The sequence below is a fragment of the Paenibacillus sp. D2_2 genome (assembly GCF_031199965.1).
GTDB lineage: Bacteria > Bacillota > Bacilli > Paenibacillales > Paenibacillaceae > Fontibacillus.
Window position 1 is genome coordinate 3,211,693 of sequence record NZ_CP133605.1, and the last position, 230,686, is coordinate 3,442,378.

Here is a 230,686-nt window from a genome sequence, read left to right on the forward strand (position 1 = left end):
TTCTCCCAATCCTCGAAGCTCAGTTCATCTACAGGGGCTAGCACACCATTTATTCCCGCATTGGCAAATACAATATCGATACCTCCAAAGAGATCGGTCGCTTCCTTCACAGCCTTCTCGACCCTTGCCGGATCAGAGATATCGACATCGAAGGCGCGCGAATGTCCATGAATCACTTCATTGATATGCTGCTCAGTGTTGCGGGTACGTTCATCGATAAGATCGAAAAGAGCGATATTTGCCCCTTCCTCCGCTAGTTTCAATGCTGCAGCTCTGCCGATCCCGGAGCCCGCTCCGGTAATCAGCGCAGTTCTTCCACTGAATCTCCCGGGCTTGCTTAAATTCTCTGCCATATTGAACACGCTCCTCATATTAGATCATGCGACATAGACACATACAATCTGGCCATACAAAAGTCCCTGTCACAAGATTACCCATAATGAGGGGTTATTTAATCATCATAGATCCTTTCTCTTGAAGATGGACAAAGAGATCAAATAGGATATGAAGATAATCAACAGCAATGAGCTTATACCAAGCGCGATACTTCCTGCCTGATGAGAATTAATCCATGAGAAAATCCGTTCGAGACCATTCTCTTCTTCAACAATACTTGAGACGGCGACATTACCTAGCATGACAACTACCATCATAGCGATGTTCAGAAATTGCGCTCCGTGTACCCCAAGCCAGTAGTATAGAGGCAGATAAATACACATCATTAACAGCACTGAAGCCAAGCTCCCGATCATCATAATGTAATCATTAACAATGATTTCCGACTTAATTTGACTTATCCCGAAACTAACCCCAAAGCAAACAACCTCTGCCAGGAGAAGGGCCAAGATCGAAGAAACATATTTAGCTAGCACGATAATACTGCGTTTAACCGGCAATGTAACCAGAAACTGCTGATTGCCCAGCCGCATATCGCTGCCAACGACGAGAATCAGAATCATTCCCGGAAAGAGACCATACAGCAAATTCGGATTATTACTTGAGAACATGCCTGAGAATCCGACCACATAGAGTGCGACAATCCATAAATAACGGCGTAGTAAAATAAAATCCTTGCGTACCAGATTCGAAATATTAGACACGGCCCTTACTCTCCTTTACCGTAAAATACATAATATCCTCCAGCGTCGGCTGCTGGTACATCACCGAATTGCTGAACATAGAGACGGCATTGTTGCGATCGGCAGATAACCCTTCAAATCCTATACTCGTCTCTCTAACTCCGACAAAGGCTCGGCGCACGTCATTATCTAGTAGCTCCTTGCCACCTTTTATAAGTACATAACGCTCTAGAATTCCATCCTTCATATCCGTAAATACGAGTCTCCCCGGTTCAAGAACGTTACATAGTCCGCAATCCGGTCAAGATCGGTCGTTACATGTGTCGAGAACAGAATCGTCTTCTGTTCATCCAGTATGAAATCTGACAACATCTCTAGCAATTCACGACGGAACACCGGATCAAGTCCTGCCGTAGGTTCGTCCATAATGAGCAACGAAGGATTATGCGACAACGCAACCGCAATCGCATACTTCATCTTCATTCCTTTAGAGCAGTCCTTAATCTTCTTGCGCATAGGCAGCTCGAACAAATCCATATATTTCTGGAATGCCTGCTCATCCCAATCTTCATAAAAAGGGGCAACGACCTTCTTCATCTGCTCCATGCTCAGCCAGTCATAAAAAATATTCTCATCGGAAATGTAACCGATCTTCTTCTTATATACAGCCTCATCCCCCGGGTATCCTGCCCAAGCACTTGAATGCTGCCCTGATCTGACGCCACAATCCCCATGATCATTTTAATGATCGTACTCTTGCCCGCTCCATTCGGACCAATCAGCCCGGTTATGTATCCCTTGGGGACCTGAAATGTAACGTCTGATAACTCGTAATTTTTATAGCTCTTGCTTATTTCTTGAACTTCAATTGCATTCATCCCTCATTACCTCCTTCTTGATCTAACAGCCTGATCCATTCGATTAGCTCTTCTGTAGACACTGAAATGTGATGAGCCCCATCCAACAGCTCTCTGATCTGTTTCTCCAATTGTCTCATTTGCTGTTCACGGATAAATTCCTGATTTCCTCCTGATACGAACGAACCCTTGCCCACTACCGAGTCAATTAATCCTTCCTGCTCAAGCTCGTCATATGCCCGCTTGGTTGTTATTACACTAATTTGCAAATCTTTGGCCAGTTGGCGAATTGACGGAAGTGCACTCCCTGGCGCAAGCTCCCCATGCAAAATACCGCTGCGGATCTGCCTTACAATCTGCGAATATATTGGTTCTCCCGAAGAGTGGGACAGTAAAATGTTCATGCTTCACCTTCTTTGTCTTCAGTGTTATGTTTGTTTGTAGTGTATATATACACTATATACACTATTAACTTATTTTGCAACGTTCAGTCTCAAAAGTGATTTATACATGCTTATAAATACACAACAAAAAAGACTATCACCTTGTGATAATCTTTTTTTGAGCTTGTCTGGATTCAATTCTAGATGATCACAGCTAAAATATAGCTGCTAAAACAAACTGCGTGATTCCAAGCAGGATCATGACCCCAAATACAATGAGAAAACCCGTTAAAAACCATTTAAAATAATTACTAGACCGGGCGGGTCGTCCTCTATATTGTTCAAGCTCTCTTTCCAGCCGCTCCACACGTTCGCGAAGATCACGTATATCATCATCACCATAAAATGAACCCATTCTCTGCTCCCCCTCGATAAAGAATTGTTCAAGATTTTCAGAGTTAGTAATTTCGAGTATTCAGGATGTAGACTCGGTCAGCCAGTCTTTGATCATCTCCTGAATTTTCTCCATAGAAGTAGGTGTAGCTATCATCCAGTCCTCATCATGATTCGCACTTGATCGAATCAACCAATTTACATGGTGGTTACACATATATTGTACGCATTGAACTTCCCAGGTATTATGATTCCATATATAAAAACGAAGCAAGCCTTTGGAGGTATTGGACTTTATGCATCTCGCTAAAGCTATTACGGCTTCCTGATCATCAGTAGTATTCGAGAGCTGCTGGATTAGTTCCTCTGTAGAGAGTTCACTAGATCGAGAAATCATCTCTTCAAATTGACTTCTGGACAGCATAAGCGCCGGAAGTTCTCCAGGGTTCTGCAGCTTCTGCTCTGTACAGCCGAAGGATTGCACCAGCTCGTTGTCATCTATGTTCAAATAAGTTAATCGATATTGTCCTTCGTCGCTCTTCAGACATTCAATTCTTATAACTTTCTCCTCATGTATATACAGAAACTCCTCATACTCCCGACCGTTTAAAATATACTGATGCAAATACGCTTTCTTGGCCAGAAAAATATGACAGAGCGTAATAAGTAGTTGGGCTGAAATCCTAAGCTCACCATCTGCTCCGGGGATAAAATATCTTCTTCGTATAAGCGACTCTCTTCCTTCACGCCAGATATGATCTGGAGAATCGGAACTACATGACTTACGAATAAAAGCTTCCGTATCTTTATCCGGCAATCCTTTATCTCCTACTAGATTAATCAAGAAATACAATTCCATAGAGCTTATTATGAATTCGTCCGGCTGATCTGACTCTATTGTCTTCACATTTACACCTCCTTCGTTCAAATTTCCTATTTCATTTACTTCAAAAATAGGTGTGCCGTTACATACAAACTACCTCGCACAACCTTTATTTATAAGCAACTTGAGAATCCCATATAGCAATCTACCATGATATAAGAGACGGTTCAACTTATTTGACGTAACTTACTTGAAAATGTTGTGTCTAGTATTTTTTTCTAGTAATATATAAGCAAATATGTATGAATGTCTTACAAGCGTCACAAAACATTAATTGAAAAATAATGAAATATTAATCTATTTTTAAGCATTCTAACCTACAATAAGTAGTATGAAACCACTGTATAGAGGTGATCTGATATGAGAATCTTAATTAACTTCCAAAATGTTCAAGTACCCGTATATTTCAATACAGATACTAAACAACCTATTCAGCGTACATTAAAATTGCTAACGAGTGCTCTCGATAACAAATTACGACATGGCAAGAACGCCTTGAAGAAATGCTTGAATTCATTGATTAGTATCGAAATTGAAGGATCCGAAGCGATCCTGCATAGTAAGAGCGAATTTGACACTGTGGCTCTATCGCTCTATTAAAATCGACATTCAATTTTACTAGACATAGAAAGACCCGTGAGCGATAATATCCGCTTACGGGTCTTTCGTCATTAAGGATTGATCTGCTCCTGGATCAACGGAATAAGCTCATTCAATTCATGAATCTCTTGCCAAGGCCTGCCCTCTACATCCCAAGTATGAGCACGGTGAAGCCATACACCTCTGATCCCTAGCTCCGCAGCTCCCCATAAATCATTACGCGGATGATCGCCCACAATGATCGTCTCTTCCGCTACAGTACCTAGCCTTTCGAGGGCTGTCATATAAATTCGTGGGTCCGGCTTCTTGATGCCAATATCACCCGACACTACTATTGTATCAAAGAATGGTCTCAAGCCTAGTCGGTCGATCTTTCCGTGCTGAAGCTCGCTTTTACCATTAGTAATCACACCAAGTCTTAATCCAAGTGCCTTGCATTGTTCCAACGTCCGGACACCATGGTTCATTACTCTAGCATGAGTCATATAGTTTAACTTATAGTATCTTGTTAGTTCGGCCAAATCCGGTCGATTCACCCAAGGAAGTCTTTCAATTAGCTCCAGGAAGAATCCTTGCTTATCCCGATACCCGTCTGCATCGCTTTCGATCATATAAGCAATCTGCTTCTCCTGTTCCTCCGCACTCATCTTAACCAAGCACTCATTAATGAGCTGCGTAGCAAATTGCCGGAATGTCCAATCTCTATCCATTAACGTGTTGTCCAAATCAAACAGTATAGCCTTAATACTCATTTCTTCCCCTATGAATGTCTTGACTTTGTTGATATCTAATCATAAGTGTACAATAAAAAAAGCTCAAGCCTAAATGCAGGCTTGCGCTTCTTTTCATCTAATAGAGTTATATTTCTTTGCGCCGATGGCTCAGCAGCATCTCTTGGTCTGTGATGTATAATGGAAATGGTGGCAGTTCCTTTAAATAATGCTGGTCTCTTAGCAGGCGGACATCGACCTGATTATGTTGCGAATTGTTCAGAACAGGAAGTCTGCCTCGCTCCTCTACATAATCATCTACAGCTACCTGAACGATATCCAGAAAATAAGGAATTTCCCGATCTACTTCTTCAAATATTTCGTATGTCTCCTTCGATAGAAAGAACTTCTGATCGCTAACACCGCCTAAATATCTCGACAAGCGCGATAGTTCAAGGCTGCCATCCGGCAGAAGTAGTGATTTCCGCGTAATTCCCTTAGGCATATCTGCTTCGAATTGTAACACGGCCTTCTTTACCTGCTCCAGTGAAACATGGATAGTAGGTTTAATTCCGACAGGGGGGGCTTGCGGCTATTTCTCCTTTTCCAAAATAGTAGCATGGTTTTTCCTCCCATAAGCTTATTTATGAATTATTCCAAAGAAAACGTTTACACTACTAGTGTATCCTTAATTTATCAATTTGAGCGCATTATACGTTGATTGTCATTAATTTGTCAAACTTTTTCATAAAAATGTATTCATTTTTGCACATCTGGATATTAGAGAACTTTTGCTGTAGGATGGATATGGTTTAATCTTTTATGATTTGCCATATATTTTTATCGCTCTAGGAGGTATCCCATGCAGGATGTTATTATTATCGGGGCTGGCCCATGCGGACTTTCCGCTGCAATCGAATGTCAGCGTCGCGGATTACATACGCTAGTTCTGGAGAAGCATTGCCTTGTTCATTCGATTTTCTCTTATCCAACGAATATGCAGTTCTTCAGTACAGCTGAATTACTCGAAATTGGCGATATGCCTTTCTCGACTCCAAATGAGAAGCCATTTAGACATGAAGCCTTGGCTTATTACCGTAAAGTTAGCGAGCAGTATGAAGTACCGATCGCATCTTACGAGGAGGCAACGAGGATCGAACGGCTACCGGATGGTAGCTTTAACGTGCATTCCATTACCCGGAGCGGTGAGACCTGGGAATATCAGACACGCTATGTCATCATCTCTACTGGATATTTTGATCATCCTAATATGCTCGGCATTCCTGGAGAAGATACAGATAAAGTGTCCCATTATTTTCAAGAAGCCCATCCGTATACGGGGATGAAGGTTGCTATTATTGGTGGCAGTAACTCTGCCGTGGATGCAGCTATGGAGTTGTCCCGCGTTGGAGCAGAAATCACGATGGTCTATCGTGGGGATGAACTCTCATCCTCCATTAAGCCTTGGGTGAAGCCGCTGTTCGAGGGTCTCGTAAATAAAGGGAGAATCAATCTTATGTTGTCCTCCCGGGTGATCGAGATCAAAGGTTCGGAAATTGTTGTGGAATTAAGCGATCATAACCATGTCCACCTTCCTAATGATTTTGTGCTTGCGCTGACCGGCTTCCGCCCTGACCGTAAGCTGCTTCAGGAGGCTGGCGTGGAATTAACCGATGAGATGGAGAAGCCGAAATTCAACCCTGAGACGATGGAGTCAAATGTACCAGGAATCTATGTCGCAGGAGTTATCGCTTCAGGAAGAAATGCCAATGAGGTATTTATTGAGACGGGACGCGGGCATGGACGGATTATTGCGGATCACATCATGTCTACTCTCGGACGAGAATAGCCTTTATTGGAACTTTTGATCATGCATTTTATTAAGGAGAGCTTGCTATGAATCAGATTGATATCACTTCATTGCTACTGTTATTGATGGCAGCACTCGGAATTTTTAGCAGCAATATGCCGATTACCGTGGCAATGATCGTATTACTCCTGCTACGGGTGCTTCATATGCAGTTCATGTTCCCATGGTTGGAAAAGTACGGCCTTACGATCGGGATTATCGTATTGACGATCGGTGTGATGACCCCAGTCGCCAGCGGTAAACTCTCATTGCAGACGTTATGGTCATCCTTCTTCAATTGGAAGTCGATCCTTGCGATGGGTGTCGGAATGCTCGTAGCCTGGTTAGGAGGTCGCGGAGCTGCTCTGATGGGGAATCAGCCTACGATTGTCGCCGGACTACTGATCGGCACTGTGCTCGGAGTTGCCTTCTTCCGTGGCGTTCCCGTCGGCCCCCTTATCGCAGCGGGCATTCTCTCACTCTTGATTGGCAAAATGTAAACAGCAAGCAGGCCTCTGGAAGTTCATCCAGAGGCCTGTTTTTTTATACTTCTCCTGACCACTCACGATAGAAACGGTCTACATATTGTTCCATGTACGTGTGTCTTTCTGCCGCAATTTGTTTCGCGGATTCTGTATTGATCAGACTATTCAATTTAAGCAGCTTCTCATGAAAATGATTGATTCCCGTACTTTTCTCTTGCCTATATTGCTCTGTGGTCATCTCGCTTCGTGGAGGGATTTGTGGGTCATGGATGGGATGCCCCTTCACCCCCGCATATAAGAAGGCCCTCGCAATAGCAATAGCCCCTATGGCATCGATCCGATCGGCATCCTGGACAACTTGACCTTCCAAAGTACGCATCGGTGGATTCTTTCCAGCATTGTAGGATAGATTGGATATGATCTCAATAATGTGCTCCTGGTCCGCACCCTTAAAGCCATGCTGTGAAAGCCAGTCGTTGACCTTGTCTAATCCAGCCTGCTTCGAGACATTAAGCTTCTCATCCGCAACGTCATGAAGTAATGCAGCGACCGTGCAAATGAATTCATCCGCCTTCTCGGATCGGGACAGCCGCTTGACCATTTGAACAACCCTCTGGATATGCCACCAGTCATGCCCGGTCTGGTCATGCTCCAATTCCGCACGGGCAAATTGCTCTGCCTCTCGGATCATCTGTTCTTGGAGGTCGGTCAACTCTTTAGTTTCCATGTATTATTGCCCCTCTCACCCTGAATAATCGCCAAACTTACGTTCGCAAGTTCATACACTTATAAAATCTGTAAATGTAACAATAAGTGCTCTAAGCATTCAAATTCTGAATATTGTACAGTTGAGAGTAGACACCGTCTGTTTGCATCAGTTCTTCATGAGTTCCACGTTCAGCGACTGTACCATCCTTCATAACGATGATCTGATCAGCATGTGTAATCGTGGATAGTCGATGCGCCACAATCAGGGTTGTTCTACTCTTGGACAATTGCTGTAACGACTGTTGAATTAAATGCTCGGATTCCAGATCGAGTGCTGATGTCGCTTCATCCAGAATGAGGACCGGTGGGTCCTTTAAGAACACACGAGCGATTGCGATCCGTTGCTTCTGGCCGCCTGATAGCTTAACGCCGCGTTCCCCTACTTCTGTATCATAGCCTTGTGACAGGTTCATAATGAATTCATGAGCATTGGCCGCTTTCGCTGCAGAAATGACGGACTCCTCGTCTGCCTCCGGGTTTCCAAGCATAATGTTATCCCTGACTGTGCCACTGAACAGGAAATTATCCTGTAGTACCATACCAACCTTGCTACGCAGGCTCTCCATCGTCCACTGTCGTACATCTTGGCCGCCTACGATCACAGAACCCTTCTGAATATCATAGAACCGCGGGATCAAGCCAACTAATGACGATTTACCACCACCGCTCATCCCGACGAATGCAACTGTCTGCCCTGGATTCACCTGCAGTGAAATATCTTTAAGCACCCAGCCGCCATCCTCTTGATATTTGAACCATACATTTTGAAAAGCTACAGAATGGCTTCCTTTCGGCAATTCTACAGCATGCTTATCATCTGTCATATCATAAGGCTCGTCCAGCAATTCCAGCACACGCTCCCAGGATGCCGAGGCTTGAGTCAGAATTGTCGAGGAGTTAATCAACCGCTTCAGAGGCCCGTATAAGCGATCTAAATACCCGAAGAAAGCTATGAAGGTTCCTAACGTCAAATGACCTTGAATAACCTGGTAGCCTCCGTAACCGATGACGAGCAGAGGAGCAATATCCGTCAACGTATTAATAACGGCGAATGTCCATGCATTCCAACGACTGTGAGCCATTGCCTTGTTCAGGTATTTTCCGTTGATCACCTCGAATTGCTTACGATCATGCTTCTCTAACGCGAAGCTGCGAATGACCGAGATCCCTTGAATCCGCTCGTGGAGATAAGCCTGAATATCAGCTAGAGCCGCCGAACGGTCCTTCGTCAGTTTTTTCAAGCGCTTGTACAGCACTTTAACCGCGATCGCATACAGTGGAAAGATAGATATCGAGACGATGGTCAACATCGGATTCAAATAAAACATGAAGCCGAGTACGAACACCAGCGTGAAGGTATCCAGCCACACATTCATCATGCCGACCTCGACAATATTCTTCGTTTGCTCTGCGTCGTTAATGAAGCGAGAGATAATCTCTCCCACCTTTGTATTTTGATAATATTTAAGCGACAAGCGCTGCAAATGACTGTACAGCTTATTGCGCAAATCGTACAAAATTTTGGCTGTAATGAACTGAGCGAAATATTGCCTTGCATATTCCACTGGGCTGCGGACAATGACGAACAGTACGAAGGTAATCCCAAGTATGATCATCAACTGCGAAACTCTATGATCAATGTCCATAGCCCCGTTCATCAGAATGTCGTCTACTACATATTTCTGCACCAAAGGCAGCAATGATGGAATCCCGAATTTCAGCATCCCAATAATTAGAGTTAATATGATCCACTTCGTATACGGCTTTACAAACTTAAAATAGGACTTCCAAAACTTCAAATTCTGCACATCCCTCATGTCGTCTTTCTAGATATAAAATCTTACAGTTCTATCCTTATTACAATCTTGCAGACAGAGACTCCGCATATTCGTCTATCCGAGCTGAAATGATTTGCGGATTCAGACCGGTGAAGCCAAGGTCAATCCAGCCCTGATATACCTCTGGCGGTCCCCACAAAAAGTCGGTCAAACTTAGCATATCCCAGTAGCAGTCTGTAACCTCCTCTGTACTTCCCGGACTGTGCAAATAAGCCTCAAGAAATGCATCAGCAGTCTTGACGCCATACAGCTGCACGAGATTTACACGGCAATGCCCTGTGTCAATCCCTGCCGGGCCATAGCAGCAGTTGACCCAATCCACTATACCGCTTACCTTACCATTCTCCCAAAGTACATTTGTCGGATGATAGTCGCGATGAATCAAGCGAGGCATATATGCTGGAACATCCCCTTGAACCCGCTTGATGATCTTCCCCCATGCCTCTGGAGAATTGGTCCAATCAGGGATCTGTAAAGCAGAGATATTATTGTATGAAAAGTACTTCCACTTCATCGGAGTTGTATCTGCACCGTGCAGCCCTGCCAATGCTCCAGCAAGTCCATCAAGCCAGCCTTGCATCTCCAGCGGCCGCAAAATAACCTCGCCATCTAACCGTGTCATCAAAACTGAAGGGATGCCACAGAACTCACCGGTAAAATCTCCTGCAATCCACTGCGGTGAAGGAACACCGGCTTCATAAGCTCTATTTAATGCCACTGATTCATGCTCTGCGAGATCCGGCTCACTTTCCAACCACTCGTGATCTGTGAATTGTCTAAGTACATATTCGTGCGTTTCTCCATGCTTCGAACCTTTTATTCGAAACACAGCTGAAGAGACACCTCCCTTCAAGGCGTTGACCTGCTCGATCGCCGAACCCGGCCCCGCCTGCTGCTGAAGCCATTGCAATGTTGCCTCCGATAGTAACTGCCTGGCGTTATTTTCAAGTGAGCTCATCCTATTTCTCCTTTGTTTCCAGTTTTTTAGGAGAGGACTGTATTTGCCCTGACAATAATGATATACTCCTAATAATATCAAGATATTGTCTTCACGCTTCGCTTATAGAGAAGGTTCAAAACTAGGCTTTTTGAACATGTACTTCATAGCAGATGAAGACAAGTTGCCGCATTAGGAGGAGAATCATGTCACGTAGATTTGTCATTGAAGCCGTGATGGTGGCGATTTACGGAGAATTGTTAATACCACCTACACCTGTGGAGTATATCGTTCCCTACAGTACGATCATGGAACTATATGAATTCCAGAATAGTCAGGAACCATTAATGCATGATCCCGCTGACGATCTGCATGTCAAACATAAAATAAATGAGCTTATCACTTATTTAGAAGAGCCGCTTAATCGTAAAAAAATCGAACGTGCTCTAAGTATCCCCTGGTCCAAAAGTCCTTCCATCCTTTTTGGCGACAATATTGCATGGACTATCGTCAATGCGATCGATAACGAACGCTACGGCGAATTTCTTGACCCCATTGAAACGGAGATCATTCTTACCGCCTTACGGGAGCAGGTACCAATTCTATCTGACCAGATTGAGCTCATCCGTCGTATTGTCGAAGCGGAGATCCCTGTCCAAGTATTCGATATCGGAGATTTCGACTATGCCATAGAGGACAGTATTTTCTATAACCAGTAAGTACAATGATAAGCATGATCTAACAAGGCCCGCCTATAGCGGGCCTTGTTTACATCTTGAATCCGAATTCCTAGTCAGCAGAGCAATTATTTAGATTCAATTGCTTCATATTCATACTCGATATCGCTGGAGCTCGCATTATAAGTAACATTGAAATGATAACCTTCCAAATACCATAAATCCCGCTCTTCCATATAGAACTTGATACCCCCGGCTTCAGTCAGCAATCCTGGAGCCGTCGGTGCGTTAACTTCAATCCCAAGTGAGAATCCAGGATGTACCCCTCCGCCTGAGCTATAACGGGGAAAAAATCGAATGGCTTGCCCTTTTTGCAAGTCAAGTTCCTGTTTAAACCACTCAGCGGCTTCGTTTGTAATATTTAGCATAGCTTTTTCCCTCCTATCATGTTTATTGTAGATGAATCTGTCCACAAAGCCAAACAAAAAAAATGAATTGACACATTTGCAAAACCGATGATAAAATCGTCAAAGTAAACTATTACCAAATCAGAAAGGGTGAAATTCGGTGCAAATCATTTTTCCTAATCCCGTATTTATGGATACGGACCGTCATCAACTGAATACCGAAGTAGCCCTGCAGGTTCGAATGGATTAACTAACTCCCTTGTCTTTTTATCAATGGATACATTTAATCGACCATATCGCGACGGCTGCTTCATCTTTTGAAGAGCGCTAGCGATATATGCGGAGATCTATAAGGCATATCGTCTACGGACGGTATGTCTTTTTTTTGAGATAAGAAAGCATTTACACAATCACGTCCACATCCTTATCTCGCAAGAAAACCTACCTTTGGATTGATGGCATTCAACTTTGAAGACATCAATGGGTTTTCTTAAGGTTTCCCTCACCTGCAGAGCGAAAGAGCTGAGAACAAACAATAACATCTGTACTTTGAGAGTTAGGAGGAAACCTGAACATGTTTTCTGTATTAAAAAATTTAGGCTGGTTCTTCGGACGGAAAAAAAGCGTTATCTGATAGGAGTGACCTTCCTGATCCTTGTCGGCATTGTAGAGCTTGCTCCGCCCCGCCTACTTGGAAGCGCCATTGATGAAATCGTCACCGGCTCCATTACTTGGGGCTCGCTGACCAAATATATACTACTCATCCTCGGCATACTGGCATTTATCTATATGATCACTTACGTATGGATGCACAAATTGTTCGGTGGTTCCAATCTAGTCGAACGGCTGCTACGTACTCGGTTCATGAATCATCTACTGCGGATGACGCCGCCGTTCTTCGAGCGCAGCCGTACAGGCGATCTAATGGCCCGGGCGACGAATGACCTGCGTGCTGTATCGACGACCGTTGGCTTCGGAATGCTGACCTTGACGGATTCCACGGCTTATTTAACCACTATCTTGGTAGCCATGGGAACACTCATCAGCTGGAAGCTGACACTTGCAGCCATCCTCCCTCTGCCATTCATTGCACTAGCAATGAAAATATATGGGAAGATCATTCACGAACGTTACACACTCGCACAGGATGCATTTGGCGACATGAACGACCAAGTCTTGGAATCGGTTGCTGGCATCCGCGTCATCCGCGCCTATGTACAGGAACGTAATGACGAGCAAAGATTCGAAGATATTACGAATGATGTCTATAACAAAAACCTAGCTGTTGCTAAGCTCGATGCTTATTTCGAACCAACCATCCGCCTGTTCGTTGGGCTGAGCTATGCCATCGGCCTAACTTATGGGATCTACCTTGTGTTCCAGAATGAATTGACCCTGGGTGATCTTGTCTCCTTCAATATGTACCTTGGGATGATGATCTGGCCGATGTTCGCAATCGGCGAACTGATCAACATTATGCAGCGCGGCGGAGCCTCGCTGGATCGGGTGAATGAGACACTGAATGTCAAGCCTGACGTACAGGACGTCGATAATCCGGTACATGTGGAGTCCCCAGACAGTATACAATTTAAAAATGTCACCTTCCGCTACCCTACTTCCACGGTGGATAATCTCGATCAGATCGATCTGGCGATCCGGCGTGGCGAGACGCTCGGTATCGTTGGCAGAACGGGCAGCGGTAAATCAACCTTACTGAAGCAAATTCTGCATGAGTATCCGCTTGGAGACGGGGAAATTACGATTTCCGACGAACCGCTCCAGAACATTGCCCTTGACCAATTGCACGGCTGGATCGGCTATGTTCCTCAGGAACAGATTCTGTTCTCCAAGACGGTGCGACAGAATATCCAATTTGGCTTGCCGAATGCACCGGATGAGCAAATTATGGAGGCTATACGAACCGCCGCCTTTGATCAGGATCTAGGAACCTTATCCGATGGACTGGACACCTTAGTCGGAGAGAAGGGCGTGGCCCTCTCTGGCGGACAGAAACAGCGCGTATCGTTGGCTAGAGCATTTATCGCTGACCCTGACATTCTCATACTGGACGATGCCCTGTCTGCGGTAGATGCCCGAACCGAAGCACGCATCATTGATAATATACGGAGCAAACGCTCCGGGAAGACGACACTTATCTCCACCCACCGCCTGTCTGCTATTGAACATGCTGACTGGATCGTCGTGCTGGAGAAAGGACGAATCGTAGAGCAAGGTACCCATGAGACGCTGTTGCAAGAAGGCGGCTGGTACCTAGAACAATACGAACGTCAACAGGTGGAATCAAGCCTGGATGACTAGGAGGTATCTAGAAAATTGCGCACCAATGTGGCTAAATCACTTTTTAAATATGCCTTAACGGCAAAAAATACTTTTATACTCGCACTTATCATGCTAGCCATCGGCGTAGCTGCCGATTTGGCTGGCCCGTTCATCGCCCGCTCTATGATCGACGATCATATGCTTGCCATTGAACGACCATTCTTCGAGACGAACAATCCAGGAGGATCGGAGACCGTCAAATTTGATGGCCGATACTATAAGCGCGGCGATCGTTTCTTAGATGGAGAAGCTAAAGGAAACGAAGTACGTCTGCTTCAAGTAGGCACCTCCTTTATCCTCGTCGAGCAATCGCTCGCTGATATATCGGGGAAACGAAGCTATCAAGATGGAATTCTGACTTTCGATAAGAATGGAGAAATTCAGCAATACCCTGGACAGAAATTAAAGTCCTCGGAGCTGTTTGCCTTCTACAAACCTGAAGTACCCGGGATCATTCAACTGGTCGGCTTGTATCTCGTCTTCCTTGCGATCTCCATCGTCATGGAATTCGGCAAAACTTATTGGCTGCAGTCTTCGGCCAACAAAGTCATCCGGAAGCTGCGCATGGATGTGTATGCACATATCCAGCGCCTTCCAGTGCACTTCTTTGATAATTTGCCAGCCGGGAAAGTAGTATCACGGGTTACGAATGATACCGAAGCTGTGAAGGACTTATTCATCGCGGTATTATCTAACTTCTTCTCCGGGGTCATTAATATGATTGGTGTCTATATAGCCTTATTCTTACTTGACTTCCGCTTAGGGCTGATCTGCTTGTTCGTCGTCCCTGTCATTTGGGCTTGGGTTGTACTATACCGCAAATTCGCAACCAAATATAATACGATCATTCGCTCCCGTCTGAGTGAGATCAACGCGATCATCAATGAGTCAATTCAGGGCATGTCGATCATCCGGATCTTCCGCCGCGAAGCGCAAACGAAGGAAGAGTTCGAGAATTTGAACAATGACTATATGAAATATCAGAACAAAATGCTTAATCTTAATGCATTGACCTCACATAACCTGGTTAACGTGATCCGCAGCCTCTCCTTCGCCGTTGTACTGTGGTTCTTCGGTTCGGAGCAGCTTAGCGGGGCTGGTATTATCTCGCTCGGTGTCCTCTACGCTTTCGTTGACGTTCTGGGCAGGTTGTTTCAGCCGATCACGGGGATGGTTAACCAGCTCGCTGCGCTGGATTCCTCCATGGTATCCGCCGGAAGAGTGTTTGAGCTTATGGATGAGCCTGGCGAAGCAGTGACAGACGGTTCAATGCCTCGTTATAAGGGAAATGTGGAATTTAATGATGTATCGTTTGCTTATAAACGTGATTATGTCTTGAAAAATATATCCTTCGAGGCCAAGCAAGGTCAGACGATTGCCCTGGTTGGTCACACCGGTTCCGGCAAGAGCTCAATCATCAACCTGCTGTTCCGTTTCTACGATCCGCAGAAAGGTACGATTACGATTGACGGGCAGCCAATTAAGGATCTCCCGAAGCAGTGGATCAGACAGCATATGGGCATCGTACTGCAGGATCCGTATCTGTTCACCGGTACGATTGCCTCTAACGTCAGTCTCGGTGATGAGCATATCTCCCGCGAACGGATAGAGAAAGCGCTGGAGGATGTTGGAGCCACGCGCATTCTGGCACATCTCAAAAATGGGCTGAATGAACCTGTTGTGGAGAAAGGCAGCACGTTATCCGCGGGCGAACGGCAGTTGATCTCCTTCGCGCGAGCGCTGGCTTTCGATCCGGCGATTCTGATTCTCGATGAAGCTACGGCTAACATCGACACCGAGACCGAAGCCCTCATTCAGGAGGCGCTGGAGGTGCTGAAGCGCGGGCGCACGACATTCATCATCGCGCATCGCCTGTCGACTATCCGCAGCGCTGACCAGATTCTGCTGCTACATCGAGGCGAAATCGTAGAGCGCGGTACTCACGAAGAACTGTTGGCCAAGGGCGGACGCTACTATCAGATGTACCGCCTGCAACACGGATCGAGCGATCCACAAGCATCGCAACCGACCGCTCCTAGCGCTGCCTCATCTGCTTCAGCGTTAGTGTAATGCTTAAGGTTTGAACCACAAGGCTAGCGACAATATTACTTAAAAAGAGCAAGTATCAAGGTACTACCACCTCGGTACTTGCTCTTCATGTTTGATATAAATGTCTTGAACTTCCTATTATATTTTCTGTATCATTTCACAGTTCCATCGTCGAACGATCCGTAGACCTGCCCGAATCTTTTTTTGCTCTGCGCTTATCGCTCATCCAGGCAAAAATAATTCCAGGTAATAGCATCAGGCTAGCGTAAATATAGGAATGACGAAAGCCATTGACTGAGGCTTGCTGCATATCGGCCCCAGCTGATGTAAGCAATAGCTGCACTTCCTTCATCTGATCGTCCCTGGCCGAGGCAAATGCCTTTTGCTGTTCTGGATCAAGCTTGGATACTGCTGTCTCCAGCCCCTTCGCAATCTGACCAGCCACCTCCTCTTCTTGAAGCTCGCTTGCTGATCCTATCTGCATGCTGTTTCCTAATTCATCCACTATTGTAACGAGAACCTCTTTGACAATAGGCATTAGCCGTTGATTCTCCTCCACTTGCTCCAGAATACGCACCTTTGTGGTTTGCATTTCACCACCTATGCTTTGCTGCAGCAAGGTAACGATGACGGCCACCCCCAATACACTACCGATCGATTTAGTCATATTCATAATACCAGATGCTATACCTACCTTCTCTTCAGGTACATGACGGATTCCAGCGGACATAACCGGCGGCATCGTCAAGCCGACGCCAATTCCGGCGATAAATAATCGAATTAGAACATCGCTTAATGGGGACTGAGCAACCAAATTACTCATAGCGTAAATGGCACCAAAAATGACTACAACCCCCGCTGCCCCAAACCAACGGCTGCCGTATTTGTTAGATAACGTCCCTGATACCGCCGAACTGACGATGGATCCAGCAGCCAATATGGATAAGACAAGTCCTGCCTTTAACTCCGTCAATCCCATTTCCCGGGTCAGGAAAAAGGATGTCAGCAAGGTTAGGTTGGATAAGGCTGCGCCAAGTATAAACATCGTCAGTGAAGTTCCGTTAAACTCCTTGATTTTCAGCAGCGCTAGCGGAAGCATCGGATCCTTTCCCCGCGACTGCAAATAGAAGAATAAAGCAGCAAATATCAGCCCAGAGCCGATCAACGAATAGAATTGGACTGAATTCCAGCCATAATCATTCGCCTTAATAAAAGCGTAAGTAATTAGTAGCATACCGGCGGTAATAGACAGCATGCCGCTATAATCAACCCTCTTACCTGCCGTTTCATCACGCGATTCTTTAATAAATAGGATAGTCAACAAGATGCTTATCAGACCCAGCGGAACATTTACATAGAAAATCCACTGCCAATTCAGTTTTTCCGTTAAGATCCCGCCTAGCGATGGCCCGCTAGCAGCAGCAAGTCCCGCGATCGCTCCCCATATACCGATGATCATTCCATGCTTCTCTTTTGGAAAAGTCGTCGTCGTGAGTGGGATCGTTACCGGCACAATGATTGCTCCGGCCAGCCCCTGAATCACTCTGAACAAAATTAGCATACCTAGTGAGCCGGAAAGTCCGGCAAGCAAAGAAGACAACGTAAACAACACCAATCCCAGAATAAATATTTTTTTGCGTCCGAACTGATCTGCTAGTCTTGACGCCGTCAAAATAAGTGCGGCAAATGCTAAATTATAACCGTTCATAACCCAAGAAATCTGCGAAACCGTGCCTCCGAAATAGCGCGTCATTTCAGGTAGGGTAATATTCACTATCGTTGTATCCAGTAAGGCCATAAAATATCCTAGCAAAATGGCGGCAAATGCCAACACAGCTCTCATACGTCCATTCATCTCTCACACCCCTTTTATAATATGAACTAAAGTTCACTTTTTGATTATATGAACTTTAGTTCATATTTGTCAATATAATTATGAACTAAAGTTCACGTTTTCATTGACAAGCTTCCTATTCTCACCTAAAATCGTTGTTACAAAGGGGGCAATGTAGAAGTGACAGAGAACGAGAGTAAAGTCCGAATACCCGGCAAGAACGGAGCATCAAGACGAAAGAAGCCATTATACAAGCTGCGATGGAGCTTTTCTCCGAGAAAGGCTATCATGGTACCAACACGAAAGAGATCGCTGCTTCGGCAGGTGTATCCACCGGCAGCTTCTATTCTTATTACAAAGACAAACGAGCCGTATTTTTAGATTCACTTATTATTTATAATAATACGCTCGTTGAGCGAATCGATACCTATCTCGACGGAGTGGACTTCCAGTCCATGGACAAGATTGATTTTATTCGGGAGGTTATCGATAGCCTGATTTTCTCTCACAAGGTGTTTACCGAGTTCCACAAGGAATTGGCCGTAATGTATAATTCAGATCCTGAAGTTCAAGCACTTATGGATACACAATTTGATTTCGGTCGCCGTAAAACTTTGGATTATCTACTAAAGAACTCTCAGGGACTCAAAGTGGACAATATAGAAGCCGCTTCTGTCATCGTATTCGAGACACTGAACAGAGTCGTAGATATCATCGTCTTCTCTCCGCAAACTTCCGATGTCGAACAGCTGAAAACCGAACTTGCGAAAATGCTCGTAACTTATTTATATAAATAAATAAGATTCCTAAAAATGAAAAATGCAAAACAACGCAGCCCTGATCAGGCTGCGTTGTTTGCGTCTGTGTTATCCAATTGTTTATTTGAACCGTTTAAGCTCCGTCGGTGATGTATCCTGAACCAGCTTTACCTTGTAAGAACTTGCAATGTAGGTTTCCGTTTTGGTCGTCGTAATGACCTGTGGGTACATTTGCCCCGGCTTGGGAGAGAGCAGCTCATAATAGATAGTCGCTACCTGATCCTTACCGAACTCCACCTTCGTTACTGTAATCCCGTATCCTGGGTTCGGCTGACTCTCACGCTGCAGAATTACTTTGTTGATCTGGTCATTCACTTTTTCCACACTATACGTGACTTCGTCCTGCATTGGATCATCCGCTTTCCCATGATTATCTACATACTCGCGACTATTGTAAACCCATTTTGCTGCTTCTATTCGGTTAAGAGGCTGTTTGGGGTGGAACTTACCTGCATCATCCAGTGCCGTGATCTTCATAAGCAGCAAAGTCTGAACACTGTTAAAATAACTCGTCGTCACTTCATCGGCATCCTTGACCTGAATAAGCATAGCTACGAGTGGATAATCTCCAGTCGCATGAATACCTTGCTGTAGCAGGAATGCAAATTGCTCTCGCGTAAGCTCCTTACTTACCGAGAAGCCTTGCGGCATCTTAATTTCGTTCTCTTCAGCGATCGCTAGCGACTCATCGTACCAATGCCTATTTTTTGCTGTATTTCTCGAAATTGCCGGACCTTCAGACTTAGCCTTCAATCCAAGTGCCTGAACAATCATATGAACACCCTGTGCCCCAGTCACCTTACCCAGCGGAACGAATTTATCCTGCGATATTCCTTGAATAATTCCTCTGTCCTGCAGGGATTCAACCATCCGTGCATCGTCCCCCTGTACATCATTAAATGCCGATGCCACAGGTATGAGTAGGAGCGACCCGCATAGAAGCGCCGCAACAGCGAGATTCAATTTTCTTCTTTTCACGATAGATCACCTCTGCTCAAATAGACGTACACGGGTGCTAAAGGTTGCACTATTATTCCAGATTTATCCTGCTAGCTCTATGCCTTTTGGGTTCGATCTCCTGCGCCTTCTCGGTCCATCCCACCACTTTGTCATCTCTACTTTTCCCCTAATACAGCTAACAGAGCAGCTTTACATATAGCACTTTCAGTAGTTACATCTACAACGTTAATACTCTCTTTTCCGTCCCTACAAAACGTTGCTTCCCGCTGTTCCCCTTCATTGTTTAAAATGAAAAGCCAACCTTTCTTCTTCATTTCCTTTACAACATCGAATGCCGCATGAACGTCTCTACTATAATCTCTCGGGCAGAACGACGTATTACCTCGTAAGAATCTCCCGGGGCTATGCCTATCAGGTTGATACTCAAAAACCTCTAAGGCCACGGCATAATTTAATTTTCCAAATTCAAAGTCTAATATATTTTCAGGTATCATACTTCTCCCTCCTTCTCTATTACTTTCTACTGTGAGTTTGACCCGCGGATATTTCGTCTGTTAAAATCAAGACTACAAAAGGAAGAGGATGAGGACGATGGTTCGTCGTTTGAAACGGTTTAAAAATGTTGCTATTGCACTAAGCTTCTAAGTAAAAAGTGATTCATACTACTTAGAAGCGAGGAAAAATAATGAAACAACATCGATTTGACCACTGGTCTGAAATAAAGTATCTAAAGGAAATTGTCACCAACCCAATGATTACAGTAGGGGAATACTCCTACTATTCTGGTTATTACGATAATCATGATTTTGAAGATGGCTGCGTAAGATACCTATGGGGAGATGAAAAATCAAGAGCGTTATTTAATCCCATCCAAGACTATGGTTGGCATATAGATAAGTTGATTATTGGAAATTACGTATGCATAGCAAGTGGTGTAACTATTTTAATGGGTGGAAATCACAATCATCATCCTGAATGGATTACCGTGTATCCATTTGTGGAGCACATTGAAACTTCTTACAAACCTAAAGGGGATACAATCATTGAAAGTGATGCCTGGATTGGTATGAATGCAATGATTATGCCCGGTGTGACAATAGGTGAAGGTGCCATCGTTGCTGCAGGATCGGTTGTTGCAAAAGATGTCCCACCATATACAATAGTAGGTGGTAACCCTGCTAAAGAATTAAAGAAGCGCTTTACAGACAATGAAATCGAAATGTTAAAAGAAATGCGTTGGTTCGATTGGGAACGCGAGAAAATTGAACGAGCTAGCTATATCTTGTCAAGTTCTTCTGTTAATCAATTGTATGACTTTTATCAAAGGGAAATAAAAAGTTAACGTATAGTTCCAGCCCCTTCTTAATTAGCTATTAATAAGGGGCTTTTTTTATAGAAAGACATAATTTTCAACTTAATCCGGATAATTGCGGGTAATATTAAGTGTTTTTCTATTTTTCCAAATCGATCTGATTGAATAATTGCTCTGTATATTCCTGCAGTCTGATTTCCATAAGCCTGGCTTCATCACAAAATGTACGCAGCTCCACGATCATCGCCTCTCTGCCCTGCTTGTCAAACGCCTCATGAATCCTCTGCTTGAAGTAATCATGGACAATGTAATTGCGTTGCTTCCAGATAGCCTTCAGTTTCGTCGACTCTTCATCCGTAAAAGAAAAATGATGCTGAATTTCGTTCACCAATTGGCCGAGGGAACTGCTAAGCTTCTTACGAAAGTTCTCATTAAATTGCTCCGCACTCTGCAGATCTCCCTGCGACACCTTCATCACCATGATTAAATTGGCAAGCTGCTGCTCTAGTGCCTGTGAATAGTATACCGCTAGCCCAAAGTAGGTGAACAACTCCTTGGAATTTTCATCCCCCGGTACAAAATTCTCTTTCATAGCGACAATCCCCATATATTTCCTATTATTCTTATATTGTATCGCAACTATAATCGCTATTCCAGAGCTCCTGAACTGGAGAACTGAATCGTCCTCGAATCCGTTCATACGCGTCCTGCACCTGCACTTACTGCACAATTAGGATTGGGATGCTTGATCCTCCAGATTCTTAAGCCCCTCTGCGAGAGCTGTCTTGTCAAAATGCTCCCCGATAAAGACAGCCACATCCGGCACATCTCCCTGCGGATTAATCTTCACGAAGTCTGCCTCCCGGTAAGCATATTGGAACATGAATCGACTTGAAGTGTCGGAGAAATGCAAAATGCCTTTGCCGCGGTACACCTCTCTCGGGAGCTCCTTAATGAACTTCTCAAAATCCAGACTGTTCACTGGACCTGTAAAATAATGCGTATAGACCGTAACATGCTCATGCGAGTGATGGGCCGAATGAGAACCATGATTATGGGATTCATGATCGTGATGACTCTGGGTAAGTGTATCCTTGCCTACAGCAGCATCGCCTCTGCTCAAGATTTGCTCCATATCCACCTCGCACTTCTCTGCTATAACGATTTTGGCGTAGGGATTAAGCCGTTGCAGCAAGGCTTGAAGTTCAGTGCGCTGCTCCGCAGAGACAAGATCGGCTTTATTCAAAATCAGCCACGATCCGCAGCGAATTTGTTCAATCATCAGGCGATAGGTCTTCCCTTGCTGTGCTTCGTACAGTGCTGCCAAATGAGCCGCATCCACCACCGTGATCATCGGGCGGATATCCAGCTTTAGCAATAAAGACGATTCCGAGACCGCATCGAAAATCTCCATCGGGTTGGCTGCTCCCGTTGCTTCTATGATCACAACATCCGGCTGTTCCCCTTGGATCAGCTCATAGAGCTGCATGCTTAGATCGCCGCGAATCGTACAGCATATACAGCCGCCAAGCATCTCCGCCATTGGGATCTCCGGACCAATCATCAGACCATCCAGATTAACCTCACCAATCTCATTCATAATTACGGCCGGCCTAAGCCCCTCATCCTTCCATTTCGCGATTAACCGCTGTAGCAGAGTGGTCTTCCCGCTGCCTAGAAATCCTGACAATATGTAAATAGGTGTTGCTCTATTCATCTTTTTTCCTCGCTCTCTATAAGAGGTTGTTCAAAAAATCCACTTCTGTTAAGAAAGCCGATCTGTTTGAACACACCTATAATGACTCTTGTTCATGAATGCGAGTTTACACCATGCTTAAGAAACGCGCAACTTTCTAGGTTTAATACTTAATGAGAAGATCGAGGAATATGATAAAATAGAAAGATAACATCACGTTAGAGAGGATAATTGATATGATTAGATCAGTCGATGAACATCGCAGCCAATCACCGGAACGTAAGAACTGCCTGATTATTACGGTGTCAGATACCCGGGATAAGAGTAATGACTACAGCGGACAATTTATTCAGAACCTGCTTACAGCCAATGGATATAATATTGTGGATTATACTATCGTCAAAGACGATTACGATGGAATCCGTCAATTACTGCGGCAAGCCGCAGCACACCGTACTATCGATGTCGTCCTACTTAGCGGCGGGACTGGCATCGCCCCGAAGGATATGACTTATGAGGCGGTACGCAGCCTGCTTAACAAAGAGATGCCAGGATTTGGAGAACTATTCCGCCATTTAAGCTTTATTGAAGACATTGGCTCTGCCGCTATCCTTAGCCGGGCGGTCGCTGGTACGATCAGTAGTATGGCCGTCTTCTCCATGCCAGGCTCCCAGGCTGCTGTGAAGCTAGCTATGGAAAAGATCATCATTCCAGAATTACCGCATATTTTGAATGAGATTCATAAGAAATAAAGAACCTGCTAACGACAGAATCCCCCTGCTGGCAACGAGCCAGACAGGGGGATTTTTTTTAGTTATAGCGAATCTTCATTGATCTGTTGTAATACCTGTTGAAATACGTTCTTAAGCTCATCGCTATACTTGCTTTTCTTCTGTCCGCTTGATGCATAGACCAGCGCTACCTTGCCTTTCGTCTCGATAAGGTAAGCTTCATCCTTTGCCGTACCAGGACCATATATTTCAGAAATTTCACGAGCCGTTCCTGTTCACTCGGATACACATTGAGAATCAGAAAATGCCTTGCATCACCATTAATAAAATAATTGTAGCTGATTCCGCCATCCAAGGTTTCAGCATACGTCTCATGGGTAAGTCTGATTCCCCGATTCGCACACTCCGCCTGCAGAGAATTGAGAAGCGAGCCGTTCAGCGTCGTTCCTCTCACCAGTTGCCGATCACTACCTTCTTGATAGCTCTTCATATTGTATCTGTCGAGTTCTTGCTTCACGATCTGCTGCGTGCCTGAACCACAACCGCTAAGGAGCAGCGCAGCTAGCAACGCATTCAAGCCCCATGCTAGGCATCTCATCGGAGTAACCCCTTTCTTATCGAAAGCTAGTCGTCTGTTGATGATGTTAGCATGGCTCATCTACTCGCTATTTATACCAGTTTTTCCCTAATCCGATTTTGATCATCAGACTGATCGTAGAATATCATATGCTCCTTCTCTGCCTTGTAATATTGCAATCGTTCCTTCAGGCTACCCGTATGAAACTCAAACATATGACCATCGGGATCAAGGAAATATATCGAGCGTTTATCCCGCTCATCCCTCTCCCGTCCTGGGAGCAGTGTTACATTCAAAGCGGTCAACCTGGATAACAGCAGCTCATAATCGGATTCTTCTATTGAAAAAGCGATGTGAGTATAACTCCGTTCGGTCGTATTACGTTCAACATTTTCTTGATTCAGAGCAATCCAAATTCCATTCAAATCGAAATAAGCCAGTGTTCTTCCCTTAACTAAAATCTGGGCTTCGAATACTTTCTCATAAAACTCAATGGATCTATACAGATCCGACACAGAAAAGCATAGATGATTAATACCTTGGATTTTCATAACATAGCAAGCTCCTTCAAGTGATGAATTCCACCTTTGAAATAATGGTTACTTCTCACTTAACTGAGGCGGATAACGGTACATCGTCGCCTGTTCATATGCATAGGCCAATTTGATTAAGGTCGGCTCACTAAACGCCTTGCCCGAGAAGACGATTCCGAACGGTCCTTTGGTGGAGTCTCCATCCCCATCGACAACTCCCTGTTCTGAGTAGCCTGCCGGTACAGTGATCAACGGATGGCCTAACCGGGCAGCGATATACATCCCGTCCACATCCCCAGGCAGCAGCAAAGCATCAAGCTCATAGCGCTCCAGAACATAGTCGATTCCCTCTGTGCTCGGGAGATGATTGTACTGTTGTCTCTTCTCCATGTATTCCTGCTCTGTCAACACAGATGCTTCTGCTCTCAACAATGTGTCCTGACCATATTTCAGAGCGATCTCTGCATTTGCTTCATTGTATTCAATCAACTCACGCAAGGAATGCACCTGTGCTGTATCTGGTAGTTGGGCCAAGTAATGATTCAGATCCCGTTTGAACTCATAACAGATCACATCATTATTCCAGTTTTGCTGCTCGACAACAATATCCACGGGATCGATAATAACAGCACCTTCTTGCTTCAAAGTTTCAATCGCTGTCTCCATAATCGCCCGCCGCTCTACGTCCAGCCCCATATAGTAGTGCCTTGGAATACCGATCCTCGCCTGACTCAAATAACCCGCATCCAAAAAAAGGTGTAATCTGTATATGAAAGACCTTCACTCGACATCGTTGCTTGATCCCGTTCATCGGCTCCCGTCAATACGCCTAGAATAATTGCCGCATCCTTAACTGTCTTCGCAATAGGACCTGGGGTATCCTGACTGGCGGATATAGGAATAATTCCGGCACGACTGGCAAGTCCTACCGTCGGCTTAATCCCTACGAGGAAATGCTGACAGGCTGGCCCGATGATCGATCCCGCAGTCTCCGTTCCAATGGCTGCTGTCGCGAAATTAGCCGCAACTGCGGCGGCGGGGCCATTGCTAGAGCCACTGACGAACAACTCACCCGGACCATAAGGATTCAGGACAAGCCCCCCTCGCGAACTATAACCAGCTGGCATATAACTCGACATAAAATTTGACCACTCCGTCATATTCGCTTTGCCCAGAATAATTGCACCAGCTGAGCGAAGCTTTGCGGCAACAGTCGCATCCTGTGATGCCACAGACCCGGCTAAAGCAACTGAACCGGCACTAGTATGCATTTGATCACCAGTATCGATGTTGTCTTTTAGAAGTATGGGAATTCCGTGCAGCATCCCGCGACTTCCGCTATCCTGCCGTTCTCGGTCTAAGCCTCTAGCTATGGATATCGCATCCGGATTAATCTCAAGTACCGCATTAATCTGCGGGTTATATCGGTGAATCCGATCTATGTATTCCGTTACTAACTCCTCGGAAGTAACGTGCCCCTCCTCCATGGCCACCTGCAGCTCCGTAATATCTGCTTCAACAATCCATTCTTGTAAATTCAAACTCATCATATCAACTCCTTTATAGCTATTCGAAAAACTCACCCATAATCTGAACCAGCTGACGCATACACTTCTCATCATCATATTGAGAATTATCGATCATTCGTTTATTCATTTGCAGAACATCATAGATCTCTAGCTCAAGCTTCCGTCTCTCCTCAAGAACCTGCACTGTACCGCTTGCCCCTATACAACCTAGCTCCTTGCCCAAACCTTGATTCGTATAATAGTCTATGAACCCCTCTGACCACTCCTTAGGACGCTCTTCTACCGCTTTATAGAAGGTAGATGCAACATCGGGCTGATCCATATATATCAACAAAGGATCTAGATTCCTTACAGCCTTCTCCAATTGTGATACGTAGTTTATTTGCGACATTATACTTAATCGTTCCCATAGTAAGAGGATTTTGGATGAAGCAGCATTCAAATATGTAGACAGAATGGCAGGCATAAGTTTGACTGAAATTTTTCCATTTCCCTGTAATAAGACGCCTGTTCTGTTCGAAAGGCCGTTCATATATATCATTCTTGAACAATTGACTCTGCAGCTCATCTGGAAGAGCAGAACCCTTTTCGTTGATAAGCTTACGATAAGGAATCGTGTAGCCCTCATCGACCTCACTCAATCGTTCATGTAAAATTTGTTCATAACCAGGGTTAGCATCAAATAACCTGTCTAGCTCTCCCTTTTCAAAGTACGAAACACCATCGTAATCGGCGGGATGATCCAAATTCCCTTCAAGGAATAAATCAGTCTTATACCCATGTTCAGATAATATATCTGATACCATCTTGGCAGCCGTTGTTTTTCCTGAACCAGGTAGTCCTTCAATTAGAATTAACCGAGTATTCAATGGAAATCACCTTATCCCTTCCAAAGCCTTGTAACCTGAACCAATTTGGTTCCTTCGAACTCCATCTTATAAATGTCCGGCTTCTTCGTCTCTATAAAGAAATCCCAGCCATAGCTAGGATCAAAATAATTCATCATCAGCGTCATGACGTTGCCATGCGTACCGATGGCGATTTTCTTCCCCCTATGCTGTTCAAGCAAATCGAAAAGTACAGGAACCGCTCGTTGTTGACAGACTCTACTCGATTCTCCCCCAGGCAGAACATATTCCGGATCGGAGAACATATTCTGCACTTGTGTCATGAACTGCTCGTTCCCAATCAAATAGCTGTCATCGGCGAACTGCCTCTCTCTGAGGTCTTCATATGTCATTATCGTCAAATTCAGCTGTTTGGCCAGTTCTTCCACGGTTAGCATCGCCCTCGCATACGGGCTGGAGACGATTATATCAATGCCTTCATCCTTGAGCAGCTCTGTTACTATCCTGGACTTTAGCTCTCCATCCGTGCTTAGTCCTCTTGTTCGCTCTTCTCCCACCGTATACGGCGACTCCGCGTGCCGCACCATATATATCGTCGTAAACATAGCTACCTCCTAGACATATTAGATTGTTAAATAGAACGACCTTCTCCCTCCCACAACGCCCGAAGCTGTTCATCATCCCATATCTCTAACTCCAATAATTCGCTGTAAGGGTCTCCATCAAGTTGTAGTAGCTTGGCAAATACCGGCTCCGTCTTTAGACCCTCACTCTTCAAAGCAATCACTTGTTGTCTGAATTTCTCTCCGTATAAGCGAAGCAACCGATCCTCGATGACCATATGCCGATACCCGTTCTGTTCCGTGACAAGCCTCTTCTGAGCAAAAACCTCCACAGGCCACTGCTCCAGCCAGAAATTCTCTTTGAGCCTCCAGACGTCATCTACTTGCCGCCTAACTAGAGTATAGCCCCGGTACTGCTGCAAGTGAGCCCTAGCCAACGCTTCGAGCGCATCGAAAGTATTGTGATCATCCACTTCGCAAATGATATCCAAGTCACTATTTTCAACATGAATCCCGATGGGAATGGTTCCGACCAGCATTGGATGAAATAGCCCAAGGCATTGCATGATTTTGTACTTATCCAACAAATGATAGACTTCACGCTGAACTGGATTCCCTTTAAGGAGGTATTGTAAATCCATCCAATTATGAATTATATTCATGATTTTTTCTCCGTAAATGCCTATTTACTATTATCAAAAGAAAATACCAGCTTGTTCCCGTCATCCGTCGTCTCCATAATCTCCTCTCGATACGAGTCCGACGTATAGTTCCCTACCGTCTTTCTCCAGAAGGCCTGCGCTCTCTTGTTGCTATCGGTTGGATTCGTCTGCAACTCCCAAGTACCTGCATGAAGATTAAAGACCTGTATAGCTGCCGCTTCAGCAACCCCCTGACCACGGAAGGAACGTAGAATAAAGAATTCATTCAGATAGAATTCAGTCCCATGCGGTGTATAAGGCGGAGTCGCCACAAGCGCAAATCCCGCTGGAATATCTTCCACAGTTACGAGATAGGGAAATAGAATCGATGGCTTCTCCCACCAAATATCAAATACTTTATTCTGATCCTGAAGTGTCAACGTCTTATCCGTCTCAAAGACGCCATATTGATTCGGTCTCCATCCCCAAATCTCGGACAAATCATGTAAATATAATGGATAGAGATTATTAATCACAAATTTGGTATTCCGATCGGTTAAGCTGATTGATACTTTCATGCCCTTATCGCCTCCGCTTCTGACCTTAGCCTTTATTGATATAAGATGACAAGATGGAGATTAATTATAGTTATTCTTTACTTCTCCTGCTCACTAGATTTTTTGGCCAATATACAATAAATGAGATGAGGTTCCGAGAATGTAAGGGTTCTCTGATTCATTCATGATCAGTTCCATCATTTGACCGAAAGCATCTTCCCCTTGCCTCTTCCAGTAATCCCATTGCTCCTCCGTCAACCCCCCGGCGACACTGCTTGAACCGATAAGTTTGTTCGTCTGGAAACCATGTGATTCCATGAAAGGGGTAATCTCTGAAATATCGAAATAATAGGCGTCGGTAAATCTACCTTCTTCGTCATGGTTAAAAATCCCCGAGTCCATGAAATTCATGCCTAGCATCAGTACCGCGTCAAATTGTCCATCCGAGAGTCTATTTAAATTTCTTGCATCCATCATGTGAAAACCATCGAACTGCTCGTCCAGATTAAGCTCTGTCGCTTTTTGCTGTGCCAATTCCACCAGCCGAGGCGTCAAATCGGTCAATGTAACCTGATAACCCTGCTCCGCCAAATACATTGAGTACTTTCCTGGACCTGCTCCATTATCTAAAATACGACCAGAATGGGGAAGATATCTTCGAATATGATGAAGATTAATCAAGTATTCCAATGGCTCACGGTCAAGCCTTCCCCATTCATCGAACTGGTTGTAGTATCGTATCAACGAATCCATCATGCACCTCTTTCCTATATCACACTACTAACTGTTCCATAAGTGATCTTCATGTTGGGAGCATAGGCTAGCCAGTTATTTGCCCGAATCTCTCGGAAAATAATAATTCAGCATCATACTGACTTATGGCTTATGCCTCTGTTAGCCCGATGGCTTTCAAACGCTCTACAAATCCGTTTCGATCGCTAGGCATTTGTCCTAGCCCTTCCTCTAACAAAGAATAAACAATCAATTTTATCGTCCCAATAATAGTCACTCATCTCTTGGCTCCTATACTATTCATTATTGTTACTACATATATATAAGACTACGAAACTGTGTAGATCGTAAAAGTGAGGGAAGAACAATGGGAGATCGAATCGTCATTATTAGCGGAGCCAACTCTGGGATTGGAAGAGCTGCCGCTATCAAGTTTGCAACTGAAGGATTTCATGTAGTAATGGCCTGCAGGAATCTAAGTGCAAGCCAGAGCGTACAACAGGAAATTATCGAGAAGAGCGGCAATGATAAAGTAAGCTTGTTAGAGCTCGATCTCGCATCCTATCAATCGATCCGCCATTTTTGCACAGTCTTCCAGCAAACATACAAGCAACTCGATGTATTAATTCACAATGCCGCATATCTCAAGCATGGTGAAAAGAACTATCAACTTAGCCCCGATCACATTGAGCTTTCCTTTGCCACAAACTTGTTTGGCCCCTTCCTAATGACAAAGCTATTAATGGACACCCTACAGAGATCATCTGACGCTCGTATTCTTCACGCTTGCAGCACGAACATTAAACACTTCTTCGATCCAAAGCGAAAAATAGAGTTCGACAATCTTCAAGGTGAATTGAAAGATAACCGCCCATATAACACCTATAAAATGTATGGTGACTCTAAGATGGCATTGTTTATCATGACGAAGAGACTGGCTATGGAGCTCAAACCCTATGGGATCACAGTGAATGCGCTGCAAATTCCCGCCACGAAAATATCCAAACGGACCATAGACAACTTATCGCCAGGCTGGCGGGTTCTTGCAGTACTTCAGAACTTAATTAATCCCTTACCGGACGCGGTAGCAGACTGCTACTATCAAATATGTACAGCGGAGAAATATGCGAATCTATCCGGACAACTATTTAATAAGCAGGGTGAGATCATTCAGCCAGGCCAGAGAAAGCCAGATCCTCTCACACAAGCCAAGCAAATATTCAGTTCAACCTATTATCCCGCCTATGCAGATGATCCTGATGTCGCTCAACAAGTATGGGAGCTCTGCACGAAATTGACCCTACATTAGGATGCAAGTATGAGACTGAACCGTACATTAGGTCGATCAGAAGGATATTTTCCTTCTACATTCACATAGTAATTCATTTATCGCATTTCATCATCTCTTATTTTTTCCGCTAATTTATTTAAAACCTTTCGGGGTGAATTCAGTATTACACAGGCTTGTGCATGGTTAGGAGTGTACAATCAAGGTGGATTCAAACGAAACTAAATAACCAGTCACCGATAGAATATCGACAACTGGTTGTCTAAACTTGTAAGGTGTCCCTGTCTCACAAACGGGGATCAGTCCCAACCTTTTATCGGTTAGGCTTTTTAAAAATTATCGTATAAATTGGGTTACCCATAACAACAGCTTGTTGTTTGGATGAGCAAATCCCCTTTTATTTGTATCCAGGGATGAAATTCTTCTCATTTCCTCTTGTGATAAACGGAAATCAAGTATGTCCTGGTTTGCCTTTAAGCGTTCAGGACGAATTGATTTTGGAATGACAGCAATACCCCGCTCCAGATTCCACCTTAGCATGACTTGCGCCGTGGTTTTACCGTACTTCTCCGCAATTTCCTTCAGTACAGAATGATTAAATAATTGCTGATTTCCATGTCCAAAGGGGCTCCAAGCCACATGTTGGATCTGATTCTTCACTAAATACTGATGCAGTTCTTCCTGCTGCAAAAAAACGTTCGTATGAATCTGATCGACCGCAGGAACAATAGTTCCATGCTTCAAGACATCCTCCAGATGATTACGTTCAAAGTTAGATACACCAATCGCTCTAATCTTACCCTCTTTATACAATTGCTCCAGCACTTCCCAGCTCTCTATATACTTAGGGGATGGCCAATGAATCAAATAAAGATCGATATAATCCGTTTGCAGCTTCTTTAAGCTGGTTTCAAACGCTTGCTTTGTTTTTTTGCCATGATCTGAATTCCATAGCTTGGTTGTAATAAATATATCCTTACGATCTACCCCCGACTTCTGAATCGCACGGGCAACAAGTTCCTCATTGTGATAGAAGGCAGCAGTATCTAAGTGTCGGTAACCATTTCTCAATGCCCAAACGATTGCATCCTCATTCTCATTTTTCATTTGATATACGCCCAAACCAACCTTAGGCATCAAAACCCCATTATTTAAAACGTAATTTTCCATAATGATCATCCTCCCATTCATTCCTGTGATAGACCGAAGTGATTCAATCGGCTCAAATTAATGCATGGCTCTTTTCATTCAAATTGTAGGAATCAGCATGTGAATTAATAAATGCAGCGTATAAGTTATTTTCCTAATAATTTGGTCTTCTGCCGCATGGTATTAAATATTCCTCCGAAGAACAGACCTACAGTAGTGCCGCTAATTGACGTATATAACACATTAAACCACAAACTGTGAACAGCGTCGCTATTCTTGTACATATAAACACTCAGAGCGAATTTGATAAAAAAATTGATCAGTATGATGATTAGCGGAAGGTAGTTTTTGGCGCGAATCATCATACCGTTTTTGATGAAGAAACGGTGATTTCTCCGATAAAGGAAGTATCCTATAAATGTGCCTAGTCCAAGAAACAAAATATAGACAAGGAAAGCATAAAAACGAAATGAGAATTTCGTAGAAATATTGTATATCCCCCACAGAATAAAAATACCTGGAACCAACAGCGAGTTTGGAATATTCACTTCTCTTTCTTGAGAAGTTGAAATGCCCCGGTAGAGTAAAAATGCAAACATTAGATAAGCCCATATCGGGGTATGTTTCAAAATTTCGTGAATCATTTAATATACACTCCCTTGGAAAATAATCTCACATTATCATTATCTACAAAACTAACAAAATATGATTCACAACGGGTAGATACTATGCCAGATTAAATTCTCTAGCGAACTTCTGTCGGCCGACACCCATCAAAACGATGATCTTTTTATTCTCGGCAGCAGTACCGCCGGTATTAGCGCCAATGCAGATAAGGCCATCGACCAGAAAAACGTATGATCGAACGCAACAGCTACAACGGCTGGGTTATGTGACATTACCGAATTTAACTCGTTCTGTAGAATAATAGCAATCACCGATGCACCAAACGCGCCACCGATTTGCTGCATAATGCGAGTGGTGCTGCTGGCATGTGGGATCTGCTTCGGAGACAGACCGATATAGGCGGAAGCCATGACCGGCAGAAATACAGCTCCTAATCCTGCCCCCGTACAATCAATGCTGCGCTCAAATAGTAATAACTCGTATCCGCGCTAAGCTGTGTAAATGGCCATGTTCCAAGTATGGTAAGCATGGTTCCAACAAGAACGACGGTCGCGAACCGATCTGATCGGTTAATTTGCCGGCAAGCGATCTTGTCAGCAGCATCCCGATCCCCTGCGGAACGAGCAGCAGACCGGATACAAGCACGGATTCGCCGCGGACTTGCTGGAAGTATAGCGGTAGCAGCAGCATCGCCCCGTAGGTGGTCAAGCCTGATAAAAAGAGCAGTATAGCGGACACGGTAAAGGAGCGCACCCGGAACAGCTTAACATCCAGCAGCGCTTCGTTTCCTTTGCGAAACGCATAAACAACAAACACAGCCAAAAGCACGATGCCTGCTATAACGGGAACGAGAACCGCGGCATGGCCGAAACCGTGGTTGGAGCTCACTTCTCCCAGACCGTAAATAATGAGCACGATGGCCGGAGAAAGCAGCATCAATCCTAGCAGATCCAGCCGCAACGTACTAGTTCCGCGCTCTTGGTCGGGTAGTCCCTTCCACGCCATTATGATGGCAAGAATACAGAGTGGAATATTCACAAAGAAAATCCATCTCCAGTTCAAATGATTGATGATGAGTCCTCCCAGCACAGGCCCCAAAATTGGCCCAAGCAGTGCCGGCAGAGCGGCCATGCCCATCATTTTTCCCATACTTTGCCCTCCAGAGGCGCGAACTCCGATGGTCTGCATAATCGGCATCAGCAAACCACCGCCGATCCCCTGAATGGTACGAAAAAAAATCAGGCTTTCCACGTTCCACGCTAAGCTGCATAGCACAGAACCGAGCAGGAACACCGCAAGCGAAAATAGCCACATCCGCTTGCCTCCGAATCGCTCGACCGCCCAGCCGGTAATGGGAATGACCATGCCAAGCGCAAGCAGATAACTGGTCATAACCCATTGAATGGTCGATACCGAGGTATTAAATTCCCGAACCAGCGTTTCAATGGCCACATTGGTTATCGTCGTGTCAAATAACGGGGCTAGAATGCCGACCATTAAAATCCACATCATTTTCTTTGTGGCCGCCTGCTGTTCAGTTTGTTCAAGCGCCGCGGTGCTTTGTTTTTGCATGTTAATCACTCCTCGATGCTTCAGATAAGAAACTCACAGTTTCTTAATGGATTTATTGTATACTATACCTATACAGAACGCAACAAAGTTTCTTTAAGGAGGAAAACAACATGTCCAATACTCAGTACCAAGATGAATTGAAAAAGAGACGTAGAGGAAAAGAACTGGAAGCCGCTATATTGCAAGCAGTAAGGGAAGAACTGCAAGAACAAGGATATTCTAATCTTACAATGGATGGAGTGGCGAAAAGGTCGGGGACAAGTAAAGCTGTGCTGTACCGGCGTTGGGCCAACCGCGCTGAAATTGTATTGGCGGCGATCCAGGAACGCGTGCCCCTTCCGCTGGAAGAGATACCCGATTGCGGGAATTTGAGAGACGATGTTTGCGATGTGCTTCGCTCGATAAATCAGAACAATACCGGAGTGACTATGAAGGCTTTCTTTGGGCTCGTAACAGAAATTGGGGCCATACCGCTTGCAGACGTGCTATTTCCCCAAGGCCGTCAAAATAGGACAATGACGATTGTGCTGCAGCGAGCCGTTGACCGAGGAGAAGTATCAGCCGAAGCCGTTACGCCCCGCATGCTAACTTTACCATCAGATTTGGCTCGTAATGAGTTAATACTTTATAACAAGCCAATGTCTGAGCAGACGATTACTGAGATTGTGGACGAGGTGTTCATGCCACTTGTTTTAAAGAAGTAAGCCAATTCCCGCCTCTTCCTTTTACTGGGGGATGAGACATTTGGACGATGATCTAAGAAACATAAAAATAAAACCATAATTGGCTGATGTTGATTTTGTCAACGAACAGAACCCTATGGAATTCCATAGGGTTCTGTTTTATTTAGCATACCTGAATGCTAAAGCTTAATAAAAACGGCCTTTTAAAATATAAGTAGCAGTAATAAACAAATAGATGCCTAGTGTGACGATCGTAATAGCGATAGGGGTTGTACAGATAACGCCAAGTAAAATAGCGCCTAGTGCAATAATCGCAATCCACGTTGTGTAAGGGAACCACTTAACAGAGTAGCTAATAGGTGCTTCTGGGTGAACTCTTCTTGATTTTAAGTGAGCAATTGCAATAATCATCCAAATAAACAATACCGTATAACCTAAAGATCCCATTAAATAATTAAATGTTTTACTTCCCGCAAATAATGAAATCAAAACACCGACATAAAGTGATGATGTACACATTAAGATTGCATATACAGGAACTCTTTTAACGGAAAGTTTCGAAAATACCTTTGGTACCCTGCCGTCTACTGCTTGCGTGTACAAAATTCGGGATGAACCGTAAAGTCCTGAATTCATTGAGGAAATAACTGCTAACAAGATAACTGCATTCATAAGATGATCTGCTCCGGGAATTCCAATCATCTTAAATACCATAACAAAGGGGCTTTCAGAAACCCCGTTCACTTTATTCCAAGGAATCAAACACACAATGATGAAGAAAGGGAGTATATAAAAGACAATGATACGTGTTAATGTACTACGGACTGCTCTTGGTACCACTTTTTCGGGATCTTTTGTTTCAGCTAGAGTTACCCCGATAATTTCAGTTCCTCCGTAAGAGTAGATAACGACTAACATAGATGTAACCAAGCCTTTTACACCATTTGGAAAGAAACCGCCTTGACTATTTAAATTTGAGAAACCTGTCGCTGTATGATGACCAAATGACACGAATAATAATAGAAGTCCAGCTAGGATAAAGATAACAATAACTGTTATTTTAATTAAAGCCAGCCAGTATTCTGTTTCAGCAAATGCTTTAACTGAAAGCAAATTAATAACCGTGACAATAATAGAAACGCCTAAAGCCAGCATCCAAATTGGATACTCAGGGAGCCAGTACTGAATAAAAATGGCGGATACAACTGCTTCAGCAGCAATATTTAATACCCACATTTTCCAATATATCCAGTCTAGAAAATAAGCTGGGAACTTTCCTAATATTGTTTGAACTAAATCACGAAATGTTCGTGCCTTACTATTTCGGACTGCCATCTCTGCAAGTCCTTGCATAATAAATAATAAAATAATTCCACCAATTAAATAAGCAATGATAACTGAGGGTCCTGCCATATCAATAGCCGAGCTACTTGCTTTAAATAGGCCAGCGCCAATGGCTCCCCCTAACGCCATCATCGTGATATGACGTGAAGTCATGTTTCGTTGTAAACTTTGGTTGTCTTTTTCCAAGATCTTTCCCCCAGCTTTTTATATAAAATAAAAAGCTTATCGTCTTTTTTCTCATTGTCAGATGAGAAAAGAGACGATAAGCTTTAGCCAACCGCGGTACCACTCTTATTAGTTCTTAAAATAGAACCCTGCTTAAAACCTGATAACGAAGGTTAGACGTTAAAACATAGAGAATATTTCTATATTCTTTCTGAATTACCACTCCTGGGCGAGTTCAAAGTATTATTGGACTACGTCACACCAACCCGTAGCTCTCTTGGCCGAATAATGAACTTTTACTACTCCAAATCGTTGTGTTTGTATATTAATATAGAAAATCATTAATTGATTTAATTTAATATATATACTTTCTTTTTATTGTCAATGATTATTCTTCTAGAGTTTAAACAGAATACAACGCGTCATAATGACAGCGAGAGCAAGAAAATATAATGGCAATATTAATAGAAAACCTGTGTGCAATTGACTCATTCCCCAAATAATAGGCTACCTCTACACCTTAGTAAATATTTTCATTGAGAATATATTTAACATATTCTTCTGCACTTCTTTTGACTTCATTCTCATTTGCTTGATAAGATCCATGAAAGATATAAGCAGGTAAAAATTTCGTTCCAATTAAATTACTTGTTGCCTGAAACGGCTTTAATAATTCACTCATAGAGTAATTGTTTAAACCCCCCGCACGGTATTTTTCTTCGGCACTCCCAGTAGATATTGCAAGAATAAGCTCCTTATTGTTTAGTTTATTTCCATCAGAGCCGTAAGCCCAGCCATAAGTAAGAACCTTGTCTTGCCATTTTTTAAGAAGCGAAGGAGAACTATACCAATATAACGGGAACTGCAATACGATTCTGTCATGTTTTTCACATAGTTTATGTTCCATTTCTATATCAATTAGTTCATCAGGATATTGTTTATAAAGTTCGTGAACTGTGATATTCGGATATTTTTTAAGTTCCTCCACCCACGTTCGATTCACCACTGATTCTTCAATACTTGGATGAGAAACAATAACTAATACGTTCATACGATATGACCTCCAAAAATAGATTAACTTTCCTTCTTGTTTGAATTTCAAGTATACAAAAAAATACCTGTAGATAAAACACTCCTTTTCAAGTGTCCTAACTACAGGTACCATATTATGTTAAGTACCTTTTTATAGAATCCCTTTCATTTATTTGTCGATTTAATAAGCACCACTGGCGCCAACAAAGACTTACTCATGTAAACAGAGAACATTTAGAACGTGTGTTATGTGAGTATGAAGAGGAATAAATAAACAATACTAACCTGTTAGTTTAGGGCTGTCATAGTTAATTGATCTGCCATTGCCATCTTCTAAAGTTCCGCCGTACATTCAATCAACCAACAATCTCTGAATTGCCCTTCATGCATTTCATGCTCCTTGAGGAGCCTTTTCTTGATGAATCCGCACTGTTCATAACAAGCGAGTGCTCTGGCATTCCAGGCTTGAGGATCCATGACCACTTTATCCGCTTTGCGCTGATGAATTAAGTAATCCCTCATGGAGCTGACCAGCTTCTTACCGATGCCCCTATTCCAATAAGCCGGGTCGCCAATAAATTGATCTGTACCGTAGATGATTCCATCTGCATCGGTATATCCGTATTCTTGACTGGAATCCCTGTCTAGCGGATAGAATTGAATATAGCCGATCGCTTGACCTTCACATTCAACAATGCATCGCGTCACGCCATCCTCTTGATAGAAATGCTCTCTAACCCTCTCCAGATCATGCGGCCGGTCGCGTCCTTCATAATATTGCAGCAATTCGGGATTAGAAAGCCAGTCAGCAAGAAGCTGTTGGTCCGCCTCAGTAATGGCGCGGACTGTGATGTAATCTTCTCTGTATATCATTTCTAATCTCCTTTGTTCGTATCTGGACAAGCATTCCGCATACGAATCATAGAATAATCAGTAATTGTAGATGAAAGTATGGCATTCTTCAAAGGATGAAGATTAGGAGTAAACCGCAATTCAATATCGTATGATAGAAGCTGAGATATCAAGTTTTTAATAGGTTCGATACGGAGCGGCCGTACAGTCTCTGTAGAAACATAGTATCCAGCTATTTCATCCATCAATTCGAAGCTATCATCCGCAAAGTAGTACTTATATATTTGTGCCTGCTTTATGCGCTCCAACCAGCCGCTTTCCACAGCAATGATCGTATTTGCCGCAGTTTGTAAGAAGAACCTCTCTCGGTCGGCCTCACAAACCTCTGGAGAATTTGAAAATATAATGCGTGGACATTCTCTAGGGAAAAGATAATTTATTAAATGTTTATCATTCATTGCCCATACGACCGGTGGCAAATCCGGCCAAGCCTCTGCTTTTCTGGGAACAAATACTTCTATATTACTTTCTTCACTAATATGATAGAGCACATGATCGCCCCTTGCTTATAATCTAGATTGATATCGATTGATTATCTGTCATTACATGACCCTTTCAGAAACTAACCACGTTTTGGCCTCCTCAGGATCCATATAGAATGTAATGTTCATTCTGAGCTTTGCTTTCCTGATTCCCCTCTTCAGCCTCCAACGATGAAAACCCGACAATCCAACCACAGATAATTTATCGATATGATTACTTAGATTTGCGATATTCTGAATAAATGCGTTACAAACACTTGGAGTAAATGAGGTTTTGTCAAAATCAACCCATATTTTCAATCGCCTGTTTACCTGAACGATAAACTCCTCTTCTCTCCGCATTAATTGCAGCAATGCCTGCTCATCCTTATATTTGTTTCCATATTTGAGACAGTGAATCTCTCCCCCTTTATAATAATAGGGAAACGTCGAACCACCAGGAGATTTCATCATTAACGCCCCTTCTCTTAGAAACGAACACTTTCAAAACACCTTTATATTCTAATGCCTTTTAGTATCAACTCTTGATCCTTGGATAAAATACATTGGAATCGTTCAACACCAGGGTACTGTTCTCCCAAGCTATGGATCTCGAACCCAACCTTACTGTAAAACCCTACTGCATCCTGATCCGTCTCAGCGATCATTTTAGCTGGATGATAGCTTTGCATATATTCATGGATTAGATTTGCACCTAAACGGTGCCACCGATATTGGGGTTTAATTGCAATATGCTTAAGTTCCACCACATCATCGGAGTATGGAACTATACCTATTAATCCGGCTAGCTGATTATGAATAATTTCACCATAAAGTCCCCTGCTGTCATCCGTTAAATACTTATCCAGCTCACGGGATATCCGTTCTTCATTAGGCCACATACATTCAGCCAGCAATGACTTCACTTCAGTCAAATCATTATATGTTTTCAAATCTATCAATACGTTCACCTACACTTACTTCAAATAAGAGAAGCCCTTATCTCCCTCATGCCCCTACCTTCCTAAGCTAGAGATTTCTTCTGTTCTTCTCGGCAATATAAATGTCTAAAGCCTTGATTCCACGATGCGCCAGCTTAATGAACAAGATGAAGCAATAAACACCTAATATCGCGATCAAAATATAGAATACGATAATTAAAATCCCCAAAATCGATACAGATATATTCATCTTCAATATTCCCCTTTCGTCATAATATTCGTTGTCACTTCAATGGATTTTCAATATTGTACCATATTTTCCTATATGCATCTGCTTATTATGTAGGTTTATGTTAACGCTGTTCTAAGGAAACACAGTAACGCTATTGTGCTGAAAATAGACTCGAAATTTATCTAACGAAACTGGATATCGCTATTTGATATAAAAAAGCGTAAACTACTCACTTTCTACCCAAATAACGATATGGTGTTTCGTTAAATTACAACAATCCTTATTATGACCAATATAACGCTTCCCAGTTTCGTTAGCGAACCACGCACTCTATCAGATATAGACTGTCCCATTCTATCCTTCTACCCATTGCCGCTAGGTTCCAATGTATATCACGTAATTAAAAAAAGAACGCACCGCTTCATCAGCGATGCGCTCCTTCTATCATTTTCATTTGTTCCTTATTCTAGTTCATATACACGGCCTTACCAGTACGTGCCGATTCGTAGATCGCCTCCAGAATTTCCGAGACGACACAAGCTTGCTCCGGCGTAACTACCGGCTCAATATCTTGATCGATTGCTTCAAGCCACATTCTCATCTCAACGTCAGAGGCATTCTCAGCTGTGCCATCATAGAAAGCTACCCCGCCGGAGCCAAGCTCAATCTCATTCGTATACAGACGACTGAATTTCTCGCCGTTAATACGCAGTCCGCCCTTCATATCCGCACCGGCTTCTGTACCGCTGAGGCTACATTTTGCCTCGTCTACCTCAAGCGAGTTGAGCGCCCAGCTGGATTCAAGCATCACGGTAGCACCGTTCTCCATAACGATCATGCCAAATGCCGAATCCTCAACAGTAAATTTCTCAGGGTCCCATGGTCCCCAAGCATTTGCCGCATTCTCGCGCTTGGCTAGCTCATGATACTTCGTGCCCAGAACCACCTTCGGCTTATAATTATCCATCATCCACAGTGTCAAATCGAGCGCATGAGTACCGATATCGATGAGCGGACCTCCACCTTGCTTCTCTTCGTCAAGGAATACACCCCATGTTGGTACTGCTCTTCTGCGAATCGCGTGTGCCTTGGCAAAATAAATATCCCCAAGCTCCCCTTCCTCACACAGCTTCTTCATATACCAGCTGTCTGCCCGGAAGCGGTTGTTGTAGCCAACCGTCAGCTTCTTTCCGCTGCGCTTCGCTGCTTCAACCATTCTTCTTGCATCGGCAGCTGTCTTCGCCATCGGCTTCTCGCACATCACATGATGACCACTCTCCAAAGCTGCGATGGAAATCTCAGCATGAGCGTCATTTGGCGTCAGAACATGAACAATGTCTAGCTGCTCTTTAGCAAGCATCTCTTTATAGTCTGCATAAACCTTCGCATCAGGAGCGCCATATTTAGCCGCTGCCTCCTCCGCTCGTTCAGGAATAATGTCACAGAACGCGACCATATTCACATTATCCAACTTGCTCAAGCTTGGCATATGCTTGCCATTGGCAATACCGCCACAACCTACGATTCCAATTCGATATACTTTACTCATATATACTCACCCTATTCTTAGTTAATAGTTTGCTTCAACTTGCGATAAGCAGCAGGTGTCATATCGAATCGTCTACGGAATACGGAATGCAAATAGGTCGCATTCGAGAATCCCTCGGTCTGAGCTACCTGCTCAATTGGCATGCTGCTCTCCTCCAGTTTACGGCAGACAGCCTGCAGCCTAATGTCCTCGACTATTTTACTAAATGGACGATGCTCATCCATACTCCTGAACACCCTTTGTAATTGCCTGGCGCTAATATTCAGCTTCTCGGCTACATTGTCTAGTGTCAAATTGTTCGTATAGTTCGCTTCAATATATTGAACAGCGTAATGGTAGCGATGCTCAAGCATATCACGGATCGGCGCCTCTGCACCGGTGTCGCCCGTGTCCCAAGCCCGGGCTGCCCTAAGCAGTATGCTGATGACAGACTGCTTGATCGATGTATAGAAGCCCCGATACTTCCTATCCGCCGCTTCATAGGCCTCAAGGAAGCAGTGCATCGCATCATGGGTATCCTGTGTCGGCTTAAGCGGTAAATGGCGCAGCTTCTCGATGCACTCCTCCGCTTCAGCCGCCTCCCATGGATCCACTTCACTCTTAAATCTAGGGACTATATCAACATGCAGACATAGTTCATCCATCGCCACTTCGGGCGAAGCCTCCTGATAATGCATCACACCGGGCCCCGTTAAATAAAACATGCCCTCAGTCAAGGTGAAAGGGGTATCCTCTAGAATAACTGCGCCTTTGCCTCTAGGGATGAAATGAAATTCAAACTCGGAGTGATTGTGAAAATCGATAAATCGCCCGGCATCAAACGACGTTAAATGAAAACGAAGAACACGAATTTCATAATGTCCCCAGGAAACGATAATCTCTAATCTCTCCATCATGTCCTTCTTCTCGAACATGACTTCATACGGAAACGAATTCACAAGCCTGGACTCCATATCCTACTCGCCTAGTTGTGCAGGGCGTATAACACGGCCTTCCTTGGCCGAGCGATTAGCCGCTTCCATTAATCTGGTCAGTTCAAGAGCTATGCGGATATTCTCATCAGCCCGGGTATCCTTCTGAATATGCTGCACCCACTGCTCAAATGCACTCTCGCGTTTGCTTCCAGTAGATCTCTCATGCCACGCTTCACCAAGATTTTCACGGTTAGATCTTATCCGCAGCGTCTCGTCTGGCGTTCCATACAGCAGAGTTCCTTCTGTTCCGTGAACTTCTATGGAGAATGGAGAATGACTATTTACAAAACCGGCTTCAACGACACCAATCGCTCCTGATGCTGTGTACAGACTAACGACTGCGTTATCCTCAACTTCCTTGCCTGTAATATAGCCGAAGTTCGCGCTTACTCCCGTAATCTCCTGATTCAAGAACAGCCGCGTTAAATACATAGGGTGACAACCCAAATCGATTAATGCGCCACCAGCGCATTGCTGTAAATTATAGAAATGCTCCGGCAACCAGCCTGCGAGAGCGCCATTATGAGATAGGCGAACACGTACATAAGTGATCTGACCTAACAAGTCTTTCTCCAATATATCCTGAATAGTTAGCGTATAACCGTCATTCAAGCGAGGAAGCGAGACGGTTAGCTTCACGCCGCTGCGCTCAATCACTTTTAGGATTTCCTCAGCTTCCTGAACAGTTGGGGCTAACACTTTCTCTGAAAAGATATGCTTGCCAGCGTTTGCAGCAGCGATTATAACCTCTTCATGTCTATCTGTTGGAGCATCTACTATAATTGCATCGATTTCCGGGTTAGCCAGCATCTCATCGAACTTCGCATAATAGGGAACCCCTAATTGTTCAGCCGCTTCCCGGCCGCGCTCCTCATTTTCATCCCAGACCGCTACGATTTCTGTGTCCGGGTGCTCCTGGGCCTGACGCGTGTAATCCCAAGCGTGAACATGCCAGAAACTGGCCTTACCTATACGAATTGTCATTTGTTCTGCCTCCCAAGGATATATAATTTCCTGACATCTGATTACTAAGTTACCACAATGAAACGTTATTTTTAAGTCAAAGTATACGACAATTATATATAATATCACGACGCGTAATCTACCAACCAGCGTCAACACACTCTATATAAAAAACAGACCAAGTGGATTCTAACCACCTGATCTGTTCCTTCAATACCTTAATCTGCGCTAGAATTCTTACGCTTTGATGTTCTTACTTCATAAGATTAATAACCTGTCGCCCAACCGCTTGGCCAGCGAGAACAGTCGACAGCGCCTCTGATACCCGTTCCAGTGGAAATTCTGTGACTCCTTCAGCAAGAGCCGTCACTGGCTTCCAATCACCAGCGAGTCGCTGCCACAGGTTTGAACGCAGTGGCATCGGGCATAAAACCGAATCGATTCCTAGCAGATTCACCCCGCGCAGAATGAACGGAAATACCGTAGTGTCAATCTTAGTACCTCCGGTTAGTCCGGAAATAGCAACCGATCCACCATATTTAATCTTTTTCAATACTTCGCCCGTCACCGCACCACCTACAGGATCAACGACAGCGGCCCATAGCTCCTTAAACAGCGGCCCTTTCCCGCAGGCCATAGCCTCCTCACGGTCAATGACCTCAACGGCGCCAAGCACGCGCAATTTCTCATGTGCATGCACCTTCCCTGTTACTGCGATCACATGGTAACCAAGCTTGCCAAGAATCGATACAGCCATGCTGCCAACGCCACCTGTAGCTCCTAGGACTACAACCGGGCCAGAATCAGGTGTGAGCCCGTTTGCGATTAATCGATCGACCGATAATGCAGCCGTGAATCCAGCTGTACCAATAGCCATCGTCTCTAGAGATGTTAGCCCCTCCGGTACCCTTACAAGCCAATCACTCGGGACACGAGCAACATCCGCCAGTCCTCCGTCCTGACTTACACCAAGTCCGTATCCGGTGCACAACACGAGATCGCCAGGCTGATAACGACTGTCGCTCGACTCTAACACTTCACCTGCCAGATCAATTCCTGGGGTGATCGGATAGCTTCGTACAATTTTACCTTCTGGAATGCTAGCTAGCCCATCCTTATAATTGACGCTTGAATAGTGAACTCGTACTGTGACGTCCCCTTCAGGAAGGTTCGCTATCTGCAGCATCTCAATTCCCGTTCGGAAGCCTTGTTCATCCTGATTAACCCGAAAAGCTCTATATGCTTGCTCCATCCTACTCTCCTCCTTAAATCAATCATTTGGAAAAGTTAATTCATCAGTATAACCATCAATTACTATATTACAACAATTAAAGCTGAAGACTGAAATATACCAGCTCATGTGGCATATTTCAATCTCCAGCTCCATGCTTTACTTCATTTTGTTATGGAATAATTCCCGATATTACAGAAGAGGATTCTCGTGCTTCGCCTTAAGAATCTGCCAGCGACGATCCACTTCCTGTTCGAATCCAGCCAACGCTTCGGCATTTTCTGGTTTGAGCAGATGCCGTGTCTTGCCCATCGTCTTAAGCCAATCCGAGAGCGGAACCCGCTTATTCTTATCATCAGGATCGTAAGTAATCGTTGTCTGTCCATGCTCGACCTCATACAACGGGAAGAAGCAGGAGTTTACCGCTGCATCTACGATGTTCGTGCCTTCATCATCTGGGGATATCCAGTTCAATGGGCACGCGATCAGAATCTTGCCATAGACGAGTCCTTCATTTTGTGCATACCACTGTGCTTTGGCTGCCTTCTTCACCAAATCCTGCGGATACGCTTCACTACCGGTAAATACATAAGGAATATTCGTTGCCGCCATAATTTGCGCCGTATCTTTATGATGGAATACCTTACCCTTCTGTACCGAGCCGATATTCGAAGTCGAAGTACGATGACCTAGCGGCGTAGAATAGGAGAGCTGAGCACCTGTATTCATGTAGCCTTCATTGTCATATTCGACAATGATCATACGATGTCCGCGCAAAGCAGCACCGATCGAAGGTCCCATGCCAATGTCCATCCCGCCGTCGCCCGTAACCATAACGAAGGTGAAGTCATCTTGCAGTCCTAATTCATCCAGTTCGCCTCTACGCTTGCGCTCCCAGAACATCTCAACTACGCCGGAAAGCGTCGCTGCTCCGTTCTGGAACAGATTGTGGATGTAAGTTGCCTTATGCGACGAATAAGGGTAACCCGTCGTAACAACCATCGCACAGCCTGTATGGAATAACGCGACGATGTCGCCCTCAATCCCCTTGAAGAACAATTCCAGTCCGGAGAAAATACCGCATCCCGGACAAGCACCATGTCCTGGAGCAATTCGCTTCGGCTTCTTCGTCAGTGCACGCAGTGGAGGAATCCGAACTCCGAGTTTGCCGGTCTCTTCATTCATTTTCACTTGAATTAGGCCAGTCTTAAGGTCCTCAAATTTCATTGGCTTCAGTACACGCTGAGGTTCCTTGCTCTTATCCCCAGGAGTATGTCCGTAGTAATCAAAAGGTACCTCTACCTTATTCTTCTCTGCCGCTTCAATCGCCAGTTCGAACAGTTTATGTCCGTCCTCAGCATAGAACTCCTTGCCACCAAGGCCGAAAATACGACTGATCACTTTCGTTGAGTGATTGCCGTAAGTGAACAAAGCCGCCTTGATCTCGTTAACCATGTTACCGCCATGCGCACCAAAGGAATCGGCGCGGTCACCAACAGTGATCGCTTTAACATTTTTGAGCGCCTCTGCAATTTGTTTCTGCGGGAACGGACGGATCATATTCGGAGCAATTGATCCCGCCTTGATGCCTTGCGCGCGCAACTCGTCAACGACGTCTTTAATAATCTCGGAAGCTGAGTTCATCAGGAATACAGCTACCTCAGCATCCTCCATCCGGTACATATCCAGCATTTGATATTCGCGGCCAGTAAGCTCTGCATATTCTTCAGAGATTCTCTCAAATACTTTCTCGGCATTATACATCGCTTCAGACTGCTGATATTTATTATTGATATAATCCGGTTCATTCATATATGGTCCAACCGTAATCGGATGATTGCGGTCCAACGTGTCTGGGAAGCCTGCTGGTGGACGCTCTCCTACAAACTTCAGTACATCCTCACTATGCGCGAACGTACGAACACGACGCTTCTGGTGAGACGTGAAATAGCCGTCCGAAGCAACCAGAACAGGCAATCTGACCTCTGGATCTTCAGCTAGCTTGAGCGCCAAAATATTCATATCGTAGACAGCCTGCGGATCGCGACACATCAGAATCGGCCAGCCTGTATTCAAAGCAAAGTACAAATCTGAATGGTCGCCATGGATATCAAGTGGGCCAGATATTGAACGACAGACCAGGTTCATGACCATCGGGAAGCGGGTACCAGATTGCACGTTCATTTGCTCCAGCATATACATATAGCCGTTCGCACTCGTAGCATTAAAGACACGGCCACCTGCCGTAGAAGCTCCGTAACAGATCCCCGCCGAGCTATGTTCACCATCAGATGGAATCAGCTTGATATCATGCTGACCATTCGCCTTCATTAAATCCAGAAATTGAGCCACTTCCGTCGATGGAGAGATTGGGAAATACCCCATGATATGATAATTAATCTGATGGGCGGCATACGCTGCCATTTCATTGCCGGACTCATATACGATTCGTTCTTCCACCTTGGCTAATCTCTGTTCCTTCTCCAAATTGATTGCCATCAATGTTACCGCCTTTCTATTTCAGATTTATTGAATGGCCAGATCGAATAAATGTGGAACGCGATGTTCTTCTGCATAACCGTCTTCTTCGCGGGCTTTGGAGAGCGCGTCCGTTGGACAAGCATGAATACATTTCAAGCAACCTTTGCAATATTGATAATCGATGCCCTTGAGGAACATCTGTGGTCTTCCTTTTTTATCCGGAAGCTCTTCCCAGACGAAGCAATTATCAGGACACACATTGTCGCATTGGGCGCAATGAATACAGGAAGCAGCCTCGAAATGCGGCATCATTCCTGAACGGGAGATGCTCAAATCTTTCAAAATACTATTGCCCGGATTTGAAATAATACCCCCAATAGGCTGCGTCTCATATCCAAGCACAGGCGTGTCCATCCGTACAAATTCCGGCATACTTGCCCCTTCCGGAAGATCGAAAGTCTCAAACGTTACTTCCTGATACCCGCGCTCAAAAGTAGCCAAAGCTGGGGCAACCGTCTGAGGATACTTCTTCTCCAGCGACTTGCGGATGACATCCTTCATCGTCTGTGGATCGAGAAACGGACAAAGTCTGAACATGGCTCCAAGCATTGCCATATTTACGCGGTTCTTCTCTTCGAGTGCGATGCCCGTAGCATCAACAACTGCGATCGTTCCACCGATTAATTTCATTTTCTCTTTTAGTTCTTCCGGTGTTTTCGTTGAATTTACGAGCACGGTGCTATCTTCATAAATACCGCTAATCACATTTACGGTCTTGGCAAGCGCCTCTTGGAATATTCCGACTATATGCGGACGCTCTACCGGTGAAGTGTCTCGGATCGGAGTATCCAGATCACAGAAGCGAATATGTGCCTTAACCGGCGATCCCTTCTTCTCCGAACCATATGACGAGAAGCTGACTCCGTTGAAGCCTGCTCCTTCTACGCCAGCCTCCGCCAGCATTTTACCAGCCAAATTGGCGCCTAATCCCCCAATGGATTCCAGACGAATCTCAAAGAATCCAAGCTTATTCTTTTTTGGTAACTGTGCCACGTCATAGCTCCCTTCTTCGCAAATGCGAGATCATAACGACGTTAATCAGTAATTAATATCATATAAAATAGACCCTACTTAATTTTTCAATCTATCACAGAAGCAGTGTGACGAATGTAACAAATGTCATATGGACAATCTCATTTTGACTGTTTTACTTGGATTGTCACAAAATTTAAGTATTGTCGAATTTCGTAGCAGCTTGTCTTTAAAAAAATCGATTTTTGCGCTTTCCCGAGAAATAATTATACGTACACGTCAAAAAAGGCTGCCGTAAGCGAAAATAACGCCTATAGACAGCCTTTTATATTTACCTTATAAATCAGATTATTCCTCTATTCCCTCATGAAGCCGCTCCTCGATCATCCGCTGCCGCAGCTCCCATGCCTCCTGACTTAATCTGACGCGATAGAACTCAGGATTTAATTTACGCAAATATTCCGGCCAGAACATATCCAGCTGCTCCTTATGATAGGAACGAATCTCCTCCAGCGACGGTAAGTCATAGACCAGTTTCCCCTGCTCAAAAATAGGCTGAAGCATCGGAATTGCCTCGTAGTTCTTCACCGACTTCTTAATATATGGATGCACGGGATCGAATAAGCGCAGATTGCCTCCCGTCCTAGCTTGTAATTCATGCGGGAAGCAGACATAGTCGGCGATGCATCTGGAGCTCTCTTTGCTAACGATGCGCAACACATCCTTCTTGCCAGGAGAAGTGACCTTCTCCGGGTTACCAGAGATCTTAATCGTTGGCTCCATCACACCGTTATGCTCGCGCTCCACCAGCTTATACACCCCGCCTAGCGCAGGCTGATCAGCTGCCGTTATCAGCTGCGTTCCAACTCCCCAAGAGTCGATTTTAGCCCCTTGAGCCTTCAAGTTAAAGATCGTATTCTCATCTAAATCATTGGAGGCTACGATTTTAACATATGGAAGACCTGCATCGTCCAGCATTCTGCGGGCTTTAATAGACAGATAAGCAAGGTCTCCGCTATCAATGCGGATGCTGCCGAGGCGTTTGCCACTCTCCTCGAGCTTATGCCCTATCTTAATTGCATTCGGCACACCGCTCTCCAATGTATCGAACGTATCAACCAATAATGATACTTGATTCGGCAGTGCTCTTGCGTAAATGTCAAATGCCTCTTCCTCGGAATCGAAAATCTGTACCCAGGAATGGGCATGCGTCCCTTTGGTCGGGATATCGAATACTTTACCGGCCAGCAGGTTCGACGTGGCATCAAATCCGGAGATATAAGTAGCCCGAGCCCCCAAATCGCCGCATCCGCTTCCTGGGCACGCCGGGTCCCGAACTCCATTAATATATCGTTCTCGGCCACCCGCTTAATGCGGGATGCCTTCGTCGCGATCAACGTCTGGAAGTTCATGAAATTGAGTAGAGCCGTCTCCACCAGCTGAGTTTCCATAATCGTACCTTCCACACGGATTAGCGGCTCATTAGGAAAGCATAATGCCCCTTCTTTAAAAGAGTGAACATCACCGCTAAAGCGGAAATGGCGCAGCAAATCCAGGAATTCTGGCTGATAGTTCTCTTCCTGCGTTGCTAAATAGCTAAGGTCCTCTTCTGTAAAACTTAAATTGGATATATAGTTCACAATCCGTTCCAGCCCGGCAAATACCGCATATCCATTGCCGAATGGCAGCTTGCGGAAGTAGGCTTCGAATACAGTTTGCTTCAGATGGGTACCATTCAGCCAGTGTGCATAGATCATATTGATTTGATACTTATCCGTATGTAACGCCATATCTGTACAGTACATGGTCCTCGTCCTCTCTATCCTGATGACAAAAAAGGCAGCAGGTGATTCCCCTCTGCCCTATTATAAATTAGCCTAAGAGGTTGTTCAAAAAGTCCGCCCGGTCTTTTTGAACACTCACGTTAAGTGTATATAGATAACTGCGGTGTAAAATCTGTAAATCGGTACAGCTGAGCCGGGCGCTGTGAATACTGGTTGGACAGCATCGGCTTATCGTTCTCATCCCGAACCTCTTCTAAAATGCCCTGCCTGCTCCGGGTGGAGGTAATTTTACGAATAAAATTGAGCTCAGCAAAATCAGGTACTACCGTCTGAATCACCTGATACAGTTCTCCTAACGTAAAATGCGGAGGAAGGAACTGCTTGGCGATCGTCGTATGCAGCATTTGCTGCTGTATTCTTAAATATGCATCCTGTAATATTTCGCGGTGATCAAAAGCAAGCTGTAGCTCATCAAGCGCTTCGCGCACCGGAAACAAGCCCACTTCTTGAGCATCATCTGCAGCTTGCCGCTTCTCGATCACCCATTCCTCAACCAATGCGAAGAATGCATGCGAAATGATCCATCCACGCGGATCACGGCCCGGCTTACTGTATACGCCGAGATATTCCAGATGATGGCCATCAACTCCGGTCTCTTCCTTCAGTTCTCTTCTCGCTGTCTCATACAGAGATTCGTCTTCCTGACAAAATCCCCCCGGCAGTGCCCAGGCACCGGCAAACGGCCAGCTTCTTCTGCGAATCAGCATTACCTTCAGATCAAACCTTGGCAAAGATTTGGTCGAGGCCTTTCTCTCCTGACGGGTCAAAGTAAACATCACGATATCCGCCGGAATTCCGTCTGGTGTGCGATATTTCTTAACCTCCATCACGCCATTGGCCCTCTCTTGCTCTTGTTCTTTACTCATCACGATCACCATCACCACATCAGTCATAATGATAACATCCTTAAAGGGGTAGTTCAAAAATCCACTTTTTGATCACGATCGGCCTTTTTGAACTTTCACTTGAACATATTATTACATATCATTCTACCCTAAGGACGAAATTTGCAATAAAAGAATACACAATTCTTACTAATGTCATTAATTAATAATATGATTAATTACAGACTTACTTGAAAATCCTGCCTGCACCCTCGCCTATTCACGAGGCAATCGAAATGTTCCAGTAGCCACACAGCATAGCTCATCATTGCTATCTCGAACCTCTGCGCGGCAGGTCATCGTGCGGAAGGTCTCGTGTACTGGATAAGCATAGGTTTTAATCGCTCCTGCCTTAGCAGCATGTAGAAAATTAACATTCAGATGCGTAGTTACCCCAAGGCGTCCTTTAATCGCGCCTACTAGAGTTCCCATTGCTTGATCCATCAACGAAGATAGAACTCCTCCATGTACGATACCGACATAGTTAAGGTGCTTCTCTTCGATCTCCAACTCCAGCTCCACAAAATCCGTATCAATCCGGTTGAATTTCATACCCAAATTGCCTGAAAAGCTCATCTGCTCTTTCAACATAATTTCTGACCAATCCATGAATCGTTAACTCCTTATTCTCTATTTATTTCTTCTCGTCAAGGCGCCGATTCAGCAATCAATAAAAAGGTGCGGAAGCGCACTTCCGCACCGACTTATAACATCATTAATCACCATAGCCGGAAGTCATTGCCGGCTCTCCGCTTCCAGTCTCTACATTAACCTTCTCTGAAACAGTATCACTTATTACCGAAATGACAAGCTGCAGCAAATAATTGATATCACTTTGGCTTTGCTGAAAATCAGTAACGAGTGGAATGCCGTCGAGTTCATCCTGCAACACTGAAATTTCAGCTTCGATTTTATCCACCATCGCTTTATTCTGAAAGCTCTCGAATGCAACAATTTCCTTCTGCTTCTTCTTAATGGCGCTAATCAGACTTTGCACCTTATCATGCTTCTGAATTTGCTCCTCGGCTTTCTTGAATGTCTGAACTTCCTCGCTAGTGCCGATCAAATCAGCCAATTCCTTCGCTTTTACCATAATATCTTCACGAATGACCAGATCACGGGAATCAAACTTTGGAATTCCGCAATCGGTATGCTGTTGATGTTGCTGCGTCAAGGTTTCCCCTCCTCATCAAATGCTTTCGGTTGTGCTTCAGTAGAATTTTTCGGTTGAACCAGGTTTTCCGGGTAAATTAAATGCGTGTTCAAAAAGGTAGGTTTTCAATACCTCTTTAAGACACGGAAGTAACGCTCTCCGGTATAATATTCCCCTTGATATACCAAGTCATCGGTTCTGTGATTTCCACCATGACGAATTTACCGATCAAATCGGTGCTTCCTTCAAAATGAACGAGCTTATTCGTTCTTGTCCGGCCGGAGAGAATATTTGAATTCCGCTTGCTCTCTCCTTCGACCAGCACTTCAACAATTTCACCACGAAGCGCATCATTATACTTGCGGCAATATTCGTTGATCGTATCATTCAGCCGCTGCAGCCGCTGCTTCTTCACTTCCATCGGTACATTATCTTCCATAACTGCGGCCGGCGTTCCTTCACGCGGTGAATATATAAATGTATATGCCATGTCATAACCGACTTCACGTACCAGAGATAATGTCTCCTCGAACTGTTCATCCGTCTCCCCTGGGAAACCAACGATAATGTCGGTTGTAAGCACTACATTTGGTATTGCGGCCTTAATCTTCGCTGCGAGCTCCAAATAACTCTCACGCGTATATTTACGGCTCATCTTCTTCAGTACATCACTGCTGCCAGACTGCACCGGAAGATGAATATGTTCTACCAGATTGCCGCCCTTCGCCAGCACTTCGATCAGATGATCATCAAAATCACGAGGATGCGAGGTCGTGAAACGGATGCGCGGAATGTCGATCTTACGGATATCATCCATAAGATCCCCGAATCTATAATTAATATCGGTGAAATCCTTGCCGTAAGCATTCACGTTCTGACCAAGCAGCGTAATCTCCTTGAAACCCTGCCGTGCCAGTTCTCTCACTTCAGCGATAACGTCCTCCGGCCTACGGCTTCGCTCCTTCCCTCGGGTAAATGGAACGATACAATATGTACAGAACTTGTCACAACCATACATAATGTTCACCCAAGCACGCATGCCTTCGCGTTTCTTAGGTAGATTCTCGATGATGTCGCCTTCCTTCGACCAGACTTCGACCACCATCTCTTTACTGAACAGCGCCTCCTGAATCAAATAAGGCAGACGATGAACATTATGCGTACCGAATATCATATCTACAAAACCGTGCTTCTGCAAAATCCGGTTCACTACGCCCTCTTCCTGCGACATACAGCCGCACACGCCGAGGAGTAAATCCGGCTTCTCCATTTTCAGCACTTTCATATGCCCGAGTTCACCGAATACTTTGTCTTCGGCATTCTCACGGATCGCACAGGTATTGAACAGTATGATGTCCGCTTCTTTGCGGTCCTCTGTAGGCTGGTAACCCATCTGCTCCAAAAGACCCTTGATCGTCTCACTGTCGTGCTCGTTCATCTGGCAACCATATGTGTAAACAATATAGTGCTTGCCAAGTCCAATATTCCGAAGATCCTCCGGTACCATATTGTCATACAGCACTTTGATCTCTTCCTTACCCCGTTGTTTCTCGATGCGACTATTCGGTTCCGACAAGATTTGGATCTCCCGTCCGCGGATTCTGATCTTCTTCCCTCGTTCGTCCTCCGAGATGACTTTAGCGTCTGAAAAATCAAAATACTTGGAGTAATCCTTGGTTTCTTTAGCCACGGTGTCGGCTCACTCCCTTTTACAATCTATGTGTCTACCTAAGAGGTTCAGTAACCTTATAAAAATGCATTACACTAAATTATAACATGATTTATAGTGCTTATCTACCTGGGTTCCCGTGAAATCATCCGTATTCATATGCCAATGGAAAGCCCGTCCACAGCACAAAAAGAAACCTCATTCAGATGCGAACGAGGTTTCTCTTCATTTCCTTCAAACTGTTAAAAACTTATGTTAGAAACCTTTATACTGCGGCTCTTCCTGCTCTAACTGCTTTACCCGCGTTTCCACCTGATCCACGATTTGCTGAGTTTGCTCAGCAGCATTAGTGAACAGTTGTTTTGCTTGTTGGTTTTGCGTGCTTAAAGCAAACGACTCAAGGCTGGCCTGGGCGCTTTTTAGGGAAGCTACAGTTGTCTTCACTTGGGACGCTACGGTCAATGTGTTCACCACCTTATAGTTTATCAATTTGAACAAGAATTAATTTTTCCTTAATCACACTGACTGATGCATCTGCACTCCTTGCCAAATATTGTGTTAGTAATATTACGCTAATTGCACATAATTGGGGTAATGCATCCGTCAATTTGCGCTTACTGAAAGGAGCCTTGTTATGGCCTTATGGTTGGAGATCATCGTCAGGACATTATCTGCCGCCTTTGTACTTTTTCTAATGACTCGTTTGCTCGGGAAAAGACAGCTCTCACAACTAACCTTTTTCGAATATGTCACAGGGATAACCATTGGGGATTTAGCCGCTTTTCTATCTATTAACCATGATCAAGATTGGTACATTGCGCTAATCGCCATTGTAACCTGGTTCTTCGTCTCTTTAGGAATCGAGTTCCTCCAGCTGAAGAGCAAGAAATCGAGAGACTGGATTGACAGTAAGGGCACCGTTCTTATTAAAGACGGAAAAGTACTTGAGGATAACCTGAAGAAAGAGAAACTGACCAACGAGGAGCTCATGGAGCAACTCCGCAGAAAGAGTATATTCAAATTGTCCCAGGTCGAATACGCCGTCATTGAACCGGACGGCCAGGTCAACGCCTTGCTGAAGGATATATATCAACCGATCACACCTGCGCATCTAGGTATAACAGACGTAACCCTCCCGCCTGAAGCGGAGCCGCAAACTGTTATTCTCGATGGGAAAATTATGGATGAACCTTTGGCGACAGCAGGATTTGGCCGACAATGGCTAAATACCGAACTGGAGAAGCAGGGCGTCACCCTAGACAATGTCTATGTTGGTCAAGTCGATGGTTATGGACAGCTCTATGTCGACCTGTATGATGATAAAATCAAGATTCCACAGCCGCAGGAGAAGCCCCTGCTTCTGGCAACACTCAAGAAATGCCAAGCAGATCTTGAGCTGTTCGCCCTCTCGACAGAGAATAAGACGAACAAGCAGATATATACGAATTGCTCCGAGCAGCTTCAGCTAGTCATCGATAATACAAGGCAAGTGTTGATACAACAATAAAGGAAGTGCGTAATATGGCTAAGGCAAAAAATAAAAAGCTGACACCTACGCAGCAGAAGTATCAGCGTCTGGCCTCGTCTATGGAGCCCAAACGGCCAGTACTTAAAAACTGCCTGCGTGCTTTTCTGGTCGGTGGATGCATCTGCCTGCTCGGCGAGTGCATTCGTCAGGCATTTATCGCCTTTGGCGGATTTAACGACAAGACAGCCTCCAATCCAACGGTCGCCGTACTCGTTCTGATCGCTGTCATACTAACATGCTTAGGTGTCTATGACAAAATTGCACAATGGGCTGGAGCTGGCACAGCTGTACCCGTGACCGGATTCGCGAACTCAATGACCTCATCAGCTCTTGAACATCGCGCAGAAGGGCTAGTCCTGGGAGTTGGCGCTGGCATGTTCCAACTCGCCGGTTCCGTCATTGTATTCGGAACCTTTGCCGCGTTCATCATCGGTTTATTCTATGCTGTCTTCATTCCTGATTTTGCCGGAGGAGGTCACTAATTATGCTACAAGGCCATCAAAGCTGGGTATTCGAGAATAGGCCAACCATAATAAGCAGCGCCACGATCGTCGGACCATTTGAGGGTCAAGGGCCTTTGGCCAATGATTTCGATACCATTCATGGTGATTTGTACTTAGGACAAGAAAGCTGGGAAAAGGCAGAGAAAACCTTGCTAGAAGAGTCAGCTAGCATGGCGATCGAGAAGGCTGGACTCACTAAAGAGCAGATCCAGTTCTACTTCGGCGGCGACTTGATGAACCAAATTATCAGCAGCAGCTTTGCGGCTCGGACACTCAATATCCCCTATCTTGGCGTATTCGGTGCCTGCTCCACCTCGATGGAGAGCCTTGCCTTGGCTGCTTATATTGTAAACTACAACGGCGCCAAGCATGCGCTCGCTGGTACGTGTAGCCACAATGCCAGCGTAGAGAAGCAGTTCAGATATCCGACGGAATACGGCTCACAGAAGCCGCTAACCGCCCAATTTACCGTAACTGGCTCTGGATCAGCCGTCCTATCGCTGGAAGGCAACGGTCCGAAGGTAACCTCAGCAACGATCGGTCGCGTTATTGATATGGGGATCACCGATCCCTTGAACATGGGGGCTGCGATGGCCCCAGCTGCAGTAGATACGATCCAAGCGCACTTCCGTGATATGCAGATTGAGCCTTCTTACTATGATCTGATCGTAACTGGTGATCTGTCCAAAGTTGGCTATGGAATTTCCAAAGAACTGTTCAAGCGCCACAACTTTCCAATTGAGCAGACGGATTATCAGGATTGCGGGATGATGATCTATAACTATGACAAGCAGAATGTACAAGCTGGGGCGAGTGGCTGCGCTTGCTCTGCTGTTGTGACCTACGGCCACCTGTTGAACCGTATGAAACGTGGAGAACTGAAGCGAATACTCGTTGTCGCCACCGGCGCCCTCCTTCCCCCATCTCGTATCAGCAAGGGGAGAGTATCCGTGTATTGCCCATGCCGTAGCGATCGAAAGTGAGTAAATAAGCTTCAAAATCCATAAAATGAAAAAAGGGTCTCCCTGATCAATCAGATCAGGCGAGACCCTTTTTTATAACAAGTAATTATTCTACGATTTCTGCAGTGTCGCCATTCTTCACGCTGGCAGCATTTGCTTCGTCGGTATCGATATGCATATCAAGTGCGAAGGAATCTGATACGCGTGCAATGACGTTTTCCATAATCATGCCACGTTCTCCACCGAAGCGAACCTTCAACAACTCTTTATCCTTGATGCCCCATTTCTCAGCATCAGATGTATGGAAGTGGATATGACGGGCAGCTACGATGACGCCTTGTTCAAGCTCAATTTCGCCAGCCGGACCTACCACCTTAACACCAGGGGTTCCTTCTATTTTTCCCGATTCACGAACCGGAGCCTTAACGCCGATCGCGAAGGAATCAGTACGGGAAATTTCCAATTGGGATGCTGGACGAGCAGGTCCCAGAATACGAACTTTGTCGAACTGGCCTTTAGGTCCAACGACAGCTACTGTCTCGTTAGACGCGAATTGTCCTGGTTGGGACAATGGCTTGAATTCAGTAAGCTGATAGCCTTGTCCGAATAATGCTTCAATATGCTCTTGAGTTAAGTGAATATGACGTGCTGATACGCCGACAGGTACAGTCTTGCTCATTTGTAAACACTCCTCGTTTTTCTCTATCACGGGTGTGACATTTCTACATCGCCCACTATTATACACCTTTTTCACGTAAAAAGAAAAAATGTCCGTAATTTACGGACATCTTTTAGCCTATTATCTGAATTCTGCAACAAGATTGTCAAACTCAGTCTCAGTTAATGCCAGCGATTGATTCACAAGCGGTTCTGCCTTGAAGCCATGAACCAGATCCTCGTAGCACTTCTTCTCCTTGTTCTGATAGATCAGACCCGTGATCATACTGCCTGTATCCATCAGTGTAGTCATCGCCTTCGTGCGGTTGCTAGGATCGTAATCTGGCATAGTATCGAGATTCGTAATATGTTCTTTGAACCAGTCGTATGTGTTTACCTTGTTAAAGGTTACGCACGGGCTAAATACGTTAATCAACGAGAATCCTTCATGCTGAATGCCTTGCTCTATCAAAGAAGTCAATTGCTTCAGATCGCTAGAGAACGATTGTGCGACAAAGGTTGCTCCTGCCGAAATCGCCAGTTCGAGTGGAGATAGCGTCGTCTCTATCGAACCTTCAGGTGTGCTCTTCGTCTTGAAGCCTTCACCGCTTCGCGGCGAAGTTTGACCCTTCGTCAGACCATATATCTGGTTATCCATTACGATGTATGTCATATTGATATTTCTGCGGATTGCATGAATCGTATGTCCGATTCCGATCGCGAAGCCATCACCGTCACCGCCGGAAGCAATTACCGTTAGATCGCGGTTAGCCAGCTTCACACCTTGAGCAATTGGTAGCGCACGGCCGTGAATACCATGGAGACCATATGCATTAATATATCCGGAGATCCGTCCGGAGCAGCCGATTCCTGAGATTACAGCCAAGTTCTCCGGTTCAAGTCCACGTTTGCTGCAGCGCGTTGAATTGCGGCTTGCACTGAAAAATCCCCACAACCTGGACACCAGTTAGGTTTGATATTGTTACGGAACTCCTTAAAGGTTGCCATTTTGTACCAACTCCTCGTGCGGTTTATAGCCGGCGGCCTTTGCGCATTCTTCGAATACTTCTGAAGGCAGGAACGGTGTACCATCATATTTCAATGCATTCAGAATTTTATCGTGATTGCCGCAATGCAGTTTCATCAAGTTCGCTAATTGACCGGTCGCATTATTCTCAAATACGAGTACTTTCTTGGCCTTCTCAATCTCTGAAAGGATTAGCTCGGTCGGGAACGGATGCATCTGACGTACCGTCATATGGTTGGACGTAACTCCTTCACCATTCAAACGAAGACGAGCTTGATCGATCGTACCGCCAGTTGAGCCCATGCCTACGATCAGAAGATCAGGCTCGGCATGCGGAGAATGTAGATGGATCGGATTGGTAATCTTCAGTTCGTCCAGCTTGCGTAGACGCTTATCCATCATCTTCTTTCGGTTGCTCGTCGACTCGGAAGGACGTCCTGACTCATCATGCTCTACACCAGTGACATGGTGAATGCCATTCTTCTCTCCAGGCAATACCCGTGGCGAAATGCCATTGTCCGTAACCGCATAACGGTTGAACATACTATTATCTTCACGATCCGGAATGTCCTTCACGATATAGCCACGTTCAATTTGAATCTTGTTATAATCGAGTGTCTCACAGGACTGCTTACCCAAAGACAATTGCAGGTCAGTAGCCACGATAACAGGCACTTGATACTTCTCGGCCAGATTGAAGGCCTCAATGGTATCGTAGAAGCATTCTTCAATCGAGCTTGGTGCAATGACGATCTTCGGAATCTCACCATGTGTTCCGTAAATCAGTGCATTGATATCACTCTGCTCCTGCTTCGTCGGAAGTCCAGTACTTGGTCCACCGCGTTGTGTATCGACGATAACGACCGGAGTCTCAGTCATACCAGCAAGTCCGATCGCCTCCATCATCAACGACAATCCTGGTCCTGCGGATGCAGTCATGGAGCGTACACCAGCATAGTTCGAACCGATGGCCATCGTAATTGCGGCGATTTCATCCTCAGTCTGTACAACTGTACCGCCGAACTTAGGCAATTTCTTAATCAAATATTCCATAATTTCAGAAGCTGGTGTAATCGGATACGCGCTCATAATCCGGCAGCCTGCTGCAACCGCACCTAGCCCGATTGCATCATTACCGATCATAAATAGCTTCTGCTTGCCATCAGCTGGTTCCAGCTTGAAGTTATCAAGAGGTCCCCCGGCGAGCTCCAGCACAAAATCAGCACCGCGTTTCACCGCTTCGATATTTTTATCCACAATCGCTTGGCCTTTACGACCAAATTCCTCTTCTACCGCTTTATTGAATACTTCGAGCGGCAATCCTAAGAGGGCCCAAGAAGCACCTGAAGCAACCATATTCTTCATCAGTGAAGTGCCCAGTTCCTCTGCAATGCTCGTAATCGGAACAGGGAACAGCTTCGCATCAATTCCTTCAGGAACAGATGGATTAAATTTCGCATCCGCTACGATGACTCCACCGCTGCAAAGCTCATGCGCATTTAAATCGATACTCTCTTGGTCAAAAGCGACTAAGATGTCCAAGTCGTCGGAAATAGCTCGAATCGGCTTGGTACTAATCCGAATTTTGTTGTTCGTATGACCACCTTTAATACGCGAGGAAAAATGACGGTACCCGTACAAATAATATCCAAGTCTATTCAAGGCTGTCGAAAAAATCCGGTCCGTACTTTCAACACCTTCGCCTTGCTGTCCACCGATCTTCCAAGACAATTGACTAATCAAGATCGCCCACCCCTTTAATCGTATCGCACTATAAAAGATATAAAATTAAAATAATAGTAGTACTCCCCGTTCACAGACGTGCTAACCATCACAGTTTACCACCACGCTTGTGAACATTCTGTTTCAGAGTCATGTCAATTTTATGTCGAAGACATATAAAAAGCAAGCGTTTTCCACCCTTTTTTCATATAGTAGTTTTCGATCATAACGATCTCGTAATTGGATTAATTAAAGCGCTTACTTTCCCTGAGGTATCCACTTTCGCAAAAATTCCAGCGCATTGCCGGACAGCCACCCATTTACGAGCTCCTCCGGGTAGTATTTAAGTAGGGTCTCTACCCATCTGCAGTAGTCCCCTGCATGCCGCAAATCATCAATGTGGGTATCGATCCCATCGAAATCAGAACCAAACATAATATGTTTTTCGCCACCAAGTTGGCAAATATGATCAATATGCGGTAGAAGATCTTCACTGTGTACTACCGAGCTATCATTGACAAACCAAGGAACAAATGTTACACCAATCCGACCGCCGCTCTCTATTATCGCTCTAATTTGCTCATCCTGCAAATTACGTGCATGTGGGCAAATATGATAGGCGTTGGAATGAGAGGCGATAAAAGGTCGCTTTGCGCTCTCAGACAGCTCTACAAGCTCCCAGAAGCCCTTTTGAGATAAATGCGATACATCAAGAATGATCCCCAACTCGTGACAAGTCTGCACAAGCTCAAGCCCTTTCCGGGTGAATCCTCCATTCCGCGGCTCCATTACACCATCCGCTGCCCAATTCGCATTGTTCCACGTAATCCCGAGAAAGCGAACCCCACGCTCATAACATAGTCGCAAATAGAACAGATCTCCCTCTAGGCCATCCGCTCCTTCAATCGAGAGCATACCTGCCCTTTCTCCAGAGGCTACAACACGATCCAAATCCGCAGTATTCCTGACAAGCTCTATTCCTACGGCAGCAATACGCTCTTGATAGAGATCAAGCTGCTCCATAATATGTTCAATGCCTGGCGGGCCTAATCTCTCCGATAGGAAAATAGCAAAGCATTGAAGTAGAACGCCTCCTTGCTCCATGCGCTCTAGATTGACGTCAAGCCCGTTATCACTTTTAAAGTTCAGATTGCGGTCCAACTGTATTTTACTAAGTACGTCACAATGGAAGTCAACAATTTTCAATACGTCCTCCTCCTTCATCACTCTATTTCTCAGTATATTTTAAATCTTACTTATTCATATTCATTTCTTAGATTAAATGCAAAAAAACCTGTCTACGGGGTTGTAAACAGGTTCACTACATCTCTATTAGTCCTTATCTAGGTTCAACTATGAGCTTGATCGCTGTACGATCTTCACCATCAATCACAATATCCGTAAAAGCCGGAATGCATATCAGATCTACGCCGCTTGGTGCAACGAATCCCCGGGCTATGGCTACCGCCTTAATGGCCTGGTTAAGAGCACCCGCCCCAATAGCCTGAAGTTCAGCAGCACCACGCTCTCTTAGAACTCCAGCTAGAGCACCGGCAACGGAGTTGGGATTGGATTTTGCTGAAACTTTTAATACTTCCATGGTAAGTACCTCCCTGGGAATAATGGTTTGACTCCACTACTTAGATGATATTCGTGAGTGTCAAAATAATTCCTTCTTTTTGGGAGGTGCCTTAGAGGTTGTTCAAAAAGTCCGCTTAATCGCTGATCCGCTATTCCATGAACCATTCATCTTCAAGCATTCTTATCTTCTCGATCTTTTTCGCTTTACCTGTTGCCTCATCGATCTCGACGAACACAGCGTGGAAGTGCCATTTTCCTTCACATACTTGGAACCGGACTGGTAGCTGCGTCGTGAACTTGCGGATCACCGCCGAACGCTCCATACCAAGCACACCCTCACGTGATCCGACCATGCCGGAATCAGTTAGGTAAGCTGTACCCTGCGGTAAAATAATGTCGTCGTTACTTTGAACATGCGTATGCGTTCCTACGACGAAGGAAGCTCTGCCGTCCAAATACCAGCCCATGGCGATCTTTTCAGAGGTCGCTTCCGCATGGAAATCAACCATAATGCATTTATGCTTCTTCGACAGCTCTGAGATAATCTCATCCGCAGCCCGGAACGGATCATCGATCGCTGGAAGGAACGTGCGTCCCATCAAATTTACAACAGCCAGCTCCTTGCCATTCGCCTTAATTACGGTATGTCCAATACCCGGTGTCCCTGGCGGAAAGTTCGCCGGGCGAACCATACGAGGTTCACGGTCAATGAAATCGAAGATCTCTCTGTTATCCCAGGTATGATTACCCATCGTTAAGCCGTGAATACCTAGATCAAAAAACTCCTTGGCGATCTTCTCCGTAATTCCGCGACCAGCTGCCGCATTCTCACCGTTCGCGATAATAATGTGAGGATTATATTTAGATTTTAAGCGAGGAAGTGATTCCCGCACTGCATTCCGACCCGTACTGCCAACAATATCTCCAATAAACAATAGTTTAATGATGTCTCTCCTCCATTCAATACACCGTTGCTTCTCATCTACAGGATTACATTCGATGTCGAGATCACTTTTTGAGTTACATCGTGATCAAAAGTGGACTTTATGAACTACCTTAACAGCTTCAATGAAAAAGCGGCCCACGAGGGGCCACTTCATCAGCATAACCTTTACTTCGCATATTCAACCGCTCTCGTCTCACGAATGACGGTAACTTTGATGTGTCCCGGATAATCGAGCTCACCCTCAATCTTCTTCGTGATGTCACGAGCCAGACGGAACGCTTCTGCATCATCGATCTTCTCAGGCTGCACCATGACACGTACCTCACGGCCTGCCTGAATTGCGAACGATTTCTCCACACCTTCGAACGATTCTGAGATCTCTTCCAGTTTCTCCAAACGCCGGATATATGTTTCAAGCGTTTCGCGCCGAGCGCCAGGTCTAGCCGCTGACAATGCATCAGCCGCACCAACCAGCATGGCGATAACCGAAGTAGCTTCACAATCTCCGTGGTGAGAAGCGATACTGTTGATAACAACCGGATGTTCCTTATACTTCTTCGCCAGTTCCACGCCGATTTCGACATGAGATCCTTCCACTTCATGATCCAGCGCTTTCCCGATGTCATGCAACAATCCGGCACGTTTGGCGAGCGCGATATCCTCGCCGAGCTCGGCTGCCATCAGTCCAGCCAAGTAAGCTACCTCCATCGAGTGCTTCAGCACGTTCTGGCCATAGCTTGTCCGGAACTTGAGACGACCCAAAATTTTGATTAAATCCGGGTGCAGTGCGTGAACACCAACCTCAAATGTTGCTTGTTCACCGTATTCACGAATCTCTCGTCCACTTCACGACGTGATTTCTCAACCATCTCTTCGATCCGTGCTGGGTGAATTCGTCCGTCAGCTACCAGTTTCTCAAGCGCTGTGCGGGCAATCTCACGACGAATTGGATCGAAGCCTGATAGGATAACCGCTTCCGGCGTATCATCGATAATCAAATCAATACCGGTCAATGTTTCCAGCGCTCTGATGTTACGACCTTCCCGTCCGATAATCCGGCCCTTCATCTCTTCATTCGGAAGTGCAACTACCGAGACAGTCGTCTCCGCAACGTGATCAGCAGCGCAACGCTGAATCGCCAGCGTAATAATTTCACGTGATTTCTTATCGGCTTCTTCCTTCGCCTGCAACTCAATGTCCTTAATCATCTGAGCCGTTTCATGGCGAACTTCCTGCTCGACATTATTAAGAATGATCGTGCGGGCGTCCTCCATACTCAAATTGGAAATACGCTCAAGCTCCTGAACCTGACTCTTATAGAGCAGATCAATCTGTTGCTGGGTTTCTTCAATTCTTTTCTCTTTGCCAGCTACTTGTTCTTCTTTACGTTCCAGTGATTCAATTTTTTTATCCAGCGACTCTTCTTTTTGCAACAATCGTCTTTCTTGTCGTTGAATTTCATTCCGACGTTCACGAATGTCTTTATCAGCTTCGGTTCTAAGTTTATGAATGTCATCTTTCGCTTCAAGAACCGTTTCCTTTTTCAGTGCTTCTGCGTCTTTTTTTGCGTTTTCCAAAATTTGACTTGCAGCGTGTTCCGCACTGGAAATTTTAGCTTCTGCAAGAGATTTGCGAATAAAATATCCGATCCCGAACCCAAAGAATAAAGCGGCGGCAACGAGTATGATCGTCCAGATTACTTGTGGCATCTGTTCACCTCCCCGCTGTTTCCTCCAAGGCATTCCCTGGGATGCTTGTTAGTTTTCATTTTTCATTCATCATCATACAAAGAATCGATTTCTTGCCGATTCAGACAGGCTATCACGTCAAATCAGCATGAACATTCCGTTAAAATGCCGGAATCTTGTCCCCATGATTGCGAATAGAATCTAGTCAGATCCATCATTTGGAAGGAATAAGGATCCTAATGATATAGATTCATGACCATTTTATTATTTAATGAAAGAAATTGTCAAGCAAAGGACTTGTTTGTACAATTTATGTCTTCTTTTCCGCTCCGAATCTATTAGTCTTCCCACTCATCCCCATCTTCCATACCATCTTTTTGAACCAGCTCACGAACTACTTTGCCCACGAGTTGACCAGAGAAGCCTCTCCGCATCAAGAATGCGCCTATCTTGCGCTTCTTATCAGCCGTCTCCCCAGATGTAGTCCTCCATTTGCGCTGCGCAAGCTGCATCGCGCTGTCATACTCATCCTCTTCACTGACCTGGCCAAGTGCTTCTTCAATCAAGGGCTTGGAAATGCCCTTCTGACGCAGTTCATGTCTGATCCATGCCTTACCCTTTCCACGGCTGCGAAGTCGCTGTCCTGCCCATTCTTGGGCGTATGCGGCGTCATTAATCCAACGCTCTTGGATGAGTCGTTCAATAACATCACCGATCGTATCTTCACTCCAGCCCTTCTCCTTCAGTCGGCTAGCGATTTCAAATGAAGTGCGGGGTTTGCGACTAAGATATTTCAACGCTTCTCCATATCCTCGCTGCCGTTCGTCCGCGATAACGATCTCTTCCAAATCATGCTTTGTAAATACAGCACCCTTCATCATGCGGTACTTGACCATAATATCTTCATGAACTTCTATCGAAAAAGGCCCGAAATAAATGCGATACCGGAACTTAGGCGATTTTAGCAGCTGTACCGTCGTAATGGTCAGCTCCTCCCCATCAGGGAATGCAGACAAGTCATTGCTCTCCGCCTCCACTTGGCTTGTAGCCACCTGTTCCCGGTTCTCTTCATTGTAAGAGCGTTTGCTCTCCCAGGAGCTAGGATCAGAAATATCGATGATCTCGTTATTTTCACTGTCTTCACTCGCTGCTGCATACGGTTTGGATCTATGCTTCCCAAATCGTTGTTCCACCCAATTTACGCTCCTTTATTAGACAAGAGCGCCCTGTCCAGACCAGTCATCACTGGCGGCAGAGCGCTCCCAAATCGTTATTATTCTTCTTCGAAAAGTGCCTGCTCTTCTTTAGCTTCATCTTCCTGCTCGCTTGCAGACGATGGGGCAACTGTAGTCGTCAGATTGCTATTCTCACGGATCTTTTGCTCGATTGTATTCGAAATTTCCGGATGTTCTTTCAAATACTGCTTCGCATTCTCACGTCCCTGACCAAGACGCTCGCCAGCGAAAGAATACCAAGCGCCGCTCTTATCAACGATATCCTGCTCTACACCAATATCGATAATGCTGCCTTCCTTGGAGATCCCTTCACCATACATAATATCAATCTCAGCCTGTTTGAACGGCGGAGCTACCTTATTCTTCACGACTTTGATACGAGTCCGGTTACCGACCATATCATTGCCCATCTTGATCGTCTCTACGCGGCGAACATCTAGCCGTACTGTCGAGTAAAACTTAAGTGCACGTCCACCCGGAGTCGTCTCCGGATTACCGAACATAACGCCTACCTTCTCACGAAGCTGGTTAATGAAGATAGCAATCGTCTTGGATTTGCTGATTGCCCCCGATAATTTACGAAGCGCCTGAGACATCAGACGAGCCTGCAAACCGACGTGGGAGTCACCCATTTCTCCCTCAATTTCAGCCTTAGGTACCAATGCTGCTACTGAGTCAATAACGATAATGTCTACCGCTCCGCTTCGTACAAGCGCTTCGGCGATTTCCAGCGCCTGCTCGCCTGTATCCGGCTGGGACAGCAGTAATTCATCAATATTTACACCAAGCTTGCCCGCATAGGAAGGATCAAGCGCATGTTCCGCATCAATAAATGCAGCTTGTCCACCAATCTTCTGAACTTCCGCAATTGCATGCAAAGCTACAGTCGTCTTACCGGAAGATTCCGGTCCGTATACTTCAATAATTCTTCCGCGAGGCAATCCCCCGGTTCCAAGCGCGATATCCAATGCTATTGATCCGCTGGGTACGATTTCCACCTGCATATGTGTGGATTCTCCCAACTTCATGATCGAACCTTTTCCGAATTGTTTTTCTATTTGACGAAGCGCCATTTCCAGCGCAGCACGGCGGTCTGACAATCAGCTCACATCCTTATCATTGATTAGAAACTAAATGATTAAACAAGTTTTATACAACAATTGTACCTTGTTTTGAAACGTTTGCCAAGCATTTTTTCGAACATACATTCGTAGTCTCAACCCAGGTCTCAACCCACCCAAACCCTCCCTTACCGTAAGGGAGGGCTCCAAAGGGCCTGCGGCCCTCTGGACTCCTGCAAACTGGACTAACAATGGATGAGGCTCTGGCGCGCCCTTGCCGCTCTCCCCGTTGGGGAGAGCTCTACTTTGGCACGTGGAACGCTTTCCCCCTTCGGGTACGTCTTACTTTTGGATCACCTTGGTTACCTGCAAACATGCTGCAGCGGCTTGGAGTTCTAACGGCGCTCTCCCTTCGGGAATCACTCTACTTCGGCGGTTAGTGATACATTTACCTTACTTGATTGCTCGTATGAGTTACTTCGAGACTTTGACAGGCGCTCTCCCTTCGGGAATCGCTCTACTTCGAAGGGTTACGGTACTCCGTAACGCAAAATTACTTTCGGTAGATGGCTTCAAACATAAAAAGATGCAAATATGCAGGCTTTTCGCTCTAAAACATCCTGTTCTTGATAAATTCCTGCAAACATGCAGGCTTTTCGTCCATTTTTCCTAATATGTAGCCAATATCGAGAAAAAAACTGCATATTTGCAGACTTTCGTTACTTCATGGGGCGGTTAGTCCAAAAAAGCCGCATATATGCAGTTTTGTTCACTCCCCCTGCTCCTAACGAATGCGCATCTCATTTCTATCCCTAATTCCATACCAAATCCAAAGCCTCCCCTCCCCGATATAACGAAAAAAAGAACCGCAGCGATAACTTTTACAAGTTTGGCTACGGTTCTTCCGTAATTTGATTATATCCAATGATTAGGACGTGGGCAATCTTTATTTGTTCGATCTGTTCTCACTCTGTTTGAGCTGCTTCCAGAGTTGATAAAGGACGTTTTTAGCGGAACGTAAACGGATCATATCACGGTTTCCTTTGAGGTGCAGCTCATACACTTCGGTATCACCATCGCGCCGGGAAATTCCAATATAGACCAGCCCGACTGGCTTACGTTCAGAATAAGCAGGGCCGGCCACGCCGGTAATCGATAGGCCGAAATCGGTATCCACAGTCATCCGCACCTGCTCAGCCAATATCTTCGCTGTTTCTGCGCTTACAGCTCCGGCGCGTTCTCACCCTCTAGCAGATCATGCGGCACGTTAAGCAGTTGCTCCTTCATGGCGTTGGAATAGCATACAATACCACCAAGGAAGACGGTCGAACTGCCAGGAATCGCTGTGAGCATTTGCATTAGCATGCCACCTGTGCAACTCTCCGCACAGCTGACTGTAAGGCCCTGTTCCGTCATCATATCGACGATAGTCTTCTCGATCGGTACGTCCTCATTCGCATAGAAATGATCCGGCAAACGGGAAGCGATCTGTTCCTCCATCACATTTAGCTTGCTCATAGCCGCACTCTCGCTATCCGCCTTCGTCGAGATGCGAATCGTAACCTCGCTCTCCTTAGCATAAGGTGCAATGGTAGGGTCGGTCTGGCTCTCGATCAGATCAAGCAACTTTGTCTCCAGCGCCGACTCACCGATCCCGGCAAATTTGAGCATCCGCGAAAAGATCGGCGATTCATTCGTCAGCACATGCTGCATGATCCAAGGCTTAGCCTGTTGTTCGAACATTGGCTTCATCTCATTGGGCGGTCCGGGCAGTAAAATGTAGAATTTTCCGCCCTCAGCGATCGCATTTCCTACGGCAAGACCAGTCTCATTAGCCAATGGAGTCGCCCCGTCAATTGACAGTGCCTGCCTACGGTTATTCTCTGTCATCGGCACGTTCCGATCTTTGAAGAACCGTTCTACATGATCCATAGCCATCTGGTCAATATGTAATGATCTACCCAGCACCTCAGCCACTACATCTTTCGTAAGATCGTCCTGAGTAGGGCCCAGCCCGCCGGTAAAGATCAAAATGTCCGCCCGCCCTGCGGCAAGCTCAATAGCTTGCTTAAGTCGGGATGTATTATCGCCCACGACCGTCTGAAAATAGACGTCAATCCCCAGCGAAGCCAGCTCCTGAGACAAGTATTGGGCATTGGAATTGACGATTTGTCCCAGCAATAGCTCCGTTCCTACGGCAACAATTTCCGCTTTCATTCAAATCATTTCTCCCTTATAGAGATAGTTCAAAGGAATTCTTGAACTCTCCGCTTATATAAAACTTCGTTCTCGATGTAGCATCTTTCTTCAATTGGTTAAGGGGCGTAACGCCAAGCAAGTGATTACATTTTTGAGAAGTTCAACACATGCTTGTTCTTAACAAAATAGTCGATCCCTGAGTATACCGTGATAACCGTCGCAAGCCAAATCATTATATCTGCGAAAGGAAATCCGATCCATTCGAACGGAAAGTTATTCAGCATCAAAGCGGAGATAGCGATAATCTGAGTAATCGTCTTCGCCTTACCCCAATTACTAGCAGCAATCACCGAGCCTTCAAGCAGGGCGATCTCACGCAAGCCCGTTACTGCGAATTCACGGCTAATAATTATTACAACCACCCATCCGTTCACCTTATCGAGGGCCACGAGCGATATTAAGGCAGCCGCTACGAGCAGTTTGTCAGCAAGAGGATCCAGCAGTTTGCCGAGATTCGTAACGAGATTGCGTTTACGAGCTATATGTCCATCGATACCGTCTGTGCTCGCGGCAATAATGAACAGAACTGCAGCAATCAGATGGTTCACAGGCAGTGAAAAGCTCCCTAGACTCAATTCATGAGACCACCACTCAAAATCGAACAGTAAAAACACCAACATCAGCGGAATCATAAAAATACGCGCTAAAGTGATACGATTGGGCAGATTCAAAGTACACCCTCCCCGGACATATCGTATTCATATGCATGAGTAATCCGTACTGGAATAATCTCGCCAATTTCAACTTTGCAATTCGAGACATAGACATCTCCGTCAATTTCTGGAGCGTCATACTGCGAACGGCCGACAAACACATCGCTGCGTCCATCATAGCTCTCGATCAACACATCCAGCACCTCTCCAACGTATTTCCCGTTGTTCTCATTGGACACTTGACGTTGAATTTCCATAAGCGTATTCGCTCGCCACTCTTTAACCTCATCATCGATTTGGTTCGGCAGACGTGAAGCGGGAGTATCGTCCTCCTTGGAGTACGTAAACACACCTAGGCGATCAAACTTAATCTCTCTAACGAAATCGCATAACCGCTCAAAGTCTTCTTCCGTCTCACCAGGAAAGCCAACAATCAATGAAGTACGCAGTGCCACGTTCGGAACCCGCGAACGGATCTTGGCGATAAGCTCACGTGTATCACGATTTCGACCCGGCCTCCGCATACGCTTCAATACCGCATCCTCACTATGCTGCAGAGGCATGTCGATATATTTGCATACCTTCGGGTTAGAAGCGATCGTATCAATCAATTCATCTGTGAAGAAGCCCGGATACGCATAATGCAATCTGACCCATTCAATACCCGGAACCTCACTGACTTTATTGATTAGCTCTGCCAACTTATACTCTCCATCGTAGATATCCGTCCCATAGTTCGTCGTATCTTGGGCGATCAAGCTAATTTCCTTTACCCCTTGAGCCGCAAGCCCAGTGACTTCCGCAATAACAGACTCGATAGAGCGACTGCGGAATGCTCCCCGCATAATCGGAATGCTACAGAAGGTACAGTTATTATCACAGCCTTCTGCGATCTTCACATAGGTTGTATATTTTTCAGTCGATAACTTACGAGGCAAAATCTCCTCGTAATTAAATACAGGATTCCCGACGAACGCCAGTTTCTTACCTCCCAATGCTTCATCGACGATCTGATTAATGTTATAGAAATCCCCAGTACCAACGATCCCATCAATCTCCGGCATTTCTTCCATCAAAGCCTGTTTATAGCGCTGCGTTAAGCAACCTGATACGATAAGCGCCTTCAACTTACCTGTCTCCTTCAGCTCCGCCAAATCAAGAATCGTATTCACCGACTCCTCTTTGGCAGCATCAATAAATCCACAAGTGTTTACGATAATAACGGTTGCATCCTCCGCTTGATCTACTAGCGAATATCCACGCTGATCAATTAGACCAGACATAATCTCGGAGTCAACCATATTTTTCTCGCAGCCTAAAGTAACGATCTTCACTTTTTCAGTCATCATGCTATGAGCCCCTCCATTTTCAAGCCATAATACCCTGTATAAGTATAATATTTCGTGAATACCGCTGTCAAAAACATGAAAAAGTCTCGCGTCGCGGCTTGGCCGCTACGAGAGACCGCATGTTATGAACTATTAAACACAACATATAGTTCAACTTACTTCATATTCGCAAATTGTAGATCAACTGTAAGATCCGCTTTACGGAGCATTTGGATAATTTGCTGCAAATCATCTCTGCTCTTCCCGGTTACACGAATTTGATCCCCTTGAATTTGACTTTTCACTTTCAACTTGGAATCACGGATCAAGACATTAATTTTCTTCGCATTTTCCTGATCGATTCCTTGCTTTAATTTGATACGTTGGCGGACGGATCCAAGAGATGCTGGCTCGACCTTGCCATAATCCAAATTCTTGATTGGCAATCCTCGCTTGATCATCTTCGATTGCAGAATATCTATTACTGCACCCAGCTTGTACTCATCATCAGAAGTAACGACCAGCACATCCTTCTCTACCTTCAATTCACTTTTGCTGCCTTTGAAGTCAAACCGATTCGCAATTTCACGCTCCGTTTGATCAATGGCATTGGATAGTTCCTGCATGTCCATTTTGGAGACAATATCAAAAGAGCTTTCTGAAGCCATGATTCACATTCCTTTCTCTAAAAGGGTGTTCAAAAAAGCAATTGAACACACACTAATCCTTTATCTTCTAATTATATGTAATAAATTTAGCAAAGTCGAGCATTAAGCCGATTCACTATAAAAAAACAGGTGCGACTGAATCAGCATCCAGTCTGCACCCGTTATATTTTCTTATTGACCCGTTCCTGTACCATCAGTGCCTTCCGTAGAAGAGTCCGTAGTATCAACTGTACCCAGATTCAATTGAATTTTTGAAGTATTCTTACCATCATCAACAACTTGTCCTCCAACCGTAATGATCGTATTCGGAGAGGCGCCGGACTTGATATAAAGCCCTTCTTCGCCTAGATCATAAGTAATTACTACGCCATCTTCCATTGTCTCGTAATACAGCTTCTCACCGTTTTTATTACCCTTTCGTACTTCAACCCAACTTTTACCCTTAGCTGTAATGACGACTTTCACCGGTTCGCTACCTACAGGCTGTACCTTGAACTTCGTCGTGCTGCCTTCCTTGCCGTCAGGAGCTACGACAATTTCCTTGTTAGTCGTATCCGTCTCACTAGGATTCGTTGTATCCGTATCCGTTGCATTCCCTTTATCAGGAGTATCAGTCTGATCATCCGTTTCGGCATTCGTATTTGTCGCGCCATTTTGATCAGTTCCTGCATTGGTATTCGGTTTTGTATTATTCTGCGGATTTTCCGCATTATTAGTAATCGAAGTTGGGTCTGGCTCTTTCGTCTTCGCTTCATTCGAATGGCTCCATACTGTGAAATACAAATAGATGACAATCACGATCAGCGCAAAGAACGACCACATCAAGGCTGTAGTAAGCCACTTCGAATTGCGCTCAGTGGTTTGTCTACTGCGACGCTTCTGAAGCACTGGCTCCATGGTTGTGTCTGGTACCGCTTCTGGTACATTCTGCTTGTGTTCAGCCAGAAGTTCATCCGCGTTAATACCTACTGCTTCCGCATATGTTTTGATAAATGCCCGGACATAAAAACTCCCCGGTAAAACTTTATAATCTCCCGCCTCGATGGCTTCCAAGTATCGCTTGCGAATCTTTGTTATTTCCTGAACGTCATCCAATGATAAACCCATGGATAGACGAGCATCTTTTAACTGTTGTCCCAAATCCGACACGACCATCACCTCCTGATATAATTTATACTCCCTCATCTATCACACCAATTGACATGACAACGTCAATTCAAGACCTGAATTCAATCTATATTTAATCTTCAGGATATTGCATAGCAAACGTATCTTTAACGATTTGCTCATCCGGATTGTTACGCAATTCGATAATTATGTCAAAATCGTCATAATCATATTCCGAATGCTCGATAAATACATCCGGGTGCTCAATCACCTTCGTCGAAGGCATCTCCATAATTTGCTTGATTAGCTGGTTATGCTTCTCATTCGATCGCATTGTGCTTATAATTCCATCTATAATAAATACATGCAGTGGATTATTTTCCTCTTCAGAAAGCTGTGTCCGTATCGTCTGCCGTAGCAATGTGGAGGACACAAACGTCCAACGTTTCATTGCAGAGACGCTTCCGGCAATAATCGATTCCGTCTTGCCCACACGGGGCATTCCTTTGAGACCAATCAATTGATGGCCTTCCTTCTTTAGCACTTCACCAAGAAAATCTACCAAAAGACCTAATTCCTCACGGCTGAACCGAAATGTCTTAAGGTCATCCGAATCCCGTTCAATATAGCGACCATGACGAACCGCCAGTAAATCAACCAGACGAGGGCTGCGAAGCGCGGTTACAGTTATGCTGTCGACCTTGGCCAGCATTTTGCCAATCTGCTCAATCTTCTCATCGTCATCGCTTTCCAAGAGCAGCCCGCGTGTATCTCCTTCAACCCCGTTAATGGTCAAAATATTGACCTCCAGCATCCCGAGCATCGAGGCAATATCACCTAGTAAACCTGGACGGTTCTTATGTATTCTATACTCTAAATACCATTGTCTTTGACTCATTTAACAAACACCTTCTTATATTCCTTACAAACTACTCATTTTCGACAAAATCAATCAAATGTCCTGCCATTCACACATAAGTTGATACTTTTTCACTGAAACTTATAAAACAATACGTGTCTAATAATAAAGAATATTTTTTTGAAAGGCAAGTAGTTGTAAAAAATGGAGAAAAGCCCCCAGATTTCGGGAGCTTTCCAGGGAATACTATGCGTTTTTCTTTGCTAATTTAACCATCAGCCGAGCAATGGTCTTGCGCTCCGTCTCATCTCCGACATCCCAGAGTTCTTTTAGAGCACGGTTAGATTCATTCTGCGGGTCGACTTTATCCTCCAGAAATCCTCCGATTTCATAAGCAAGATTGGCGATAGCTTCCTCGCTAAAGCCTGCCTTCTCCGCATGCTGTACGCGTTCACCCAGGAATTTCTTCCATGTATTGAAATTTTTGAGTACTGTTGACATACTTAACTCCTCCTTGTGTCGCTAATTATAATCAACAGTCGTTAATATTCGTTATTCTCCACTCATTTATTCACTGTAGAACAAGCTATAAAAGTAAACTTAAGAAAGAACAGGGAATAGGCAGGCAATAGGGTTCACCCGGCTGCCTTCATCCGTTCAATCATTAGTTCAACTTATCTAGATTAGGTAACCCAGCCCCCATTAGGACTAATAATCTGACCAGTAATATAGCTCGATTCAGGCAAAGCGAGGAAGTACACTGAGAAGATATCTCCTCAGGGGCGGCTAGCCTCCCGACCGGTATATCCTCCTCAAGCTGCTTCAGTTCTTCGGCATCGAAGCGTTCCATCATATCTGTCTTCACTGCTCCAGGAGCAACCGCATTAACGGTCACACCGGAAGGGGCTACTTCCTTGGCTAGCGCTTTTGTAAAAGCATTGACACCGCCTTTGGCCGCAGAATAGACGACCTCGCAAGAGCCCCCGGATATCCCCAAATTGAAGATACATTAATAATCCGCCCAAAGCGCTGTGAAATCATATAGGGTATGAAGGCCTGGCTCAATAGAAAGACACTTTTTAGATTAACATCCATGATCTCATCCCATTCTGACTCCTCTACATCAGTCAATAGTCCATAATGGGAAATACCCGCATTGTTAACGAGAATATCCGGATGAAGCCCATAGCTCTCGAGTCTTTCCTTCATCCGCTCAATCTCAGCCTTATTACGCAAATCTGCAGAGATGGTATGTACCTTCGCCCCCATCTCCATACATTTTCTAGCTATCTCATTAGCCGCTTCATGTGAGTTCAGATAATGAATCACTACATTCATCCCCACCGACGCGAACCGGAGCGCAATTTGCGCTCCGATTCCGCGGCTGGCCCCCGTAACGAGAACCGTCATATCCCCAATGTTTTTCTCGCTCCCATGTTGTACTGTCATATTACGGGCTCACCACTAGCGATACGGCTAATTGATTCCAGTCAATATGTTCACGTAGACGCGCATTGACATTGTCCAATGTCAATGACTCATAGATCGGCAGCACTTTGAATAGATCTCCGCCCCGGAACTTATATCTTGTAAATTCATGAGCAATATTCTCCGGATAATTAAGCATACGTAGGTATCCGCCGATTTTCTTGTTTTTGGCTCGTTCGAAATCCTCCGCCCGGAATCCACTTGACTTGACTGCTTCAATCTCGTTCTTGATAACTTCCAGTAATTGATCAGGATCTTTCGTATCCCCGCCAATCGCTGAGAAACAGTAATGCGGATTACTGTTATATTCATAAGAGAAGCCATCCGAAATTAAATCCATATCATACAGCTTCTGATAAATCTTTGTACTTGACCCAAGCAACAGGTCCATAGCCAGTTTCGTTGTCAAATCCCGGCGGAGCAGCTCTTCACCCGAGAATCCAAGCTTACTCTCTTTGAACCCGAACAAACATTTAGGAAGGGATACAGGAAGTTTAGAAACTTTACGAGCCTGGTGTACAGCAGTTGGTTCTTGTTCGAACAAACGTTCAATCGCACCCTGAGGCTTATAGTCCTTACCTGCCTGATTATCCCGAATCAATTGGAATACCGCTTCAGGATCAACACCACCCACAATGAACAACAGCATATTACTTGGATGGTAGAAGGCATTATAACAAGTGTATAGTGTCTCCTTCGTAATCGTAGAGATCGATTCTACCGTTCCAGCAATATCTATGCGAACCGGGTGTACGGCGTACATAGCTTCAATTAATCCGAAATAGACACGCCAATCCGGATTATCTCCATACATATCGATTTCCTGGCCGATAATCCCTTTTTCCTTCTCCACATTCTGATCTGTGAAATAGGGATGCTGCACGAAGTTCACAAGTGTCTCCAAATTGTCCATAATGTTCTCCGTTGCTGAGAACAAATATACTGTCTGGTCAAAGCTTGTAAATGCGTTCGCCGAAGCCCCCTGCATAGCAAATTTAGTGAAAATATCACCTTCTGGCTCCTCGAACATCTTATGTTCAAGAAAATGAGCTATACCGTCTGGTACAGATATTTCTGGCTCGCCTTCCACTTTGAAATGGTTGTCGATCGAACCGTACTTCGTAGAGAAGGTGGCATAAGTTTTTTGAAATCCGGGCTTAGGAAGAACATATACCTGCAAACCGTTGCTCATCGTCTCGTGATATAAGGTCTCCTGCAATCGATCATAAGTGATAGCTTCCACCGGTTATCCCTCCTTCTGCCCTGTTAAAAAGTATATCGTGTCAAGGCGAACCGTTTTGGCCACTTCTACAACATCGGCTGGTTGCACCTGTTCTACCTCACTCAGCAATTGCTCCACCGGACGATCCTTACCGGACAGAATCCGGTTGAAATCATAAGCGATCATCTCGAACGCAGAATCCTGCATTTCTAGCAGGCTATTGCGGATCATTGCCTTAGTCTGTGTCATCTCCAGTTCGCTAATCTCCCCAGCCTTCAAGCTGGCTAACTGCGCCTTGATAATGTCTAGCGCTTTTTCATAGTTGGCGATCTCAATACCGGATTGAATTCCGACCATACCTTTGTGACCGTCAAATCTTGAAGCTGCATAATAGGCTAGACTTTCCTTCTCACGCACATTTACGAACAGCTTGGAATGCGGGTAACTGCCGAGAATTCCGTTATACAGCAGTGCAGCCGCATATCTTTCATCTCCGTAGGTAATTTCAGTACGAAGTCCAAGATTAAGCTTACCCTGGTTCACATCAAATTTCTCAGTAACTGTCCGTGGTTCGCCAGTGGTGGGCTTAACCTGCTCTGGCTCATAACCTGGAGAAGCGGTGCGATTCAATTGAAAATGACGCTTAACCAGTTCCTCGACCTCAGCAAGTGTCGTATCCCCCACAACATATAAATCAAGGCTAGCGTTCTTAAGCCATTCCTCATAGGCCATATACAGTGATTCAGGTGTAATTTGATCGAGATCACTGCGTTCACCGAGTGGATGAAGCCTATAATTATCATTTCGGAACATTTCCTCGATACAGCGCTCGACGGCATAACGCATTTTGTCGTTAATAATAGCCTCGAGCTTCTTGCGCACATTTTCTCGTTCCGAAGCGACATAGGATGAACGGAAAGCGTTCGCCTCAGTAACCGGCTTCGTCACGACTTCACCAAGAAATTCAAAGCTCTGAGATAAGAGCGACTGCTCGCTCTGGACAAAGGAATCATTTATCGTATCCATCCGAAACTGCACAATCTGATAATTACCACGTTTATATACATCAAAACCGAAACCAGCGCCGTACAAGCGCTCCAATTGCTCTCTGAACTCTATCGTCTCCGGGTACGAAGTGGTACCGCGCCGGAGCACAAACGGAGTTAGAGCTGTCGCAGTAACCGTCTCTCTGGAAAGCGGAATTCCTGCATAGAGAGAGACAGCAAACGTCTTGAATCTTTTAGTCGGCATAACGTGAATCCGGATCTGGCCCACGCTGCCCCGTTCAAAAATCATCTTGTTCAAGACCAAAACTCCTTTACGAAAGACTTAAAGTGCGTGTTCAAAAAGATCGGTTTTCAGCACCGAGAAGGTTGGATGAAGCTAGGGTCTGAAGAGCGGAGCGTACGTAGTGGGTACGTGACACCGGAAGACCCGGCTGAATTCAAGATTCGATGCCGAATTAGCTCTCAGTGTTACTTCGTGATCAAAAGCGGACTTTTTGAACAACCTCTTAAATACAAACAATGCATTGTTCTAACCATTCATGGACTTGCTTCGTAATTAAAGCGAGTTCCACTAATGTAACAATGAAATCAGTTCCATTCTATACCATTAGAAAGGAAAGAAGCAACCGCCCATCAAGCAAGCGGCTGCTCTCTAATCAGATCTATTTACATGCAGAAAATATGTTTTCCAATCGTCTTGACCTGCGGTCTAGTCCAAATCCATTTTGAAGTCGCCGTCTCTGGGTTAAAGTAATAGAGGCAACCTCCTGAAGGATCCCAACCATTCAATGCTTGTTGAACCGCCTTCTTGGCATTTTCGTTCGGAGTCAACCAGATTTGCCCGTCAGCAACCGCTGTAAAGGCCCCCGGCTGGAATATAACTCCTGAGACTGTGTTCGGGAAGCTTGGCGATTTAACCCGGTTCAGAATAACGGCTGCAACCGCAACTTGACCCTCAAATGGCTCACCGCGCGATTCACCATACACCGCATTAGCCATAATATTCAGATCATTTTGCGAGAGTCCCATCGCATTAGAAGGTGATAGGTCCTCACTTTCAGTCTTGCCTTTTTCCGGCTCCTTCGCTGGGGTCTTTGCTGTCTCTTTGCCTGTTCCCTGATTGGATTCCATTCCCGGCTTCCATTGCTTGGTTGCTTTCCATAGCATAAGCTTCGTTTTCGGACCTGCTAAACCATCCACCTTGAGTCCGAACTCAGATTGGAACCATTTTAAAGAATCCCGGGTTTTCGGTCCAAAACGATGGTCGATCTTCCCGTAATAAAAACCTAAAAAAGCCAGACGGCCTTGAAGCTCGTATACATCCTGTCCAAATGCGCCATAAGTGATAACCTGCTCGCTGAATACAGGTACGGCCAGCTCAGGGACCTCTTGATTTGTGTTTACATCGTTGTTCTGGATCAAGTGATATATCCCAAACCCGAGGCCGAACAAAAGCAGCACTAAACCGGCAGCATACCATATTTTCGCTTTTATCATTCGTTTAGCTCTACCTTTCTGTTGTGGATTAACATGGATGGTTGACTTTAGTATGACAAGCCCGACCACTTCCTATGCACTCCAAAAAAGGCAGTAACGAATGCGATTTTGTAACTAAGATGAAATCTTGTTATTCATTTTGTATTGCTCCATCGTAAGTAGAACCTCACGTGGTTTACTTCCTTCATAAGGACCCACGATCCCCCGTGCTTCCATCGAATCGATCAATCTCGCAGCCCGGGTATAACCGACGCGCATACGCCGCTGCAAGAGCGACACCGAGGCCTGCTTTGCCTCAAGTACAATCTGTACCGCTTGATCATACAATTCATCAAGGACCTCTTCCGGCTCTGTCGACTCCTCATCGATTTCCGGAACAAGGCTCTCATCATATTCTGCTTGGCCTTGACTCCTTACATAAGAGACGATAGTCTCTACCTCTTGATCGCTCATGAATGCCCCTTGAACACGAGTTGGCTTCGACGCGCCCATTGGCATATACAGCATATCGCCGCGACCGAGCAACTTCTCGGCACCAGCCATGTCCAGAATGGTCCTGGAATCGACCTGCGAAGAGACACCGAAGGCAATACGCGACGGAATATTCGCCTTAATAACTCCAGTGATAACGTCAACAGAAGGCCGTTGTGTGGCGATAATTAAGTGAATGCCCGCAGCACGGGCCATTTGGGCGAGACGTGCAATCGCGTCCTCTACATCGTGCGCAGCAACCATCATCAGATCGGCAAGCTCGTCCACGATGACAACGATATACGGTAAAATTGCTTCAGGATTCTCCTGCATCATTTGGTTATAACCTTCAATATTGCGTGCCCCTGATTTGGAGAACAGCTCGTAACGCTTCTCCATCTCAACGACGATCTTCTTCAATGCTAGCGAAGCACGGCGCGGATCGGTAACAACCGGAGTGAGCAAATGCGGAATACCGTTATAGACATTAAGCTCAACCATCTTAGGATCGACCATCATGAATTTAACTTCATCCGGCTTGGCTTTGTAAAGAATACTCGTAATAATCCCATTTATACAGACCGATTTACCTGAGCCTGTAGCTCCGGCTACGAGCAAGTGTGGCATTTTGGCCAGATTGCCGACAATGGTCTGTCCCGAGATATCTCGACCAAAAGCAATGGTCAGTCTAGCCTCCGAATTCGTAAAGGTTGGCGTCTCCATAACTTCACGCATCGTAACAATAGATACTTCATTATTCGGTACTTCAATACCGATAGCAGACTTCCCTGGGATCGGCGCTTCCATACGAATATCTTTGGCCGCAAGTGCTAGGGCTATATCGTCGGTCAGATTGACGATACGACTTACTTTAACGCCGATATCCGGCTGAACCTCATAACGAGTTACCGCTGGCCCTCTTACCACCTCAAGCACGCGTGCACGCACCCCAAAGCTCTCCAACGTAGCTTCAAGTTTGCGGGCTGTTTGCATATAATCCGCTTGATCACCGGCCTTGCCTGATCCTGCAGGCTTCGACAACAAGCGGAACGGAGGCAGTTTATACGGCTTTGGTGCAGGCTTAGGCGGTGCAATCGGGGCATCCTGCTCTGCATTATTTTCATCGGAGGAAGCATCTGTTTTAATCACAGAGTCATTTCCTTCCAAGTTTGCTGCTTCATCCATAGAGTTCTCTTCATCAAGCGTGTCAGGCACAGCCTCCTGTTCTTCAGACCAGGTCGGCCCGTTATCAAGACTTTCTAATCCATCCTCTATGTCTTCATCCTCATCTTGCAGACGAGTCTCCCGCTGAATATTGTCAAAGAAATCACGGATGATTGGCCCTCTCTCCTCTGCAGAAAATTCCCCGCTCTGATGGCCTTCATATTTCAATTCATTCCAGTTAATACCTTGAGTCGCTTGAGTCGGTTCCGATTCAAGCGGTTCTATCTGATGATCCTCATCTATGTAATCCTTGTGCGCAACCTCAGCCTTGTCTGCAGGGCCTGCCTTATAACCAAATAACTGGAAAAATACCGGTTTTTTCTTAGGTTGAGACTGTTGTACATCCTCAGCCAGATCTGCTCCGTATTCTTCTTCATCTTCCTCCTGCAAAACCACTACTGGCTTAGCCTCACGTCTATTTCTGTTCTTCACGGGAACAGGACGTAGCATACGTACTTTCTCACTCATCTGTTTGCCGAGTTCCCCTAATCTGTCACGCAACAGACGAACAATGTCCACAATGGATAATCCAGTAATCAGCATAAAGCTGATCGCCAGCATCACGATCATAATCAGTGTGGCTCCGGCCATACCAAACAAGGAATAAAGCAACGCGAATTCAATGCCACCGACATACCCTCCGCTGATATTCAAGTTCAGCATGCTGAAACCCATATCAATCGCTGACGGCTGGAACAGTGAGGTTCGCAAATCGGTATGGATCTGATGTAGAATGTTACCGAAGGTGAGCGGAACAACTGGCTCTAGTCTTTGCTGCATGGATATCAGTGTACTCATTAGAACAAGCGCAAGGACAGCAAGAAGGCCCCCGCTGCGTCTTGTTGTCCAGCGGGATGGCCATTTGCGATTGATCATTACAGCTAGTCCAACATAAATGCCTATTAAAGGAATCACGAAATAGAACTTACCCAGTAAAAGAGCCGACATTTTGGATAATGTTCTCCCCACTGCGGCTTCGCCAGATAGGGCTATTATTGATAGTGTAATCAGGATGATCCCATAGATTTCATATTTTAGTAAGCTGCCCAGAGCAGCAGTCTTCTTCTTCTTCCGTTTCTTTGCCAAAACAGGAACACCCCCCGGATGAATATTATACCATATCCACCGGGTAATACCGCTACCTTTACTTTTAGAGGTAGTTCAAAAAACTACTTTTGATCACGAAGTAACACTAAGAGCATATTCGACATCGAATCTTGAATTCAGCCGGGTCTTCCGGTGCTCACGTACAAACTACGTACGCTCCGCTCCTCAGCCCCTAGCTTCATCCAACCTTCTCGGTGCTGAAAACTAGATTTTTGAACTTCCATTGAAATCAGGTAGTTCAAAAAACTACTTTCGATCACGAAGTAACACTAAGAGCATATTCGACATCGAATCTTGAATTGTTTTTTTATTTTATCAACACTGGCATATATAAAATTTGCTGCCCGGGGCGAGCAGTGGATTCAGATAATCTTCAAGATTACAACGCAGAAGTCTAATGATCGTTGCCCGGTTTCCCGGTTCCATTCGCACTTGCATCAGCAAGCCTCCCATCTCGACTTCACTATACATCTGCTCAACCTCAGGCTGTGCCCAATACTCTTCTTCTGGAATAATCGTATAATGTGTCATTGCTTCACCCCTCCTTCAGCGCTTTTCCTTCGAGAATCGATTAGACTGTTTAACTTGAGCAAGCCCTCTCCTATTCCCCTACTCCATCGATCAGACCATGTTTAACCGCATCATTTCCTCCGACCGATGTTCCTATATCCCGATTAAGTTCCCCCGTCTTGAACATCAGCTCCTTAAACAATTGTTCGGTAATATTGGAGTGCGACGTTACGAAGCGGACAACGCGCTCCTGCATTTTCTCAATGTATTCGAACGTTTGCGGCACACCAATGACAAGTCCCGTCATGCGGATCGGATGGATGGTCATCGTCGCGCTCTCGGCAATCAGCGAGTAATTAGAAGCAACTGCGATCGGCACACCAATACTGTGCCCACCTCCAATAACGACCGTAACCGTCGGCTTCGTTAGCGAAGAGATCATTTCAGCGATAGCTAGCCCCGCTTCTACATCACCACCCACCGTATTTAAAATGATAAGCAAGCCTTCGATCTTCGGATTCTGCTCAGCTGCAACCAATTGTGGAATTAAGTGCTCATATTTCGTCGTCTTGTTCTGCGGTGGCAACACGAGATGACCTTCGATCTGACCGATAATGGTCAGGCAGTATATATTAGACTCCCCTGGTGTCGGCACGGTCGTCTGGCCCAGTTGCTGGATCATATCGGTAACATCGGGTTTGTCCCCCGGTACTGGCTCTTGTACCTCTGGCTTATCCCCGGCTCGGCCTCCTGCCCTACTAATAACTCATTATGTTTATGCATCATGCACCTTACCTTCCGGCATTTAGCCTGTTATCTGACTTTTGTCCATGAAGGTAGTATGCCGATATTCTTCTAGGCTCTATACAGAAGTTCAGTCAGGAAACATTGAAACACCAAAAAGCCTCCCTCCCACGGGGAACCGTCCAATATTACCTTTGGGAGAGAGGCGACTGTGTGCCTAAAATCTTATTTAATTAGCTGCGTTCAAGCAGTATTTACACTTCCATGATGATTGGCAAAATCATCGGTCTGCGACGTGTCTGTTCGTACAAGAAACGTCCGAGAGCATCTTTGACGCTAGTCTTGAGCGAAGCCCATTCATTTACGTTCTCGCTCATCAATTTTTCCAACGTACTGGACACGATCCGATTCGCTTCCTCTAGGAGACCTTCGGATTCACGAACATATACGAAGCCACGAGATATAATATCCGGGCCGGATACGATAGTGCCATCTTGCTTACTTAACGTGACAACAACAACCAGTATTCCGTCCTGTGATAGCAGTTTGCGGTCGCGCAATACGATATTACCTACATCGCCTACACCAAGACCGTCAATCAACACGTTGCCAGAAGGAACTTTCCCGGCCTTACGGGCTACACCATTCTGAATCTCAACAATATCACCGACATCGACCAGGAAAATATTGTCCGGATCTACACCAACGGATTCACCAAGAAGCGCGTGTTTACGAAGCATCCGGTATTCGCCGTGTACTGGGATAAAATATTTCGGACGCATCAAGTTCAGCATCAGCTTAAGTTCTTCCTGACTACCGTGACCAGACACGTGAACCCCGGAATTTGAACCGCTGTATATAACTTCAGCACCGAGACGGAATAGTTCATCAATTGTTCTTCCTACATACTTCTCATTACCAGGTACTGGAGTAGCAGCGATGATAACGGTGTCCCCAGGTAAAATATCGACCTTGCGATGCGTTGAACGTGCCATCCGAGTCAGAGCTGACATCGGTTCACCTTGGCTGCCTGTACACAGTATAACTACACGGTCTGCGGCCATCTTATTCACTTCTTCTGGCTCGATTAACAAACCATCCGGTACATTCAGATAACCAAGTTCAGAAGCAATCGTCACGACATTCACCATACTGCGTCCGATGATCGTCACTTTGCGTCCAGTTGTATATGCCGCATCAATAACCTGCTGGATACGATGAACATTGGAAGCGAATGTAGCAACGACTACTCTTTGCGCTGCTTTACTGAATATGTCATCAAGAACGATACCTACATTTTTCTCTGATGGTGTAAATCCAGGTCTCTCCGCATTTGTACTATCCGATAACAGGGCAAGTACACCATTCTTACCAATTTCACCCATACGATGAAGGTCGGCAAATTGATTGTTCACCGGTGTATGGTCAAATTTGAAGTCTCCGGTATGCACAACATTACCTTCCGGTGTCTCCAAACATACCCCTACGGAATCTGGAATACTGTGATTGGTTCTGAAGAAGGTCGCCTTCATCGTTGATCCCAGTTGTACTTCGGAATCCGCATCAATAAGTACGCGCTTCGTCTCACCGAGTAAACCTGCTTCCTTCAACTTGTTCTCAACCAGACCCAATGTCAACTTTGTACCATAGACAGGTACATTCAAATTCTTGAGAACGTAAGGCAAGCCGCCAATATGATCTTCATGACCATGAGTAATCAGAATACCTCTTACTTTATCGCGGTTCTCCGTTAAGTAAGTGATATCAGGAATGACGATGTCAATCCCAAGCATATCTTCCTCCGGAAATTTCAGACCAGGCATCGATGACTACGATATCATTGGCATATTGAACGACATACATGTTCTTCCCGATTTCGGCAACGCCGCCCAATGAAAAGATCATCAGTTTATCATTATTCATTTTTTTGGACAAGTGAATCTAACCCTCCTAATTTGTTTGGACGTTGTAAATTTTTTTTGAAATTGTTGTTATGCACCCGATCAGTGCTCATTTAAATAACCTTTAAAACTTAACCGCACCCAGTCACTTGAGATACATTATACATGATTAAAAAGATAAAAAACAAGTCAGCCGATTATCCTGCCTATCTCTACATTGCTCCATAATAAAAAAAGCGATGCCTCGTTAAAGGCATCGCTTTATGGTTAAGTATCATAAATTTGGCTGTCCGTGAACTAGTTCAGCAGCTCACGAATGCTCTCTGCTTCCGCTTCCGTCAGAGGAATAAGCGGTAACCGCACAGAACCAACCGAATATCCGCGCAGGTTGAGCGCATATTTTACAGGACCAGGACTCGGGTATTCGAACAAGCCCTTGAATATAGGCAGTAATCTTTGATGCAGCTTCGTTGCTTCTTCTACACGACCTGCGAAAAAGGCAGTAATCATTTCTTTCATCGGGCTGCCGATAATATGACTTGCAACACTCACAACGCCATGTGCTCCTACAGCCATAGCGGGAAGAGCAGCCGAATCATCACCGGAATACACTTTGAAACCAGCTGGAGCAGCACCAGCAATCTCGGCCACCTGGTTCAGAGGGGCACATTCTTTAGTGGCAACAATATTAGGGATCTGCGCTAATCTCAGTGTTGTCTCAGTACTGATGTTGATCATCGTACGGCTTGGCACGTTGTATAGTACGACTGGCAATGAAACAGAATTGGCAATCGTCGAGAAGTGTTGATACAGTCCTTCCTGGGAAGGCTTGTTATAATAAGGCGCCACAAGCAATAGCCCATCTACACCCAACCTCTCCGCTTCTTTGGACAATTGAATAGTATGGGCTGTATTGTTACTGCCCGTACCGGCAATCACTTTACATCTGCCCGCCACATGCTCAACTGTGAAGCGAAATAACTCCAGCTTTTCCTCGTCTGTTAATGTTGGAGACTCGCCGGTCGTACCGCATACTACCAGGCTATCGGACTTCTGTTCTTCAATTAGATAATCAATAAGGCGTGCAGTCTCACCCCAATGAATTCGATTCTGTTCATCAAATGGTGTTACCATAGCTGTAATTAATCTACCGAAATCCACTTTGTCTCCTCCTTTCTCAATTCGCTGAATAAGCGGAATATAAACATATAATAATGGCCTAAGGTACTAACGGCCTAATTCAAACTTTGTATGCAAAGCCCGTAGAGCTTCTACCATATCATCCTTATTAACTAATACCCAGATCGTCGTGTTGGAATCAGCGGACTGCAGAATTTGAATATTCTGCTCCGTCAATGCTTCAACGATTTTTGCCATGATACCTGGAACACCATTGATTCCTCCGCCGATGACGGATACTTTCGCACAGCCTGTCAGAACATCAGGTTTCAAGCCTAGCTGCTCCAAAACTTGGACCGCTTTATCCGAATCATGGTCAAATACCGTATAAACGACTCCGGACGGGGTAACATTAATAAAATCGACACTGATAGAATTTTCGGCCATTGTCTTGAAGACCTGCAATTGAAGATGTTCCTTATTGTTGCCGCCAGAAGCATCGACCTTAATCTGCGTTACATTGTTCACATAGGCAATACCGGTTACGTAACGATCCAGAATACCGAGCTGAACATCCTTGAACCCTTCTGGATTTGCAACGAGTGTTCCCTCGCCCTCTGAGAACGTGGAGCGTACACGAACAGGTAAACCGGACTGCATGGCAATTTCAACGGCCCGCGGATGAATCACTTTAGCCCCTTGATGAGCCATATTGCATATTTCGGCATAGCTAACGTAGTCTAGCTGTCTTGCATCCTCGACAATCCTTGGATCGGCGGTAAGAATACCGTTAACATCAGTATAAATATCTACCATTTCAGCATGAAGTGCTGCACCCAGCGCTGTTGCTGAGGTATCGCTTCCTCCGCGTCCCAGAGTCGTAAAATCACCGATCTGATTTTGCCCTTGGAACCCGGTCACAATCACAACATCCTTCTGTTCCAACTGCTCCAGTACTCGGGTAGGAACGATATCTAGAATTCTGGCATTGCCATAATGGCTATCTGTTCGAAACCCAGCCTGCGCTCCCGTTAACACAACAGAAGAGATCGATTCTCTATTCAGCAGACTGCTAAGCATAGAAGCGGATATTATTTCACCGCAAGCAAGCAATAAATCCTGCTCACGCGAGTCCAACGAGCCCCCGCCATTAGCTATGAGATCAAGAAGGGTGTCCGTTGCATATGGGTCACCTTTCGGCCCATTGCCGACACCACCACGACGAGCCGGAAACCGTTAGCCAGTTCCCGGCGAATATGTGAGATGACATAATCTCTTGCCTCCGGAGTGGAGAGAGAAGTGCCACCGAATTTTTGCACTAAGATGCGCATGGGTATTCCTCCAATTTACGTATGCGGGTATGCGGAGTAAAGCTTGACTTTATTCCGTTGTTCTATGTTGTTATGGAATCAAGTTTTATCCTTTGCTGCAATTATCACTGCAATTTGAACAGCATTCCATGCTGCGCCTTTTCAGCAGATTACCCGGACACAATCCACAAATAAAGCGCCCGCTCATTGCCAAGATTACGACGCAGACGGACTATGAACACCTCCGTCTTGCCGGCAGCTTCTGTGAACAGAGGGTATCTCTGTACTGCCGGATCGTCAACAAGCGTAACACCCGGTGCATCGGACAGCAGCTTCTCACTTCATCCAAATCGTTACCTGTGCCAACTCGACATAGACGACTCTGAATGCCCATAAACAACCGGAATCCGCACGCAGGTTATTGTTACCTAAGTTAATATCCCTTAAAATGCCCTCATGAATTGTACCGTTCTATAATGAGCGGTTGCAATTGCTTACCTTCGAGCGCCGCGAAGCAGGCCTCAGGAACCAATTCCATCCGTGCCACAAGAGAATTCGGCTTCTCGACCGGATTGTCCTGACCAAACGGAACGAAGAATATATTCTTCGCGACAATAAGCTTGGCGATATTGGCCAGATTAAATCCCAGACCATCATTTGTAGAAATAGCGACCACAAGCGGACGTCCATTGCGCATTTGCGCTTTTGCCGCCATCAGGACAGGACTGTCTGTTACAGCATTCGCAAGTTTGCTGGTCGTAGTTCCTGTGCAGGGCGCTATAACCATGATATCTAGCAATTTCTTAGGACCGAGCGGCTCGGCCTCGACGATTGTAGAAATCATATCATTCCCAGTAATATCTTTCAATTGTTTCCGCCAATCCTCTGATTTGCCAAAACGGGTATCCGTCGTTAACACCGATTGGGATACGATCGGAACGACTTTAGCACCATCATCTACAAAACGTTGGATTTGCGGCATCACCTCAGCAAGCGTACAATGTGAGCCTGTCACCGCATAACCTACCGTAATACCTTGCCAATTCACTCTTCATCCCCCCGTAAATGGAACTCTTCCGTAATCGACTGACACAACGTGTTAGCTATAATAATTCCAGCCGTTTTAGGAGCTACGATTCCAGGTAAACCGGGAGCAAGGAGCGCCTTGATTCCACGCTTCTCAGCGAAGCGGAAATCCGTTCCTCCAGGAGCTGAAGCAAGGTCGATAATAACCGTTCTTCTAGGCAATTTCGAGATGATTTGTGCTGTGATTATCATAGTCGGTATTGTATTAAAAATCAAGTCAATATCGCCTGTGTTAGCGGTCAAATCCCTTGTCATAAAAGGCTCCCAGCCCATAACGGCAGCTCTCGCAGCATCCGCTTCCCTACGTACGCCTACCCTTACTTTCGCCCCTAATCCCTGCAAAGTCTTCGCCAGAGTGAAGCCTGTTCTCCCAATTCCAAGCACAATACAGGTTGAGCCGTGAATGGTTATATCAGTATTCTGAATTGCCATCATGAGGGCTCCCTCTGCGGTTGGAATCGAATTGTATATCGCTACATCATCACGATCAAGGAGCTCGATCAGTCGGAATCTATATTCGGCGCTCATACGCCGCAGTAAGCTTTTGGCCATGCCCGTATATACCAGGGCTCCCTCCCGTATGGCCATGAACAGCTCCTGCCTCATAACCAGATCTCCGCTTCCGAACGGTGCAGCGATAATCCCATTGTCATCACAGCCAATCACCGGCATAACGATAATATCCGCCTCTTGCAGCGTAGCTGGTGATAATGCTGGTTGCTTCGCTCCAGAAGGTAGATTTTCCAGCTTGTCGAAGCCAATCAGTCGAACCATAGCATCTAATTCAATACATTTGTTGATGACCTCGACCTGCCTAGCATCTCCACCCAGGAATACAATTGTAAGACCGGTCAGCATTCAGGACGCCACTCCTTCCAGGCAATACAGTATAGAGCATATTATGCCGATGCCTACTAAGTGGTGAATTGAACCAGGTTCAAATAAATACAAAAAAACAAGCATACAGTACCTCGGTCAGCAGACCAAAAGGCTGTATGCTTGTTTCTATAATTCTTACTTCGTTCCTGTATGACCAAACCCGCCGGCGCCACGCTCTGTATCGGACAAATCATCCACAGTAAGCAGGTTTACTTCTGGTACAGTCTGGAACACCATTTGCGCAATGCGCTCATTGCGTGTGATTGTAAATGCCTCATGGCCCAGATTGATCAACAGTACTTTGATCTCGCCACGATAATCCGCGTCGATTGTACCAGGCGTATTGAGGCATGTGATGCCATGTTTGAAGGCCAGCCCACTACGCGGACGGATTTGCGCTTCAAGTCCGGCAGGCATAGCGATGGCTATTCCCGTCGGTACAAGGAACCGTTCTCCAGGCTGTAATCTGATTTCTTGTGTTACTGCTGCATAAAGATCAAAACCGGAGGCAAGCTCAGACATTTTGCGAGGAAGCTCCACGTCTTCATTGCCCGGCATACGTTTTAGTTGCACATCAAATGACAAGTTCATCTCTCCTTAATCCGGATATTACCCGGTCCGATGCACCTACCATAGCAAGTGCGAACGGCTTCTTGAACATTTCCTTAACACAATAGTTTACATCATCCATCGTTACTGCATCAATGCGATTTATCATTTCATCAAGCGTAAAATGGCGTCCCAGCATCAACTCGTTCTTACCGAGACGATTCATCCGACTGCCTGTACTCTCCAGACTTAGGATCAAGCTTCCTTTGAGCTGTTCCTTCCCCTTGCGAAGTTCATTCTCTGTTAGCCCATTCTGTGCGACATCATGAAGAATCTCCTTCGTCAACGTCAGAACATCTTCAGTCTGCTTCGGCGCGGTCCCGGCATATACCGTGAACAGACCGCTATCTGCACTCGAACTATGATAAGAATAAACTGAATAGGCAAGGCCACGCTTCTCACGAATCTCTTGGAACAGACGAGAGCTCATGCCTCCGCCAATCGCATTGTTGAGCAGCACCATTGCATATTGTCTATCATCCCCAGTAGCCAGTCCAGGAAACGAGAGACAGATATGATTCTGTTCTGTCTTCTTCTTATAGAACTTGAGACCGCTAAGGAACTCAGGCATGGCCAACTGATTGCTAAGACCATGATTGCTGAAATTACCGAAATATTTCTCCAACAGATCAATCAGTGAATCATCAATATTGCCGGCAACACTAATAACCGTATTCTCAATAGTATACTTCTCTTTCATATACTGACGAAGATGATCCGGCGTCATCGCCAGCAGCTTCTCCTCGGTTCCGAGAATCGGCAGGGCTAACGGATGATCCCCATAGGCGGCTTCTGTTATTAGATCGTGAACCATATCATCCGGCGTATCTTCGTACATCGAGATTTCTTCCAGGATGACATTCTTCTCTTTACGAAGCTCCTCTGCATCAAACAGCGAATGGAAGAACATATCCGACAGCACGTCAACCGCAATCGGCAAATGTTCATCTAACACCTTGGCATAGAAACAAGTATACTCCTTCGAGGTGAACGCATTCACATTTCCGCCAATTGCATCGAATTCCTCTGCGATATCTTTGGCACTGAATTTTGACGTTCCCTTGAACAACATGTGCTCGATAAAATGAGAAATCCCGCCCTGCTCCGGCGTTTCATTACGCGATCCGGTCTTCACCCAAATACCGAAAGAAACAGATCGGCAGGATGGAATTTTCTCCGTAACGACCCGCAGGCCATTGCTTAATTGCGTCTTATTCACTAAGGATCCTCCTAAAAGTTTTGCACAGCAAAACTTAAGCATTTGCTTCGTCATTTAAATGGATAGCTTAACAAGCTACCCGCGAATTGATAAATGCATTCCTATCCTATCAAAAAAAGGCAACCGCTCAACTCCCAGGAGTATCGATCCGGTCGGGGACAAGGTCTCTTCTACAGTACCTAGCTTGATCCCCTTGCGCTCGATTACCTGGATCATTCCTTTTAAAGCATCTCTTGAAGAAGCAGTGGGATGCATCAGAATCAATGCTCCTGGTTCAACCTTTTGGGCAATTTTCTGTACAATCGTGCTTGGAGCTGGCTTCATCCAGTCAACAGTATCCACCGTCCATAATACGGTCTTAAGACCTTGCTCAGCCGCTAGCTCAATAGTCCGTTGATCATAATCACCAGATGGTGGTGCGAACCAGCGATTATCCACCCAAGCTTCTGCTTCAGTAGATCCTTCGTCTTCGATATTTCCAACCGTGCCTGGCTATCATCCAATTGACTCATATTAGGATGTGAATACGCATGATTTTCGAGCTGATGTCCTCTTTTTTGAATCTCTAGCGCCAGATCGGTATTCTTCTTCAGCCAGCTTCCATCAAAGAAGAAGGTTGCCTTCACACCCGCTTCATCCAGAATATCCAGCATCGGTATAATATACTCATTACCCCAGGCTACATTAATCATAAATGCGGCCATCGGCTTGTTAGGATTGCCACGAAAGATTGGTTCTGTCCCCAGATCATCCAAGTTTACCTTCGGCTTCAACTCTCGATAGACAAATTCAAGCTTCTGGCCAGGTTCAGCGGCTTTAGCCTTCTCATAGGTCTTTTCTATATCTACCTCACGACCATTGTATCCGGGAATGGCTTTCCAAACTCGGTCAACAACCGCATCGATTGGTTCGATCCTCCGTTTATTTGCTTCTGACCGGATTTGTGCCAGCAAGGGATCATCCCCCTTCCGATCTGTAAGCAAACCGAGCACCAACTTGCTACCCTTCTCATGGTCGCCACCTGCTACAAATTTGTGAATTCCAACAAACTGCCCAAGCATCATCACGAGCAAGGTCGTTGCAACGATAACCGCCAATTTTTTTCGATTCATGACAGACTCATCCCTTCAGCGGGTTTTGTCCTAATCTTATGAAGACAAGTCCTGGAATATGCGAAATAAGCACAGTTTGCAAATAGTTCTGTCTTTTTCAGAAACTTTATGTTATAATTACAACCGTTGAGTAAATTTAACCTCGTAAGTTCCTCGAATTTTTCTAAATTAACCCATCTAGAAGTGAAGAAAATTCCTATTTTGATAACCCTAAAGAGTAAGAGTTTTAAATTTTACGGAACGTTTGAGATTTTCTGATTCACGCTGGAGCGGTCATTGGAGCCGCAAGGACGAAAGAGAGGCAGGGCTTTTGTTGTTTTAGAAGCAATGTACCGATTGATGAACTTCACAAATACGGAACCGTGTACAGCAGTTTATGCTGTCAGAGGTTAAATTTATATAGTGCTTAATATATAGCGCGAAATAAACTAGTACCCGGCGATTGTTATCGCCGGGTACGTCCAATTTTATAGCCTAAATTTATTCATTCTTATTTCATATCGTACTCAATTCTGCACTTTAGTGCGTGTTTAAAAAGTCAGACTTTCAGCACCGAGAAGGTTGGATGAAGCTAGGGACTGAGGAGCGGAGCGTACGTTTTGGGTACGTGAGCACCTGAAGGCCCGGCTGAATTCAAGATTCGATGTCGAATAGCTTCATGATTTACTTCGTGATCAAAGACGGACTTTTTAAACAACCTCTCTCATTCATCGCTTCCTGATCTGAATCTGCAGATTCCCCCTGCCATAGCAGGCGCATTTCTTCACAAGAGGCCAGCAGATCCTGTAATGTCCCTTCGGCTTCTATTTGCCCGTCTTTCATTACAATAATATGATCCGCTCTACTTAGAGCCGCTCGTCGGTGCGACACAGCTATACAAGTCACATCAGTTTCCTGGAACAGGCCTTCCCATACCTTCTGCTCGGTCTCTACATCCAACGCGCTGGACAGATCATCAAAAATAAATAGGTCCGAACCTGTCATCAGCATTCTCGCTGTCGCTGCCCTTTGAATTTGCCCACCAGAGAGCATAACACCTCTAGGTCCTACATAGGTATCCAGACCTTTGTCGAGATCAGCTATATCTTTGTCCATAACAGACAGGCGAATTGCCTTCTCTAGAGCTTGCTCATCCGGCCCACCTTGCACGATATTCTCCCTCAAAGTATCACTGAACAGACGCGGAACCTGTGGAGTGTAGGCCGCCCTTGGAGGAATCAGGAACTCGGCAGCATTTACTGCCTTGCCATTCCACATAATCTCCCCCTCCTCCTTAGGAAGAAGCCCAAGCAAAGTCCTGACGAGTGTCGATTTGCCTGAACCAATCCGGCCGGTAATAACGAGGAATTGTCCGCGCTTCAAGCGAAGATTCACATTCGAAATCCCGTTCGCCGATTCTGGATAATGATAGGACACGTTATTAATCTCGAGGCTTTGCAAACGCTCCTCCTGTCTCTTATGCCGCACTGGCAGCTCTGGAGGCTCACTATTTAGATAGGTCTCTCTCGCTTCGATAACTCGGTCCTCTTCACCAGGTCTGAACAAAGTCCGCATTCTGTCAAAGGACACCTTCAGACGTTTATGTTGATACACCATATAGCCAAATAACGATATACTGAAGCCTATATTTGTAAGATAAGTTGTATATAGTGCAAAATCCCCTACCGTAAACCGCCCTGCCTTCATCTCAGCCGCACACATAAGCAGGATCAACCCAGTACAGATGCTCAGCACATGTTGATTCAACGATCTCATCCATTGCTTGAACAAATTGTCCTTCAGTGCCGCCTGTCGTCGCTCCTCATTAAGCTCGGTAAACTTTCGATGCACATGCTCCTCAGCCTGGCCGAGCTTGAGAGCCTGCACCGCTCCAAAGGTCTCAGCGATAAAGCTCGTAATGCGACCGGTTGCCTCTTGGTTCAGTTGGCCATATCTGCGTGCCTTGTTCCCAGATAGATTGTTCAGCAGGGTCACAACAAGTAGAGGTAGAATAGCGACCAGCGTAATTTTCCAGTTAATGTTGGCCATTATTACAATGGATACTGTCGCAAATATCAACCTGCCCAGAAATCAACCCAGGACTCTACATATTCGACAACCTCATTCACATCATCCCGAAAACGGCTCATCGCCTCCCCGGGAGTCGCAGGCAGATTCCGCCCTGGCCAGCGCATAATTCCAGCCAGCATATTCGTACGCAAAATCGCCTGGATATGAAAAATATAGGTTACCCATTGATAGAAGGCCGCGAAGAAGGTTCCAACGCGCAGAAACCTAACCACTGTCAGGAAAATCAGCGGAGTAGCCAACCATAAATAATTGTCCGTCCCTGTAGTTGCACAGTCAAAGAACCATTGCATTCCAAGTCCGAATAAGAGAGGGAGGGAGTGGAATACGGCCCACAGCAGCCCATTCACGATGAACAGGAACGGCTTATAACGGAACAAACGGTTGATAAAGCCCGTAATATTCATGCCAATTCCTCCTCTCTACCCGTTGCAAGCAATCTGGCATAATGCGAGTCTGGGCGGCTAGCCAGTTCCTTGCGATCTCCAAATTCAAGGATTTGCCCGTTACCGAGTACCAGAATCTTGTCAACCTGCTCCAGCGTAGCCAGCCGGTGCGCAATAATTACTCCTGTACAATGCTCCATCAGCGAGTCTACGGCCAACTGAAGCATCGATTCCGTTGCTGCATCCAGCCTTGACGATGGCTCATCCAGCACGACAAGACTCGGCTCAGTCAGAAATACACGCGTCAGAGCGAATAGCTGCGCTTCCCCTGCAGACAAGGAAGAGCCCCCTGAGGACAGATGAGTATCAAGTCCATCCGGTAAAGCCTCAATCCATGTGCGCAAGCCAAGACGCCCTGTCGTCTCTAGAATCTGTTCATCCGATACATCCTGATTAAATAGCGTCAGATTGTCGCGCAGCGTTCCATCGAATAACTGTACATCTTGAGTAACCATCCCCACGCGCTGATAGAGCGCAGGAAGATTCAACTCCGTAATATCAATGCCGCCAATACGAATAACACCTTGGTTAATGTTATATAGCCGCATCAGAACACGGCTAAGACTTGATTTGCCACTTCCCGTACGACCGATAATCCCGAGTCGCTCCCCGGCTTCAACCCGGAATGTCAGATTGTTCAGGACGGACTTATCCTCACTATAATGAAATGATACCGCTTCAAATTCCAGGCTGAGTGCACCTTGCGGTAGCAACTCCTGATCCCCGCTTACAATCTCGCTACGGCTTGACAGCAATTCTCTGGAGCGAAGCATGCCAGATTTGGCCTTCTGGAACTCCTGCACTTGATTGCCCAGCATCTCAATCGGATCATTTAACATCTGTGTATATTGATAAATAAGGAACAACATACCCAGCGATATTCTACCTGTTAAATAATAATGAACGCCAAGCAACAGCACCGCGGTTACTGCAAGCGCGAACATAATAACCGTCGTATTCCAAGGAACGATCCGCAGCATCCATGCTTTCCGGCCTGTAATCGCTACCGAACGCATTGCGCGATAGAATCGATTCATCACATAAGGCACATGTCCATTAGCCTGAACATCCTCGATCCCAGCGATCCGTTCTTCGATTAGACCGAACAGAGCCGCACTTGCCTCCCGCTCTTTCTTGGACGACTGTACACCCAGATTGCGAATAATGACCATGAACAGAATCGCAATCAATGTGAACAAGGTCATCACGCTTGCAATTAATACGTTAACACTGAACATATACCCCAAGATTCCTACCAATAACACGAAGCTTCCGATAACCTGAACGATGAACATGGCAAAAAAATTCGAAATCCCCGTAACATCACCATCAACTCGTTCAATCATCTCCCCCGGCGTCTTCACATTATGGAATCGCATATCCAGCTTCAGACAATGTCTGAGCAGGTCACCACGCAGCTTATTCGTCGATCTCCAAGCGACATCATTACCAATGTAACTTACGGCAACTGTAATTAACTGATTGAATACAGCCACCACTAAAAAAGCGCCTGCAAGCAGTAAAAGGCTGGATACGACGCCGCCCCCAGCAGCTGTGTCAATAAAACGTGCTACAATCTGTGGGTTAATGAGCTGCAATGCCGTTGAAACAAGCAGCATAACCAGCAAAAGTACGAGCTTCCCCTTAACCGGCTTCAAATAGGTAAAGAGCCAAGTCATAGATAATTTCTCATTTGTAGGCATCTCGCCCCTCCCCATTCAAGCAATAATTTTTTTGGCAGAATATCCCTCAATACTACATAAATCCATCCGCAAATACAAAGTAAAAAATAAGTATAAAAAAAGAGTACGCAAAAAGAGCCAGAATGGTCATTCTGTCTCTTTCTCGTAACGAAATCTGTTTAAAGTGAGAACGAACTTAAGAGTGTGATTATTCCTTCTCCGCGGTTAATACCGCTTTACGGGAAAGATTAACCCGTCCTTGTTGATCGATCTCGGTAACTTTGACAGTAATTGTATCTCCGATCGCAATGACATCTTCCACTTTAGCAACACGTTCCGTTGAAAGCTGGGAGATGTGTACTAAACCGTCTTTGCCTGGCAGGATTTCTACGAAGGCGCCGAATTTTTCAATCCGTTTGACTGTACCTACGTAAATCTCACCAACGACAACTTCTTTCACGATGCCTTCAATAATCGAGCGCGCTTTGTTGTTCATCTCTTCATTAGTCGAAGCGATGAATACACGTCCATCTTGCTCAATATCGATCTTGACGCCAGTTTCTTCAATGATCTTGTTAATGATCTTACCACCAGCACCAATAACATCGCGGATCTTGTCCGGATTAATGTTCATGATCGTAATCTTAGGCGCATACGGAGACAAATGCTCCTTAGGAGCCTGAATACGTTCCTGCATTTTGCCAAGGATGAACATACGACCTTCTCTTGCTTGCTCCAAGGCTTCGGACAAGATTTGACGGTCGATTCCGTCGATCTTGATATCCATTTGAATGGCGGTTACGCCTTCCGCTGTACCAGCTACCTTGAAGTCCATATCACCAAGATGGTCTTCCATACCTTGAATATCCGTTAAGATCGAGACATGCTCTCCATCTTTGATCAAGCCCATCGCTACGCCAGCAACTGGCGCTTTGATCGGTACACCAGCATCCATCATCGCAAGAGTACTAGCACAGATACTTGCTTGGGAAGTAGAGCCGTTCGATTCCAATACTTCGGATACGAGACGGATTGTATACGGGAATTCCGATTCTGGTGGAATAACCTTCGACAATGCCCGTTCACCGAGTGCACCATGTCCAATTTCACGGCGTCCAGGTGCGCGCAAAGGACGAGCCTCGCCCACACTGAATGGCGGGAAGTTATAATGGTGCATGAAGCGTTTCGATTCCTCAAGGTCGATACCATCGAGAATCTGTACATCTCCCAATGCTCCAAGCGTACAAATGCTGAGCGCTTGCGTCTGACCACGAGTGAACAAACCAGAACCATGGGTGCGCGGCAACAGGTTGATATCACATTCGATCGGACGAATCTCATTCAATTTACGTCCATCTGGACGAACTTTATCATGAGTAATTAGGCGGCGTACTTCTTCTTTGACGATGTCGTGCAGCACTTCCTTTACATCATCCAGCAACTCAGGAGATTCTATGTACTTCTCCCGAAATAAGCGACTGTCTCATCATTGATCGCATCGATCGCATCCTGACGAGCATGCTTCTCAGCAATCTTAACAGCTTCAACCAGACGCCCTGCAGCATTTGCGCGAACTTCGCTATTCACATCTGTATCAACAGCGTGCAGCTTCACTTCCATCTTCTCTTTGCCTGCGACAGCAACAAGCTCTTCGATCGTAGCGATGATCTTCTTGATCTCATCATGTCCGAACATAATCGCTCCCAGCATAACTTCTTCTGGAACCTCATCTGCTTCGGCTTCAACCATCATGATCGCATCTTTCGTACCGGCAACAGTCACATAGATATCGCTTGCTTCTTGCTGGGCAACATCCGGATTGATGACGAATTCACCATTCACACGGCCTACAGCAACCCCGCCAATCGGTCCGTTAAAAGGAACGTCCGAAATGCTCAGTGCAGCCGAAGTACCAATCATAGCAGCAATCTCAGGCTCACAGTCCTGATCCACGCTCATTACCAGATTCACGATCTGCACATCATTGCGGAACCCTTCAGGGAACAATGGACGGATCGGGCGGTCGGTCAGACGGCTGGCGAGAATTGCTTTCTCACTTGGACGTCCTTCACGCTTGATAAAGCCGCCAGGAATTTTACCTACAGCATACAACTTCTCTTCATAATTCACGGTCAATGGGAAAAAATCCAAATCCTTAGGTTCAGACGATGCTGTCACAGTACACAGAACAGCCGTATCACCATAACGGACCATTACCGCAGCGTTAGCCTGCTTGGCCAAACGCCCGGTCTCCAATGTAAGAGGTCTTCCTCCCAACTCCATTTTCACATGTTTTTCCATGAAATCCCTCCTTATTCACAAATAAAAGTTCGTTACAAATCTCATTATTTCCTGCTTCTATCCAATTCATAAAAGCAATAAAAATGATTATCATCTGTTTTCTTATTATATCTAAAACAAAAGCTCCTCACGGAGCCCTTCATTAGCAGATATACGTCATTATTCCTGATACTGCTGTGTAATGTATTTCTTCGTAAAAAGCAACCCAACGGCCGACCGTTCGCTGCAATAGCGCTCGGCGGCTACCAGGCTGCTTTTCTTCAACAAAGGCAAATTAACGGCGCAATCCGAGTCTCTCAATCAACGCGGAGTAACGTTTAACGTCTTTGTTCTTCAAGTAAGCCAACAACTTACGGCGTTGACCTACCATCTTCAAAAGACCGCGACGGGAATGATGATCCTTCTTGTGCGTACGCAAGTGATCAGTCAAATTCACGATGTTCTCCGTGAGGATAGCAATTTGTACCTCTGGTGATCCAGTATCGGATTCATGAGTTTTGTACTCTTCAATCAATTGTTGTTTACGCTCTTGAGTTAATGCCATCCTATCCACCTCCTTTACAAAAATCGCCACTAGCCTAGTAGTCGGACGGTGAGACCTGACAACCAAGCTAAGGTTTTATATTGACATGCGGGATAAGCCTGCATGAACAACGTAAATCAGTATAACATAAATATGAGATAAAAGTAAATGATGCTTGTACGTATTATTCCTCCGACGACAATATTTGCTTCGCCGTATCGGCATCGTTAGTAATTTGCGCGACTAATTGCTCAATAGATCCGAATTTGCGTTCCTCACGGATGAAGCTTATTAGCTCGACCGATAGCAACTTGCCATAAATATCCCCACTGAATTCTAGTAGATGAATCTCAATCGTAGGTACAATCTCATTCTCATGGAAGGTCGGCTTGACGCCTACATTCATAACTCCCTGTAGCATCTGATCTTCATAACCAACCCTTACGGCGTATACCCCTTTTCTCGGCAGCACATAGTGCTCACTCATCTTCAGGTTAGCCGTCGGGAAGCCGATCGTACGACCGCGCTTCTCACCATGCATAACGATTCCCGACAAGGAGTAAGGACGACCTAATAGACGTCGCACTTGCTTCACATTGCCTTCTTGCAGGTCAAGGCGAATGCTTGAGCTGCTCACTTTATCGCCTTCGATCAGAAACGGAGGCACAATCGTGACCTCAAGCTTGTAATCGCTCAGCTCGCGAAGCATCCCCGCATGGCCTTCGCCGCGATAGCCAAAATGAAAATCAAAGCCAACAACAGCAGTATGAATCCCAAGCGGCATCAGCATACCACTGACGAAGTTCTGTGGACTTACGCGCGAGAAGCTGTCATTGAAGTCTACAATATATAAATAATCCACGCCCATCTGACGGATAATCTTCTCTTCTCCGCCGGAGGTGTTAGGTATCCTTCATAGTCACCTTTCTTCATGACTTCCTTCGGATGGGGATGAAACGTCATTACGCCGGAAGGGAGTCCTTGCTCGGCAGCAATTCGTACCGCAGATTGGATGACACTCACATGACCCAGATGCAATCCATCGAATTGACCGATGGCAATAACCTGCTGTCTAGTACACTGTGCGATTACTTCTTCAGTTAATGGATATGTCAGATATATTGTTTTCACTTGTCTCACCTGCAATTTCACAGTTTATAGAAGTAGTTCAGAAGTAGTTCAAAAACTTACTCGAAAGTCTAATTCGAATCAGGCAGAAATACCTTAACTGGAGTAATCGCTCCAGTCTCTTCCCCTACGCGGAAGATACCTAAAAATTGCTCAGTAGGACTGTATAGACGAATAACGTCCCCACGATTTGCTGACGGCTTGATTGCATAAGGGGAGACTCGCTGTCCTTGTAAGGTTGCCTGTACCTTTTCTTCTTCCACGATATGCGCCGGCAAATGCTGAACAGCCCGATCTATCGGCAACAAGCAAGACTGCAAAGTACCTGCTTGAACATGCTCAGCTACCTGTTCCAACGTCAGGCAATGCTCATTACGAATTCCGGCGGACATCGTCCGCTTGAGACGAAGCATCGACGCAGGAACACCTAGAGTCCGCCCAATGTCTACACAGAGTGTGCGGATATAAGTACCTTTGGAACAGAGTACACGGAATGATAACTCTGGATAGGGTATATCCGGTTGATAGGAGATCAGCTCGAGCTCATGAATCGTCACTTCGCGCGCCTTACGTTCTACGACTTTGCCCTCACGAGCCAATTCATAGAGCCTCTTCCCATCCTGTTTCACGGCCGAATACATTGGAGGAACCTGCGATATCGTACCGATGAACCGGGACAAGACCTCAGATATCTGATCCATGTCTACAGAGACATGCTCGTCTTGTTCTATTATCGTACCCGTCATATCTTCCGTATCAGTAGCAATACCAAGTACTAGGGTAGCTTCATATTCCTTAGGCAGCTCCTGCAAGTATTCAACCATTCTGGTCGCTCTTCCAAGGCATAACGGCAAAACTCCGGTGACCGCCGGATCGAGCGTCCCCGTGTGGCCTATCCGCTTCATCTTTAAGATGCCGCGAGCCTTGGCCACCACATCATGAGATGTGAACCCAACCGGCTTAGCGATAGGAAGAATTCCTTCATAAGTTATCATAGCTGTAATTTCACCTGCTCCACAACACGGGATACGATTTGCGTCAGATCCCCCTCGATCCGGGCTCCTGCCGCACGAACATGGCCGCCTCCGCCGAAGCTCTGTGCAACCTTGGCTACATCTACCATACCTGCGGACCGAAGGCTGACTTTCACAGCACCTTCATGGATTACTTTGAACAACATTCCGACTTCTACGCCTTGAATATTACGAGGGTAATTAACAATACCTTCGAGGTCCTCATGGATTGCACCTGTAGCTCTCATATCTTCATCATGAATCACAACCCAACTGATCTTACCATCATCCGTGATTTGAAGCCCATTTAACGCTCTCGTCAAAAGCTTCAATTGCGGTAAGGTCATTTGTTCAAGCAGTAGCTCGGACAACCCTGGCCCATCCACCTTGTATTCGAGCAGATCGGAGGCAATTGCCATCACCTTCGGCGATGTGTTCGAATATCTAAATCCTCCGGTATCCGTTAACATCCCAGTGTAAATCGCCGTAGCGACCTCATAATTCAACGGAACCTCCATATATTTCAGTAAATCATACAGTATCTCCGCAGTCGCAGCCGCCTCAGGAACAATTAAATTGACGGCACCGTAGGCATCATTGGTTGGATGGTGATCAATATTCAGAATTAGGGCATCATCGGCAAACCATTCCGCAGTCTTTCCGACCCGTTTGAAATCTGCACAGTCCACGCAAATCACGTGGCTAAATTTAGTATCAAGCGGAGTCGACGAAAGATCAATGATCCGGTCAGCCTGCCATAAATAGCTCATACGGCGGGGATCGGTCCCTCATTCACCATCTTATAATTTTTGCCCAGACAAGAGAGAAGCCAGCCCACTGCTAACGTGGAACTGACTGCATCTCCGTCCGGCTGAATATGCGCTACTACCAGGAAATCGTCATGCTCCATCAGGAATTGTCTGACCTGTTGGAACTCACGTTCTTTGGTTTGCATAGCCGTCTCCTTTATTAGGTGATTCAACAAGCCTTGATAAGCTTATTGAACACACCTATTTGTTAATTTTCGCCTTCTTCAGATATTTCACCGAGCAGCTTCTCGATATGGCTGCCGTAAGCGATCGACTCATCGATCTTGAAGATCAACTCAGGCGTATGCCGTAGTCTAATTCGCTTACCGATTTCTGTCCGCAAGAAGCCTGTAGCTTTGTCCAACGCTTTAAGCGTACCCTTCTTTTGTTCTTCATCGCCGAACACGCTCAAATATACTTTTGCTTGCGATAAATCGCTCGTTACATCGACACCAGTCACCGTAACAAATCCAATACGTGGATCCTTCAGTTCACGTTGGATCATCACGCTAAGTTCCTTCTTAATCTCTTCGCCTACCCGGCCGGTACGATTCTTGGCCATTGATGACACCTCACCTTACTTAGGTTCGACGGTTTCCATAACAAATGCTTCGATCACGTCGCCCTCTTTAACATCATGGTAATTGTCCAAGGTAATACCGCACTCGTATCCTTGAGCCACTTCCTTAGCATCATCCTTGAAGCGTTTGAGGGAATCGATCTTACCCTCATACACTACGATGCCGTCGCGGATCAAGCGTGCTTCAGCAGCACGGGTAATTTTGCCGGAGGTAACCATACAACCTGCAATTGTCCCGACCTTGCTGACCTTGAATGTATTTCTTACTTCAGCATGCCCGATAACCGATTCTTTATAAACCGGATCAAGCATTCCCTTCATCGCTTGCTCAATCTCTTCGATGGCATTGTAAATAACGCGATGAAGTCTAATATCTACATTTTCCTGCTCTGCAGTCGCTTTGGTCTGAGTATCTGGACGAACGTTAAAGCCGATAACAATCGCGTTCGATGCCGCAGCTAAAATAATATCCGATTCGGTAATCGCTCCGGCACCGCTATGAATAATCTTCACACGTACGCCTTCAACCTCGATCTTCTCAAGCGATCCCTTAAGAGCCTCAACCGAACCTTGAACGTCCGCTTTAATAATAACATTCAGATCCTTGATCTCGCCTTCTTTAATGTGGCGGAACAAATCGTCAAGCGTAACTCGAGTATTGGCACCAAGCGAGGATTGACGTTCAGTTGTTGCCCGTTTGTCAGCGATCGAACGAGCCTTGCGCTCATCCTCAAACACCATGAACGGATCGCCAGCTTGTGGAACTTCATTCAGACCGGTAATTTCAACCGGCGTCGAAGGTCCGGCTTCTTTAATACGGCGTCCTTTGTCATTCACCATGGCACGAATGCGGCCGAAGCAGTTGCCGGCTACGAATGCATCGCCAACCTTAAATGTACCATGCTGCACGAGTACCCGTGCAACCGGTTCGCGATTCTTATCAAGCTCAGCCTCAATGACTGCTCCACGGGCACGCTTGTTAGGATTTGCCTTATATTCGTTAACTTCTGCTACGAGAAGAATCATCTCGAGCAGATCCTCAAGACCCATTCTTTGTTTAGCCGATACGTTTACGAAGATCGTATCTCCGCCCCATTCCTCTGGAACGAGTTCGTACTCAGTTAATTCTTGCTTCACCTTATCTGGATTAGCTTCTGGTTTATCGATCTTATTAACAGCCACGATAATCGGCAGACCAGCAGCCTTGGCATGGTTAATCGCCTCAACGGTCTGCGGCATGACTCCGTCATCTGCAGCGACAACGATAATCGTAATATCCGTCAATTGCGCACCACGAGCACGCATCGCTGTAAACGCTTCGTGACCCGGTGTATCCAGGAACGAAATCTTCTTACCGTTAATTTCAACTTGATATGCACCGATATGCTGCGTAATACCGCCAGCTTCGCCACCGGTAACGTTTGTCGAGCGAATCGCATCGAGCAATGTCGTCTTACCATGGTCAACGTGACCCATAATCGTAACAACTGGTGGACGCTCTTTCAAATCTGCTTCATCATCGACTTCCTCGACTGTCTCGAAGCGATCATCCTCTACAGGAATCTTCACTTCTACTTCTACGCCGAAGTCACCCGCCAACAACAAGATCGTCTCAATATCCAGCTCCTGGTTGATCGTAGCCATAACACCGAGAAGTATAAGCTTCTTGATAACTTCAGAAGCGTCCTTATGCAACAGCTTGGCTGCTTCACCAACGGTCATTGTGCCACGCACAATAATCTTCTTCGGTGTATTGTCGATCTTCTCACGCGGTGGTTGTTGATTACCACCTCTACCGCCTTTGCCACCTCTACCGCCGCGATTGTTTCTGTAACCACCCTGACGGTTGTCGTCAAAGCCTTTTCTATTGTTATTGCTATTGTTATTATTCGAGAATTTACCCTTCTTAGCACCTTGATTCTGTCCATTGCCGCCACGATCATTATTAAATGCAGGCTTATTATCGCGATCAAACTTCTTGCCGCCTTTGTCCGCATTGGCCTGTGATGGTGCAGTAGAGGTACTGCGAGCCGGCTGCGATGAATTGCTACGTTGTTGTCCGCTACTAGCTTGCCCTTGAGGACGGCCGCCGGACTGATGCCCGCGATTCCCTTGCTGACTAGAATTTTGCTGTGGGCGTGAGCCCTGTTGTGGGCGTGAGCCTTGTTGAGGACGTGAGCCTTGTTGGCTCCCCCATTAGAATGTTGACTTCTTCTTGTGATGCTGTATTACTGCCTGTGGCAGATGGTCTATTGGTATTTGTTTTTGTATTCATGCTTACCTGCTTTTCTTGTTGATTTTTGTTATTACTTGTTACTTGATTCGTCGCCGCAGTGTGCGCTTGATTCCCGTGATGATCGGAAGCCTTCTTAACTGGTTCTGTCTTTGCATTAACTGAGGATGACTTAGAAGAAGCCTCAGAACGCCCGCCTCCATCGCGTTTAGCTGCCGCATTACTCTTAATATCCTTGAAGAACTGTTCCACCTTCGTAACAGTGTCGTTCTCCATAACGCTCATATGATTGTTAACCGGGATATTAAGACGCTTAAGAATGGTGATAATTTCCTTGCTACTCATATTAAGTGACTTCGCATATTCATAGACTCTGAGTTTATCTTTGTTCTCTTGTTTATTCAATATACTCCACCTCCGGCGTTTTCTCGATTTCTTCTCGAATCATATCGGCAAACCCTTGATCCGTCAGTGCTATGACGACCCGTTCCGGTTTTCCAATACTCGAACCAAGACTGATCCGATCCGGTCCAATGATCAAAGGGACTTTGTATGTGCCGCATTTATCGCGGAATTTCTTGTGGGTATTATTTGAAGCGTCCCCGCAACGATAACCACTTTAGCCTCTTTGGACCTGATGGCTTTCATTACGATCTCATCACCGGTCACCAACTTACCAGCACGCATCGCCAGGCCAAGTCGGGACAACATTTTACTCATCGCTATCTTCCTCTTCTCGCTCCTGGCTTAGATGGAATTCATCCTCAATCGCCAGAAAATCGTGGGCTAACTGTTCGTAGACCTCTGCTCCTACCGTAGCCTTCAAGGCACGGTCCAGCGCGCGGTTCTTATGGGCGAGCTTAAAGCAAGCAACCTGTCCGCAAAGATATGCACCTCGCCCCGATTTTTTGCCAGTCAGATCAATTGAAACTTCACCCTCCGGCGAACGAACGACGCGGATCAATGATTTTTTGGGCATCATTTGCTGGCAAGCCACGCATTTGCGCATCGGTATTTTTTTAGCTTTCATTTCAAGCCCCCCATACATACTCCCGGTTATGCCTATATCTCGTCAAAGAGGTTGTTCAAAAAGTCCTACTTTAATAAGAAAACCTGATCGCTGAAAGTTTGACTTTCTGAACACATACTAATTGCAAAAATCAATCTATAGATACGGAGTCCTGCGGCAATTCATCCTGCTCGGTCTTCTTTCTGCCGAACTCTTCTTCTGCCTGAGTCTCACTCTTAATATCGATTTTCCAGCCTGTCAGCTTGGCAGCAAGTCTTGCATTCTGCCCCTTAATGCCGATCGCCAGCGAGAGCTGATAATCCGGCACGATTACGCGAGCCATCTTCTCAGCCTCGAATACCTGTACTTCCAAAACTTTGGAAGGGCTGAGTGCATTAGCTACATATTCATCAATATTTTCAGAGTAGCGTACGATATCTATCTTTTCACCATGCAACTCGGTAACGATCGTCTGTACACGCGTACCCTTTGGTCCTACACAAGAGCCAACTGGATCAACCTCATTGTTACGGGAATAGACAGCGATCTTCGAACGGAATCCAGCTTCACGGGCCACAGAACGAATTTCAACTACACCATCGAATATTTCTGGAACTTCCAGCTCGAACAAGCGCTTCAGTAGCCCAGGGTGCGTACGGGATAGCAAAATTTGCGGTCCTTTGGTCGTGTTCTCAACCTTTGTAATATACGCTTTGATCCGGTCGCCGTGCTTGAATTTCTCGCCAGGCATCAATTCATTCAGCGGAAGATGTGCTTCAATCTTGCCTAGGTCAACATAGACATTGCGTAGATCCTGACGCTGTACGATACCTGTAACGATATCTTCTTCTTTCTCTACAAAAGCGTTATAGATCAGTCCGCGTTCCGCTTCACGAATGCGTTGGGTTACAACCTGCTTCGCCGTCTGCGCCGCAATCCGTCCAAAATCTCTAGGTGTTACTTCAATCTCAGCTACATCATCCAGCTGGAAGCTTGGGTTGATCTCGCGTGACGAGTGCAGCGAAATTTCCGTACGAGGATCGAGAACTTCTTCAACAATGAGCTTGCGCGCGAATACTTTAATAGATCCCGTATGGCGGTTCATATCTACACGTACGTTCTGCGCTGTATTAAAATTCCGTTTATAACTAGAGATCAGCGCCGCTTCAATAGCTTCAAATAATATATCTTTGCTGATCCCTTTCTCCCTTTCCAAATCATTCAAGGCTTCGATAAAATCCATACTCATTTGCCTCGAGCTCCCCTTTCATAATCCAAAATAAGTGATGTTAAAAAATAATCGCCAATCTGGCGCTAGCAACTTTACTATACGATACGGCATGTTTCTGCTTACCGATTTCAATAACGAGCTCGTCATTCTCAAAAGAGATAAGACGGCCTTCGAATTCCTTCAGGCCATTTACCGGTTCGTATGTAGTGACAAACACATCCTTGCCAACAGCTTTGGCTACGTCGTCCGCCTTCTTCAGCGGTCGCTCCGCACCAGGCGAGGAAACTTCAAGGAAATACGCGGATGGGATCGGATCATTCGCATCTAGCTGCTCGCTAAGATATTCGCTGATCCGGCCGCAATCGTCGATGTCAATGCCGCCGTCTTTGTCGACGAAGACGCGCAAAAACCAGTTGCTGCCTTCTTTTACATATTCAATATCAACCAATTCAAAGCCGTTCTCCTCTAGATAAGGCATTACCATCTCTTCTACGGCCGCTTTGATCTTCGGTGTGCTCAAGAGTACATTACCTCCATCAATTGTTTCCTGTATACCAAAGAGTAAAGAGTGGGTTTCCCCACTCTTTAGACAACGTTTCTATCTCCATGATTACCAAAAAAATTATAACATAGTCTGGTAATAGTGACAAGTAAAACACCTTTACCAGGCTTCCCCTCATCCTTTCAACTTCAAAGCGGACTAATTAAGAGGTTACTCAAGAAACGGGGCTAGAACAGCGAGAGCTGATTGCTCTCCGGTAAATCCCGGAAGCAGCCCAGCGATCCCAGCAATTCAATGATCGTCTTACTTGCTTTGGATCTCTGTTGGAAATCTTCCACGGAGAGGAATTCCCCTTCATCCTTCGCTGCTGCGATGTTCCGCGCCGCATTCTCACCAATCCCCGCCAACGCAGCAAATGGAGGGATCAGAGCGTCACCGTCCACGATAAAGCGGGTCGCCTCGGAACGATACAAATCGATAGTCTTGAAGCGGAAACCACGGGCTGTCATCTCCAGCGCCATCTCTAGAATCGGCAACATTGCCTTCTCCTTCGGCAGTGCCTGGAAGCCCTTCTGTTCGACTTCTTCAATCCTACGGTATATTGCCTCATATCCTTGGCAGAACAGCTCAACATCGAAATCCTCACCGCGGACCGAGAAATAAGTCGCGTAGAACTCAATCGGATGATATAGCTTGAAATAAGCGGTACGCACTGCCGAAATAACATAAGCGGATGCGTGCGCCTTCGGGAACATGTACTGAATTTTAAGACAAGAATCAATATACCACATCGGCACCTTGCACTTCTTCATCTCATCGATCCATTCCGGTGTCAGCCCTTTACCCTTTCGTACACTTTCCGTAATTTTAAAAGCCAGTCCAGCATCCATTCCCGCCTTATAAATCAAGAACAACATAATATCATCCCGACAACCAATAACTGTCTTGATGTTGCAAGTACCGTTCTTGATCAATTCCTGGGCATTTCCAAGCCAAACGCCGGTTCCGTGGGACAAGCCAGAAATCTGCAGTAAATCCGCGAATGAAGAAGGCTGGGATTCCACTAACATCTGGCGTACAAACTTGGTCCCCATCTCGGGAACCCGTAGGTCGCCACAGGAGTCCGAATCTGTTCTGGACTTACTTCAAGCGATTCAGTCGAGTTAAACATGCTCATAACCTTTGGATCATTCATTGGGATGGACGTCGGATCAATCCCCGTCAAATCCTGCAGCATCCGCATCATCGTCGGATCATCGTGGCCCAGAATATCAAGCTTAAGCAAGTTGGCTTCAAAAGCATGATAATCGAAGTGAGTCGTCTTCCATTCCGCTCCCGTATCGTCGGCCGGATATTGTACAGGTGTAACGTCTTCGACTTCAATATAGTCTGGCACGACGACGATCCCGCCTGGATGCTGGCCTGTACTACGCTTCACACCAGTACATCCGGCCGCCAGCCTATTCAGCTCCGCACTGCGCCAATGCTTATGATGTTCTTCCTCGTACTTCTTCGCAAAGCCAAACGCAGTCTTCTCCGCTACGGTACCGATCGTACCCGCGCGGAATACGTTCTTCTCGCCAAAGATAACCTTCGTGAAATTGTGAGCCTCCGGCTGATATTCCCCGGAGAAGTTAAGATCTATATCGGGGACCTTATCGCCTTTAAAGCCAAGGAAGGTCTCAAACGGAATATCCTGTCCCTCTCCCTTCAGCGGCTGACCACACTTCGGGCAATCCTTCGCAGGAAGGTCGAAGCCACTCGGTACGCTACCATCCAGGAACCATTCACTATGCTTGCATTCCGAATTACGACACATATAATGAGCAGGTAACGGATTAACCTCGGATATACCGAGGAAGGTAGCTACGACCGAGGAACCAACCGAACCCCGTGAACCTACGAGATAGCCATCCTGATTGGATTTCTTAACGAGTTTTGCCGAGATTAGATAGTTGGCCGAGAACCCGTATTTGATAATCGGTTCGAGTTCTTTTCCAACCGCTTGACGACCACTTCAGGCAGATCCTCCCCATACATGGAGCGTGCCGTATTGTAACAAGTTGAGCGGATTTCATCGTCCGCCCCATCAATGATCGGCGTGAACAGCTTGTCCGGGAATAATTCGAGTTCCTCAAAGGAATCCGCTAGATTCGCCGTATTCGTCACGACAACCTCATAAGCTTTATCTTTACCCAGGAATTCGAATTCTTCCAGCATCTCTTCCGTTGTACGGAAATGAGCATCCGGTTTGCGTATATCCTTCAGCGGACTAAACCCGGTAATACCGTGAATCGTAATATCGCGGAAAATTTTATCCCTTGGCTCAAGGTAATGCACATTCCCGGTAGCGATGACCGGCTTGCCCAGCTTGAAACCGATCTCGACCACTTTGCGAATCGCTGTCTTCACTGCCTCGGCACTTCCGACAAGACCCTTGTCAACGAGGTGCATATACATCGTTAATGGCTGGATCTCCAGAATGTCGTAGAATCCGGCAACCTCTTCCGCTTCCTCGACCGTCTTGTTCAGTACAGCCTCGAAGAACTCACCTTTCTCACAGCCTGAAATGACGAGTAGACCCTCGCGCATTTCAGTCAGCTTCGATTTCGGAATACACGGAACCCGCTTAAAATACTCGGTATGCGACATAGAGATTAATTTGAACAGATTCTTCTTACCTGGTCATATTTAAGGCATAGATCCCGCAATGGAACGGACGTGTATTGGACAGATCCTTGCCGACTTTGTCATTCAAGCGATCGAGCGTAGTCATTCTCTCCTGTGTAACAGCATCCTCAATTAGCCCGAGTAGTACACCAGCAAGCGCTATGGTATCATCGATCGCGCGGTGATGATTCTCTAGTGAGACCTTGTATTTTGCCGCGAGTGTGTTCAGCCTATGATTTTTCAGACTCGGATGGATCAACCGTGCCAGCTCTAGCGTATCCAATACTGGATTGCTCATAGGTGGTCTTCCGAGCTCCTTCAGCTTGGCGTTTACAAAGTCAACGTCGAAACGGGCATTGTGCGCAACCAGTACCGCATCACCGGCGAATTTCACGAATTCATCGAGTACCTGATCAACCTCTGGCGCGCCTCTAACCATATCGTCATTAATGTTCGTTAATTGCTGAATATGATATGGAATAAGTTCATGCGGATCGACGAAGGTAGCATACCGATCGATTTCTTTACCTTCCTCCATCTTAACCGCGGCGATCTCAATAATTTTGTTCTGTGTGACAGAGAGACCAGTGGTCTCAATATCGAATACGATATAAGTTGTCGTCTTCAAATCATCTGGACGCGGGTTAAGTACGACAGCCACATTATCATTCACTACGTTGGCCTCGACCCCGTAGATCATTTTGATCCCGTTCTTCTTAGCATGCTTTGCAGCATCAGGATAGCATTGCACGCCACCATGGTCAGTAATGGCGATCGCTTTATGCCCCCACTTGGCCGCCAACTTCACATAATCACCAACCGGAGTTACTGCATCCATCGTACTCATCGTTGAATGAAGATGGAACTCAACCCGCTTCTCAGCAGCATTGTCCTTCCGGGATGGTGGTGCGTTAACCTCACTTAGATCTGAAGGAATCATAACAAGCTCTGGGATGGACATGAAGCGATCCATCTCCACTCTGCCCCTAGCCTTGATCCACTTGCCATTCGCTAATTGACCCATTATCTTAAGATCTTCCTTATTCTTAGCAAACAGCTTCATCTGTAAGGAATCACTGAAGTCAGTAATATAAAAAGTAAATAAAGTATTGCCGTTACGAAGTTCCTTACTCTCTAGGCCGAAGACGGTCCCTGTATCGTGACTCGCTTCTCTTCATCTTGAAGCTCTTGCAACGGTATCGGTTGATCCTTGATATCATATCCGATCTGCAGCTTGACCGCTTCACCATCATCTTCCTCAGGAGGCGCCTCCGCTTCCATGCTCTCCATCATCCGCTGGATTACTTCACGCTCTTCCTCGGCTATCCGCTGCTGGAATTCCTCATACGCCTCCACATTGTTCTCGGCAACTTGTAACTTGACTCTCACTTCCAACCCGAAATAATTGTCATAGAAGGTTGTGATCGCCTTGTCTATATTTTTCTTCCGAGCCAATTCTAGCGCCATCGCATCAACTAGCGCCACTGTTACGAGATTGTCCTCAATCTCATAGCCAGCCTTGGCCATCCAGCCATTAACGGAGGGAACTTCCCGCTGCACCCATTCCAGGAACAACTTCCAGTATTCCGTCACGATCTGCTCTGCTGTTAAGTCTTGTTCGTATTGAAATAGAAAAGCAATCTTAGCGATATGCTGCATTCGTTCCTGTATACGCAAGCAAAACGTTCGATATACTTGAGCAGGAACAAGTGTCTGTTTGCGGATCGTTATTTTCCACTCGCGGTTGCCCCGGCTTACCTCTACCTGATCGATATATCCGTCAAGAAAATACGGATCGACCAGCGATGCCGGAACTTCCGCCTGCTTCATCAACAGTTCAAGTCTGGTTCTTTTCCCCTGGACGTCGGTCATTTCTTCCTCCCCATACTCAAATAGTGGCCTTTGAAGTTCAAAAAGTTCGTCTTTGATCACGAAGTAATTCATGATGTCGCTCTTCGGTTCTGAAAACCGACCTTTTTGAACATTTAATATAAACAAATGCTAATCCTACGCAAAAATTAAGGCCTCCGCGAATCAGATAGACAGGTGCTTGAAGCAACAATTACCTGTCATGGCCGGTTCTGCCGGAAAGCCTTAATATCGTTATATAAATTGAACTCTAGTTCAATCCATCCTTACACAGTTCTTGCTGCAGGACTAATTAATAGGCTCTGGCAAAAACAACAGTATGCTTGGCCGGTTCGCCACAAACGAGACATTTCGTCTTCTGAACTTCCGGCTCAAATGGAATATTCCGGCTAGTTGCTCCGGTCTCCTCTTTGACTTGATGTTCACAAGCCTCAGAGCCGCACCAGCCTGCGAGTGTGAATCCGCGCTTCTCTTCCATGCTAGCTTTCATCTCATCCAATGTATCTACAGAATAGAAATGCTCATCACGGAATGCCTTGGCACGGTTAAACATTTCCTGATGCACTTGTTCCAGCATCGCTTGAACCTCTTCCACGAGACGGTCTTGTTGTACGACCTTCTTCTCACCGCTAATACGGGATACAAGGACGCAAACGCCATTCTCCATGTCACGAGGGCCAATCTCAAGCCGGACAGGAACGCCGCGCATTTCATATTCATTGAACTTCCAGCCCGGGCGAACGTCAGCACGGTCATCCATGCCTACGCGGATCCCCGCCTTCTTCAATTCAGCGAATAACTCATCACTACGGCCAATAACCATATCGCGAGTCTTAGGTGGTCCGATAGGAATGATCATGACTTGCTTCGGAGCTACCTTAGGCGGCAACGCCAGCCCACGGTCATCCCCGTGCACCATAATCAATGAACCGATCAAGCGAGTGCTTACACCCCAGGAGGTCGTATGCACAAATTCACGTTCATTTTCACGGTTCAAATATTGGATATTAAACGCAGTAGCAAAGTTAGTTCCGAGATAATGTGAGGTTCCCGCCTGTACGGCGCGTCCATCCTTCATCATCGCTTCAATTGAGAAGGTATCAACAGCACCAGCAAACTTCTCGGACGGTGTCTTCTGTCCTGTAATGACCGGAATCGCAAGATAACCCTCTACAAAATCACGGTAAGTTTCCAGCATCCGCATTGTCTCTTCGCGAGCTTCTTGTTCATTTTCATGAGCAGTGTGGCCTTCCTGCCACAAGAATTCGCTCGTCCGTAGGAACGGCAATGTCCGCTTCTCCCAACGAACAACGTTAGCCCATTGATTGATCAGCACTGGCAAGTCCCGATAGGATTGAATCCATTTCTCATACATATGCCCGATCATTGTCTCTGAGGTAGGTCTGATCGCGAGGCGTTCTTCCAGCTTCTCACCAGCCGCTTCGGTCACCCAAGGGAGCTCTGGATTGAAACCTTCCACATGCTCCTTCTCTTTTGGAAGAAGCTCTCTGGGATAAAGAGTGGGAAATAGGCGTTGCGATGGCCTGTCTCTTTGAAACGACGATCCAATTCAGACTGAATATGTTCCCAAATCTCATAGCCGTCCGGCTTAAATACAATACAGCCGCGTACTGGTGAGTAGTCCATCAAATCCGCTTTCTTAATGACATCAATATACCAGCGAGAGAAGTCCTCTCCTTGTGGGGTAATTTCCGTAACAAATTGTTTCTCCTCGTTAGCCATAAAAACTCTTGTCCTCCCGTAAAAACCTCATATTATCCAAACAATCGTAATATATCGTTATAGGTTACTGCAATCATTAACAGGAACAGCATAGCAAAGCCGATAAAATGCACCAAGCCCTCGTGATTCGGATCAACCGGCTTGCGGCGAAGAGCTTCGATGCCCAGGAAGATTAACCGACTACCGTCAAGTGCCGGAATCGGCAGCAAATTAAATATTCCCAGATACAGACTTAGAATCGCCGTCCATCTGGTGAGCTGTACAATCCCTTGCTTGGCAATCTGTCCTGTTACTTCAAAGGTTCTTACTGGTCCACCGAGATCGTCCATGGAGAATTTGTTAATCAACTGCTGAAACCCTTGGAAGATCAACTTGGTTGTACCTACCATATCAGATCCAGCTGTGGTGATCGATTCACCAATAGAAGCACTCCGCATAGGGAAGAATGTGATAATCGAGCTTCCTACCTTCCCCACCTGCTCGTTGTCTGCCGCACGCGGAGTAACGGTAATATTAATCTCCTGTTCTCCACGCTTAAGCGTCCATACCATCGGTTTATCTTTGGAAGCCTGTATCGACTCAATCATTTTGTTTGCATCGGTTCCAACTGACTTACCATTAATCTTCTCAATGATATCGCCCTCTAGCACTCCAGCTTCCGCTGCAGGCATACCCTTCACTACATCTCCGACCTGCAGATGGCTCGGATGATCAAGTGGAATCCCCGCCATGAATGTATACAACGCAAACAGCACGAAAGCTAGAATGAAATTCATAAGCGGTCCGGCAAAGATCGATAGTGCCCTTTGTGCGACAGTCTTGCTACCATATTGTCGGTTTCTTGGCGCAATCTGTGTCTCTTTACCCTTAACAACAAGCATCGCCTGCGGATGAATCTGATATCTAACACTCTCTCCATCTACATCCAGTAGTACAGACAGATCATCGACCAGATCGATCTGTAACACCTCACCGCGAATGACATTCTTGCGACTGTCCAGACGGTCCAAATAAATCTTGCGGACTTTATCCTCTTCCAGGCGTAGCGCTATCGTCTGGCCGTTAGAAATCTCGATCAGCTCAGGATCCTCTCCGGCCATGCGGGCATATCCACCAAAGGGAAGCAGACGAAAAGTAAACTGCGTCTCGTCCCGTTTGAAAGCGAACAACTTAGGTCCAAATCCGATCGCAAATTCTCGCACCAATATTCCAGCACGTTTTGCGAAGTAAAAGTGCCCCCATTCATGCACCGCCACAATGACGAAAAACATGAGCACCGTCAAAAAAATAATTTTCAGTAGTTCCAATCGAAAGCATCCTCCTTTTGGCCACGGATCGTCCAAGTTCTTTATAGATTATCATTATTCTCCGATTAGGCACAAGAGAATACAAGAATGAATCTTTTCCATATTGACGACAGCAGACCCTTCGAGGAATTACAGTGATTCAGCGACCGCTCTCGCCCATTGGTCAGCATCCTTGATTACTTCAAGACTTGGATCGGCCAGAGCTTCATGTCTGGAAAGCACGGTCTCAATGAGATATTCAATCTTTAAGAAGGAAATATCTCTCCTTAAGAAGCGAGCTACCGCAACCTCATTGGCTGCATTAAACACCGTCGGTGCGGTACCTCCTATTTTACCACATTCAAAAGCTAGTCTTAAACAAGGAAAACGTTCAAAATCCATCTCCCTGAAATTAAGCTTACCTGCCTGGGCCAAAGAAAGACGCTGCGCTGCCGAATTCCAGCGACGCGGATACGAAAGTGCATACTGAATTGGAACACGCATATCCGGAGTTCCGAGTTGAGCGATGATACTTCCATCACGATACTCAACGAAAGAGTGGACAATGCTCTCAGGATGGAGCAATACACCAATCTGTTCAAATCCAAGCCCAAACAACCAGTGGGCTTCAATCACTTCCAGTCCTTTGTTGACCATCGTGGCCGAATCGATCGTTATCTTTGCGCCCATAGACCAGTTCGGATGTTTCAAGGCGTCCTCAACGGTCACATTGGTAAGCTGCTCACGACTATAATCGCGAAAAGAGCCACCTGAGGCCGTGATCGTAATTCCTGCCACATCCTCCATATTCTCACCATTCAGACATTGAAAAATAGCCGAATGTTCACTGTCAACCGGAAGTATGGATACGCCTTTCTCCTTGGCTAGAGTTGTTACGAGGTGACCCGCTGATACAAGGGTTTCCTTATTCGCTAGAGCGATGGTCTTCCCCTCAGAAATAGCCGCCAAAGTAGCTGATAGACCAGCACTGCCGACAATCGCGGTGACCACTGTATCGGCTTCAGTACCGGCAGCAACCTCGATCAAGCCTTCTTCCCCGTAGCTAAGCTCTACATCAGCTGGAAGCAACGGACGTACTTGATCCGCCAATTCCTTAGTAGCAATAGAGGCCTTCTTCGGTCGGAACTGATTCACTTGTTGAACAAACAAATCCACATTGGCTCCAGCAGCAAGTCCTTCAACGGTAAACTGCTCTGGATGCTGCTGAACAACGTCCAGCGTCTGCGTCCCGATCGATCCAGTTGAACCTATAATTGCAATTTTCTTCATAACGCACCTCACCACTATATAGTAATGAATGTATATTCAAGATTCGATGTCGAGTCCACTTCTTAGAGCTCCTTCGTGATCAAAAACAAGTCATTAAATTTCCCTTCCAATCAAGGTTCAATAAGTGGCTTTTCAGCACCGAGAAGGTTGGATAAAGCTAGGGTCCGAGGAGCGGAGCGTACGTAGTTTGTACGTGAGCACCGGAGGACCCGGCTGAATTCAAGATTCGATGCCGAGTTCGCTTCTTAAGAATAATCCTCGTGATCAAAAGACAGTTATTGAACTTCCTCTAATAGGGGAGAAGCATGAGGATATGTATGAACGGGAATACAGCAATCCAACTGTCGCACCGATCAAGAATCCCTCCATGCCCCGGCAAGATCGTGCCTGAATCCTTGATTCCGTAAGCCCGTTTATATGCCGATTGAATCAAGTCCCCCATCTGCCCTACTACGGCCGCAATCACTCCTAGGATAATTGCTTGTCCAACAGTCAGTAACCCGCCTGAAGCAAGCGCGAAGATTACTGCAGCCACGACAGACAATACAACTCCACCTATCGCGCCTTCCACCGTCTTATTTGGGCTAATGGCTGGCCACAGCTTGTTTTTTCCCAGTTTGCGTCCGACAAAATAAGCTCCGGCATCACTGCTCCAAATTGAGATCAGTAAGAGGAAAGTCCAAAATAACCCATGCCCATCCTGTATATTTCTTGTTGCCACAATAGAAGAAAAACCAATTCCAATATATACCATACCCAAGAATAACAAAGATACCGTGGAAATAGGAAGCTCATTTTTCGTAATCACAGTTGTGACTAGGAACAGCAGCATCAGCAGCACAAATACGCGCATCAGATCCCAAGGCAACTCCATTCCGAAGGATTCCCAAGGGAAAACAGCATAGAGTACACCGAGATAGCCAAGCAAAGCAGGTACTCCGAAAGCCGGCAGCCCAATCATTCGAACAAACTCATAGAAACCTATCAAGGCCATGAGCAAAATTAATATGTTGAAGCCGACTCCACCAAGCAAGCAAAGTCCAAGGAAAAAGCCTCCGGCCACAATTCCCGTGATCAATCGTTGTTTCACTGGTCTGCACCTTCCATTTCAATAAAGATTTAATGACTTGGCTCTTCAGCACCGAGATAATTGAATGAAGCTAGGGGTCGTGATCAAAAACAAGTCATTAAATTTCCATCTTCACTAGGATAACCCACCATACCGGCGTGTTCGCCGTTGATATTCTGCGACCGCAGCGAATAGATGCTCCCGGCCGAAATCAGGCCAATATAAATCCGTGAACCAAAGCTCGCTATAAGCAGTCTGCCACAGCATGAAATTGCTAAGTCTGAGCTCTCCACTCGTTCGGATCAATAAATCGGGCTCCGGCAAGCCTGCGGACAAAAGCTTGGACTGAATCATCTCTTCAGTGATCTGGTCAGCAGAGAGTTCGCCAGCCTGAACACTACGAGCAAGTTCTCTCACACCCTCCGTAATCTCGCGTCTGCTGCCGTAATTCAAAGCAAAGTTCAAAATAAGTCCCGTGTTATTCTTCGTTCGCTCCATTGCTTCCTTCATTGCAGCGATCGTATGGTCTGGAAGTTCCTTCGTGTAACCCATCATGCGGATCTGCACATTCTTCTGAATCAGTTCATCCAATTCCAAGGCGAGAAATTCTTTTGGGATAGCCATCAGGTAGTCTACCTCTTCCTTAGGACGCTTCCAATTCTCTGTAGAGAACGCGTATAGCGTCAAGACAGATATACCTAGTTCATCAGCTGCAATCGTTGCCCTTTTCACAGCCTTCATCCCGCTGCGGTGGCCCATATTACGCGGCATCCCCCGTCTACGCGCCCAACGCCCGTTTCCATCCATAATGATTGCAACGTGCTTTGGTATATTTTCATCTGAAAGATCCACAGTTGACGGATCTACAGACGACGCAGGTCTATCCCCTTTTTTCCACCAGGATTGAAATAGCTTGATCATTTCTTTTCCTCCAGTAGGTGATGAAAAGAGACAAAACCCCACCGTATTAGGAGGGGCCGCTTCTCGTCTCTTAAACTTCCATGATCTCTTTTCTTTAGCTGCAAGCACTTTTTCAACTTCCGCGATATATTTATCGGTCATTTTCTGAACATCCTCTTGATGTCTACGAGATTCATCCTCGGAAATGTCCGTTTTTTCCAACTTTTTAATATCGTCGTTAGCATCGCGGCGAATGTTGCGAATAGCGACTTTAGATTCTTCTCCGTGTTTCTTCGTCATCTTCACCAACTCAACCCGACGCTCTTCAGTCAGTGGTGGGATCGACAAGCGAATGTTTATACCGTCGTTAGCCAGCGTCAAACCCAGATCCGACTTCATAATCGCTCTCTCAATATCAGACAGTGACGATTTGTCCCAAGGCTGAATCATCAACGTACGCGTATCCGGCGTGTTAATGTTAGCCAATTGATTAAGCGGAGTTGGCGATCCATAGTAATCTACTTGAATGCGGTCAAGCAATGCTGGAGTCGCTCTTCCGGCACGAAGAGTTGCTAGATCTCTTTTCAACGCCTGAATCGCTTTTTCCATACGTTCTTCAGCGTGCTTTTTGATCGTTCCTGGCATTAATCTACACTCCCTTTGACGATCGTCCCGATCTTCTCGCCCAGGACGACGCGCTTAATATTACCTTGTTCTGTAATAGCAAACACGATGAGCGGAATGTTGTTGTCCATGCAGAGCGATGAAGCTGTAGAATCCATAACTCCAAGATTTTTGTTAAGCACTTCAAGATAAGTCAGGACCTCAAACTTCTCAGCTGTTGGATCCACAAATGGATCTGCCGAATATACTCCGTCCACCTTGTTCTTAGCCATCAGGATGACTTCAGCTTCAATCTCAGCAGCACGAAGAGCTGCTGTTGTGTCTGTGGAGAAGAATGGATTACCCGTACCAGCTGCGAATATGACAACGCGGCCTTTCTCCAAATGACGAATCGCTCTACGGCGAATATAAGGTTCAGCAATTTGCTGCATCGCAATCGAAGTCTGTACCCGCGTAGGCACATCAATCTGTTCCAATGCATCTTGCAAAGCCAGGGAATTCATGACTGTTGCTAGCATGCCCATATAATCGGCTGTCGCACGATCAATTCCTTTGGCACTTCCAGCGATTCCACGCCAAATGTTACCGCCGCCACATACGATAGCTACTTCTACGCCAAGCTCGACGACTTCCTTCACTTGTTCAGCGATCGATGAGATCGTTTCTGCATCGATACCATATCCGTTCTGGCCGGAAAGCGATTCACCGCTGACTTTCAAGACGATACGTTTATAAACTGGCTGTTTCAAATGCATACCCTCCACAATCATCCTTCATGAGGCATCGTATATACCCTTCATGCCTAAGCATAGAGGATATATACGCGTTCTCACGCTGGGCTTAGGTCAAGTCAAAAGGTACAACCGTTCTTATAAACGGACATACCTATATCTATAAAAGAAGGAACACGGTGTGTTCCCACTTCTTCTACATGTAATTCGATTATATTATCTGCTGCTTAGTTCTTAACTTGAGCCATAACTTCTTCTACGAAGTTGTCGACTTTCTTCTCCAGACCTTCGCCAAGCTCATAACGAACGAAGCGGCGGATCGAGATGTTCTCACCGATTGTGCTGATTTTCTCGCTTACGAGGTTAGCGATCGTCTTGTCTGGGTCTTTAACGAAAGCTTGCTCAAGCAGGCAGAACTCTTCGTAGTATTTGTTGATGCGGCCTTCAACCATTTTGTCAACGATCTTCTCTGGCTTACCTTCGTTCAAAGCTTGAGCGCGCAAGATTTCCTTTTCCTTCTCAATCTCATCTTGTTGAACTTCTTCGCGACGAACATAACGTGGGCTCATTGCTGCGATATGCATAGCAACATCACGAGCGAATTCTTTAAATTGATCCGTCTTCGCTACGAAGTCAGTTTCGCAGTTGATTTCTACCAATACGCCGATACGTCCGCCAGCGTGGATGTAGGATTCTACAACACCTTCAGTTGCAATGCGGCCCGCTTTGTTTGCAGCAGCTGCCAAACCTTTTTCACGGAGCAATTCGATTGCTTTATTCACATCATTGTTAGCTTCTTCGAGCGCTTTCTTGGAGTCCAAGATTCCTGCTCCAGTTTTTTCGCGAAGTTCTTTTACCAATTTTGCATCAACAGCCATTGTTATTACCCTCCATATCGAATAAGCAGATTATTTAGCTTCTTCTTTAATCTCTTTAAAAAAAGGGTAGCGAGAGGTTTAACACCTACTAACCACCCTTTTTGATTTAATTTATTATTTCACTATTAAGCTGAATTAAGCTGTAGTTTGTTCGCCTTGGTTAGCTTCAATAACAGCGTCAGCCATTTTGCTAGTGAGCAATTTAACAGCACGGATTGCATCGTCGTTACCAGGAATCACATAATCGATTTCGTCCGGATCGCAGTTAGTATCAACGATACCTACGATTGGGATACCGAGTTTGCGAGCTTCAGCAACAGCGATACGCTCTTTACGAGGATCGATGATGAACAGAGCGCTAGGCAAGCCCTTCATGTTCTTGATACCGCCCAGGAATTTCTCAAGACGATCTTTCTCTTTGCGAAGGATGATTACTTCCTTCTTAGGCAATACAGTGAAAGTTCCGTCTTCTTCCCAAGTTTCAAGCAATTTCAAACGGTCGATCCGTTTTTGAATTGTTTGGAAGTTAGTCAGCGTTCCGCCGAGCCAACGTTGGTTAATGAAGAATTGACCAGCGCGTTCAGCTTCTTCTTTAACAGAGTCTTGAGCTTGCTTCTTAGTACCTACGAACAAAATTGTTCCGTTCTCTTCAGCTACGCTCTTAACAAAGTTATAAGCTTCTTCCACTTTCTTGACTGTCTTTTGCAAGTCAATGATGTAAATTCCGTTTCTTTCAGTGAAGATATATTTGTCCATTTTCGGGTTCCAACGACGTGTTTGGTGTCCGAAGTGTACCCCTGCTTCAAGCAGTTGTTTCATGGAGATTACTGCCATCTTCACGCACCTCCTAAAATTGGTTTTTTTGATGCTTCCTCCGCAAACGTCATTTCCCGCCAAGACTCCTATAGTAGGAGCACCCTTCGCGAAATCAGTCAGCGTGCGTTATAACACCGTCATTTAATATACCATAAGTAAAATGTGGATGCAACAAGTCAGCGCTGCTTTTCTCGAAAAAGTACTAATCATGCAAAAAAAGCTCCAGGAATTCAGGAGCTCTCGTAATAAATCAGACAAATTTTTGGTTATAAATAATCGTGATTATTTAGTTCGTGTTCAAAAAGTTCGGTATTCAGTAGCTGAACTTCCTTATCGAGGGGCAATGATCTTGTCGATGATCGAATCATAGTCCTCGCCAACCTGGAAGGAGTACGTGCCGGTTCGAATTTTCGCATTGATCTTGCGTTCCTTCGCTTTCTTGATGAACTCATTCTTACTAGCGATTACACCTTTTTGGAGAGCCCGTCAGCAACGTTGGTTAGCGTATTGCCGTAGGTGATTTTATACTCAACCTCCTCGGGCTCAGGCTTATTAGGTTCTTTAGGAACGTCTGTCTTTGGAGTTTCCGGCACGGTCGCCTTTGAAGTATCGTTAACGCTGGCATCCGTTGTGGCTGGTGTATCAGGTACAGTCGGCGTTTTAGGATCTGCCGGAACATCAACCTTCTTGCCTTCAGAATCCGGCTTTGAGCCCTGATCCGAACCAGTAGCTTGTCCATCTTGTTTAGATTGGGCTTCCCACTCTTCCTTAGTAAGTAGTTCAGCATCATGTTCTACGACCTTCAAATTAAGCAGCGCGGCAGCCTGTTCAACTTGTTCCTTACTCCACAGCTTCCCGCTGCCTCCCTGTCCAATCATCATAAGTTGCAGTAACAGTGCTCCGACGATCAATCCGATGCCGAGTCCCATCATAAAATGGCGATTTTTAATCATCGGGACTCCTCCCTTTTTGCAAGCTGAAGAATAAGTTGTACTTCTCCGCTCGGTATTTCAAGAGTTTTAGCAATTGAATCGATAGATTTGCCCTTGTTATACAACTCAAATAATTGTGGATAACGATCACGTACCGATTCAGGAGCCTGCGGCTCAGGTTCCGGTTCAACAATAGACTCTATAGCCTCCTGCACAACTACCTTAGTCGCTTCCTGAGCAGCCGCAGTTTGGATGGCAGCATAACTGATCTGTGAACGGGCCACATCCGAAATAACGGTAGCAGGAGTCTCTTGAACAGAATCCTCCCCAACTACCTCCATAACAGGAGCGGTATTAGCGATTTTTCCAACAACCGATGTCTGTTCTCGGGAGGCAAGCTCTACTTCAATGACCCGTTGCCTTAATTCAACAATCTGCTCCTGCTGCGCCAGCTGCTTGGAGGCAAAGTCCTGCTTCATCTGCGCCACCAGATCGATGAGTTCGCCATTCTCTTGTTCAATATCAGACATATACTGCTCTAAAGTTGCCTCCAACTCATGATTCGCGCCAGTCTTCGCTTGCGCAGCTGATTTTCGCTCAGGAAGTAACAGCGCATAGACGAACGCTGCCAACCCAAGGAGCACGATATAAATCCACGGATCACTAAAAGACAATGTCATCCTCACCTTTTTGCTGTAAAAATATTTGTGTACTTCTCTATAAATTAATCCGGAATTCGCACTATAAAGATAGATCAATATGATGTCCTTTATAAGGATGCTCAGCCAGTTTTCTTTCTCTTTCTCCTCCTGATGATCCCCGGATGTTTTACCCTGCTGCTGCTGTCCTGAGGATGATTTTTCATCCCGTTTCACATGAGACCCGGACGCACCTTCATCCACTTCCGTACTGCGTTGTCTTTGGAGTTCGCTATCCTTCATATTTTGCGCTGATAGCATACTTTGATCGATCTGAGGCCGATGTTGTCCCTCGTGCTGAACACGTCCTGCTTCACTAGTCCGCGGCACGGCGATTTGTAGTTCGATAGATTTCAAATCCATGGGATTGCCTCTCTTTCTCTAAACATAAGGTGACATTGAAATATCCCCTTCACTATAGTAGAAAGACATTCGTGAGATCGGATCTTTTATGTATTTCGTATAACGTCCAATAACAATCCTAGATCCGCCGTATATCATTTTCATAACATCTATACGTGCTTTTCCTGTATCTTCTAAAGCCTTTTCTATATCCAGGATTCGTTCCTTGATATCGTTAATTTCCTCAACGTTAGATTTCTTGGATAGCCCCAGTTTAGAGCGCATCGCTACTTTATCTGGCGTCAGCTTACCCATGGAAGCCAATTGATCGAGCAAGGTTAAAGCTTTGTCTGTCTTGTCCAGATTGACCATAATGTCTTTAATTTGCTGCCTTAGGTTCAGTAGCTCGTTCCGAAGCTCTGGGACGACCCCGACTTCGATCGAAGTTGTCGTTGACATCGGATTTCCGATGATACGCGCAACTACCCTCTCGCCAGCCTGAATGATTCCCCCTACAATAAGACCTTTAGAACCGCTGCAAATCACATCTCTACCTGCACGGATATTAGAATGCATGATGCTCTGGGTAGCAATTACATCTTCACCAGCGATCACATTGGCATCCTGAATAAAAGAACCTTTTACGTTATGCCCCGCCTTAATCATTCCCTTGTTGTAGCCAATAATGCCTCCGGTGACCTCTATAGAGCCATCCGCATATAACTCGGCCCCTTCAACACCGCCAATGACGCGAATATCGCCGGATGCCGTTATCTTAAAGCCTGTAAGCACATTGCCACGAATGACAACTGTTCCTACAAAATCGATATTCCCCGTACTATAATCTACATCCCCATTGATTTCGTAAACTGGGAAAACGTTGATCTTCCCTTTATCCGTCTGTGTTACCAGACCGTCTATCGCAGCATACATGGCTGTCTGCTCCGGATTAAGCACTACATTTTTGCCGACCTTGAATCTAGCCGCTTTACCCTCTCTATAAGGGATCGGATCACCAGTCACCGCCATCCCCTGTTTGCCTGGAACCGGCGGTATCAACTCCGCTATAATTTGCCCTTTGCGAACATTGTTAAGGCGAGTCACATCCTTATAGTCCACTTTGCCATCTTCCGACTCGGCAGGTCTCATGCGCTGATCATCATTCATTGATACCGAATATCTGATCTTGCCATCCTCTCCCTGTTGCGACTCAATACCAATAGCAATCGGAGTTTTACTATAGTAATACTCCTTCGGATTTACAATGAAGCGCTTAACAATATCGTGTTGTAATCCGTATTTGATTCCTTCACTGCGCAGAAAATGCAGCAAGGCATCTTCCGTGCAGCTAAATTCCTCTTCCTTCTTCAGAAACTGCAAATAGGCAACCGTCTTGTCGTCATTGATCGTAATTCCGAGAATCTGTCCCAAATCACCTGAATAGTCCATTAGCCGCTCCTCTCCGAAATCCATTTACCCTGTGGAAAATGACACTTCTTAATCATTACACATGAGCAAATCCCGCTGCTTTTCCAATGTTCCGCGAAGTCTTAAAATCGCCTTGGAATGAAGCTGTGAAATTCGTGAAGGCGATAATGACATGACCTCCGCGATCTCACTTAACGACAAATCTTCATAATACAACAAAGAGACAACCGTACGTTCCTTCTCAGTCAACTTCTCGATTCCCTTAGTCAGGGAATCTTTCAAAAAGAATTCTCGTACTTTATAATCCGGGTTTTTAGCTTTCTCGTCAACGAGTAATGTAAGTCTTGTCTCAGATTCTTCTTCCCGAATTGGGTCTTCGAGAGAGCATAGCGTCATAACTGCTACTTCTTGAAGCATGGATTGAAACTCTTTTTCACTTATCTGTAAATAATTGCTCATCTCCGCATCCGATACCGAACGCAGGTATTGTTGCTCTAGATGCTGATAGCCTTCTTCGATCTTCTTAGCTTTTCCCTGACGGAACGAGGAACCCAGTCGCCTTGCCGAAGCCCATCCAGTATCGCTCCCCTTACTCTCCATGAAGCATAGGTTTCAAACTGAAGGCCACGTTTGTAGTCGAATTTCTCGACCGCATCGATCAATCCCATAACCCCATTACTGAACAAGTCATCCTTGGAGACGTTCTTCGGCAAACCGACGGCTAGACGTCCCGAAACGTAGTCAACAATATGCAAGTACTGCTCGATAAGTTGTTTCTTCGCCTCTAAATCGCCGTGTTCTTTCCACTGCTCCCAGACATCAGCATAATTCAGAGTGGATGTCTTCCGTTCGTGCAATTGCCTTCACCCTCCTTATTGTTCTGTCAGGTGACGAACGACTTTAGCCAACTCTTCAGGATCTTTATCGTCAGTAGTCTTCACTAATCTTGGTGGATTAAGCGGTGTAAACTGTTGTTCCGATAACTCTCCCTCTGGAGCCTGCTTCAATAAGTCACCGATCTCCTTGCTTTCATCCGGAGTCGTTAGATCCAAATTGCCACCTTTCCCGATTTCCGCAGCCAATGCCGCTTCTTCCTGAGTTCCAACGTCCGGCGGAAGCTCCTTAAGAAAGCTGATCATCCAGCTTCCTACCCAAGAAAGGGCGAACCATATCGCGAACGCTACAATCGACCGGATCAGGCTTGTTGCGAACAGATTATTGCCCGCGGATGCCGCGAAAGTAATCAAAAAGCCAATAAAACCAAACAACATAAAGTAACGGATTTTCCCTGTCATATGCTACAGTTCCTTTACACCCATTTGTACACTTCTGATATATAAAGTGCCTGTCTCAACATCTAACTCAATCGTACGCCCGTGATTTCCACCCGTATCTTCTGCAATTAAAGGTATACCCAGTTCCTGCAACTTCTCTTTGCATGCCTCTGCATTTCTCGGTCCAATCCTCATCGAATCCGAAGCCCCGGCAAAAGAGAACATTTGCGCTCCCCCTGCCATCTTGGCGATGAGTCGCTTTTGACAAGCTCCGATCGCCAGCACTTCCTCCAGCAACTTGTCCAATGCCGTATCAGCATATTTCGCCAGGTTCAACGCCCCCTCCCGAGCAATCTCGGATGAAGGAAGCATGACATGTGCCAGACCAGCCACTTTCTTAATCGGATCATATAGCGTTAACCCAACACAGGACCCAAGACCGGTTGTCCGGATCAGACCATGCCCGGATATGACATTCAAATCGGCCATGCCAACCTTGACAACCTGCTGTTCATTAATCATGATCCAGCGGTACTCCTAGAGCGGTGAATATTTTGGCAAAAGATTCCGGGTCTGGGATAAGGAAAAACTGGCCTTCAACTTCATGCTGTCCTTCAATAAAGGTTGTATCAATCAAGAGTGCGGAGTCCCCCATCTCTCCAAATTGCAATAGACCATAGCTCAGGATGGCTCCAGCCATATCCAGTGCCAGTGCAGGTACTGTCGGCGTCATCTGCAGCATTGTAAAATCCGCAAGCGAAGACAGATAGGAACCAGCCAGGATATTGCCGATCTCGGAGAGTGCGGACCATTCCATTTCAGAGAAGTCCTCTCCATCGCTGACCTCAAATCCGGCTAGACGATGAAGAAGCTTCTTGGCTGCCTCAGGACTAAGAATAAAGAAGAGATTGCCTGGCGCATCTCCCTCAACTCGGAGGAAGACGGCCAAGACGACCTGCTCTGCTCCGCCTACTTGATCCGAAATAGCTTCGAAGGGGAGCATTTGTACTTTGGGGACAGCCATATCAATCGGTTTGTTCAGCAAGCGGGAAAGAGCCGTAGCTGCATTGCCGGCGCCGATATTGCCAACCTCTTTCAGGACATCCATTTTGAACTCTTCCAAATGATTGAATAAGTCCACAGCTTAACCCTCTAGACTTTCCAATTGGATAATCTCGCTGCGATTTAATACCTCAGACAAATTCAGCATCACGAGCAAGCGCTCTTCGGAGATGCGTGCAACACCACGCAAATATTTGGCTTTGACTCCACCCACTACATCTGGAGGAGAATCGATGATGTCACTGTTAATATCAATGACATCATTGGCGGAATCGACGATGAAGCCGACCTCCATCTCATTCGCTGTAACGATAATAATACGAGTCTGATCCGTAAATTCACTCTCCGGTAGACCGAATCGCCCACGAAGATCAATGACAGGAATAACAACGCCGCGTAAATTGATCACGCCTTTGACGAACGAGAACGTCTTGGGTACACGGGTGATTGGCATCATACGCTCGATCGTCTGAACCTTGTTTACCTCGATGCCGTATTCTTCTTCACCCAGCTTAAAAACGATTACTTTCAATTCCTCTCCCATGAAAATTCCTCCTTAAATAATTGCTGAAAAAGCGGACTTTTTGAACTACCTCTTAAAATGACGCTTATTTAATGAAGGCATTCGGATCAATGATCAATGCAACTTGACCATCCCCAAGGATAGTTGCACCAGCGATCCCCTGAATGGCCGGAAGATATTTGCCCAGATTCTTAATGACGATCTCGCTCTGGCCGATGAAATCCTCGACCGTAACTGCGGCGAGACGATCACCTTTGCGAACTACGACGATCTCGGATTCCTCTTCCGCATTCTCATCATAACCCGGTACTCCGAAGAGATTAGCAAGCGACAACAGCGGAATATGCGCATCCCTGTATGGAATCATTGTATAGCCGTGAACCTGACGGATCTGACTGCGCTGAATGAGCCCGGTCTCGACAATCGAAGATAACGGAATCGCATACTTCTCTGTACCTACCTTAATCAACATCGCCGAGATAATGGATAGCGTAAGCGGAAGCTGAACGGTGAACTTCGTACCTTTACCGAGCTTGGACTCTACCGATACAACGCCACTAAGCGATTCTATCTTCGTCTTAACAACATCCAATCCCACGCCACGACCAGATATATCGGAGATGACCTCTGCGGTACTAAAGCCAGATGCGAACAATAGCATATAGACCTCTTCATCCTTCATCGCCGCGCCTTCGCTCTCAGTGACAATGCCTTTGGATATCGCTTTAGCTAAAATTTTGCTACGGTCAATACCATGTCCATCATCCTCAATTTCGATAAAGACATGATTTCCGCTATGGAAGGCCCGTAAATTAACGGTTCCTGTCTCTGGCTTACCAGCAGCGATCCGTTCCGCCGTTTGTTCTATGCCATGGTCTACTGCGTTACGGAGCAAATGAACAAGAGGATCACCGATCTCATCAATAACCGTACGGTCAAGTTCGGTCTCTGCACCAGTAATAATCAAATCGATTTTCTTATCCAATGATTTGGCCACGTCTCGCACCATGCGCGGGAAGCGATTGAACACCGTATCAATCTGCACCATTCTCAGCTTAAGCACGATGTTCTGTAGATCGCTACCAACCCGACTCATATGCTCTACTGTCTCTGTTAAGTCGGAGCGTCTTACTTCACTCGCAAGCTGCTCCAGACGAGAACGATCAATCAGCCATTCACTAAGTAGGTTCATTAGTACATCAAGCCGATCGATATCAACCCGGATCGTCCTTGATGGCGCTGCTGAACCAGCGTGTTGGTTGACTGCCTTCTTTGGTTCCGCCTTCGCAGACGGTTTCGCAGCAGGTGCACTTGGTAATTTGTCTGCACCGCTTGTCTCTTGAACAGGCTTAGCCACAGCTGTGGCTGCCGTTTCTTGTAACCCGGAAGAGATCTGCTTAAGTGTCTCATGATCGAGCTGCATCACTTCTGCAGATTCGATCTCCGAAAGGTTTTGAATCATACCCTGTAATTCTGGGGCTTCTTTTTGAGTTATGTAATATAAGGAGAAACTACGATCGAACTTCTCCTGTTCAATATCTTGAACCGATGGGCTCGACTTAACAATGTCACCATAACGCTCGAGCAGGTCAAATACCATATATGCTCTCGCCGCCTTGAGCTGACTGTCTTCACGGATGGCGACACTAACGTACAGAACACTGTGGCCTTCAGTGATTGATTGTTCTAGTACAGAGTATTGGTATTGATCTAGGCTAATTTCGATGCTACCAGAAGCCTGACTTGCAGCTGGCGCTGCGGCTGCAGCAGGTGCCTCGTTCGATGTGAAATCCCCGCGTACAATGGCCTGAAGTGAAGCTACGATTGAGCTGACGTCAGCCTTGCCTTCCCCGCCCTGGGTAATATCCTGCACCATTGCTTGCAGTGCATCCAAGCCTTGAAATAGAGTATCAAAGATATAATCCTGCATTTTCAGCTTCTCATTACGAACCAGGTCAAGTACATTCTCCATTTGGTGAGTGAGAGATGATAGGTCCTCAAATCCCATCGTTGCAGCCATCCCTTTTAACGTATGGGCTGACCTAAAAATGACCTGCACGATCCCGATATCATCGGGGGTTTGCTCTAGCTCCAGCATATTTTCATTTAATGCCTGCAAATGATCATTCGACTCATCGATAAACATGGATAAATATTGGTTCATGTCCATGGTGAGGCACCTCCTTCGAGAGATTCCGTTATTTCACAATCTGTATAAGCTTCGAGCCAATTTGCTCTAACGGCAATATCTGGCTCACACATCCCATCTCAATCGCCGAACGCGGCATGCCGTATACGACACAGGACTCTTCACTCTCGGCGATGGTCGATGTCACACCGGCATCATAAAGACGCTTCATCGACCTTGCTCCATCGCTTCCCATTCCGGTAAGAAGAACAACGTGCTTCTTCAACCCATGCAGCGACAGGAGCGATTCAAACATTACATCTACCGACGGCCTATGCCCATTGCAGGCTTCATTTTTCGATAGGGCTGCTTGATATCCTCCGCCGGCTCCAGAAGCCACCTGTAAATGCAAACCACCAGGAGCGATATATGCATTTCCAGGAAGCAGTGCCATTCCTTCCTCCGCCTCCACTACATTCATAGCGCTCAGGCTATTTAAGCGCTGGGCTAAGGATTTCGTAAAATTAGGAGGCATATGTTGCACGATGACGACCGGAGCCGGAAAGTCGGCTGGCAGTTTCTCCAGCACAGCCTTTAACGCTTTGGGACCTCCGGTTGAAGTCCCGATCGCGACGAGATCCGTAAACTCGGTTCTTGAACGGCTCCGCGGACGTTCCATATCCAACGATTCTACCTTGGCTTCCGTGAGAGACTGTCTTCGCAGCTTCGTGTCCTTAGCTTTCTTCGCAGATTCCGGCTTCACTGGAACCTCCCGCGAAGCGGCCACTGGAGCCTTCGGTTGCGATAACTTCCTAACATCCAGACCATCCGTCGTTAACTCGCTGCCCTTCGTGAAGCCAAACTTCTCCTGCCTTTTCGAACCGACTGCTGTAGCAGGCTTATCAGCACGGCGACTGCTCGTGAGTTCAGCATCTCTTTTGGCGGCTTAGCTGCGCCCGGCTTGTCTGATGTCGGCCGTTCCGGGTCGGGCCTCCGTTTCCTACTTACCGGAATAACGGGTAGGTCCAGAGGATTCAGCGCTTCCTGAAGCTTCGCTTCAAGCGCCGCCTGTCTCATCTCTCTCTCTCCTTGGCCAGCATCGCTGCTTTCATCTGTTCCCGTAGCTCCCGACCGACCTGCTCGATATCATACGAGCTAGTTGATGCGAGCGGTTTACGGATGAAATCAAAAGCACCAAGCTCTAGCGCCATGATCGTCTCCCGCATACCTTCTTCATTAATGCCAGAGAGCATGATAACAGGGAGGGGATGATCCTTCATGATTACTTTTAACGACTCCAGCCCGTTCATCTCAGGCATTTCAACATCCATCGTGACCACGTCAGGTTTTAGCTCAGCTACTTTATCAATCGCTTCGCGTCCATCAGCGGCCGTGGCCACTACCTTAAATGCCGAGTCCAGCTCAATCAAATCGGATATAATTTTGCGCATGAATCCTGAATCGTCAACTACCATAACCCGATAAGACATTTCTCGCATCCCGCATCCACCTTTAGCTTCTTTTCAGAATCACTTGTCACGTCTTAACCACCTATGCATGAATCCTTTGATTCCTGATAAAGTATCATCCGGTTTATTCTGTGGAACATCTAAGTAAGTCATCGCGAGGCGCTGAATATCACGCGCAGCTGCACTAGCGGGAAAAGCCGTAATAAAAGGGGTTTGCCTTTTGACTGCCTGCATGACATGGGGGTCATCCCTTAAATAACCTAACATCGGAATCTCCATCTCAAGAAAACGTTGTGAGACGAGTGAGATTTTATCAGCTACCTGGTGAGCTTCACTCTCGCCACTCACGCGGTTCACTACAAGTCGGAAATTGACCTGATCATCTAGCCCATGCACGACTTTGATCAACGCATAGGCATCCGTAATGGAAGTCGGCTCCGGTGTAGTTACAACCAGACATTCATCAGCCGCAGTAATGAACTTTAATGTCTCCTTGGAAAGCCCGGCTCCTGTATCAAAAATAATAAAATCCATCTCTTCTGATACAGTCTCTATCTGTGATGTGAAATAATTAAGATCATCTTCCGATAATAGAAATAGGTCCGCTAGGCCCGATCCTCCTGCGATAAAAGGTAGCCCCTGCGTTCCCAGCTCGACGATCTCCGCTATTTCTCTCTCTCTATTTAATAGATGATAGAGATTGTACCTTGGCCTCGCTCCCATAAGCACATCAATGTTGGCCATACCGATGTCTGCATCGAATACCAACACTTTCCTGCCTAATGATTTCAGAGCGAGTGCAAAATTAAGCGTGAAATTGGACTTCCCTACACCACCCTTCCCGCTGCTGACCGTCAGTACGCGTGCAGTACGTTGTTTACTGGAAGCTTCCGCCAGTCCCCTGTAAGAAGAAACCAGTTGTCTTAACGCCTGGGCTTGATCACTCATGCTCTGCCAGCTCCCATGACGAGATCAATCATGAATTTTGAATCCGCGACCAGCAGATCATCAGGGACATTTTGACCATTTGTAATATAAGACATGGCTACAGGGTAATCCTGCAGCAAATTGAACATCGGACCTATGCTTTCCGTTTCATCCAACTTCGTAAAAATTACCTTCTTCAGCCCATACCTGCTGAAATGCTCGGCAATTCTCTCCATATCTTGCGTCTTGGAAGTCAAGCTAAGGACCAAGTAGGTCTCGCTATTCTCATTAGCGTTAATCAAACTATGCAATTCAGCTACATGAATCTCATTCAAATAGTTGCGTCCAGCTGTATCCATCAGGATAAGATCACATTGCTCTAATCGCTGCACTGCCCTCTGTACATCTCCTGGTGACTGCACGACCTCGATTGGTACATTAAGGATCGATGCATAAGTCCTAAGCTGTTCTATCGCCGAGATTCGGTAAGTGTCTGCTGTAATGAAACCGACTTTCTTCCTAGCCCGGAATATCTGATCCGCAGCAAGCTTAGCGATCGTTGTCGTCTTGCCTACCCCGGTCGGTCCGGCGATATAGACGATCCGCGTATTCTCGTCAATTCCGCCATCGATGCGTCCCTCCAATGAGCCAGACACACATCTCTGAATTTCCTGAAGCAAATCATCATCAGACATCGACTCTTTAGAGTCAAGCCATTTATCATACACTTTATCTACCCAGGTTTCGACCAGCTGTGGTGAGAACTCCTTAGACAGTAGTCGATTCTGGAACGCGCCTAGCGGCTCCGGCAAGTCACGACTGCCTTTCTGATTCTTGGCCAACTGTTCCAGCCAGGTCCTCATCTCACGAATTTCTTCCAGCAGCCTTTCCTCTCTAGGACTATTAGTCGTATTTAATCCGACTGAGGCCGAAGGAGGGCGATGCTCCTCCGTCAGCCTCGGTTCAGATGTTCTGACCTGAGCAATTTCATTCTCTTCCTTCCGTGCGGATGACGCGCTCGCTTCATGAAGGACATCAAAAGCTCTGCTCAGAATCGGATTATCTGCTTCCGCCGGCAGCTTCGGGCGCTGTGATGCACTTCCCCCGGAGGCCGGCATAGATTCACTAGACTTCATATATACATCCGATGCAAAAGATCTAGTCATTGGTCTAACTGGGGCAGCTGAGGGGCGGCTGACTCCTTTTTAGATGCCCCCGTATCGCTTCCCTCTGTAGCCGCGACAACTTCGATTTTCTTCTTTCGGAACATTCCCATAAACCCGCCGATTTTCATCTCTTTTGTACTTAAAATAACGGCGTCTGCACCAAGCTCATCTCGTATTTTCTGCATAGCATCAGGCATTGTATCGACAATATACCGTTTTACTCTCATAAGTTCACCACTCCGACGCTTTGAATTTCAACATTCGGTTCCAGTTCACTATAGGACAATACCGGTATATCCTGCATACTCCGCTCAATGATCTGCCGCAAATACATACGGATCGTAGGCGACGTCAGCACGATCGGCTGTTGACCGGATTGAATCAGACGATTGACCTGCTCAGTCAGCTTCTGGAAGAGAGTCTGACTAGAGGCTGGATCCATTGCGAGATAGCTTCCCTGCTCGCTTTGCTGTACGCTCTCAGCAATCTTCTTCTCCAGCGAAGGTCCAACTGTAATGACGCGCATTGTCTCTCCCTGTTGTGAATATTGCTGAGTGATCTGCCGCGAGAGAGCCTGTCTAACATATTCGGTCAGAATGTCAGGATCCTTCGTATAGGTTCCATAATCCGCCAATGTTTCGAATATCGTCACTAAGTCACGGACCGATATTTCTCTCTAAGCAGTTTAGCTAGCACCTTCTGAACGTCCCCAATCGATAGTACCGATGGAATCAATTCGTCGACAAGAACCGCATAATTCTCTTTCAAATTGTCGATTAATGTCTTCGTCTCTTGACGTCCTAGCAATTCATGGGCATGGCTCTTAATCAGCTCAGTCAGGTGCGTTGCAACAACAGATGGCGGATCGACAACAGTATATCCTGCTAGCTCAGCGCGATCCTTGGTCGTCTCATTAATCCAAATAGCTGGTAAGCCAAAGGCTGGTTCCTTCGTCTCAATGCCTGTAATGGAATCGTCATCCATCCCCGGACTCATTGCCAAATAGTGATTAAGTAATAATTCACCACCGCCAACGACATTTCCTTTAATTTTGATGACATATTCATTCGGTTTTAGTTGAATATTGTCGCGAATTCGGATTACCGGGACGATTAGCCCCATCTCAAGCGCGCATTGTCGCCTGATCATAATGATTCGATCAAGCAAATCGCCGCCCTGGGCCGTATCCGCCAGCGGAATAAGCCCGTAGCCGAATTCGAACTCAATAGCATCTACCTGGAGCAAGTTGATGACGCTCTCCGGACTGCGAACTTCTTCGATCTGCTGTTCCTCCTCCTGCTGTTCCTGCTCGATCTGCTTCTTGTTCATATTCTTCTGCATCCGTCTTGCCGCAAACAACAGCAGAGCTGCTAATGGAAGAGTCGTCCAAGGTCCGATTGGCGTGAATAGGCCAAGCACTGTGATGGTGCCTGCTACGATATAGATCAGCTTCGGATATGTAAACAACTGGCTAGTAATATCATCGGCAAGATTTCCTTCCGAAGAAGCACGGGTAACGATCAAACCTGATGCCGTTGAAATCAGCAACGCCGGGATCTGGCTAACAAGTCCGTCCCCAATCGTTAGCAATGAATAAGTCCCTAAGGATGATTGGAAATCCATCTTATGGATCGTCATACCGATAATAAATCCGCCAATCAAATTGATCAGCAAGATAATGATACTTGCGATTGCGTCACCTTTGACAAACTTACTGGCACCGTCCATCGCTCCGTAGAAGTCGGCTTCGCGCTCAATCTTTCTACGACGCTCGCGAGCCTGCTGCTCATTAATCAAGCCAGCGTTAAGATCTGCATCAATACTCATTTGCTTCCCGGGCATCGCGTCCAAGGTGAAGCGTGCAGCAACTTCTGCAACCCGCTCCGAGCCTTTGGTAATAACGATAAATTGTACGACCACCAGAATCAGGAAGACAACAAAGCCGACAACCGGTTCCCCTTGAGCTACCCAAGAGCCAAATGTTGCAACTACATGCCCGGCTTTGGCCTGTCCCAGAATCAGCTTGGTCGTCGATACGTTAAGCGCAAGCCGGAACAGGGTCGTTATGAGCAGCATGGCCGGGAAGATCGAGAACTGCAGAGCTTCCCTCGTATTCATCGCCACTAACAAAATCGTTAGCGAGAGCGATATATTAATAATGAGAAGAATGTCCAGTAGCCATGTCGGAATGGGAACGATCATGAGTAGAACGATACCGATTATCCCGACTAAAATGAATAGATCTTTGAACTTCTTCACCGGTCTTCCTCCGATCCGAAAGCTTTATTTCACTTTACCTTGTAATCTATATACATATGCCAGCACTTCGGCTACGGCTTGGAACAGATCCGCAGGTATCGAATCGCCGATTTCTGTTCTCTGGAAAAGGGCGCGTGCTAACGGCTTATTTTCCATTGTGATTACGCCATGCTCCTTGGCGATCTCCTTGATACGCAGAGCCACATAATCTTGACCTTTAGCTATAACTTTAGGTGCATCCATCTGCGTTCCATCGTACTTGAGCGCTACAGCAAAGTGAGTCGGGTTCGTAATAATAACGTCCGCTTTCGGCACCTCCTGCATCATCCGCTGGAGAGCCATCCGCCTTTGCCGCTCACGGATTTTCCCTTTGACGAGGGGATCACCCTCCATTTTCTTATACTCGTCCTTAATGTCCTGCTTGGACATCTTCAAGCTCTTCGCATGTTCGTATTTCTGATAAATATAATCAAGGATTGCCAGTACAATAAGAGCACCCGCAATCTTCAAGCCCAGATTCATCGTCAATTGGGCCGTAAAATGAAATGAATCCTGTATCGAAACGTAGCCAAGCGTCGAAATCTGGTCCCTAGCGCCCCAAATCGTCGAATATACAAGAAAACCGATAATACACAGCTTCAATATCGACTTCAGGAACTGAACAAGTGAGCGCATCGAGAAGATGTTCTTGAAGCCTTTGATCGGATCGATCTTACTGAACTTCATTTTTAGCGGGTCACCGGTCGAACAGAAAGCCGACCTGTGCATAATTGACGATAAGAGCCATTACTATCGCAACGAGGAAAATCGGTGCCAGCGTAAGCAAGATCTGAATGGCGTAATCACCGAACATGACCATTACATTCTCTTTCGTCACATTCATCTGTAAGCGGTGATAGAACACATCTGAGAACATAAAGACAACTCGTTCCTTGATATATCCGCCAAAGATGAGCAGGCTTAGGAATGAAGAGAATAGAATCGCCGCCCCTGATAAATCCTGGCTTTTTGCAACCTGCCCTTTCTTTCTTGCATCCTGCTTCTTCTTCGGAGTCGCTTTCTCCGTCTTCTCACCAGCAAATAATTGCAAATCCAGCTTAATCCGATATGCCACCTTCGATTCTCCTCCTTACTTCGGCGCCTCTCCGATGGTAGCAAACAAATTGTGCAGCGCACGGAACATCACTTCAAACAAATGCTCAAACGCATAGATGAAGCTTGGAATCAGGAGAAGCAGCATCGTCAGACCCACCAAGATCTTTAACGGGATGCCGATGACAAACACGTTGAATTGGGGTGCCGTTCGGGCTAGAAATCCCAATGCCACATCTGTCAGGAACAGAGCTACCACAAGCGGTGCAGCCATTTGAAAAGCCAACATAAACATCTGACTGAACGTAGTGATAAGAAATTCCGACAGATTTCCATTATAGATTCTTTGAAACACATCATTTGACAGTGGAATCCAGTTATAACTGCGAATCACTGCATCGAGCAAATAGTGATGGCCATTCATACTAAAAAAGATCAGCGTAGCAAACACATACTTCAGATTACCGATCACTGGTACACTTGTACCTGAAATTGGATCCAGCACGTTAACAATCCCGAAACCCATCTGAATGTCAATAAATGAGCCAGCCATCTGAATGACCATAAATAGCAAGGTCGCTACATAGCCCATTAAGAGTCCAATCAGAATTTCGCGGACCGCGACCAGCAAATAGCTAAGATCGCTGGGAACCACCTGATTCTGTCCTTGTATGAGCAAAATGAAGACAGCAATAATTGCCGACAATCCGATCTTGTAACTGTTCGGAACACCCTTTGATGAAAATATCGGTGCAACTACAAAAAATGCTGTCATTCGACAAAAAATCAACATGTAAACGGAAGCGTTCTGCAAAATAATGTCCATGATCGTCCCGGCCTAACTGATGTAATTGGCAAGATTATTCAAAATCCCATAGGTGAAATCAACGAGCGTTGACAGAATCCATGGACCGAATATTAACAAGCTAATTAAAATGGCAACGATTTTTGGAATGAAGGCCAGGGTCTGCTCCTGAATCTGCGTCGTCGCTTGAAATATACTAACGATAAGCCCGACTAGTAGACCAATCAGAAGCATCGGTGCACTTACCTTCAGAACGGTATAAACGGCTTGTCCGGCCAAACCGATAATAAATTCCGAACTCATGAACCGTCTTCCCTCCTCTAAACTCGCGAATCAGGCGGGGGACATCCCCCGCATTAATTGCCATAAATACTATCATCGATGAAACACTGCTATGTAACAAAGCTGGCCAGCAGCGACTTAATGACCAGATACCAACCGTCTACGAGTACAAATAGCAAAATCTTAAACGGTAGCGAGATCATGACTGGAGGAAGCATCATCATCCCCATCCCCATAAGAACGCTGGCTACTACGATATCGATGATCAGGAACGGAATATAAATCAGGAATCCCATCTGAAACGCCGTCTTCAACTCACTGATCGCAAAAGCTGGTACCATTACGGTGATCGGGATATCCTCATATTTCTCCGGCTTGGCCGTCTTCGTATAGCTCATAAACAATTGCAGGTCCTTCGGCCGAGTATGCGAGTACATAAACTTCTTCATCGGGACTGCTGCTTTGTTCAGTGCTTCAGTCTGAGAGATTTCCCCTTTGATATAGGGCTGTAGAGCTACCTCATTCACAGTAGACAAAGTAGGACTCATGACAAAAAGCGTTAAAAAAAGCGCCAGCCCGACCAGTACCTGGTTAGGGGGCATCTGCTGCGTTCCGAGCGAGTTGCGTACGAAGCCGAGCACAATCACAATTCTTGTAAAACTGGTCATCAATACTAGAATCGCAGGAGCGATACTAATGACCGTGATCAGCAGAATAATGGATAAAGAGCTTGTACCCGGTGCGCCATCAGGATTACCGATCTGGATGTTCAAATCCGGAATCGGATCGGTCGGAGCTGCAGAAGCCACGGTCACGGCAAAGACACTCAAGAGCATCAGAGCCAAGCTTATAATAATAACTTTGTTCTTCATGAATCCCTCAACCGATCTGTAGATTGTTGCTGCTGATCCTTCAGCAGCTCCTGCACTTGCCGCTTACGATTCGGCATCTTCTGCAGCTGGGCATGGAACATTTCGTGAAACGCCGTTTCATCCAGCTCTTCCTCCTGCACTACATTGCCTTTGCGGAAGCGGGAGACGAGTCCAGAAAAGACTGAGGTCAGTCCAGCAAACTCGGTCCCCTCTTCTTCAAAAGCCTGCTGCAAAAGAATGACTTCTTCAGGGTCGGAAATTTTATCGACCATGGAGATGTTCTCACCTACACCAACCAGATAAATACTGCTACCAATTTCAATGACCTGCAGCGATTTATTTGGTCCCAGACCGATAGCTCCCAGAGTACGGATCGATCGACTTTGCGACAAATAGCGGTTCTTTTTGCCTAGAAAACGAATTAATACAATGATTAAGACAATGATAACGGCCAGAACAACGATAACCGTAAACAGGTTTCCCCAAATATTATAATCACCGACTGGCAACTGGGAATCCGTCTGTGTCGGAGGCATAACGGTAACCTATATTCCCAAAGTTTTATTGATCGCTTCGATTACCCGATCAGATTGGAACGGCTTAACGATAAAATCCTTCGCTCCAGCTTGGATCGCATCGATAACCATTGCTTGCTGTCCCATCGCAGAACACATAATTACTTTTGCATTCGCGTCGATTTTCTTGATTTCCTTCAATGCTGCAATCCCATCCATTTCTGGCATCGTAATATCCATGGTTACCAGATCAGGGTGTAACTCCTTATATTTTTCGATAGCCTGTGCCCCATCCTGGGCTTCACCGACAACCTCGAACCCGTTCTTCGTTAAAATATCACGGACCATCATTCTCATAAATGCTGCATCGTCTACGATTAGAATTCGATTTGCCATTGCTTTAAAATCCTCCCTAAGCTCTACTATTGTAATTTTTGTATTCGATCCCATTGGCTAACGATATCTGTGACGCGAACCCCAAAGTTCTCATCGATGACCACGACTTCACCCTTCGCGATCAGCTTGTTGTTCACTAGAATATCCACTGGCTCACCAGCGAGCTTATCAAGCTCAATGATCGATCCCTGTGACAATTCCAAGATATCCTTAATTTGCTTTTGGGTCCTTCCTAATTCTACGGTGACTTTAAGGGGAATGTCCATCAGTAAGTTTAAATTATTTTCATCTATTTGACCTAAAGCTGGATTTCCAAAGTTAGCGAACTGTACCGGTTGAACGTTTAAGTGACGTCCCGGTACCGCTCCAAAGTGCTGCGGTTCAGCCATAGGCCTTTCCTGCGGCGGGTAATAATATCCCTGTTGCTGGGGTACTGGCTGAGACGGCATGGACGGCGCCATATATGTAGGAGCAGGCGTTTCATAGACTGGCGCTGGCGGCTCATAAGCTGGTGCCGGTGGTGCCGCAGCTACTGCAGTCTCCTGTTTAGCCGGCTCAGATGTGGAACCATTGATCAAGCTCTCTACCATTTCCTTAGCAAATTTCACCGTCAGTAGCTGCATGATCGTTGAATCGATCAGATCACCAATGGTCAACCGGAAAGATACTTTGATTAATGTTTCTTCTGACGGCAGGTTATTAATTCCAGTACCGTTCGTCATATTTAGAATATCGATTCCTGGCGGCGAGATGTTCACGAAACGGTTAAATATCGTCGACATAGATGTAGCTGACGAGCCCATCATCTGGTTCATTGCTTCCTGTACAGCACTAATATGAATATCATTCAAGTCTTCTTCAGCCGGATCACCATCTCCCCCGAGCATCAGATCAGCAATGACCTGAGCATCTCTGGTCTTGATAACCAGTGAATTCATTCCTTCAAACCCATCAACATATTGTACATGAACAGCTACGTGCGGTTTGGGGAACTCAGCCTCAAATTGAGATCGTGTAATAATAGATACTTTTGGGGTCGTAATATCGACCTTCTTGCTTAACAATGTGGACAGCGCGGTTGCCGCACTTCCGAAAGTTATGTTACCAATCTCACCCAGTGCGTCCTGTTCAAGCGGCGTCAAAAAGTCCGATACCGTTGGTTCAGAGGGTGTATCCTGATTAGCCTGCTTCAGCAAGGCATCAATCTCTTCCTGGGATAAATAATCTTTACTCGTCAAGCTCCTCAACTCCTTCGCTGACAATTTCATCAATTTGAACAGCTACCCGATCCTTGAGCGTACCCGGGCTGCCGATATATTTCAATTTGTCTCCGACGCGAATAGCTAGTCCCTGCTGAACCGTCTTGTTCATGGAGATTACATCGCCTACGGATAGTTCCAGGAACTCGTGTACGGTGATGTTTGATTCACCTAGCTCTGCTATGATCGGCAAATTTGCTTTGCTGACCCGGTTGCGCAGTGCATCCATCTCTTCTGGTGCCCTCGACTTCTTCTGCGATACGAACCAGTGATGTACTGATAGCTTCGGCATAATCGGCTCGATGACAACATGAGGTATACATAAATTGATCATTCCGGAGGTGTCGCCAATCTTCGTACTCAGTGAGATCAACGCGATTGTCTCGTTAGGAGATACGATCTGCATAAACTGCGGATTCGTCTCGAGTCCCTCCATTCGAGGTTGGATATCGATCACGGTCTTCCAAGCCTCTTGAAGGCTGTCAAAAGCCCGGCTGAATATTTTCTCCATGATGATCGTCTCAATCTCTGTCAATGAACCAATCTTGGACGGAGCGATTCCCATTCCGCCAAGGAGCCTGTCTAGCATTGCGAAAGCAACGTTAGGGTGAACCTCAAGAACCATCCGGCCTTCCAGCGGTTCCGCTTCAAAAATATTAAGGATCGTCATCTTCGGTATTGAGCGAATAAACTCATCATACGGAAGCTGTTCTACCTGTACCACATTGATCTGCACAAAGGTGCGAAGCTGTGCCGAAAAATAGGTGGTAAGATATCTGGCAAAATTCTCATGAATTCGAGTCAAGCTGCGAATATGATCCTTCGAAAACCGAACGGCTCGTTTAAAATCGTAGGATCTGATCTTTTTCTGTGTTTCTTCCTTCTTCAATTCCTCGGCGTCCATTTCGCCCGAAGAAAGTGCTGCTAGTAAAGCATCAATCTCATTTTGCGATAATACATCTACCAAACCTCTCACCCCCTCCAAAGAAAAATAATTCTATCAATATCAACTAGTAGTAGAGGCCTGTGAACTCACTCTAGTAGATCGGCTGCATAATAAAGTTTGTGATATCGATCTGAATCAATTTTCCTTCCGGCAGTGACTTATTGATTAAATTCAACAATTTAGAGCTCAGATTGTCTTTCCCTTTCGCTCCGGTCAATTCCTCTGGCTTGGTATCCGCTAAAGTCTTGATGATGATCGGTTTGATTTTAAAGTCCTTGATCTTGTCGAATGCTTCCTTCGTAGTAGCGCTGTCCATTTGGAATGCGAAATCCATTCCGACAACGTAGCCTGCATCAGACAGATTCGTCTTAATCCCTTCAATTGTGGAGGTGACCTGTACGATCTCATCCGCTGATAGAGATTTAGGCACTGCCACATTACCCACTGCGTTCTTCACTTCACTGCCCCGGTTAGGATTCGTAATTTGATTTGTTAGCAGGACGGCGGCCAGTACAATCAGGGTAATTGCAAGCAAAATTGTAATCAGCCAAGGCGCCATTTTCTTCATGACCATTCCTCCGTTTGTTGCACTTTAATGGATGCTGCGTGGATGCCGATTTCACTGTAATACTCTTTGACCATTGAAATGACTTCGGCCGCCTTCTCCAGCACTATAATACGCTTACCGGTAACCAAGGTTACGTATGTATCGGGTGTTTCCTCAACCGTCTCGATCATCAGGGCGTTAAGCCACATTTGCGAGCCGTTCAAGCGTGTGACAGAAATCATTATTAACCTCCCGTCTTAACCGTAAGTCGCCCGTATTTCCTTTATAACTCGCAGTTCCATCCGATAAGTCGGGGAAGAGATCCCCTCCCCCGTTAGTCTAGACTTAGCGTTTCAGGTTAACAACTTCTTGCAATATTTCATCCGAAGTCGTTATAATCCGAGAGTTTGCTTGGAATCCGCGTTGCGCGACAATCATCTCTGTGAATTCACCCGTCAAATCGACGTTAGACATTTCCAACTGTCCGGCGACGATAGCACCTGTACCCGTTTCCGCATTATTTGCCGTTGTCGGTTCAAGTGCACCATCAGCGATGGCGTTTAATGTAACCCGATACAGATTGCCGCCAATCTTCTCAAGCCCTTCTGGGTTGGTGACTTTGGCTACGCCAATTTGATTGCCTGCCTCCGTCTCTCCTGTGCTCATCTTCTGGATGATCGTTCCGTCTGCAGCAATTGAGAATGCTGTTACGTCCTCACCAATTGGTTCAAGCACCTCACCGCCTGCGTCACAGACGAGCAAGCCATCGGAAGTTACCAATTGACGTGCCGCATCCAGATGGAAATCCCCTGCTCTCGTCAGGAAAGGAACCTCCTGATCAGGAGACAATTTAACCAAGAAGAATCCATCCCCATCAATCCGCAAATCAAGCGGATTATTGGTCGTCATTGCACTACCACCTGTATGTAACGTATCAATCGAGCCGATGGATACACCAAGGCCGATTTGCTTGGCATTCACACCGCCGCTCTCTCCTTCATTAGGTGCGGTAACCCCAGACACGGTCTGGCTCATAATATCCTTGAACATTACGCGTCCAGCTTTGAAACCAACGGTATTTACATTGGCGATGTTGTTGCCGATTACGTCAAGTTTCGTTTGAAACCCGCGCATCCCGGATACGCCAGAGTACATCGATCTTAACATTGATATATTCCTCCCGTTTTAAATAGTTGTTAGAGCCGCTTCAGTCGATCTGCGGCATCTGCTTGGCTCTCCGAATCCGGGCCAGCCAATTTATGAAATAATTACTGCACTATCAATCTGAGTGAACACATTATCCTGCATGCTGCTCTTGTCCATCGCGGTTACAACAGTCCGATTCTGAACATTGACAATCAGCGCCATATCCTTCATTAGAATCAATGAATCCTTGGCTCCTTTGGCCGCTGCACTATCGATGGCCGAATTGATCTTGCTGATCTGTTCGGGCTTCAGTTCAATTCCTCTCTGCTCTAGACGCTTGACCGCATGATTGCTTAACCGGAACAATTCATCTTGGAATAGTTCCTTGAAGGAATTCCCCTGTGCCTGAGATTGGCTTCCAATTTGATTCTTCGGCTGCTGTAGGCTACCCGGATGAACAATCCCAGGGTATAAATTGCCTATACGTACTGGATCATTCATTCTGACTGCGCCCCTTGATCAACCGGTGGTTCCTCCGGAGCAGTCTCAACAGGTGGCTGTTCCTCCGCTTCCTGCGGATTCTCCACTCTTTCGATCTTGGACACTTCAATCTCTTGATTTCCTACCTTGACATACATTTCGCCGCCTCTAACAATGACTGCATCAACGACACCGCTAGCTTTCTCATATGCAACAGAAGGCTTTCCGGTTATCATATCGAATTCTCCTGTAGAGGTTGATGTGTTCCAGCTAACGACCTTCCCAATAAGACCGGAAGTGTTGCCGAGCGACTGGCTCATCTTACCAATCTGGTCAGAGATGTTCATCAATTGTTCTACTGAAGTAAATTGTGCCAATTGAGCGATCGTGTCCTTATTGTCCATTGGAGACAGCGGGTCCTGATTTCCCATTTGCGTGATCAGCAATTTGAGGAAGGAATCTTTGCCCAAAGAGTTATCGAGCTTGCTTGCTTTGGCTACGTTCTCAGCTGAATAATTCGGCCACATGACCTGTGATGTAATAACATCTGCCATTTGCTTACCTCCTCTCCCTATGCTCTAGCTACGAAGGAGCTGCCCAAATTCAATTCTTTGGCTCTAACTTCGCTGATCCAGTCATTCCATTCTTCATTCATATCATAGACTGACAACAATTCATCCTCTAACCGGTCACATCACGCCGCTTGCCTTGCTGCTGCGCGCCGTTTCCTTGACCAGACTGCCGTCCATCATGATACATATGCGAGGAAAGGGAAGTGTTCTGGGTTACCTCCAGCTTGTTCACCTGAATGCCTTGGGCTTGCAACGCTGAGCGAAGTTGTGACATTTGTGCTTCTAATGATTCTTTAGCAAAAGCGTGTTCCGTGATAAACTGTGCTACCAATTGTCCATTTTGCATCTTAATCTGAACATCTACACTGCCGAGATTCTGTGGATTCAAGGAAATTCTTGCTTCAGACATTCCCTGGACTTTAATGATATCCATTTTATTGATCAGGAACTGTCCAACTTCTTTGCTGAAATTCTCCACAGGAACCGGTGGGGCCTTAACATTCAACTGAACAGTGCCAGCATCGCGTAGGGCAAGTTGACCTGCAGTTACGACATGTCCTAACTGGAAGTTAGACAGGTCATCCACCGCGTTAGAACCTGAGTCGGATTTCGAAGCACTTTCCAGAACACGTCCGCTCGCAGCTGATGCCTCGATAGCTGATAAATCGACTGTACTTGCCTGATGTGCTACCGGAATTGCCTCATTCATCTTCGTGATGTTACCTTTACCAGCATCCATGCGCAGACTTATGTCAGCAAACAGTTGAGAAAGTGCATTCTCCCCCTTATTTGAGACGGTAAATCGTGTGTGCTGCATGTTTGTGTCTTTCATCTCACTAACTAGCCCCGCACCCTCCAGAATGCTCTTTAGAGATCCAAGCATGTTCTCGAAGGATTGAGCACCATCATCATTCAGCCCTGCTAGCGATTTGGAATCTAGATTGACTGCCGCTAACTGAAGCAGTGTATCCTGAAGTGCGAACTTTATCGTCTCCAGATGCTGTGCCAGTGCAGGTACCTTAGCTTCGGCGGTAGTTAATGTTTCTGCATCCTGAGTTGTTTCAGTCGGTTGCAGAGATTGCTGGGCTTGGATAATCCAACTCTGCAGCGCAGACGATAGCGAGGGATTATCAGCAAGAGCATCATCAAGTTGATCCAGCTGCTGTAGTAGGCTATCCATCATACTGTTCAGTGCATCAGCCTCAGGATCAACCTCCGTCTCACCACTAGTCATCTCAGAAGGTACACCCAATAGTGCATTGAGTTGGCTCAGGAACTGCGTTTGCTGTGATTTCCCGTTCCCACCCATCATAGACAGCATGGCTTGACTGAACGATTGCGCCGGGTCTACGGCAGCAGTTCCCTTGCTGTTTCCAGTGGAAAGAACTGAGTTCGCCTGGCTTCCGGCAAGTATATTGGTTACTGATTGGCTCATATTTTTTCACCTCCTTTCAAAGTCCGCTTTTGATCACGAAGTAGCACTGACAGTTTACTCGGCATCGAATCTTGAATTCACCCGGGCCCTCCGGTGCTCACGTACAAACTACGTACGCTCCGCTCCTCACGCCCTAGCTTCATCCAACCTTCTCGGTGCTGAAAAGCGGACATCTGTGATCACGAAGTAATTCAGGATGCGATTTTTGACATCGAATCTTGGATTCACCAATTATTTCGCCACGAGTTGATTCAATATTTTGACCGATGCTTTCTCATCCTGGTCTGTCATAGCGGTCATTATTTTCGAACGAGTCGTATCGTCAATTGCCCGCAAAATCTTAAGCGACTTCTCAGGGCTGATTTTATACGTCTGCAAAATAAGCTTAGCCGCCGATTCTGCTGACATCGATGAGAACGTAGCGCTTAATTGTGCGTCATCCAACCCTTTATTAGCAACAGTGCTTCCAGTATCGGCTTCTTTTTTCAGTCTGGATTGTAATGCAGCGATATTCAGATCTTCAGAGGGCTTAACATCTTTCAATTTGATAGAAATGTCAGCCGCTTTCTGCGGATCCATCTTCTCCAATATCGCAACCTTACTGTCATTACTCATGACGCTGAACATCTGTAAAGTCTCGTCCTCTGTCAGCTTGTCAAAAATCGCCGCTGCCTTACTTGGGCTCATCTCCGCATAAATTTGCGACAGCTTTTTAACTTCCTTCAAATAGTTCGCATCTACCTCTGTCTGGGCAGCCTTAGCTGAAGCGTCGCGCTCTGTATTCAACGCTTCCTGAAGCTTCTTCACCTGATCAGCTTGCTCCTGAGCCTTAGTGCCAGCTGCCTGCAGCTGTGACTCTTGCTTGGCTAGTTGATCCTTAAGCTGCTTGATTGTCGCCTCAGAACTCTTCTCCTGTAGCTTGGTCTCCTGTTTCTTCTTCGCTTCAGGTGAGCCATCTTCAGGAATCCAATTTCTGACGATAGGAATTTGCTTACCGAAACCAAACAACGTATCTCTGAAATTCATATTGAACAGTGCCATAAGCACCGTAAGCATAACAATAAGGAATATAATCGGTGTCACAAAGAATAAAAATCGCGTGAACCCTCCGCCTGATTCCTCCAGTTGTTCCTCTAGCTCTACTTCATTTTTGGCCATTTTTATCCCCTCCTTCGTAAACCCATGCCCGTTACTTCTATAGGTTGTTTAAAAAGTCCCCCTCTGATCACGAAGCAGCGCGGGTAGCTTAATCGGCATCGAATCTTGAATTCACCCGGGCCTTCCGGTGCTCACGTACCCAGAACGTACGCTCTGCTCCTCTGTCCCTAGCTTCATCCAACCTTCTCGGTGCTGAAAGTCTGACTTTTTAAACTCGCACTTCTATAGAAGTAGTTTCTAGAACGCATTTCATTAGCGGGCTTTCATGGCAAACCGGACCGTAGCCATCTCGTCCAGTTCGTTTTGTTCCCGAAGAAGCATCTCGTGCTGGAATTTCTGCTGCGCCTTTTCCTTCGCTTTAAGCCACACTTTCTCATCGAGCATCTTACCGGTCAATTGCGATTTCTTCTTATCAACATTGAGTTCGGCCCGCTTTACTTCACCGGTCTTCTGAACAATGCACACTTCTAAGTAATCCACATAGTTCTGTAGCTCCTGCAGCTTAACTACCGAAGCCCTATTTTCCATTTCCGACTGAATCTCAGCCAATGTATTCGCACGAGCCAAGAAGAGCTGCTCCAGGGAACGCCGCTGGACCTCTAGTTCTCCCACGGCCGCAGAGAGCATCCATTCAGCCTGAGTTCTCTCATTAGACTTCAAATCTACGACTTTTTGATAGACATAACGGAACCTCATCCTAGTATCTGTCACTCCCTAGTAAATTCGGAAATTAAACGTTCCTGTGCTTCTGACAAGACTACCTTCTCATCCACTCTCTGCTTCGAAAAGGCCCAAATACTCTGAATATAGTTCAACGCTTCATCAATCTCCGCATTGGATCCTTGCTGATAGGCGCCGATATTAATTAGATCCTCTGAATCCTTATATACTGCGAGCAATCGTTTGTAGTTCTCAGCTGCATCGTTCAGTTCTCTAGGCACAATATCCTTCATAACACGGCTAATACTTGCCAAGATGTCAATAGCCGGGAAATGTCCTCTATTCGCAATATTCCGATTCAAAACAATATGTCCGTCAAGAATCCCTCGCACGGCGTCCGCAATCGGTTCATTCATATCATCCCCATCAACCAACACGGTGTAGAAAGCCGTAATTGAACCAACAGGGCCAGTTCCCGCACGCTCCATTAGCTTAGGTAGTGCGGCGAACACCGACGGAGTATAGCCACGCATGGCTGGCGGTTCGCCAACGGCTAGTCCGACTTCGCGAAGTGCCATCGCATAACGGGTGACTGAATCCATCATTAACATGACATTTAATCCACGATCTCTGAAATATTCGGCAATTGTCGTCGCGATCAGCGCACCCTTCATACGGATGAGCGCTGGTTGATCAGATGTCGCTACGACAACGACCGAACGCTCCAGCCCTTCCGGTCCGAGATCACGTTCGATAAAATCCCGCACCTCTCGGCCGCGTTCCCCTATCAGCGCGATAACGTTAACATCAGCTGAAGTATTACGGGCAATCATGCCCATCAGCGTACTTTTTCCAACCCCTGATCCAGCAAAGATACCGACGCGTTGGCCTTTACCAATGGTGAGTAAGCCGTCGATCGCTCTGACACCGATACTGATCGGCTCTTCTACCCGTGGACGGTTCATCGGATTAATTGGCTTCGCAAAAGTGGAATAATGACCTAGTCTAGAAGGTAACAACGACTCATCGAGCGGCTGCCCCAAACCATCCAATACCTTGCCCAAGAGCTCAGAGCCAACTTGTACAGTGAGCGGCTTCCCAGTTCCGACGACGTCGCAGCCCGGTCCGATGGCGTGCAGCTCACCGAGCGGCATCAGCAGCACCTTGTTATCTCGGAATCCGACGACTTCAGCCATGAGAGGTTGCGATGATTTATTCGGATATATGTAACAGACATCGCCAACGCTTGCATCCGGTCCTTCGGATTCAATCATCAGGCCGATGACTTGTGTGACTTTGCCATTAACACGCACAGGATCAAGTTGTCTTAGGTGCTCGATATAACGCGATGAATTAATGGTTGTCATTTCTTCGTCCCCTATTCCTCAGTCTGCAGCGAGATACGCAGCAATTCCTTCTTAACCTCCGCTAGCTGGGTATCAATTTTGGCATCGATACTGCCATAAGCAGAGCGTATAACACAACCCCGGTCTTTCACGGTCGGGTCAGGCAAAATCTGTAGCTCAGCCTGGGAATCGATCGCCAGCGTCAGTTCTTCTCTCGCAGCTTGTACAAAAGAGAATTGGGCAGGAGCTACGCATAGCGTAATCTCCCCTTGTTCTCTCTTACGGGCTAGGCTGTTCTTAATCAGATCCACCGTATATGACGGTTCGAGTGCCAGTTGCTTGTCGATAACCTTCTCAGCAATCGCGCAGCTTAACTCGACGAGAAAAGGCTCGGACTCTTGAATAATCCGCTCCTTCTCTACATATGCTTGCTGCAAAACTGTGCTCGCCTCATGCATCATTTCATCGATCTTTGCCTTTAGCTCCTGCTCGGCCTGAAGTTTACCTTCCTCATAACCTTGGCTGAAACCTTCCATTTTAACTGCTTCGACGAGATGATCATCCTGCTCCCGCTTCTCCTGCCACCAAGCCTCGATCTGTTTGCTAGCTTCAGCCAGCAGTGTCTCTGCCTCCTCCGAAGCAGCTCTGACTTGCTGTTCAGCGAAATCTTTGGCATCGGCCAGCATTTGCCGTCTAGTCTCTTCTGCCGCAGCATCTGCTTCCGATTTAAGATTAGCTTCCACGGTTGCCGCGGTCTCTTCCTCTTGTAAGAGGTCCTCAGCGGTAACATAGGTTCTCGCCAACTCTAGCTGCTTAAGAACATCAACCGGAACGTACTGCGACACCTTAATCAGATTAGACAATGATGTCATCTCCTCCGCCACGGGCAATAATGATCTCACCGGCTTCTTCCAATCTGCGAATTGTCGCTACGATACGAGTTTGAGCTTCTTCCACATCACGCAGCCGTACAGGTCCCATATATTCCATTTCTTCCTTGAATGTATCGGACATCCGTTTGGACATGTTGCGGAATACCGCCTCCCGTACCTCCTCGCTCGCCACTTTGAGGGCGAGTTGTAGATCGGCATTTTCGATATCGCGGATAATTCGTTGAATCGAACGGTTGTCGATATTGACGATATCCTCGAATACGAACATGCGCTTCTTGATCTCTTCGGCGAGTTCCGGATCCTGTATTTCCAGAGAATCGAGAATCGTCCGCTCCGTACCACGGTCGACACCGTTCAAGATCTGAACAATCGACTCTATGCCACCAGCGCTCGTATAATCCTGAGTCACTGTTGCCGACAACTTCTGTTCCAGTACACGCTCTACCTGAGATATAACCTCTGGTGAAGTACTGTCCATCATCGCGATCCGACGCGCTACCTCAGCCTGCTTCTCCTGTGGAAGGGAAGACAGAATGGCTGCAGCTTGTTCAAATTGCAAGTAAGACAGCACCAAAGCAATAGTCTGAGCGTTTTCATTCTGAATAAAGTTAAGAATTTGATTTGGATCCGCTTTACGGGCGAAGTCAAATGGCCTTACTTGCAAGGTAGCGGTTAGTCTATTAAGAATATCTTGCGCTTTGCTCTCACCAAGAGCTTTCTCAAGAATCTCCTTAGCATAATTGATACCGCCCTGAGAAATATATTCTTGTGCTAGACAGATCTGATGGAACTCCGTCATAATCATTTCTTTTTCAACACTGTCTACCTTACGTACATTTGCTATTTCAAGTGTGAGTTGTTCAATTTCTTCCTCACGCAGATGTTTGAAAATTTCCGCGGACACTTCCGGCCCTAAAGTAATTAGCAGAATTGCCGCTTTTTGTCTCCCAGTAAGAACGGTTGGATTTCCTTTTGACAATGCGTTCACCTCTATTCGTCAGCCAGCCAAGTACGAAGCAAGTTGACAAATTCATCCGGCTTCTTCTTGGCCAGTGTCTCAAGTTGTTTGCGCACTTGGTTCTCGTTCGTGACTGATTCCAGATTAATGGAAGGAAACTCCGGTGTAAGCGGCATTGGAATTTCTTCTTCCTCGATTTCTTGTTTTCTGCTGCGGCGGACAAGCAAGAATACAACGCCCGCAATCGCCAGCAATGCAGCGGCACCGACTCCCCATACAACTGGGCTTGACAAGTTCAGGCCAGAAGCACTTTGCTCTGTTCCATGAAATGGTTGCGAATAAACAGCAACTTTTCGCTGTAGATCTGCGTCTGTATATGTAGTACCGGAATCTGCAAGATACGAACCTACGATATTAGCCAAAATGGTCTGTATCGCTGTCTCAGTAGCAGGGTCCAAAGTTTGTTGCCCGTTCGGTGGCTCAACCACCGCATTGATGGTCAAGTCCTTAACTACATAAGGACTGGCAATGATATCTTTTGTAATATGATTGACTTCATAATTAATCGTTGAAGAAGACTCGTCCGAGGAAGAACCACTTCCCGCCCCTGCTGACGGATAACCCGGAACATCCGTTTGGCCGGTTCCAGCTACACCGCCTACGTCATTAGATTGGCCCGTGTAACTCTTTTGAATTTTTTGAGCACTGATTTCAATGCCCTTCATGTTCTCCGTATCTACTGGAGTTACAAGATTGTCTTTCTGAGTCACTTGATCGAAATTAAGTGTAGAAGCTACTAGTACTTCGACCTTTTCTGGCCCAGTTAGTCTGGACAGGAACTGTTTGACGCTCTGACGGACATCGCTTTCGAATTTTTTCTGCAAAGCCATGTTTTCTTGAACGGCCGTCGTAAGCGAAGCAATTTTCCCTCCGCCTCCACCTTCTCCCGAAGCGAGCAGAACGTTATCATCACTAGAGGATAAGGAGATATTCTAACCGGCAGATTAGGCACCGACGTCTTAATTAAATTGAAGTATCCATCGATTGCTTCCTGTGTCGGACGATAACCTGGTTTGAAAGTAACGACTACAGATGCCGATGCTTTCTCCTGCTCGGAAGGACTCGCGAACACGTTCTCGGCCGGTAGATTGATCAAGACTTTAGCATTGCTAACGCCCTTCATGCTCTTCAGCAGTTGTTCTACCTCGCCGTTTAGTGCTTTTTTATATTTCACATTGAACTCATTATCTGTCATCCCAATCAACGAAGAGTTCTCGTTGAAAGATTCAAGTCCGATCGACCCGTTCTGAACAATACCTTGTGAACCGATGTCGACTTTTACTCTGGCAACATTCTTGCTTGGCACCGATATACTAGAACCGTCCGGGCTCAATTTGTACGGAACACCGCTTGATTCCAAGTAAGTAATAATTCCCGCTGCATCCATGGAATCTAGATTCGTAAAAGCAACATCATATTCCGTTTTAGAAAATTGGATCGTAAGCAGAATAATCGCCAGCAAAATAATCGAAACTGTAGAAATCAAAAGTGTTTTTTGCTTCTTGCTGAAACGATTCCAGTAACCGGTTAATGTGTCCCTGTACTGGGCAAATCTCTCATTCACGACGTCACCTCATCCAAAGCTTGCTAATTTTCGTTAAATTTGCGTACGCATAATTTCTTGATATGCCTCTATCACTTTATTCCGCACTTGCGTAGTTAATTGCAAACTTAACAAGGCCTGCTCCGAGGCGATCATCACCTGATCGGCACTCACTTCACCGACCAGGAACTTGTCGTTCACTGCTTGAACGTTCTGCTCTTGAGCAGCTACATTATCGAGCGCATCCGATAAGAACGAGCCGAAACTCTTCATAGCTTCCGCAGGGGTCTTGCCTTTCTCATTCGCAGTACTGAACTGCTCGACTCCTTCCAAGGGTTTTACAGTATTAAAATTCATGCTCTGTATCAAAGACCAACACTCCTTAATTCAATATGAAAAAAAAGCTATTTGCCGATTTGTAAAGCCTTGGTAACCATCGCCTTGCTTGCATTCAATGCTGTCACATTGGCCTCATAGGATCTTGTCGCAGAAATCATATCTACCATTTCTTTGAGAATATCCACGTTCGGCATATATACATATCCTTCATTATCCGCATCGGGATGAGTCGGATTATAGACCGGCTTGAAAGGGGTGCTGTCCTCCCTTATCTGTGTAACCTTAACGCCCTGACTTGTCTCCCCATTACCTAGTGCTGTGTTTAGGGCCTGTCCGAAGGCTTGTTGTTTGGGCTCAAGCACAACCATTTTCCTTCGATATGGAACCGCCTTACCATTAACCACTTGGGCTCTTGTCGTCTCCGCGTTCGCAATATTAGATGAAATAACGTCCATTCTTAGACGCTGCGCTGTTAGAGCGGAAGAACTGATGCTAAAGCTATCGCTGATCTTCAACCCCCGTTATCTCCCTTCAATCGCATTTCGCTTCATTTTAATTTGATAATTCATTTGCTCTATGTAGGTGTTATATCTTAATTGGTTCTCGGCAAGCTGTGACATTTCGCTATCAATATCAACATTGTTCATGTTATTATTCATAGCCGTTGTTTTGTCAGTTGTAACTAAAGGCTCAGGTATACCTGATGAAGGGCCTATGACAAAATGCCTATTATTGGTACGATTGCCTTGTAAAGCTGGCATATCTCCTTCGGATGCTTGCTGCAGTAAACTCTCAAATGATACATTTGAACGTTTGAAATAAGGGGTATCTTCGTTAGCTATATTGTTGGACAGCACACTTTGGCGCATATTGGCCGCCTGCACCGCTGTCTCAAGCCGAGTGAACCCTATTCCGTTCAACAGTTGCATTATTTCGCCCCCTTTATTGTTTCGCATATTTTCCTAAATGTACGTATTCAACATTCAGATGGCATTCCCTCTTTTTCGACAATTTTTCTAAAAAAAAAATATCAGTTTATGCTTATTTGTAGAAAAAAACATCTTCATGTCACATAACATAAGTTTCTAGGAGAATCGATTTTATTACAATAAGAAAAAAGCACTATCTTTGAAATAATTGGTTTTAAATTTAACAATAATTAAAAATAATGTTATTTTTTCGAGAAATATCGACAGCAACTAGTCTTGTAGAATCCCTCTATTCCTCCTTAGGAGACGGAAAAAGACCGCTCAACCCAAATAACGCTGGGTCTAACGGCCTTTTCAAACGGGTTAGTCTGACATGCTGATGGAGTTTTAAAGTATATATTGACTTAAATCTCGATCCTTCACAATATCGCCCAATTTTGTACGTACATATTCTGGCGTGATCGTCATTCGATCAAGCGTCAGTTCCGGTGCCTCGAAGGATAAATCCTCAAGTAGCTTCTCCAGAATCGTATGAAGCCTTCTAGCTCCGATATTCTCCGTATTAGAATTCACATTGGCAGCAATCGCGGCGATTTCCCGAATTGCCTCAGCAGAGAAATCAATCTCGATATTCTCCGTACGCAGCAAATCAGTATACTGCTTCGTAAGAGCATTCTTCGGTTCTGTCAGAATCGATACAAAATCATCAAGCGTTAGACTGTCTAATTCAACCCGAATTGGGAAGCGCCCTTGAAGCTCTGGGATCAAATCTGATGGCTTGGCGATATGGAAAGCCCCAGCGGCGATAAAGAGAACATAATCCGTCTTAACGGGTCCATATTTGGTCATAACCGTTGAACCCTCGACGATGGGGAGGATATCACGCTGGACGCCCTCACGAGACACATCCGGTCCAGATCCTTGCCCGCGGCTTGCTACCTTATCAATCTCATCAATGAAAATAATACCTGACTGTTCAGCCCTACGGACTGCTTCCTGGGTCAGATCATCATGGTCAATCAGTTTAGCCGCTTCTTCCTGAGTCAGCACTTTTCTAGCTTCCTTGATCGTCAGCTTTCTCCGTTTCATCCGATGTGGTAGCAAGTTGCCGAACATCTCCTGCATATTCATGCCCATTTGATCATTGCCCTGGCCAGCGAACATATCGAACATGTTAGGCGTATTGTCCTCTACATCGATTTCAACGATATCGTCCTCCATTTGACCCGAGAGTAGCTTGAAACGGACTTGACGGCGCTTCTCGTTCAATTCGCTGCTGTCCTCTACGTTAGACTCCGAACTTGCAGAGGAGCTCTGATTGCCATTTCCGAACAGCATCTCGAAAGGATTACGTCCCCCCTTCGACTTTTGATCGGATGGAACTAGAATCTGCACAAGTCTCTCATTAGCTAGCTCTTCTGCCTTATCTTTTACTTGCTCTGTACGTTCAGCTTTGATCGTACGTATGGCTACCTCCACCAAGTCGCGCACCATCGATTCAACATCTCGGCCAACATAGCCTACCTCAGTAAATTTAGTCGCTTCAACCTTAACGAACGGTGCTCCCACTAGTTTGGCGAGACGGCGGGCGATCTCTGTCTTGCCCACGCCCGTAGGCCCGATCATGAGAATATTTTTAGGTACGATTTCATCCTGTACTTCATCGCTGAGCAAACTACGGCGATAGCGATTGCGGAGTGCAACCGCAACAGATTTCTTGGCCTGCTTCTGCCCTACAATATATTTATCCAACTCAGAAACGATTTGCCGTGGTGTTAAATTCTCATTATCCATCCATGATCCCTCCCGTATCAAAGTTCTTCAACGATAATATTGCTATTCGTAAATACACAAATTTCCGATGCAACTAGCAGGGACTCGTGTACGATATCCTTCGCTTCCATCTGGATGGCATTGCGTTTTAGCGCACGGGCAGCAGACAACGCATAATTGCCTCCTGAGCCGATCGCAAGAATATCATCATCAGGCTCTATCACTTCTCCTCCGCCGGAGATCATAAGCATACCCGATTTGTCCATAACAATTAAAAGAGCCTCCAGCTTACGCAGCACGCGGTCTTGACGCCAATCCTTAGCCAATTCAACCGCAGCTCTCTGCAAATTCCCCTGGTGCTCCTCCAGTTTACCCTCGAACTTCTCAAACAAGGTTATCGCATCAGCAACCGATCCAGCAAAACCCGCCAAAACCTGTCCTCTGTACAACCTGCGAACCTTCTTGGCGGTCTGTTTCATAATGACGCTCTCGCCAAGCGTGACTTGGCCATCTCCGGCAATTGCTCCCTTACCGTTGTGACGAACGGCACAAATTGTAGTAGCGTGAAAAGTAGGAACCATGAACAACCGCATCCTTCCATCAGATAATTATAGCACCCGTCCACCTCCTCCAATCCAGGCTGCTATAAATGCCTAGAGCCTATGGAGGACATAGACGGGTGCCGCTATGTCCGCTATGCAATACGACATAAGATTTACTATTAAGGTTCAAAAAGATCGGTTTTCAGCACCGAGAAGGTTGGATGAAGCTAGGGTCTGAGGAGCGGAGCGTACGTAGTTTGTACGTGAGCACCGGAAGACCCGGCTGAATTCAAGATTCTATGCCGACTTCACCTCCTGATTCACTTCGTGATCAAAAGCGAGCTTTTTGAACTACCTTTATACTTATGTCGTATCTCTATGATATATCACGTGAAAGCCAGAGTCTAATTAAGCCATTCCTTCGGCTGTGATAAAGGAGCGGAGGCTGTTCAGCGCACGCTGTGCCAACGCTTCATTCTTCTCGGCTTTCTTCCGGTATCTTGTATCGAGTTTAGGGAACAGCCCGAAATTCGCATTCATCGGTTGGAAATGCTCGAAATCCGCAGTCGTAATGTAACGGGCCATACTGCCTAGCGCTGTATCTTCAGGCAGGACTATCCCTTCCTGACCACGGGCCACTCTGGCAGCGTTAATGCCGGCAAGTAAACCGGACGCTGCTGATTCTACATAACCTTCCACACCGGTCATCTGCCCAGCGAAGAAGAGTGTTCTGCGCTCTTTCAGCTGATAGGTTGGAAGCATCAATCGAGGTGAATTGATGAATGTGTTGCGATGCATAACACCGTAACGAACAAACTCCGCATTTTCTAAGCCAGGAATCATTGAGAAGACACGCTTCTGCTCACCCCATTTAAGATGAGTCTGGAATCCAACCATATTGTAGAGCGTCCCGCAGCATTATCCTGTCTAAGCTGAACCACGGCATGCGGAAGCGTACCGGTATGCGGGTTCACCAAACCTACTGGCTTCATCGGACCGAACAGTGCGGTCTGCTTCCCGCGACGCATCATAATCTCAATCGGCATACAGCCTTCAAAATAAACCTCTTTCTCGAACTCCTTAAGCTGAGCTACCTCAGCATTAATGAGCGCCTCATAGAACACATCAAATTCTTGTTCTGTCATCGGACAGTTCAAATAGGCGGCTTCCCCTTTATCATAACGGGAAGCGAGGTACACCTTGTTCATATCGATCGAATCTTTCTCAATGATCGGCGCAGCCGCGTCATAGAAATAGAAATAATCTTCTCCAGTTAATGCCTTGATCTGCTCAGACAGAGCTGGTGAAGTTAAAGGACCTGTAGCGATGACGACGATCCCCTCTTGCGGGATCTCCTTGAGTTCTTCATTCACCACTTCAATGAGCGGATGCTCACGCAAAGTGCTTGTGATCTCTCCAGAGAAGCCGTCGCGGTCTACAGCCAGCGCCCCACCAGGCAGGAACTGCATTACGGTCAGCCGATCCAAGTACGAGGGAATTCAGCATCCGCATTTCTTCCTTCAATACACCAACGGCATTCGTAAGCCCATTCGCTCGCAGCGAGTTACTGCATACGAGCTCGGCAAATTTATCGGTATGATGCGCCGGTGTCTTAACCGCCGGACGCATCTCATACAATGTTACTGGAACACCACGGCTGGCGATTTGCCACGCCGCTTCGCTACCGGCTAATCCCGCACCGATGACGGTCACTCTACTTGAATCTGTCAACTTAATTCCCCCCAGAATTCGCTGCTGTTTATGTCATATCATTTAACTGTCTTATTCGCCTGCAGCGTCTTCGTTCTCCTCGATCTGCTGTACAAAATCACAAGCGGTGCATTGCAGCTTCCCGCCCTGTCTATTCCGTTTCTCAACGAGGAGCGATCCGCATTTAGGGCAAGGGATCGGTGAAGGCTTATCCCAAGATACAAAATCGCACTCTGGATAGCGATCGCAGCCGTAGAACACTCTGCCCTTCTTACTACGGCGCTCAACAACATGCCCTTCCTTGCATGTTGGACAGGTCACTCCAATATCCTTGATGATCGGCTTCGTATTTCGGCAATCTGGGAAGCCAGAGCAAGCCAGGAACTTGCCGAATCTGCCCAATTTATATACAAGCGGTCTACCGCACTTATCGCAAATTTCATCGGAGACCTCATCTTCAATCTCGATCTCCTTCATCTCTTTCTCAGCAACTTCAAGCCGTTTCTCAAAAGGCTCATAGAACTCGCTCAGGACGCGAACCCAATCCTCAGTACCTTCTTCGACGTGGTCGAGATCTTCCTCCATATGGGCGGTAAATTCAACATTGAGAATTTCCGGGAAGAACTGTTCCATCTGCTCGAGCACTAGCTCTCCCAATTCAGTCGGAATGAACTTCTTTTCTTCAATCGCCACATACCCACGCTTCTGAATCGTCTCTAGGGTCGGCGCGTACGTACTCGGGCGTCCAATGCCAAGCTCCTCAAGCGTCTTAACGAGTCGTGCTTCAGTATATCGCGGAGGCGGCTGAGTAAAATGCTGCTTCGGCTCAATGGCTTCCTTCTTCAGCACGTCGCCTGTATTGAGCGGAGGTAGAAATTTATTGTCATCCGTTGTCCCGTCATCATTACCTTCAACGTACACCTTCATGAAACCCGGGAAGCGAATCTTCGAACCAACGGCTCGGAAGGTCACTTCTCCTGCAGGAATATCGACGGACATCGTATCCAGCACTGCTGAAGACATCTGACTAGCCATGAACCGTTCCCAGACCAGTTTATACAAACGGAACTGATCGCGGCTCATGAATGATTTAACAGACTCCGGATCACGAAGTGCCGATGTAGGACGAATCGCTTCATGGGCATCCTGTGCTCCGGCCGCCTTCTTCGAATATTGCCGTGGTGCTTCTGGAGCGAAATTCTCTCCGAATTTATCCACAATATATTCCTTTGCTTCCTCCTGTGCCGAAGTAGCAATCCGCGTCGAATCTGTACGCATATAAGTAATTAGACCGACCGTGCCCTCCTTGCCCAAATCGACGCCTTCATATAACTGCTGGGCGACGGACATCGTCTTAGCCGCACGGAAATTCAACTTACGGGCCGCCTCTTGCTGCAGAGAACTGGTTGTAAACGGAGCGGCAGGATGACGAAGACGTTCCTTCTCCTTCACTTCGCCAACCTTGAACTCGGCGCCCTCTAGCGCTTTGAGAATCTCTTCGACCTGCTCTTCATTCGCAAGCTCGAGCTTCTCTCCGCGATATTTATGAAATTTCGCCTCAAATTCAGTGCCCTCGATTTTCAAGGCCGCTGTAATCGTCCAATATTCCTCTGGGACAAAGGCCGAGATTTCATTCTCACGGTCCAAAATAATTTTCACGGCTACCGATTGTACGCGGCCAGCGGATAGTCCCTTTTTAACCTTCTTCCACAATAGTGGGCTAATCTTATAACCTACCAGACGGTCGAGAATACGTCTCGCCTGTTGGGCATTGACCAGATCCATATTGATCTTACGTGGAGTTTTAAAGGCATCCTTAACCGCCTGCTTCGTAATCTCATTGAATACCACGCGGCATTCCTTCGAAGCATCCACATCAAGCACATGGGCAAGATGCCAAGCAATTGCTTCCCCTTCGCGATCGGGGTCAGCCGCCAGATAAATATTTTTCACTTTTTTACTCGCGTCTTTTAATTCCTTTAGTACTGAACCTTTTCCACGGATGGTTATATATTTGGGATTGAAATCATTTTCCACATCAACCCCGGTTTGGCTCTTCGGCAGATCGCGAACATGCCCCATAGAAGCCTTCACGATATATTTGCTGCCCAAATATTTTCCGATCGTCTTCGCCTTTGCAGGCGACTCCACGATTACGAGAGAATCAGCCACAGATCCATCCTCCTCTCAACAATTGTATATAGTCATATGTTCGAGCCACTCTTCGATAGGAATGGACTATATAATCTTATAAACAGAACCTGGCAGCTGTACCGCCGCTTTTTTCATGATTAAAGATAACAGAACTGAATGTAAAAGTCCAAAATCCCATGATGTTTGCAGTAGTAGATCATCAAAATGATTTATTCCCTGCTGCAACATATCGTAAATGCGCTGCTCCTCATCTGTCAACTCACAAACTTCAGATCTCCGTTCTGGAACCGCTCGCGAGTAAGATAAAAAAGCCTCATATTCTTCCACAATATCGCTAACTCCTGTAACCATTTTCGCTCCTTGCTTGAGCAATTCCAGCGTCCCCGACTCTTCGGTGAAGTAATCGGCCCTGGTACCGCAAATACATCCCTGTCTTCTTCCAGGGCCGCGTCGGCCGTAATCAGTGAGCCGCTTCGTGCATCCGCTTCGACAACGACCGTACCGCGAGAAATCCCAGCGATAATCCGATTCCGCTGTGGGAACATCCCGGGATGCCCCTTCATGCCGATCGGATATTCCGAAATGATCAAGCCAGACTCTGCGATTCTACGGTACAAAGAGCTATGCTCAGGAGGATAGGCAATATCGATCGCTGTCCCCAATACAGCAATGGTTCTACCTCCACAGCCAAGCGCGGCATCATGACAGACTCCGTCAATACCACGCGCCATACCGCTGATAATCGTAATCCCTCGATCACACAGATCCGCTGTTAACTCTGCGGCTACTTTCCGTCCATATGCCGTAGGAAGGCGCGTGCCAACCATAGCTACAGATAGAGAAGATAGCAGCTTAACGTCCCCAATTGTATACAGAACCCAAGGAGGTCGAACCGTTTCCTTCATTAATAGTGGATATTCTTCATCGAAAATAGTAATCGGCCTAATACGTTTACGGTCCATGCGTTCCATTCTTCCTTCAATCCATTCCACAGTGAACTGCTCGGCCATTCGCAGCGCCAATTCCGCCTCTAGTCCCCTCTCCATCCAATCCGATGCGCTAAATTGATAGGCTTGTACCCAATGGGCATCCTTCTTGACGATATCCTCGATCCTTCTCCAGCCCAGACCATTCATCTCATGCAATCCGATCAATACTTCATTTCTGTCCACCATTTAGTCCTCCCATTCATCAGCAATCTGTTAAAAGAACGACAAAAAAGCAACCCCCTGCCGTTTGGCTTAGAAGGTTGCTTACCTTAAAACTTGCTTCAAATATGCTAGTTGAATTATCTTATAATGCATGTACAAAAAGGTCGGTTTTCAGCACCAAGAAGGTTGAATAAAGCTAGGGTCTGAGGAGCGGAGCGTACGTTTTGGGTACGTGAGCACCTGAGATGTTTCCGTAGGAAACATTACTTCGTAAGCATCTACTTAGGCCCGGCTGAATTCAAGATTCAACGCCGAATTTGCTTCCTGATTCACTTCGTGATCAAAAGCGGTCTTTTTAGACTACCTCTAAAGGCTATTATAGCAAATTGGATACGTAATCACCAACAGGCCCGGCTGAATAGAAGATTCAATACCGGGCCTATCAATGATTCACTTCAAAAACGGACTTCTGAAATGACTTTACTTAGTGGGTTGTGCACATGCCTAACAATCCACGCTCTTCAAGCACGCTGACTAATGTTGCGCCCATCTCGGATGGGGTCGGCGCTACTTTAATGCCACATTGCTCCAGCTTGGCGATCTTCTCTTTGGCTGTACCTTTACCACCCGAGATGATCGCACCCGCATGACCCATTCTCTTGCCTGGAGGCGCAGTTACCCCACCGATGAAGCCTACGACAGGTTTTGTCATATTCTCAGCGATCCATTCAGCTGCTTCTTCCTCAGCCGTACCGCCAATCTCACCGATCATAATTACCGCATGTGTATTATCATCTTCATTAAAACGATGCAAAATATCGATAAATTCCGAGCCTTTGACCGGATCTCCGCCGATACCGACCGCGCTGGATTGCCCGATGCCGCGCGTCGTCAACTGATGAACTGCTTCATAGGTAAGCGTACCGCTACGCGATACTACGCCTACATGACCTGGCAGATGTATATATCCCGGCATAATACCAATCTTACATTCGCCCGGCGTGATTACGCCTGGACAGTTCGGACCGATCAGCACCGTCTTCTTGCCTTCCATGTATCGTTTCACCTTGACCATATCGAGCACCGGAATGCCTTCCGTAATACAAATAACGAGATCAAGCTCCGCTTCAACGGCTTCCAAGATGGAATCCGCTGCAAATGCAGGCGGTACGTAAATAACGCTAGCCGTTGATTTGGTAGCTTCCTTAGCTTCTCTTACTGTATTAAATACTGGCAAGCTCGCTGTCTGTCCGTTCTCCAATTCGATCTCGACCGTAGTGCCGCCCTTGCCCGGGGACGTGCCGCCAACCATTTGCGTCCCGTAATCCAAGGCACCCTTGGCATGAAACAATGCTGTCTTGCCGGTGATCCCTTGGGTGATAACCCTTGTATTCTTATCGATCAAAATACTCATACTTCAAGCCTCCCCTTTAATGGATAAGGTGATAGATTACGATACGAGCGCAACGATCTTCTGCGCGCCATCCGCCATCGAATCCGCCGATACGATCGTCAAATCAGACTCAGCCAGAATGCGTTTGCCAAGCTCCACATTAGTTCCTTCCAGACGTACGACTAACGGACGATCAAGCCCAACTTGATGAGCCGCTTCCACAATCCCTGCAGCGATCACATCGCATTTCATAATTCCACCGAAAATATTTACGAAAATCCCCTTAACTTTATCATCAGATAGAATGATCTTGAACGCTTCCGTAACCTTCTCAGCCGTTGCTCCGCCCCTACGTCGAGGAAGTTGGCAGGATCACCGCCATAATATTTAATAATGTCCATCGTTGCCATCGCAAGACCCGCTCCATTGACCATGCAGCCGATGTTTCCATCTAAGGCAATGTAGCTAAGATCAAACTTAGAGGCTTCGATTTCTTTCTCATTCTCTTCTTCCAAATCACGCAAAGCAACGATATCCTTATGCCGGAACAGCGCATTGGAATCAAAATTCAGTTTGGCATCCAATGCCATCACATTACCGTCACCAGTAACTACAAGCGGATTAATCTCAGCGATGGAGCAATCCTTATCGACAAATGCCGTATAGAGAGCCATCATAAATTGAGCCGCTTTGTTCACCAGTTCATTAGGTATGTTAATCGCATAAGCCAATCTGCGTGCCTGATAGGCCTGAAGCCCTAGAGCAGGATCGACAACTTCTTTGAATATTTTCTCCGGAGTTGCTGCTGCAACCTCTTCAATCTCTGTACCGCCTTCTTCCGACGCCATCATCACGACGCTACCGGTTCCGCGGTCGACGACTACACCTATGTAGTACTCTTTCTTAATATCGCAGCCTTCTTCAATCAGCAACCGTTTGACCTCTTTGCCTTCCGGACCAGTCTGATGCGTTACCAGTACCTTGCCAAGAATCTCCTGTGCATAAGTCCGCACTTCTTCCAGATTTTTCGCGACCTTAACGCCACCAGCCTTGCCGCGTCCGCCAGCATGGATTTGCGCCTTAACAACGACAACTGGACTACCCAGTGCAGCCGCTGCTTCTACAGCCTCATCAACTGTAAACGCAACTTGTCCTCTCGGAACGACTACTCCATACTGCTTCAGCACTTCTTTTCCTTGATATTCATGGATATTCATGCTTTAGAATCCTCCTATCAACAGGCGGTATTAGAAGTTGTTCCATAACCCTAAGTATCGAACCTCACAGGTATGGCCAATCGTTGAAACCCCAATCATTGTACCATGTTTTTGAAACGCTTTCCTTAAAAAGTTCATGATTTATACACAACTTTTTTATATCGATTTGATCTCATTTTGAGATAAATCGGACTTTCTTTTTTTATTTTACAACGCCAATCCTTTCCAAAACGAAAACTGCCACTATATTTCAAAATATTTGTATATTCGACTTTTTTCGCTGTAAAACGATATATTGGGGCCGTAACACAACTCACAAAACATATCGCGAAATGAGATTAATGCCCGTACTTTATTCATTATTAAGAGCGTCAATTCATGTGATATTTTTGATAGTCATTGAGCTAAGCTTGACATTTTCAAGAGAAACTTCTACGATACGATCAAAGCATAGTTTGGAAAATTTGGAAGCACCTTTTTTCCCTTAATAATAAGTACTGTTGCCAGGCAACATGTGTCTAATGAAGGTTCGAAGAGCCAATGTCGGTCTACACGCCCGACCTGCTATTGAACCTCTTTTATTACGGAAAAGGGGTGTTTTTCGTTATGTCCATGTATGGGAAGCTTTACAGTGCCTGTCTATACGGAATCGATGGAGTATTAATTGAGGTTGAAGTCGATCTATCCAGCGGTATTCCTCAGGTAAATCTAGTTGGGTTGCCGGACTCAGCAGTGCGTGAGGCCGTGGAAAGAGTGCGCTCGGCGATCAAAAACTGCGGGTATACCTTCCCCTACAGCGAGTCACGATTAATCTTGCTCCGGCCGATTTGCGCAAGGCAGGTAGCGCCTTCGATCTAGCCATCGCACTCGGACTTTTGGCAGCAAGTGAGCAGATTCGTCTTCCGGAGGCCGATCGCCTGCTTATTCTTGGTGAGCTCTCGCTTGACGGCACGCTTCGTTCAGTTCCTGGAATACTGGCTATGGTCGATCTGGCGATGAAGCAGGGCTTCACTTCGTTTCTGCTGCCCATAGACAATGCTCCCGAAGCGATGCTGCTAGATGGAATTCATGTCTTTGGACTCAAACATTTAAAAGAGCTCGCCCCAGAAGGGATGACCGATAAGAAGAAAACTCAAGCTCCCTTGCAATTATCCTCTCTTTCTCATTTGCAGATCCATCAAGATCATCTGATAACGGCCGAGGAGCCTGTACTGTTCCCGCCACCAATTGAAGATTATAGCGATGTTCTTGGACAACAACATGTCAAGCGAGCGCTGACGATCGCAGCGGCAGGCATGCATAATATCGTACTCATCGGTCCCCCAGGCACCGGGAAGACGATGCTCATTCGCAGACTACCTACGATTCTTCCTTCGCTATCTCAGGAAGAAGCTCTGGAAGTCACGAAAATTTACAGCTCGGCAGGCAAATTAAAGGGAAGTGGAAGCGGCTTAATGAGCGCACGCCCTTTTCGCTCTCCTCACCATACGATCTCAGGGGCTGGACTGATCGGCGGAGGCAGTATACCGAAGCCGGGAGAGGTCAGTCTCGCTCATCACGGCGTCTTATTCCTTGACGAGCTACCCGAATTCTCTCGAGGCGTTCTGGAGGTGCTCCGTCAGCCACTGGAGGAGCGGGTCGTCTCGATTAGCAGATCACGGGCTTCTTTTACATTCCCAGCTCGATTTCTACTCGCCGCTTCATTAAATCCATGTCCGTGCGGCTATCTCGGAGCTGAGCCACCGCTCCCTCAATGCACATGTAGTCCAGCTAGAGTTGCCCAGTATCGTGAGAAGATATCCGGTCCCCTACTAGATCGCATCGATATGCATGTTGAAGTGCCACGTCCGGCTAATTGGAAGAGCGATGTTCAGCCTTTATCCTCAGCTGAGATGCGTGCCGCCGTCGAGAATGCCGAAGCGATCCAGCTCAACCGTTACCGCAATTACACATTCACCCGTAACAGCGAATTATCTGGTAGGATGCTGAGAAAGTTGGCTCCTCTTGACGCCGCAGCGAGCCTCTTATTGGATGCTTCGTTCGAGACGCTAGGGCTCAGCATGCGCGCCCATGACCGAATTATTAAACTGGCCCGAACGATCGCTGATCTGGAAGGCTCAGATCATATTACATCCGCCCATATCGCCGAGGCGATCCAATATCGTCAGTTAGATCGGCGCGGAATTGAGACAATATAGATCAAAAACAAAAGCCTCCATTCCCACGGAAATACGTGGTTTTGGAGGCTTTTTGAGTAGAGCTTGTTCACCATAAATGACCCCGATAGAAGTTTCTCTGAAGAATTTAGTCTCTCTGATCTAAAAGGCAGCCTCTAAATGCTCCAATTGTGGCTCAGCATTTCCTTGGAACAGAACCGTGATCACATCAAAGCGGACCGTAGCTGTCTGCTTGCCAGTTTGCAGTAAATAGACAGTCGCGGTATCACGTACTTTTTGGATTTTGCGGGGAGTGATGGATTCGGAAGGAAAACCATATACGAGCGCATAGCCACTACGGCTACGTACCTCTACGATGACAATCTGCTCCTTTTGGTTACGATCAAATCCAATTCTCCCGTACGGCAGCGCCAATTTTTGGCCAAGATTTTGTATCCCTGATCCTGCAAATATTGCGCCGCCATACTCTCCGCTCGTCTGCCTCGGACTTGGCGCTCATCCGTAATTGATCTTTCTTTATTGGTGTTTCTCATATGTAACGGCTCCTTCACTATTTCTTACGATTGAGAAAGCTTATGTAAAGAAGATCTGTCATCACACATCAACCTGTAACTGATAGACTTCAAGCGCCGTAAATTCGCTTCACGGCGCTCTGTATTATTCATAATACCATTCTTCCTCGGCCAGCTTGTCGGTACGGTATATGAATGTTAATATTTCTGCCACCAGGTTATAAAGCTCTGGTGGAATCTGTTGGTCGAGATCAAGTTTGGACAGTACTTCGACTAGTGCCGGGTCTTCCTGCACCGGGACTCCATGCTCCCTAGCCGTCTCTAAAATGCGCTCGGCCAACATCCCCCTGCCTTTAGCCGCTACGATCGGAGCATCGCCTTTGGAAGGTTCGTATTTCAAGGCGACCGCCTTCTTCATCGATAGCGGAAGCTCCTGTGATTTCTCCTCACTCATACGCGGTAATCCACCCCTCTATATGAGCTGGGTGCATAGGTTTGGGACAAGCTTAAATCATTTGATCCATCCTCTTCGCTTGTTCTAATCAAAGGTGCAGCATTCAAGGCCATTAGCCTGTAACCTGCTGAATCTAAAGCGGCTCTGACCTCATCCTGGCGGGATTCAAGAAATGTTCCAGCCAGTTCATTCTCACTATAGATCTTGAGCAGTACCTTCTTGTCGGCCACCTGAACATCGACCATGATCTGGCCTAGTGCCTTCATTTGCAAATCGAACCACAGTCGGCAATTGTCGGCATCAAGCACGCCTTTACGACCGCGTCTAGATTCGATATGCACAGAAGCCGTCTGCTCGCCATTTGGCCCGATAAAAGGTAGAAATAGCGTTACCTGTGCGAACGGAGCTGTACGGTCGGTCGTCAGCAATAGCTGCTGGCCTGTCAACTGGCTGGCCAGCTGCCGGGCAGTGTCCAAGAGCGGTGCTGGAGCATCGTCCTGCGACAGCACCTGCATTAGCAGTCCCTTCAGCGTATCGCTGATGATGAGGGGGCTGCTCTTCTGCGCAGCCAAGGCTTCCGGCTGCGCCAGACCCGCGGCAGCCCGGCGGCTTGCGCGCCGGGTACTGCCCCGCCCGCGCCGCTATGCGGTAGCGCGGACCCTTCCTGCGGCGCGGCCATCGGCCCGCTGCCGCCGGTCCCGCCGGGCACTACTGCGCCCCCGGCGGACCACGCGGCGCCTCGCCTGCGGCAGGCGCCGGTTCTTGCTGCGCGCCTACGGCCTGGCGCAGCAGCTGCTGCTCGTGCTCCGCACCGAGCAGCTTGAGCACGCGTCCCACCCACGGCTCAGTCGCCGGGGTGGACGCTGCCAGCGGCGAAGCCCCGACGGGAGCTTCGCCAGCTGGTGCCGCAGCCGCAGCACTTGTACCTATGCCTGCTCCTGCGGCAAGATCGACCGCGCGCTCCGCCGCGGTCAGCTCTGCACCGCCTTGCCCTTTGCCAGGCAAGGCAACTGCATCCTGCGCTATCGTTGCGCGCAGCTGCGTTAACAAATTTTGCAGCTTGTTGAGCAGAGCATCTGTTGTCTGAGCGCCGGTGCTCTGTGCCATCGTCGATAATAAAGTAGCCGGACTAGCACCCGCTTTTCCTCCACCATCAATTGCAGTTTGGGAAGCCATCTGAGCCGGAGCTTCCATCCCCTCATTCGCACTTGCCGCTCCACTTCCCTGTGTAGCTCCTTGAGAACCAATCGCCGCTGCAGTCAATCCCCCAAGTTGAGAAGCTGAAGCACCAGATGCTGTGGTATTAGGAGCACTTGAGTTTGCAATCGACTGTAACGCTACCAAATTCTCCGCTTGCGTCCCAGCCATCATCGGCAATTGAGCACCGTTCGTCTGACCGCCTGTCTGCCCCTGCAAATTCAAACGGTCTCCTCCCAAAAATGTCGCCAACTGCTCCTCCAGAGTCGATAACAGCACATGCAACGGTGGGCCAAAAACGGCTTGATGCAAGCTTCCTACCGTCTCTGCAGTCAAAGGTAGACCTCGGTTCAATGCAATTCCCGCCGCCTGAACCCATTCAGATAACGGTACAGAAGTCGGTTTTAACGCTGTCAGACTAAGCAGTTGGGTAACATTCTCCTTGGTCAGCGGTATCCCGCTCGCCTGCATAGATTGGATTAACTCACGGTTTGCTGCAGTATTTTCAAGTCCGAATTCACTCAATAAACCGACAAGCGAGGCAGATGACAAGCCCGACGTCACCGGCGGATTGATCGGCTTAAGTACCATTTGGCCATCCTGAGCCTGCGGTTGTACCTGCAATAGCGTAGTCTGTCCTTGTTGCAGCGGGGTTTCTAATGTAGCATGGAGCTTCACTCCTTGCACTTGGATCACCGCTTCTTGGCCATCCTCAGATACGCTAAGCACTGTTCCACGGACGACTTGCCCTGCTTTTAGCTCCATCGTACGCGGCTCTCCGGGGCGCACATCCCCCATCATGCTTCTCAGCAGCGGTCCTATATTCATCAATTCCCCTCCCAATCCTGATTATAGGTAGTTCAAAAAGTCCAATTTTGATAAGAAGACCTGATCGAAACAATTCAAAGATGAGCGACCGCGATTTAAACGTAGGTTTTCTTGCGATATAGAATTTCATCAGCTTCGCTGATAACGAATAAACTCTATATCTAACACGAAGTAACACTGAGAGCTTATCCGACATTGAATCTTGAATTCAGCCGGGCCTAAGTAAATGCTTACGAAGTCATGTTTCCCACGGAAACATCTCAGGCGCACACGTACAAACTTCGTACGCTCCGCTCCTCACGCCCTAGCTTCATCCAACTGAGCGTTTCGAAAAAACGCACATCGGAAGCATAAGCTTCGGTGCTGAAAACCAGCTTTGGAACATTTATTTAAATAAGGTAGAACAAAACCTCTAACGAAACTTGGTATCGCTATTTCAATCAAAATGGACCTATAAAACTTTTAACGAAACTAGATATTGTTATTTAAGCCAATTAGGCGCTTAACTCCTGAATTTCTCACAAATAACGATATGGTGTTTCATTAGATTTTATTTGATGCTATTTTTGAGAAAATAACGATCTGTTGTTTCGTTAGACAAGATACGGAAAACCCGCCTTGCTTGGCGGGTTCATCAGAACAACGTCTGTTCTTCCATCAGCAAATTACGCAAGAAGCTTCTGCGATGCATCGGCGTTGGCCCCAAAGCCATAATTTGCTCCCGGTGCAGCTTGGTAGCGTAACCCTTATGTACTGCAATTCCGTATTCCGGATATCTTACATCCCATTCTCCCTGACAGAGCCTGTCACGCGTTACTTTAGCAATAATCGATGCAGCTGCAATCGACTGACTAGTGGCATCTCCTTTAATAATAGCCAATTGCGGAACATCTATATCCACCTTCTCCGCATCTACCAGCAACATATCCGGCTTGACCGTCAATTGATTCACTGCCTGCTTCATAGCCAGACGCGCAGCCTGCTTAATATTAATCTGATCAATGGTTGGTGCATCCACATAACCGATTCCTACAGCTATAGCCTGTTCCATAATCACGTCGAATAGATACTCACGCTTCTTGGCACTCAGCTTCTTAGAATCATCGACATCCTCGAGTATAAGTCCTTGCGGTAATATAACCGCAGCCGCTACTACATCACCAAACAGACAGCCTCGTCCTACTTCATCAACACCCGCAATATTCTGATATCCTTGCTCCCAATATTCTTGTTCATATTTTAATAAATGACTCATCGTCTCTCCCCGTTCTCCCCGACTACTTCGACTGATATTCTTTGATGAGGGGCGGTCCTAAACGCACTATTTGTCCCTCTATGAATCTATTACTACTATATACTATTTATCGGCTGATCGACGTCTAAATTAAGCAGCTAATAGGGATGAAATTTTTCCCTTCTGCAGAGATCTTTATATTTATTCCAAGCTAAAGCGCATAAAAAAATCCCTCCAGGTAGCCATCAGACTATCCCGAAAGGATTAAATAATGCATAAGCTTTTACCGATCGACCCTTAGTAAGGCGCCTCCATCGAATATCTTCCCAGTTTGCCAGCACGCAGTTCGCGCAGCATAATTCCCGAGGCTTTCTCTAAATCAACACGCCCTCCACTAACGATACAGCCACGCTTACGTCCCACAGCTTCCATCACCGCTACAATATCATCCGGATTGTCCGGATCTTGAGGGGGCTCCTTCAACTCAAATCTGCTTGAGAATGACTCCCAGTAATATTTCACCAAATATTTAACGCCAAAAAAAGCGACGTCTTCCACATTCAATATTTCTTCACGGATCGCTCCGGTTACCGCAAGACGATAACCTACATTCTGATCCTCAAATTTTGGCCAGAGATTCCGGGAGTGTCGAGCAGCTCCATATCGGTCCCTACCTTGATCCATTGCTGGCCTTTGGTAACGCCAGGACGATCTCCAGTAGCAGCGATATTCCGCCCTGCCAATCGGTTAATCAACGTAGATTTCCCCACGTTAGGAATCCCTACGATCAGGGCACGGACTGCACGCGGATTTATACCTTTCGCCCTTTGCTTCTCGATTTTGTCTTTTAACAGTTCTTTGGCCAGGACGGGGATCTCTTTAATCCCTTGCCCACTGGAAGCATCTACAGCAACAGCGAGATGCCCCTCTTGCTTGAATACGTCAAGCCATTGCTTCGTTACGGCAGGATCCGCCAAATCGGCTTTGTTTAGCACGATCAAGCGTGGCTTTCCCTGCAAAATTTCATCGATCATTGGATTTCTGCTGGACGTCGGTAACCTAGCATCCAACAGCTCAATCACTACATCGATAAGCTTAAGCTTATCCTGAATCTGCCTGGCGAGCCTTGGTCATATGACCGGGAAACCATTGAATCGTCATCGTATCACCTCAATTTTCTCCCGAGCACATCATTTTACTTTCGAAATTAGTGACCGATCAACTTCATATCTTTTACAGGCCAGAAAACAAGATCCGCCCGCCCGATAATATCCTTGAACGGTACATACCCGATCGCACGGCTATCCGTACTATTCGACCGATTGTCGCCAAGTACAAACACATAGCCCTCCGGAACCTTTCCGTCCGGAAACTGCTCATTAGGGAAGTTTTTTTCAATATTATAAAGTTGGTTATTCTTATGCTTCTCATCCAGAGCTTCCTGGATATAAGGCTCTTCAATAACTTTACCATTGACGGTAATGGTGTCGCCCTCAACCTTGACGGTATCACCCGGCACACCGATTACTCGTTTAATGAAATCACGTCCCTCCGATGGAACATGGAAGACGACAACCTCACTGTGCTTAGGCGCACGGAAATCATAAACAATCTTGTTGACGATAATTCTCTCGCCAGTATAGAAATTCGGATGCATTGACGGCCCGTCAACAATGAATGGGGCAAACAAAAGCCATCTGATCACTAATACTAATACGACAGCGATCACGATGGCCTTTATCCACTCCATTGCCTCGCTCTTATGTTCTTGGGGCGGCTTCTGGGAATCTCCCGCATGAATATGCTGTTCCATGGATCGCGATCTCTCCTTGTCATATATAGTATGCGGCACTATACAGCCTTTTATAAATATAGAAAGGGAGCTTGAGTAAAAACACAAGCCCCCTTATCGTTAACCGAATTAACGACGTACTTCTTTAATTCTCGCTGCTTTACCGCGAAGTTCACGAAGATAGTACAGCTTCGCACGACGCACTTTACCACGGCGAGCCACTTCGATTCTATCGAGTTTTGGGGAATGAAGCGGGAAAGTTCTTTCCACACCTACACCATTCGAAATTTTACGAACTGTAAAAGTTTTGCTGATTCCACCACCACGACGCTTAATAACAACACCTTCAAACAGCTGGATACGCTCACGAGATCCCTCGATAACCTTAACGAACACTTTTAAAGTGTCACCAGGACGAAAGCTCGGAATATCCTTGCGAAGTTGTTCTTGCGTAATCGCTTGTACGATATTCATCTATGACTCCCTCCTTCCACTCAGGTGTTCATGCCTCTTCCGGAAAACCGATTGTTCTCCTTCATCATCCGCAGCGGACCACCGATTTCACAACAAAATTAATAATAGCACATTTCACATGACGTATCAAGGAATTTCTCTGTGCTGTTATCTGTGCCAGAAAAGATAAGTTTCACTATCCCCTTACATTAGTGAAGGCATCGCTGAATATTATGGCTATCCTCTTCTTTGGTACATGTTTAGGCGTTCGATGATGATTGAAATCCAATCCACAATAAAAACACCAGTACATTGCTGCTATGCTCTCATGGTATAAGAAAAACACAACCGCTTGTGCCTTAGATAAAACTTCTCTTTTATTGAACTATCGTGTCCCGTTAGATTAACAGGGTGCTTGTACTGCAGACCCACGCTTTGCGCCATTTGCGTTCATTGGCGATATAACATAGAGGAGCGGATCAAAAATGTTACGAATCGGAAGCAAGAAATTGATACGTTGAAAAAAGAGCTGACAAGGGGGCATATACTCGTCCTCATTGCGGAGTTCCACTTATTGTGAAATCAGGAGATATACGTGGGGTTTTCTTTTCTCATAACCCAGGAGAAGCCTGTGTTCTTACGCAGAGCTACGACACTTACAAAAAGCAAACATCCAGAGAGTCTGAGCAACATTCTATATGCGAGAAATTGTTCATGAGGTTCTAAAAAACCAAGAGAGAATACATAGGGATCTTAACGTGGATTTCGGATATATAGCTAAAGTTGAGGAAAAGTGAAGTTACTTTCCCAACATCATCTTGAATAGCAATGAAACAGAATTGCCAATATCCATTCTAACTAATGTGGATCGCTCTAAAGATAACAAGCTTACAAAACAGATCAAAAAGCAAAATGATTTCTTTAAAAAGAAAGGTCTCCAAACTCTTTGGTTTAAGCATATTAAGGATTTTGCGGTTCTTAATTTAAGAAAAGCGATACTGAGCTAATCAGCATATGGAAACAGACCAATCTAATTCCGTTTAACAAACAACTCAAATAAATTGCTATCCGTTCAATTTACTGTTATTCTAATAAAGAATTATTTTTGTTCGGATTTCGTCTTGATGATCCTGAGAGCAAGGATAGTAATATATGTGTGGTTATCACACTAGGAGGCAATAACAATGGAACAAGGTACAGTAAAATGGTTTAACGCAGACAAAGGTTTTGGATTTATCGAACGTGAAGGCGGAGAAGATGTATTCGTTCATTTCTCAGCTATTCAAGGCGAAGGCTTCAAATCTCTTGACGAAGGTCAAAGAGTTACTTTTGACGTAGAAAAGGGGCAACGTGGACCCCAAGCTACTAACGTTCAAAAAGCTTAAAAATGACAACAAATAAAAACAGACTCTTTATTAAGAGTCTGTTTTTTTATTGTCCAGAAAAACAAATTTAAAACCCTACCCAAGCAAATGAGTAGGGAAATGGTACAGGTACAGTAAATGGTAGACTCAGTATAACATAGTACACTTGGAATCCCAAAACTTATAATTTCAAAAGCAACGAATAGATCGATTCATTTATGATCAAGTTATGAAAATGTAAGGATTAGATGGATAACTTAACATATCGACAGTTTCCTGACCACATCTTTGGTGTTACTTCATTTCGTGTAGTAGTTTAACTAAACGATTTGTTTGACTAATGTGTCCCGTTAGTTACCCTGAGACCCTGTTATACACCTATTCATCTTTATTACTTATTTCTTTTGAACGGGAATCCATATTTTAAAATAAACTTAGGGGCTGCAATAAAGGCTCTACTGTATTTATCCTTGCTTCTCCGATAGTAATTAAGCAATTTGCTTAATATGGTTCTCGTTAAAAGTCTGGATCTGGATGTCCTCTTTTGCAAACATGATTCCCCTGATTGGATTCTGTTTTGGTGAAGGAATAAATTTTTCCCTTTCAAGGTAGTTGAAAAATACTTTTAAGGTGTGCAGTTTTGAATTAGTTGTTGTTGGGTTATTTCCTCTTTCAAAGTCATCAAATAACCGCTTATCGTTTTTGGTGATAAATTACGATACTTTACATCATCATGGAAATCCTTAACTGCAAATTTCAGCAACAAAAAAACCACTCCCTCTTCAGATTTGTAGTCTGAAAAGAAAGTGATTCACGTTTTAATAAGCAAGTTCATGCATGAACGCTATCTAATTCACTTCATAAAAATGTTGAAATCCCTTGCTGTTATCTGTAATTTATCAAAGAGGAATTCGACTTTTTCAAGTCCAAGATCACTTACTTTTCTTTTCAATAATTAAAATTATAAGGAGTTCAATCTAATGAGTAAAGTGTTCAGGGAGAAGTTTTAATATCATTTAAGAATCAATATGTTGAGATAGATTTTAAAACATCATTTTCAAAATATAAGTACCTATCAGCTCCCAATGAACTTTCATAGACCCACAAATCAGTGGTTCCCCATGAATATATGTCCTTGGAATGGCGGCTATAAGGACCCCAAGATAAAAAGACCATATCTGATGTCATTCCAATATTTATACCGCCCTTTTGTATTCGATCCCAGTTCTTTTGTGAAAAATTATATGTTTTATATGGATTTTCAGTTAAAATAGCAAGCGGAAAATTCCTTCTTTGTAGGGTCGCTCTATATGTTTGTCCTTTGTACGAAAAGTAGACATTTAACCAATCACCTAGTGTCGCATCCCTAGTAATACTTTTTATTGTAACACTTGATAAATTTTGTACTTTTGAATGGGCACTGTTTCCATTCAAATCATCAATGAGAGTTGTAGGTGTATTTAACCATACCGTTTTTCCATAGTACTTCTTGTATGTCTCATATAAATCATTAACTGGTACTGTAACCTCTTTACTATCCGTTGAGATAACAACTGATTTGATGTACTTTTTTCCGCTACTTGTATCGTCGAATTCTACATTTAAGCTTGCACCGAATAAATCTTTGATCAGTTGAAGAGGGATCATTAATTTTCCACTTACAATCTGGAAGGATCCCGCGTATGATGTGCTGACTCCATTTATTTTTGCACTCTTGGAGTTTAATTTTGTTTGTACTTTTGTATCTTTATATGAGAAATTTATGTCGTTTGTTTTAGTATTTAAATTTACTGTACCACCTAAAGCTTTAATCACATCCGCAGCTGGTAATAGAGTATTACTGTTAATTACTACTCCATTCTCATTGATTTTTACTACCGTGATCTTTGCTGGTATCGTGAAAGTTTCGTTGTTATTTGAATATTCTTCTGGACTAATCCACGGTACTAGATTAGTACTACCTTGATCAAAATAATCTAATGCAATATTTTCGTAGCTTGCGCCATAGGTCGTTTTAGATATTGCGTATAATTTTCCATCGTATATTACAGACACATAACAAATTGAAGCCCCCAAATAATCTCCCCAATGGTCTTGAGCAAGGTTGTTCATAAAACTCTTTTTAGCGTCATTTGTTAAATTTTTAAATAATCCCAAATCGTCTTTATTAAAATAAAGAGTGATTGAACTTTCATTATATTTCAGTATACCACTGGTATCATCGAAACCGTCTATTGTAATAACGTCTACCTGACTATTCAATTTACTCATTATTTCTTGTTCTTCATTAGAAAAAGCATATACAGGACCATTAAACCCACTACAACAGATAGCAAGTATAAAAACTAAGGTAATCAAAAACTTTTTCATTACCATAATCCCCCAGTAAATTATTTCCCATTATCATATCATTTTCGACTTTATAGATCTAGGAGATTACATGAATTAATAGGTTAGTGATCAAATAGAACTATTTATGTAATTTCTTCAACTTCAAATCCTTGATGAAGCGACCGTACGATGTACAATTCATCAAATCCTTCATTATATGAAGGTAGTTCTAATTTCTTCAGTGTACTTTTGATTCCTACCTCAGGAACCTTTTCATTCCCTTGCCTCTTTTCATTACGCTCATGCGATAAATCATAATCTGGTTCAAAGTAATAACCCACTATCTTATATTTATGAGTTTTAGCCAAATCGATATACTTTTCCCGCTCCTTTATTGTTGGATTCGTATTATCGACCACGAACGGCAGACTAGTATCAATGGATGCCTGAAGAAATACATATTCTCGATTCCTAGTCCGTAACATATCAAGATTGATCCTCATATGAGTTTTGAAGAACTTTTCTTTATAGAATGTAGATTTTCCAGAAGCTTGAATTCCAATAAAAATTACACACTCCATGTCATCCATCCTTTGATAAGTATACGTATTGGTTTATGCACTCTCAAACGGCTTTTTCATCCCGCGAGTAAAGGTGTGGAAATGTGAACCATCGATTCTTTAATCACTGGAAGTCTCTAAGAGAGTATTTGTCTAAAAATGATTTCGTAACCTTCATTCGGTTACAAAGTCGTACTTTTTCATATGTACTCCTTTTTAACCAATCATCAGTTCCACATATAGCTCTTTACTTATTCTGGTGTGACTATGAAATAATTTTCTTCCCCTCAACGCGTTAAAGGATTGTCGCGATTGTGCGACGTATGATATGATATGAAAAAAACGGAAGGGTGCTAAGCATGATTATAACCGCCTCCTTTATACTGGCGATCCCCATTGTGGTATTTGTCGGTAGTATCTGGTTTGCGGAAGTCATAAATGCCCGAAGTGTAAGACAAAACTCTCAGGCACATCGGACGGCAAACTAATTAGTCATTCAAACCAAAAATGGCGTAAGCTGAACGGATTAATTCCGTGTGCTTATGCCGTTTTTTTGATTTATCCGATTCGTTATCCATTCACAAATTTTCATTCCAATTTTGTAACTTTATCGTAGCGAGCAACGGTTATAATTAGGAAAGAAAACTAGGTAAATATAGATATAGGAGAGAAATATGGCTCGATTCGTAAAAGTAGGCTCACTGTTTTTAGTAGTACTCATCATTGTTTATTCTTTTATGGTTACTCATCCTAGCAACGCGTTATCTCACAAGGCCTGTACCTCCTGGGAAATGGTTAAGGACAAATCGTTCATGATCAATCACAAAGGATACAAGGTAAACCAGCTCCCTGCCGGATTCTCTGTTAAGCCTGGTACAGCTAAGAAGTCCCGTCCTGATGTATCACTATATTACGCCGAAGGCCGATAACAAGGAACCGGGAATAACTCGGTAATCAATCTAGAAGCCTTTGAAGAGAATATGGAATACCTTCATGATGAAGGGTACTACACTGCAACGCTTGAGGAACTTGAGAAGTACGTACTCGGTGAAATATCTTTGCCTGAAAAGTCGATTGTCATCACCTTTGACGATGGATACCAGAACAACTATATTTACGCTTACCCGATTCTGAAAAAGTATGGATTCCACGGCACGATCTTTATGATCGGCGGTGAAATAAAGGAGCAGACCGTATCATTTGATCCGAAGAAGAAAAGCTCCTTGTCCCGAGCAGAAATCGAAGCTTCCCGGGATGTATTCGAGTACCACAGTCATACATTTGATCTGCACAAAAAGGGATTTCCTAAATGCGGTGAAAGCCACTCACTTGCGCTCGACACAGCACTTCTACAGCAGGACATCCAGAAAATTAAGTCGACGGGAATTGATACACCATACATCGCCTATCCATACGGCGAAGTATCAATGCAAATGATCTATTATTTGAGAGAGAACGGCTACAGAATGGGCTTCACGGTCCTACAGGACTTCGTCAAGCCGGGAGACCCGCTGATGAAGCTACCTCGCCTAACCGTCACCTCGAAGACGAATCTACCCGAGCTGTTGGAGCATAAGATAACGCCTAAAGAAGCAATGAACATGAACTCCATGAACTCTTTATAAAACAATGAATACACAAAACCCTCAAAACCCACGAAACGTGGAATTTGAGGGTTCTTATTATTGTTCTATTTGATCCTCGAGCTGCTTAAGCCAAGCCATATCGTCCTTAGACAGCTCCAAATGCTCCAGCAAATCCGGCCTACGTTGCCAAGTACGACGCAACGCTTCTCTGCGGCGCCAGATTTCAATATTCGCATGATGACCACTAAGCAGAATATCAGGCACTTTCCAGTCCCTGAATTCCACAGGCCGCGTATAATGCGGATATTCTAGCAGCCCTGTGCTGAAGGAATCCGTAATCGCGCTTGTCTCATTTCCAAGAACTCCGGGTAATAGACGAGTAACACTATCGATCACCGTCATCGCCGGAATTTCACCGCCTGTAAGCACGTAATCACCGATCGACAATTCATCGGTTACTAAATGCTCACGAATGCGTTCGTCATAACCTTCATAATGACCGCAAATGAAGATCAGATGTTCTTCCTGAGCCAGCTCCTCCGCTTTGCGCTGTGTGAACGTCTCCCCTTGCGGACACATCAGAATGATACGTGGCGCTTTTGTGGTGGCCTCTGCCCCTGATCTACTTAACAAATCCTCCACAGCGTGAAAGATAGGATCAGGCTTCAGCACCATTCCGCCTCCGCCACCATACGGAGTATCGTCAACCGTACCGTGCTTATTGCCAGCATAATCTCGGAAATTGATCGCATTTAATGCTACAAGCCCTTTATCACTGGCTTTACCGAGAATGCTGCTCTGGAATACGCCCTCGAACATTTCCGGGAATAGGGTCAGAACGTCCATTCTCATCATTTACAACAATCCTTCCAACAGATGAACTTTCACCAGCTTTGATTTCACGTCGACATCAAGCACGACATCATCGATCACCGGAAGTAACAGCTGCTTGCGAGAAGGCATTTTAACAACCCACACATCATTAGCCCCTGGACGGAGGATTTCTTCAATAATCCCAAGCTCTTCGCCTTCATCACTAACGACCCGGCAGCCGATAATTTCGTAGAAGTAATATTCATTATCCGGCAACTCGACCGACTCTTCCTTGTTAACCTTCATCTCACAGCCTTTATATTTCTCAACCTGATTAATATTGTCGTATCCATCGAATCTAACAACATACATCTGTTTAACCGGACGTGAAGTAGCTATTGTTACTTCTGTCATTACACCGCTATCCGGGTTCACGATCTTCAGCTTACTTTTCGGAGCAAATCTGACCTCGGGGAAATCGGTATGCGGCAGTATTTTCAACTCCCCGCGAATGCCATGAGTATTTACAATCTTCCCTACCATCAACAAAGAATCCGACATAACATCCTCCCAAAATACGAAATACTTCTAAAATACACTTCACTATATACCCGATATACCTGATCATAGAATCATCAGGATTATATTCATCAAGAGTTGCCCATTTCATACATGCTTGCCGCATGTACGAAAGCGGGCTAGGATATATCTCCTAACCCGCTTTCGTATATGTTTAAGACATGATATCTACGGTAACCCGTTTATCCATCTTAACGGCTGCCGATGCCACAACCGTGCGGAGCGCCTTGGCGATTCTCCCTGCTTGCCAATCACTTTCCCCACATCATCAGGATGCACGGATAATTCATATACAATCAGGTGTTCCTTCTCAACGACCTCCACACGGACATTGTCCGGATGATCAACAAGAGCCTTCGCAATAACGCCGACTAATTGTTCCATATGGACCCTCCAGAATCAGCAACTATTTTTGCAATTTAGACTCATGGAATTTCTTCATTACGCCTGCATTGCTAAGCAAATTGCGAACTGTATCAGATGCTTGAGCACCATTTTGCAACCATTGCAACGCTTTTTCTTCGTCGATGTTTACTACTGCCGGTTGTGCAACCGGGTTGTAAAAACCGATCTCTTCGATAAAGCGACCGTCACGCGGGGAACGGGAATCCGATACCACGATGCGGTAGAAAGGAGCTTTATGAGCACCCATGCGTTTCAAACGAATACGAACTGCCACTATATTCACCTCCTTTAAAAATTACCTGCTAGAGGAAATTCAAAAAGTCCACTTTTGATCACGAAGCGAATCAAGAAGTAACTCGGCATCGAATCTTGAATTCACCCGGGTCTTCCGGTGCTCACGTACCCACTACGTACGCTCCGCTCCTCAGACCCTAGCTTCATCCAACCTTCTCGGTGCTGAAAACCGTCTTTTGAACCTGATTTAAACTTTTTTATATTTCGTCCGATGATATCGATCACCGGAACGGAAATTTCATTCCTTTGCCCGCTTTGCCGAGCTGTTTCATCATTTTATTGCCTTTGCCCTTAGGCCCCATCATATCAGAGAACTGCTTCATCACTCTACGCATTTCATCAAACTGCTTGATCAAGCGGTTCACATCCGCCAGGCTCGTACCGCTACCTGTAGCGATCCGCTTGCGCCGGCTGTGATTGATGAGATCAGGGTTTTGCTTTTCTTCTGAAGTCATCGAGTGCACGATTGCCTCTACTCGGCCCATCTGCTTCTCGTCAACCTTGATGTCTTTCATTTGCTTCATCTTACCCATCCCTGGAATCATATCCAGAATCTGATCGATTGGACCTAGCTTCTTCACTTGATCCATCTGTTCAAGGAAGTCATCGAACGTAAATTCCGCGTTGCGCATTTTCCGTTCCATTTCCTTCGCTTTCTCAGTATCGATATTGGACTGGGCTTTCTCAATCAGGGAGAGCATATCCCCATCCCGAGAATTCTTGACGCCATCCGTTCTGGATGGAACGGCTCAAGTGCATCAATCTTCTCGCCGAGTGCCGCAAATTTAATCGGGCATCCGGTAACCGCCTTAACCGATAATGCTGCGCCACCACGTGTATCGCCATCCAGCTTCGTCAGCACGACACCTGTCAGCTCTAATTGCTTGTTGAAGCTCTCCGCTACGTTGACTGCATCCTGCCCGGTCATCGCATCGACCACGAGCAGCACTTCATCCGGCTTCGTCACTTCATGAATCTGACGGAGCTCCTCCATCAGTTCTTCGTCAATATGCAGACGACCTGCGGTATCGATCAACAGGTAATCGTTGCCGTTATCCTTGGCATGCTGCAGCGCCTGACGAGCAATCTCCACTGGACTGTTGCCAGCCGGCAATGTAAATACCGGAACCTTGATTTGCTCACCGAGTACTTGCAACTGCTTGATCGCAGCCGGGCGGTAAATATCGCCTGCAACAAGCAACGGACGATGATTACCCTTAAGCAACAGCTTGGCCAGCTTAGCCGAGGTTGTCGTCTTACCTGCCCCTTGCAAACCTGCCATCATGATAACGGTTGGTGGGCGATTGCTCTTGGCCAGCTTCGATTGGGTACCGCCCATCAATTCCGTCAATTCCTTGTTAACGATATCGATGATGACCATCCCCGGAGTGAAGCTCTCCATCACGTCACTGCCAACGGCCTTTTCCTTCACCTTGGCGATGAATTCCTTAACGACTTTAAAGTTAACGTCCGCTTCCAGCAAAGCGAGCCTTACTTCGCGCATTGCTTCATTTACATCATCTTCTGATACCTTGCCTTTGCCACGAAGCTTACTAAATACACTCTGCAAACGACTTGTTAATCCTTCAAATGCCATTGTCCCGTCACCTCCATTCATACTTGTATAACTCTATCTCATTAGCTTATCTTCAATTTTACAATCGTTCCACTTGCTGAAGCAAATCCATGATCGTCTCTTTATGTATCGGAGACATCTCGCTCTGTTCCATCAAGCGCTTCAATTCGGCTACCATTCTGACACGCTCTTCATCCTTGCGCAGCAGCCCAAGCTTCTCTTCGTAACCTTCAAGTACTTCATCGGCACGTTTGATATGCTCATACACCGCCTGGCGGCTAATACCGAATTCGCTTGCGATCTCCCCAAGGGAGAAGTCATCCAAAAAATAATATTTGAGAAACATCTGCTGCTTTTCAGTGAGCAGCGTTTCGTAGAAATCAAACAACAGGTTGATTCGGTTCGTCTTCTCAAGCTTATTCTCTTGACTCATCTGGGCACCCCCTCCGTCAAGGAAAAACACTTTACAGCGCATCAACATTCACTATAATAACGAATCGGTAAAGGGTTGTCAAGCATATTTCCTTAACATGTGTAACAACACTCTGTCATAGAAGAAATGAACGGTTCTCCCACTATAAATATGGCCGCTGTCAGTAAGCCGACAGCGGCCAAGAGGTTTGTTTCTATACCGATTTACATGCATCTAAGATTAATGGTGTGGTAAGAGATAAAGCAATATAGCAAAGAAGTGAGTAATGCTTCCTCCCAGCACGAACAGATGCCAAATTGCATGATGATACGGGAATATGCGCCATACATAAAAGATCGTCCCAAGCGAATAGAGAATTCCGCCGGTTACTAGTAGGATGATCCCCGGCTGAGGAACTGCCGCAGTAAGCGGACCCCATGCGGCAACGATCAGCCATCCCATAATCAAATAGAAGATAGTCGACATAAACAGGAATCGCTTCACAAAGAATGCCTTGAATAGAACACCAAGCAAGGCGATACCCCATACGGTCCCAAATAGGCTCCAGCCGAGCGGGCCGCGAATCGCTACTAGTAATAATGGTGTATAGGTTCCGGCGATAAACAAGTAAATGGAGGAATGATCAAAGAACTCGAACAGATCCTTGACCTTGCCCTCCTTGAAGCTATGCACCAAAGTGGAGCAAACATAGAGCAGTAGCATGCTGACTCCATAAATGGTAAAACTGACGATATGCCAAGCCGTACCTTTTAAACTTGAGAAAACGATGAGCAGCACAAGCCCGGCCAAGCTAAGCATCGCGCCAATGCCATGGGTAATCGCATTGGCAACTTCTTCACGGCGCGGGTAGGTATGAGTATTCGCCATCTTGCTGTCCTCCTTATCTGATCATCTTAACTTTTAGAAAAAGTTGAACTAAGAATAGTATGGATACGATATTAGAATATGGGCACCGGCCCACTAAGGTTCCTTGTTCAATTATTCCTACTGCTCAATTTCCGCCGTCTCTTCTTCTTCTTGAATCAAGCCGGCGAACAAGCCGTGCACGAACTGCTCGGAATCAAATTTCTGCAAATCTTCCATTTTTTCACCAAGCCCGACCAGCTTCACTGGCAAGCTCAGTTCCTGACGGATAGCGATAACGATCCCGCCTTTGGCAGTGCCATCAAGCTTAGTCAATACAAGACCGGTAACCCCGCTCTTCTCACCAAACAGCTTGGCTTGAGCAAGCGCGTTCTGACCGGTCGTTGCATCAAGCACCATCAGTACTTCGTGTGGAGCTCCCGGAATCTCACGCTGGATGACGCGGAATATTTTGTTCAATTCCTCCATGAGATTCGATTTGTTCTGCAGACGTCCCGCCGTATCACAGAGCAGAATATCTACTCCACGCTGCTTAGCGGCTTGTACCGCATCGAACATGACCGCCGCAGGGTCTGAACCGGCATTCTGTTTGATGACCTCGACGCCGACGCGTTCTCCCCACACTTCCAACTGCTCGATAGCTCCAGCCCGGAACGTATCGCCTGCGGCCATCAGCACTCTTTTACCTTGCTGCTTATAATAGTGAGCCAGTTTGCCAATCGTCGTGGTCTTACCAACACCATTGACACCAACGAACAGGATAACGGTAATTCCGTCCGAATTGAGCTTTATCTCATTATCTTCATCTCCACGCAGCAACCCAATCAGCTTCTCCGACATAATCGGCTGCAAGTCTGCTGCATCTTCGATCTTACGCTTCTTCACTTCGTCACGCAGATCATCGATCAATTCCATAACCGTATTCACGCCTACATCGGCGCCAATCAATATTTCTTCCAATTCCTCGAAAAATTCTTCATCGATCTTCTTGCGGCGGGTCACCAGCTCGGCAACCTTCTCCACGAAGCCTTTCCGCGTCTTCTCAAGACCGTCCTTGAACTGCTTGGTAACGGATTCGGTTTTTGAAGAGATGCTCTCTTTTAGTTTTTTAAAGAAACTCATATGCTGCCTCCTCATTCTTCTTCAAAAAAGTTCATTAAGCTATATTAAGTTTAAATGGATATTACGGAAAACTTGACGTCTGTCAGGCGATTTCTACTGTCTCTTCATCATCCAGCTTCACAGAAACGAGCTTGGATACGCCGCCTTCTTCCATCGTTACGCCATAGAGCACATCAGCCTCTTCCATCGTCCCCTTGCGGTGTGTCACGACGATAAACTGTGTCTGCTCGGAGAACTCGCGTAAATATTGAGCGAAACGAATTACGTTAGCTTCATCCAGCGCTGCTTCAACCTCATCAAGTACGCAGAATGAACCGGCTTAACCTGCAGAATTGCGAACAACAGCGCCATTGCGGTCAACGCCCTCTCTCCCGGATAGAAGTTGCAGGTTCTGCAGTTTCTTGCCTGGAGGCTGAGCGACAATATCGATGCCTGTCTCGAGCAGATTGCTCGGGTCCAGTAGTTGCAAATCTGCACGGCCACCGCCGAATAGCTTCGTGAACACGATACTGAACTCACGCTTAATCGCATCAAAGGTCGTCTTGAAGCGCTTTGACATCTCTTCATCCATTTCTTGAATAACCTGATACAAGGTTGACTTAGCTTCGACTAGATCATTTTTCTGCTCGGACAGGAACTGGTAACGCTCGTTAACTCGGTTAAACTCCTCAATTGCACCAAGATTAACCTCTCCGAGCAAGGTGATCTTCCGCTTCAATTCCTTCGACTCGGCCTGCGCCACAGGAACATCCTCCGGAATCGGGTAACGCTGCTTCGCCATTTCATAGCTCAGCTCATAGTCATCACTTAGTTTGCTCAGAATATTCTCCAACTCGACATCGAGCCGGTTCGCCTGAATTTCCGTCTGCCGTAGCTTCTCCTCGACCGCCTTCAGTGCCAGGCGTTGCTCCTTCGTCTCATTCTCGCCATCGGACAGCTTCTTGACGAATACAACTCGCGAAGCTCTCTCCAGCTCAAGCTGCTCTCCGGCACGTTCTTTCTTTAATTTATATTCATTCAGCTCCTCACGCTGAGTAGAGCTCTGATGCGTGTTCTTCTCTAAGTCTGCCACAATGGACTGCAAAATACTTCGATTTTGCTCCAACTCACGTTTGAGGATACTGCAGTCTTCCTCAGAACGACGCAATTGCTCCCTTATAGAGAAGCCTTCCTGATCCAGCTTACCTTCACGCACCTTAAGTCCAGTGAGACGGTCCTGCAGTTCTTCCTTCGCCGATTCATTCGCTTTGCGGGCATATTCCGCAGCGTGAATTGACTGCTGAATATGTAGCTCTTCCTTCTCCAGTTCGATTAGCTTCGCTTCCGCCTGAACTTTAGCTTGTTCCAGCTCTTCGATCTCTTTCAGATAATGGCCCTTCTCCTGGCCATACAGCTCGAATTGCTCAGATACGTGTCTCCATTCATGCTCGATTTGCTTCATGTCGCTGGCAACAGATTGCTCTTCAGACCGTTTGTGGTCGCCGGCCTCACGCAGCTTCTCGAGCGATTGCTCCGACGCTACCACCTGCTCGCGCACATCGATCAGGCTTTTACGCAGCTTGTCCAGCATGTCTTCTGCCTCACGAATGTCGGTAGCAAGCTGATCCAGCTGACGCTTGCGTCCCAGCAGATTACTGTTCTTGCGATGTTGGCTACCCCCGGTCATCGAACCGCCGGCGTTCACCACATCACCTTCCAGTGTAACGATCCGGAAGCGATATTGACAGCGCGCAGCCATCTTATTAGCTAACTCCAAGTCGCTGGCGAACACTACATTACCGAGCAAGCTACCGACAATATTGCTATACTCCGAATCATAGCCAACCAAATCAGCCCCAATTCCTACAAACCCCTCCGCGTCTTCCATCAAATGCTTGTCCGACGCTGAGATCTGCCTTGGTCGAATGACATCAAGTGGCAGGAATGTCGCTCTGCCCAGTTGCCGCTGTTTCAAGAATGTGATCGCCTGACGCGATACAGACTCGTTCTCCATAACGATATGCTGCATCGCTGCTCCAAGCGCTGTCTCAACTGCGATCTCCAGCTTCTCTGGCACGCGAATTAACTCGGCCACAGCACCGTGGACTCCGTGCAAAGCCGATTTGCGGGAGGCTTTGAGCACTTCTTTAACCCCAAGCGCAAAGCCGTCAAAATCGTCCTCCATCTCCTTCATCGTATCGCGACGGGAGACGAGTCCTTCACGCTTCTGCTCCCATTTTCGAATGCCGTTCTGGCTTTCCTCAACCAGCCGATTCAAGGATTGGGACCGTTCACTTTCTGTGATGTATTTTCCACGTAAATCAGCAATTTCCGCTCCCAACTGCTGCAGAGCATTCTCCAACTGAGTCTTCTTGCCCTTAAGCTGCTCCAGTTGCTCGCTCCACTTGGTTCCTTCTTCTTCCGACCGCTGCATTCTACGCTGCACGGCTTCCTTTTGCTGATCATTGTAGCGAATCTCATTGCGCATCCCGGCCATTTGATTCATGATTTCGAGCAATTGGCCCTTCAGGCCTTCCTCCTGCTCTTGGCTAATACCTCCGGTTACTCCAATCAGCTTCACTTCTTCAGACTGCAGTTCCTCACGTAGCTCGGTTAACTGTAGCTCCGCTGCCGCAAATTTCTCAGCTAGTTGCTTCATCTCTGACTCGCGCAGGGCATAACGCTCCTCACTTGCTGCCAGAGATTGCTCCAGTTGCTCCCGATTCTGAGTCAAGTTCTTGGACCGCTCTTTCAGAACTTCGCCAAAGCCTTCGCTCTTCTCATATTTTTCACTGTTCTCAAGTAGCTGATTCTGCAAAATTTCAATCTTGTCTTCAACCTGGCGCAGCGCCAACCGATCACTTTCCAGCTTCGCATCATGAGCTGACACGACCGTAGACAAGGCAAGCTCTTCCTCTTTCAGTTGACCCAGTCTCTGATTTGTATCGCTCCACGATTCATGAATCTGTTCGATTTGATGTACATATAAAGAGATTTCTATATTTTTAAGTGAATCTCGTAATTGTTTATACTTTAACGCCTTCTCGGATTGCTCCTTCAGCGGTCCGATTTGATCCTCAAGTTCACTAACCAGATCGTGAATGCGCAGCAGATTCTGCTCGGTATCATCCAATTTCCGCTTCGCATCGCGCTTGCGGTTCTTGTACTTCACGATCCCGGAGGCCTCCTCAAAGATGCCACGACGATCCTCAGAGCGCGTACTTAGAATCTCCTCAATCCGTCCTTGTCCGATAATCGAATAAGCTTCCTTCCCGATTCCGGTATCCATGAACAGCTCAGTGATATCCTTCAACCGGCAGGATTGCTTATTGATCTGATATTCGCTCTCGCCGCTGCGGTGGACTCTCCTCGTTACGGTAACCTCGCTGAAATCCAGTGGCAAGGCATGATCGCCATTATCCAGCGTCAGAGATACCTCGCTATAATTCACCGCTTTACGCGCATCACTACCGGCAAAGATAATATCTTCCATCTTACCGCCACGCAGGGACTTAGCGCTTTGCTCTCCAAGCACCCAGCGAATCCCGTCGGAGATATTGCTCTTCCCGCTGCCATTCGGTCCTACAACAGCGGTAATGCCGCGGACGAATTCCATTTCCGTCTTGTCGGCAAATGATTTAAAACCCGCTAACTCAATCCGTTTCAAAAACATACGTTCACGATCACCTCTAACGACTATTGTAACACACACACCGTTCCTGGGACAGAAGGACAAAAGGCATGGGGACAGGCTTTTTCTATCATTACATTAGCGGATAATAATAGAGGTTATCCAGGAAGTAATTCTACATCCAATCTTGAAATCTAACGGCATGTTTGCTAGTCTGAAAGACAACCTAGATTTGACAAAGGAGACAAACCTATGAATAAGTCTTTAAGACGTGCCGTTCTACTTCCACTTGCAATTTCATCGCTACTCCTTGGTACGCTTGCCGGAGCCTCTACACAAGCTTATGCCCAGAGTAGCCAGATAACGAAGACAGTAGCGGCCACGGATATCCTGCTGAACGGCAGTCCGCTGACATGGACGAACTCCCAGCCGTTCATCTACAAAGGTACCACCTATGTTCCTCTCCGGGAGACAGCCGAGCAAATGGGCGCAGAGGTCAAATGGAACAAGAGCAAACGAGCCAGCGAGATAATGATTCATGGGAATATCATTGATCATCGTCCGGAGACCAGCTATTTCACGATTAACGGCTATACCCAGTTGCAAGCGCCGGGCACTTCGCTATTACGAAATGGCTCTACAATGGTTCCGCTACGTACACTTGCTGAGGTCCTCGGGGCTACAGTCACAACTTCATCCAATCCGGTTCGCCAAATTAATCTACTACCGGATAACAGTACAATCATAGAAGGTGCTGCGGCTTTGGCCGATGAATATTTAATACATCAACAATTTTCGGGCATCGCACTCATTGCAGATCATGGAGAGGTGCAGCTGCGTAAAGGCTATGGCTTGAACGGTCCGGAGAAGTTAATCTCACCGGATGACAAGTCCAGAATCGCTTCCTTAACTAAAGGCTTCACAGCTGCAGCGATCATGAAACTCGAAGAGGAAGGAAAATTACATCTTGATGATACTCTGGAATCATATATTCCTGGATTTCCACAAGGAAATGAGATTACACTACATATGCTGTTATCTCATACGTCTGGTCTAGCCTCCAATTTCCCTCGTACTGAAGGCCTAACATTGGAACAGACCATCGAGACAATCAAAGGCAAGCCACTCGTCTTTACCCCTGGTACGGATTTCAAATACAGCAATAGTGGCTATATGTTGCTCGGACGCATCATCGAACTCGTATCCGGGATGAGCTACACTGATTTCATCCAGAGCCACTTCATCGCCCCCCTCCACATGACAGAGAGTGGGATTGCGGATCAACAGACCCGCGTGATTAAAGGCTATGTATCCAAATCCGATCAATGGGCGCTTGCTGGACCATATTATACGCAACCTGGCTCCGGGGACTATATTCAACCGTTGACGATTTATTGAAATGGGATGCTGCCTTGGATTCGACGGATATATTGAATCAAGATTCGCTCGATAAGCTGTTCACACCATACTCTTATAAGAACTATGGCTACGGTTGGATGATTGATCAGACGGCTGACAACAAGATTTTATTCCACAACGGCAGTGGAACTGGGTATTCGACCGGAATATCCCGCGAGCAAGGTGGTGGAATCACCATTATTTTATTGGGTAATCATGCAGGTGTAGATACATTAACGATGATGAGGGATATTCGTAATTTATTCGCCAGGTAACCAAGTTCAGGTCAAGTTATAGACGAGATATCTTACTAATAGTGGCGTGATCAAAAGTGGCCTTTTTAAACTACCTCTAATACAAAAGAACAGGGGCTGTCCTATTACCATCTTTATGGCAACAGGACAGCCCCTTAGTTAATCCGCCATTCTCGAACTATAAAATAGCGATTATATTCAACTTATGCCTGCCGAAGCTGCTCTAGCGCAACCTGCGCCGCCTGCTGCTCGGCTTCCTTCTTCGACCTCCGGTCCCGCGCCCTGAACTGCGTCCGTCCATCCATACTTCGGAGACGAATTCACGTTCATGCGCCGGGCCTCTTTCTTCAACGATCCGGTACTCCAAGGCTCCCATATTATGATGCTGGGTTAATTCCTGAAGCTCCGTTTTATAGTCGGTGGTCTGAAGCTTCCCGTCAAACACAATTTGCGAGAAAATATAGCGATGCAAAAAAGCGGTGACCGCCTCCAGGCCCTGATCCAAATACAGAGCTCCTACAAAAGATTCAAATACGTCTGCCAGCAGAGCAGGACGGGTTCGTCCACCCGTCATCTCTTCTCCTTTGCCGAGCAATACATATTTCCCGAACTCCAGGCGCTCTGCAAACCGTACTAACGACGGCTCACAGACAATGGCTGCTCGAAGCTTCGTGAGCTCGCCTTCAGGACGATCCGGAAACAAGCCATATAAATGCTCCGACACCGTCAGCTCAAGGACAGCGTCGCCTAGAAACTCCAGACGCTCGTTGTCCTCATGCTGATTGAAGCGATGCTCATTCACATAAGATGCATGGGTAAAAGCCTGTCTTAATAACTGCTTATTGTGAAATACCAGTTGAAGTTTGTGCTGTAATTGCTTTAAATCTCCACTCAACTGACTGACCCCTTATGCTTCGAATTTCTTCAGAATAATGGTGGCATTATGGCCGCCAAATCCGAAAGAGTTAGACATAGCAATTCTAACATCCGCTTGTCTTGCTTCATTAGGGACGTAATCCAGATCACATTCCGGATCCGGATGCTCTAAATTAATCGTTGGTGCAATCATTCCATGTTGAATCGTTAATCCGCAGATTACCGCTTCAACACCACCAGCTGCACCGAGCAGATGACCTGTCATCGATTTGGTCGAGCTGATTGCTACTTTGTAAGCGTGATCGCCAAGCGCGCGCTTGATAGCAGTCGTCTCCGACTTGTCGCCAACAGGAGTAGAAGTACCATGTGCATTAATATAATCAATTTCGCTCGGATCGATATCGGCATCACGAATCGCCATCTTCATACAACGCTCCGGACCCTCTGGATTCGGTTCTGTCATATGATAAGCATCTCCGCTCAAGCCGTAGCCGATAACCTCGCCGTAAATTTTAGCTCCACGCTTCTGGGCATGCTCCAACGATTCAAGAATCAATACGCCAGACCCTTCACCCATTACAAAACCGTCGCGTTCAGAATCAAACGGCAGGCTCGCTCTTGTAGGATCGTCATTGCGAGTTGACATCGCCCGCATTGAACAGAATCCAGCAAGTCCAGTTGGACGGATCGTTGCTTCCGCGCCGCCGCAAATCATCACATCAGCATCGCCGTATTTGATTAGCTTGTACGAATCGCCGATGGAATGAGTTCCGGTCGCGCACGCAGTCACCGCAGTGCTGTTAGGTCCCTTCGCGCCGAAGGTAATCGATACCTGGCCGGAAGCCATATTCGCAATCATCATCGGAATGAAGAACGGGCTTACCCGCTTTGGACCTTTCTCCAGCAAAATGGAATGTTGATCTTCCCAAGTTCCCAGGCCGCCGATCCCAGAACCGATCATGACACCAACCCGCTCTGGGTTCGTATCTTCTGCAATGTTCAGACCACTGTCGGCCAGCGCACGGCTAGCAGCAGCAACGGCAAACTGGACAAATCGGTCCATCTTGCGCGCATCCTTGCGTTCCATATAATCCTCAGGATTGAAATCCTTAACCGAAGCGGCAATCCGCGTTGTATACTCGCTAACATCAAAAGATTCAATTTGCGATACACCGGATTTCCCTTGAATCAAGTTATTCCAGAGCGTATCCAAATCGCTGCCGAGGGCTGTAACTGAGCCCATACCGGTAATGACTACTCTATGTTTCAAACACACTCACCTCATATAGACTTCATGTGTAAATTCAATTTACATGTAGAAATACGGACATAAAAGCAATAGAAGAGAAGTCCCGCCTACTTGAAAGGAGGTACGGGACTTTGTCATGACATTAGGTATGAGATTGTATGTAGTTAACAACTTCACCTACAGTCGTAATCTTCTCTGCATCCTCGTCTGAAATTTCCAGATCAAATTCATCTTCTAATTCCATAACAAGTTCAACTACATCAAGGGAATCAGCACCCAAGTCATCTTTGAAAGACGCTTCAAGCGTTACTTCGGCTTCATCAGCGCCGAGGCGATCCACTACAATGCGTTTTACACGATCCAATACATCGGACATCCGGTTCACCTCCTCTTTGGTATTATACGAGAATCTAAGTTAAAAAGCCATAGAAGGAAGAAGCAAATTACATATACATTCCGCCATCTACGTGCAGCGTTTGCCCTGTCATATAGGACGCGCTGTCCGAAGCGAGGAACAGAACTACCTTAGCAATCTCCTCTGGCTGTCCAAGACGTGCCAGCGGAATATTCCCTAGCATGCCCTGACGCACCTCTTCTGGCAATTGATCCGTCATATCGGTCTCAATGAACCCTGGTGCGATGCAGTTCACGGTAATATTGCGTGATGCTAGCTCACGTGCGGCTGACTTGGTCAATCCAATTACGCCGGCTTTAGCTGCCACGTAGTTCGCTTGACCTGCATTACCTAGCACGCCGACTACGGAGGAAATATTAATAATCCGGCCTGAGCGCTGCTTCATCATCGGACGGGTTACGGATTTAATTCCGTTGAAGACACCCTTGAGATTCGTAGCGATCACTTCGTCGAACTCTTCTTCCTTCATACGCATGATCAAATTATCTCTAGTAATCCCAGCATTATTCACCAGAATATCAATTCGGCCCAGGCTTCGACAACGCCTTTCACCATGGCATCGAATTGCTCGCTATCGCCGACATGCCCTTTAACCGCATACGCTTTAACTCCAAGCGCTTCAATCTCAGCCACGACTTTAGCTGCTGCTTCCTCGTTCCCCGCATAATTCACGGCGATATTAGCGCCAGCACCAGCAAGAGCGAGAGCGATGCTGCGCCCGATCCCGCGTGATGCGCCGGTAACAAGTGCAGTTTGTCCTTCAAGCAATTTGCTCATACATCTATCTCCTTTCCTAGGATAAAACAGATCATTCCGGGACGCTTCCTCGTAGTACGAGAAACAATGATACGATCTTTGCCGCCAGAAATCAACTAGAATATTGTAAATCGAATATTTTTTTATAATATATGCATATTATTCCTGATGATCAAAACCGTAATAAACTCTTAGCCTAGCGCCTCTATCGTCTTCTCTAGAGTTTCCAAGTTGTTCACATTGTACAATGCGACGGTCTTGTCGATTTTCTTAATCAAGCCGGTCAGAACGCTTCCTGGACCCAATTCAACAAAGGTATCCACACCTTGTTCGATCAACCAAGCGACACTATCAGACCAGAGCACAGGAGAATACACTTGCTCTACGAGCAACTGTTTAATTTCTACTGCCTGCTGAACCGGGCGCGCCGTTACGTTAGCAATAACTGGCATGGGAGCATCCTGGAAGGATACACTGCCCAGCTTGTCGCTGAGACGTTCAGCCGCCTCCCGCATGAGAGATGAATGGAATGGACCGCTTACTTCGAGCGGGATCGCTCGTTTGGCGCCGATTTCCTTCACACGTTCTACAACTTGTCCAACGCCTTCTTTGCTTCCAGATACGACGATTTGTCCTGGACAATTGACATTGGCTAGCTCTACAAGAGAACCACCATTGCTGATTTCAGCACAAAGTTCTGCCAAGCTCTCGCGTGTTCCACCAAGCACGGCCGCCATAGCACCTTGTCCGCCTGGCACAGCCTGTTCCATAAATTCGCCGCGAGCGCGGACGATAGATACAGCATCTTCAAAAGACAGAACACCAGCAGCTGTGAGCGCACTGTATTCTCCTAGACTGTGACCGGCTACAAAATCCGGCTTAATTCCTCTAGCAGCAAGAGCCTCGTACATAACGACACTTGTGGTGAGCAAGGCAGGCTGCGTATTTGCTGTCTGCTTAAGTTCTTCCTCAGGGCCTTCAAAGATTAGTTCGCTAAGCGTGAAGCCAAGCTTCGTATCCGCTAGCTCGAATAATCGTCTGGCATCTGGGGAGTGATCGAACAGATCTTTACCCATGCCGACGCTCTGGGAACCTTGTCCCGGAAAAACAAACGCTATTTTCCCCATAGTATTAACCCGCACTCCTTATTATTCGCTTAAGAGGATGTTCAAAAAGTCCGCTTTTGATCTCTCAATCTTATTTACTGCCAGTATTACCAGACGAGGACAGAAGCACCCATGTCAAGCCGCCGCCAAAGCCGACGAGCAGAACAGTGTCGCCTTCCTTAATACGGCCTTCCTCAGCTGCTTCTACAAGCGCTAGTGGAATCGAAGCCGCTGAAGTATTGGCATACTTGTCTACGTTGATAACGCATTTCTCTTCCGGCAGATCAAGACGCTGCATCGCGGATTGAATGATCCGGATATTCGCCTGATGCGGAACGAACAAGTCGATATCTTCCTTCGTCTTGCCTGCTTTACGTAGCACTTCCTCTGTCGCTGATCCCATCACCCGAACGGCAAATTTGAATACTTCACGTCCGTTCATATAAATATAGTGCTGCTTACCCTGCACTGTAGCTTCGGAAGCAGGCAGACGGGAACCACCGGCAGCTAGCTTCAGTAGATCGCCCCCAGCCCCTTCAGCACCCAGGTCAAATGACAAGAAGCCGCGCCCTTCAGGCACTTCTCCAACAATAACCGCACCCGCTCCGTCTCCGAACAAGACGCAGGTGTTACGGTCCGTATAATCCGTAATACGGGACAAGGTGTCCGCCCCGATCACGAGCGCATTTTTATACATTCCGGTTTGAATGAAGCCATTAGCAGTCGCCATACTGTATACGAATCCAGAGCAAGCCGCAGACAAGTCAAAAGCAGCAGCATTTTTGGCACCCAATTTATCTTGCAGAATGCAAGCGGTTGACGGAAAAGACGTATCCGGTGTAATTGTGGCAACGATAATCAATTCAAGCTGGTCAGCGGTCATACCCGCCGATTCCAAAGCACGTACTGCCGCTTCATAAGCCAAATCCAATGTCGCCTGCTCCGGCGTCGCAATGTGACGTTCACGAATACCGGTACGGCTTACAATCCATTCGTCGTTGGTATCCACCATTTTTTCCAAATCCGCATTCGTTAACACTTTCTCTGGAACATATTTGCCAGTTCCAATTATGCCTACGGAACGCATTTTCATAGACTCTCCACTCTCTTCCCGCTAATTTCTTGTGATATGCTCTCCGTTAACCGGTTCTCAATCGCTAGACGTGCTTGCCGAACCCCATTCTTGATCGCTTCGCTATCCGAGGAGCCGTGTGCTTTCACTACAAGCCCACTGAGCCCTAACAGAGGTGCTCCACCATGCTGCTTATAATCCATCATTTGTTTCATGCCACGCAAGGAAGGCATAAGCACAGCCGCTGCCAGCTTATTCTTCAGGGACTTCGTGAATTCCTGCTTCAAAACAGAGAACATCGCTCCAGCTGTTCCTTCGAGTGATTTCAATAAAATATTGCCAGCAAAGCCGTCGCAAACAAGCACATCGCAAGCGCCAGTCAGTACATCGCGAGCCTCTACATTACCGACAAAGTTAATCGGTAGCTCTTCAAGAAGCGGATAAGCCGCTTTGGTCAGCTCGTTGCCCTTCTTTGCTTCGGTTCCTACGTTCAGCAGCCCCACGCGCGGCTTGGCGATACCCGCCACTTTCTCACGGTAAATGCTACCCATTAAGGCATATTGGGCTAAATGCTCCGGCTTGGCGTCCATATTGGCGCCCAGATCAAGAGCCAGAACACCCCGGCCATCCATCGTCGGTATGATCGGTGCAAGCGCTGGACGTTCAATCCCTTCCATTCTACCAACAACAAGCAAACCGGTTGTCATCAATGCCCCAGTGTTTCCTGCGGAGATCATCGCATCCGCCTCTTTATCATGAACAAGACGTCCCGCTACGACCATGGACGCATCTTTCTTGCGGCGAACCGCCCTTACCGGCTGCATCCTCCGCTTCAATAATCTCTTCGGCATGATGAAGAATCAGGTTGGCAGGAGCATCCGTCATTAGCGGTCTAAGACGGTCCTGATGCCCGACAAGAATAATCTGGGTATCGCCCCATTCACGGGCCGCATCTATTGCCCCCTTTACAGTACTATCCGGTGCAAAGTCGCCGCCCATAGCATCAATGGCGATCCGCATGTATGTTTCCCCCTTCATGATTATCATCCCCAGTTGATCGGTAAATGACGAAATTCCCTTGGAATACCATTTCCTCACCAACATAAGTAAACACTTCAACTTTGGCTTTTGCCTTGTTCCCTGAAGAAGGACGGACATAAGCCTTGGCGATGCACTTCTCCCCTAAATGAACCGATCTGATAAACCTTATGTCCGCCGAAAAGGTCAATGCGATCTCATCATTGATGACTGCGACAGCTAGAGAATTCGCCTGAGCAAACACATGGTGTCCGCGCGCAATCCCAGTCCTTGAGAATACATGCTCATCTCGGATCTCGAAGATGGAAATTCCACTCTTGTCCAACTGCAGATCAACAATTTCCCCTATCACCTCATGCAGTGGCAACGAACGAACCTGATCGTATGAACGTTCTGCCATCTGCTTCATCCGTTCCCTAAGCTCGGGAATACCTAGCTCCATCCGGTCTAGGCGAATCGTCTGAATGCTGACCTTGAGCTGCCGAGTCAATTCCTGGTCAGTAACGAAAGGGTTCTCTTCAATTAATTTAACGAGTTGCTGCTGTCTCGCTTTTTTCGGCAAACGTTCGATTGGATATCCCTCCTACAGAACGACTACAATTTATATTATAGTGCGTGAACATGCACTTATAGATCCGCTCATTTTTAGAACCTGGTACTAAAATAGTATAAATCAACTTCCCGCAAAAAGAAAGTGGAATTCCAAATTGATGCACTCCAACCCACTGAACCCATTGTTTGCACAGGGACCTATCCCTGCTCCAACACCACCCACCACCTTTGGGGACCAATAGTGATACCTGATTCGTTAGAAGTTTTGAGAGGCATTTTTTTAACAGATAACGATCACAGGTTTCGTAAAATAAGAACTTAGCTGTACCATTTCGTGGTTAATGACCATAAGAAGATGAATTAACTTTAATGATAACAAAAAAAGTAGCACTTCATCAAAAATGAAGTACTACTTCGCGTTAACGAAATCAAGTTTTATTGGTTAATAATTTCTCTCGATTTGTATGTTCCGCATACTTTGCATACGTGGTGAGCAAGCTTCAATTCTCCGCATTGTTCACATTTTACCATGCCCGGCACAGCCAATTTGAAATGCGTACGACGCTTGTCGCGACGTGTCTTGGACGTTCTCCGTTGAGGTACTGCCATGGTTCTCCACCTCCTTATCAAATAAACCCTGCATCGGTGTTTTCATAATGTCATTTTCAAGCAGAAACGGTAACCTGTGAGATGGTTATCATCTCTCCTGGAAATTATAAGAAAAACGTCTAACGACGTAATTTCTACCTGCTTACTTCTTGAAAAAATCGCCTAGCGCAGCCAGTCGCGGATCAATCCGCTCCGTGTTGCAACCGCATTGCCGTTCATTCAGATCGGTCCCGCAAGATGGACAAAGTCCCTTACAGTCCTCCTTACAAACGACTGAAAAAGGTAGTTCAAGCAACAATGCTTCTTCCAGATAAGGGGTTAGATCCAGACGCTCTCCAGATACAAGCACCAAATCTTCTTCTCCTTCATCTAGCTCGCCGCTATCCTCGTCGCTTTGTTTGAAGGCTTCTTCAAATTGAACTTCCACGCGATGCTTCAAAGACTTCAAGCATCTGGAACAGGACATGTCCAATTCCGCCAATAAGTGTCCGGTTACGTGAATAACACCGCCTCCCGCTGGCTGAGCCTGCAGATCGACTTGCATTGGGGAAATCCCCGCAATGTCATTCCGTCCCTTAACTACATGACCAACATCCAATGTCTGATGGAATTCCATCGGAGCTTCGGATGAAGAGATCTGACGAAAATTAATAATCATGAGTATCACTCCAAACAAACAAAAATAATTATACCGATCCTAGCTAAGTTTTGTCAACTGTAAACCCATATTCCCTGAACTTCAATTTCACATGGTTGACCTTATGGATCCAACTTTCTATCTGACAAAAACAGCATCCTCACAATAACTTCTCCTCAAGGAAGCGCGCCGCAGGGTCTATATGTTATATTCTTTATTAATTGATAACATTTAAACCATGAAACTGAAAGAGGTTGTTTAAAAAGTCACCCTTTGATAAGAAAACTGATCGAAGTAATTCAGAGATGAGCGACCGCGATCCAGAGATCTAACACGAAGTGAACCAGGAAGCTATATCGGCATCGACTCTTGAATTCAACCGGGCCTATGCAAATGCTTACGAAGTCTGACTTTTTAAACACGAATTTAAAGTAAGAAGACTACCACTTATTCTAACCTAAAAGGTGATTGCTTTGAATACCGTAGGAATAATTGTTGAATATAATCCATTGCATAACGGACATACCTATCATTTTCGCGAAGCTAAGCGGCTCTCCAACGCCGATACGGCGGTCGCGGTGATGAGCGGTGATTTCCTGCAGCGCGGCGAACCCGCGATCGTTAACAAATGGGCACGAACAGAAATGGCGCTGCATCTCGGCATCGACCTGGTGCTTGAACTGCCAGTGTCATATGCCGTGCAGCCGGCGGAGTGGTTCGCGCACGGAGCTACGGCGCTTTTGGATGCGACAGGTGTCGTGTCGCATCTGTGCTTCGGCAGCGAGTCGGGCGAGCTGCCGGTGTTGTCCGAGCTGGCGGCCCTACTCGCCAGCGAGAGCGGCGCGCTCAAGGCCGCGGTCGCGGAGGAGCTCGCCACCGGGGCGAGCTATCCACGCGCCTTCGCGGCGGCTGCCGCGCGCGCCTACGCCGCCACAGGCGGCCTGGGCGGCGACGTAGACGCCGCCCGCCTGCTACTGGAGCAGCCCAACAACTCGCTTGGGCTGCATTACCTGATCGCGCTGCGGCGGCTTAAGAGCGGCATCACGCCGCTCACCTTGCAGCGCCAGGGTTCTGGCTATCGCGACGAGAGTCCGCGCGATGCCTGCATCGCCAGCGCCACCGCTGTGCGCCGGCTCATCTCAGGCGGCGGCTCGCTCACTGCTGCTGCCGCCTACCTACCACCCTTCACGCTTGAGATTCTACAGCGTGAATTCGCAGCAGGCCGCGGTCCGATGGATTGGGACCGCTTCTCCCAGCCCTTGTTCAGCCGCCTGCTAGCGGCCACACCAGAGGAACTAGCTGGTCATCTGGAGATGAACGAAGGGCTCGAGTACCGTATCCACAAAATCTTGCCCAAGCTGAAACAAGCATCAGTAAGCGAACTGGTTGAGCAATTGAAGACCAAGCGCTACACCCATACCAAGCTTCAGCGTACTCTTATGCATACATTACTCGGACATTCGCGGCAAATGGGCTCACGCGAAGTATTATCCGCTGGACCACATTACATACGAGTACTCGGCTTCAATGAACGTGGTAGGCAGCTGCTGAAGCAGATGAAAAAGACGGCCAAGCTCCCGGTCATCACCCGTGCTGCCGATTTGTCTCATTCACAGCTCGATGCCGATAATAGAGCTTCAGCCGTCTATGCAAATGCTATGCCACAACGGACGGGGTGGGACCTGTTCCGCGACTACCGCCAACCACCAATCAGACTTTGAGAAGTAGTTCAAAAATCCAATTTTGATCACGAAGGTTAATCGATGAAGCGGATTCGGCTTCGAATCTTGAATTCAACCGGGTCTAAGCAGATGCTTACGAAGTAATGTTTCCTCCGGAAACATCTCAGGTGCTCACGTACAAACTTCGTACGCTCCGCTCCTCTGACCCTAGTTTCTTTCAACCTTCTCGGTGCTGAAAACTGGATTTTTGAACCTACATCTAATTAGGTAGTTCAAAAAATCCACTTTTGATCACGAAGGTTAATCGATGAAGCGGATTCGGCTTCGAATCTTGAATTCAACCGGGTCTAAGCGGATGCTTACGAAGTAATGTTTCCTCCGGAAACATCTCAGGTGCTCACGTACAAACTTCGTACGCTCCGCTCCTCTGACCCTAGTTTCATTCAACCTTCTTGGTGCTAAAAAAACTGGCTTTTTTGAACCCATCTAACTTAGGTGGTTCAAAAAAGCCAGTTATTATTATGAGGCATTCAGAATCAAGCCTTGGGCTCAAGCTGTTGCAAGTACTCGAGTGCTTCTTGGGCAGTCTGTACCTTGACCAACTTCATTTTACTGCCGATCTGATCAGCCTTTGCCTTGGCAATATCGTAGTTGTTCACTGGCACGAAGAAGATATCAGCATGCTGCCGTTCGGCAGCGACGATCTTGAACTGAACTCCCCCGATCTCCCCTACGGTTCCGTTCTCATCGATAGTACCTGTACCAGCGATCCGATAGCCCTTAGACAAGTCCCCCGGCGTTAACTGGTTATAAATCTCCAGAGTGAACATCAGGCCAGCGGAAGGTCCGCCAATACGAGTATCGACGAATTTGACCTCCTGATCTTCAACAGCGGGCTCTACCTTACGCACCTCACCGATAGACACGCCAAGGCCCGCTTTGACTACTTTCTTATCCGTAGAAATATTTATCAGTTCTACCCGTTCGTCCAAGTCTTTATTCTTGCGTTCTAATTGAACGCTCACCTGGTCACCCGGCTTCTTCTCGGCCAACAATGCGGATAAATCCTCGAATTTGCCAATCGGTTTTCCGTCAACCTTGCGGATAATATCCCCGGGTGAAATTCACCTTAGGCGTAACCGCTTTAAACAGACCTACAATAAATACATATTCCGGAACGATATCATAATCGATATGCGCCAAATGATAGGCCGCCATAATAGCATTTGACTGCGAACTACTCATATAGTACCGCTGCTGTGTCTCGTATTCCTCTTCATTACGATCCGGTTCCTTGCGTACAATCTCGGCATTGCGATTAAACTGCGCTGTCGCAAGCATCGCCAGATTAGCATAGCTGACCGACACGGTCGTAAGCATGAAGGTGCCCTTTTCCTCCTTATCAGCGGCAGGAATACTTACCATCGGTTTGATCTCCTCCGCGAGTCCAGGCTGATTAATCATATAGGGCGTTGGCATATATACCATCACATATACGAGAACGACCAGAGTAATCAAATATAAAGTTACTTTGATGACCGGCGATTTTTTTAACCGCATTTATATCCCCCTCCGGGTACGATTGATATCTCATTGGTATGCCGCCCCTTGTCCTGCATATGCATGGTACTAGCTATCCATTTCCATATACATATGAAGAAGGTGAACGCTTATGCAACGCGAACAGGGCATAGCTGGCAAGATGTCATCAACCATACTATTTGCTACTATTGCCATACTGCTTGTGATCTGTATTGTCGCTGCCCCCGGTCCGGCCTTTCAAGCATCTAGTCAAGGGCTGTCTCTCTGGTGGAGAATTGTATTCCCGGCCATTTTGCCTTTTCTCGTTCTCTCCGAAATACTCATCGCCGGAGGATTCCCGCAAGGACTTGGCGTTATGCTGGAACCCTTCACACGCAGATTCCTAAAACTTCCCGGCACCTTCGGTTGGATTCTCCCGCTCGGCATGACAGCCGGTTTTCCAGCTTCTGCCGTCGCAGCGGCCTCCCTATATAAACAAAGAAAAATAACAGCTGTTGAAGCCGAGACCATGGCAGCCACTGCTCATTTTGCCAGTCCAATGCTAGTCATGGTTGTCATCGGAGCTGGTTACCTGAATAATCCGAACCTTGGCTTGCTACTGCTCATCATTCACTGGCTCTCCGGCTTTGCAGCCGCATTCACACTTAATCGCTCTCGACGACCTAAGGCGCCGGGCAACAGCGAGACAGGCCAGCGGAGCGCCTTGAGTAAGACAGCCCACCCGAACACTCCGACCGGACTTAGATTAGCACTGCGTAAGATGGAGCAAGCTCGGCAAGAGGACGGCCGTAGCTTCGGCAAGCTACTAGGCGATTCCGTCACTAATGGAGTACAGACTTTGATGACGATTGGCGGTTACATGTTGATTTTTGCCATCATTATTCATGTCGTCAATTCTTTTCTCAAGGTATCTGCCCTGTCCTCTCTCATTGCTGGAGCAGCAGAAATTCATCTTGGAACATATGAGATCACAAAGCTCGATCTGTCACAGCCCATGCTAGCCGCCCTACTCGGAGCTGCATTAGGATGGGGCGGAATTTGTTCCTTCCTTCAAGTACAGGCCGTACTGAAGCCAATCGGAATCGGCGGCCGTAGGTTTATGATACAGCGCGTCCTTCACGGAGCTTATGCCTACATGTTGACTCTAATGCTGTGGCGGCCGCTAACCCTCCTCTGGCCCGGCGCTCTTCCCGCCTATAAGGAAATGAACCACCCACTAGCAGGCAGAATGGAAGCAGCGCTTCCAAACTGGCAGCTAGCGGCTGGCTCGCTACATATTTCTATGTGGTTATTGATTCTTCTAGTCGTCCTGTTTATTGCCATCTCATTCACATGGCGGAGAACCACTCGACAGTAAGATCTACAAACTAGCTATTGTGGCTTTGGCATACCTTCGTATTTCTTTATTAATGCTTGCTCGATTTCAATAGGAACCAGATCCCCAAGATCACCTTTGAAGTAGGCGATTTCCTTAACTACGCTCGAGCTGAGATAAGAGTATTTGGGATTCGTCATCATAAAGATCGTCTCAACATTATGATTAAGTTGGTGGTTTAAAGAAGCGAGCTGCAACTCATATTCAAAATCCGTAACCGAGCGAATCCCTCTGACGATGACATCCGCTTTCCGATAATCTACATAATTGACAAGCAGATCACGGAAGCTGTCTACTTCGACATTAGGCAAATGGCCCGTTACTGAAGAGATTAGCTCTTTGCGCTCTTCAACCGTAAATAGCGGTTTCTTACTCAAATTGTTCAACACAGCTACGATGAGTATGTCAAACTGACGGGAAGCCCGCTGAATAATGTCCAAATGTCCATTGGTGATGGGATCAAAGCTGCCTGGATATACGGCGATCCGCGGTGCTTTTTGCAGTTCCATAAATACTGTTTTCCTCCTTAGTGACGGGGGTGTCTTAGTCTGAATTTCTACGGCTCATACCTGTATATGGATACGGTGGTTTCTCCGTATTCCGCTTTGCGCAGTTCTGTAAAATTGCCGAAGCAGCTCGGATAGACATAGGAAGATTCATACTCCAACACAACCGTCGCGCGATCTTCGAGCAGCTTAAGCTCGTCCATCGCTTCCATCAGCTTATCCCCGAACTTAAGCCGATACGGCGGATCAAGGAACACCAGCTCGAATACTGCTTCGCGCTTGGCCAGCACTTTCAGCGCTCTTTCCGCATCATTCTTATAAACCTCTGCACGCTCTTCCAAACCAGCGGCCTTCAAATTGGCACGTACAACTTCGACGCTCTTGTAATCGAGATCCACGAATACCGCCTTGTCCATGCCACGGCTGAGCGCTTCAATCCCCAATCCGCCCGTCCCCGCGAATAGATCAAGTACAGCACCACCATCAAAATACAGCCGATCATGCTAAACACGGCTTCCTTCACTTTGTCTGTCGTCGGTCTTGTTCCCATCCCGGGAACCGCCTTCAATGTCCTGCCCGGGCACTGCCCGATATGACTCTCATGTTAGTTCACACACCCTTGCACAATGCAGCTCTATTACAAGGTAATTCAAACCCCCACTGAAAACTGGATTGTTTGAACCCAATCTATATAGAGCAAATATATTAATTTTTAGGCTTCAAAAATGGCCTGTCGATATCGTACCATAATCCCGCATAGAATGAAAAATGTAATTTCGATTTACTTTTTAAGGATATTCATGTATAAATCGGTCAACCCGGGGCAGACTTGAATTATCGACATCACCAAATGTCGTAGACAACCGCGGAGAAGACTTACGTTTCCCCATAAGCTCTTCGTCCGGTTTCTCCTCTCCCATGATTGGGGCCCTCGTAAGGGGGCCCTGACTTTTTTTATTTAGAGGTAGTTCAAAAAGTCCACTTTTGATCACGAAGACTGAGAGCTATTCGACATCGAATCTTGAATTCAGCCAGGTCATCCGGTACTCCTATCGATTTCAATATCTATCCAATCCACACTACATATGTGCACAACAAAAATCCCCTGACAGGTGACAATCACTGCCACTTGCAGGGGGATTATATGTGAATACTTCTTTATAAGCTCGACACAAACTTACATATCAAACCAACGCAATTCGCCGCCCTTGAGCTCCAGCTCGAAGCTCTTGCCATTAGCATACACTGTCGTGTTGCGTGGCTCTGCGGTGTTGTTAACTACACAATACGTACCTGTCTCCGGATAAACATGAATCTCCGTATGGGCATCAGAACTAAACCAATTGTGCAATTCGTTATCTTTGCTGCACGACCATAATATTGCACGGTGTAACAAACGAGCATTCTCAGCGCTATACGGTAGTCCACCGAGATAGACAGAGCGTCCGCCAAAGTAGTTATTGACCGCAAACTGCACTTCCTTATCATTGCAAGCTAAAATATCAGCGCTAGTCGCATATACATTCTTCTTACCTTCACCAAAATCAATTTCACCATCCATATCGGCGGTAATAAAGTGAGACGACTTGACGTCCCAATTGTATTTATCATAGCCGAGGGTGAAACCACGTTCCAACTCAACACCAAGAGCATCGCCTAGCTGGAAGAAACGACCTTGATGTTGATGAGCAGAAGGTTCACCTACACCAATAAAGCCGCCTCCGCGAGCAATAAATGCACGGACCTGCTCAACAATATACGGATCTTTCCAGTTATCGCCGCCGGTATGTGCGGTATCAGCGTCACCGATGTTAATAATGACATCAAATTCCTCTAATAACTGCGGCTGCTCACGAATGTCGTCAAAGCTAATGAACGATACATCGAAAGGAGCTCCGCTCAAAATTTCAATAATTCCCGCATAGCTGTAGTTCTGCTTCTGATAGAGGGCATGATGCACCATATGGCAGCCCCACGAACGCATTTTCCCCCAGCTGTTCAGGACCGCAACTTTAGCTAGACATAGAGGCTTCGTGCGTGCCTTCTCATATAAATCGCGGAATTCATCGGCAACTTGCGTAACATAGTCAACAAAGTCCGGGAAGTCCAACGCCAACTTCAAGTAGCCACCATAGCCAATACGGTCTACAGGTTTACGCAAAATAGCTCGTCTTGCCGTTAACCAGTTCTCTTGAGCTTCTGCTGTTGGATTGCCACCAGGATGGAATGTATCAGGGAAGAAGTATGGCAAGAAACGTCCTTCTGTATATTTCACCCCAGGAATGTCGCTAATTAAACGCAGTGTCGAACCATTGCCGACGCTACCGACGACAGCATCTAGCCCGATGGTTTTAAAATCGTCCATATAAGGCTCAGTACCAATAAAATGGTCACCCAAGAACATCATTGCTTCGCGACCCTCTTCATGGGTAATATCAACGAGCTCTTTCGCTAACCCCGCCACTTCACGGCGTTGGAAAGCCATAAAGTCCAAATATTCTTTGGATGGAATCCGATACTGGTTGTTGTAGTAGCCTTCATCAATAATATATTCTGGACGGAACTTATAACCAACTTCACGCTCGAACTGGTCGAGAATAAAAGGGCTTACGCTTGCGGAATAGCCGTACCAGTCAACATATTTCTCCCGGCGTAGTTCATCAAAGATAAGCGTGAACTGATGGAAGAACGTTGTGAATCGTACGACATTTACATAAGACTTTTCGCGCAAAAATTCACGCAATCTACCTTTAGAGTATTCCCGTGTCTTAGGCTGACGTACGTCAAACGTAATTTGTCGTTCGAAATCTTTCCAATCGTTCACGACAGCATTGTACATATGAACAGGATCCCAAATCAGATAGGTTAAGAAGCTGACGCTATATTCATGATAAGGTGTCGTGTTATTAATGATTACGCAACCGCTAGCTTCATCATAGCTCCAGTGATTCGTTGGTACGACCTCACCGGTGGTACGATCGATAACTTCCCACCAACGGTAAATATCATCACGGTTGTTTACCAGTAATAATTCTTCGCTAATCCCTTCCAATAACCGAATGGAAAGCGTAGCGTCAGTAGCAGCAACAAATTTAGTTGAAATATAGCATTGCTGTACTTCATCAGGATTTGCTTTAGCCCAATTGTTATCTTTGCGTGTCGTATAGTAAGTAGCGTATATTTTCGCTTCACAATCAACTAACTCTTGCGGGAAAGTTGTGCCGTCTGCATCACGTACAGCATCAGCACCCCACAGTTCCATCGTTTTTAACGTTTCTCCTACGACATCAAGGTCAGTCGGGATTGTGAGGCGTCCTCTAGTTTGTTTGTTTTGGTTCTGTTCGCTCATTTGAAACATGCTCCTTCCAAATAACTGATCGTTGATCTCATCATACTTAGCAAGTTAGAGTGAACCAAGGACGAATTATGACCTTCCACGAGTAAAATTTTGACCTTTGTTATAAAAAAAAGATATAGACCTCCCTGATCATAACAGGTTGGTGCTATATCTTCTTAACTGAGTTAAAACAGATGCACTATATTATTCCATAATGGTGTCCGGATTAGCGACAGTCTCGATTTTTTGTTCAATCTTCCCTTGGCTGCCCAGATAATACTTCTCTATCGGCTTGAATTGTTCGTCCAGTGTGTACACGAGCGGTGTTCCCGTCGGAATATTCACGTCCACAATCTGCTCGCTGCTAAGATGCTCCAAATATTTAATCAGTGCACGCAGACTATTACCGTGTGCTGCAATGATGACCTGCTTACCCTGGATGATCTGCGGCTTGATCTCCCGCTCCCAATAATCCTCCACGCGAACGACTGTCTCCTTGAGACTCTCGGTCAGCGGAAGCTCGTCATCGGTGAGCTGATTATATTTCGGATCATGACGAGGATAACGATCATCTTCCTTCGTCAGTGCGGGCGGCAGAACATCATAGCTTCTACGCCAGAGCAGCACTTGCTCATCGCCGTACTTTTCTGCCGTATCCGATTTGCTTAAGCCTTGCAGCGCCCCATAATGGCGTTCATTTAGCTGCCACGTCTTATGAACCGGAATCCACAACAGCTCCATCTCATCTAGAATATGATAGAGCGTCTTAATCGCCCGTCTCAGATATGAGGTATATGCGATATCAAACTTGAAATTTGCCGCTTTGAGCAGCTTCCCGGCTTCTTTCGCTTCCTGGACACCCTTCTCAGACAGCTCCACATCTGTCCATCCGGTAAATAGGTTGAACTTGTTCCACTCGCTCTCTCCATGTCTGACTAACACTAATTGATACATCGTTAACACTCCTTCCAACCGCAGTCTTCCGGCGTATACTGCCGGACTGTCCGATTCTACCTACTATTCCTGTAAATAACCTTTGTGAACCGCATCCCGGATTAACTCAGTTACCAGCTCATATAGAGGAGGTATAATATCGACTACACCGGAAATACGATCCAGTACCTGGGAGCTTCTAACGCCATGTTTCTTCCAGGATAAACCGCCTGTATAATAATTATGCAACAAAGGCTGGATACGATCAATTGCTGCTGCATACTTTGCTTCCTGGCTATGGCGTTCCTCGAACTCAAGCCACAGAGACATGAGCTCTTGCTTCTGATCTTCCGGCAATAAACCAAATATCCGCTCAGCTGCCTTCAGCTCCCGCTCCTGTTTATCCTCATACCCAACGGTATCGTAGGCAAATGTATCGCCTGCATCGATTTCCACAATATCGTGAATAAGCAGCATTTTCAGCACTTTTGACAAATCCGGGCGAGGCTCAGGCGTATGCTCTAGTAGCACAATGGCCATCATTGCAAGATGCCAAGTATGCTCCGCATCTCGCCTTGATCCATCCATCAGTATCGTCTGTCGCAGTATATGCTTGAGCTTATCAATCTCCTTAATGAATTCGATCTGCTTCTGTAGTCTTTCACCTTGATTCATAATGTCTACCTCTTTTCGCCCTATATTCCTGCCTATCTACATTAATATCATGAATATGATATAATTGGTAATCATTATAACGGATGGTGGGCTACAATGAGTAAATTATCCATACTACTATTCTTTTTATTATCTTGGGTTACCGGGAATCCCCTGATTGCGATCATTATCATTATTGCTGTTGTGTACGTTCTAGATCGCCGCTATGTCGGCGTCATGCCCAGTATTGCCAAGCCGTTCCGTCGCTCAAGTAGAACTCGGAAGTTGCGGACACAGCTCGCTGCTAGCCCTTTCAATGTCTCTTCCAAACGTGAGCTCGCTAGGCTCCTGATAGCGTCGAAGAAATATGCCGAGGCTTACAAATTGCTTGAAGAGGCCAAAGAAGCCTCAGAGGATTCCGCAGAGTATTGGAGTGATCTTGGGGCCGCATCCATCGGCTTGCAGAAGCTCCAGGACGGAGAACAGCAAATGCTGCATGCGCTGAGTCTGAATGAGCGTGTTAAGTACGGAGAACCCTATTTACAACTGGCCACCGCCTTCAAAGATAAAGACCCGCAAAAAGCGCTTGAATATGCCGCCAAGTTCGGTGGAATTCAATCCTCCTCCAGCGAAGCTTATTATTTACTAGGCTGTCTGTACCAATCACTGGGGCGCAAGGATGAAGCGAGGCAAGCACTCGAGGAATCCATCTCCATATACCGTTCACTCCCTAAATACAAGAAGCGACATGAACGTGGATGGGCGCTGCGAAGCGTGATCAAGCGAAACTTTCTCTAGCCAAGTTAAACCTACAGTAAAAGGACGACCATTACCGCTAAACAGCGGGTCTGGCCGTCCTTTTTTATTATACAATTCTAACGAAACTGGGTATCGCTAAGCATCAACACCATTATCTTTTGATCTCCCACGTCCCCGAAGGAATGGCCACCAATTCGCCTTCCCGAATATTCTTACAAATACCGGAATCAGGAACGGTAATACTACAACCGCATACAGAATTAGTCCTGTCAGAACAAGTGTTGAAATCTGCAGCATCGATAATACGCCTGACGGATACATCGATGCCATTGTACCGCCTAGAATGACGGCCGCAGACAAAATCACTGTCCCCATCTTACGCATCGAATAAACGATTGCCTCTGAGACGTCCAGTTCACCATGCTCATTAAAACGGTCCATTAGGAAGATGCTATAGTCCACACCAAGAGCCACTAGAATAACGAATCCAAAGAATGGTGTGGCCCAGCTCACGCCCGAGTATCCGAGAATATGAACAAAGATAATCTCGGTCAATCCGATTGACGCGAAGTAGGTTAGTACTAAGGAAGCGATGATATAGATCGGCATCACAACAGAGCGCAGCAACAGAAGCAATACAATGAAGATACCCGCAAGCATAAATATGACGGTACGGGTATAGTCCGCATCAGATATCGTCTTCAAGTCGTTAAATGTGCTGGATACGCCACCGATCGCGATCTCCGCATTCGCTAGCTTAGTGCCTGTAACGACTTTTTCTACAGCAGCTTGCACCTGACTGATCTGATCGATCGCATCGCGTCCATATGGATTGCTGGAGAAGACAACGTCAAGGGTCATCACCTTGCGGTCTGCCGACAGGTACGTGTCGAAGAGTTGATCGATTGCCTTATTATTCAACGCCTCCTGCGGTACATAATAACCGCCGAGACCATTATCACTATCGCCAACCTCATTCAAATATTGCTTGGCTGTATTCAGTCCACCGGAAACTTGACCCAACCCCTCGACACTCTGGTCCAGCCCGTCTGTAAGCTCCGTAATTTGACCGGAGAATTGCGAGAAGCCGGTTTGGATTTGTTCTTGTCCCTGCTGGATTTGTGTTAGACCGTTTACGATCTCTGGCAGCTTCTTCACAATTTGGCCTTGACCATTTCCCGCTTTATCCAGACCCTGTTCTAGCTGCGACAATCCGGAGATAAATTGATCCAATCCACCAGCCAGTTGATGACTTCCTTTGGAAGCCTCGATATAGCCTGAATTCGCCTGTTCCAATCCAGCCTTCAACTGTTCTAGCTGGCTTGTAGCCGTTCCAAGACCGCTGGATATCTGTTCCAGACCTTGACCGGATGCAGTAACCGTTCCTCGTATCGTCAAGTAATCCTTATCTCCAGCCAGCTCCGGATATTTCTGCTCCAGACTGGCGAAGGAAGCGTCCAGTTGTGAGAAACCCTTCGCGATCTCGCTCAATTGCTGCTGAATTTGTTGATACCCAACTCCAAGTGAGCCGAGTCCACCAGTGATCGATTGATAGGATTGTAGCAACTTATCATTAGCTCCTGCCAGCTCTTCCGCGCTCTGCTTAAGTTGTTTCAACCCCTCTTTCAGACCGCCAGCCCCCTTGGAACTGTCCGTAATCCCCTTCTGAATTTCCGATAAGCCGTTCGACAGCGCGGAGATCCCACTCTTCAATTCGGCGGTACCCGTAACCAGCTTACCGGTGCTCGCCGCCGCTTCCGCCAGCTTAGGCTCATTCTCGTTCAACGCCTGACTCGCTTCTGCCAGCCCATTCTTAATTTGCGATAAGCCGTCATTTCCTTCTCCAAGTCCATCGCCAACGGTCTTCACTTGATTCGTAATTTCAAAATTCTTCTGAATCTCACCCGTAGGACGGCTGAGACTGCGTACGCTGGCAACTCCGTCAACCTCCATTACAGCGCGGCTGATCTTCTCGGCCAGCACAATATCCTCCGAATTATCCATCTTCTGATCATTCTTGATCACAATCGTCGTCGGCAAGGATTCTCCGGGTTCGAAGCTGTCCGCTATCAGATTGTACGCCTTCACCGACTCATACTGTTCGCCGATCTCCTCCATACTGTTGAAGGAGACATTGTTGCTGTAAGAAATGACCAGAGGTACAGTAATGATAGCTACGAATAGTGCAGCGGCCCAAGGTTTCTTAACCGAGAAGGTACCGATTGCTCCCCAGAACCTGTTATCCTTATGTTCAATCGACCCCTTCATCGGCCAGAACAGCCATTTGCCTAGCACGGCCATAAAGAACGGTACAATCGTAACGAGCGCAAGCAGCATGACGGCGATACCGACGGCAACCGCTACGGCTGAACGATAAAGAACGAATTGAGAGAGGCCGATTGTAGTGAACCCGACCAATACAGCAAGACCGGAGAAGAACACCGTCTTTCCTGCTTTGCGATAAGTCTGAATGATTGCCTCAGGAATGTTATCCGAATGCTGAAGTTCTTCTTTGAAGCGGCTAATCAGAAGAATGCAATAGTCTGTGCCGATTCCGAACATCACCGCAACCATAAATATCTGTGTGTATGTAGAGACTGGGAAGTTATAGTGATCGATAAGAAATGCTACAATCGATTGGGAGATCAGATAACTGATTCCAACCGTTAGGAGTGGTATAAAAGGGGCTACTGCTGAACGAAAGACGATGAATAGAATAACTAGAATAAAGATGACTGTGAAATATTCTGACTTCTTCAGGCCTTGTTCCGAACTTAGTATTACATCTTGATTAATCTGCTGAGCACCTGTCATGTAATGATCCACTCTAAGCGACGAGAGCTCATTACGAATATCCTGCTCAATTTCCTTCAAGGGGCGCTTATCCATTTCCACGCTTAATGAAGCGAGAATCGTCTTGCCATCTGCGGCAATCATTTTATCCTTAGCCTCTGGCGTATCAAACGGATCAATCATCGAACGGATCCCGAGCTGATCCATTGATGAACGCAGTCTAGATAAAGCTTGCTCAATTTCTGTCTTATCCTCCGTAGTAATTCCACTATCCCGGTTGAAGACAAGGGCTACACTGCTTGATTTCCCCTCCCCTGCGTCTTCAGATGCCGTATTTAATATGCGGGTGGCAACTTCCGATGAGTACCCTTTAGGTACGACTATTTCACCTTTCTCCCGCACGAGTTCAGTTATAGATGGCGCAGTAACAACGAGCAATACTGCCGCAGCAATCCATAATAGCAGGAGACCCCATTTTGCCTTCAGTATATACTTCATAGATCTTAGCTCCCCTCCTCAACTAACCTCGCCAGTTTCTCAAATGGTTTAATAAAGCCGTCGATCTCCTCTTTCGTAAAATGAATTAGGTAGGTAGAGATCATATCCATGATCATACGCTGAGTATTTGAATATACCGTTCTGCCATGTTCGGTTAATGACAGATAGATGACGCGCCGATCGTTAACATCTCCTATCCGCTGCAAAACCCCTCTATCAACCAGCCTGGTAGTAATAGCCGTGATCGAGCTTTTGCCGACAGAAGAGGCTTCGGCAAGCATCGTAGAGGTAACCTCATCATGCGTTGCGATATAATCAATAATTTGATACTGGTCTAATGTTGCATTATCCTGAATCACCTCGTTAATCTGTGCATTCAACCGTTTACTAAGTACGAAAAATGCAGCCATGTAGCGCTCAATCAATTGCCGCGGCATCTGGTCTAACTCGTCCATGTCATCCTCCATCATCAAGTTTATTGTTTAATTGTTCTTCGCCAGAACTGTTCTATATTCAAATAGTTTTATAATAGAACTATTCGATATAAGAACTATATATTACACTATTCAAAAAATCAACTTTCCGATATTCGTCATTTTCGTGACAGCCTATCACCTGCAATAAAAAAAGCACATACGACAGATCATTCTGTCGTCTATGCTTATTCTTGCAGTGATTTGATTTATTCATCTTCGGCATCGATTTCCACTTCATAGGTACAGCGGAACCGTTCAACTCCCACTTCGTTTGCAGGCATACCGATCACCTGAAAGCCGATATTGCGGAAGAAATCCGCACCTTCTTCATCTGTAACCGCGGTGATGCGGCTTGGATTTTTCAACACTATTGTCTCTAAAATGATTCCGCGCCCGTATCCCTTCAGGCGTTCCAGCGGATGAATGACTAACTCTGCGATCTCAAGCTGGTTCTGCTCACCCATCATAAAACCGATAATCCCGATGAATTCCTCCTGATCTTCAAATACGTACAACTCATTCAAGCTTGAAGTTCGGTATTGATTCATCACCTTATCTACCTCGGACGGGTCGTAATAGACCGCATCCTCTAGCAACTCACGCACTTCAAGATCCCATTGGCTGTCTGTCAAGTTAACAAGCATCCTTCGGTCCTCCTCCACTACTTCTTCTCGATAACCTCAGTGCGTCCATCTTCATATCCGACCACAACCGTATGAGCAATATCAACGAACAAACCGTGCTCAACAACCCCAGTCATAGCTTTCAACTCTTGACTGAGCTTACCTGGATCGGAGATTACACCAAATGAAGCATCGACAATGTAATTGCCGTTATCCGTCACATATAACTCTCCATCACGAGTTCGCATCTCCATAGGAACATTATAGAACCGTTGCAATTGCCCAAACGTCCACTCATAACAAAATGGGACAATTTCAATTGGCAGTTTGAAGCCACCAAGGTGTGGCACCACTTTGCTATGATCAGCAATGACGATGAATCGCTCGCTATTAATGGCAACCAGCTTTTCACGCAACAGAGCACCGCCTCCTCCCTTGGTCAGCGCCATGTTAGGATCAACCTCATCCGCCCCATCAATGGCCAGATCAAGGCGTTCTACTTCCGCAGCACGAATCAGCGGAATATTATATTTCTTTGCCAGTTCCTCCGAAGCATTCGAGGTGGCAATCGCCTTTATTTGTAAACCTTCAGCAACTCGCTGTCCAATCTTCTCTATCGCATAATAAGCCGTCGATCCTGTTCCCAGTCCGACGATCATTCCATCTTCCACCCATTCTGCTGCACGGTATCCTGCTGCTTGCTTGGCATTCATTACGTATCCCTCCTAAATGGTATGAAGCTCTGATTCACATTTTTCGTTAACAATCTCTAGTTCGTTTTCTTGCCAATTCCTTATCCATGCTATAATCATGATCAAGCCTTTGAAGATATCTTCACCGAGCGGCAAATATCATATGTAGCCTTGTCCTGATGGGCGAATCAGCTTATATCATATCAAAAAACAGCAAGAAAAACACTTCAGTATCCACAAAGGCGGACTTTTTAAACAACCTCTAAAATCTCAAAAAATAAAGAACGGTAGCCTTCGCTTTGCTGATCCGCAAACCGCCCTAGGCCAACCGTTCTTCCTTTGCCTTTATTGTCCGATTGCTGCCTGCATCCCTTCCCAAGAAACATCATCGACAGCTTGTCCGTTCACAAATACATAAGGCGTCCCATCCACACCGTGGTTTTCTCCAATAAGAAGATCTCGTTTAATGTTAGCGATATATTTCCGGTCATCCAAGTCCCGCTCAAATTGCTTCAGATCAACCCCGGGAATGCTCTCCTTAATCAAATTCATAATAAACTTCTTATTGGCCCAGGCTGTCTCCTTACTGCCCTGATTTTCCATCATGAGATCATAATAGGTCCAGAAATATTTCTGATCTTGTTGATACAAAGTCTCTCCGGCCAGCGCTGCAAGATTCGAATCAGGAGCCAGGAAAGGGAAATCGACGTAATAATATACCGCCTTGCCTGTGTCCAAATATTCGCTCTTAATCTTCGGGAATATTTCCTGTGTCCATCGTTTGCAGGCTGGGCATTTGTAATCAGCGAATTCTACGATTTTCACCGCCGCTTCAGGATTCCCCAAATAGGGCTGATTCGCTTCATCAAAGCTATCTGGGACTTGTCCCACCTCCACCTGCTCCAGGTCCGGGAATTCCGCTTCTTGCTTATTCTTCTCATTGACACGAATAAGCACGAGTACGGCAACCAGTAGCACCGCCACGCCGATAAGTGCCCATATTCCCCATTTATTTTTTCTCATATTCTTCCTCCTCGGACACAAAATAGTAATATTTTGTGCTGATTGTATGAGTTCTGGAGAAAAATAACTAGGAGAAATGTCACTTTCCATCGGCATCTCTGCCAGTTTATTGAATACATCTGCTAATGCTGTGGGTTGAGCGCCTCAGACAAGCCCCCTTTGCCTTCTTTTGATTCCGGTTTAACCATCACCAGAATCAGAATCATAGCTACCAAAGAAATACCAGCAATAACAAAGAACAAAGTCATATGACTCGCCTTGTCCAACAATGATACAACGGGAGGGCCTAGAGATACCCCGATAAAGCGCATACTGCTGTAAATGGAAGTAATCGTGCCACGCAATTCCTTCTCGATTCCTTCAGTAATGAGCGCATCCGAGCTTGGCAGGACCATACCAATTCCCGCCCCGCAAACGATGAGACAAGCGAGCACAAAATAGATATTGTTGAAAAAACCAATCCCAAACAGCGCCCCTGTAGATAGAAACAATCCAATTACGCCACACCATTTCATCAGTACTTTGTTCTTACCGATCTTCTTGCCAGTGAAGTAAGAAGCGAGGCACAAGGATGCGAGTGGAATCGCCAGTACAAACCCCTTGAGGACACCGTCTAGGCCATGTTTTTTCTCTAATTGATCCGACAAATAAAAAAGCACGGCAAATAGCAGAAACATTGATATCCCGCCAATGATAAATATGGCATACAGCCATCGTCCCTGCGATGCGAACACACCCTTAATCGACTCCCAAAACTGCTTCAATGGCTTTGGTTTACTCTTACGCTCTGGCTCTTTGACCAGGAAGATCACAAGGAGTAAGGAACATAGGCATAGCAGAGGGATGGCCAGAAAAGGCATATACCAAATCCATGCACCGAGCAGTGCTCCTAGAATCGGACTAAGTACCTTGCCAAATGTGTTGGAGGTCTCGATAATGCCAAGGCTTTTACTGACTTCTTTATCATCATTAAACATATCCCCAACAAGCGGCAGAACAGTCGGAAATGCCCCCGCTGCCCCGATCCCCTGCAGAAATCTGCCGGCAATAATTATCCAGTACAGCATCATTCCATTAGAAAACCAGGGGCTACACCGCAGATCCCCCACCAATCCCCGCTATGATGAGACTCGGAATAATAACTGCCTTACGACCGACTTTGTCCGACAAGTAACCAGCAATCGGAATCAGTAAGATAGCTACTACGGCATATACCGTGATCAACATACTTACTTGAAGTGAAGAAATGTGCAGTTCTCGCGAAATCTGCGGCAAAATCGGGATCAGCATGGAGTTGCCCAAAGTCATGATTAACGGAATGGACGCCAACGCCGCCAGATCCCCTTTTTGTTCCCCATCATTCGGACACCCTTTCCATTCATGTAAACAACAATCATGGTTAGTGTGGAGTATATTCCGCAAAATATTCCGCCTGCATTTGTTTCCTTATCTCCTTACATAAGATTCCTGATCCGTCTCAGTAATAAACCGACTTGGCTCACCTGCCGAATAGACATGCAGCAAATGCATCGCCCTCGTGCAAGCTGTGTAGAATAGCTTACGTTCCGATTCACGGGTATACTTATCGTTCGAGCCATCGAAAATGAGCACCGCGTCAAACTCTACACCTTTTGCCAGATAAGCCGGAATGATGTGAACTCCCTTCTCAAAAGAAAGTGTCGTTTTCTTGATTAGTCTGGCCTCTATATCTTTAGAGAGATGTTCGTGGACCTCCTTGCTTTCCTCCGCATTCTTACAAATGACAGCGATCGATTCATATCCCTCATTACGAAGCGCTGTAACATCCTCTTTGATCTGTGTAAACAGATCGTCCTGACCGGATACAACAATCACTTCTGGCTTCTCACCAGCACGATTGAACGGAATGATCGCCTCTCCTCCCGGAAGCATACCACGCGTGAACTCAACGATCTCCCGGGTCGAACGGTAGCTCTGTTGCAATATGATCTGTTCGCTATTATCCGATCCGTATAAATCAGTCAACACAGCCGACTGCTGCAATACAGAGGAATGAGCATATATCGCCTGATTGAGATCGCCGAGTGCTGTCATTCGTGCACGTGGGAACAACCTCTTCAGGAAGAACAATTGGAATGGCGAATAATCCTGTGCCTCATCAATAATGACATGACGGATCGCATGGTTGGAATGGAAGCCAAGGGTCATCTCTTTCAGATAGAGGAACGGTGTAATATCCTCATAGAATAGCTCTCCGGCCTTGATCTTTGAGATTGTATGTTCACAAATGAGCGACCAGTCCTCTGGCAAAGCGTCCATATGAACCTCCTGGACGATCTCCGACTGCTCAAATAATTGACAATACAGCTTCGTTACATCGACAAAACGCAACGATTTGATCCATTTTCGAAGCGGCTTTAGACGCTCGCTAACGACCATTCTTCCGAGAATGGTTCTCTCTTCTTCATATTCGCTGAAATGGTCATTGCTCTTCTGTTGTTGACGGCGCATCCGCTGGTAAGCGCGCTGATAATCCTCGGTATCAAGAAGCTGGATTTGCTCATCAACCCATGGCTGATTAACCTCCTCCTTACCGAAGGCAGCAATCTCCTTAAGTAGCCATTCCTTAAGTAATTCACATCTATTGGCCAGTGTTATCGCAGGGTCATAAGCGTAAAAACGTTCTGAGATAGCTTCCGCTCCTACGATTTCCCGACCCATAAAACGCAGCGGCTTAAATTTCATTCCCTTACGTTCAAGCAGAGCCTTATATCTACCAATCGCCTCAAAGAACTGCAAAGAGGACTTATAGCGGATTCCATCCATCCTAGCCTGATACAATTCATCCTCTTCACCCGTTAACACATATTCAATCTGTACGAATGGATCCTCCAGCTGGAATTCTCTGCCTAGGCGCCGTTCCAGGTATTCCTGAAATGTCGTCTGCAGCATATTCTCTTCGCCTAGTTCCGGTAATACGGTAGATACATAGCTATTGAACATCGGATTCGGAGAGAACAAGATCATCTGATCGGCACGTAACGTCTCACGATGCTTGTAGAGCAGATAGGCCACACGCTGCAGAGCAGCTGAAGTCTTGCCACTACCTGCTGCACCCTGGACAATCAGCATTCGCGAAGTATCATTTCGAATGATGCGATTCTGCTCCTTCTGGATCGTAGCCACGATACTCTTCATTTGCGCATCTGAACTACGCCCAAGCACCTGCTGCAGCAATTCATCGCCGATCGTTACACCGGTATCAAACATTACCTTCAGGTTTCGCCTGCGGATGACGAATTGCCGTTTGAGCGTCATCTCTCCTTCAATGGTACCGAAGGCGTCTCATATGAAGCCGGGCCTGGGACGCTATCGTAATATAAATTTGAAATTGGGGCACGCCAATCATATATCAGAAATTTCTCATCATCTTTATCAAGCAATGAGGCTATCCCCAGATAGATCGATTCGTTCTTCTCTCCCTGTCCGGCGAAGTCAATTCGGCCAAAGTAAGGGGATTGTTGCAGCCGCTTCAGCTTAACAAGAGCGTTGTAAGCAAGCTGATGACGCTTCTCCCGCTCGGACAGTATCTCCGACTGTTGTCGGAGGCTTGTTGAGGTCTCCCCTACATCGTCCGCTTCACTGAAATTAACAGTAACCTCATCCCAAAAGTCCTTCCGCATAGACACGACATCGCCACGGATCGTACCGACTTCTGCTTCCAGTCTAGAAATCCTTCTATCAATTAGGTCCCCAACATACTCAACCCGGTGTTGTTCTTCCTGCCAATCCTTGTCGTTATTGCTCAAAATAGTCGCCCCTTTGTGAATTTATACCAAACTAAACTTGCTAAATACGCCTCAAAAAATATATTGACAATTAGAAAATGGTGTGATAAAATTAGATTAGTTAATTCATGTTCGTTTTAAAATTAATCAAGACTGCTTTTTATTGTATCACTGATATGTCACAAATTCAATCTTATGTTATTTTTTAAAATAGGTCCTGTCCATACGCACTGCGTCTTGCAAGTTCAACGGCGCTTTCGCAATTGGCAGGACTTTTTAGATTATTCTATTTTCTTCTCCCCAATCCTTGTCGTTATGGTCCAAAATAGTTGCACATTTATGAATTTAAGCTATACCGCTAAAAAACATCCAAAAAATACAAGAAACCCTCTTACAAACACTCGATTACAGTGTTAGTCAGAGGGTTCCTTATATCATTGCTTATATTAGCTTACGAATATTACTTCAAGATACTAATGGATTTCGTAGTATTATCGAAGGTTACATCTGCACCGAAATGCTCAGCGATGAAGCGAAGTGGAACCACGGTGCGTCCGTTAACAAGCTCGGCTACTACATCGATTCCTGATACATGTTCACCAATCGTAAACGATAGGGTTTGTCCGTCTAGGGTAATTGTTACTATTTTTCTGGCGTTATCCCAACCAACATCGGCACCTAAGCTTTCAGCAATGAAGCGTAGTGGAACTAACGTTCTGCCTTTAACGACCAATGGAGCAACATCTATACTCATTTCCATTCCGTTCAGCATATAGCTCATCTTACCAAGGGTAAGCTCCAATTGAATAGGTTCAGATTGGGTTGTAACATAGATATCACCTAACCCATTTGCCATAAAGGTAAATTTACCCGTCTCACGATTATAGTTACCACCTAATCGTTTCATGGTACCGTCTGCTAAAAACATGATACCGCATAGCTTGCTAATATCGTTAGATTGCAGCTTCTCTTTGGTCAGATCAAAGGTTACTGAAATACCTCCTGTTAAATCCGTAATTTCCTGGTCATCCACGAAAATCTTCATCTCATATCCCTGCCCTAGAACTCCTTCTCCTCTATCTACAGGTTTTATAGAAATCCTCATCGTCTTAGCTGTATCCAACCGTTTCAGCAGTTCAGAGGATAATTCAATTGAAATGGTGTTATTCGTAACCGTAATAGGTTTATCAGCATTCATAATGGCACTGATCGTATCGTTATTAAGCTCAAGCTCGTTCGTTCCAACTGACATCGTCAATTGAATAGAATTGCCTTGCTTCAACTGCTCTCTGATGGTGTCATCAATACTATCCACTACCGGCGGTGTCGGCACATTGCTGCTACCTGATTTTCCACCACTGCCATTACCATTTTCGTTATTATTGCCGTTGTTGCCGTTATTTCCATTGTTTCCATTACCGTTATTGTTGTTGTCGTCATTAGCCACAATAACGATAGTTAACTCTTTCGTATCAACACCAGCATCATTGAAAGCCATAACGGTGAATTTGTATGTTCCCGCTTTAGAAGGCTTACCTGAAATAACACCCGTAGCTTCTGCTAAATTCAATCCCGCTGGTAAATGACCATCAGTAACTGTCCAAGTAATTGGAGCATCACCTTTAGCTATAAGCGAAACTTGATAACTTTGATTAACTTTCCCGTTTTTCAAAGTGTTGGTTGTAATCGTCGGTGCTGTACTAACTGACTCATCCTCTGCAATCTCAATACCCAGTACTTGCTCAACACTACCAAAATCATTTGTTGCTGCAACAATGAATTCAAAATATCCTGCCTCTTGAGGCGTACCCGTAATCACGCTTGTTGCTTCATCAAAGTTTAAGCCTGCTGGCAAGGTTCCGTCACTTAATTCCCAAGTAATCGGATCGCTACCGTATACCGCAAGTGTCACCGTATACTCTTGGCCGACTTTACCACTTGGCAGATTCTTAGTGATAATTTCTGGAGCCGTATTATCTGGTGCATCTTGAGTGATCACTATACTTAACATTTTCGTATCGCTACCTGCAGCATTGTTAGCTTGAACTTTGAATGTAAATTGTCCCGCCTGATCTGGTGTACCAGAGATAGCACCTGCTACCTCGTCTAAGCTCAAGCCCGTTGGCAATTCACCTTCTATAACAGCCCATTTGATGGGTGTATCACCAACAGCTTCAAGAGTGGCTGAGAAGTCTTGCCCAACTTTACCATTCGCAAGCGAATTCGTAGTTATCGTTGGTGCCATACCTTTATCTTCAATCCATTTCGCATGTAATACGATATTACTTGTAACAGTATCAGTAGTGAAATTCCATACATCGTTTAATTCTGCATCTTGGTACCAACCACCGAATTTAGCGTTATCTTTTGTTGGATCTGTAGGCTCAGTAATTGTGCCACCCATATCCGCGAATTTCATCATAATTTCACTACCACCATTGGAATCAAAAGCTACCGCATAAGGGTTGTGTGCACCAATAGAAGGCATCCTGTTACCCAGTGGATTGCCGAAGAAATCCGTTCTCTGTGTCATATGAGGCAGAGCGTTCGCACGATCAACGTATGGGCTTACTACTTCGACACCTGCACCATAAGCCATGTTGTCGCCATCAGCAAGGCGGAATCCATCCATCGCACTGTAATCAAGCTCAGTATTAACCGTTCCGCTGTTGGTAATCCAATGCTCCGGTGCTAATTGATAATCTTTCAATATGGAATTCAGTTCATTTTGTGTTACGTAACGATTGTCAGCTGTTTTTACATTAGCACCTAAATATCCGCCACCGCCAGCGTCCATACTGCCAAAAATATAAGCTGGATATACAATGTTGTTCGTAAACCGTCCAGCATTAAATGGAGCGGTCGTTCCGCCGCCTTTCAGACCAACGCTGCTGTTAGACCCAGTATAGGCAAATATATTATTTTGGAAATAGATGTTCAAGTTAGTTGCTGTTGGGTCAAACACTAATGAACTACTGTCCTTCAATGGTGAGACGATTACATTGTTATAGAATAATCCACTTAATTCCTCGCTTGTTGAAGAACCTCCCGCAAGTAATACAAGACTATTGAAGCTCTTGTTAAAATCCGGGCTGCGACCGTCGTTCACACTGATGTTATAGCGTACAATGTTGCCTTTTGCAGCATTCATCTGCAAATACCAACCGCCGAAGTTGTTTCGGCTGTAGTTATATTCATACACGTTATCTTCGCAATAGTTGTCAATGTCCCAAGCCATACCGTCATTACCTGCATGATAAGGGTTATCCACCGATTCATTATAGCGGAAGATCGTGCCTTTACTTGCCATAATCCACGCAGCAGCATAGTTTTGCGAACCAAGATATGTTGGCTTTGTATTATTTGGACCCAGTCCGCTACTAAGTTACCGCTCTTATCGCTTAAATAACTGTATCCACAGTCTGTGATAACATTTCGTTCCACAAGGGAGTTGTTCCCTCCGGACATGACAAGGCCATCACCAACCGAACCAGAAATCCAGTTATTTTTAATCACCGCGTTAGATGCCCACGGATAACTTGAATTGCTCCAAGTGATGCCTGTATTATTTGTCCCGCGCTACTTGGCCCGTAAGCATTGTTACGAATACCTTCGTTATCGCAGCGAAGGGTTTTGTTGCCTTCAATCAGTACATCAACATAGCCATTAACAATGATGCCGCCGGATATCTTGCTGGCTCCATTCGCTTGGTGCAGTCCATTCACGTCATGAACATAGTTATCTCGAATGACAATTCCTTGCATTCGAGCATTAGCATAATCTTGAATGTTAAACTGACCTTGCCCAGCTTGGATATGCGGGACATTATAGCAATACCGGAACGTCCGTCACCTGCTTTATTGCCAGGTGTTTGTTACTTCAATTCCGCTAACTTCCCAATAATTAACGTCGTACAACTCAATTGTACCGTTTAAAGTAATGCCTGATGGGCTTGTCGCTGTTCCTCCACCATTAATAATCGGCCGTTTGTTAGGGTCGGTCGTATTATATTTAGTAAGCGTAATCGGATTTCCTTTTTACCGTTGCCGCGCAGTTTGATTTGTTCACCACTCCATATACTGTTTGCATCCAAATAAATGTTTGAACCTGGAAGGAACACATATTCATTTATTTTGGAAATTGATTTCCATGCTGTTGCCGGTGTGCGTCCATCGGCATTATCATCACCGTTATTGGAGAAATAAAAATCACGGGCTTCACTAGGTACAATGTTCAACTCAAATTTGATCTCAGCAGGGTTCAGATCGAGTCTAACAGTATATTTTCCAGGCGCAATATTGTTTCTTGCAAATGCTTCTTCTTTAATCGTCAATATATTGCCGCTAACCGTATAATCCACATTTTGTGCAAGAGTTACATTGCCGATTTCCACACTAGTTAAATCCGCTAAATCAGGATTTACAGTGATTTTATAGTCATCTATTCCAATAACATAAGTACTGTCTTCCGAGTGAGTGTACTCTTTAGGTAAGAGCTTTAATGTAACAGATGCCGTTGTGCTTTGAGCTTTGACTCCGCTATCCATAACATATACGTCATCGATAAAGTGCTTGTTCTGAATATCTTTAGTCGTTCCGGATTTATCGCCCCAGTTTGTAGCAAGTTGCAATGCATCTATCTTATTAATATTGTCTACTACAGCTGTATCGAACGCGCCACCGTCAGTTGATTGTCTATTAATTGCTTTTCCATCTATTTTATAAGTTGTTCCAGTTGTTGTTACGAACCATTGGAATTTGTGCCAGCCTTTGCTACGCTTGGCGTCTACAGGATAGAACCTTCCAGTTGATCCGAACCTAACTGAGTAATTAGTCAGGTTTGCCGCCCAGTTGCCGTCAGCATTACCGTAATTTAATGCGATATGTTCATTGGCCGACGGAGTTAAGCCAAATACCGCGTGATCACCGGATGCCATCCGCCATCGTCATAGTACCAGGCAGTAACAATGGTTGTCTTACCGGCTTCAGTAGGAGCGTAATTATAGGTACCCGGTACACTAGCCACCTGAGCACCACCACTTGTTGTCGCAGCTTTTGCTCCGGTGCGGGAGATCACGTTACTTTGGACGTACCCGTTCGCACCAGTCGTAAATTTCTGATTCCCTTCATATCCATCGTAAAACATAGTGTCAGCCTTATTGAAGTAATCAACGCTGACATTAACAGTTACCTCTTCGTTCGCTTTTGGAACATAACCTTTCTTTACTGTAACGAAACCAGCACCATCAACTTCAATCTTATTTTTGTCTTTATCTGCTGGGCTGAAGCTGATGTTATCAGCAACGAACGTATCGGCAGTATCAACGATTAACCGCTCACTCTCACCTGCCCGTAAAGTTTCATTCTGACGGACTAATGCAATATTAGCTGAATATGCTGCACTCTCCCCTGATTCATCAGAATCTAAGAAGCGTGTTGTTGCGTTACCAATCGCTCTAACTTTAAATGTATCATTAGAGCCCGGGGACAGAGCTACATCATTTCCTGTTGCTGCAACAGGGCTTCCCTTGGCAATTCCGTTACTGAAGAGCTGAACCGAATAGGCAGATGCGTTAGCAACACTGTCCCAAGCAGCATAGGTACCGTTCCATCTGACTTTTCCTGGTGCTGACAATTTCTCGATCGTCAATGTTCCGGATGCCGTAACTTCATCACTTATATTTCCTTCTGTATTAATGACAGTGGCTGTGACGGTGTAATTACCTACTCCGAGCGCTCTTGCATAGGGTAGAACATGATGTCTTTCATGATTGTTAGGCTGGTCAGGACCCCCATTTTTAGATAAATAGTACCCCACTACTGTACTATCTTTGATCAGTGTTACAAGGGTATCACCGTAATTGGAACCTCCTGTGTATATACCCGTATCCGGGTCAAGCGTCGGATTAATGGGTGCATTCACCGGTTTATTTGTCTTAATCAACAAAGGTGCAGAGTGGGACTTTATCATTACCCCCTCTGCTGTAGACACTTGGCAATAATAGAACTTACCTTGCTGCACCGCTGAGTCAACATTGGGCAAAGTTAATACCGCATCATTTCCTCCAACAATTTCAACTCCGTTCAAGCCTCCTTCGTCGTTAGATACAAACCATTGATATGATTTAGCAGTAGTTGTTGCCGTAACGCTAAATGTTGCTGTCTCGCCTTGGTTAACTTTTGCCGCCGTTGGTTGATTGGTAATTTCCAAATTTGGCAAACCGCCTGGAGGGACTAAGTTCAACGTTAATGTTCTTGTTCCTGATTCCGTAGCAACGTCTTTAACAACATAAAAATCGTCAATAAGATGTTTGTTATTAACAAAAGAAACGTTACCTGATTGGTTATTCCACCCACCCGCTATTTTAGGTTGAATGGTTGTACCACTCTTCATAGCTTTGTAAATATCAGACTGTGCTGAATCGGATACTGAATTTCCGTCAATTTGTAAGCTTGCACCATTGGGTGTAATGAGCCACTCAAATTTATGCCAGCCTGTGGAACGATCAACCCCGCTGTCTTTCCAACGTTTATCTCCTGAACAGGCTGATGATAGTGTATATGCCCAAGTATATTTGGTTGGGTTATTAAGAACTTCAGACTGTGGACTTTGATAGAATGTCCCGGCATAGGTAGAGTTCCTGCCATCCAAAATCGCAAATTGGGTTCTTGCAGTCGCTGTCTTCTCCTCAGCAGGATAAGGGTCGTAATACCATGCAGTCATTTTATAATTACTTCCAGCAGGTAAAGCCACGTCTTGATTTACAGCTTCAGTAGTAGTACTGCTGGAAGGTGTAATCGTTTTCAAACCAGAACGGGACTGAACACTAGATAGTGTAAATGATGCACCTAATTTATTCGTTGTTGTCAGTGGACCATCGTTGTTCTCGAAGTCCTCCATAAATAACACATCTGCGTCCTGATAATAACTCGCGTTTGCTGTAATCGTCACAGGGACTCCTGGAGCACCAGGGGCCGCAAATGTATATCCGCTAGCTAAAGTTACCTTACCGTTTTCATCAACAGTTAGCAGGTTCGAATTGCTTGAATCATAACTGAACTCATCAATAACCGGTCCTTTAATAAGTGTGCTTAATGGTGCACCTTTATAAGTAAGGTTCACTCTGCCTGCGTGATCTGTCGCTTGGTTCAGTTCTAGTACAACAGAGTCAAAAGATTCAACCGATTTCTCTGCAGCTGAAACTTCAGATGTAGGCACCAAGCCGGGCAGACCAGAGAATGTCATAGTTGCTGCCGTAACAATTGATAAAGCCTTTTGCATCCATTTTGATCGTCTCATCATGCAATCTTCTCCTTTTTGATTTAATATTTATGGAATCTGAATCTATGGAAACTGAGTAGACACAGATTTTCATAACTGCAAGGACAATACGATTTTATTCACTTCCAAATCATCGAATTGATTGCCGTTATACTTGATCTTCGCTTTATCTGCTCTAGTTGCAATCAACGTTCGCAAGTCAGATTCCGCCCGCCCGTTGATAATAGAATCTTTCACTTCTCCCAGTGTAAGATTAGTGATTTCCGGCTTTGTGACTAACGTGGCAACGACATCCTCGTCCACATATTTACCGATTACCGTTTCACCTACCGAAGCGGCGGCCAATGACTCCCAGAAATTTAGAGATTCAGCATCCTCTTTGGATATATCCAATCGATTTAACACCTTCTCTTCCATGGTCTGTCCATCTATAGCGACCATTGCCGTTAATTCATCAGCAGTACGAACATATTCTGCGCTCCTTGATACATATTCATCTTGTAATTCAACATCGCTCATTTTCGTTTTTTTGACTTGGGTTTCTACCAAATCTGGCCGACGGGCATTACTTAAATACTGCATGTATTGGTATAGATCAAATTCAGGTAAACCGTAGTAAGTCTCGCCTGTATCATCCATATCTGCCCGCTTCGTGTTTTCTTCTCCCATGTCGGACTTTAGCTCATCAAAGCTCTTGTAGGGAGCTATACCTCGTTCGTCTGCAATAATTTGCTCCTCTTTAGCAAATAGCAATGCAGTCATAGCTGCCTTTTTGGCATATTCAGAAGGTGTTTCATGATTTTCGCCGTATTGACGTGTCCAGAAGCCTTCATCTGCTTCTGCACCATAGGTTCTGTAGAAATAATCAGCTGTTATTGCTCGCTGCTCATTGATATAAAAGAGATATTCTTCATCTGTCACAGCGTATCCATCTACTGTAAACAACCAATTTTCAGGCAGTTGGGCCTTTTTGTTAAATAAGGACATCATCAATAAAGCAAGAACAGTCAGAATTACGGCTGCTGAAAACCAAATAATCACGGTTCGTTTTCGTCTTATAAAACCCATGCCAACCACCCACCTTTCCAAATTTCCAGCCTATCTTTGCTAGTTTATATATCCAAATAGCTCAGGATAGGTAATCGCCGAGAATGAGACACAGAATTAATGATAAACTTGGCAAGCCACCCAATGTAAGCGCTTATTTTTACTAAAGATAAACATTTTTGACTTATAAAAAACCCACTAGTTCGCATTTAAGCAACTAGTGGGTTTTTGTCTATATTTCCTCGCTATCCTCCGTTGTTACACCAGAATGATCCGCCAGACGATTTAACCGCTCCAACTGATATCCATATTCATAAATTCCAGCGGACACAATCGATAGCCGAAGCGCCCCATCGATTCGCTCCGCATATCTCTCCAGCATCTCGGATAGAAATCGATCGTTATTCTCAGCAAATTGCTTCGCTTCCAGCGAATTAGGCTTCAATTTGTCGTCAAACTTCAGCATTATGTGCTCATGGAATCTAATCATATGCTCCAGATGTACATCGAAGGCCTTGTTCAACTCCGTTGAGCGCACAGACTGGAAGTAATGCTGTTCAATCGCATCCAATACTTCATAACCTTTATGAAGAGTCTTAAGCATTTGTTTGTAAATAACCAATTGTCGACTCTCACTAAATTTCGGCTTTCGTAGCCTCTTCTGGTCTTCTTCCATCAGCTTATATTTCTCGGTAAGCGAATTAATCGCATCCTCCAAAGAGCGCTTCTCCTGATGTGAGACAGTCTCTTTGATCTCATCCGAGACCGCTGTTCGAAGTAGTAGAGAGAGCTGATCAAATGCCTTCTTAATGAGCTCTTCATACTGAACATGTGGCTTAGGCGGAATGATAATAACATTGATAATAAATGCTGATAAAATCCCGATCAAGCTAAGAGATAGCCGATTGAGCGCAAACGTCCACTGACCCGAGGCTTCCATCACGGAAATGACCGTCACCAGAGTAACGCCTATGGTATCGCCCATTTTAAGCTTAAGACAAATCATTATCACGATAATACATACGAGTCCCACCGCGATCGGTTCATTGGAGAACACCATCCCACCCAACATCGCTAATACCGCACCGAGCACGTTCGTTTGCAGCTGATCAATTAAATACCGCCAGGAACGGTAAATAGACGGCTGCATCGCAAAAATAGCCGCAATCCCTGCCATCAAAGGCGGGGATAATTTTAGCCACATTACAGCATACAGTGCGAGTGTTACTGCGAGTCCCGTCTTTAGCATTCTTGCGCCGAATGTCATTTACATTCCTCCCACGATAAAGACATTTACTATTTTAAATGGACGTTCACTTCTATTCGACAAGTTTCTTCGTTGTTACATAGTTTACGGCATTTTTTTAGCAGATATTAAGCTTTTTTTCAGATATCATTCAGATTTTTTGTCAAGACTGAACATTGTAAGACCCAAAATATTCTAAACGAAGGGATGAGAAAAGTATATGAAACAACTGCTTACCTTAGTGTTAAGCGGATTGACGAGCCTGCTGTTATTGTTCAGCAGTTTTCTGCCCCCGCATCCGCAGCATCTGCAGAAGACACTACCGAACAAGGAACGACGCAGACCTCACTGGAGCACGGTAAACAACGGCATCGGCATGGATGCCATGGTGCACATATCCTAGGCGACTCCGCTAAGCTGCTTGGTATAGAACCTAAAAGTCTTGTCCAACAGTTAAAGCAGGGTAAGACGCTACTCCAGATTGCCCAAGCGAGCAAAGGCTGGAATGAACAGGAGTTCATCAAAAGACTGGCTGAATCTGCGACGATTCAAATTGACCTAGCCCTCGCGTTAGGCAAGATCGATCAAGCTAAAGCGGATAAAATGAAAGCCGATCTTCCGAACAGATTGAAAACGGCTGTGAACCGTGCCTGGAAAGATGAGCCGCGAAGCAATCCGACTACAGACTATCAGAATAACAAAATTAGCTGGATCCCGCCACAGGCTTAAGTAAAGAAAACAGGAGTGTCGATTGTCACATCGGCACTCCTGTTCTAATGCTGTCATTCATGTGGCTTTAATATTAATCAGTCTTTGCTACCTTGCCTATTAGCTTCTTCGGCGAAATATCCTCTACTGGTACCTCTAATACATCAAGCAGGAACATGAAAACAGGTACCCCTACAATGAGCCCCAGACCCCAAAGAAGTGCTCGGATATGAGCAGGATTAGGAAGGTATAGAAGATAGGTAAATGAGTCTTATTAGACATAAACTTCGGATTCAATACATAGGTCTCAGCCGCATGAACAATGGCAATCATGATCAGTACATATATGATCTTAACCAATCCGCCGATTTTGAAGGCGATCGCACATAGAGGAATCAAAGAAATAATAACCCCCATGACTGGAATAAGACCAAGCAGGAAAATCATAATGCCGAGCGCAAACAAATTCGGGAAACCGAAAATCCAAAGAAATATCGTAGAGATCATCGCGTTAATCATCGCGATGAGGAATTGAACTTCAATCACTTTACCAAAGGAATGAACGAACTTCTTACCAAAATACTCCAGTTCAACGAAAAGTCCGGATAGACGGCTCTCTTTGAATTTGGACGTAAAATTCGTAACTTTTTCTTTTTCAAGCAGGAAGAACAAACTTAAAATAATCGCGATGAACAAATTCAAGCTCCATTGACCGATATCCGTAGCGGTCTTGAGCAGGAAATCAAAGCCCTGACCAAGATACTTCGTAATGTCAATGTCCTGAATCGATTCCACCAGGAAATTAAGAATAATATTGTCCGGTAGATTAGTTGGAGGGTTGCTGTAAAAGAGAGCACCTGATTGACAAGATCGGTAAGCTCCTCAACAAAGACAGGCAAGTAATAATAAACCGTAGTTGCCAGTCCGCCGACCATTAGAATGTAAATTAACAATACGGTTATTTTTCGATTAATTTTGAACAATTTGTCCACATGTCTCGTTATGAACCGATGCAGGCGATTGATCAAATAGGTCAGAATAAATGTAATAAGAATCATGTTAAGCATACTGCGGGATACGTAGAGCACGAAGATGGCAACCAAAAGTGCAATTACCCTGCGAAATCCGGGGATTTGAAACAACTCTTTAAAGAATGTCATTATAAGCGACCTGCTCCTTCATCAATGGACTAAAGCAAAATATAAATTTATCTTAAGCTAGCGCCTGCTACAAAGCAAGAACCAAGCTCTAAATTTAATATTATGTATATATTTCTATAACACACTAAAGCTATAACGCGACACCGTGTGTTCTTGCCATTTTACAATCACAAGCATATAATTTCGTAAAATAACTTTTGAAAATATTGTTAACCATGACAATGATGGAGAAAAGTAAGTAGATGCGTCCTGACAGGGACGGTGGTGCCGAAGATTGAGAGCACCCGCGGGAGCCGCGCTGCTGAAGTTCACTCCGGAGTTGGTTCCTGAACGCCGCATGGCAGGTAGGGAATTCCGGCCGCACACCGTTATCTGTGTCTAGAGCTGAGAAACAAGAAGGTTGTCTAACAAGGGTGGTACCGCGGAGAAATCCGTCCCTTGATGGACTGCCTTTTTTTGTTTAGAGAAGTACACAAGATAAGTAGTCCTATTTCAAAAATATGATAACGAGGAGTGTTAAAACATGAGCAATAATTTAGATGAATTGCGCACCAAGCTGGATACCGTTAACAAGGAACTGCTCCGACTGCTTAACG

At 45.9% G+C, this 230,686-nt stretch carries 181 protein-coding genes, 46 pseudogenes and 1 other annotated feature (2 of these 228 running past the window's edge); of the genes and pseudogenes, 25 read left to right on the forward strand and 202 right to left on the reverse strand.

The features are described 5' to 3' along the window. The 8 genes and pseudogenes from RE628_RS16335 to RE628_RS16370 form a co-directional block, all read right to left on the reverse strand. Window positions 1-353 (reverse strand): annotated as a pseudogene (locus tag RE628_RS16335) (SDR family oxidoreductase) (it extends 452 nt beyond the left edge of the window). A 105-nt stretch (window positions 354-458) separates the two neighbouring features. After that, window positions 459-1,100, reverse strand: a complete 642-nt coding sequence (locus RE628_RS16340; RefSeq protein ID WP_309154073.1) for an ABC-2 transporter permease — start codon at window positions 1,098-1,100, stop codon at window positions 459-461. Next, complete coding sequence (locus RE628_RS16345) at window positions 1,093-1,326, reverse strand: hypothetical protein (RefSeq protein ID WP_309154074.1); 234 nt, start codon at window positions 1,324-1,326, stop codon at window positions 1,093-1,095. The genes RE628_RS16340 and RE628_RS16345 overlap by 8 nt, the downstream gene beginning before the upstream one ends. Further along, window positions 1,323-1,562 (reverse strand): AAA family ATPase, encoded by a 240-nt coding sequence (locus RE628_RS29690; protein ID WP_375143120.1) that lies wholly within the window; start codon window positions 1,560-1,562, stop codon window positions 1,323-1,325. Before RE628_RS29690 ends, RE628_RS16345 begins: the two co-directional genes overlap by 4 nt. Beyond that, a pseudogene (locus tag RE628_RS16355) lies at window positions 1,548-1,957 on the reverse strand (ATP-binding cassette domain-containing protein); the annotation flags it as partial. The pseudogene RE628_RS16355 and the gene RE628_RS29690, both read right to left, overlap by 15 nt. Beyond that, window positions 1,954-2,340 (reverse strand): GntR family transcriptional regulator, encoded by a 387-nt coding sequence (locus tag RE628_RS16360; protein WP_309154076.1) that lies wholly within the window; start codon window positions 2,338-2,340, stop codon window positions 1,954-1,956. The gene RE628_RS16360 and the pseudogene RE628_RS16355, both read right to left, overlap by 4 nt. Window positions 2,341-2,533: 193 nt before the next feature. After that, window positions 2,534-2,734, reverse strand: a complete 201-nt coding sequence (locus RE628_RS16365) for a hypothetical protein (RefSeq protein WP_309154077.1) — start codon at window positions 2,732-2,734, stop codon at window positions 2,534-2,536. Between the two features lie 60 nt (window positions 2,735-2,794). Beyond that, a complete protein-coding gene (locus RE628_RS16370) occupies window positions 2,795-3,619 on the reverse strand; it encodes a hypothetical protein (RefSeq protein ID WP_309154078.1) in 825 nt (274 codons plus the stop codon). A 336-nt stretch (window positions 3,620-3,955) separates the two neighbouring features. Between RE628_RS16370 and RE628_RS16375 the strand changes: the two genes are divergently transcribed. Beyond that, complete coding sequence (locus tag RE628_RS16375; RefSeq protein ID WP_309154079.1) at window positions 3,956-4,195, forward strand: hypothetical protein; 240 nt, start codon at window positions 3,956-3,958, stop codon at window positions 4,193-4,195. A 71-nt stretch (window positions 4,196-4,266) separates the two neighbouring features. On the opposite strand, the gene RE628_RS16380 is transcribed toward RE628_RS16375, so the two are convergent. Both RE628_RS16380 and RE628_RS16385 read right to left on the reverse strand, forming a co-directional pair. Next, the gene (locus RE628_RS16380) at window positions 4,267-4,947 is read right to left on the reverse strand and encodes an HAD family hydrolase (protein ID WP_309154080.1); all 681 of its coding nucleotides are present in this window, start codon (window positions 4,945-4,947) and stop codon (window positions 4,267-4,269) included. A gap of 106 nt (window positions 4,948-5,053) precedes the next feature. Then, window positions 5,054-5,431 (reverse strand): DUF3939 domain-containing protein, encoded by a 378-nt coding sequence (locus RE628_RS16385; protein WP_309154081.1) that lies wholly within the window; start codon window positions 5,429-5,431, stop codon window positions 5,054-5,056. 306 nt (window positions 5,432-5,737) lie between these two features. Between RE628_RS16385 and RE628_RS16390 the strand changes: the two genes are divergently transcribed. Next, a complete protein-coding gene (locus tag RE628_RS16390; protein ID WP_309159484.1) occupies window positions 5,738-6,754 on the forward strand; it encodes a YpdA family putative bacillithiol disulfide reductase in 1,017 nt (338 codons plus the stop codon). A 47-nt stretch (window positions 6,755-6,801) separates the two neighbouring features. Next, window positions 6,802-7,254, forward strand: a complete 453-nt coding sequence (locus RE628_RS16395) for a DUF441 domain-containing protein (protein ID WP_309154082.1) — start codon at window positions 6,802-6,804, stop codon at window positions 7,252-7,254. Between the two features lie 43 nt (window positions 7,255-7,297). Here the strand turns inward: RE628_RS16395 and RE628_RS16400 are convergent, their stop codons facing one another. From RE628_RS16400 to RE628_RS16410, 3 genes are all read right to left on the reverse strand, one after another. Then, the gene (locus RE628_RS16400) at window positions 7,298-7,966 is read right to left on the reverse strand and encodes an HD domain-containing protein (protein WP_309154083.1); all 669 of its coding nucleotides are present in this window, start codon (window positions 7,964-7,966) and stop codon (window positions 7,298-7,300) included. Between the two features lie 91 nt (window positions 7,967-8,057). Then, the gene (locus tag RE628_RS16405) at window positions 8,058-9,806 is read right to left on the reverse strand and encodes an ABC transporter ATP-binding protein (RefSeq protein WP_309154084.1); all 1,749 of its coding nucleotides are present in this window, start codon (window positions 9,804-9,806) and stop codon (window positions 8,058-8,060) included. Between the two features lie 58 nt (window positions 9,807-9,864). Further along, entirely contained in the window at window positions 9,865-10,803 is a 939-nt protein-coding gene (locus RE628_RS16410; protein ID WP_309154085.1) for a phosphotransferase family protein, read from the reverse strand. 185 nt (window positions 10,804-10,988) lie between these two features. Here RE628_RS16410 and RE628_RS16415 point away from each other — a divergent pair, with 185 nt between their 5' ends. Further along, the gene (locus tag RE628_RS16415; RefSeq protein WP_309154086.1) at window positions 10,989-11,501 is read left to right on the forward strand and encodes an ADP-heptose synthase; all 513 of its coding nucleotides are present in this window, start codon (window positions 10,989-10,991) and stop codon (window positions 11,499-11,501) included. A gap of 86 nt (window positions 11,502-11,587) precedes the next feature. Here the strand turns inward: RE628_RS16415 and RE628_RS16420 are convergent, their stop codons facing one another. Next, window positions 11,588-11,887, reverse strand: coding sequence for a HesB/YadR/YfhF family protein (locus tag RE628_RS16420; RefSeq protein WP_309154087.1), 300 nt, complete (start codon window positions 11,885-11,887; stop codon window positions 11,588-11,590). A gap of 553 nt (window positions 11,888-12,440) precedes the next feature. Here RE628_RS16420 and RE628_RS16425 point away from each other — a divergent pair. Both RE628_RS16425 and RE628_RS16430 read left to right on the forward strand, forming a co-directional pair. Beyond that, window positions 12,441-14,185: pseudogene (locus RE628_RS16425) on the forward strand (ABC transporter ATP-binding protein). A gap of 15 nt (window positions 14,186-14,200) precedes the next feature. Then, window positions 14,201-16,276 carry an ABC transporter ATP-binding protein gene (locus RE628_RS16430; RefSeq protein WP_309154088.1) on the forward strand — a complete coding sequence of 692 codons (2,076 nt, stop codon included), beginning with the start codon at window positions 14,201-14,203 and terminating at the stop codon, window positions 16,274-16,276. Window positions 16,277-16,412: 136 nt separating this feature from the next. On the opposite strand, the gene RE628_RS16435 is transcribed toward RE628_RS16430, so the two are convergent. Next, window positions 16,413-18,110, reverse strand: coding sequence for an MFS transporter (locus RE628_RS16435; protein ID WP_309154089.1), 1,698 nt, complete (start codon window positions 18,108-18,110; stop codon window positions 16,413-16,415). 206 nt (window positions 18,111-18,316) lie between these two features. Here RE628_RS16435 and RE628_RS16440 point away from each other — a divergent pair, with 206 nt between their 5' ends. After that, on the forward strand, window positions 18,317-18,886 hold the full coding sequence (locus tag RE628_RS16440; protein WP_309159485.1) for a TetR/AcrR family transcriptional regulator: 570 nt from the start codon (window positions 18,317-18,319) through the stop codon (window positions 18,884-18,886). A gap of 81 nt (window positions 18,887-18,967) precedes the next feature. On the opposite strand, the gene RE628_RS16445 is transcribed toward RE628_RS16440, so the two are convergent. Both RE628_RS16445 and RE628_RS16450 read right to left on the reverse strand, forming a co-directional pair. Then, window positions 18,968-19,885 (reverse strand): S-layer homology domain-containing protein, encoded by a 918-nt coding sequence (locus RE628_RS16445; protein ID WP_309154090.1) that lies wholly within the window; start codon window positions 19,883-19,885, stop codon window positions 18,968-18,970. A 137-nt stretch (window positions 19,886-20,022) separates the two neighbouring features. Then, window positions 20,023-20,361, reverse strand: a complete 339-nt coding sequence (locus RE628_RS16450) for a BC1872 family protein (protein ID WP_309154091.1) — start codon at window positions 20,359-20,361, stop codon at window positions 20,023-20,025. Between the two features lie 191 nt (window positions 20,362-20,552). Between RE628_RS16450 and RE628_RS16455 the strand changes: the two genes are divergently transcribed. Beyond that, a complete protein-coding gene (locus tag RE628_RS16455) occupies window positions 20,553-21,209 on the forward strand; it encodes a CatB-related O-acetyltransferase (protein ID WP_309154092.1) in 657 nt (218 codons plus the stop codon). Window positions 21,210-21,318: 109 nt separating this feature from the next. Here RE628_RS16455 and RE628_RS16460 read toward each other — a convergent pair whose 3' ends face one another. Both RE628_RS16460 and RE628_RS16465 read right to left on the reverse strand, forming a co-directional pair. After that, window positions 21,319-21,771 (reverse strand): hypothetical protein, encoded by a 453-nt coding sequence (locus RE628_RS16460; RefSeq protein ID WP_309154093.1) that lies wholly within the window; start codon window positions 21,769-21,771, stop codon window positions 21,319-21,321. Window positions 21,772-21,909: 138 nt separating this feature from the next. Further along, complete coding sequence (locus RE628_RS16465; RefSeq protein WP_309154094.1) at window positions 21,910-22,896, reverse strand: CobW family GTP-binding protein; 987 nt, start codon at window positions 22,894-22,896, stop codon at window positions 21,910-21,912. A gap of 215 nt (window positions 22,897-23,111) precedes the next feature. Between RE628_RS16465 and RE628_RS16470 the strand changes: the two genes are divergently transcribed. Continuing rightward, window positions 23,112-23,627, forward strand: a complete 516-nt coding sequence (locus RE628_RS16470) for a MogA/MoaB family molybdenum cofactor biosynthesis protein (protein WP_309154095.1) — start codon at window positions 23,112-23,114, stop codon at window positions 23,625-23,627. Between the two features lie 166 nt (window positions 23,628-23,793). Here the strand turns inward: RE628_RS16470 and RE628_RS16475 are convergent, their stop codons facing one another. The 10 genes and pseudogenes from RE628_RS16475 to RE628_RS16520 form a co-directional block, all read right to left on the reverse strand. Then, entirely contained in the window at window positions 23,794-24,264 is a 471-nt protein-coding gene (locus RE628_RS16475; protein ID WP_309154096.1) for a hypothetical protein, read from the reverse strand. A gap of 11 nt (window positions 24,265-24,275) precedes the next feature. Then, window positions 24,276-24,734, reverse strand: a complete 459-nt coding sequence (fosB, locus tag RE628_RS16480) for a metallothiol transferase FosB (protein ID WP_309154097.1) — start codon at window positions 24,732-24,734, stop codon at window positions 24,276-24,278. 48 nt (window positions 24,735-24,782) lie between these two features. Then, a complete protein-coding gene (locus tag RE628_RS16485; RefSeq protein WP_309154098.1) occupies window positions 24,783-25,451 on the reverse strand; it encodes an amidase in 669 nt (222 codons plus the stop codon). Continuing rightward, complete coding sequence (locus RE628_RS16490; RefSeq protein ID WP_309154099.1) at window positions 25,448-26,266, reverse strand: amidase family protein; 819 nt, start codon at window positions 26,264-26,266, stop codon at window positions 25,448-25,450. The genes RE628_RS16485 and RE628_RS16490 overlap by 4 nt, the downstream gene beginning before the upstream one ends. 16 nt (window positions 26,267-26,282) lie before the next feature. Beyond that, window positions 26,283-27,114: pseudogene (locus RE628_RS16495) on the reverse strand (hypothetical protein). An 11-nt stretch (window positions 27,115-27,125) separates the two neighbouring features. Beyond that, window positions 27,126-27,698 carry a histidine phosphatase family protein gene (locus RE628_RS16500; protein WP_309154100.1) on the reverse strand — a complete coding sequence of 191 codons (573 nt, stop codon included), beginning with the start codon at window positions 27,696-27,698 and terminating at the stop codon, window positions 27,126-27,128. 26 nt (window positions 27,699-27,724) lie between these two features. Then, window positions 27,725-28,318: a DUF4269 domain-containing protein gene (locus RE628_RS16505; RefSeq protein ID WP_309154101.1), complete on the reverse strand. Its 594-nt coding sequence runs from the start codon at window positions 28,316-28,318 to the stop codon at window positions 27,725-27,727. A gap of 20 nt (window positions 28,319-28,338) precedes the next feature. After that, a complete protein-coding gene (locus RE628_RS16510; RefSeq protein ID WP_309154102.1) occupies window positions 28,339-28,875 on the reverse strand; it encodes a GNAT family N-acetyltransferase in 537 nt (178 codons plus the stop codon). Between the two features lie 93 nt (window positions 28,876-28,968). Continuing rightward, entirely contained in the window at window positions 28,969-29,607 is a 639-nt protein-coding gene (locus tag RE628_RS16515) for a class I SAM-dependent methyltransferase (protein WP_309159486.1), read from the reverse strand. 130 nt (window positions 29,608-29,737) lie between these two features. Further along, complete coding sequence (locus RE628_RS16520) at window positions 29,738-29,863, reverse strand: hypothetical protein (protein WP_309154103.1); 126 nt, start codon at window positions 29,861-29,863, stop codon at window positions 29,738-29,740. 90 nt (window positions 29,864-29,953) lie between these two features. On the opposite strand from RE628_RS16520, the gene RE628_RS16525 reads away from it, so the two are divergent. Then, window positions 29,954-30,895, forward strand: a complete 942-nt coding sequence (locus RE628_RS16525) for an SDR family NAD(P)-dependent oxidoreductase (protein ID WP_309154104.1) — start codon at window positions 29,954-29,956, stop codon at window positions 30,893-30,895. Between the two features lie 315 nt (window positions 30,896-31,210). Here the strand turns inward: RE628_RS16525 and RE628_RS16530 are convergent, their stop codons facing one another. The 3 genes from RE628_RS16530 to RE628_RS16540 form a co-directional block, all read right to left on the reverse strand. Beyond that, window positions 31,211-32,044, reverse strand: a complete 834-nt coding sequence (locus RE628_RS16530) for an aldo/keto reductase (RefSeq protein ID WP_309154105.1) — start codon at window positions 32,042-32,044, stop codon at window positions 31,211-31,213. Window positions 32,045-32,796: 752 nt separating this feature from the next. Further along, window positions 32,797-33,060, reverse strand: coding sequence for an MFS transporter (locus RE628_RS16535; protein WP_309154106.1), 264 nt, complete (start codon window positions 33,058-33,060; stop codon window positions 32,797-32,799). Window positions 33,061-33,112: 52 nt separating this feature from the next. Beyond that, the gene (locus tag RE628_RS16540; protein ID WP_309154107.1) at window positions 33,113-34,222 is read right to left on the reverse strand and encodes a DHA2 family efflux MFS transporter permease subunit; all 1,110 of its coding nucleotides are present in this window, start codon (window positions 34,220-34,222) and stop codon (window positions 33,113-33,115) included. A 110-nt stretch (window positions 34,223-34,332) separates the two neighbouring features. Between RE628_RS16540 and RE628_RS16545 the strand changes: the two genes are divergently transcribed. Next, window positions 34,333-34,926, forward strand: coding sequence for a TetR/AcrR family transcriptional regulator (locus tag RE628_RS16545; RefSeq protein ID WP_309154108.1), 594 nt, complete (start codon window positions 34,333-34,335; stop codon window positions 34,924-34,926). 165 nt (window positions 34,927-35,091) lie between these two features. On the opposite strand, the gene RE628_RS16550 is transcribed toward RE628_RS16545, so the two are convergent. From RE628_RS16550 to RE628_RS16640, 19 genes and pseudogenes are all read right to left on the reverse strand, one after another. Further along, complete coding sequence (locus RE628_RS16550; RefSeq protein WP_309154109.1) at window positions 35,092-36,435, reverse strand: amino acid permease; 1,344 nt, start codon at window positions 36,433-36,435, stop codon at window positions 35,092-35,094. Between the two features lie 66 nt (window positions 36,436-36,501). Then, window positions 36,502-36,736 (reverse strand) — a binding site (T-box leader). A 198-nt stretch (window positions 36,737-36,934) separates the two neighbouring features. Further along, window positions 36,935-37,465: an NAD(P)H-dependent oxidoreductase gene (locus tag RE628_RS16555; protein ID WP_309154110.1), complete on the reverse strand. Its 531-nt coding sequence runs from the start codon at window positions 37,463-37,465 to the stop codon at window positions 36,935-36,937. A 314-nt stretch (window positions 37,466-37,779) separates the two neighbouring features. Beyond that, window positions 37,780-38,319 carry a GNAT family N-acetyltransferase gene (locus RE628_RS16560; protein ID WP_309154111.1) on the reverse strand — a complete coding sequence of 180 codons (540 nt, stop codon included), beginning with the start codon at window positions 38,317-38,319 and terminating at the stop codon, window positions 37,780-37,782. 2 nt (window positions 38,320-38,321) lie between these two features. Continuing rightward, window positions 38,322-38,849, reverse strand: a complete 528-nt coding sequence (locus RE628_RS16565) for a DUF6886 family protein (protein ID WP_309154112.1) — start codon at window positions 38,847-38,849, stop codon at window positions 38,322-38,324. Window positions 38,850-38,900: 51 nt separating this feature from the next. After that, a complete protein-coding gene (locus tag RE628_RS16570; RefSeq protein WP_309154113.1) occupies window positions 38,901-39,293 on the reverse strand; it encodes a hypothetical protein in 393 nt (130 codons plus the stop codon). Between the two features lie 41 nt (window positions 39,294-39,334). Beyond that, window positions 39,335-39,772, reverse strand: coding sequence for a GNAT family N-acetyltransferase (locus RE628_RS16575; RefSeq protein ID WP_309154114.1), 438 nt, complete (start codon window positions 39,770-39,772; stop codon window positions 39,335-39,337). Between the two features lie 76 nt (window positions 39,773-39,848). Further along, the gene (locus RE628_RS16580; protein ID WP_309154115.1) at window positions 39,849-40,010 is read right to left on the reverse strand and encodes a hypothetical protein; all 162 of its coding nucleotides are present in this window, start codon (window positions 40,008-40,010) and stop codon (window positions 39,849-39,851) included. Window positions 40,011-40,458: 448 nt separating this feature from the next. Beyond that, window positions 40,459-41,541: a Gfo/Idh/MocA family protein gene (locus tag RE628_RS16585; protein WP_309154116.1), complete on the reverse strand. Its 1,083-nt coding sequence runs from the start codon at window positions 41,539-41,541 to the stop codon at window positions 40,459-40,461. A gap of 17 nt (window positions 41,542-41,558) precedes the next feature. Next, the gene (locus tag RE628_RS16590; RefSeq protein WP_309154117.1) at window positions 41,559-42,494 is read right to left on the reverse strand and encodes an AraC family transcriptional regulator; all 936 of its coding nucleotides are present in this window, start codon (window positions 42,492-42,494) and stop codon (window positions 41,559-41,561) included. A gap of 3 nt (window positions 42,495-42,497) precedes the next feature. Beyond that, window positions 42,498-43,499: a Gfo/Idh/MocA family protein gene (locus RE628_RS16595; protein ID WP_309154118.1), complete on the reverse strand. Its 1,002-nt coding sequence runs from the start codon at window positions 43,497-43,499 to the stop codon at window positions 42,498-42,500. Window positions 43,500-43,731: 232 nt separating this feature from the next. After that, window positions 43,732-44,730, reverse strand: a complete 999-nt coding sequence (locus tag RE628_RS16600; protein ID WP_309154119.1) for an acrylyl-CoA reductase family protein — start codon at window positions 44,728-44,730, stop codon at window positions 43,732-43,734. Window positions 44,731-44,901: 171 nt separating this feature from the next. Beyond that, window positions 44,902-47,208, reverse strand: a complete 2,307-nt coding sequence (locus RE628_RS16605; RefSeq protein WP_309154120.1) for a thiamine pyrophosphate-dependent enzyme — start codon at window positions 47,206-47,208, stop codon at window positions 44,902-44,904. 27 nt (window positions 47,209-47,235) lie between these two features. Continuing rightward, window positions 47,236-48,243: a 2-oxoacid:acceptor oxidoreductase family protein gene (locus RE628_RS16610; protein WP_309154121.1), complete on the reverse strand. Its 1,008-nt coding sequence runs from the start codon at window positions 48,241-48,243 to the stop codon at window positions 47,236-47,238. Between the two features lie 327 nt (window positions 48,244-48,570). Continuing rightward, a pseudogene (locus RE628_RS16615) lies at window positions 48,571-50,027 on the reverse strand (nicotinate phosphoribosyltransferase). A gap of 119 nt (window positions 50,028-50,146) precedes the next feature. Continuing rightward, window positions 50,147-50,932 carry an NUDIX domain-containing protein gene (locus RE628_RS16620; RefSeq protein ID WP_375143121.1) on the reverse strand — a complete coding sequence of 262 codons (786 nt, stop codon included), beginning with the start codon at window positions 50,930-50,932 and terminating at the stop codon, window positions 50,147-50,149. Window positions 50,933-51,166: 234 nt separating this feature from the next. Continuing rightward, entirely contained in the window at window positions 51,167-51,559 is a 393-nt protein-coding gene (locus RE628_RS16625) for a PaaI family thioesterase (RefSeq protein WP_309154122.1), read from the reverse strand. Window positions 51,560-51,665: 106 nt separating this feature from the next. Next, complete coding sequence (locus RE628_RS16630; RefSeq protein ID WP_309154123.1) at window positions 51,666-52,124, reverse strand: YlbF/YmcA family competence regulator; 459 nt, start codon at window positions 52,122-52,124, stop codon at window positions 51,666-51,668. Window positions 52,125-52,239: 115 nt separating this feature from the next. Further along, window positions 52,240-53,793 (reverse strand): tRNA (N6-isopentenyl adenosine(37)-C2)-methylthiotransferase MiaB, encoded by a 1,554-nt coding sequence (gene miaB, locus RE628_RS16635; RefSeq protein ID WP_309154124.1) that lies wholly within the window; start codon window positions 53,791-53,793, stop codon window positions 52,240-52,242. 234 nt (window positions 53,794-54,027) lie between these two features. Then, the gene (locus tag RE628_RS16640) at window positions 54,028-54,234 is read right to left on the reverse strand and encodes a DUF1657 domain-containing protein (protein WP_309154125.1); all 207 of its coding nucleotides are present in this window, start codon (window positions 54,232-54,234) and stop codon (window positions 54,028-54,030) included. A 172-nt stretch (window positions 54,235-54,406) separates the two neighbouring features. Between RE628_RS16640 and RE628_RS16645 the strand changes: the two genes are divergently transcribed. From RE628_RS16645 to spoVAD, 3 genes and pseudogenes are all read left to right on the forward strand, one after another. Beyond that, window positions 54,407-55,279, forward strand: coding sequence for a DUF421 domain-containing protein (locus RE628_RS16645; protein ID WP_309154126.1), 873 nt, complete (start codon window positions 54,407-54,409; stop codon window positions 55,277-55,279). Window positions 55,280-55,293: 14 nt separating this feature from the next. Then, window positions 55,294-55,782 (forward strand): stage V sporulation protein AC, encoded by a 489-nt coding sequence (gene spoVAC / locus RE628_RS16650; RefSeq protein WP_309154127.1) that lies wholly within the window; start codon window positions 55,294-55,296, stop codon window positions 55,780-55,782. Window positions 55,783-55,784: 2 nt separating this feature from the next. Beyond that, window positions 55,785-56,790 (forward strand): annotated as a pseudogene (gene spoVAD, locus RE628_RS16655) (stage V sporulation protein AD). Window positions 56,791-56,871: 81 nt separating this feature from the next. On the opposite strand, the gene pduL reads toward spoVAD, so the two are convergent. The 99 genes and pseudogenes from pduL to sucC form a co-directional block, all read right to left on the reverse strand. After that, window positions 56,872-57,444 (reverse strand): phosphate propanoyltransferase, encoded by a 573-nt coding sequence (pduL, locus tag RE628_RS16660; RefSeq protein WP_309154128.1) that lies wholly within the window; start codon window positions 57,442-57,444, stop codon window positions 56,872-56,874. 120 nt (window positions 57,445-57,564) lie between these two features. Then, a pseudogene (locus RE628_RS16665) lies at window positions 57,565-58,430 on the reverse strand (2-oxoacid:ferredoxin oxidoreductase subunit beta). Continuing rightward, window positions 58,417-60,192 carry a 2-oxoacid:acceptor oxidoreductase subunit alpha gene (locus RE628_RS16670; RefSeq protein WP_309154129.1) on the reverse strand — a complete coding sequence of 592 codons (1,776 nt, stop codon included), beginning with the start codon at window positions 60,190-60,192 and terminating at the stop codon, window positions 58,417-58,419. Before RE628_RS16670 ends, RE628_RS16665 begins: the two are co-directional and overlap by 14 nt. Window positions 60,193-60,429: 237 nt before the next feature. Then, window positions 60,430-61,377: a dipeptidase gene (locus RE628_RS16675; RefSeq protein WP_309154130.1), complete on the reverse strand. Its 948-nt coding sequence runs from the start codon at window positions 61,375-61,377 to the stop codon at window positions 60,430-60,432. A gap of 133 nt (window positions 61,378-61,510) precedes the next feature. Continuing rightward, window positions 61,511-61,771 carry a stage V sporulation protein S gene (locus tag RE628_RS16680; RefSeq protein WP_006286829.1) on the reverse strand — a complete coding sequence of 87 codons (261 nt, stop codon included), beginning with the start codon at window positions 61,769-61,771 and terminating at the stop codon, window positions 61,511-61,513. A 130-nt stretch (window positions 61,772-61,901) separates the two neighbouring features. Continuing rightward, complete coding sequence (locus RE628_RS16685) at window positions 61,902-62,696, reverse strand: TIGR00282 family metallophosphoesterase (protein WP_309159488.1); 795 nt, start codon at window positions 62,694-62,696, stop codon at window positions 61,902-61,904. Window positions 62,697-62,863: 167 nt separating this feature from the next. Further along, window positions 62,864-64,407: pseudogene (gene rny / locus RE628_RS16690) on the reverse strand (ribonuclease Y). 317 nt (window positions 64,408-64,724) lie between these two features. After that, window positions 64,725-65,579: a regulatory protein RecX gene (locus RE628_RS16695; RefSeq protein WP_309154131.1), complete on the reverse strand. Its 855-nt coding sequence runs from the start codon at window positions 65,577-65,579 to the stop codon at window positions 64,725-64,727. Window positions 65,580-65,659: 80 nt separating this feature from the next. Continuing rightward, on the reverse strand, window positions 65,660-66,721 hold the full coding sequence (recA, locus tag RE628_RS16700) for a recombinase RecA (protein ID WP_309154132.1): 1,062 nt from the start codon (window positions 66,719-66,721) through the stop codon (window positions 65,660-65,662). A gap of 907 nt (window positions 66,722-67,628) precedes the next feature. After that, window positions 67,629-68,899 (reverse strand): annotated as a pseudogene (locus tag RE628_RS16705) (competence/damage-inducible protein A). 125 nt (window positions 68,900-69,024) lie between these two features. Continuing rightward, window positions 69,025-69,612 carry a CDP-diacylglycerol--glycerol-3-phosphate 3-phosphatidyltransferase gene (pgsA, locus tag RE628_RS16710; RefSeq protein WP_309154133.1) on the reverse strand — a complete coding sequence of 196 codons (588 nt, stop codon included), beginning with the start codon at window positions 69,610-69,612 and terminating at the stop codon, window positions 69,025-69,027. After that, window positions 69,609-70,940 carry a 30S ribosomal protein S12 methylthiotransferase RimO gene (gene rimO / locus RE628_RS16715; RefSeq protein WP_309159489.1) on the reverse strand — a complete coding sequence of 444 codons (1,332 nt, stop codon included), beginning with the start codon at window positions 70,938-70,940 and terminating at the stop codon, window positions 69,609-69,611. The genes pgsA and rimO overlap by 4 nt, the downstream gene beginning before the upstream one ends. A 158-nt stretch (window positions 70,941-71,098) precedes the next feature. Then, the gene (locus RE628_RS16720; protein ID WP_309154134.1) at window positions 71,099-71,590 is read right to left on the reverse strand and encodes a YajQ family cyclic di-GMP-binding protein; all 492 of its coding nucleotides are present in this window, start codon (window positions 71,588-71,590) and stop codon (window positions 71,099-71,101) included. Window positions 71,591-71,761: 171 nt separating this feature from the next. Next, window positions 71,762-72,739: a helix-turn-helix domain-containing protein gene (locus tag RE628_RS16725; RefSeq protein ID WP_309154135.1), complete on the reverse strand. Its 978-nt coding sequence runs from the start codon at window positions 72,737-72,739 to the stop codon at window positions 71,762-71,764. A gap of 91 nt (window positions 72,740-72,830) precedes the next feature. Further along, window positions 72,831-73,595, reverse strand: a complete 765-nt coding sequence (locus RE628_RS16730; RefSeq protein WP_309154136.1) for a DUF3388 domain-containing protein — start codon at window positions 73,593-73,595, stop codon at window positions 72,831-72,833. Window positions 73,596-73,802: 207 nt separating this feature from the next. After that, the gene (locus RE628_RS16735; RefSeq protein WP_309154137.1) at window positions 73,803-74,057 is read right to left on the reverse strand and encodes a DUF3243 domain-containing protein; all 255 of its coding nucleotides are present in this window, start codon (window positions 74,055-74,057) and stop codon (window positions 73,803-73,805) included. A gap of 182 nt (window positions 74,058-74,239) precedes the next feature. Continuing rightward, window positions 74,240-75,005, reverse strand: a pseudogene (ymfI, locus tag RE628_RS16740) (elongation factor P 5-aminopentanone reductase). 1 nt (window position 75,006) lies between these two features. Continuing rightward, window positions 75,007-76,287, reverse strand: coding sequence for an EF-P 5-aminopentanol modification-associated protein YfmH (gene yfmH / locus RE628_RS16745; RefSeq protein WP_309154138.1), 1,281 nt, complete (start codon window positions 76,285-76,287; stop codon window positions 75,007-75,009). A gap of 3 nt (window positions 76,288-76,290) precedes the next feature. Next, window positions 76,291-77,571, reverse strand: a complete 1,281-nt coding sequence (yfmF, locus tag RE628_RS16750; protein WP_309154139.1) for an EF-P 5-aminopentanol modification-associated protein YfmF — start codon at window positions 77,569-77,571, stop codon at window positions 76,291-76,293. Between the two features lie 368 nt (window positions 77,572-77,939). Further along, window positions 77,940-78,770 carry a spore cortex-lytic enzyme gene (sleB, locus tag RE628_RS16755; RefSeq protein ID WP_309154140.1) on the reverse strand — a complete coding sequence of 277 codons (831 nt, stop codon included), beginning with the start codon at window positions 78,768-78,770 and terminating at the stop codon, window positions 77,940-77,942. A 114-nt stretch (window positions 78,771-78,884) separates the two neighbouring features. Next, window positions 78,885-81,551 carry an FtsK/SpoIIIE family DNA translocase gene (locus tag RE628_RS16760; protein WP_309154141.1) on the reverse strand — a complete coding sequence of 889 codons (2,667 nt, stop codon included), beginning with the start codon at window positions 81,549-81,551 and terminating at the stop codon, window positions 78,885-78,887. A gap of 336 nt (window positions 81,552-81,887) precedes the next feature. Then, window positions 81,888-82,103 carry a YlzJ-like family protein gene (locus tag RE628_RS16765; RefSeq protein ID WP_309154142.1) on the reverse strand — a complete coding sequence of 72 codons (216 nt, stop codon included), beginning with the start codon at window positions 82,101-82,103 and terminating at the stop codon, window positions 81,888-81,890. Next, a pseudogene (locus tag RE628_RS16770) lies at window positions 82,100-82,845 on the reverse strand (ClpP family protease). The gene RE628_RS16765 and the pseudogene RE628_RS16770 overlap by 4 nt, the downstream one beginning before the upstream one ends. A 235-nt stretch (window positions 82,846-83,080) precedes the next feature. Then, window positions 83,081-84,761: pseudogene (locus tag RE628_RS16775) on the reverse strand (ribonuclease J). Between the two features lie 263 nt (window positions 84,762-85,024). Further along, window positions 85,025-85,888 carry a 4-hydroxy-tetrahydrodipicolinate synthase gene (dapA, locus tag RE628_RS16780; protein WP_309154143.1) on the reverse strand — a complete coding sequence of 288 codons (864 nt, stop codon included), beginning with the start codon at window positions 85,886-85,888 and terminating at the stop codon, window positions 85,025-85,027. 66 nt (window positions 85,889-85,954) lie between these two features. Beyond that, a pseudogene (gene dapG, locus RE628_RS16785) lies at window positions 85,955-87,177 on the reverse strand (aspartate kinase). Window positions 87,178-87,255: 78 nt separating this feature from the next. Beyond that, window positions 87,256-87,584: pseudogene (locus RE628_RS16790) on the reverse strand (Asd/ArgC dimerization domain-containing protein); the annotation flags it as partial. A 26-nt stretch (window positions 87,585-87,610) separates the two neighbouring features. Further along, complete coding sequence (locus RE628_RS16795) at window positions 87,611-88,204, reverse strand: dipicolinate synthase subunit B (RefSeq protein WP_309154144.1); 594 nt, start codon at window positions 88,202-88,204, stop codon at window positions 87,611-87,613. Then, the gene (gene dpsA / locus RE628_RS16800; protein WP_309154145.1) at window positions 88,201-89,100 is read right to left on the reverse strand and encodes a dipicolinate synthase subunit DpsA; all 900 of its coding nucleotides are present in this window, start codon (window positions 89,098-89,100) and stop codon (window positions 88,201-88,203) included. The genes RE628_RS16795 and dpsA overlap by 4 nt, the downstream gene beginning before the upstream one ends. A gap of 156 nt (window positions 89,101-89,256) precedes the next feature. Further along, entirely contained in the window at window positions 89,257-89,712 is a 456-nt protein-coding gene (gene dut / locus RE628_RS16805; protein WP_375142925.1) for a dUTP diphosphatase, read from the reverse strand. Beyond that, window positions 89,696-90,949, reverse strand: coding sequence for a M16 family metallopeptidase (locus RE628_RS16810; protein ID WP_309154147.1), 1,254 nt, complete (start codon window positions 90,947-90,949; stop codon window positions 89,696-89,698). The genes dut and RE628_RS16810 overlap by 17 nt, the downstream gene beginning before the upstream one ends. A gap of 75 nt (window positions 90,950-91,024) precedes the next feature. After that, window positions 91,025-92,061: pseudogene (locus RE628_RS16815) on the reverse strand (polysaccharide deacetylase family protein). Between the two features lie 663 nt (window positions 92,062-92,724). After that, a pseudogene (locus RE628_RS16820) lies at window positions 92,725-94,535 on the reverse strand (ABC transporter ATP-binding protein). After that, window positions 94,532-96,277 (reverse strand): ABC transporter ATP-binding protein, encoded by a 1,746-nt coding sequence (locus tag RE628_RS16830; RefSeq protein ID WP_309154150.1) that lies wholly within the window; start codon window positions 96,275-96,277, stop codon window positions 94,532-94,534. Before RE628_RS16830 ends, RE628_RS16820 begins: the two are co-directional and overlap by 4 nt. A 187-nt stretch (window positions 96,278-96,464) precedes the next feature. After that, window positions 96,465-98,557: pseudogene (pnp, locus tag RE628_RS16835) on the reverse strand (polyribonucleotide nucleotidyltransferase). A gap of 274 nt (window positions 98,558-98,831) precedes the next feature. Next, window positions 98,832-99,101: a 30S ribosomal protein S15 gene (gene rpsO, locus RE628_RS16840; protein WP_309154151.1), complete on the reverse strand. Its 270-nt coding sequence runs from the start codon at window positions 99,099-99,101 to the stop codon at window positions 98,832-98,834. A gap of 163 nt (window positions 99,102-99,264) precedes the next feature. After that, window positions 99,265-100,211 (reverse strand): annotated as a pseudogene (locus RE628_RS16845) (bifunctional riboflavin kinase/FAD synthetase). A 68-nt stretch (window positions 100,212-100,279) separates the two neighbouring features. Then, complete coding sequence (truB, locus tag RE628_RS16850; protein WP_309154152.1) at window positions 100,280-101,203, reverse strand: tRNA pseudouridine(55) synthase TruB; 924 nt, start codon at window positions 101,201-101,203, stop codon at window positions 100,280-100,282. Beyond that, window positions 101,200-102,176: pseudogene (locus RE628_RS16855) on the reverse strand (bifunctional oligoribonuclease/PAP phosphatase NrnA). Before RE628_RS16855 ends, truB begins: the two are co-directional and overlap by 4 nt. A 62-nt stretch (window positions 102,177-102,238) precedes the next feature. Next, window positions 102,239-102,592 (reverse strand): 30S ribosome-binding factor RbfA, encoded by a 354-nt coding sequence (gene rbfA, locus RE628_RS16860; protein ID WP_309154153.1) that lies wholly within the window; start codon window positions 102,590-102,592, stop codon window positions 102,239-102,241. Between the two features lie 15 nt (window positions 102,593-102,607). Then, window positions 102,608-105,248 (reverse strand): annotated as a pseudogene (infB, locus tag RE628_RS16865) (translation initiation factor IF-2). After that, window positions 105,241-105,563: pseudogene (locus tag RE628_RS16870) on the reverse strand (L7Ae/L30e/S12e/Gadd45 family ribosomal protein). Before RE628_RS16870 ends, infB begins: the two co-directional pseudogenes overlap by 8 nt. Further along, window positions 105,556-105,873 (reverse strand): RNase P modulator RnpM, encoded by a 318-nt coding sequence (gene rnpM, locus RE628_RS16875; RefSeq protein ID WP_309154154.1) that lies wholly within the window; start codon window positions 105,871-105,873, stop codon window positions 105,556-105,558. The pseudogene RE628_RS16870 and the gene rnpM overlap by 8 nt, the downstream one beginning before the upstream one ends. A 130-nt stretch (window positions 105,874-106,003) precedes the next feature. Beyond that, window positions 106,004-107,101 carry a transcription termination factor NusA gene (gene nusA / locus RE628_RS16880; RefSeq protein WP_309154155.1) on the reverse strand — a complete coding sequence of 366 codons (1,098 nt, stop codon included), beginning with the start codon at window positions 107,099-107,101 and terminating at the stop codon, window positions 106,004-106,006. 40 nt (window positions 107,102-107,141) lie between these two features. Further along, window positions 107,142-107,603 (reverse strand): ribosome maturation factor RimP, encoded by a 462-nt coding sequence (rimP, locus tag RE628_RS16885; RefSeq protein ID WP_309154156.1) that lies wholly within the window; start codon window positions 107,601-107,603, stop codon window positions 107,142-107,144. Window positions 107,604-107,812: 209 nt separating this feature from the next. Continuing rightward, window positions 107,813-112,127 (reverse strand): annotated as a pseudogene (locus tag RE628_RS16890) (PolC-type DNA polymerase III). A 289-nt stretch (window positions 112,128-112,416) separates the two neighbouring features. Next, window positions 112,417-113,867: pseudogene (gene proS / locus RE628_RS16895) on the reverse strand (proline--tRNA ligase). A gap of 32 nt (window positions 113,868-113,899) precedes the next feature. Further along, window positions 113,900-115,174, reverse strand: a complete 1,275-nt coding sequence (gene rseP / locus RE628_RS16900; RefSeq protein ID WP_309154157.1) for an RIP metalloprotease RseP — start codon at window positions 115,172-115,174, stop codon at window positions 113,900-113,902. A 129-nt stretch (window positions 115,175-115,303) separates the two neighbouring features. Continuing rightward, window positions 115,304-116,443 carry a 1-deoxy-D-xylulose-5-phosphate reductoisomerase gene (locus RE628_RS16905; RefSeq protein WP_309154158.1) on the reverse strand — a complete coding sequence of 380 codons (1,140 nt, stop codon included), beginning with the start codon at window positions 116,441-116,443 and terminating at the stop codon, window positions 115,304-115,306. Window positions 116,444-116,732: 289 nt separating this feature from the next. After that, a complete protein-coding gene (locus tag RE628_RS16910) occupies window positions 116,733-117,533 on the reverse strand; it encodes a phosphatidate cytidylyltransferase (protein WP_309154159.1) in 801 nt (266 codons plus the stop codon). Between the two features lie 114 nt (window positions 117,534-117,647). Next, window positions 117,648-118,433, reverse strand: coding sequence for an undecaprenyl pyrophosphate synthase (locus tag RE628_RS16915; RefSeq protein WP_309159490.1), 786 nt, complete (start codon window positions 118,431-118,433; stop codon window positions 117,648-117,650). A gap of 96 nt (window positions 118,434-118,529) precedes the next feature. Next, window positions 118,530-119,057: pseudogene (gene frr / locus RE628_RS16920) on the reverse strand (ribosome recycling factor); the annotation flags it as partial. Then, complete coding sequence (pyrH, locus tag RE628_RS16925; protein WP_068780740.1) at window positions 119,057-119,785, reverse strand: UMP kinase; 729 nt, start codon at window positions 119,783-119,785, stop codon at window positions 119,057-119,059. The pseudogene frr and the gene pyrH, both read right to left, overlap by 1 nt. Window positions 119,786-119,994: 209 nt before the next feature. Further along, window positions 119,995-120,645, reverse strand: coding sequence for a translation elongation factor Ts (gene tsf, locus RE628_RS16930; protein WP_309154160.1), 651 nt, complete (start codon window positions 120,643-120,645; stop codon window positions 119,995-119,997). A gap of 135 nt (window positions 120,646-120,780) precedes the next feature. Further along, window positions 120,781-121,479 (reverse strand): 30S ribosomal protein S2, encoded by a 699-nt coding sequence (gene rpsB / locus RE628_RS16935; protein ID WP_309154161.1) that lies wholly within the window; start codon window positions 121,477-121,479, stop codon window positions 120,781-120,783. 446 nt (window positions 121,480-121,925) lie between these two features. Then, entirely contained in the window at window positions 121,926-122,414 is a 489-nt protein-coding gene (locus tag RE628_RS16940) for a hypothetical protein (protein ID WP_309154162.1), read from the reverse strand. Next, window positions 122,411-123,454, reverse strand: a complete 1,044-nt coding sequence (locus RE628_RS16945) for a DUF6115 domain-containing protein (protein WP_309154163.1) — start codon at window positions 123,452-123,454, stop codon at window positions 122,411-122,413. The genes RE628_RS16940 and RE628_RS16945 overlap by 4 nt, the downstream gene beginning before the upstream one ends. Before the next feature lie 18 nt (window positions 123,455-123,472). Beyond that, window positions 123,473-124,882, reverse strand: coding sequence for a flagellar assembly protein A (locus tag RE628_RS16950; protein ID WP_309154164.1), 1,410 nt, complete (start codon window positions 124,880-124,882; stop codon window positions 123,473-123,475). 48 nt (window positions 124,883-124,930) lie between these two features. Continuing rightward, window positions 124,931-125,718 (reverse strand): annotated as a pseudogene (locus RE628_RS16955) (FliA/WhiG family RNA polymerase sigma factor). 15 nt (window positions 125,719-125,733) lie between these two features. Beyond that, a complete protein-coding gene (locus RE628_RS16960) occupies window positions 125,734-126,156 on the reverse strand; it encodes a hypothetical protein (protein WP_309154165.1) in 423 nt (140 codons plus the stop codon). A gap of 3 nt (window positions 126,157-126,159) precedes the next feature. Next, entirely contained in the window at window positions 126,160-126,657 is a 498-nt protein-coding gene (locus RE628_RS16965) for a chemotaxis protein CheD (RefSeq protein WP_309154166.1), read from the reverse strand. Then, entirely contained in the window at window positions 126,650-127,243 is a 594-nt protein-coding gene (locus RE628_RS16970) for a chemotaxis protein CheC (RefSeq protein ID WP_375143122.1), read from the reverse strand. The genes RE628_RS16965 and RE628_RS16970 overlap by 8 nt, the downstream gene beginning before the upstream one ends. A gap of 36 nt (window positions 127,244-127,279) precedes the next feature. Then, complete coding sequence (locus RE628_RS16975; RefSeq protein WP_068780729.1) at window positions 127,280-127,741, reverse strand: chemotaxis protein CheW; 462 nt, start codon at window positions 127,739-127,741, stop codon at window positions 127,280-127,282. Window positions 127,742-127,805: 64 nt separating this feature from the next. Further along, window positions 127,806-129,890: a chemotaxis protein CheW gene (locus RE628_RS16980; RefSeq protein ID WP_309154168.1), complete on the reverse strand. Its 2,085-nt coding sequence runs from the start codon at window positions 129,888-129,890 to the stop codon at window positions 127,806-127,808. 28 nt (window positions 129,891-129,918) lie between these two features. Continuing rightward, a pseudogene (locus RE628_RS16985) lies at window positions 129,919-131,338 on the reverse strand (chemotaxis response regulator protein-glutamate methylesterase). Between the two features lie 39 nt (window positions 131,339-131,377). Continuing rightward, window positions 131,378-132,265 (reverse strand): MinD/ParA family protein, encoded by an 888-nt coding sequence (locus tag RE628_RS16990; RefSeq protein ID WP_309154169.1) that lies wholly within the window; start codon window positions 132,263-132,265, stop codon window positions 131,378-131,380. After that, entirely contained in the window at window positions 132,262-133,410 is a 1,149-nt protein-coding gene (gene flhF / locus RE628_RS16995; RefSeq protein WP_375142926.1) for a flagellar biosynthesis GTPase FlhF, read from the reverse strand. Before flhF ends, RE628_RS16990 begins: the two co-directional genes overlap by 4 nt. Then, on the reverse strand, window positions 133,407-133,637 hold the full coding sequence (locus RE628_RS29695) for a hypothetical protein (protein ID WP_375142927.1): 231 nt from the start codon (window positions 133,635-133,637) through the stop codon (window positions 133,407-133,409). Before RE628_RS29695 ends, flhF begins: the two co-directional genes overlap by 4 nt. After that, window positions 133,634-135,612, reverse strand: a pseudogene (gene flhA / locus RE628_RS17000) (flagellar biosynthesis protein FlhA). Before flhA ends, RE628_RS29695 begins: the two are co-directional and overlap by 4 nt. An 81-nt stretch (window positions 135,613-135,693) precedes the next feature. Beyond that, a pseudogene (gene flhB, locus RE628_RS17005) lies at window positions 135,694-136,783 on the reverse strand (flagellar biosynthesis protein FlhB). Window positions 136,784-136,798: 15 nt separating this feature from the next. Beyond that, window positions 136,799-137,587 (reverse strand): flagellar biosynthetic protein FliR, encoded by a 789-nt coding sequence (fliR, locus tag RE628_RS17010; protein ID WP_309154170.1) that lies wholly within the window; start codon window positions 137,585-137,587, stop codon window positions 136,799-136,801. Window positions 137,588-137,599: 12 nt separating this feature from the next. Beyond that, complete coding sequence (gene fliQ, locus RE628_RS17015) at window positions 137,600-137,869, reverse strand: flagellar biosynthesis protein FliQ (RefSeq protein ID WP_309154171.1); 270 nt, start codon at window positions 137,867-137,869, stop codon at window positions 137,600-137,602. 89 nt (window positions 137,870-137,958) lie between these two features. Next, entirely contained in the window at window positions 137,959-138,720 is a 762-nt protein-coding gene (gene fliP, locus RE628_RS17020) for a flagellar type III secretion system pore protein FliP (protein WP_309154172.1), read from the reverse strand. Next, on the reverse strand, window positions 138,717-139,256 hold the full coding sequence (locus RE628_RS17025) for a flagellar biosynthetic protein FliO (protein WP_309154173.1): 540 nt from the start codon (window positions 139,254-139,256) through the stop codon (window positions 138,717-138,719). The genes fliP and RE628_RS17025 overlap by 4 nt, the downstream gene beginning before the upstream one ends. A gap of 9 nt (window positions 139,257-139,265) precedes the next feature. Then, the gene (locus RE628_RS17030; RefSeq protein WP_251407161.1) at window positions 139,266-139,631 is read right to left on the reverse strand and encodes a response regulator; all 366 of its coding nucleotides are present in this window, start codon (window positions 139,629-139,631) and stop codon (window positions 139,266-139,268) included. Window positions 139,632-139,657: 26 nt separating this feature from the next. Then, window positions 139,658-140,869, reverse strand: a complete 1,212-nt coding sequence (fliY, locus tag RE628_RS17035) for a flagellar motor switch phosphatase FliY (RefSeq protein WP_309154174.1) — start codon at window positions 140,867-140,869, stop codon at window positions 139,658-139,660. Beyond that, the gene (gene fliM / locus RE628_RS17040) at window positions 140,859-141,857 is read right to left on the reverse strand and encodes a flagellar motor switch protein FliM (protein ID WP_309154175.1); all 999 of its coding nucleotides are present in this window, start codon (window positions 141,855-141,857) and stop codon (window positions 140,859-140,861) included. Before fliM ends, fliY begins: the two co-directional genes overlap by 11 nt. A gap of 70 nt (window positions 141,858-141,927) precedes the next feature. After that, a complete protein-coding gene (locus RE628_RS17045; protein WP_309154176.1) occupies window positions 141,928-142,404 on the reverse strand; it encodes a flagellar basal body-associated FliL family protein in 477 nt (158 codons plus the stop codon). After that, a complete protein-coding gene (locus RE628_RS17050; RefSeq protein ID WP_309154177.1) occupies window positions 142,401-142,625 on the reverse strand; it encodes a flagellar FlbD family protein in 225 nt (74 codons plus the stop codon). The genes RE628_RS17045 and RE628_RS17050 overlap by 4 nt, the downstream gene beginning before the upstream one ends. A 103-nt stretch (window positions 142,626-142,728) precedes the next feature. Beyond that, entirely contained in the window at window positions 142,729-143,550 is an 822-nt protein-coding gene (gene flgG / locus RE628_RS17055) for a flagellar basal body rod protein FlgG (RefSeq protein ID WP_309154178.1), read from the reverse strand. Window positions 143,551-143,640: 90 nt separating this feature from the next. Beyond that, window positions 143,641-144,030 carry a TIGR02530 family flagellar biosynthesis protein gene (locus tag RE628_RS17060; protein WP_309154179.1) on the reverse strand — a complete coding sequence of 130 codons (390 nt, stop codon included), beginning with the start codon at window positions 144,028-144,030 and terminating at the stop codon, window positions 143,641-143,643. After that, window positions 144,027-144,563 carry a flagellar hook assembly protein FlgD gene (locus tag RE628_RS17065; protein WP_309154180.1) on the reverse strand — a complete coding sequence of 179 codons (537 nt, stop codon included), beginning with the start codon at window positions 144,561-144,563 and terminating at the stop codon, window positions 144,027-144,029. Before RE628_RS17065 ends, RE628_RS17060 begins: the two co-directional genes overlap by 4 nt. 127 nt (window positions 144,564-144,690) lie before the next feature. After that, entirely contained in the window at window positions 144,691-146,016 is a 1,326-nt protein-coding gene (locus RE628_RS17070) for a flagellar hook-length control protein FliK (protein WP_309154181.1), read from the reverse strand. A gap of 231 nt (window positions 146,017-146,247) precedes the next feature. Then, window positions 146,248-147,174, reverse strand: a complete 927-nt coding sequence (locus RE628_RS17075; RefSeq protein WP_309154182.1) for a MotE family protein — start codon at window positions 147,172-147,174, stop codon at window positions 146,248-146,250. Window positions 147,175-147,426: 252 nt separating this feature from the next. Then, a complete protein-coding gene (fliJ, locus tag RE628_RS17080; RefSeq protein ID WP_309154183.1) occupies window positions 147,427-147,870 on the reverse strand; it encodes a flagellar export protein FliJ in 444 nt (147 codons plus the stop codon). An 11-nt stretch (window positions 147,871-147,881) separates the two neighbouring features. Then, window positions 147,882-149,201 carry a flagellar protein export ATPase FliI gene (fliI, locus tag RE628_RS17085; RefSeq protein WP_309154184.1) on the reverse strand — a complete coding sequence of 440 codons (1,320 nt, stop codon included), beginning with the start codon at window positions 149,199-149,201 and terminating at the stop codon, window positions 147,882-147,884. Window positions 149,202-149,212: 11 nt separating this feature from the next. Beyond that, window positions 149,213-150,043: a FliH/SctL family protein gene (locus RE628_RS17090; RefSeq protein ID WP_309159491.1), complete on the reverse strand. Its 831-nt coding sequence runs from the start codon at window positions 150,041-150,043 to the stop codon at window positions 149,213-149,215. Continuing rightward, complete coding sequence (fliG, locus tag RE628_RS17095) at window positions 150,036-151,052, reverse strand: flagellar motor switch protein FliG (protein WP_309154185.1); 1,017 nt, start codon at window positions 151,050-151,052, stop codon at window positions 150,036-150,038. Before fliG ends, RE628_RS17090 begins: the two co-directional genes overlap by 8 nt. A gap of 11 nt (window positions 151,053-151,063) precedes the next feature. After that, a pseudogene (fliF, locus tag RE628_RS17100) lies at window positions 151,064-152,655 on the reverse strand (flagellar basal-body MS-ring/collar protein FliF). A gap of 33 nt (window positions 152,656-152,688) precedes the next feature. Then, the gene (gene fliE, locus RE628_RS17105; protein ID WP_309154186.1) at window positions 152,689-153,003 is read right to left on the reverse strand and encodes a flagellar hook-basal body complex protein FliE; all 315 of its coding nucleotides are present in this window, start codon (window positions 153,001-153,003) and stop codon (window positions 152,689-152,691) included. Window positions 153,004-153,038: 35 nt separating this feature from the next. Then, entirely contained in the window at window positions 153,039-153,488 is a 450-nt protein-coding gene (gene flgC / locus RE628_RS17110; protein ID WP_309154187.1) for a flagellar basal body rod protein FlgC, read from the reverse strand. Window positions 153,489-153,494: 6 nt separating this feature from the next. Further along, entirely contained in the window at window positions 153,495-153,902 is a 408-nt protein-coding gene (gene flgB / locus RE628_RS17115; protein ID WP_309154188.1) for a flagellar basal body rod protein FlgB, read from the reverse strand. Between the two features lie 387 nt (window positions 153,903-154,289). Further along, the gene (gene hslU, locus RE628_RS17120) at window positions 154,290-155,696 is read right to left on the reverse strand and encodes an ATP-dependent protease ATPase subunit HslU (protein ID WP_309154189.1); all 1,407 of its coding nucleotides are present in this window, start codon (window positions 155,694-155,696) and stop codon (window positions 154,290-154,292) included. Window positions 155,697-155,713: 17 nt separating this feature from the next. Beyond that, window positions 155,714-156,256 carry an ATP-dependent protease subunit HslV gene (gene hslV / locus RE628_RS17125; protein ID WP_309159492.1) on the reverse strand — a complete coding sequence of 181 codons (543 nt, stop codon included), beginning with the start codon at window positions 156,254-156,256 and terminating at the stop codon, window positions 155,714-155,716. Between the two features lie 369 nt (window positions 156,257-156,625). After that, window positions 156,626-157,954: pseudogene (gene trmFO / locus RE628_RS17130) on the reverse strand (FADH(2)-oxidizing methylenetetrahydrofolate--tRNA-(uracil(54)-C(5))-methyltransferase TrmFO). 45 nt (window positions 157,955-157,999) lie between these two features. Continuing rightward, window positions 158,000-160,099, reverse strand: a complete 2,100-nt coding sequence (topA, locus tag RE628_RS17135; RefSeq protein ID WP_309154190.1) for a type I DNA topoisomerase — start codon at window positions 160,097-160,099, stop codon at window positions 158,000-158,002. Between the two features lie 66 nt (window positions 160,100-160,165). Further along, a pseudogene (gene dprA, locus RE628_RS17140) lies at window positions 160,166-161,256 on the reverse strand (DNA-processing protein DprA). Window positions 161,257-161,716: 460 nt separating this feature from the next. Continuing rightward, window positions 161,717-162,646, reverse strand: coding sequence for a succinate--CoA ligase subunit alpha (gene sucD / locus RE628_RS17145; RefSeq protein ID WP_309154191.1), 930 nt, complete (start codon window positions 162,644-162,646; stop codon window positions 161,717-161,719). Window positions 162,647-162,682: 36 nt separating this feature from the next. After that, a pseudogene (sucC, locus tag RE628_RS17150) lies at window positions 162,683-163,842 on the reverse strand (ADP-forming succinate--CoA ligase subunit beta). Between the two features lie 612 nt (window positions 163,843-164,454). Here sucC and RE628_RS17155 point away from each other — a divergent pair. Continuing rightward, window positions 164,455-166,040, forward strand: a pseudogene (locus RE628_RS17155) (YifB family Mg chelatase-like AAA ATPase). 120 nt (window positions 166,041-166,160) lie between these two features. On the opposite strand, the gene RE628_RS17160 reads toward RE628_RS17155, so the two are convergent. The 9 genes and pseudogenes from RE628_RS17160 to rplS form a co-directional block, all read right to left on the reverse strand. Further along, window positions 166,161-166,433 carry a YraN family protein gene (locus RE628_RS17160; RefSeq protein WP_309154192.1) on the reverse strand — a complete coding sequence of 91 codons (273 nt, stop codon included), beginning with the start codon at window positions 166,431-166,433 and terminating at the stop codon, window positions 166,161-166,163. Further along, window positions 166,370-166,552, reverse strand: a complete 183-nt coding sequence (locus RE628_RS17165; protein ID WP_309154193.1) for a YraN family protein — start codon at window positions 166,550-166,552, stop codon at window positions 166,370-166,372. The genes RE628_RS17160 and RE628_RS17165 overlap by 64 nt, the downstream gene beginning before the upstream one ends. A 124-nt stretch (window positions 166,553-166,676) precedes the next feature. Then, the gene (locus RE628_RS17170; protein ID WP_309154194.1) at window positions 166,677-166,985 is read right to left on the reverse strand and encodes an EscU/YscU/HrcU family type III secretion system export apparatus switch protein; all 309 of its coding nucleotides are present in this window, start codon (window positions 166,983-166,985) and stop codon (window positions 166,677-166,679) included. Continuing rightward, window positions 166,982-167,557, reverse strand: coding sequence for a hypothetical protein (locus tag RE628_RS17175; RefSeq protein WP_309154195.1), 576 nt, complete (start codon window positions 167,555-167,557; stop codon window positions 166,982-166,984). The genes RE628_RS17170 and RE628_RS17175 overlap by 4 nt, the downstream gene beginning before the upstream one ends. 136 nt (window positions 167,558-167,693) lie before the next feature. Beyond that, window positions 167,694-169,010: a TP0910 N-terminal domain-containing protein gene (locus RE628_RS17180; protein ID WP_309154196.1), complete on the reverse strand. Its 1,317-nt coding sequence runs from the start codon at window positions 169,008-169,010 to the stop codon at window positions 167,694-167,696. Window positions 169,011-169,644: 634 nt separating this feature from the next. Continuing rightward, the gene (locus RE628_RS17185; RefSeq protein WP_309159493.1) at window positions 169,645-170,301 is read right to left on the reverse strand and encodes a ribonuclease HII; all 657 of its coding nucleotides are present in this window, start codon (window positions 170,299-170,301) and stop codon (window positions 169,645-169,647) included. 240 nt (window positions 170,302-170,541) lie between these two features. Further along, a pseudogene (ylqF, locus tag RE628_RS17190) lies at window positions 170,542-171,405 on the reverse strand (ribosome biogenesis GTPase YlqF). Between the two features lie 46 nt (window positions 171,406-171,451). Next, window positions 171,452-172,057 (reverse strand): signal peptidase I, encoded by a 606-nt coding sequence (gene lepB, locus RE628_RS17195; RefSeq protein WP_309154197.1) that lies wholly within the window; start codon window positions 172,055-172,057, stop codon window positions 171,452-171,454. Window positions 172,058-172,165: 108 nt separating this feature from the next. Beyond that, window positions 172,166-172,510 (reverse strand): 50S ribosomal protein L19, encoded by a 345-nt coding sequence (gene rplS / locus RE628_RS17200; RefSeq protein WP_309154198.1) that lies wholly within the window; start codon window positions 172,508-172,510, stop codon window positions 172,166-172,168. A gap of 1,163 nt (window positions 172,511-173,673) precedes the next feature. On the opposite strand from rplS, the gene RE628_RS17205 reads away from it, so the two are divergent. Beyond that, complete coding sequence (locus RE628_RS17205) at window positions 173,674-173,874, forward strand: cold-shock protein (protein ID WP_309154199.1); 201 nt, start codon at window positions 173,674-173,676, stop codon at window positions 173,872-173,874. Between the two features lie 1,002 nt (window positions 173,875-174,876). Here the strand turns inward: RE628_RS17205 and RE628_RS17210 are convergent. Next, window positions 174,877-176,223, reverse strand: a complete 1,347-nt coding sequence (locus tag RE628_RS17210; protein WP_309154200.1) for a stalk domain-containing protein — start codon at window positions 176,221-176,223, stop codon at window positions 174,877-174,879. 104 nt (window positions 176,224-176,327) lie between these two features. Further along, window positions 176,328-176,765: an AAA family ATPase gene (locus RE628_RS17215; RefSeq protein WP_309159494.1), complete on the reverse strand. Its 438-nt coding sequence runs from the start codon at window positions 176,763-176,765 to the stop codon at window positions 176,328-176,330. A gap of 653 nt (window positions 176,766-177,418) precedes the next feature. On the opposite strand from RE628_RS17215, the gene RE628_RS17220 reads away from it, so the two are divergent. Together RE628_RS17220 and RE628_RS17225 are read left to right on the forward strand one after the other, a co-directional pair. After that, on the forward strand, window positions 177,419-177,673 hold the full coding sequence (locus RE628_RS17220) for a hypothetical protein (RefSeq protein WP_309154201.1): 255 nt from the start codon (window positions 177,419-177,421) through the stop codon (window positions 177,671-177,673). 51 nt (window positions 177,674-177,724) lie between these two features. Next, window positions 177,725-178,369 carry a polysaccharide deacetylase family protein gene (locus RE628_RS17225; protein ID WP_309154202.1) on the forward strand — a complete coding sequence of 215 codons (645 nt, stop codon included), beginning with the start codon at window positions 177,725-177,727 and terminating at the stop codon, window positions 178,367-178,369. Window positions 178,370-178,426: 57 nt separating this feature from the next. On the opposite strand, the gene trmD is transcribed toward RE628_RS17225, so the two are convergent. From trmD to smc, 9 genes and pseudogenes are all read right to left on the reverse strand, one after another. Then, a complete protein-coding gene (gene trmD, locus RE628_RS17230) occupies window positions 178,427-179,182 on the reverse strand; it encodes a tRNA (guanosine(37)-N1)-methyltransferase TrmD (RefSeq protein WP_309159495.1) in 756 nt (251 codons plus the stop codon). 3 nt (window positions 179,183-179,185) lie between these two features. Beyond that, window positions 179,186-179,704: a ribosome maturation factor RimM gene (rimM, locus tag RE628_RS17235; RefSeq protein WP_309154203.1), complete on the reverse strand. Its 519-nt coding sequence runs from the start codon at window positions 179,702-179,704 to the stop codon at window positions 179,186-179,188. Window positions 179,705-179,876: 172 nt separating this feature from the next. Further along, a pseudogene (locus RE628_RS17240) lies at window positions 179,877-180,106 on the reverse strand (KH domain-containing protein). A gap of 22 nt (window positions 180,107-180,128) precedes the next feature. Further along, window positions 180,129-180,401 carry a 30S ribosomal protein S16 gene (rpsP, locus tag RE628_RS17245; RefSeq protein ID WP_309154204.1) on the reverse strand — a complete coding sequence of 91 codons (273 nt, stop codon included), beginning with the start codon at window positions 180,399-180,401 and terminating at the stop codon, window positions 180,129-180,131. Between the two features lie 241 nt (window positions 180,402-180,642). After that, window positions 180,643-182,018, reverse strand: a pseudogene (gene ffh, locus RE628_RS17250) (signal recognition particle protein). A 58-nt stretch (window positions 182,019-182,076) separates the two neighbouring features. Next, a complete protein-coding gene (locus RE628_RS17255; protein WP_309154205.1) occupies window positions 182,077-182,430 on the reverse strand; it encodes a putative DNA-binding protein in 354 nt (117 codons plus the stop codon). 219 nt (window positions 182,431-182,649) lie between these two features. Continuing rightward, window positions 182,650-183,297 carry a PAQR family membrane homeostasis protein TrhA gene (locus RE628_RS17260; RefSeq protein ID WP_309154206.1) on the reverse strand — a complete coding sequence of 216 codons (648 nt, stop codon included), beginning with the start codon at window positions 183,295-183,297 and terminating at the stop codon, window positions 182,650-182,652. Window positions 183,298-183,414: 117 nt separating this feature from the next. Beyond that, on the reverse strand, window positions 183,415-184,416 hold the full coding sequence (gene ftsY / locus RE628_RS17265) for a signal recognition particle-docking protein FtsY (RefSeq protein WP_309154207.1): 1,002 nt from the start codon (window positions 184,414-184,416) through the stop codon (window positions 183,415-183,417). 82 nt (window positions 184,417-184,498) lie between these two features. Next, window positions 184,499-188,068: pseudogene (gene smc / locus RE628_RS17270) on the reverse strand (chromosome segregation protein SMC). Between the two features lie 210 nt (window positions 188,069-188,278). Between smc and RE628_RS17275 the strand changes: the two are divergent. Together RE628_RS17275 and RE628_RS17280 are read left to right on the forward strand one after the other, a co-directional pair. Next, the gene (locus RE628_RS17275; protein ID WP_309154208.1) at window positions 188,279-189,424 is read left to right on the forward strand and encodes a serine hydrolase domain-containing protein; all 1,146 of its coding nucleotides are present in this window, start codon (window positions 188,279-188,281) and stop codon (window positions 189,422-189,424) included. Further along, window positions 189,421-189,699: a serine hydrolase domain-containing protein gene (locus RE628_RS17280; RefSeq protein WP_309154209.1), complete on the forward strand. Its 279-nt coding sequence runs from the start codon at window positions 189,421-189,423 to the stop codon at window positions 189,697-189,699. Before RE628_RS17275 ends, RE628_RS17280 begins: the two co-directional genes overlap by 4 nt. A gap of 182 nt (window positions 189,700-189,881) precedes the next feature. Here RE628_RS17280 and rnc read toward each other — a convergent pair. The 10 genes and pseudogenes from rnc to RE628_RS17330 all read right to left on the reverse strand — a co-directional run bounded on the left by rnc (window position 189,882) and on the right by RE628_RS17330 (window position 198,009). Further along, window positions 189,882-190,573 (reverse strand): annotated as a pseudogene (rnc, locus tag RE628_RS17285) (ribonuclease III). A 12-nt stretch (window positions 190,574-190,585) separates the two neighbouring features. Further along, window positions 190,586-191,824, reverse strand: a complete 1,239-nt coding sequence (gene fabF / locus RE628_RS17290) for a beta-ketoacyl-ACP synthase II (protein WP_309154210.1) — start codon at window positions 191,822-191,824, stop codon at window positions 190,586-190,588. Window positions 191,825-191,945: 121 nt separating this feature from the next. Further along, complete coding sequence (acpP, locus tag RE628_RS17295) at window positions 191,946-192,179, reverse strand: acyl carrier protein (RefSeq protein ID WP_018750834.1); 234 nt, start codon at window positions 192,177-192,179, stop codon at window positions 191,946-191,948. Window positions 192,180-192,246: 67 nt separating this feature from the next. After that, window positions 192,247-192,995 (reverse strand): annotated as a pseudogene (fabG, locus tag RE628_RS17300) (3-oxoacyl-[acyl-carrier-protein] reductase). Window positions 192,996-193,165: 170 nt separating this feature from the next. Beyond that, a complete protein-coding gene (gene fabD, locus RE628_RS17305) occupies window positions 193,166-194,101 on the reverse strand; it encodes an ACP S-malonyltransferase (RefSeq protein ID WP_309154211.1) in 936 nt (311 codons plus the stop codon). Window positions 194,102-194,187: 86 nt separating this feature from the next. Continuing rightward, window positions 194,188-195,173, reverse strand: a pseudogene (locus RE628_RS17310) (beta-ketoacyl-ACP synthase III). Further along, window positions 195,170-196,172, reverse strand: a pseudogene (gene plsX / locus RE628_RS17315) (phosphate acyltransferase PlsX). The pseudogenes RE628_RS17310 and plsX overlap by 4 nt, the downstream one beginning before the upstream one ends. After that, window positions 196,156-196,752 carry a transcription factor FapR gene (gene fapR / locus RE628_RS17320; RefSeq protein WP_309154212.1) on the reverse strand — a complete coding sequence of 199 codons (597 nt, stop codon included), beginning with the start codon at window positions 196,750-196,752 and terminating at the stop codon, window positions 196,156-196,158. The pseudogene plsX and the gene fapR overlap by 17 nt, the downstream one beginning before the upstream one ends. 425 nt (window positions 196,753-197,177) lie before the next feature. Further along, window positions 197,178-197,351 (reverse strand): 50S ribosomal protein L32, encoded by a 174-nt coding sequence (rpmF, locus tag RE628_RS17325; protein WP_018750828.1) that lies wholly within the window; start codon window positions 197,349-197,351, stop codon window positions 197,178-197,180. Between the two features lie 142 nt (window positions 197,352-197,493). Next, complete coding sequence (locus tag RE628_RS17330; RefSeq protein ID WP_309154214.1) at window positions 197,494-198,009, reverse strand: YceD family protein; 516 nt, start codon at window positions 198,007-198,009, stop codon at window positions 197,494-197,496. Between the two features lie 452 nt (window positions 198,010-198,461). Here RE628_RS17330 and RE628_RS17335 point away from each other — a divergent pair, with 452 nt between their 5' ends. Then, window positions 198,462-199,709 carry a nucleotidyltransferase gene (locus tag RE628_RS17335; RefSeq protein ID WP_309154215.1) on the forward strand — a complete coding sequence of 416 codons (1,248 nt, stop codon included), beginning with the start codon at window positions 198,462-198,464 and terminating at the stop codon, window positions 199,707-199,709. Between the two features lie 497 nt (window positions 199,710-200,206). On the opposite strand, the gene RE628_RS17340 is transcribed toward RE628_RS17335, so the two are convergent. Together RE628_RS17340 and RE628_RS17345 are read right to left on the reverse strand one after the other, a co-directional pair. Next, window positions 200,207-200,794: a PDZ domain-containing protein gene (locus RE628_RS17340; RefSeq protein WP_309159496.1), complete on the reverse strand. Its 588-nt coding sequence runs from the start codon at window positions 200,792-200,794 to the stop codon at window positions 200,207-200,209. Continuing rightward, on the reverse strand, window positions 200,763-201,230 hold the full coding sequence (locus tag RE628_RS17345; protein WP_309154216.1) for a hypothetical protein: 468 nt from the start codon (window positions 201,228-201,230) through the stop codon (window positions 200,763-200,765). The genes RE628_RS17340 and RE628_RS17345 overlap by 32 nt, the downstream gene beginning before the upstream one ends. Before the next feature lie 112 nt (window positions 201,231-201,342). On the opposite strand from RE628_RS17345, the gene RE628_RS17350 reads away from it, so the two are divergent. Beyond that, complete coding sequence (locus RE628_RS17350) at window positions 201,343-202,569, forward strand: nucleoside recognition domain-containing protein (RefSeq protein ID WP_309154217.1); 1,227 nt, start codon at window positions 201,343-201,345, stop codon at window positions 202,567-202,569. A 14-nt stretch (window positions 202,570-202,583) separates the two neighbouring features. Here RE628_RS17350 and coaD read toward each other — a convergent pair whose 3' ends face one another. The 6 genes and pseudogenes from coaD to RE628_RS17380 all read right to left on the reverse strand — a co-directional run bounded on the left by coaD (window position 202,584) and on the right by RE628_RS17380 (window position 208,038). Beyond that, window positions 202,584-203,096 carry a pantetheine-phosphate adenylyltransferase gene (gene coaD, locus RE628_RS17355; RefSeq protein WP_309154218.1) on the reverse strand — a complete coding sequence of 171 codons (513 nt, stop codon included), beginning with the start codon at window positions 203,094-203,096 and terminating at the stop codon, window positions 202,584-202,586. Between the two features lie 47 nt (window positions 203,097-203,143). Further along, window positions 203,144-203,696, reverse strand: a pseudogene (rsmD, locus tag RE628_RS17360) (16S rRNA (guanine(966)-N(2))-methyltransferase RsmD). Between the two features lie 185 nt (window positions 203,697-203,881). Further along, window positions 203,882-204,013: a hypothetical protein gene (locus tag RE628_RS17365; protein ID WP_309154219.1), complete on the reverse strand. Its 132-nt coding sequence runs from the start codon at window positions 204,011-204,013 to the stop codon at window positions 203,882-203,884. A gap of 257 nt (window positions 204,014-204,270) precedes the next feature. After that, window positions 204,271-206,442: a 1,3-beta-galactosyl-N-acetylhexosamine phosphorylase gene (gene gnpA / locus RE628_RS17370; protein ID WP_309154220.1), complete on the reverse strand. Its 2,172-nt coding sequence runs from the start codon at window positions 206,440-206,442 to the stop codon at window positions 204,271-204,273. Between the two features lie 192 nt (window positions 206,443-206,634). Then, complete coding sequence (gene gpmA, locus RE628_RS17375) at window positions 206,635-207,384, reverse strand: 2,3-diphosphoglycerate-dependent phosphoglycerate mutase (RefSeq protein ID WP_309154221.1); 750 nt, start codon at window positions 207,382-207,384, stop codon at window positions 206,635-206,637. Window positions 207,385-207,447: 63 nt separating this feature from the next. Then, window positions 207,448-208,038: an HD domain-containing protein gene (locus tag RE628_RS17380; protein ID WP_309154222.1), complete on the reverse strand. Its 591-nt coding sequence runs from the start codon at window positions 208,036-208,038 to the stop codon at window positions 207,448-207,450. A 96-nt stretch (window positions 208,039-208,134) separates the two neighbouring features. Here RE628_RS17380 and RE628_RS17385 point away from each other — a divergent pair, with 96 nt between their 5' ends. Beyond that, window positions 208,135-208,815 carry a tetratricopeptide repeat protein gene (locus tag RE628_RS17385; protein WP_309154223.1) on the forward strand — a complete coding sequence of 227 codons (681 nt, stop codon included), beginning with the start codon at window positions 208,135-208,137 and terminating at the stop codon, window positions 208,813-208,815. A 96-nt stretch (window positions 208,816-208,911) separates the two neighbouring features. On the opposite strand, the gene RE628_RS17390 is transcribed toward RE628_RS17385, so the two are convergent. The 13 genes and pseudogenes from RE628_RS17390 to RE628_RS17450 all read right to left on the reverse strand — a co-directional run bounded on the left by RE628_RS17390 (window position 208,912) and on the right by RE628_RS17450 (window position 228,243). After that, window positions 208,912-212,067: an MMPL family transporter gene (locus RE628_RS17390; RefSeq protein ID WP_309154224.1), complete on the reverse strand. Its 3,156-nt coding sequence runs from the start codon at window positions 212,065-212,067 to the stop codon at window positions 208,912-208,914. Between the two features lie 5 nt (window positions 212,068-212,072). Continuing rightward, on the reverse strand, window positions 212,073-212,522 hold the full coding sequence (locus tag RE628_RS17395) for a MarR family winged helix-turn-helix transcriptional regulator (RefSeq protein ID WP_309154225.1): 450 nt from the start codon (window positions 212,520-212,522) through the stop codon (window positions 212,073-212,075). Between the two features lie 227 nt (window positions 212,523-212,749). Next, the gene (locus RE628_RS17400) at window positions 212,750-213,187 is read right to left on the reverse strand and encodes a GNAT family N-acetyltransferase (protein ID WP_309154226.1); all 438 of its coding nucleotides are present in this window, start codon (window positions 213,185-213,187) and stop codon (window positions 212,750-212,752) included. A 17-nt stretch (window positions 213,188-213,204) separates the two neighbouring features. Continuing rightward, a complete protein-coding gene (gene rpiA, locus RE628_RS17405) occupies window positions 213,205-213,879 on the reverse strand; it encodes a ribose-5-phosphate isomerase RpiA (RefSeq protein ID WP_309154228.1) in 675 nt (224 codons plus the stop codon). A gap of 324 nt (window positions 213,880-214,203) precedes the next feature. After that, window positions 214,204-214,881, reverse strand: a complete 678-nt coding sequence (locus RE628_RS17410; RefSeq protein ID WP_309154230.1) for a DsbA family protein — start codon at window positions 214,879-214,881, stop codon at window positions 214,204-214,206. Window positions 214,882-215,003: 122 nt separating this feature from the next. Further along, window positions 215,004-216,189, reverse strand: a pseudogene (locus RE628_RS17415) (MFS transporter). Between the two features lie 138 nt (window positions 216,190-216,327). Continuing rightward, window positions 216,328-218,672: pseudogene (gene helD, locus RE628_RS17420) on the reverse strand (RNA polymerase recycling motor HelD). A 436-nt stretch (window positions 218,673-219,108) separates the two neighbouring features. After that, the gene (locus RE628_RS17425; protein ID WP_309154231.1) at window positions 219,109-221,958 is read right to left on the reverse strand and encodes a putative Ig domain-containing protein; all 2,850 of its coding nucleotides are present in this window, start codon (window positions 221,956-221,958) and stop codon (window positions 219,109-219,111) included. 202 nt (window positions 221,959-222,160) lie between these two features. Next, window positions 222,161-222,412: a hypothetical protein gene (locus RE628_RS17430; protein WP_309154232.1), complete on the reverse strand. Its 252-nt coding sequence runs from the start codon at window positions 222,410-222,412 to the stop codon at window positions 222,161-222,163. A gap of 167 nt (window positions 222,413-222,579) precedes the next feature. Continuing rightward, window positions 222,580-223,584, reverse strand: coding sequence for a X2-like carbohydrate binding domain-containing protein (locus RE628_RS17435; protein ID WP_309154233.1), 1,005 nt, complete (start codon window positions 223,582-223,584; stop codon window positions 222,580-222,582). Further along, window positions 223,551-225,950, reverse strand: coding sequence for an immunoglobulin domain-containing protein (locus RE628_RS17440; RefSeq protein ID WP_309154234.1), 2,400 nt, complete (start codon window positions 225,948-225,950; stop codon window positions 223,551-223,553). The genes RE628_RS17435 and RE628_RS17440 overlap by 34 nt, the downstream gene beginning before the upstream one ends. 69 nt (window positions 225,951-226,019) lie before the next feature. Further along, complete coding sequence (locus RE628_RS17445; RefSeq protein ID WP_309154235.1) at window positions 226,020-226,997, reverse strand: hypothetical protein; 978 nt, start codon at window positions 226,995-226,997, stop codon at window positions 226,020-226,022. 211 nt (window positions 226,998-227,208) lie between these two features. Continuing rightward, window positions 227,209-228,243 (reverse strand): FUSC family protein, encoded by a 1,035-nt coding sequence (locus RE628_RS17450; RefSeq protein WP_309154236.1) that lies wholly within the window; start codon window positions 228,241-228,243, stop codon window positions 227,209-227,211. 186 nt (window positions 228,244-228,429) lie between these two features. Here RE628_RS17450 and RE628_RS17455 point away from each other — a divergent pair, with 186 nt between their 5' ends. Continuing rightward, entirely contained in the window at window positions 228,430-228,951 is a 522-nt protein-coding gene (locus tag RE628_RS17455) for a hypothetical protein (protein ID WP_309154237.1), read from the forward strand. Between the two features lie 73 nt (window positions 228,952-229,024). Here RE628_RS17455 and RE628_RS17460 read toward each other — a convergent pair. Beyond that, a pseudogene (locus RE628_RS17460) lies at window positions 229,025-230,090 on the reverse strand (AI-2E family transporter). Between the two features lie 523 nt (window positions 230,091-230,613). Here RE628_RS17460 and RE628_RS17465 point away from each other — a divergent pair. Beyond that, window positions 230,614-230,686 (forward strand): annotated as a pseudogene (locus RE628_RS17465) (bifunctional 3-deoxy-7-phosphoheptulonate synthase/chorismate mutase) (it continues 1,000 nt past the right edge of the window).

Excerpts from the sequence above, each read along its gene's own strand:
- RE628_RS17205 (WP_309154199.1), top strand. The coding sequence starts at position 173,674 with ATGGAACAAGGTACAGTAAAATGGTTTAACGCAGACAAAGGTTTTGGA.
- RE628_RS16460 (WP_309154093.1), bottom strand. The coding sequence starts at position 21,771 with ATGAAAGAGAATTTTGTACCGGGGGATGAAAATTCCAAGGAGTTGTTC.
- RE628_RS16570 (WP_309154113.1), bottom strand. The coding sequence starts at position 39,293 with ATGATGAAATCTCCTGGTGGTTCGACGTTTCCCTATTATTATAAAGGG.
- RE628_RS16580 (WP_309154115.1), bottom strand. The coding sequence starts at position 40,010 with ATGAATATATCTGTATCGATTTTGGGGATTTTAATTATCGTATTCTAT.
- RE628_RS17045 (WP_309154176.1), bottom strand. The coding sequence starts at position 142,404 with ATGAAGAAAATGGCGCCTTGGCTGATTACAATTTTGCTTGCAATTACC.
- sleB (WP_309154140.1), bottom strand. The coding sequence starts at position 78,770 with ATGATAAAAGCGAAAATATGGTATGCTGCCGGTTTAGTGCTGCTTTTG.
- ftsY (WP_309154207.1), bottom strand. The coding sequence starts at position 184,416 with ATGAGTTTCTTTAAAAAACTAAAAGAGAGCATCTCTTCAAAAACCGAA.
- fliI (WP_309154184.1), bottom strand. The coding sequence starts at position 149,201 with ATGACAACCATTAATTCATCGCGTTATATCGAGCACCTAAGACAACTT.
- coaD (WP_309154218.1), bottom strand. The coding sequence starts at position 203,096 with ATGGAACTGCAAAAAGCACCGCGGATCGCCGTATATCCAGGCAGCTTT.
- RE628_RS17215 (WP_309159494.1), bottom strand. The coding sequence starts at position 176,765 with ATGGAGTGTGTAATTTTTATTGGAATTCAAGCTTCTGGAAAATCTACA.
- RE628_RS16965 (WP_309154166.1), bottom strand. The coding sequence starts at position 126,657 with ATGATTAATGAACAGCAGGTTGTCAAGGTTGGCATGGCCGATTTGAAT.
- nusA (WP_309154155.1), bottom strand. The coding sequence starts at position 107,101 with ATGAGTATGGATTTTATCGAAGCCTTGAATGATTTGGAAAGGGAGAAA.
- RE628_RS16950 (WP_309154164.1), bottom strand. The coding sequence starts at position 124,882 with ATGGACTATTCAGGTGATTTGGGACAGATTCTCGGAATTACGATCAAT.
- rbfA (WP_309154153.1), bottom strand. The coding sequence starts at position 102,592 with ATGGCCAAGAATCGTACCGGCCGGGTAGGCGAAGAGATTAAGAAGGAA.
- flgG (WP_309154178.1), bottom strand. The coding sequence starts at position 143,550 with ATGTTAAGATCGATGTACTCTGGCGTATCCGGGATGCGCGGGTTTCAA.
- truB (WP_309154152.1), bottom strand. The coding sequence starts at position 101,203 with ATGATAACTTATGAAGGAATTCTTCCTATCGCTAAGCCGGTTGGGTTC.
- RE628_RS16830 (WP_309154150.1), bottom strand. The coding sequence starts at position 96,277 with ATGCCTACAAATGAGAAATTATCTATGACTTGGCTCTTTACCTATTTG.
- RE628_RS17390 (WP_309154224.1), bottom strand. The coding sequence starts at position 212,067 with ATGAAGTATATACTGAAGGCAAAATGGGGTCTCCTGCTATTATGGATT.
- RE628_RS16720 (WP_309154134.1), bottom strand. The coding sequence starts at position 71,590 with ATGGCTTCAGAAAGCTCTTTTGATATTGTCTCCAAAATGGACATGCAG.
- hslV (WP_309159492.1), bottom strand. The coding sequence starts at position 156,256 with ATGGTTCCTACTTTTCACGCTACTACAATTTGTGCCGTTCGTCACAAC.
- rplS (WP_309154198.1), bottom strand. The coding sequence starts at position 172,510 with ATGAATATCGTACAAGCGATTACGCAAGAACAACTTCGCAAGGATATT.
- RE628_RS17165 (WP_309154193.1), bottom strand. The coding sequence starts at position 166,552 with ATGAGAAACACCAATAAAGAAAGATCAATTACGGATGAGCGCCAAGTC.
- RE628_RS16600 (WP_309154119.1), bottom strand. The coding sequence starts at position 44,730 with ATGGAGCAAGCATATAGAGCTTTTCGGGTTAATCAGGATGAACAAGGC.
- RE628_RS17425 (WP_309154231.1), bottom strand. The coding sequence starts at position 221,958 with ATGGCAAGTAAAGGCACGATCTTCCGCTATAATGAATCGGTGGATAAC.
- RE628_RS17025 (WP_309154173.1), bottom strand. The coding sequence starts at position 139,256 with ATGCCTCCGACACAGACGGATTCCCAGTTGCCAGTCGGTGATTATAAT.
- RE628_RS16555 (WP_309154110.1), bottom strand. The coding sequence starts at position 37,465 with ATGAACGTATTAGTTATTGTTTCTCATCCAAGTATTGAAGAATCAGTG.
- trmD (WP_309159495.1), bottom strand. The coding sequence starts at position 179,182 with ATGAGAATGGACGTTCTGACCCTATTCCCGGAAATGTTCGAGGGCGTA.
- RE628_RS17435 (WP_309154233.1), bottom strand. The coding sequence starts at position 223,584 with ATGGCATCCGGTGATCACGCGGTATTTGGCTTAACTCCGTCGGCCAAT.
- RE628_RS16530 (WP_309154105.1), bottom strand. The coding sequence starts at position 32,044 with ATGGAAAATTACGTTTTAAATAATGGGGTTTTGATGCCTAAGGTTGGT.
- acpP (WP_018750834.1), bottom strand. The coding sequence starts at position 192,179 with ATGTCCGATGTATTGGATCGTGTAAAACGCATTGTAGTGGATCGCCTC.
- RE628_RS16680 (WP_006286829.1), bottom strand. The coding sequence starts at position 61,771 with ATGGAAGTATTAAAAGTTTCAGCAAAATCCAATCCCAACTCCGTTGCC.
- fliP (WP_309154172.1), bottom strand. The coding sequence starts at position 138,720 with ATGAAGAACAAAGTTATTATTATAAGCTTGGCTCTGATGCTCTTGAGT.
- RE628_RS16435 (WP_309154089.1), bottom strand. The coding sequence starts at position 18,110 with ATGAATGGACGTATGAGAGCTGTGTTGGCATTTGCCGCCATTTTGCTA.
- RE628_RS17060 (WP_309154179.1), bottom strand. The coding sequence starts at position 144,030 with ATGAATGATCCAGTACGTATAGGCAATTTATACCCTGGGATTGTTCAT.
- RE628_RS17030 (WP_251407161.1), bottom strand. The coding sequence starts at position 139,631 with ATGGCAAATCGAATTCTAATCGTAGACGATGCAGCATTTATGAGAATG.
- RE628_RS17395 (WP_309154225.1), bottom strand. The coding sequence starts at position 212,522 with ATGGACGAGTTAGACCAGATGCCGCGGCAATTGATTGAGCGCTACATG.
- RE628_RS16645 (WP_309154126.1), top strand. The coding sequence starts at position 54,407 with ATGGCCTTATGGTTGGAGATCATCGTCAGGACATTATCTGCCGCCTTT.
- RE628_RS17430 (WP_309154232.1), bottom strand. The coding sequence starts at position 222,412 with ATGCAAGGAATTGTCATTCGAGATAACTATGTTCATGACGTGAATGGA.
- rpmF (WP_018750828.1), bottom strand. The coding sequence starts at position 197,351 with ATGGCAGTACCTCAACGGAGAACGTCCAAGACACGTCGCGACAAGCGT.
- RE628_RS16585 (WP_309154116.1), bottom strand. The coding sequence starts at position 41,541 with ATGAGTAAAGTATATCGAATTGGAATCGTAGGTTGTGGCGGTATTGCC.
- RE628_RS16735 (WP_309154137.1), bottom strand. The coding sequence starts at position 74,057 with ATGTCAACAGTACTCAAAAATTTCAATACATGGAAGAAATTCCTGGGT.
- RE628_RS16380 (WP_309154080.1), bottom strand. The coding sequence starts at position 4,947 with ATGAGTATTAAGGCTATACTGTTTGATTTGGACAACACGTTAATGGAT.
- RE628_RS16515 (WP_309159486.1), bottom strand. The coding sequence starts at position 29,607 with ATGGATTCGTTGATACGATACTACAACCAGTTCGATGAATGGGGAAGG.
- RE628_RS17225 (WP_309154202.1), top strand. The coding sequence starts at position 177,725 with ATGGAATACCTTCATGATGAAGGGTACTACACTGCAACGCTTGAGGAA.
- flgB (WP_309154188.1), bottom strand. The coding sequence starts at position 153,902 with ATGCAACTGTTGAACGGAATAGGGTTCACTCGGCTTGAGACAGCGGTG.
- RE628_RS17410 (WP_309154230.1), bottom strand. The coding sequence starts at position 214,881 with ATGAGAAAAAATAAATGGGGAATATGGGCACTTATCGGCGTGGCGGTG.
- RE628_RS16970 (WP_375143122.1), bottom strand. The coding sequence starts at position 127,243 with ATGGATGTCCTGAAAGAGGTTGGCAATATCGGCGCCGGCAATGCAGCT.
- RE628_RS16990 (WP_309154169.1), bottom strand. The coding sequence starts at position 132,265 with ATGAGTGATCAAGCCCAGGCGTTAAGACAACTGGTTTCTTCTTACAGG.
- RE628_RS17050 (WP_309154177.1), bottom strand. The coding sequence starts at position 142,625 with ATGATTTCTGTCACACGCTTGAACGGCTCGCAAATGTGGCTTAACGCC.
- RE628_RS16420 (WP_309154087.1), bottom strand. The coding sequence starts at position 11,887 with ATGCTAAATATTACAAACGAAGCCGCTGAGTGGTTTAAACAGGAACTT.
- RE628_RS16490 (WP_309154099.1), bottom strand. The coding sequence starts at position 26,266 with ATGATGAGTTTGAATTTACAAGAATGGATTGTTGAAGCAGATATTACG.
- RE628_RS16470 (WP_309154095.1), top strand. The coding sequence starts at position 23,112 with ATGATTAGATCAGTCGATGAACATCGCAGCCAATCACCGGAACGTAAG.
- sucD (WP_309154191.1), bottom strand. The coding sequence starts at position 162,646 with ATGAGTATTTTGATCGATAAGAATACAAGGGTTATCACCCAAGGGATC.
- RE628_RS17330 (WP_309154214.1), bottom strand. The coding sequence starts at position 198,009 with ATGATTATTAATTTTCGTCAGATCTCTTCATCCGAAGCTCCGATGGAA.
- RE628_RS17440 (WP_309154234.1), bottom strand. The coding sequence starts at position 225,950 with ATGATGAGACGATCAAAATGGATGCAAAAGGCTTTATCAATTGTTACG.
- RE628_RS16400 (WP_309154083.1), bottom strand. The coding sequence starts at position 7,966 with ATGGAAACTAAAGAGTTGACCGACCTCCAAGAACAGATGATCCGAGAG.
- gnpA (WP_309154220.1), bottom strand. The coding sequence starts at position 206,442 with ATGAGCGAACAGAACCAAAACAAACAAACTAGAGGACGCCTCACAATC.
- RE628_RS16395 (WP_309154082.1), top strand. The coding sequence starts at position 6,802 with ATGAATCAGATTGATATCACTTCATTGCTACTGTTATTGATGGCAGCA.
- RE628_RS16980 (WP_309154168.1), bottom strand. The coding sequence starts at position 129,890 with ATGGACATGAACCAATATTTATCCATGTTTATCGATGAGTCGAATGAT.
- RE628_RS17400 (WP_309154226.1), bottom strand. The coding sequence starts at position 213,187 with ATGCTTGTTAACTTGACAGACAGCCAATGGGATCTTGAAGTGCGTGAG.
- RE628_RS16540 (WP_309154107.1), bottom strand. The coding sequence starts at position 34,222 with ATGCAAAAACAAAGCACCGCGGCGCTTGAACAAACTGAACAGCAGGCG.
- RE628_RS16590 (WP_309154117.1), bottom strand. The coding sequence starts at position 42,494 with ATGGAGTCCAGGCTTGTGAATTCGTTTCCGTATGAAGTCATGTTCGAG.
- RE628_RS16525 (WP_309154104.1), top strand. The coding sequence starts at position 29,954 with ATGGGAGATCGAATCGTCATTATTAGCGGAGCCAACTCTGGGATTGGA.
- RE628_RS16375 (WP_309154079.1), top strand. The coding sequence starts at position 3,956 with ATGAGAATCTTAATTAACTTCCAAAATGTTCAAGTACCCGTATATTTC.
- fabD (WP_309154211.1), bottom strand. The coding sequence starts at position 194,101 with ATGGGGAAAATAGCGTTTGTTTTTCCGGGACAAGGTTCCCAGAGCGTC.
- RE628_RS17450 (WP_309154236.1), bottom strand. The coding sequence starts at position 228,243 with ATGACATTCGGCGCAAGAATGCTAAAGACGGGACTCGCAGTAACACTC.
- RE628_RS16560 (WP_309154111.1), bottom strand. The coding sequence starts at position 38,319 with ATGATATACAGAGAAGATTACATCACAGTCCGCGCCATTACTGAGGCG.
- fliJ (WP_309154183.1), bottom strand. The coding sequence starts at position 147,870 with ATGAGGTTCCGTTATGTCTATCAAAAAGTCGTAGATTTGAAGTCTAAT.
- RE628_RS16940 (WP_309154162.1), bottom strand. The coding sequence starts at position 122,414 with ATGATTAAAAATCGCCATTTTATGATGGGACTCGGCATCGGATTGATC.
- rpiA (WP_309154228.1), bottom strand. The coding sequence starts at position 213,879 with ATGAATGCCAAGCAAGCAGCAGGATACCGTGCAGCAGAATGGGTGGAA.
- RE628_RS16475 (WP_309154096.1), bottom strand. The coding sequence starts at position 24,264 with ATGAGCCATGCTAACATCATCAACAGACGACTAGCTTTCGATAAGAAA.
- RE628_RS29690 (WP_375143120.1), bottom strand. The coding sequence starts at position 1,562 with ATGAAGATGAAGTATGCGATTGCGGTTGCGTTGTCGCATAATCCTTCG.
- RE628_RS16595 (WP_309154118.1), bottom strand. The coding sequence starts at position 43,499 with ATGACAATTCGTATAGGTAAGGCCAGTTTCTGGCATGTTCACGCTTGG.
- RE628_RS16345 (WP_309154074.1), bottom strand. The coding sequence starts at position 1,326 with ATGAAGGATGGAATTCTAGAGCGTTATGTACTTATAAAAGGTGGCAAG.
- rimM (WP_309154203.1), bottom strand. The coding sequence starts at position 179,704 with ATGTCGGATTCTTTGTTGATGGTAGGGAAGATTGTAAATACTCATGGC.
- lepB (WP_309154197.1), bottom strand. The coding sequence starts at position 172,057 with ATGGAACAGCATATTCATGCGGGAGATTCCCAGAAGCCGCCCCAAGAA.
- rimO (WP_309159489.1), bottom strand. The coding sequence starts at position 70,940 with ATGACTGAAAAAGTGAAGATCGTTACTTTAGGCTGCGAGAAAAATATG.
- RE628_RS16545 (WP_309154108.1), top strand. The coding sequence starts at position 34,333 with ATGTCCAATACTCAGTACCAAGATGAATTGAAAAAGAGACGTAGAGGA.
- RE628_RS17380 (WP_309154222.1), bottom strand. The coding sequence starts at position 208,038 with ATGAATCAAGGTGAAAGACTACAGAAGCAGATCGAATTCATTAAGGAG.
- RE628_RS16765 (WP_309154142.1), bottom strand. The coding sequence starts at position 82,103 with ATGACACATTATACGATTATTCCAGAAGAAGAGTATTGGGCACAGCCT.
- fliQ (WP_309154171.1), bottom strand. The coding sequence starts at position 137,869 with ATGAGTTCGGAATTTATTATCGGTTTGGCCGGACAAGCCGTTTATACC.
- RE628_RS16605 (WP_309154120.1), bottom strand. The coding sequence starts at position 47,208 with ATGGCAATCAATTTGGAGAAGGAACAGAGATTAGCCAAGGTGGAAGAA.
- RE628_RS17365 (WP_309154219.1), bottom strand. The coding sequence starts at position 204,013 with ATGGGAGAGGAGAAACCGGACGAAGAGCTTATGGGGAAACGTAAGTCT.
- RE628_RS16960 (WP_309154165.1), bottom strand. The coding sequence starts at position 126,156 with ATGACAGGGAAAATCCGTTACTTTATGTTGTTTGGTTTTATTGGCTTT.
- RE628_RS16915 (WP_309159490.1), bottom strand. The coding sequence starts at position 118,433 with ATGATCAAGCTATTTCAATCCTGGTGGAAAAAAGGGGATAGACCTGCG.
- RE628_RS17445 (WP_309154235.1), bottom strand. The coding sequence starts at position 226,997 with ATGGGTTTTATAAGACGAAAACGAACCGTGATTATTTGGTTTTCAGCA.
- RE628_RS16415 (WP_309154086.1), top strand. The coding sequence starts at position 10,989 with ATGTCACGTAGATTTGTCATTGAAGCCGTGATGGTGGCGATTTACGGA.
- RE628_RS16505 (WP_309154101.1), bottom strand. The coding sequence starts at position 28,318 with ATGAATATAATTCATAATTGGATGGATTTACAATACCTCCTTAAAGGG.
- RE628_RS17260 (WP_309154206.1), bottom strand. The coding sequence starts at position 183,297 with ATGGCGAATACTCATACCTACCCGCGCCGTGAAGAAGTTGCCAATGCG.
- flhF (WP_375142926.1), bottom strand. The coding sequence starts at position 133,410 with ATGACTAGATCTTTTGCATCGGATGTATATATGAAGTCTAGTGAATCT.
- RE628_RS16620 (WP_375143121.1), bottom strand. The coding sequence starts at position 50,932 with ATGAGTAAAGAACAAGAGCAAGAGAGGGCCAATGGCGTGATGGAGGTT.
- dpsA (WP_309154145.1), bottom strand. The coding sequence starts at position 89,100 with ATGCTGACCGGTCTTACAATTGTATTCCTGGGTGGAGATGCTAGGCAG.
- RE628_RS16450 (WP_309154091.1), bottom strand. The coding sequence starts at position 20,361 with ATGATACCTGAAAATATATTAGACTTTGAATTTGGAAAATTAAATTAT.
- gpmA (WP_309154221.1), bottom strand. The coding sequence starts at position 207,384 with ATGTATCAATTAGTGTTAGTCAGACATGGAGAGAGCGAGTGGAACAAG.
- dut (WP_375142925.1), bottom strand. The coding sequence starts at position 89,712 with ATGAACTTGTCATTTGATGTGCAACTAAAACGTATGCCGGGCAATGAA.
- RE628_RS16975 (WP_068780729.1), bottom strand. The coding sequence starts at position 127,741 with ATGGGAGAGGAATTGAAAGTAATCGTTTTTAAGCTGGGTGAAGAAGAA.
- RE628_RS17075 (WP_309154182.1), bottom strand. The coding sequence starts at position 147,174 with ATGGCCAAAAATGAAGTAGAGCTAGAGGAACAACTGGAGGAATCAGGC.
- rpsB (WP_309154161.1), bottom strand. The coding sequence starts at position 121,479 with ATGGCAGTAATCTCCATGAAACAACTGCTTGAAGCAGGGGTACACTTC.
- RE628_RS16410 (WP_309154085.1), bottom strand. The coding sequence starts at position 10,803 with ATGAGCTCACTTGAAAATAACGCCAGGCAGTTACTATCGGAGGCAACA.
- RE628_RS17065 (WP_309154180.1), bottom strand. The coding sequence starts at position 144,563 with ATGGCAGATGTTATTACATCACAGGTCATGTGGCCGAATTATTCAGCT.
- RE628_RS16500 (WP_309154100.1), bottom strand. The coding sequence starts at position 27,698 with ATGTTTACGACGATATATATGGTGCGGCACGCGGAGTCGCCGTATACG.
- RE628_RS29695 (WP_375142927.1), bottom strand. The coding sequence starts at position 133,637 with ATGAGAGTAAAACGGTATATTGTCGATACAATGCCTGATGCTATGCAG.
- hslU (WP_309154189.1), bottom strand. The coding sequence starts at position 155,696 with ATGGATAATGAGAATTTAACACCACGGCAAATCGTTTCTGAGTTGGAT.
- RE628_RS16905 (WP_309154158.1), bottom strand. The coding sequence starts at position 116,443 with ATGAAGAAAATTGCAATTATAGGTTCAACTGGATCGATCGGGACGCAG.
- fosB (WP_309154097.1), bottom strand. The coding sequence starts at position 24,734 with ATGAAAATCCAAGGTATTAATCATCTATGCTTTTCTGTGTCGGATCTG.
- RE628_RS17170 (WP_309154194.1), bottom strand. The coding sequence starts at position 166,985 with ATGAGTGAGGAGAAATCACAGGAGCTTCCGCTATCGATGAAGAAGGCG.
- RE628_RS16465 (WP_309154094.1), bottom strand. The coding sequence starts at position 22,896 with ATGAATAGAGCAACACCTATTTACATATTGTCAGGATTTCTAGGCAGC.
- RE628_RS17275 (WP_309154208.1), top strand. The coding sequence starts at position 188,279 with ATGAATAAGTCTTTAAGACGTGCCGTTCTACTTCCACTTGCAATTTCA.
- rpsO (WP_309154151.1), bottom strand. The coding sequence starts at position 99,101 with ATGGCATTAACTCAAGAGCGTAAACAACAATTGATTGAAGAGTACAAA.
- RE628_RS17220 (WP_309154201.1), top strand. The coding sequence starts at position 177,419 with ATGGCTCGATTCGTAAAAGTAGGCTCACTGTTTTTAGTAGTACTCATC.
- RE628_RS16945 (WP_309154163.1), bottom strand. The coding sequence starts at position 123,454 with ATGGATTTGAAATCTATCGAACTACAAATCGCCGTGCCGCGGACTAGT.
- RE628_RS17255 (WP_309154205.1), bottom strand. The coding sequence starts at position 182,430 with ATGAGTCAAGAGAATAAGCTTGAGAAGACGAACCGAATCAACCTGTTG.
- RE628_RS17350 (WP_309154217.1), top strand. The coding sequence starts at position 201,343 with ATGCAACGCGAACAGGGCATAGCTGGCAAGATGTCATCAACCATACTA.
- RE628_RS17210 (WP_309154200.1), bottom strand. The coding sequence starts at position 176,223 with ATGAAAAAGTTTTTGATTACCTTAGTTTTTATACTTGCTATCTGTTGT.
- RE628_RS16730 (WP_309154136.1), bottom strand. The coding sequence starts at position 73,595 with ATGAGTCAAAGACAATGGTATTTAGAGTATAGAATACATAAGAACCGT.
- RE628_RS16455 (WP_309154092.1), top strand. The coding sequence starts at position 20,553 with ATGAAACAACATCGATTTGACCACTGGTCTGAAATAAAGTATCTAAAG.
- RE628_RS17385 (WP_309154223.1), top strand. The coding sequence starts at position 208,135 with ATGAGTAAATTATCCATACTACTATTCTTTTTATTATCTTGGGTTACC.
- tsf (WP_309154160.1), bottom strand. The coding sequence starts at position 120,645 with ATGGCTGTTGATGCAAAATTGGTAAAAGAACTTCGCGAAAAAACTGGA.
- fliR (WP_309154170.1), bottom strand. The coding sequence starts at position 137,587 with ATGGACATTATTTTGCAGAACGCTTCCGTTTACATGTTGATTTTTTGT.
- RE628_RS17455 (WP_309154237.1), top strand. The coding sequence starts at position 228,430 with ATGAGAAAAGTATATGAAACAACTGCTTACCTTAGTGTTAAGCGGATT.
- RE628_RS16535 (WP_309154106.1), bottom strand. The coding sequence starts at position 33,060 with ATGGCTTCCGCCTATATCGGTCTGTCTCCGAAGCAGATCCCACATGCC.
- RE628_RS16365 (WP_309154077.1), bottom strand. The coding sequence starts at position 2,734 with ATGGGTTCATTTTATGGTGATGATGATATACGTGATCTTCGCGAACGT.
- rnpM (WP_309154154.1), bottom strand. The coding sequence starts at position 105,873 with ATGAAAGCTAAAAAAATACCGATGCGCAAATGCGTGGCTTGCCAGCAA.
- pduL (WP_309154128.1), bottom strand. The coding sequence starts at position 57,444 with ATGAGCAAGACTGTACCTGTCGGCGTATCAGCACGTCATATTCACTTA.
- RE628_RS16510 (WP_309154102.1), bottom strand. The coding sequence starts at position 28,875 with ATGAAAGTATCAATCAGCTTAACCGATCGGAATACCAAATTTGTGATT.
- RE628_RS16360 (WP_309154076.1), bottom strand. The coding sequence starts at position 2,340 with ATGAACATTTTACTGTCCCACTCTTCGGGAGAACCAATATATTCGCAG.
- RE628_RS16625 (WP_309154122.1), bottom strand. The coding sequence starts at position 51,559 with ATGGATTGGTCAGAAATTATGTTGAAAGAGCAGATGAGCTTTTCAGGC.
- RE628_RS17345 (WP_309154216.1), bottom strand. The coding sequence starts at position 201,230 with ATGCGGTTAAAAAAATCGCCGGTCATCAAAGTAACTTTATATTTGATT.
- spoVAC (WP_309154127.1), top strand. The coding sequence starts at position 55,294 with ATGGCTAAGGCAAAAAATAAAAAGCTGACACCTACGCAGCAGAAGTAT.
- RE628_RS17180 (WP_309154196.1), bottom strand. The coding sequence starts at position 169,010 with ATGAATATAGGACCGCTGCTGAGAAGCATGATGGGGGATGTGCGCCCC.
- RE628_RS17070 (WP_309154181.1), bottom strand. The coding sequence starts at position 146,016 with ATGAGCCAATCAGTAACCAATATACTTGCCGGAAGCCAGGCGAACTCA.